The organism is Streptomyces sp. NPDC001744 (genome assembly GCF_042892575.1).
GTDB lineage: Bacteria > Actinomycetota > Actinomycetes > Streptomycetales > Streptomycetaceae > Streptomyces.
In genome coordinates, this window is sequence record NZ_JBIAUG010000003.1 from 1 (window position 1) to 224,950 (window position 224,950).

General features: G+C 74.7%; 192 protein-coding genes and 1 pseudogene (1 of these 193 cut by a window edge). 96 read left to right on the forward strand and 97 right to left on the reverse strand.

Annotated features, from left to right (window positions below):
• Positions 1-126: 126 nt before the first annotated feature.
• From ACFYZY_RS04485 to ACFYZY_RS04495, 3 genes are all read right to left on the reverse strand, one after another.
• On the reverse strand, positions 127-7,743 hold the full coding sequence (locus tag ACFYZY_RS04485) for an amino acid adenylation domain-containing protein (RefSeq protein WP_388689396.1): 7,617 nt from the start codon (positions 7,741-7,743) through the stop codon (positions 127-129).
• The gene (locus ACFYZY_RS04490) at positions 7,740-22,268 is read right to left on the reverse strand and encodes an amino acid adenylation domain-containing protein (RefSeq protein ID WP_388689398.1); all 14,529 of its coding nucleotides are present in this window, start codon (positions 22,266-22,268) and stop codon (positions 7,740-7,742) included. Before ACFYZY_RS04490 ends, ACFYZY_RS04485 begins: the two co-directional genes overlap by 4 nt.
• A 391-nt stretch (positions 22,269-22,659) precedes the next feature.
• Complete coding sequence (locus ACFYZY_RS04495; RefSeq protein ID WP_388689400.1) at positions 22,660-22,878, reverse strand: MbtH family protein; 219 nt, start codon at positions 22,876-22,878, stop codon at positions 22,660-22,662.
• Positions 22,879-23,829: 951 nt separating this feature from the next.
• On the opposite strand from ACFYZY_RS04495, the gene ACFYZY_RS04500 reads away from it, so the two are divergent.
• The 3 genes from ACFYZY_RS04500 to ACFYZY_RS04510 all read left to right on the forward strand — a co-directional run bounded on the left by ACFYZY_RS04500 (position 23,830) and on the right by ACFYZY_RS04510 (position 25,612).
• Entirely contained in the window at positions 23,830-24,087 is a 258-nt protein-coding gene (locus ACFYZY_RS04500) for a hypothetical protein (protein ID WP_388689402.1), read from the forward strand.
• A 242-nt stretch (positions 24,088-24,329) separates the two neighbouring features.
• Positions 24,330-24,686 carry an STAS domain-containing protein gene (locus ACFYZY_RS04505; RefSeq protein ID WP_388689404.1) on the forward strand — a complete coding sequence of 119 codons (357 nt, stop codon included), beginning with the start codon at positions 24,330-24,332 and terminating at the stop codon, positions 24,684-24,686.
• Complete coding sequence (locus ACFYZY_RS04510; protein WP_388689406.1) at positions 24,683-25,612, forward strand: anti-sigma factor RsbA family regulatory protein; 930 nt, start codon at positions 24,683-24,685, stop codon at positions 25,610-25,612. Before ACFYZY_RS04505 ends, ACFYZY_RS04510 begins: the two co-directional genes overlap by 4 nt.
• Positions 25,613-25,772: 160 nt before the next feature.
• Here the strand turns inward: ACFYZY_RS04510 and ACFYZY_RS04515 are convergent, their stop codons facing one another.
• Positions 25,773-26,969: a phosphatidylserine/phosphatidylglycerophosphate/cardiolipin synthase family protein gene (locus ACFYZY_RS04515; RefSeq protein ID WP_388689984.1), complete on the reverse strand. Its 1,197-nt coding sequence runs from the start codon at positions 26,967-26,969 to the stop codon at positions 25,773-25,775.
• Positions 26,970-27,305: 336 nt separating this feature from the next.
• On the opposite strand from ACFYZY_RS04515, the gene ACFYZY_RS04520 reads away from it, so the two are divergent.
• On the forward strand, positions 27,306-27,728 hold the full coding sequence (locus tag ACFYZY_RS04520) for an SsgA family sporulation/cell division regulator (RefSeq protein WP_388689408.1): 423 nt from the start codon (positions 27,306-27,308) through the stop codon (positions 27,726-27,728).
• Between the two features lie 185 nt (positions 27,729-27,913).
• On the opposite strand, the gene ACFYZY_RS04525 is transcribed toward ACFYZY_RS04520, so the two are convergent.
• The 3 genes from ACFYZY_RS04525 to ACFYZY_RS04535 all read right to left on the reverse strand — a co-directional run bounded on the left by ACFYZY_RS04525 (position 27,914) and on the right by ACFYZY_RS04535 (position 29,970).
• On the reverse strand, positions 27,914-28,060 hold the full coding sequence (locus tag ACFYZY_RS04525; RefSeq protein WP_388689410.1) for a hypothetical protein: 147 nt from the start codon (positions 28,058-28,060) through the stop codon (positions 27,914-27,916).
• A 54-nt stretch (positions 28,061-28,114) separates the two neighbouring features.
• The gene (locus tag ACFYZY_RS04530) at positions 28,115-28,465 is read right to left on the reverse strand and encodes a PRC-barrel domain containing protein (RefSeq protein WP_388689412.1); all 351 of its coding nucleotides are present in this window, start codon (positions 28,463-28,465) and stop codon (positions 28,115-28,117) included.
• A 128-nt stretch (positions 28,466-28,593) separates the two neighbouring features.
• Positions 28,594-29,970 (reverse strand): protein kinase, encoded by a 1,377-nt coding sequence (locus ACFYZY_RS04535; protein WP_388689414.1) that lies wholly within the window; start codon positions 29,968-29,970, stop codon positions 28,594-28,596.
• A gap of 327 nt (positions 29,971-30,297) precedes the next feature.
• Here ACFYZY_RS04535 and ACFYZY_RS04540 point away from each other — a divergent pair, with 327 nt between their 5' ends.
• Together ACFYZY_RS04540 and ACFYZY_RS04545 are read left to right on the forward strand one after the other, a co-directional pair.
• Positions 30,298-30,705 (forward strand): VOC family protein, encoded by a 408-nt coding sequence (locus tag ACFYZY_RS04540; RefSeq protein WP_388689416.1) that lies wholly within the window; start codon positions 30,298-30,300, stop codon positions 30,703-30,705.
• A gap of 54 nt (positions 30,706-30,759) precedes the next feature.
• Positions 30,760-31,008, forward strand: coding sequence for a hypothetical protein (locus ACFYZY_RS04545; protein WP_388689418.1), 249 nt, complete (start codon positions 30,760-30,762; stop codon positions 31,006-31,008).
• 44 nt (positions 31,009-31,052) lie between these two features.
• Here ACFYZY_RS04545 and ACFYZY_RS04550 read toward each other — a convergent pair whose 3' ends face one another.
• Entirely contained in the window at positions 31,053-32,438 is a 1,386-nt protein-coding gene (locus tag ACFYZY_RS04550; RefSeq protein WP_388689420.1) for a cytochrome P450, read from the reverse strand.
• Positions 32,439-32,798: 360 nt separating this feature from the next.
• On the opposite strand from ACFYZY_RS04550, the gene ACFYZY_RS04555 reads away from it, so the two are divergent.
• From ACFYZY_RS04555 to ACFYZY_RS04565, 3 genes are all read left to right on the forward strand, one after another.
• On the forward strand, positions 32,799-33,695 hold the full coding sequence (locus ACFYZY_RS04555) for an NAD-dependent protein deacetylase (RefSeq protein ID WP_388689422.1): 897 nt from the start codon (positions 32,799-32,801) through the stop codon (positions 33,693-33,695).
• Between the two features lie 147 nt (positions 33,696-33,842).
• Positions 33,843-34,370: an NUDIX hydrolase family protein gene (locus tag ACFYZY_RS04560; protein WP_388689985.1), complete on the forward strand. Its 528-nt coding sequence runs from the start codon at positions 33,843-33,845 to the stop codon at positions 34,368-34,370.
• A 128-nt stretch (positions 34,371-34,498) separates the two neighbouring features.
• Positions 34,499-34,765, forward strand: a complete 267-nt coding sequence (locus ACFYZY_RS04565) for a DUF4235 domain-containing protein (RefSeq protein ID WP_388689424.1) — start codon at positions 34,499-34,501, stop codon at positions 34,763-34,765.
• Between the two features lie 198 nt (positions 34,766-34,963).
• On the opposite strand, the gene ACFYZY_RS04570 is transcribed toward ACFYZY_RS04565, so the two are convergent.
• Both ACFYZY_RS04570 and ACFYZY_RS04575 read right to left on the reverse strand, forming a co-directional pair.
• Complete coding sequence (locus ACFYZY_RS04570; protein WP_388689426.1) at positions 34,964-36,061, reverse strand: glutamate--cysteine ligase; 1,098 nt, start codon at positions 36,059-36,061, stop codon at positions 34,964-34,966.
• Positions 36,062-36,292: 231 nt separating this feature from the next.
• A complete protein-coding gene (locus ACFYZY_RS04575) occupies positions 36,293-36,982 on the reverse strand; it encodes a DUF4230 domain-containing protein (RefSeq protein WP_388689428.1) in 690 nt (229 codons plus the stop codon).
• Between the two features lie 241 nt (positions 36,983-37,223).
• On the opposite strand from ACFYZY_RS04575, the gene ACFYZY_RS04580 reads away from it, so the two are divergent.
• On the forward strand, positions 37,224-37,892 hold the full coding sequence (locus ACFYZY_RS04580) for a VanZ family protein (RefSeq protein WP_388689986.1): 669 nt from the start codon (positions 37,224-37,226) through the stop codon (positions 37,890-37,892).
• Between the two features lie 100 nt (positions 37,893-37,992).
• On the opposite strand, the gene ACFYZY_RS04585 is transcribed toward ACFYZY_RS04580, so the two are convergent.
• Positions 37,993-38,643 (reverse strand): type III effector protein, encoded by a 651-nt coding sequence (locus ACFYZY_RS04585; protein ID WP_388689430.1) that lies wholly within the window; start codon positions 38,641-38,643, stop codon positions 37,993-37,995.
• Positions 38,644-38,800: 157 nt separating this feature from the next.
• Here ACFYZY_RS04585 and ACFYZY_RS04590 point away from each other — a divergent pair, with 157 nt between their 5' ends.
• From ACFYZY_RS04590 to ACFYZY_RS04600, 3 genes are all read left to right on the forward strand, one after another.
• A complete protein-coding gene (locus ACFYZY_RS04590) occupies positions 38,801-39,235 on the forward strand; it encodes an Hsp20/alpha crystallin family protein (protein WP_388689432.1) in 435 nt (144 codons plus the stop codon).
• A 95-nt stretch (positions 39,236-39,330) separates the two neighbouring features.
• A complete protein-coding gene (locus ACFYZY_RS04595) occupies positions 39,331-39,729 on the forward strand; it encodes a DUF2267 domain-containing protein (RefSeq protein ID WP_388689434.1) in 399 nt (132 codons plus the stop codon).
• A 76-nt stretch (positions 39,730-39,805) separates the two neighbouring features.
• Positions 39,806-40,318, forward strand: coding sequence for a DUF2267 domain-containing protein (locus tag ACFYZY_RS04600; protein ID WP_388689436.1), 513 nt, complete (start codon positions 39,806-39,808; stop codon positions 40,316-40,318).
• A gap of 69 nt (positions 40,319-40,387) precedes the next feature.
• Here the strand turns inward: ACFYZY_RS04600 and ACFYZY_RS04605 are convergent, their stop codons facing one another.
• Positions 40,388-41,233, reverse strand: a complete 846-nt coding sequence (locus ACFYZY_RS04605; protein ID WP_388689438.1) for a maleylpyruvate isomerase N-terminal domain-containing protein — start codon at positions 41,231-41,233, stop codon at positions 40,388-40,390.
• A 362-nt stretch (positions 41,234-41,595) separates the two neighbouring features.
• Between ACFYZY_RS04605 and ACFYZY_RS04610 the strand changes: the two genes are divergently transcribed.
• Complete coding sequence (locus ACFYZY_RS04610) at positions 41,596-43,941, forward strand: SpoIIE family protein phosphatase (protein WP_388689440.1); 2,346 nt, start codon at positions 41,596-41,598, stop codon at positions 43,939-43,941.
• Between the two features lie 35 nt (positions 43,942-43,976).
• Here ACFYZY_RS04610 and ACFYZY_RS04615 read toward each other — a convergent pair whose 3' ends face one another.
• Positions 43,977-45,107, reverse strand: a complete 1,131-nt coding sequence (locus ACFYZY_RS04615; RefSeq protein ID WP_388689442.1) for an aromatic acid exporter family protein — start codon at positions 45,105-45,107, stop codon at positions 43,977-43,979.
• A gap of 219 nt (positions 45,108-45,326) precedes the next feature.
• On the opposite strand from ACFYZY_RS04615, the gene ACFYZY_RS04620 reads away from it, so the two are divergent.
• On the forward strand, positions 45,327-46,238 hold the full coding sequence (locus ACFYZY_RS04620; RefSeq protein WP_388689444.1) for an aldose 1-epimerase family protein: 912 nt from the start codon (positions 45,327-45,329) through the stop codon (positions 46,236-46,238).
• 4 nt (positions 46,239-46,242) lie between these two features.
• On the opposite strand, the gene zwf is transcribed toward ACFYZY_RS04620, so the two are convergent.
• From zwf to ACFYZY_RS04640, 4 genes are all read right to left on the reverse strand, one after another.
• The gene (gene zwf / locus ACFYZY_RS04625; RefSeq protein WP_388689446.1) at positions 46,243-47,700 is read right to left on the reverse strand and encodes a glucose-6-phosphate dehydrogenase; all 1,458 of its coding nucleotides are present in this window, start codon (positions 47,698-47,700) and stop codon (positions 46,243-46,245) included.
• Positions 47,697-49,175 carry a sugar porter family MFS transporter gene (locus ACFYZY_RS04630; protein ID WP_388689448.1) on the reverse strand — a complete coding sequence of 493 codons (1,479 nt, stop codon included), beginning with the start codon at positions 49,173-49,175 and terminating at the stop codon, positions 47,697-47,699. Before ACFYZY_RS04630 ends, zwf begins: the two co-directional genes overlap by 4 nt.
• A gap of 156 nt (positions 49,176-49,331) precedes the next feature.
• Positions 49,332-49,664, reverse strand: coding sequence for a serine protease inhibitor (locus ACFYZY_RS04635; RefSeq protein ID WP_388689450.1), 333 nt, complete (start codon positions 49,662-49,664; stop codon positions 49,332-49,334).
• 121 nt (positions 49,665-49,785) lie between these two features.
• Positions 49,786-50,805, reverse strand: a complete 1,020-nt coding sequence (locus ACFYZY_RS04640) for a metallophosphoesterase family protein (protein WP_388689452.1) — start codon at positions 50,803-50,805, stop codon at positions 49,786-49,788.
• A gap of 403 nt (positions 50,806-51,208) precedes the next feature.
• Between ACFYZY_RS04640 and modA the strand changes: the two genes are divergently transcribed.
• Complete coding sequence (gene modA / locus ACFYZY_RS04645; RefSeq protein ID WP_388689454.1) at positions 51,209-52,045, forward strand: molybdate ABC transporter substrate-binding protein; 837 nt, start codon at positions 51,209-51,211, stop codon at positions 52,043-52,045.
• Positions 52,046-52,124: 79 nt separating this feature from the next.
• Positions 52,125-54,050: an ABC transporter permease gene (locus tag ACFYZY_RS04650; RefSeq protein WP_388689456.1), complete on the forward strand. Its 1,926-nt coding sequence runs from the start codon at positions 52,125-52,127 to the stop codon at positions 54,048-54,050.
• Positions 54,051-54,074: 24 nt separating this feature from the next.
• Here the strand turns inward: ACFYZY_RS04650 and ACFYZY_RS04655 are convergent, their stop codons facing one another.
• The 15 genes from ACFYZY_RS04655 to ACFYZY_RS04725 form a co-directional block, all read right to left on the reverse strand.
• Positions 54,075-54,977 carry an amidohydrolase family protein gene (locus ACFYZY_RS04655; RefSeq protein ID WP_388689458.1) on the reverse strand — a complete coding sequence of 301 codons (903 nt, stop codon included), beginning with the start codon at positions 54,975-54,977 and terminating at the stop codon, positions 54,075-54,077.
• Positions 54,974-55,285, reverse strand: a complete 312-nt coding sequence (locus ACFYZY_RS04660; protein ID WP_388689460.1) for an L-rhamnose mutarotase — start codon at positions 55,283-55,285, stop codon at positions 54,974-54,976. The genes ACFYZY_RS04655 and ACFYZY_RS04660 overlap by 4 nt, the downstream gene beginning before the upstream one ends.
• Positions 55,286-55,336: 51 nt before the next feature.
• A complete protein-coding gene (locus tag ACFYZY_RS04665; protein WP_388689462.1) occupies positions 55,337-56,548 on the reverse strand; it encodes an aldo/keto reductase in 1,212 nt (403 codons plus the stop codon).
• Positions 56,545-57,306 (reverse strand): SDR family NAD(P)-dependent oxidoreductase, encoded by a 762-nt coding sequence (locus ACFYZY_RS04670; RefSeq protein ID WP_388689464.1) that lies wholly within the window; start codon positions 57,304-57,306, stop codon positions 56,545-56,547. The genes ACFYZY_RS04665 and ACFYZY_RS04670 overlap by 4 nt, the downstream gene beginning before the upstream one ends.
• The gene (locus ACFYZY_RS04675; RefSeq protein WP_388689988.1) at positions 57,303-58,661 is read right to left on the reverse strand and encodes an enolase C-terminal domain-like protein; all 1,359 of its coding nucleotides are present in this window, start codon (positions 58,659-58,661) and stop codon (positions 57,303-57,305) included. Before ACFYZY_RS04675 ends, ACFYZY_RS04670 begins: the two co-directional genes overlap by 4 nt.
• Positions 58,662-59,043: 382 nt before the next feature.
• On the reverse strand, positions 59,044-59,715 hold the full coding sequence (locus tag ACFYZY_RS04680; RefSeq protein WP_388689466.1) for a FadR/GntR family transcriptional regulator: 672 nt from the start codon (positions 59,713-59,715) through the stop codon (positions 59,044-59,046).
• 48 nt (positions 59,716-59,763) lie between these two features.
• The gene (locus tag ACFYZY_RS04685) at positions 59,764-60,606 is read right to left on the reverse strand and encodes a sugar phosphate isomerase/epimerase family protein (RefSeq protein WP_388689468.1); all 843 of its coding nucleotides are present in this window, start codon (positions 60,604-60,606) and stop codon (positions 59,764-59,766) included.
• A gap of 191 nt (positions 60,607-60,797) precedes the next feature.
• On the reverse strand, positions 60,798-62,252 hold the full coding sequence (locus tag ACFYZY_RS04690; protein ID WP_388689470.1) for a polysaccharide lyase 6 family protein: 1,455 nt from the start codon (positions 62,250-62,252) through the stop codon (positions 60,798-60,800).
• Positions 62,253-62,293: 41 nt separating this feature from the next.
• On the reverse strand, positions 62,294-63,610 hold the full coding sequence (locus ACFYZY_RS04695; RefSeq protein WP_388689472.1) for an alpha-L-fucosidase: 1,317 nt from the start codon (positions 63,608-63,610) through the stop codon (positions 62,294-62,296).
• Positions 63,607-64,923: an enolase C-terminal domain-like protein gene (locus ACFYZY_RS04700; protein ID WP_388689474.1), complete on the reverse strand. Its 1,317-nt coding sequence runs from the start codon at positions 64,921-64,923 to the stop codon at positions 63,607-63,609. The genes ACFYZY_RS04695 and ACFYZY_RS04700 overlap by 4 nt, the downstream gene beginning before the upstream one ends.
• Positions 64,920-65,054, reverse strand: coding sequence for a hypothetical protein (locus ACFYZY_RS04705; RefSeq protein ID WP_388689476.1), 135 nt, complete (start codon positions 65,052-65,054; stop codon positions 64,920-64,922). The genes ACFYZY_RS04700 and ACFYZY_RS04705 overlap by 4 nt, the downstream gene beginning before the upstream one ends.
• 86 nt (positions 65,055-65,140) lie before the next feature.
• A complete protein-coding gene (locus ACFYZY_RS04710; RefSeq protein ID WP_388689478.1) occupies positions 65,141-66,007 on the reverse strand; it encodes a carbohydrate ABC transporter permease in 867 nt (288 codons plus the stop codon).
• Positions 66,004-67,017, reverse strand: coding sequence for a carbohydrate ABC transporter permease (locus tag ACFYZY_RS04715; protein WP_388689480.1), 1,014 nt, complete (start codon positions 67,015-67,017; stop codon positions 66,004-66,006). The genes ACFYZY_RS04710 and ACFYZY_RS04715 overlap by 4 nt, the downstream gene beginning before the upstream one ends.
• The gene (locus tag ACFYZY_RS04720) at positions 67,014-68,339 is read right to left on the reverse strand and encodes an extracellular solute-binding protein (protein ID WP_388689482.1); all 1,326 of its coding nucleotides are present in this window, start codon (positions 68,337-68,339) and stop codon (positions 67,014-67,016) included. Before ACFYZY_RS04720 ends, ACFYZY_RS04715 begins: the two co-directional genes overlap by 4 nt.
• A 430-nt stretch (positions 68,340-68,769) precedes the next feature.
• Positions 68,770-69,855, reverse strand: coding sequence for a hydroxyacid dehydrogenase (locus ACFYZY_RS04725; RefSeq protein WP_388689484.1), 1,086 nt, complete (start codon positions 69,853-69,855; stop codon positions 68,770-68,772).
• Between the two features lie 278 nt (positions 69,856-70,133).
• Here ACFYZY_RS04725 and ACFYZY_RS04730 point away from each other — a divergent pair, with 278 nt between their 5' ends.
• From ACFYZY_RS04730 to thpR, 7 genes are all read left to right on the forward strand, one after another.
• On the forward strand, positions 70,134-70,994 hold the full coding sequence (locus tag ACFYZY_RS04730) for a fumarylacetoacetate hydrolase family protein (protein WP_388689486.1): 861 nt from the start codon (positions 70,134-70,136) through the stop codon (positions 70,992-70,994).
• 187 nt (positions 70,995-71,181) lie between these two features.
• Complete coding sequence (locus ACFYZY_RS04735) at positions 71,182-71,889, forward strand: GDSL-type esterase/lipase family protein (protein WP_388689488.1); 708 nt, start codon at positions 71,182-71,184, stop codon at positions 71,887-71,889.
• A gap of 331 nt (positions 71,890-72,220) precedes the next feature.
• Positions 72,221-73,120 carry a peptidoglycan-binding protein gene (locus ACFYZY_RS04740; RefSeq protein ID WP_388689490.1) on the forward strand — a complete coding sequence of 300 codons (900 nt, stop codon included), beginning with the start codon at positions 72,221-72,223 and terminating at the stop codon, positions 73,118-73,120.
• Between the two features lie 65 nt (positions 73,121-73,185).
• Positions 73,186-74,625, forward strand: a complete 1,440-nt coding sequence (locus ACFYZY_RS04745) for a choice-of-anchor A family protein (RefSeq protein WP_388689492.1) — start codon at positions 73,186-73,188, stop codon at positions 74,623-74,625.
• 197 nt (positions 74,626-74,822) lie between these two features.
• Positions 74,823-76,016 carry a cytochrome P450 gene (locus ACFYZY_RS04750; RefSeq protein WP_388689494.1) on the forward strand — a complete coding sequence of 398 codons (1,194 nt, stop codon included), beginning with the start codon at positions 74,823-74,825 and terminating at the stop codon, positions 76,014-76,016.
• A gap of 14 nt (positions 76,017-76,030) precedes the next feature.
• Positions 76,031-76,228, forward strand: coding sequence for a ferredoxin (locus ACFYZY_RS04755; protein WP_388689496.1), 198 nt, complete (start codon positions 76,031-76,033; stop codon positions 76,226-76,228).
• Positions 76,229-76,450: 222 nt separating this feature from the next.
• Positions 76,451-77,080 carry an RNA 2',3'-cyclic phosphodiesterase gene (gene thpR, locus ACFYZY_RS04760; protein ID WP_388689498.1) on the forward strand — a complete coding sequence of 210 codons (630 nt, stop codon included), beginning with the start codon at positions 76,451-76,453 and terminating at the stop codon, positions 77,078-77,080.
• A 92-nt stretch (positions 77,081-77,172) separates the two neighbouring features.
• On the opposite strand, the gene ACFYZY_RS04765 is transcribed toward thpR, so the two are convergent.
• The 5 genes from ACFYZY_RS04765 to ACFYZY_RS04785 form a co-directional block, all read right to left on the reverse strand.
• On the reverse strand, positions 77,173-77,706 hold the full coding sequence (locus ACFYZY_RS04765) for a hypothetical protein (RefSeq protein WP_388689500.1): 534 nt from the start codon (positions 77,704-77,706) through the stop codon (positions 77,173-77,175).
• A 361-nt stretch (positions 77,707-78,067) separates the two neighbouring features.
• Complete coding sequence (locus tag ACFYZY_RS04770; RefSeq protein ID WP_388689502.1) at positions 78,068-79,285, reverse strand: ABC transporter permease; 1,218 nt, start codon at positions 79,283-79,285, stop codon at positions 78,068-78,070.
• Positions 79,282-80,055 (reverse strand): ABC transporter ATP-binding protein, encoded by a 774-nt coding sequence (locus ACFYZY_RS04775; RefSeq protein WP_388689504.1) that lies wholly within the window; start codon positions 80,053-80,055, stop codon positions 79,282-79,284. The genes ACFYZY_RS04770 and ACFYZY_RS04775 overlap by 4 nt, the downstream gene beginning before the upstream one ends.
• Positions 80,052-81,128 carry a peptidoglycan-binding protein gene (locus ACFYZY_RS04780; protein ID WP_388689506.1) on the reverse strand — a complete coding sequence of 359 codons (1,077 nt, stop codon included), beginning with the start codon at positions 81,126-81,128 and terminating at the stop codon, positions 80,052-80,054. Before ACFYZY_RS04780 ends, ACFYZY_RS04775 begins: the two co-directional genes overlap by 4 nt.
• On the reverse strand, positions 81,125-81,775 hold the full coding sequence (locus ACFYZY_RS04785; protein ID WP_388689508.1) for a hypothetical protein: 651 nt from the start codon (positions 81,773-81,775) through the stop codon (positions 81,125-81,127). The genes ACFYZY_RS04780 and ACFYZY_RS04785 overlap by 4 nt, the downstream gene beginning before the upstream one ends.
• A 134-nt stretch (positions 81,776-81,909) precedes the next feature.
• Here ACFYZY_RS04785 and ACFYZY_RS04790 point away from each other — a divergent pair, with 134 nt between their 5' ends.
• From ACFYZY_RS04790 to ACFYZY_RS04800, 3 genes are all read left to right on the forward strand, one after another.
• On the forward strand, positions 81,910-82,605 hold the full coding sequence (locus ACFYZY_RS04790; RefSeq protein ID WP_388689510.1) for a response regulator: 696 nt from the start codon (positions 81,910-81,912) through the stop codon (positions 82,603-82,605).
• Positions 82,606-82,666: 61 nt separating this feature from the next.
• Positions 82,667-84,136: an ATP-binding protein gene (locus tag ACFYZY_RS04795; protein ID WP_388689990.1), complete on the forward strand. Its 1,470-nt coding sequence runs from the start codon at positions 82,667-82,669 to the stop codon at positions 84,134-84,136.
• Entirely contained in the window at positions 84,133-84,630 is a 498-nt protein-coding gene (locus tag ACFYZY_RS04800) for a hypothetical protein (RefSeq protein WP_388689512.1), read from the forward strand. Before ACFYZY_RS04795 ends, ACFYZY_RS04800 begins: the two co-directional genes overlap by 4 nt.
• A gap of 57 nt (positions 84,631-84,687) precedes the next feature.
• On the opposite strand, the gene ACFYZY_RS04805 is transcribed toward ACFYZY_RS04800, so the two are convergent.
• Positions 84,688-85,038: a hypothetical protein gene (locus tag ACFYZY_RS04805; protein ID WP_388689514.1), complete on the reverse strand. Its 351-nt coding sequence runs from the start codon at positions 85,036-85,038 to the stop codon at positions 84,688-84,690.
• 179 nt (positions 85,039-85,217) lie between these two features.
• On the reverse strand, positions 85,218-86,351 hold the full coding sequence (locus ACFYZY_RS04810; protein WP_388689516.1) for an FAD-dependent monooxygenase: 1,134 nt from the start codon (positions 86,349-86,351) through the stop codon (positions 85,218-85,220).
• A 587-nt stretch (positions 86,352-86,938) separates the two neighbouring features.
• Between ACFYZY_RS04810 and ACFYZY_RS04815 the strand changes: the two genes are divergently transcribed.
• The 7 genes from ACFYZY_RS04815 (at position 86,939) to ACFYZY_RS04845 (ending at position 97,064) form a co-directional block, all read left to right on the forward strand.
• Positions 86,939-88,744 carry a thiamine pyrophosphate-dependent enzyme gene (locus ACFYZY_RS04815; protein ID WP_388689518.1) on the forward strand — a complete coding sequence of 602 codons (1,806 nt, stop codon included), beginning with the start codon at positions 86,939-86,941 and terminating at the stop codon, positions 88,742-88,744.
• 216 nt (positions 88,745-88,960) lie between these two features.
• Entirely contained in the window at positions 88,961-89,566 is a 606-nt protein-coding gene (locus tag ACFYZY_RS04820; RefSeq protein WP_388689520.1) for a hypothetical protein, read from the forward strand.
• A gap of 130 nt (positions 89,567-89,696) precedes the next feature.
• Entirely contained in the window at positions 89,697-90,035 is a 339-nt protein-coding gene (locus ACFYZY_RS04825) for a thioredoxin family protein (protein WP_388689522.1), read from the forward strand.
• 166 nt (positions 90,036-90,201) lie between these two features.
• Positions 90,202-90,513 carry a hypothetical protein gene (locus ACFYZY_RS04830; RefSeq protein WP_388689524.1) on the forward strand — a complete coding sequence of 104 codons (312 nt, stop codon included), beginning with the start codon at positions 90,202-90,204 and terminating at the stop codon, positions 90,511-90,513.
• The gene (locus ACFYZY_RS04835; protein WP_388689526.1) at positions 90,510-91,565 is read left to right on the forward strand and encodes a zeta toxin family protein; all 1,056 of its coding nucleotides are present in this window, start codon (positions 90,510-90,512) and stop codon (positions 91,563-91,565) included. The genes ACFYZY_RS04830 and ACFYZY_RS04835 overlap by 4 nt, the downstream gene beginning before the upstream one ends.
• A gap of 322 nt (positions 91,566-91,887) precedes the next feature.
• Positions 91,888-95,700, forward strand: coding sequence for a S8 family serine peptidase (locus ACFYZY_RS04840; protein WP_388689528.1), 3,813 nt, complete (start codon positions 91,888-91,890; stop codon positions 95,698-95,700).
• A 128-nt stretch (positions 95,701-95,828) separates the two neighbouring features.
• Entirely contained in the window at positions 95,829-97,064 is a 1,236-nt protein-coding gene (locus tag ACFYZY_RS04845; protein ID WP_388689530.1) for an MFS transporter, read from the forward strand.
• Between the two features lie 23 nt (positions 97,065-97,087).
• Here the strand turns inward: ACFYZY_RS04845 and ACFYZY_RS04850 are convergent, their stop codons facing one another.
• Complete coding sequence (locus tag ACFYZY_RS04850) at positions 97,088-97,765, reverse strand: HAD family hydrolase (RefSeq protein ID WP_388689532.1); 678 nt, start codon at positions 97,763-97,765, stop codon at positions 97,088-97,090.
• Between the two features lie 291 nt (positions 97,766-98,056).
• On the opposite strand from ACFYZY_RS04850, the gene ACFYZY_RS04855 reads away from it, so the two are divergent.
• Positions 98,057-99,331 (forward strand): aromatic acid exporter family protein, encoded by a 1,275-nt coding sequence (locus tag ACFYZY_RS04855; protein ID WP_388689534.1) that lies wholly within the window; start codon positions 98,057-98,059, stop codon positions 99,329-99,331.
• Here the strand turns inward: ACFYZY_RS04855 and ACFYZY_RS04860 are convergent.
• Positions 99,286-100,536: an alpha-hydroxy-acid oxidizing protein gene (locus tag ACFYZY_RS04860; protein WP_388689536.1), complete on the reverse strand. Its 1,251-nt coding sequence runs from the start codon at positions 100,534-100,536 to the stop codon at positions 99,286-99,288. The genes ACFYZY_RS04855 and ACFYZY_RS04860 overlap by 46 nt on opposite strands.
• A gap of 207 nt (positions 100,537-100,743) precedes the next feature.
• Between ACFYZY_RS04860 and ACFYZY_RS04865 the strand changes: the two genes are divergently transcribed.
• Positions 100,744-101,547, forward strand: coding sequence for a class I SAM-dependent methyltransferase (locus ACFYZY_RS04865; protein WP_388689538.1), 804 nt, complete (start codon positions 100,744-100,746; stop codon positions 101,545-101,547).
• A gap of 90 nt (positions 101,548-101,637) precedes the next feature.
• Here ACFYZY_RS04865 and ACFYZY_RS04870 read toward each other — a convergent pair whose 3' ends face one another.
• Positions 101,638-102,459, reverse strand: a complete 822-nt coding sequence (locus ACFYZY_RS04870; RefSeq protein WP_388689540.1) for an NPP1 family protein — start codon at positions 102,457-102,459, stop codon at positions 101,638-101,640.
• Between the two features lie 113 nt (positions 102,460-102,572).
• Positions 102,573-103,130: a TetR/AcrR family transcriptional regulator gene (locus ACFYZY_RS04875; protein WP_388689542.1), complete on the reverse strand. Its 558-nt coding sequence runs from the start codon at positions 103,128-103,130 to the stop codon at positions 102,573-102,575.
• Positions 103,131-103,204: 74 nt separating this feature from the next.
• Here ACFYZY_RS04875 and ACFYZY_RS04880 point away from each other — a divergent pair, with 74 nt between their 5' ends.
• Together ACFYZY_RS04880 and mgt are read left to right on the forward strand one after the other, a co-directional pair.
• The gene (locus ACFYZY_RS04880) at positions 103,205-104,389 is read left to right on the forward strand and encodes an FAD-dependent monooxygenase (protein ID WP_388689544.1); all 1,185 of its coding nucleotides are present in this window, start codon (positions 103,205-103,207) and stop codon (positions 104,387-104,389) included.
• 51 nt (positions 104,390-104,440) lie between these two features.
• On the forward strand, positions 104,441-105,634 hold the full coding sequence (gene mgt / locus ACFYZY_RS04885; RefSeq protein ID WP_388689546.1) for a macrolide-inactivating glycosyltransferase: 1,194 nt from the start codon (positions 104,441-104,443) through the stop codon (positions 105,632-105,634).
• Between the two features lie 74 nt (positions 105,635-105,708).
• Here the strand turns inward: mgt and secD are convergent, their stop codons facing one another.
• Together secD and ACFYZY_RS04895 are read right to left on the reverse strand one after the other, a co-directional pair.
• Positions 105,709-107,994, reverse strand: coding sequence for a protein translocase subunit SecD (gene secD / locus ACFYZY_RS04890; RefSeq protein ID WP_388689548.1), 2,286 nt, complete (start codon positions 107,992-107,994; stop codon positions 105,709-105,711).
• Between the two features lie 142 nt (positions 107,995-108,136).
• Positions 108,137-108,574 (reverse strand): hypothetical protein, encoded by a 438-nt coding sequence (locus tag ACFYZY_RS04895; RefSeq protein WP_388689550.1) that lies wholly within the window; start codon positions 108,572-108,574, stop codon positions 108,137-108,139.
• Between the two features lie 210 nt (positions 108,575-108,784).
• On the opposite strand from ACFYZY_RS04895, the gene ACFYZY_RS04900 reads away from it, so the two are divergent.
• A complete protein-coding gene (locus ACFYZY_RS04900) occupies positions 108,785-109,501 on the forward strand; it encodes a lysophospholipid acyltransferase family protein (RefSeq protein ID WP_388689552.1) in 717 nt (238 codons plus the stop codon).
• 54 nt (positions 109,502-109,555) lie between these two features.
• Here ACFYZY_RS04900 and ACFYZY_RS04905 read toward each other — a convergent pair whose 3' ends face one another.
• Positions 109,556-109,972 (reverse strand): hypothetical protein, encoded by a 417-nt coding sequence (locus tag ACFYZY_RS04905; RefSeq protein WP_388689554.1) that lies wholly within the window; start codon positions 109,970-109,972, stop codon positions 109,556-109,558.
• Positions 109,973-110,222: 250 nt separating this feature from the next.
• Positions 110,223-110,840, reverse strand: a complete 618-nt coding sequence (locus ACFYZY_RS04910; RefSeq protein ID WP_388689556.1) for a TetR/AcrR family transcriptional regulator — start codon at positions 110,838-110,840, stop codon at positions 110,223-110,225.
• A gap of 108 nt (positions 110,841-110,948) precedes the next feature.
• On the opposite strand from ACFYZY_RS04910, the gene ACFYZY_RS04915 reads away from it, so the two are divergent.
• The gene (locus ACFYZY_RS04915; protein WP_388689558.1) at positions 110,949-111,245 is read left to right on the forward strand and encodes a hypothetical protein; all 297 of its coding nucleotides are present in this window, start codon (positions 110,949-110,951) and stop codon (positions 111,243-111,245) included.
• A 262-nt stretch (positions 111,246-111,507) separates the two neighbouring features.
• On the opposite strand, the gene ACFYZY_RS04920 is transcribed toward ACFYZY_RS04915, so the two are convergent.
• The 5 genes from ACFYZY_RS04920 to ACFYZY_RS04940 form a co-directional block, all read right to left on the reverse strand.
• Positions 111,508-112,572 (reverse strand): enoyl-CoA hydratase/isomerase family protein, encoded by a 1,065-nt coding sequence (locus tag ACFYZY_RS04920; protein WP_388689560.1) that lies wholly within the window; start codon positions 112,570-112,572, stop codon positions 111,508-111,510.
• A gap of 122 nt (positions 112,573-112,694) precedes the next feature.
• A complete protein-coding gene (locus ACFYZY_RS04925; RefSeq protein WP_388689562.1) occupies positions 112,695-113,378 on the reverse strand; it encodes a GNAT family N-acetyltransferase in 684 nt (227 codons plus the stop codon).
• A 285-nt stretch (positions 113,379-113,663) separates the two neighbouring features.
• On the reverse strand, positions 113,664-114,368 hold the full coding sequence (locus ACFYZY_RS04930; protein ID WP_388689564.1) for a ribonuclease H: 705 nt from the start codon (positions 114,366-114,368) through the stop codon (positions 113,664-113,666).
• Positions 114,369-114,433: 65 nt separating this feature from the next.
• Complete coding sequence (locus ACFYZY_RS04935) at positions 114,434-115,351, reverse strand: AAA family ATPase (RefSeq protein ID WP_388689565.1); 918 nt, start codon at positions 115,349-115,351, stop codon at positions 114,434-114,436.
• 4 nt (positions 115,352-115,355) lie between these two features.
• Entirely contained in the window at positions 115,356-116,564 is a 1,209-nt protein-coding gene (locus ACFYZY_RS04940; protein WP_388689566.1) for an RNA ligase, read from the reverse strand.
• Between the two features lie 192 nt (positions 116,565-116,756).
• Between ACFYZY_RS04940 and ACFYZY_RS04945 the strand changes: the two genes are divergently transcribed.
• From ACFYZY_RS04945 to ACFYZY_RS04960, 4 genes are all read left to right on the forward strand, one after another.
• Positions 116,757-117,143, forward strand: coding sequence for a hypothetical protein (locus ACFYZY_RS04945; protein ID WP_388689567.1), 387 nt, complete (start codon positions 116,757-116,759; stop codon positions 117,141-117,143).
• Between the two features lie 108 nt (positions 117,144-117,251).
• Positions 117,252-117,827 (forward strand): dienelactone hydrolase family protein, encoded by a 576-nt coding sequence (locus ACFYZY_RS04950; RefSeq protein WP_388689569.1) that lies wholly within the window; start codon positions 117,252-117,254, stop codon positions 117,825-117,827.
• Between the two features lie 196 nt (positions 117,828-118,023).
• Entirely contained in the window at positions 118,024-119,202 is a 1,179-nt protein-coding gene (locus ACFYZY_RS04955; RefSeq protein WP_388689570.1) for a YncE family protein, read from the forward strand.
• A 243-nt stretch (positions 119,203-119,445) separates the two neighbouring features.
• Positions 119,446-120,819 (forward strand): NAD(P)/FAD-dependent oxidoreductase, encoded by a 1,374-nt coding sequence (locus tag ACFYZY_RS04960; protein ID WP_388689572.1) that lies wholly within the window; start codon positions 119,446-119,448, stop codon positions 120,817-120,819.
• A gap of 152 nt (positions 120,820-120,971) precedes the next feature.
• On the opposite strand, the gene ACFYZY_RS04965 is transcribed toward ACFYZY_RS04960, so the two are convergent.
• The gene (locus tag ACFYZY_RS04965) at positions 120,972-121,745 is read right to left on the reverse strand and encodes a hypothetical protein (RefSeq protein ID WP_388689574.1); all 774 of its coding nucleotides are present in this window, start codon (positions 121,743-121,745) and stop codon (positions 120,972-120,974) included.
• A gap of 165 nt (positions 121,746-121,910) precedes the next feature.
• On the opposite strand from ACFYZY_RS04965, the gene ACFYZY_RS04970 reads away from it, so the two are divergent.
• Positions 121,911-122,351 (forward strand): GNAT family N-acetyltransferase, encoded by a 441-nt coding sequence (locus ACFYZY_RS04970; RefSeq protein WP_388689576.1) that lies wholly within the window; start codon positions 121,911-121,913, stop codon positions 122,349-122,351.
• A 96-nt stretch (positions 122,352-122,447) separates the two neighbouring features.
• Here ACFYZY_RS04970 and ACFYZY_RS04975 read toward each other — a convergent pair whose 3' ends face one another.
• Positions 122,448-123,566 carry an asparaginase gene (locus ACFYZY_RS04975; protein ID WP_388689577.1) on the reverse strand — a complete coding sequence of 373 codons (1,119 nt, stop codon included), beginning with the start codon at positions 123,564-123,566 and terminating at the stop codon, positions 122,448-122,450.
• Between the two features lie 183 nt (positions 123,567-123,749).
• Between ACFYZY_RS04975 and ACFYZY_RS04980 the strand changes: the two genes are divergently transcribed.
• Positions 123,750-124,214 (forward strand): Lrp/AsnC family transcriptional regulator, encoded by a 465-nt coding sequence (locus ACFYZY_RS04980; protein ID WP_388689578.1) that lies wholly within the window; start codon positions 123,750-123,752, stop codon positions 124,212-124,214.
• A 198-nt stretch (positions 124,215-124,412) separates the two neighbouring features.
• On the forward strand, positions 124,413-125,216 hold the full coding sequence (locus ACFYZY_RS04985; protein ID WP_388689580.1) for an endonuclease I family protein: 804 nt from the start codon (positions 124,413-124,415) through the stop codon (positions 125,214-125,216).
• A 174-nt stretch (positions 125,217-125,390) separates the two neighbouring features.
• On the opposite strand, the gene ACFYZY_RS04990 is transcribed toward ACFYZY_RS04985, so the two are convergent.
• Positions 125,391-126,248 carry an RNA polymerase sigma factor SigF gene (locus tag ACFYZY_RS04990; RefSeq protein WP_388689991.1) on the reverse strand — a complete coding sequence of 286 codons (858 nt, stop codon included), beginning with the start codon at positions 126,246-126,248 and terminating at the stop codon, positions 125,391-125,393.
• Positions 126,249-126,439: 191 nt separating this feature from the next.
• Between ACFYZY_RS04990 and ACFYZY_RS04995 the strand changes: the two genes are divergently transcribed.
• On the forward strand, positions 126,440-126,871 hold the full coding sequence (locus ACFYZY_RS04995; RefSeq protein ID WP_388689582.1) for an ATP-binding protein: 432 nt from the start codon (positions 126,440-126,442) through the stop codon (positions 126,869-126,871).
• Between the two features lie 132 nt (positions 126,872-127,003).
• Here ACFYZY_RS04995 and ACFYZY_RS05000 read toward each other — a convergent pair whose 3' ends face one another.
• Entirely contained in the window at positions 127,004-127,228 is a 225-nt protein-coding gene (locus tag ACFYZY_RS05000) for a DUF6458 family protein (protein WP_388689583.1), read from the reverse strand.
• A 274-nt stretch (positions 127,229-127,502) separates the two neighbouring features.
• Between ACFYZY_RS05000 and ACFYZY_RS05005 the strand changes: the two genes are divergently transcribed.
• The 4 genes from ACFYZY_RS05005 to ACFYZY_RS05020 all read left to right on the forward strand — a co-directional run bounded on the left by ACFYZY_RS05005 (position 127,503) and on the right by ACFYZY_RS05020 (position 131,017).
• The gene (locus tag ACFYZY_RS05005) at positions 127,503-127,766 is read left to right on the forward strand and encodes a DUF6296 family protein (RefSeq protein WP_388689585.1); all 264 of its coding nucleotides are present in this window, start codon (positions 127,503-127,505) and stop codon (positions 127,764-127,766) included.
• Between the two features lie 78 nt (positions 127,767-127,844).
• Positions 127,845-129,119 carry a VWA domain-containing protein gene (locus ACFYZY_RS05010; RefSeq protein WP_388689587.1) on the forward strand — a complete coding sequence of 425 codons (1,275 nt, stop codon included), beginning with the start codon at positions 127,845-127,847 and terminating at the stop codon, positions 129,117-129,119.
• The gene (locus ACFYZY_RS05015) at positions 129,119-129,946 is read left to right on the forward strand and encodes a hypothetical protein (protein WP_388689589.1); all 828 of its coding nucleotides are present in this window, start codon (positions 129,119-129,121) and stop codon (positions 129,944-129,946) included. Before ACFYZY_RS05010 ends, ACFYZY_RS05015 begins: the two co-directional genes overlap by 1 nt.
• A gap of 189 nt (positions 129,947-130,135) precedes the next feature.
• A complete protein-coding gene (locus ACFYZY_RS05020) occupies positions 130,136-131,017 on the forward strand; it encodes a DUF2382 domain-containing protein (protein ID WP_388689591.1) in 882 nt (293 codons plus the stop codon).
• Between the two features lie 188 nt (positions 131,018-131,205).
• On the opposite strand, the gene ACFYZY_RS05025 is transcribed toward ACFYZY_RS05020, so the two are convergent.
• On the reverse strand, positions 131,206-131,523 hold the full coding sequence (locus ACFYZY_RS05025) for a hypothetical protein (protein WP_388689593.1): 318 nt from the start codon (positions 131,521-131,523) through the stop codon (positions 131,206-131,208).
• A 238-nt stretch (positions 131,524-131,761) separates the two neighbouring features.
• On the opposite strand from ACFYZY_RS05025, the gene ACFYZY_RS05030 reads away from it, so the two are divergent.
• On the forward strand, positions 131,762-132,202 hold the full coding sequence (locus ACFYZY_RS05030) for an OsmC family protein (protein ID WP_388689595.1): 441 nt from the start codon (positions 131,762-131,764) through the stop codon (positions 132,200-132,202).
• A gap of 25 nt (positions 132,203-132,227) precedes the next feature.
• Here ACFYZY_RS05030 and ACFYZY_RS05035 read toward each other — a convergent pair whose 3' ends face one another.
• Both ACFYZY_RS05035 and ACFYZY_RS05040 read right to left on the reverse strand, forming a co-directional pair.
• Entirely contained in the window at positions 132,228-132,929 is a 702-nt protein-coding gene (locus ACFYZY_RS05035) for an RraA family protein (RefSeq protein WP_388689597.1), read from the reverse strand.
• Positions 132,930-133,054: 125 nt separating this feature from the next.
• Positions 133,055-134,398 carry an MFS transporter gene (locus ACFYZY_RS05040; protein ID WP_388689598.1) on the reverse strand — a complete coding sequence of 448 codons (1,344 nt, stop codon included), beginning with the start codon at positions 134,396-134,398 and terminating at the stop codon, positions 133,055-133,057.
• 180 nt (positions 134,399-134,578) lie between these two features.
• Between ACFYZY_RS05040 and ACFYZY_RS05045 the strand changes: the two genes are divergently transcribed.
• Positions 134,579-134,947, forward strand: a complete 369-nt coding sequence (locus tag ACFYZY_RS05045) for a hypothetical protein (protein ID WP_388689600.1) — start codon at positions 134,579-134,581, stop codon at positions 134,945-134,947.
• Here ACFYZY_RS05045 and ACFYZY_RS05050 read toward each other — a convergent pair.
• Both ACFYZY_RS05050 and ACFYZY_RS05055 read right to left on the reverse strand, forming a co-directional pair.
• Positions 134,938-135,906: a carbohydrate kinase gene (locus ACFYZY_RS05050; protein WP_388689601.1), complete on the reverse strand. Its 969-nt coding sequence runs from the start codon at positions 135,904-135,906 to the stop codon at positions 134,938-134,940. The two genes, ACFYZY_RS05045 and ACFYZY_RS05050, sit on opposite strands and share 10 nt — an antisense overlap.
• A 336-nt stretch (positions 135,907-136,242) precedes the next feature.
• Positions 136,243-136,782, reverse strand: coding sequence for a GNAT family N-acetyltransferase (locus tag ACFYZY_RS05055; RefSeq protein WP_388689603.1), 540 nt, complete (start codon positions 136,780-136,782; stop codon positions 136,243-136,245).
• Positions 136,783-137,265: 483 nt separating this feature from the next.
• Between ACFYZY_RS05055 and ACFYZY_RS05060 the strand changes: the two genes are divergently transcribed.
• Positions 137,266-138,756, forward strand: coding sequence for a PP2C family protein-serine/threonine phosphatase (locus tag ACFYZY_RS05060; RefSeq protein ID WP_388689605.1), 1,491 nt, complete (start codon positions 137,266-137,268; stop codon positions 138,754-138,756).
• Between the two features lie 118 nt (positions 138,757-138,874).
• Here the strand turns inward: ACFYZY_RS05060 and ACFYZY_RS05065 are convergent, their stop codons facing one another.
• Positions 138,875-140,368 (reverse strand): hypothetical protein, encoded by a 1,494-nt coding sequence (locus ACFYZY_RS05065; RefSeq protein WP_388689607.1) that lies wholly within the window; start codon positions 140,366-140,368, stop codon positions 138,875-138,877.
• A gap of 231 nt (positions 140,369-140,599) precedes the next feature.
• Between ACFYZY_RS05065 and ACFYZY_RS05070 the strand changes: the two genes are divergently transcribed.
• The 3 genes from ACFYZY_RS05070 to ACFYZY_RS05080 all read left to right on the forward strand — a co-directional run bounded on the left by ACFYZY_RS05070 (position 140,600) and on the right by ACFYZY_RS05080 (position 146,357).
• On the forward strand, positions 140,600-141,727 hold the full coding sequence (locus ACFYZY_RS05070) for an aminoglycoside phosphotransferase family protein (protein ID WP_388689608.1): 1,128 nt from the start codon (positions 140,600-140,602) through the stop codon (positions 141,725-141,727).
• Positions 141,728-142,034: 307 nt separating this feature from the next.
• Positions 142,035-144,002 (forward strand): N-acetylmuramoyl-L-alanine amidase, encoded by a 1,968-nt coding sequence (locus ACFYZY_RS05075; protein WP_388689610.1) that lies wholly within the window; start codon positions 142,035-142,037, stop codon positions 144,000-144,002.
• 159 nt (positions 144,003-144,161) lie between these two features.
• Positions 144,162-146,357, forward strand: coding sequence for a germacradienol/geosmin synthase (locus tag ACFYZY_RS05080; RefSeq protein ID WP_388689611.1), 2,196 nt, complete (start codon positions 144,162-144,164; stop codon positions 146,355-146,357).
• Between the two features lie 87 nt (positions 146,358-146,444).
• Here ACFYZY_RS05080 and ACFYZY_RS05085 read toward each other — a convergent pair whose 3' ends face one another.
• Both ACFYZY_RS05085 and ACFYZY_RS05090 read right to left on the reverse strand, forming a co-directional pair.
• A complete protein-coding gene (locus tag ACFYZY_RS05085) occupies positions 146,445-146,810 on the reverse strand; it encodes an RNA-binding S4 domain-containing protein (RefSeq protein WP_388689612.1) in 366 nt (121 codons plus the stop codon).
• 17 nt (positions 146,811-146,827) lie between these two features.
• The gene (locus ACFYZY_RS05090) at positions 146,828-147,328 is read right to left on the reverse strand and encodes a hypothetical protein (protein WP_156695963.1); all 501 of its coding nucleotides are present in this window, start codon (positions 147,326-147,328) and stop codon (positions 146,828-146,830) included.
• A gap of 176 nt (positions 147,329-147,504) precedes the next feature.
• Between ACFYZY_RS05090 and ACFYZY_RS05095 the strand changes: the two genes are divergently transcribed.
• Both ACFYZY_RS05095 and ACFYZY_RS05100 read left to right on the forward strand, forming a co-directional pair.
• The gene (locus ACFYZY_RS05095) at positions 147,505-147,966 is read left to right on the forward strand and encodes an SRPBCC family protein (RefSeq protein WP_388689614.1); all 462 of its coding nucleotides are present in this window, start codon (positions 147,505-147,507) and stop codon (positions 147,964-147,966) included.
• A 151-nt stretch (positions 147,967-148,117) separates the two neighbouring features.
• Positions 148,118-148,933, forward strand: a complete 816-nt coding sequence (locus ACFYZY_RS05100) for a pentapeptide repeat-containing protein (protein ID WP_388689615.1) — start codon at positions 148,118-148,120, stop codon at positions 148,931-148,933.
• An 88-nt stretch (positions 148,934-149,021) separates the two neighbouring features.
• On the opposite strand, the gene ACFYZY_RS05105 is transcribed toward ACFYZY_RS05100, so the two are convergent.
• Positions 149,022-149,798 carry a GNAT family N-acetyltransferase gene (locus ACFYZY_RS05105; RefSeq protein WP_388689616.1) on the reverse strand — a complete coding sequence of 259 codons (777 nt, stop codon included), beginning with the start codon at positions 149,796-149,798 and terminating at the stop codon, positions 149,022-149,024.
• Between the two features lie 184 nt (positions 149,799-149,982).
• On the opposite strand from ACFYZY_RS05105, the gene paaK reads away from it, so the two are divergent.
• Positions 149,983-151,314 (forward strand): phenylacetate--CoA ligase PaaK, encoded by a 1,332-nt coding sequence (gene paaK / locus ACFYZY_RS05110; RefSeq protein WP_388689618.1) that lies wholly within the window; start codon positions 149,983-149,985, stop codon positions 151,312-151,314.
• A gap of 12 nt (positions 151,315-151,326) precedes the next feature.
• Here the strand turns inward: paaK and ACFYZY_RS05115 are convergent, their stop codons facing one another.
• A complete protein-coding gene (locus ACFYZY_RS05115) occupies positions 151,327-152,160 on the reverse strand; it encodes an alpha/beta fold hydrolase (RefSeq protein ID WP_388689619.1) in 834 nt (277 codons plus the stop codon).
• A 63-nt stretch (positions 152,161-152,223) separates the two neighbouring features.
• Between ACFYZY_RS05115 and ACFYZY_RS05120 the strand changes: the two genes are divergently transcribed.
• Positions 152,224-152,679 carry a MarR family winged helix-turn-helix transcriptional regulator gene (locus ACFYZY_RS05120; RefSeq protein WP_388689621.1) on the forward strand — a complete coding sequence of 152 codons (456 nt, stop codon included), beginning with the start codon at positions 152,224-152,226 and terminating at the stop codon, positions 152,677-152,679.
• 637 nt (positions 152,680-153,316) lie between these two features.
• Here ACFYZY_RS05120 and ACFYZY_RS05125 read toward each other — a convergent pair.
• On the reverse strand, positions 153,317-153,793 hold the full coding sequence (locus ACFYZY_RS05125) for an ArsI/CadI family heavy metal resistance metalloenzyme (RefSeq protein WP_388689623.1): 477 nt from the start codon (positions 153,791-153,793) through the stop codon (positions 153,317-153,319).
• A gap of 80 nt (positions 153,794-153,873) precedes the next feature.
• On the opposite strand from ACFYZY_RS05125, the gene ACFYZY_RS05130 reads away from it, so the two are divergent.
• From ACFYZY_RS05130 to ACFYZY_RS05145, 4 genes are read left to right on the forward strand one after another with little or no spacing between them, the layout of a single operon-like run.
• Positions 153,874-154,278 (forward strand): ArsR/SmtB family transcription factor, encoded by a 405-nt coding sequence (locus ACFYZY_RS05130; RefSeq protein WP_388689625.1) that lies wholly within the window; start codon positions 153,874-153,876, stop codon positions 154,276-154,278.
• Positions 154,275-155,387 carry an ACR3 family arsenite efflux transporter gene (gene arsB, locus ACFYZY_RS05135; protein WP_388689626.1) on the forward strand — a complete coding sequence of 371 codons (1,113 nt, stop codon included), beginning with the start codon at positions 154,275-154,277 and terminating at the stop codon, positions 155,385-155,387. The genes ACFYZY_RS05130 and arsB overlap by 4 nt, the downstream gene beginning before the upstream one ends.
• A complete protein-coding gene (locus ACFYZY_RS05140) occupies positions 155,380-155,796 on the forward strand; it encodes an arsenate reductase ArsC (protein ID WP_388689628.1) in 417 nt (138 codons plus the stop codon). The genes arsB and ACFYZY_RS05140 overlap by 8 nt, the downstream gene beginning before the upstream one ends.
• The gene (locus ACFYZY_RS05145; protein ID WP_388689629.1) at positions 155,793-156,299 is read left to right on the forward strand and encodes a GNAT family N-acetyltransferase; all 507 of its coding nucleotides are present in this window, start codon (positions 155,793-155,795) and stop codon (positions 156,297-156,299) included. Before ACFYZY_RS05140 ends, ACFYZY_RS05145 begins: the two co-directional genes overlap by 4 nt.
• A gap of 394 nt (positions 156,300-156,693) precedes the next feature.
• On the opposite strand, the gene ACFYZY_RS05150 is transcribed toward ACFYZY_RS05145, so the two are convergent.
• Positions 156,694-158,211, reverse strand: coding sequence for a fatty acyl-CoA synthetase (locus ACFYZY_RS05150; protein WP_388689631.1), 1,518 nt, complete (start codon positions 158,209-158,211; stop codon positions 156,694-156,696).
• Between the two features lie 144 nt (positions 158,212-158,355).
• Between ACFYZY_RS05150 and ACFYZY_RS05155 the strand changes: the two genes are divergently transcribed.
• Entirely contained in the window at positions 158,356-160,734 is a 2,379-nt protein-coding gene (locus tag ACFYZY_RS05155) for a penicillin acylase family protein (RefSeq protein WP_388689632.1), read from the forward strand.
• Positions 160,735-160,747: 13 nt separating this feature from the next.
• Here the strand turns inward: ACFYZY_RS05155 and ACFYZY_RS05160 are convergent, their stop codons facing one another.
• Positions 160,748-161,845, reverse strand: coding sequence for a calcium:proton antiporter (locus ACFYZY_RS05160; protein ID WP_388689634.1), 1,098 nt, complete (start codon positions 161,843-161,845; stop codon positions 160,748-160,750).
• A gap of 102 nt (positions 161,846-161,947) precedes the next feature.
• Between ACFYZY_RS05160 and ACFYZY_RS05165 the strand changes: the two genes are divergently transcribed.
• Complete coding sequence (locus ACFYZY_RS05165) at positions 161,948-163,774, forward strand: serine hydrolase (RefSeq protein WP_388689636.1); 1,827 nt, start codon at positions 161,948-161,950, stop codon at positions 163,772-163,774.
• Between the two features lie 22 nt (positions 163,775-163,796).
• Here the strand turns inward: ACFYZY_RS05165 and ACFYZY_RS05170 are convergent, their stop codons facing one another.
• The 5 genes from ACFYZY_RS05170 to ACFYZY_RS05190 all read right to left on the reverse strand — a co-directional run bounded on the left by ACFYZY_RS05170 (position 163,797) and on the right by ACFYZY_RS05190 (position 170,398).
• Entirely contained in the window at positions 163,797-164,699 is a 903-nt protein-coding gene (locus ACFYZY_RS05170; protein WP_388689637.1) for a LysR family transcriptional regulator, read from the reverse strand.
• A 58-nt stretch (positions 164,700-164,757) separates the two neighbouring features.
• Entirely contained in the window at positions 164,758-165,957 is a 1,200-nt protein-coding gene (locus tag ACFYZY_RS05175; protein WP_388689639.1) for a glycine C-acetyltransferase, read from the reverse strand.
• Between the two features lie 3 nt (positions 165,958-165,960).
• A complete protein-coding gene (tdh, locus tag ACFYZY_RS05180; RefSeq protein ID WP_388689641.1) occupies positions 165,961-166,995 on the reverse strand; it encodes an L-threonine 3-dehydrogenase in 1,035 nt (344 codons plus the stop codon).
• A gap of 263 nt (positions 166,996-167,258) precedes the next feature.
• Positions 167,259-169,502: a tetratricopeptide repeat protein gene (locus ACFYZY_RS05185; protein WP_388689643.1), complete on the reverse strand. Its 2,244-nt coding sequence runs from the start codon at positions 169,500-169,502 to the stop codon at positions 167,259-167,261.
• Complete coding sequence (locus ACFYZY_RS05190; RefSeq protein ID WP_388689644.1) at positions 169,484-170,398, reverse strand: oxygenase MpaB family protein; 915 nt, start codon at positions 170,396-170,398, stop codon at positions 169,484-169,486. The genes ACFYZY_RS05185 and ACFYZY_RS05190 overlap by 19 nt, the downstream gene beginning before the upstream one ends.
• Positions 170,399-170,713: 315 nt before the next feature.
• On the opposite strand from ACFYZY_RS05190, the gene ACFYZY_RS05195 reads away from it, so the two are divergent.
• Complete coding sequence (locus ACFYZY_RS05195) at positions 170,714-173,098, forward strand: phosphoketolase (protein WP_388689645.1); 2,385 nt, start codon at positions 170,714-170,716, stop codon at positions 173,096-173,098.
• A gap of 109 nt (positions 173,099-173,207) precedes the next feature.
• Here ACFYZY_RS05195 and ACFYZY_RS05200 read toward each other — a convergent pair whose 3' ends face one another.
• Complete coding sequence (locus ACFYZY_RS05200) at positions 173,208-173,408, reverse strand: hypothetical protein (protein ID WP_388689646.1); 201 nt, start codon at positions 173,406-173,408, stop codon at positions 173,208-173,210.
• A 153-nt stretch (positions 173,409-173,561) separates the two neighbouring features.
• On the opposite strand from ACFYZY_RS05200, the gene ACFYZY_RS05205 reads away from it, so the two are divergent.
• Entirely contained in the window at positions 173,562-175,643 is a 2,082-nt protein-coding gene (locus ACFYZY_RS05205; protein ID WP_388689648.1) for a SpoIIE family protein phosphatase, read from the forward strand.
• Positions 175,644-175,653: 10 nt separating this feature from the next.
• Here the strand turns inward: ACFYZY_RS05205 and ACFYZY_RS05210 are convergent, their stop codons facing one another.
• From ACFYZY_RS05210 to ACFYZY_RS05220, 3 genes are all read right to left on the reverse strand, one after another.
• Positions 175,654-177,051 carry an NADP-dependent succinic semialdehyde dehydrogenase gene (locus ACFYZY_RS05210; RefSeq protein WP_388689649.1) on the reverse strand — a complete coding sequence of 466 codons (1,398 nt, stop codon included), beginning with the start codon at positions 177,049-177,051 and terminating at the stop codon, positions 175,654-175,656.
• Between the two features lie 107 nt (positions 177,052-177,158).
• Positions 177,159-177,827: a ThuA domain-containing protein gene (locus tag ACFYZY_RS05215; protein ID WP_388689651.1), complete on the reverse strand. Its 669-nt coding sequence runs from the start codon at positions 177,825-177,827 to the stop codon at positions 177,159-177,161.
• Between the two features lie 254 nt (positions 177,828-178,081).
• The gene (locus tag ACFYZY_RS05220; protein ID WP_388689653.1) at positions 178,082-178,756 is read right to left on the reverse strand and encodes a TetR/AcrR family transcriptional regulator; all 675 of its coding nucleotides are present in this window, start codon (positions 178,754-178,756) and stop codon (positions 178,082-178,084) included.
• 102 nt (positions 178,757-178,858) lie between these two features.
• Between ACFYZY_RS05220 and ACFYZY_RS05225 the strand changes: the two genes are divergently transcribed.
• Genes ACFYZY_RS05225 through ACFYZY_RS05235 form a run of 3 tightly spaced genes read left to right on the forward strand, consistent with a single transcriptional unit; the run spans position 178,859 to position 183,136 of the window.
• On the forward strand, positions 178,859-181,411 hold the full coding sequence (locus ACFYZY_RS05225) for an FHA domain-containing protein (RefSeq protein WP_388689655.1): 2,553 nt from the start codon (positions 178,859-178,861) through the stop codon (positions 181,409-181,411).
• Between the two features lie 4 nt (positions 181,412-181,415).
• Positions 181,416-182,144, forward strand: a complete 729-nt coding sequence (locus ACFYZY_RS05230) for a hypothetical protein (RefSeq protein WP_388689656.1) — start codon at positions 181,416-181,418, stop codon at positions 182,142-182,144.
• Positions 182,144-183,136: a serine/threonine-protein kinase gene (locus tag ACFYZY_RS05235; protein ID WP_388689657.1), complete on the forward strand. Its 993-nt coding sequence runs from the start codon at positions 182,144-182,146 to the stop codon at positions 183,134-183,136. The genes ACFYZY_RS05230 and ACFYZY_RS05235 overlap by 1 nt, the downstream gene beginning before the upstream one ends.
• An 81-nt stretch (positions 183,137-183,217) precedes the next feature.
• Here the strand turns inward: ACFYZY_RS05235 and ACFYZY_RS05240 are convergent, their stop codons facing one another.
• Positions 183,218-184,558, reverse strand: coding sequence for a streptophobe family protein (locus ACFYZY_RS05240; protein WP_388689659.1), 1,341 nt, complete (start codon positions 184,556-184,558; stop codon positions 183,218-183,220).
• Between the two features lie 195 nt (positions 184,559-184,753).
• Between ACFYZY_RS05240 and ACFYZY_RS05245 the strand changes: the two genes are divergently transcribed.
• Both ACFYZY_RS05245 and ACFYZY_RS05250 read left to right on the forward strand, forming a co-directional pair.
• On the forward strand, positions 184,754-186,190 hold the full coding sequence (locus ACFYZY_RS05245) for a DUF6777 domain-containing protein (protein WP_388689661.1): 1,437 nt from the start codon (positions 184,754-184,756) through the stop codon (positions 186,188-186,190).
• Between the two features lie 103 nt (positions 186,191-186,293).
• Positions 186,294-186,797: an FBP domain-containing protein gene (locus ACFYZY_RS05250; RefSeq protein WP_388689662.1), complete on the forward strand. Its 504-nt coding sequence runs from the start codon at positions 186,294-186,296 to the stop codon at positions 186,795-186,797.
• A gap of 66 nt (positions 186,798-186,863) precedes the next feature.
• Here ACFYZY_RS05250 and ACFYZY_RS05255 read toward each other — a convergent pair whose 3' ends face one another.
• Positions 186,864-188,054, reverse strand: coding sequence for an acyl-CoA dehydrogenase family protein (locus ACFYZY_RS05255; RefSeq protein WP_388689663.1), 1,191 nt, complete (start codon positions 188,052-188,054; stop codon positions 186,864-186,866).
• 137 nt (positions 188,055-188,191) lie between these two features.
• Here ACFYZY_RS05255 and ACFYZY_RS05260 point away from each other — a divergent pair.
• The 6 genes and pseudogenes from ACFYZY_RS05260 to ACFYZY_RS05285 form a co-directional block, all read left to right on the forward strand.
• A pseudogene (locus ACFYZY_RS05260) lies at positions 188,192-189,355 on the forward strand (CaiB/BaiF CoA transferase family protein); the annotation flags it as partial.
• A gap of 139 nt (positions 189,356-189,494) precedes the next feature.
• Positions 189,495-190,217: a GntR family transcriptional regulator gene (locus ACFYZY_RS05265; protein ID WP_388689664.1), complete on the forward strand. Its 723-nt coding sequence runs from the start codon at positions 189,495-189,497 to the stop codon at positions 190,215-190,217.
• Positions 190,217-190,369 carry a hypothetical protein gene (locus ACFYZY_RS05270; RefSeq protein ID WP_388690002.1) on the forward strand — a complete coding sequence of 51 codons (153 nt, stop codon included), beginning with the start codon at positions 190,217-190,219 and terminating at the stop codon, positions 190,367-190,369. The genes ACFYZY_RS05265 and ACFYZY_RS05270 overlap by 1 nt, the downstream gene beginning before the upstream one ends.
• A 147-nt stretch (positions 190,370-190,516) precedes the next feature.
• A complete protein-coding gene (locus tag ACFYZY_RS05275; protein ID WP_388689666.1) occupies positions 190,517-191,110 on the forward strand; it encodes a TetR/AcrR family transcriptional regulator in 594 nt (197 codons plus the stop codon).
• 121 nt (positions 191,111-191,231) lie between these two features.
• On the forward strand, positions 191,232-193,298 hold the full coding sequence (locus ACFYZY_RS05280; protein WP_388689668.1) for a discoidin domain-containing protein: 2,067 nt from the start codon (positions 191,232-191,234) through the stop codon (positions 193,296-193,298).
• Positions 193,299-193,476: 178 nt separating this feature from the next.
• Positions 193,477-194,103 (forward strand): CBS domain-containing protein, encoded by a 627-nt coding sequence (locus ACFYZY_RS05285; protein ID WP_388689669.1) that lies wholly within the window; start codon positions 193,477-193,479, stop codon positions 194,101-194,103.
• 153 nt (positions 194,104-194,256) lie between these two features.
• Here the strand turns inward: ACFYZY_RS05285 and ACFYZY_RS05290 are convergent, their stop codons facing one another.
• Positions 194,257-194,556, reverse strand: coding sequence for a DUF1876 domain-containing protein (locus tag ACFYZY_RS05290; protein ID WP_388689671.1), 300 nt, complete (start codon positions 194,554-194,556; stop codon positions 194,257-194,259).
• A 327-nt stretch (positions 194,557-194,883) separates the two neighbouring features.
• Here ACFYZY_RS05290 and katG point away from each other — a divergent pair, with 327 nt between their 5' ends.
• Positions 194,884-197,073 carry a catalase/peroxidase HPI gene (gene katG / locus ACFYZY_RS05295; protein WP_388689672.1) on the forward strand — a complete coding sequence of 730 codons (2,190 nt, stop codon included), beginning with the start codon at positions 194,884-194,886 and terminating at the stop codon, positions 197,071-197,073.
• A 147-nt stretch (positions 197,074-197,220) separates the two neighbouring features.
• Positions 197,221-197,739, forward strand: a complete 519-nt coding sequence (locus tag ACFYZY_RS05300; RefSeq protein ID WP_388689674.1) for an ATP-binding protein — start codon at positions 197,221-197,223, stop codon at positions 197,737-197,739.
• Positions 197,740-197,816: 77 nt separating this feature from the next.
• On the opposite strand, the gene ACFYZY_RS05305 is transcribed toward ACFYZY_RS05300, so the two are convergent.
• On the reverse strand, positions 197,817-198,023 hold the full coding sequence (locus ACFYZY_RS05305; RefSeq protein ID WP_388689676.1) for a hypothetical protein: 207 nt from the start codon (positions 198,021-198,023) through the stop codon (positions 197,817-197,819).
• Positions 198,024-198,195: 172 nt separating this feature from the next.
• Positions 198,196-198,858 (reverse strand): ScbR family autoregulator-binding transcription factor, encoded by a 663-nt coding sequence (locus ACFYZY_RS05310; protein ID WP_388689677.1) that lies wholly within the window; start codon positions 198,856-198,858, stop codon positions 198,196-198,198.
• A gap of 511 nt (positions 198,859-199,369) precedes the next feature.
• On the opposite strand from ACFYZY_RS05310, the gene ACFYZY_RS05315 reads away from it, so the two are divergent.
• A complete protein-coding gene (locus ACFYZY_RS05315; protein ID WP_388689679.1) occupies positions 199,370-200,146 on the forward strand; it encodes an HAD family hydrolase in 777 nt (258 codons plus the stop codon).
• Positions 200,147-200,268: 122 nt separating this feature from the next.
• Here the strand turns inward: ACFYZY_RS05315 and dhaL are convergent, their stop codons facing one another.
• From dhaL to ACFYZY_RS05360, 9 genes are all read right to left on the reverse strand, one after another.
• Positions 200,269-200,925 (reverse strand): dihydroxyacetone kinase subunit DhaL, encoded by a 657-nt coding sequence (gene dhaL, locus ACFYZY_RS05320; protein ID WP_388689681.1) that lies wholly within the window; start codon positions 200,923-200,925, stop codon positions 200,269-200,271.
• Between the two features lie 73 nt (positions 200,926-200,998).
• Entirely contained in the window at positions 200,999-201,997 is a 999-nt protein-coding gene (locus ACFYZY_RS05325; RefSeq protein ID WP_388689683.1) for a dihydroxyacetone kinase subunit DhaK, read from the reverse strand.
• A 207-nt stretch (positions 201,998-202,204) separates the two neighbouring features.
• On the reverse strand, positions 202,205-202,774 hold the full coding sequence (locus ACFYZY_RS05330) for a hypothetical protein (RefSeq protein ID WP_388689684.1): 570 nt from the start codon (positions 202,772-202,774) through the stop codon (positions 202,205-202,207).
• Between the two features lie 208 nt (positions 202,775-202,982).
• On the reverse strand, positions 202,983-205,676 hold the full coding sequence (gene lanL, locus ACFYZY_RS05335) for a class IV lanthionine synthetase LanL (RefSeq protein WP_388689685.1): 2,694 nt from the start codon (positions 205,674-205,676) through the stop codon (positions 202,983-202,985).
• The gene (locus ACFYZY_RS05340) at positions 205,616-205,798 is read right to left on the reverse strand and encodes an SflA family class IV lanthipeptide (protein WP_388689687.1); all 183 of its coding nucleotides are present in this window, start codon (positions 205,796-205,798) and stop codon (positions 205,616-205,618) included. The genes lanL and ACFYZY_RS05340 overlap by 61 nt, the downstream gene beginning before the upstream one ends.
• Positions 205,799-205,976: 178 nt before the next feature.
• Entirely contained in the window at positions 205,977-207,158 is a 1,182-nt protein-coding gene (locus tag ACFYZY_RS05345; RefSeq protein WP_388689688.1) for a spore photoproduct lyase family protein, read from the reverse strand.
• 149 nt (positions 207,159-207,307) lie between these two features.
• Positions 207,308-207,790 (reverse strand): MSMEG_6728 family protein, encoded by a 483-nt coding sequence (locus tag ACFYZY_RS05350; protein WP_388689690.1) that lies wholly within the window; start codon positions 207,788-207,790, stop codon positions 207,308-207,310.
• 25 nt (positions 207,791-207,815) lie between these two features.
• Positions 207,816-208,265, reverse strand: a complete 450-nt coding sequence (locus tag ACFYZY_RS05355) for a hypothetical protein (RefSeq protein WP_388689692.1) — start codon at positions 208,263-208,265, stop codon at positions 207,816-207,818.
• A gap of 84 nt (positions 208,266-208,349) precedes the next feature.
• The gene (locus tag ACFYZY_RS05360) at positions 208,350-209,267 is read right to left on the reverse strand and encodes an SDR family oxidoreductase (protein ID WP_388689694.1); all 918 of its coding nucleotides are present in this window, start codon (positions 209,265-209,267) and stop codon (positions 208,350-208,352) included.
• Between the two features lie 241 nt (positions 209,268-209,508).
• Between ACFYZY_RS05360 and ACFYZY_RS05365 the strand changes: the two genes are divergently transcribed.
• From ACFYZY_RS05365 to ACFYZY_RS05405, 9 genes are all read left to right on the forward strand, one after another.
• Positions 209,509-210,354 carry an STAS domain-containing protein gene (locus tag ACFYZY_RS05365; RefSeq protein WP_388689695.1) on the forward strand — a complete coding sequence of 282 codons (846 nt, stop codon included), beginning with the start codon at positions 209,509-209,511 and terminating at the stop codon, positions 210,352-210,354.
• Positions 210,351-210,728 (forward strand): STAS domain-containing protein, encoded by a 378-nt coding sequence (locus ACFYZY_RS05370; protein WP_388689696.1) that lies wholly within the window; start codon positions 210,351-210,353, stop codon positions 210,726-210,728. Before ACFYZY_RS05365 ends, ACFYZY_RS05370 begins: the two co-directional genes overlap by 4 nt.
• The gene (locus ACFYZY_RS05375) at positions 210,725-211,147 is read left to right on the forward strand and encodes an ATP-binding protein (RefSeq protein ID WP_388689698.1); all 423 of its coding nucleotides are present in this window, start codon (positions 210,725-210,727) and stop codon (positions 211,145-211,147) included. The genes ACFYZY_RS05370 and ACFYZY_RS05375 overlap by 4 nt, the downstream gene beginning before the upstream one ends.
• Entirely contained in the window at positions 211,135-212,199 is a 1,065-nt protein-coding gene (locus tag ACFYZY_RS05380) for an ATP-binding SpoIIE family protein phosphatase (protein WP_388689700.1), read from the forward strand. Before ACFYZY_RS05375 ends, ACFYZY_RS05380 begins: the two co-directional genes overlap by 13 nt.
• Positions 212,196-214,022, forward strand: coding sequence for an ATP-binding protein (locus ACFYZY_RS05385; protein WP_388689702.1), 1,827 nt, complete (start codon positions 212,196-212,198; stop codon positions 214,020-214,022). Before ACFYZY_RS05380 ends, ACFYZY_RS05385 begins: the two co-directional genes overlap by 4 nt.
• Complete coding sequence (locus tag ACFYZY_RS05390; RefSeq protein ID WP_388689993.1) at positions 214,022-215,650, forward strand: SpoIIE family protein phosphatase; 1,629 nt, start codon at positions 214,022-214,024, stop codon at positions 215,648-215,650. The genes ACFYZY_RS05385 and ACFYZY_RS05390 overlap by 1 nt, the downstream gene beginning before the upstream one ends.
• A 123-nt stretch (positions 215,651-215,773) precedes the next feature.
• Entirely contained in the window at positions 215,774-217,435 is a 1,662-nt protein-coding gene (locus ACFYZY_RS05395; protein ID WP_388689704.1) for a SpoIIE family protein phosphatase, read from the forward strand.
• Positions 217,432-218,514, forward strand: a complete 1,083-nt coding sequence (locus ACFYZY_RS05400; protein WP_388689705.1) for a B12-binding domain-containing protein — start codon at positions 217,432-217,434, stop codon at positions 218,512-218,514. Before ACFYZY_RS05395 ends, ACFYZY_RS05400 begins: the two co-directional genes overlap by 4 nt.
• A complete protein-coding gene (locus ACFYZY_RS05405; protein ID WP_388689707.1) occupies positions 218,511-218,900 on the forward strand; it encodes an STAS domain-containing protein in 390 nt (129 codons plus the stop codon). Before ACFYZY_RS05400 ends, ACFYZY_RS05405 begins: the two co-directional genes overlap by 4 nt.
• A 33-nt stretch (positions 218,901-218,933) precedes the next feature.
• Here the strand turns inward: ACFYZY_RS05405 and ACFYZY_RS05410 are convergent, their stop codons facing one another.
• Both ACFYZY_RS05410 and ACFYZY_RS05415 read right to left on the reverse strand, forming a co-directional pair.
• Entirely contained in the window at positions 218,934-219,383 is a 450-nt protein-coding gene (locus ACFYZY_RS05410; RefSeq protein WP_388689708.1) for an ATP-binding protein, read from the reverse strand.
• Positions 219,384-219,478: 95 nt separating this feature from the next.
• Positions 219,479-219,826 carry an STAS domain-containing protein gene (locus ACFYZY_RS05415; RefSeq protein ID WP_388689710.1) on the reverse strand — a complete coding sequence of 116 codons (348 nt, stop codon included), beginning with the start codon at positions 219,824-219,826 and terminating at the stop codon, positions 219,479-219,481.
• 139 nt (positions 219,827-219,965) lie between these two features.
• Between ACFYZY_RS05415 and ACFYZY_RS05420 the strand changes: the two genes are divergently transcribed.
• Positions 219,966-220,232, forward strand: coding sequence for a hypothetical protein (locus tag ACFYZY_RS05420; RefSeq protein WP_388689711.1), 267 nt, complete (start codon positions 219,966-219,968; stop codon positions 220,230-220,232).
• A gap of 38 nt (positions 220,233-220,270) precedes the next feature.
• Here the strand turns inward: ACFYZY_RS05420 and ACFYZY_RS05425 are convergent, their stop codons facing one another.
• A complete protein-coding gene (locus ACFYZY_RS05425) occupies positions 220,271-221,464 on the reverse strand; it encodes a PP2C family protein-serine/threonine phosphatase (RefSeq protein ID WP_388689713.1) in 1,194 nt (397 codons plus the stop codon).
• An 8-nt stretch (positions 221,465-221,472) separates the two neighbouring features.
• Positions 221,473-223,080, reverse strand: a complete 1,608-nt coding sequence (locus tag ACFYZY_RS05430) for an ATP-binding protein (protein WP_388689715.1) — start codon at positions 223,078-223,080, stop codon at positions 221,473-221,475.
• A gap of 105 nt (positions 223,081-223,185) precedes the next feature.
• On the opposite strand from ACFYZY_RS05430, the gene ACFYZY_RS05435 reads away from it, so the two are divergent.
• The gene (locus ACFYZY_RS05435; RefSeq protein ID WP_388689717.1) at positions 223,186-223,956 is read left to right on the forward strand and encodes a response regulator; all 771 of its coding nucleotides are present in this window, start codon (positions 223,186-223,188) and stop codon (positions 223,954-223,956) included.
• A 62-nt stretch (positions 223,957-224,018) separates the two neighbouring features.
• Here ACFYZY_RS05435 and ACFYZY_RS05440 read toward each other — a convergent pair whose 3' ends face one another.
• On the reverse strand, positions 224,019-224,465 hold the full coding sequence (locus ACFYZY_RS05440; RefSeq protein WP_388689719.1) for an ATP-binding protein: 447 nt from the start codon (positions 224,463-224,465) through the stop codon (positions 224,019-224,021).
• Between the two features lie 266 nt (positions 224,466-224,731).
• On the opposite strand from ACFYZY_RS05440, the gene ACFYZY_RS05445 reads away from it, so the two are divergent.
• Positions 224,732-224,950, forward strand: the start of a protein-coding gene (locus tag ACFYZY_RS05445; RefSeq protein WP_388689720.1) for a hypothetical protein. Its footprint extends 339 nt past the window's final position; the window shows 219 of its 558 coding nt (coding positions 1-219); it begins with the start codon at positions 224,732-224,734; its stop codon lies off the right edge, out of view.

Genomic DNA, 224,950 nt, shown 5'->3' on the forward strand with positions numbered 1-224,950 from the left:
TCTGGGCGGGGCTCGGCCGGGGGGGGGGTTTCGTGGGGGGTTCCCCCCTGTGGCCGTTGTGTGGGGGGGGGGGGGCCCGGGGGGCCCCCGCGCCGGGGGGGGGGGGGGGCCCCCCGGCGGGTCCGGTCACGCCCCGGCCCGTACCCCGCCCGGGGCCGGGAGGAAGCCCGTCTCCCGGAAGTACGCCAGGTAGCGCACGAGGACCTCCTCGGTCAGGGCCGGGAGCCGTACGCCGAGCTCCGCCGCCGCCCCCGCGGTGCGGCGGGAGTCGAAGCGGCGTCCGTCCACCACCTCCCCGGCGTCCTGTCCTTCGCCGAGGAAGAGCTGGGCGGCGTTGTCCGGGCACGCCGCGACGAGGGACCTCCACTCCTCGGCGGGCACCTTGCGGAGTTCGTAACCGACCGCCTCGGCGACGGCGAACACCCGCTCCAGGTCCGGCGGGTACGGGTGGGTGAGGTGGAAGGTCTCGGTGCCGGTGCGCCCGGCCGACGCGAGCGCCACGACCGCCGCGCCGACGTAGTCCACGGGGACCCAGCCGGTCGTTCCGTGCGGCAGGTCGGGCACCGCCGCCGCCTGGAGGCACCCCTTGATGAGCTGCCACAGGAGGTCGCGGTCCTGGCAGGCGCCGGTGGCGGTGTCGCCGCTGATGCGGCCCGGCCGGTAGACGGTGACCGGGAGGCCGCGCTCGCGCGCCAGACCGATCAGGCCCTCGGCCACCCACTTGCTCCGCGCGTAGCCGTCGGGCAGGTCCCCGGCCGGACCCGTCGGCGTGGACTCCGTGACCGTCACCGGGCCCCGGGCCGGGGCATGGACACCGGTCGTGGACACGTAGTGCATGCCGGGCGAGTCCGATTCGGCCAGCATGCGCAGCAGTTCCCCGGTCCCGGCGACGTTCGCGGCGCGCAGGTCGCCGTAGCCCGCCGCGAAGTTGACCCGCGCCCCGTTGTGGAACACCGGTCCGAGCCGCCGCACCACCGCGGCCCGGACCTCCGGCGCGAGGCCGAGGCCCGGAGCGGCGAGGTCGCCGGGCACGGGGCGGATCAGGTCCCGGTAGCGGTCGCGCCACAGGCCGTACCGCCGCAGGTTCTCCCGCAGCCGGTCCGCCCCGTCCCGCTCGTCCCGGGCCCGCACCAGGCAGTCGACCGGTCCGCCGGTGGTCTCGATCAGGTCGCGCAGCAGGAACGCGCCGAGGAAGCCGGAGGCGCCCGTCAGGAACGGCCTGGGCGAGGGCCGGGCGCCGCCCCGCCGTCCCCCTCCGTCCGGCCGGTCCGCCGCGCGCGCCTCCGGGGCCCGTCCGGTGCCCGTGATGTCGTCCGCGAGCCGGACCTCGGCGGCCCAGTCCACCTCCTCGTCCCCGGCCGGTGCGCCGCCGTCCGGCTCCGCCCCTCCCAGCAGGCGGTCGACACCCTCGACGGTCGGGGCGGCGAACAGCGCGCGCAGCGACAGGCGCCGGCCGCACCGCTCCTCGATCCGCCGGGCCAGCGCCACGGCGAGCAGCGAGTGCCCGCCGTGGGCGAAGAAGTCGTCCGTGACGCCGATCTCCGGCACCCCGAGCGTCTCCGCGAACACCTCGCACAACGCCCGTTCCCGGTCCGTCCGGGGCCCGCGCCCGCCTGCGCGCGGACCTTCGGGCGCCGGGAGGGCGCGCCGGTCGGTCTTGCCGTTGGGCGTGAGCGGCAGGGCGTCGAGCCGTACGTGGGCGGAGGGCACCATGTGGTCCGGCAGGACGGCCGCGAGGCGGGCCCGCACCTCCGTCCCGTCCGGTCCCGTCGCTCCCTCGGCGGGCACGGTGTAGGCGACGAGGCGGCGGTCGCCCGGCCGGTCCTCCCGTACGGCGGCGCAGGCGGCGGCGACCCCGGGCAGCGCGGCGAGCGCCGCCTCGACCTCGCCGAGTTCGATCCGGAAGCCGCGCAGCTTGACCTGGTCGTCCACGCGCCCGGCGTATTCGAGCTGTCCCCGGGCGTTCCACCGCGCGAGGTCGCCGGTCCGGTACATGCGGCCCCCGTCCGGGTCGAACGGGTCGGCCACGAACCGGGTCGCGGTGAGCCCGGGGCGGTCGTGGTACCCGCGGGCCAGGCCCTCGCCGGACACGTACAACTCCCCCACCACGCCGGGCGGCACGGGGGCCAGGCGGTCGTCCAGGACCCGTACCCGGGTGCCGTCGACGGGGACGCCGATCGGGACCGTGCGGTCGGGGGCGAGCGGTCCGTCGGCGTGCTGGAAGCCGCTCATGGTGGCGCAGACGGTGGTCTCCGTGGGGCCGTAGGCGTTGACGAGGTGCCGTCCCCGCGCCCAGGCGCGCACGAGGGCGGGCGGGCACGCCTCGCCGGCCAGGACGATCGTGGTGCCGGCGGGGAGCGAGTCCGGCGGCATCACCGCGAGGGCGGCCGGCGGGAGGGTGAGGTGGGTGACGCCGTGCTCGCGGACCCGGGCGGCCAGGGCGGGTCCGGGGAGCAGGGCCTCACGGGCGTCGATCTCCAGGCAGGCCCCGGAGAGCAGGGCCATGCACAGCTCCCAGAAGGCGGCGTCGAAGCTCACCGACGCCAGGTGCAGGACGCGGCTTCCGGGGGCGAGGCGCAGCCGTTCCCGCTGGGTCGCGGCCATCGCGCCGACGCCCCGGTGGGTGACGACCACGCCCTTGGGGCGGCCGGTGGAACCCGAGGTGTAGATGACGTACGCCGGGTGCGCGGGGAGCGGGACCGGCAGGGGCGCGGTCGGGTCCGGGAGCGGTGTGTCGTCCTCCGCGTACAGGTGCGGGACCGTCGTCGGCGGGAGTTCCCGGTGCAGGTCGGGGGTGGTGAGCAGCAGCCGGGGGGACGCGTCGTCGAGCATGTGCGCGAGCCGGGCGGCCGGGTAGGCGGTGTCGAGGGGCAGGTAGGCCGCGCCGGCCTTGAGCACGCCGAGCAGCGCGACGACGAGGTCGGCGCTCCGGGGCAGGGCCACGGCCACCCGGTCCTCGGGTCCGACGCCCCGTGCGGCGAGCCGCCGGGCTAGGGCTTCGGCGCGCGCGTCGAGTTCGCGGTAGGTCAGGGTGGTGTGCGCGTCGCGGACCGCCGGGGCGTCCGGGGCCCGGCGTACCCACGGGGCGAAGAGTTCGGGGACGGTCGCCCCCGGCAGGTCGCGGACCGGCCCGGTCCCCCACCGGGCGAGGCGCGCGTGGTCGGCGCCGCCGAGCACGTCGTAGGCGTGCAGGGGCAGTTCCGGGTCGTCGGTGACGGCGGTGAGGAGGCGGACGAGCCGGTCGGCGAGGCCGCGCACCGTGTCCGCGTCGAAGAGTTCGGTGGCGTAGTCGACGGAGGCCCTCATGCCGCCGGGCGCGTCGTCGCCGCCGGGCGTCTCCACGAAGGTGAACGCCAGGTCGAACTTGCTGGCCCCCAGGTCCACCGGGACCGCGCGGGCGGTGAGGCCGGGGAGGTCGGCGGGGGCGGCGGGGGCGTGGTTCTGGAGCACCAGCATCGTCTGGAACAGCGGGTGGTGGTGCGAGCGCGCCGGGTTGAGCAGTTCCACGAGGCGTTCGAAGGGCACGTCCTGGTGCGCGTAGGCGGCCAGGTCGAACTCCTTGACGCGTCCAAGGAGTTCGCGGAAGGTCGGGTCGCCGCTCAGGTCGGTGCGCAGGACCAGCGTGTTCACGAAGAAGCCGATGAGGTCGGCGGTCGCCTCGTCGGTGCGTCCGGCGACGGCCGTGCCGAGCGGGACGTCCTCGCCGGCGCCGTGCCGGGAGAGGAGGAGCGCCAGGGCGGCCTGGAGCACCATGAAGGCGCTGCATCCGTGCGCGCGGGCGAGTTCGGCGATCCGGCGGGCCGTGGCGGGATCGACGGTGAAGTGGTGGGTGGCGCCCTCGTGCCGGGGCACGGGGGGACGCGGGCGGTCGCAGGGCAGGTCGACGCGTTCCGGCAGTCCGGCCAGGGCCTCCCGCCAGAAGGCGAGTTGCCCCGAGAGCAGGCCGTCGGGGTCCTCCGCGTCGCCGAGGATCTCCCGCTGCCACAGCGTGTAGTCGCCGTAGTCGACGGGCGGCGGGGTCCACGCCGGGGCCGCTCCCGCGAGGCGGGCGCGGTAGGCGGTGCCCAGGTCGCGGACGAGGGGGGCCAGGGACGAGCCGTCCGCGGCGATGTGGTGGATCACGAGGACCAGGACGTGGGAGTCGTCCGCGATGCGCAGCAGGGTGGCGCGCAGGGGAAGTTCGCGTTCGATGTCGATCGGTTCGGCCACGGCCGCGCCGATCCGGTCCGCGGCCTTGCCCTCGTCGACGGCTTCGTGGGCGAACGGCAGCCGCACGTCCTCCGGGGCGACCACGTGCTGGACCGGGGGGCGTCCGGACGCCGGGCCGTCCCCGTGCTCCGGGCCGTCCCCGTACTCCGAACCGTCCCCGTACGCGGGGAAGACCGTGCGCAGGGACGAGTGCCGGGCGACGACGTCGTGGAGGGCCCGGCGCAGGGCGTCCGCGTCGAGCCCGCCGTCCAGGCGTACGACGAAGGGGACGTTGTACGTGGCCGAGGGGCCTTCGAGGCGGTGGAGGAACCACAGCCGGCGCTGGGCGTACGACAGGGGGAGGGCCCCGGTCCGCCGCCGCGGGACCAGGGCGGGACGGGGCGGGCGCCCGGCGTCCTCGAGGGCCGCAGCGAGCGAGGCGACGGTGGGGTGCTCGAAGAGCGTGCGGATCTCGGTCTCGGTGTCCAGGGCCGTGCGCATCCGGCCCACGAGCAGGGTGGCGAGGAGCGAATGGCCGCCCAGGGCGAAGAAGTTGTCGTCGGCGGAGACCCGCGGCACGCCGAGCACGTCCGCGAACAGCCCCGCGAGGATCTCCTCGCGCGCACCGCGCGGCGCACGGCCCGCCGGGAGGGCCGGGAGGGCCGGGACCGGCAGCGCCGCCCGGTCCAGCTTGCCGTTGGGCGTCATCGGCAGTTCGTCCAGGAGCAGCACGGCCGAGGGCACCATGTAGGCGGGCAGGGACCGGCCCACGTGGGCGGTGAGGACGGCCGGGTCGGCCGTGCGGTCCGGGGCCGGGACGACGTAGGCCGTGAGGGCGCGGTCGCCCGGCAGGTCCTCGCGGACGACGACGCACGCGGCGCGCACCGAGGGATGGGCGCGCAGCGCGGCCTCGATCTCGCCGGGCTCGATGCGGTGGCCGCGCAATTTGACCTGCTGGTCGGCGCGGCCCGCGTAGACGACGTCCCCGTCCTGGGTGCGGCGCACGAGGTCGCCGGTGCGGTACATGCGGCCGCCCGCCGGGTCCGAGGGGTCGGCGACGAACCGGGTGGCCGTCAGGCCCGGACGTCCGAGGTAGCCGCGTGCGACGCCCGGACCCGCCAGGTACAGCTCGCCCTCGGCGCCGTCCGGCACGGGACGCAGCGAGGCGTCCAGGACGAGGGCGCGCACCCCGTCGAGCGGGTGGCCGACGGGCGGTGTGCCGCCGGGGGCGTCGTGGGCGCCGACCCGGTGCAGCAGGGCGAAGGTGGTCGCCTCGGTGGGGCCGTACGCGTTGAGGACCACCGTGCCGGGGTGGGCGGCGGCGAGCCGCTGGAGCACTCCGGGCGCGGCGGCCTCCCCTCCGGCCGCGGCCAGCCGGAGCAGGCCCAGGGCGTCCGGGTCGGTCTCGGCGAACACGTTGAAGAGGGCCGTGGTGAGGAAGGCGGCGGTCACCCCGTCCCGGGTGACGGCCTCCCGCAGCCGGGCGGGCTGGAGGACGCCCTCCGGCGCCGTCACGATCCGGCTGCCGCGCAGCAGGGGCACCCAGATCTCGAAGGTGGCCGCGTCGAAGACGTAGGCCGAGTGCATCAGGACCGCGTCGGTCGTGCCGTCCCAGGTCCGGTCGGCCGCGAGCGCCGCGATGTCGGCGTGGGTGACGCCGACGGCCTTCGGCAGGCCGGTGGAGCCCGACGTGAACATGGTGTACGCGAGGCGGGCGCCGCCGGTGACGGGGGGCAGCGGGCCGGGGGCGGCCGGGGCTCCGTCCCGTACGCGGCCGAGGGCGTCCACGGTCACCACCCGCGTCCCGGGACCGAGGGAACGCACCCACGGGTGTTCCCGGGTGCCGGTGTCGACGACCAGGAGGCGCGGGGCGGCGGCCCCGGTGACCCGGGAGAGCCGGTCCCCGGGCCAGCGCGGGTCCAGGGGTACGTAGGAGGCGCCGGCCCGCAGGACCCCGAGGGCGGCGGTGACCTGGGCGGGCGAGCGGCCCAGGAGGAGGCCGACGCCCTCCTCCGGGGCCGCGCCGAGCCCGGTCAGGGCGCCCGCCAGGGCGTCGGCGAGGGCGCACAGCTCTCCGTACGTCAGGCGCGCGTCCGCTCCGGTGACCGCCACCGCGTCCGGGCGGGCGGCGGCGTGCCGGGCGACGGCGTCCGGGAGGCTCGTGGCGGACGCGGCGGGCGGGAGCGCGGCGCCCGCCCCCCGGGCGAGCAGCTCCTCCCGTTCTCCGTCGAGGAGGACGGACACGGCGTCGACCCGCCGGTCGAGACCCTCGGCGAGGGTCGTCAGGAGGTTCCTCATCCGGGCGACCGTGCGGGCCACCTCGTCCCGGTCCAGGACGGCGGCGCGGAAGCCGAAGGTGACGCGCAGCGCGTCGCCGGGGGCGATGGTGAGGGTGAGCGGGTAGTGCGCGGCGTCCGTGCCCGAGAACCCGGTGACGGTCAGGCCGGGCAGGCCCTGCCGGGCGGTGCGCAGGGTCTCCTCGTCCAGCGGGTAGTTCTCGAACACGGCCAGCGTGTCGAAGAGGGTGTCGAGGCCGGTGACCCCGCGTATCTCGGTCAGTCCCACGTGCTGGCTGCCGAGGAGGCGGCCCTGCTCGTCCTGGAGCCGGGTCAGGAGGCCGGCGAGGGTCTCGCCCGGACGGGGGGCGAGCCGCACCGGCACGGTGTTGATGAACAGGCCGATCATCGACTCGACGCCGGGAAGTTCCGGCGGGCGGCCGGACACGGTCGTCCCGAACAGGACGTCGGAACGGCCGGTGAGCCGGGAGAGCAGCAGTCCCCAGGCGCCCTGGACCAGGGTGTTGAGGGTGAGCCGGTGGGCGCGGGCGGTCGCCCTCAGCCGCTCGCTGGTCGCCGTGTCGAGTTCGAGGACCAGGGTCTCGGGCAGTTCGCCGGAGCCCGCCGCCTCCGTCCCGCCGCGTCCGGCGAGCAGCGTCGGCGCCTCGACGCCCGCCAGCGCGGCGCGCCAGGCGTCGAGGGCGGCGTGCCGGTCCTGTCCGGCCAGCCAGGCCAGGTAGGTGCGGTACGGGGTGACGCGCGGCAGGGTGGCGTCGTCGCCCCGGTGGGCGTACAGCTCGAACAGTTCGCGCACGAGCAGCGGCATCGACCAGCCGTCGAGGAGGATGTGGTGGCTCGTCATCACCAGGCGGTGGTGGGAGGGGCCGGTGCGCAGCAGGGCGAACCGCATCAGCGGCGGGGTGGTGAGGTCGAAGCGGCGGGTGCGGTCCGCGGCGAGGAAGGCCCGGACGCGCTCCCCCGTCGTGCCGTCCCCCCGCGTGAGGTCGTGCTGCTCCAGGGGGACCGGCACGTCGGCGGCCACGGCCTGCACCGGCTCGTCCAGGTCCTCGTGGAGGAAGCCCACGCGGAGGTTGGCGTGCCGCCTCAGCAGCGTGCCGACGGCGGCGCGCAGCGCGGTCGCGTCGACGTGCCCCTCCAGTTCGAAGACGAACTGCGCGGTGTAGACGTCCACGGCGTCGGAGTCGTACAGCGCGTGGAAGAGCATGCCTGCCTGCAACGGCGTCAGCGGCAGTACGTCTTCCAACTGGAAACCGGTCACTTGCGTCCACCCCACTTGTTCTGCAGTCGGTCGAGCTGGGACTGGTCGAGGGAGACCAGGGGAAGGTCGGACGGCGTCCAGCCGCCCGTGTCGGGCCGTCCGGCGTGTTCGGCGATCGCCCGCAGGGCCCGGTCGAAGGCGTCGGCGAGCGCCGTCACGTCCGTCTCGGCGAGCAGGCCGGCGGGCCAGGTCCAGCGCGTCACCAGGCGCGGTCCTCCGGGCCCGTCCTCGGTGTGGGCGTTGATGTCCAGGACGTGGTGGACCGGCATGTCCGGGTCCTGGGCGGCCGGGCCGCCGCCGTCGAGCAGCACCTCCCAGTCACCGCCCCCGCCGTCCGGGCCGTCCGCCGGGTCCGCGACCGCGTACCGGCCCAGGTAGTTGAAGCCGATCCGGGGTTCGGCCGCGCCCTCCAGGCGGGCCCGCGTGTCGGAGGCGAGCCGGCGCAGCACGCCGTAGCCGATGCCGTGGTCGGGGACGGCGCGCAGTTGTTCCTTGACGCGCTTGACGGCCCGGTCCACGAGCCCCGCGTCGAAGCGGGCGGGGTCGCGCGGGTCGAGGGGGCCGGGGTCGAGCAGGACCGGGTAGAGGCTGGTGAACCAGCCGACCGTGCGGGACAGGTCGAGGTCCTCGGTGATCTGCTCGCGGCCGTGGCTCTCCAGGTCGATCAGTACGCCGGTGCCGTCCGGGTCCGGCGCGGCACCGGCCCGTCCGGCGTGTCCGGCCCACCAGGAGCGGACGGCGAGGGCGAGCGCCGCGAGGAGGACGTCGTCCACGCCCGCGTGGAAGGCGGCGGGGGCGGTGGTGAGCAGGGCCTCCGTGCGGGAGCCCGCCGGGCGGGTGGTCAGGGTCCGGGTCCGGCCCGCCGTGTCCCGGGCCGGGTCGAGGAGCCGGTGGCCCAGGGGCGGGCCGGACGCCCGCAGCGTCCGCTCCCACAGCGGGAGTTCCGCCGCCCGCGTGCCCTCCCGGGCCTGCGCGGCGAGGAGGCGCGCCCAGGCCCGGTAGGAGGTGGTGACGGGGGGCAGGACCGGGGTCCGGGGCGCGGGGGCGCCGGAGGCGGGGTCCCCGGCGGTGGGCGCGGCGCCGTCGTGGGCGGGGTCCCCGGCGGCCGGGCCGGTGTCGCCGGACACGGCGTGCCAGGCGGTGGCCAGGTCCTCGGCGAGGACGCGCCAGGACACCGCGTCGACCGCCAGGTGGTGCACGACGAGCAGCAGCCGTCCGCGCGCCCGCGGTCCGGCGTCGCACCACACCGCCTCGAACACCTCGCCGTGCGCGGGCCGCAGCCGGCGCCTGGCCTCCTCCCCCGCCGCGGCGAGCGCGGCGCGCATCCCGTCCTCGCCCAGCCCCCCGCCGTCGATCCGGGTGAGGCGGGGGCGGACCGGCACGGTCCCCCGCGGCAGGGTCTCCAGGGCCGCCTCGCCCCCGGCGGTGCGGGTGACCCGTACCCGCAGCATGTCGTGGTGGTCGACCAGGAGCTGGAGCGCGGCGGTCAGGCGTTCCCCGTCGGCGCCGGCGGGGGTCCGTACCACCGCGGACTGGTTGTAGCCGTCCGTGGGGCCGGGCCGGTCGAGGAACCAGGCCGCGATGGGCGTGAGCGGCATCGTGCCCACGCCGTCGTCGGCCGGGGCGCCCGTCCGCCCGTCCTGTTCGGTGGCGACCGCCGCGATGCCCGCGGGCGTGCGGTGCAGGAAGACGTCGCGGGGGGTGAGGGAGAGCCGGGCCTCGCGGGCGCGGCTGACCAGCTGGATGGAGAGGATGCTGTCGCCGCCCAGGGCGAAGAAGTCGTCGTCGGCGCGGACCCCGGGCACCCGGAGCACGGAGGCGAACACGTCGCACAGGACGCGTTCGCGCGGGGTGCGCGGCTCGCCCCCGTCCTTCCGTCCGGCCCCGGCGGCGGGGCGCTCGGGGGCGGGCAGCGCCCGCCGGTCGGTCTTGCCGTTGGGCAGCAGCGGCAGCGCGTCCAGGGGGACGAAGTCGGCGGGGATCATGTACGGCGGGAGGACGGGGGCCAGCCGTTCCCGCAGGGCGCGGGCGTCCGGGAGGGCGCCGCCGGGTTCGGGGACGGCGTAGGCGACGAGGCGCTGCTCGCCGGGCCGGTCCTCGCGGACGAGGACGAGGGCGGTGCCGACACCGTCGAGCGCGGTGAGGGCGGCCTCGATCTCGCCGGGCTCGATGCGCAGGCCGTGCAGCTTGACCTGGTCGTCGGCGCGGCCCACGTGGGTGAGGGTGCCGTCCGCGTCGCGGCGGACGAGGTCGCCCGTGCGGTACATCCGCGTCCCGCCGGGGCCGAACGGGTCGGCGACGAACCGGGCGCCGGTCAGGCCGGGGCGCCCCAGGTAGCCGCGGGCCAGGCCCTCGCCCGCGAGGTACAGCTCGCCCGTGACGCCCGGGGGGACCGGGCGCAGGCCCGCGTCGAGGACGTACGCGCGGGTGTTGTCGACGGGCCGGCCCAGGGGCACCGTGCCCTCCGCGCGGGACGCGGTCCCGGCGGCGGGGCGGTGGTGGTGGGCGGTGGCGTCGATGGTCGCCTCGGTGGGGCCGTACAGGTTGTGGACCCCGGCGGACCAGGCCCGTGCGGCGCGCCGGGCCAGGGACGCGGTCAGCGGCTCGCCGCCGCACAGGACGGCCCGCAGGGTGGCGGGCGGTTCCTCGTGTCCGGTCTCGTCGAGGACGAGGGCCAGGAGCGAGGGCACGAACTGGGCGACGGTCACCCCCGTCTCGCGCATCCGGGCCAGCAGTCCGGCCGGATCGTGGTTGAGCGCCGGCGGCACCGGGCAGGTGGAGCCGCCGTGCAGCAGGGGGAGCCAGGTCTCCCACACCGAGGCGTCGAAACTCGGCGAGGTGCGGGCGAGGATCCGGTCGTCGCCGGTGAGGGACAGGTGGTCCGCCATCCAGGCCATGTGGTTGGTGAGCGCGGCGTGGGTGACGACGACGCCCTTGGGGCGGCCGGTCGATCCGGAGGTGTGGATGACGTAGGCGGCGTCCAGCGGGTCCGGACCGGTCGCCGGACCCGCTTCCGGTACGGCCGCCGGGCCGTCGGCGCGGGCGGTCCCCGGCGCGTCCTCCGGTCCGTCGAGCACGAGGACCGGCACCGGCAGTTCCGGCAGCGCCGCCCGGTTCGCCGCCGAGGTCACCAGGAGGACGGGCCGGGCGTCGTCGACCATGTGGCCGATCCGCGCGGCGGGGTACTCCGGGTCGATCGGCAGCCACGCGGCGCCCGCCTTGGCGACGGCCAGCATCGCCACCACCTGGTGCGCGGTGCCGGGCAGCGCCAGCGCCACCAGGTCGCCGCGTCCGACCCCGCGTCCCCGCAGGAGCCGCGCCGTGTCGTCGGAGAGGGCGTCGAGTTCGGCGAACGTCAGGTCCCGGCCGGCGCCCCGTACGGCGACCGCCTCTGGGGTGCGGTCGCGCTGGGCGCGGAACGCCGCGGGCACGGTCCGCTCCCGCACCTCCCGGGCCGGGCCGTGACCGGTCCGCACCAGCGCGGTCCGCTCCTCCGGCGTCAGGACGTCCACCGCCCGGACGCGCCGGCGGGGGTCGGCGGCGAGCGTGCCGAGGAGCAGGGTCAGCCGGTCGGCCAGGGCGTGCGCGGTGGGGTGCGCGAAGAGGTCGGTGGCGAATTCGAGGGTGCCGTCGAGCCCCGCCGGCCCGCCGTCCCCGTCGTGGCGCTCGGTGAAGGTGAACGTCAGGTCGAACTTGCTGATGCCGGTGCGCACCGGCTGCTCCGTCACCGTCAGGCCCGGCAGTTCCATGTCCGCCGCGGCGTGGTTCTGGAGGACGAGCATGGTCTGGAACAGCGGGTGGCGGTTCTGGGCCCGTTCCGGGTCCAGCGCGTCCACGAGCCGTTCGAACGGCACGTCCTGGTGGGCGTAGGCCGCGAGGTCGAACTCCCGCACCCGGTCGAGAACCTGTTCGAACGTGGGGTTCCCGGTCAGGTCGGTGCGCAGGACCAGCGTGTTGACGAAGAAGCCGACGAGGTCGTCGAGGGCTTCGTCGGTGCGGCCCGCGACGGGGGTGCCCAGCGGGATGTCCTCCCCGGCGCCGTGTGCGTGGAGCAGGACGGAGAGGGCGGCCTGGAGCACCATGAAGAGGCTGCACCCCCGGGACCGGGCGAGGTCGGTGAGGGCCCGGTGCGTCGCGGCGTCCACCGGGAAGGCGAACGCGTCGCCTCGGTGGGTGGCGACGGCCGGACGCGGCCGGTCGAGCGGCAGGTCGAGGAGGTCGGGCAGGCCGGCGAGCGCGGTCCGCCAGAACGCGAGCTGCCGGGCGGCCGTGCCGGAGGGGTCCTCCTCGTCGCCGAGGAGTTCCCGCTGCCAGAGGGTGTAGTCGGCGTACTGGACGGGCAGTTCGGCCCAGGAGGGTTCCCCGCCCGCCGTACGGGCGCGGTAGGCCGTGCCGAGGTCGCGGGCGAGCGGCGCGAGGGACCAGCCGTCCCCGGCGATGTGGTGGACGAGGAGCACCAGGACGTGGGACTCGGCTCCGAGGCGGAGCATCCGGGCCCGTACCGGCCGTTCGGCGCTCACGTCGAAGGCGTGGGCGGTCTCGGCGCTCAGCACCGCGTCCAGCAGCTCCGGCGCGACGTCGCGGGGGGTGAGGTCGATGTCGGCGCCCGCCGCGTCGAGCACCAGCTGGCCCGGCACGCCCCCGGTGTCGGGGAAGACGGTGCGCAGGGTCTCGTGGCGCTCGACCACGTCCGTGAGGGCGCGGGTGAGGGCGTCCGTGTCCAGCGGGCCGTCCAGGCGCAGCACCAGGGGCACGTTGTACGTGGCGCCGGGGCCCTCGAACCGGTGGAGGAACCACAGGCGCTGCTGCGCGTACGACAGCGGCATGGGGTCGGGGCGGCGCGCGGTCCGTTCCAGGCGGGTCCGGGCCGTCCCCGCGCCGTCCAGGACGGCCGCGAGCGCGGCGGGCGTCGGGTGGTCGAAGACGGTCCTGACCTCGACCTCCACGTCGAGCACGGTGCGCAGCCGGGCGGCGAGGCGGGTGGCGAGCAGGGAGTGGCCGCCCAGGGCGAAGAAGTCGTCGTCGGCGCCCACGGTCCGCAGGCCGAGGAGGTCGGCGAAGAGTCCGCACACGACCTCCTCGCGGACGGTGCGCGGGGCCCGGCCCCGGACGGGCGCCCCGTGGACGGGTGCCGGCAGGGCGGCGCGGTCCACCTTCCCGTTGGGGTTCAGCGGGAGCGCGTCGAGGGGGACGATCGCGGCGGGCACCATGTAGCCGGGCAGGACGCGGCCGACCTCGCGGGCGAGCCCGGCGGGGTCGGGGTCCGCGCCGGCCGCCGGCACGACGTAGGCGACGAGCCTGCGGTCGCCCGGCGCGTCCTCGCGGACCAGCGCGAACGCGTCGGCCACCCCGGGGAGGCCGGCGAGGACGGCCTCGACCTCGCCGAGTTCGACGCGGTAGCCGCGCAGCTTGACCTGGCCGTCGGCGCGGGTGACGTAGGCGATGTGTCCGTCCGGGGTCCAGCGCACGAGGTCGCCGGTGCGGTACATGCGGCCGCCGTCGGCCGCGAAGGGGTCGGCGACGAACCGCGTGGCGGTCGGGCCGGGGCGTCCGGTGTAGCCGCGCGCCACTCCGCGTCCCGCGAGGTACAGCTCGCCCACGACCCCCGGCGGGACCGGGCGGAGCGCGTCGTCCAGGACGTGGAGCCGCATGCCGTCCAGGGGGCGGCCGATGGGCGGCGGCCCGGACGGGAGGTCGGCCGTGACGTCGTACCGGGTGGCGAAGGTGGTGGTCTCGGTGGGGCCGTAGACGTGCAGGACCCGGGTGTCCGGTGCGGTGGCGGCGACCCGCTGCATCGCGTCGGGGGAGGCGAGTTCGCCGCCCGCGCACACCACCCGCAGGCCCGCGAAGGCTCCCGGGTCGGTCTCGGCGACGACGTTGAACAGGGCGGTCGTCAGGAACACGGCCGTCACCCCGTGCTCGTGGACGGCGTGGTCGAGGGTGCGGGCCTCCAGGAGGCCCTCCGGCGCCACGACGACCCGGCCGCCGTTCAGGAGGGGGACCCAGATCTCGAACGTGGACGCGTCGAAGACGTACGCGGAGTGCATCAGGACGGCGTCGGCGGCGCCGTCCGCCCACGCCGAGTCCCGCGCGAGCCCGGCGACGTCCGCGTGGGCGACGGCGACGCCCTTGGGCAGTCCGGTGGAGCCGGAGGTGAACATGGTGTAGGCGAGGGCGTCGGGGCCGGGCACGGCCGCCGGGGTGCCCGGCCGGTCCGGCGCGCCCCGCAGGACCCGGCCGGTCCGGTCCACGACGACGACCGGCAGGCGGCCGGCGCGCGCGGTCACCCAGGGGGAGGCGGCGGTGTCCTCGTCCACGACCAGGACGCGCGGCCGTGCGACGGAGGCGACCTGGTCGAGCCGTTCGGCGGGCCAGCGCGCGTCCAGCGGTACGTAGGCGGCGGCCGCGCGGACCGTGCCGAGGGAGACCGCGACCACGGCGGGCGAGCGGCCCAGGAACACGCCGACGGAGTCCTCGGGGCCGGTGCCGAGGCCGGCGAGGACGCCGGCGAGTTCGGCGGAGATCCGGTCGAGTTCCGCGTAGGAGAGGGTGTTCGCGCCGTCGGTGACGGCCACCGCGCCGGGGGTGCGGCGCGCCTGACGGGCGAACAGCGCGGGCAGGGTCCCGTCCGCCGCGCCGGCGGGGAGGTCCCGGCCGGTGCCCCAACGGGCGAGGCGGACGTGCTCGTCCGGGGCGAGGGGATCGTGCCCGGACAGGCGCAGGTCCGGTGCGGCGGCCACCTGTCCGAGCAGCCGGACGAGCCGGGCCGCGAGCGCTTCGGCGGTGGCGCGGTCGAACAGGGCGGTGGCGTACTCGATGCCCGCCGACAGGCCGCCCTCCTCGTCCTCGCCGAACGCGAAGGTGAGGTCGAACTTGCTCAGTCCGTTGTGGACGAGGCGGTGTTCGACGGCGAGGCCGGGCAGGTCGGGGCGGACGGCCCGCTGGTTCTGCAGGACCAGCATGGTCTGGAAGAGCGGGTGGTGGTCGCGCGCCCGGACGGGGTTGACGCTCTCCACGAGCCGTTCGAACGGCACGTCCTGGTGGGCGTAGGCCGCGAGGTCGAACTCCCTGACGCGCTCCAGGAGTTCGCGGAAGGTCGGGTCGCCGGACAGGTCGGTGCGCAGCACCAGCGTGTTGACGAAGAAGCCGACCAGGTCCTCCAGGGCCTCGTCCGTGCGGCCGGCGACCGGCGAGCCGAGGGGGATGTCGTCACCCGCGCCGTGCTGCCGCAGCAGGGTGGCCACGGCGGCCTGGAGCACCATGAACAGGGTGCTGCCCGAGGCGCGGGCCAGGCCGAGGAGCGCGGCGTGCAGGTCGGGCGGCACGTCGAAGGGCACCACGGCGCCGCGGGGGTCCGCGGTGGCGGGGCGGGGGCGGTCGAGGGGCAGTTCGACCAGTCCGGGCAGGCCCGCGAGCGCGCCGTGCCAGTGGTCGAGCTGCCGCCGCAGCACGTCGCCGTCCTCGCGGAGGAGGTCGTGCTGCCAGAGGGTGTAGTCGGCGTACTGGAGCGGGGTGCCGCCCGCCGCGGGCGCGGGGGCCTCGCCGGCCAGCCGGGCCCGGTAGGCGTCGCCCAGGTCCCGGGTCAGCGGGCCCAGGGACCAGCCGTCGCCGGCGATGTGGTGGAGGACCAGGACCAGGACGTGGTGTCCGGGGGCGGCGCGCAGCAGCCGGGCCCGCAGCGGCGGGTCGGTGAGCACGTCGAACGGTTCGCGCACGGCGGCGAGGACGGCCGCCTCCAGGTCCGCCGGGGCCGTGCTCTCGACGGGCGGCCGGGGCGCGGCGGCGTCGGCGGGGAGGACGGTCTGGTGGGGCACGCCGTCCCGTTCGGGGAAGACGGTGCGCAGCGACTCGTGCCGTTCCACGACGTCGCGCAGGGCGTCGCGCAGGGCGTCCGCGTCCAGTTCGCCGCGCAGCTCCAGGACGAGGGGGACGTTGTAGGTGGAGCTGGGGCCCTCCATCCGGTTGAGGAACCAGAGCCGGCTCTGCGCGAAGGACAGCGGCAGCGGGTCGGGCCGCCGGGCGGGGACCACCGCGGGCCGCTGCGGTCCCGCCGGGTCCAGCACGCGCGCGAGGGCGGCGGGCGTCGGGTGCTCGAAGAGGGTGCGCACGGCGAGGTCGGCGCCGAGCACGGCACGGACGCGGCTGACGACCCGCATGGCGAGGAGCGAGTGCCCGCCGAGGTCGAAGAAGCTGTCGTGCGGCCCGACCTCCGGGCGTTCCAGGACGTCGGCGAGGATGCCCGCGACCAGTTCCTCCCGGGGGGTGCGCGGTCCCTCGTCGGTGCCGGTCCGCGCGGTGGCCCCGTCGGGAACGGGCAGGGCGGCCCGGTCGATCTTGCCGTTGGGCAGCAGCGGCAGCGCGTCGAGGACGACGACCGCCTCGGGCACCATGTGGTGCGGCAGCGTCCCGGCGAGGGCGTCCCGCAGGGCGGTGGGGCCCGGCGCCGGGGCGGCGGTGACGGCGTACGCGACGAGCCGGGGGTGTCCGGGGACGTCCTCGCGGACCACGGCGCAGGAGGACGTGACGCCGGGCAGGGCCCGCAGCGCGGCGGCCACCTCGCCGGGTTCGATGCGGAAGCCGCGCAGTTTGACCTGGTCGTCGGCGCGGGCCACGAAGTCGAGCAGCCCGTCGCGGTTCCACCGCACCAGGTCGCCGGTCCGGTACATGCGCGTCCCGGGGGCGTCGAACGGGTCGGCCACGAACCGGGCGGCGGTGAGCCCCGGGCGGTCCAGGTAGCCGCGGGCGAGGTTGGGGCCCGACAGGTACAGCTCTCCGGTGACGCCCGGCGGTACGGGGCGCAGCCGGCCGTCGAGGACGTAGGCGCGCATCGTGTCGACGGGCCGCCCGATGGGCACGGTCCCGCCGGGCCCGGCCGGGGCGGACTCCGGTGCGGTCATCCGGTGGGCGGTGGCGTCGATGGTCGTCTCGGTCGGTCCGTACAGGTTGTGCGGCTCGGCGTGCCACCGGGCGGCGACGGCGTCGGCGAGGGCGCGCGGGAGGGGTTCGCCGCCGCAGAGGACGGCCCGCGGGCGGGGCGGCGGCTCGTCGTCCGGGGCGTCGGCAAGAACACACGCGAGGTGCGAGGGGACGAACTGGGCCACGGTGACGTCGAACCGCCGCATCCAGGAGACCAGTTCGCGCGGGTCCCGGTTGGCCTCGGCGGGCGCCACGCAGACCTCGGCGCCGTGGACGAGCGGCAGCCACAGCTCCCACACGGAGGCGTCGAAGCTGGTGGAGGTGCGGGCGAGGACCCGGTCGTCCCGGGTCAGGTCCAGGTGGCGCGCCATCCAGTCCATGTGGTTGGCGAGGGCCCCGTGGGGGACGACCACGCCCTTGGGGCGGCCGGTCGACCCGGAGGTGTAGATGACGTAGGCGGCGTCCTCCGGGAGGGGCGGGGCCGGGAGGGGCGCGGCCGGGTCGGCGGGACGCGGGGCCGAACCACCGAGGGCGCCGAGGGAGAGGCGGGGGACGCCGTCCGCCGCCGTGACGTCCGGGGCGTCCGCGCCGGTGAGCAGCAGGACAGGCCGCGCGTCGTCCAGCGTCTGCCGGATGCGGGCGGGGGGGTAGCCGGGATCGACGGGCACGTAGGCGGCTCCGGCCCGCAGGACGGCCAGCATGGCCACCACGGTGTCCACGGACGCCGGGACCGCGAGCGCCACCAGGGTGTCGCGGCCGGCGCCGTGTTCGCGCAGCACGCGGGCGAGGGAGTCGGCGCGGGCGTGGAGTTCGGCGTACGTGAGGCGGGTGCGGGCGTCGCGCACGGCGGGGGCGTCCGGGGTGCGGGCGGCCCACTCCCCCACCGCCTCGGGCGCGGTGCGGGCCGGCAGCGGGGAGCGCTCGCCGCGCCCCCGCTCCAGGATCTCCGCGCGCTCGCCGGGTGCGAGCGGGTCGAGGTCCGCCACGGTCCGCCCGGGGTCGGTCACGGCGTGGGTGAGGACGCGGGCGAAGCGGTCGGCGAGCGCGCGGGCCGTGTCGCGGTCGAAGAGGTCCGTGGCGTACTCGAGGTGGCCGCCGAGCCGGACGGCGCCGGCGCCGTCCTCCGGGAGGTCCGGGTCCTCCGGGGTCTCGATCAGGGAGAACGTCAGGTCGAACTTGCTGATCCCGGTGTGCCGGGACCGGTCCCGCACGGTGACGCCGGGCAGGTCGAGCTCCGCCCGCCCCTGGTTCTGGAGGACCAGCATGGTCTGGAAGAGCGGGTGGTGGCCGCCGGACCGGTCCGGGTTGAGCTCCTCGACCAGCCGCTCGAACGGCAGGTCGGCGTGGTCGAAGGCCGCGAGGTCGAACTCCGCCACCCGGCGCAGCAGGTCCCGGAAGGTCGGGTCGCCCGTCAGGTCCGTGCGCAGGACGACGGTGTTGACGAAGAAGCCCACCAGGTCGTCCAGGGCCTCGTCGGTCCGGCCGGCCACCGCGGTGCCCAGCGGGATGTCGGTGCCCGCGCCGTGGGCGTGGAGGGTCACCGCGAGTGCCGCCTGGAGGACCATGAAGGGCGTGCAGCCGGTCTCGCGGGCGAGCCGGCCGAGCCGCGCGTACACGGCGGCGGGCAGTTCGAACGGCACCGCGTCGCCCCGGTGTCCGGGGACCGCCGGGCGGGGCCGGTCCAGGGGCAGTCGCAGCAGGTCGGGGGCGCCGCGCAGGGCGTCGCGCCAGAAGGCGAGCTGCCGCGCCGCCAGGCTCTCCGGGTCGTCGTCGTCACCGAGCAGTTCCCGCTGCCACAGGGTGTAGTCGGCGTACTGGACGCGCAGTGCGGGCCAGTCGGGCGTGCCGCCCGTGGTCCGGGCGCGGTAGGCGGCGCCGAGGTCCCGGCAGAACGGGGCCAGCGACCAGCCGTCCGCGCCGACGTGGTGGAGCACGACCGCCAGGACGTGCCGGTCCGGTCCGGTGGCGAACAGCCCGGCGCGGACGGGGAGGTCGGTGGAGAGGTCGAAGGGCGCCGAGGCCAGCCGCCGTACCGCGCGGTCGGCCCAGTCGTCCGCCCGCGCGTCCCCGGGGGGCGTCTCGACGGCGAGGGGGACCAGGGACGCGGCGGCGCGCGCGTCGGACACGACCTGGCGGGCCACGCCGTCGTGCGTGGCGAGCACGGTCCGCAGGCTCTCGTGCCGGGCGACCACGTCGCCCAGGGCGCCGCTCAGCGCCTCCGTGTCCAGCGGTCCTTCGAGGTCGAGGACGAGCGGCACGTTGTAGGTGTCCCCGGAACCCTCGGCGCGGTTGAGGAACCACAGCCGCCGCTGCGCGAAGGACAGCGGGAGCGGGTCGGGCCGGTGGCGGGGGGCGAGGGCGGGACGGGCCCTCCCGGCTCCGCCGAGGGCGGCGGCGAGGGAGGCGACGGTGGGGTGCTCGAAGAGCTGCCTCAGTTCGGTCTCCGCGCCCGTCGCGGCCCGTATCCGCGCGACGAGCCGGGTGGCGAGCAGCGAGTGGCCGCCGAGGGAGAAGAAGTCGTCGTCCACGCCCACGGACGGCACCCCGAGGACGTCGGCGAACAGGCCCGCCAGCACCTCCTCGTGCGGTGTGCGCGGGGCGGTCCCCCCGGCGGCGGGTGCCTGGGGCGCGGGCAGGGCGCGCCGGTCGACCTTGCCGTTGGCGTTCAGCGGCAGGGCGTCGAGGAGGACGAACGCGGAGGGCACCATGTACCCCGGCAGGACGCGGCCGAGGCCGTGGGCGAGGGCGGGGCCGTCCGGGCGCGTCCCGGGGGCCGGTACGACGTAGGCGACGAGCCGGCGGTCGCCCGGCGCGTCCTCGCGCACCAGGACGCGGGCGTCCCGGACGGCGGGGTCGGCGAGCAGGGCGTTCTCGATCTCGGCCGGCTCGATCCGGAAGCCGCGGAGCTTGATCTGTCCGTCGGCCCGCGCGACGTACTCGACGTCCCCGTGCGCCGTCCAGCGGGCCAGGTCGCCGGTGCGGTACATCCGGGCGCCGCCGGTGCCGTACGGGTCGGCGACGAAGCGGGTGGCGGTCGGCCCGGGGCGGCCCAGGTATCCGCGGGCGACGCCGGCGCCGCCCACGTACAGCTCGCCCACGACGCCGGGGGGCACGGGGCGGAGGGAGTCGTCGAGCACGTACAGGCGCGTCCCGTCGAGGGGCCGGCCGATGGGCGGGACGCCGGGGGCGTCGGCGCGGACGGTGTGGCGGGAGGCGAACGTGGTGGTCTCGGTGGGGCCGTACACGTGCAGGACCCTGGTGCGGGGTGCGGCGGCGGCCGTCCGCCGCATCAGGCCGGGGGCGGCGGCCTCGCCGCCGGCGGCGACCAGGCGCAGCCCCGCGAACGCGGCCGGGTCCGTCTCGGCGATGACGTTGCACAGCGCGGTGGTCAGGAACGCCGAGGTCACGCCGGACCGGGCCGTCACCTCCCTGAGCGTCCGCGCGTCCAGGAGGCCCGGAGGGGCGACGACGACCCGTCCGCCGTTGAGCAGCGGTGCCCAGATCTCGAACGTGGACGCGTCGAAGACGTACGCCGAGTGCATCAGGACCGCGTCGGAGGCGCCCCCGTGCCAGGCGGAATCGGCGGCCAGGGCGAGGACGTCGGCGTGGCTCACGCCGACGCCCTTGGGGAGCCCGGTGGAGCCCGAGGTGAACATGACGTACGCGAGCCGGTCGCCGCGCATCACGCGCGGCAGCGGGCCCGGCCGTCCGGGTCCGCCCCGGAGGACGGCGCCCCGTCCGTCGACCACGACCACCGGGAGCCTCGTGGCCGCCCCCTTCACCCAGTCCTGGCCCGCGGCCTGTTCGTCCACGACGAGGGCCCGCACCCGGGCGGTCCCGGTGACGCGGTCCAGCCGTTCGGCCGGCCAGGCGGCGTCCATCGGGACGTACGCGGCCCCCGCGCCCACCGCGCCGAGCGTGGCGGTCACGACGGCCGCCGAGCGGCTCACGAGGACGCCGACGCCGTCCTCGGCGCCGATTCCCCATCCGGTCAGGGCGCGGGCCAGGTCCGTGGCGGTCCGCGCCAGTTCGCGGTACGAGAGCGTGACGGCGCCGTCCACCACGGCGGGGGCGTCGGGGGCGCTGCGCGCGCGCGCCGCGAACGCCTCGGGCAGGCTCGTGGCGGTGGTCCCGGCCGGCAGGGCGGCGCCCCGTCCCCGGGCGAGCAGCGCGCCGGCGGTCTCCTCGTCGAGGAGCGGGAGGTCGCGCACCGGGGTGCCGGACTCCGCGCCGGCGAGCGCGGTGAGGAAGCCGACGACGGCCTGCTGGTGCAGCCGGACGTCGTCGGGGTGGTACAGGGCCGGGTTGGTGTCGAAGCCGATCAACGGGCCGGTCCCCTCGGCCCGTTCGGAGACGAACAGGGACACGTCGTCCACGGGGCCTATGGAGAGCAGCCGGGAGGAGGCGGGGCTGCCGGCGAAGTCCAGGTCGTAGTCGTAGCCCATGACGTTCACGACGAGGTCGGTCAGGCGGGACGCCCCGCCGGCCAGGTTCAGCTCGCGGGCCAGCTGCTCGCGCGAGAAGCGGCGGTGCCGCAGGGCGCCGCGCATCTCGGCCGCGACGCTCCGGACGAGGTCTCCGACCGTCGTGCCGGGGGCGAGGGCCAGCCGCAGGGGCAGGACGGTGGAGGTCATCCCGACGACGTGCCGCAGCGCGCCGTGGCGCCCGTGGGAGGCCAGGCCCACGCATATCTCCCGGCGCCCGGTGACCCGGCCCGCGTAGGCGGCGACCGCGGCGACGAGGACCGCGCTCCACGTGGTGCGGTTGTCGGCGGCGAGCCGGCGCAGGCCGTCGAACACGGGGACGGGCAGGGTCTCGCCCGTGTGGAGGGCGACGCCGCCGGAGTCCGCGGGCTCGTCCCGGCCGGGCCGGTCGGTCCGTCTTCTGAGCAGGGGCGCCCCGCCGGCGCCGTCGTCCCCGCGGCCGTCCGCGTCCGCCGGTCCGGCCCCGTGCGCGGCCCGGTCGGAGAACCTGCCGGTCCAGTAGGCGCGGTCCGCCTCGAACCGGCCGGAGGCGCGGTAGTCGGCCTCGTCGGCGACGAGGGCGCGCAGGGGGCCGGTGGGCGGTTCCGCCGTCGCGAGGTCCTCGCCGCGCGCCGCGCGGGTGTAGAGGTCGGCCACGGTCCGGGCGAAGAGGGCGCCGCCCAGGCCGTCCACGGCGATGTGGTGGTAGCGGACGTACCAGTGGTGGAGCCGCGGGCCGAGCCTCAGCAGGGCGAAGTGGTGGTGCGGGGCTTCCAGCCGGTCGACGGTGGCCATGTCGTCGGCCATGTACCGCTCCGCCGCCGCGACGGGGTCCTCGGCACCGGTGAGGTCGACACGGTGCAGGCGGTCGTTTTCGGCCACGGGGCGGACGACGCGCTGGCGGACGGAGCCGTCCTCGGTGACGAACGCGACGTTCAGGCTGTCGCAGAGGTGGACCGCTCGGTTGAGGGCGGCGGCGAATAACCCCTCGTCGAGCTCCCCCCGGATCTCCAGGCATTCCCCGATGTTGTATTTTGGGCTGTCCGGGTCGACCAGCTGGCCATACCACACGCCCTGCTGCGCCATAGTCAGTTCGAGGAATTCGGGAGTGGACTCGTCCGACGGGGAGAAGCGGTCTTCAGGCATGCCGATCGACACCTTCGAGGAGTTTTTCAGTGGGGTACGGCGGAACCCGTGGCGGGTATTACGGCACGACGGGGCCGGGGACGTCATTTCCCGTCCGGTGGGCGCGCGCGGGAAACACCGGCCGGTTTCCCGCCGGATGCCACGGGAATCTCGCGCGGGGCCTTCGCCTCGTACGGGCCGCACGGTCCGCGCGCGAGGAGGAAGGGCCGCGAGGCGTCTCACTCGCGGCTCGGTAGAGGCCTCGGAGGGCATCGCGAGCACTCGTCAGCCGAATATGACCGATTGGGCACTGTCCTTGAACGAAAGTGCTCATCGGGTGAACGAAATCGGCGTCCGGGTCACGGGGGGCCCCGCCTGACCTGCGCGGAACTCCCCGTGCCCCGTGGCCGTGTCAGCCGGTGCCGGCCTCCATCGCCGCCACCAGACTGGCGGGACGCATGTCGGTCCAGACGTTCTCGATCCGCTCCAGGCACTCCTGGCGCGATCCCTCGGCCCCCTCGCGCTCCCAGCCACCGGGGACGTCGAGGTGCGCGGGCCAGAGGGAGTACTGAGCTTCGTGGTTCACCAGCACGACGAAGCGTCCCGACTCGTCATCGAAGGGGTTGCTCACGTTCCCACCCGTTCTCGGTTCTTTGGTCTGTCGCTTTTCACACGTGGTTCACCCGGGCGTTCCGGGAGGCGGGACGGCTTTTTCCGCAACCGCTCGGATCATGCGTCGCCCCTCCCGGGGGAGCGCCATTCCGATCGCGGAAGCCGGCGATCGGTCCTGCCCCGACAGGGCGCGACGAGCGCCTCCCGGCCAAGACTTCCCCCCGAAACCGAACTCACGCCAATCACATTAAAGGATTCGGCTCGTTCACGTATGCGGACCGCTTCGTTACTCGTCGGTAATTCATCGGTCGGCAAGACCGGGAAGGGTCCCCGGCATATGCCGATCCCCGCATCGCCTTACACATCCGGCCACAACAAGTCCAGTTCGACCTCATTTACTGGCTTATCGCCCTCACCTTTTCGGCTACCCGCCCAGCGCGCCCACATTTTCTCCACTCCGCGCTCTCATGAGCGCGCCGCGCTCCCATGCGCCGGGTATGCGCCCCGCCCGGGAGGCAACCTCACGCCAGAAAAAGCGGTCCGGACCGGCCGGCCCGGACCGGCCGGTGGCCGACCGACGGCCTGCCGGTGGCCGACCGGCCGCGTCCCGGAGCCCCGCTCCCGCCGCTCCGGCCCGCCACGCGTGGCCGGAAGCCGCCCCCGTCCGACGCCTGTCCGGCGCCCCGTTCCGTCCCGGGGCGCCGGTACAGGCGTCGGACCTCCGATCCCGGGCAGGAGGGGGTCATGAAGATACTGATCGTCCTGGTGGTCATCGGCCTCGTCGTGGCCTGGTACTCGAGTTCGCGGAAGAGGCGGTGACCGGCCGTCCTGAGACGCGAGGAGCCGTCGGCCCCCGGCGCGGGCACCTCCCGGCACTCCCGCGGGACGGCCGTACCGATGTCAGACCCTGCTCGTAGCGTCGTTCACGAGGGTCCGGACCGGCCGGGCCACGGCTCCACGGGGGCAGAGCATGGGTGAGATCACGGTCCGCGCCGAGGACATGGACCGTCTGCTGAAGGACAGTTCGAGTTCGTACTCCGCCCCGTACCAGCGGGCCTTCGGCGAGATAGCCCTCTCGCACCGGGGCCGGGACGCCGCCGAGATCGTGCCGCTGCTCCGCGCGGCCGCCGACGCCGCGTTCCTGGGGTTCACTGGCACGGACCTCGCCGAGCAGGCCGAGGCCATCAGCGCGGGCCGCCCCTATGTCCTGCGCGTCACCGTCCGCTGATCCACGCGTGCCCCTCTCGCCGACGCCCTCGTCCCCGGCCGTCCTCGTGGACGCCTCGTTTTCCCCGGTGCGCCTCCCTCCGGCCCACGCGCGGAACGCGCGGACGGGGTCCTCCCGGCACGAAGCCCGCCGGCGGGGGGCACGCGCCACGTTACACTCCACTGCCGGAAGGAGCGTCCTTCCCCGGTGCTGGGCCGCGACGACCGCATCTCCCGGCTGCCGGACATCGAAGGAGTTCGAGCATGGATGCCCCGCATGCGGTGGGCGTGCCCGACCCGGCGGTGTCCGGGCACGTCGCTTTGGAGGTGAGCCCGTTGCCCGGTCGCCCTGGGATACGAGCCAGTGGTGAGATCAGCGAGGCCACCCGTCCCGCGTGGGAGGAAGCCTTGTCCGAACTGGCCCGTCGGCACGTGGACGTGTCGTACGTGGAACTGTCGGACGTGGCGTTCGTGGACGTGGCGGGGGTGACGGCGCTCGCGGTCACCGCCATGACCCTGCCCGACGGCCGGATGGTGGTGGAGCACCCGCCGCCGCAGCTGCCCCGGGTCCTGGAGATGTTCTGGCCCGGCCAGTGCCGGATCGAGGTGGCGTCGCGATGAGTATGGTGACCACCGACGAGATGTTCGAGCACCCGGCGTTGTTCTACGGCTCCGCGCGGGAGTACACCGAGCAGACCGTGGCGTTCGTGCGCCGGGGCCTGGACGCCGGCGAGCCGGTGGCGGTGGCCGTTCCCGGCCCCAACCTGGAACTGATCAGGGCGGGGCTGGGCCCGGACGCCGAGGGCCTGACGCTGCTGGACATGACCGAGGCCGGGCGCAATCCGGGCCGGATCATCCCCGGTGTGCTCAAGCGGTTCGCCGACGCCCACCCGGAGGGGCGGGTGCGGATCATCGGGGAGCCGATCTGGGCGGGCCGCAGCGCGGTGGAGTACCCGGCCTGCGCGCAGCACGAGGCGCTGATCAACCCGGCCTTCGAGGGCCGCGCGGTGACGATCCTGTGCCCGTACGACGAGTCCCGGCTGGACCGGGCGGTACTGGCCGAAGCGCGTGCCACCCACCCCACCGTCATCTCGGGCGGCCGTGAGGAGATCAGCGACGCCTACGACTGGGAGGCGGTCGTCTCCCGGCACAACGAGGTGCTGCCGCCGGCCTCCGGGGCCGAGGTCTTCCCCTACGGGGCCGAGGAACTTCCGGCGGCCCGCCGTTTCGCCGTCGACCGGGCCGTGCGGCTGGGCATCGCCGGGGAGCGGCTGCAGGACGCGGAACTGGCGGTCGCGGAGCTGACGACGAACAGCGTCGTGCACGGCGGCGGGCGCGGGACGCTGGCGGTGTGGAGCGAGGACGGCCGGGCCGTCTTCGAGGTCCGTGACGCCGGACGGCTGACCGATCCGCTGGCCGGCCGCAGGCCGCCGCTACGGGGACAGCTCGGCGGCCGGGGCCTGATGCTGGTCCACTACGTCTCCGACCTGGTGCGCGTGCACACCGGGGACGAGGGCACGACCGTGCGTTTCTACCTCGCTCCGTGAGGGGAGCCGGGCGGCGGCCAGGGACCGGGGACGGCCGCCCGGTCGCCCCGGAACGGCGGCCCGCCCGCCGGCCCGGTGGGCGGACGGTCCCGGTGGAGGGCACCCTCCACGGGGGTGGCGCCCCGCCCCGCCCGGCGCCGGCGGTCCACCCGGAGGACCGTCACAGATAGCGGCGGATCGGCTGGACGGCGAGTTCCCGGGCGCGTTGCAGCGCGGAACGCCTCTTCCAGCGCCCGGCCCGGACGAGCGAACTCGCCTCGATGTCGGCGTCGAAGTGGGAGTCCAGGGTGGCGGTGAACTCCTCGTCCAGGACCGCGAGCATGACCTCTTCGTCGTGGTCGAGGGAGCGCCGGTTGAAGTTGGTCGACCCGACGAGGGCGGCGATGCGGTCCACGGTGATGACCTTGGCGTGCATCATGGTCGGCCGGTACTGGTGGATCTTCACGCCGCAGGCGAGCAGGTCCTCGTAGAAGTGCTGCCCGGCGAGCTGGCAGACCCGCTTGTCGGTGTGCGGTCCGGGCAGCAGGATCTCCACCTCCACCCCGCGCCGCGCGGCGGCGCACAGCAGCTCGATGAAGTAGGCGTCCGGGGAGAAGTAGGCGGTGGCCAGCCGGAACCGCTCCTCGGCCGACTCGATCATGACCCGGATCAGGGTCTGCATGTCCTGCCAGCCGAAGCTGGCCGAACCGCGCACCACCTGCACCACCGCGTCGCCCTGGGGGCGGTGGTCCGCGAACCGGTCCCGGTCGTCGAAGAGCTCGTCGTGGCACTCGGCCCAGTTCTGCGCGAACGCCGCCGCGATGCCGTCCACGGCGGGTCCGAGCACCTTGACGTGCGTGTCCCGCCACTCGCGGGGGTTGCGGGCGTCGCCGCACCACTCCTCGGCGATGCCCACGCCACCGGTGAAGGCGACCTGCTCGTCCACGACCAGCACCTTCCGGTGGCAGCGGTGGTTCTGCTTGAGCGGCGAGAGGTACAGCGGCCGGCGGAACCAGGCCACCTGGACGCCCGACCGCTCCATCTCCGTCAGCAGTTCCTTGTCGATCAGCCGGCTGCCGAAGCCGTCGAGGAGCAGCCGCACCCGGAGGCCGTCCCGGGCCCGCTCCGCGAGCGTCCGGGCGAATTCACGGGCGATGTCGCCCTTCCAGTAGACGAAGGTCATCATGTCCACCGTGTGCTCGGCGGAGCGGATGCTCTCCAGCATGGCGGGGAAGATCTCGTCCCCGTTGCGCAGGGGGACCAGGGCGTTGCCCTCGGTGGCGGCGATGCCGATCAGGCGCTCCAGGCGCCGGCGTATGCGTGCCGCGCGTTCGGTCGTGGATCTGCCGCCCTCCTCGTGGTCGGCGGACCCCGATATGTCCTCTGTGCCGGTCACCTTTCTCTCCTTTCGACCCGTCCACGAGGGAACGTGCGGGTCCACGCGCACCCGGTCCGGTGGCGACCGCCCTCATGAGGTGCACCGGGGAATGTAACCCCGATGGGGCCGGGGACTCATTCCCGGGCCGGGCGCCGGAGTGAGTGCCGTCACACGTCACCGGAAGGAATGACCCGGCACGGAGGGCTGACGGTTTCCATGAATCCCCCGCATCTCCCTCTCCGCAACCGCACCCTTCCGAGGTGTGATTCCGGCTCAGGGGGTACCCGATCAGCAAAGCGCCGCCGTCCCGGGGCGGTGCCCGAAGCTGGAGCCCCCATGCACCGAGCCGGTTTCCCCGTCCCGCCGCCCCGCCGCGAGATCAAGTGGAACACCACCGCCCGCCTGATCACCGACGCCTGCCGCGTCCCCCTCGGCGCCACCGTCCACTACCGGTCCCGCTCGCCCTTCGTCGTCGAGCTGGCCCTCCACACCCCTTCGGGCGAGGTGGTCTGGAGGCTGGACCGCGACATGCTCCTCGCGGGCACCGAGGCGCCCACCGGCCTCGGCGAGGTGCACATCCGGCCCGCCCCCTACGAGCAGGTCGTGCTGCGTCTGGGGGACCCCTCCCACGCCGCTCTGATCAGCCTCGACCGCCATCACGTCCTGCGCTGGGTGACCACCTCGCACAGCATGGTGCCCGTCGGCACCGAGAGCTCCCACATCGACTGGCAGCCGTTCCTCGACGTCCTCGCCGGCTGACTCCGCCCGGGAGCGCGGGGCCCCCGGTCCCGAACCGGCGCGTCACCGGCCGCCCCACGGTTCCCGGCGCCCTCGCGGGCGCGCCGCCGGGGGGAGCGTGCGGCACGGCGGGTCCTCTCGCACGGGCGCCTTCGTGGGCCCGGCCGGAACCGGGCCCACGAAGGCGTCCGTCGGTGCGGGGCTTCTCAGCGGCGCCCTCTCAGCCGGGCGAGGAACCCCCGGGCCTGGGCCCGTTTCCGGGGGTCGGCGGCGGCTCGTCGTACCGACGCGATCGCCCGCTGCCCCTGAGGGCTGCGGCCGAAGCTCCTGATGCGGCTCAGCAGTGCGGACATGGGGCCTCCTCGTACTCGTTCCACTCGGTACTCGTCGTGTCCTGCGGGTGATGCCTACCGGAAGAACGCCAGGTAGTAGTCCGTGAGCGTCATGCGGTGGTGCCCGTCCGCGTCGTCCTGCCCGGGCACGAATTCCGGGGCGTTCCTGATCTGTTCCCGGGTACGGCCGACGAAGACCGTCTCCGTCGCCCGGTCCACGGCGGTGACGATGCCGGCCGGGATCACGACCTGCCGGCCGAGGATCCACGGACCGGTGTCCACGACCAGGTGCCCCCGGCCGACCTCGGCCGAGTGCTTGTCGACCTTTCCGATGCCGCCGTCCGTGGCCTCGACCGCGTATCCGGTCAGATCCGTACCGGCCGCGTGGGACGCGGTCTCGGAGAAGGACCAGATGTCGGGGTGCATGCCTGCCCACTTCCTCTCTGCCGGGACGGTCGTGACGCGCGTCCCGTGCTGTTTTCCCGCTTGTTGCCCGGCGCGGCCCGTTCACACGGCCGGCCGGGAAGTACGCGCGCCGCCGGCCGGTCCCGTCGTCAGCGCCCGCGGTGCTTCGCCGGCGGTCCGGCCCCGGCCGGGCGGCCGGACCCGTCGCGCCCGTGGCCCCGGGCGACCCCCTTCCGGGGCCCGGCGTCCTTTCCCCTGGCTCCGGGACGGGGCCGCGCGGACGCGCTGGTCGCCGGGCCCGGCCGTGCGGCGGTTTCCCCGGCGGCGGGCGAGGGTGCCGTACGGGAGGCGGGGGCCGTGGCCGGCGGCGAGGCCGGTTCCTGGCGGGCCGTCGGGGCCGTCGGAGATCCGGCGGTACGGTCCTGCCGGGCGGCCGGGGGCTCGGCGACGTTCTGGCGCGGTGCCCGGGGGACGTCTCCCCCGTCGGCGCCGGTCGGTCCGCCGATCGAGCCGGTCAGCGCGGCTCCGAGCACGGCCAGCGTCGCGCCGGCGGCGAGGGCGCGGCCGGGCCGGCGGGGAGCGGAGGAGGAAGGGGCCGGAGACCGGACGCCCGCGACCGGTGCCGTCGCGCGCGACGGCCCGCCGCTCCTCCGGGTCCTCTCCGGGAGGCCGGGACCGTGCGGGGGCGGTGAGGCCCGGTACCCGTCCCCCAGGGCGGTCAGGGTCCGGAAGCAGGTGTCGGCGTCGGGGCGCCCGGTCTCGTCCGCGTCCGTCATGGCCTCCACCAGTTCGGCGAGGTCCGCGGGGAAGCCCGGGGGGACGACTGGGGGCCGGTGCAGTCGTGCCAGCGCGGCCTCCAGGGGCGCGCCCGCGTACTCCAGCTCGCCCTTCAGGGACTCCAGGAGGACCAGCCCGAGGCTGTAGACGTCCGCGGCCGGTCCCGCGCCCCTGCCCAGCACCTGTTCCGGCGCCAGGTACGCCGCGGTCCCCACGAGGGGTCCGGTGTCCGCGCGGGTGGTGTCGAGGGACCGGGAGATGCCGAAGTCGGCCAGGTGCGGGGCGCCCGTCTCGTCCAGGAGGATGTTCGACGGTTTGACGTCGCGGTGCACGACCCCGGCCGCGTGCACATGGGCCAGCGCCGAGGCCAGGGCGGCTCCGGTGCGGACGGCCTCACCGGGCGTCAGGGGTGCCTCGGCGATGCGCCGCCGCAGGGTGGTTCCCCTGACGAGCTGCATCACCAGGTAGGGACGGCCCTCCTCCCTGCCGGTGTCGTACACGGTCACGAGGCCCGGGTGCCGCATCCTGGCCAGCAGACGGCCCTCACCGCCGAAACGCTCCTCCATCAGGGAGTCGCCGTCCGGCCGGAAGAGCTTGACCGCCACCGGCCGCCGCAGCCGCAGATCCAGACCCTCGTACACGTCGGCCGCGCCGCCGCGCCCCAGCAGGTCGTCGAGCCGGTACCGGCCGGCGACCGCGTGGGCCGTGAGCCGGAGATCCGGTCGGACCGACCACGAACGGACCTTCATCGGTGCTCCCTGTGTCCCGTTGTCGCCTTCCGCCGTCCGCCCGTCCACGTACGCCGGCTCTCCGTACCCCGGTCACGTGCGCGCGGGTTCCCCGCGCCGTCGCGCCGGTTCCGTACGGTCCCGTCGCGGGCTCCCGTGTCCGGGCACGGAACTACGGGTGCCCTCCCCGCGCCGAAACATCCGCGCGGTGACCGGAAGACCCGGCGGGAGGGCCGCCCGGACCGTGGCGGGGGGCGCGTCCCCGTCGGGCCGGTGCGCGCCGACTCCCTTTCCCCACAAGCTCGTTGGCGGGCGTCTGCGAACCCTCCGACGGGGCACACGTACCCCATGACCGTTCCCAAGACCGGTGTCCTCGTCCTCGACAGCACCGACCCCGAGCCCCTCGCCCGCTTCTACGCCGCCCTGCTCGACGCCACCGTCGAGCCGAGCGACGGCGACCCCGACCTGCTGCTGCTCTCCGGTTCCGCCGGTGTCGTCCTGGGCATCCGCCGCGACCCCGGCCAGGCGCCGCCGAGCTGGCCCCGGCCGGACGACTCCCAACAGGCCCACCTGCTCGTCCTCGTGGCCCCCGACGACCTCGACGAGGCCGAACGGGAAGCCGTGTCCCTGGGCGCGCGCCCCGTGTCCGCCGACCAGAACGGCACCCGGCTGGACCGGCGCACCGACACCCGCCGCTACACGGACCCGGCCGGTCACGCCTTCGTGCTCGCCCCCGCGCGGAACGTTTCGGCGTGACGCCCGGGGGCAGCCGCCCCCACGTGCCCGTCCGCACCGCAGAGGAGGACGATCATGAGCCGTCACGAGCGCCGGCGCACCCTGCCGGCGGACGCCCCGCCGCGGACCGCGCCCCGGGAGTCCGTCGGCGAGAGCGGTGACGTCGAGGCCCGCCGGGAGGCGGAAGCGTCGCGGGAGCGCCGTGGCGGGGGCGCGGACGACGAGGGCGGCACGACCGCCAAGCGCCGCGCCCCCGGCCTGGGCCGCGAGGAGCAGCGACGTCCGCACGGACGGAGGGGCGAGGCCGGGACCGGGGAGAGCTGACGGATCCGCGCGCGGCCGGTGGGGTGACGGCAGCGGCCGCGCCGTCACCCCACCGGCCGCGCCTCCCTGGGAACCAGCCGGCAGCGGGCCGGACCCGCCGCCTGGAGAGTGATCGCCGAGGTGACCGGCACCTCGGTGTCGACGGCCTCGAAGCCGTGGCGCTGGAGGAGCATCGCCAGGGCGATCACCGACTCCAGCATCGAGAAGTGCTGACCGATGCAGGCACGCGGACCGCCGCCGAAGGGGAACCAGGCGTACCGGGGCCGGGCGGCCTCCGCCTCGGGCGTGAAGCGGTCGGGGTCGAAGCGCTCCGGGTCCTCCCAGAGGTCCGGGTGCCGGTGGGTGACCCAGGGGCACACGATGACGTCCGCGCCCGCCGGAATGGCGACGCCCCCCACCTCGGTGGCGGCGACGGCGCGGCGGCCGATCACGGGAGCCGCCGGGAAGAGGCGCATGGCCTCCTTGAGGACCCGGGTGACGTAGGGCAGCGCGTCGAGGTCGGCGGCGCCGGGGGTACGGCCGGCGAGGACCCGGTCGACCTCCTCCCGGGCCCGTTCCTGCGCCTCCGGGTGGCGGCCGAGCAGATGGAGGGCGAAGCCCAGGGACGTGGCGGTGGTCTCGTGGCCGGCGAGCAGGAAGACGAGGACCTGTTCGCGCAGTTCGGTGGCGTCGAAGCCGCCGTCCTCGGCGCTGCCGGCCCCGACGAGGAGGGTGAGGAGGTCGTCGCCCGCGTCCGGGGCCCGGCCGGACTCCCGGCGCTCGGCGATGATCCGGTCGCAGACCTCGTACAGCGCCCGGTGGACGGCGGCGGCGCGGCGGTTTCCGGGGGTGGGCCAGGTGCGGGGCACGTTGACCGGGGAGTAGCCGCGGCGCAGCACGTAGGCGCCGAGTTCGGGGAAGCTGCTCTCGACGATCTCCACGGCCGCGTCGACGTCGGTGCCGAAGAGGATGCGGGCGACGGCGCGCAGCGCGAGCCGGGCCATCTCCTGGAGGACGTCGACGGTTTCGGCGCCGCCGTCCCGCCATTCCCCGGCGAGGACGCCGACCTCGGCGGCGACGGCCGCGGCGTAGCCGTCGACGCGGCGGCGGGTGAACAGGGGCTGCACGAGCCGGCGCTGGCGGAGGTAGTCCTCGTCCTGGCTGGTGAGGAGGCCGTTGCCGAAGGACTCCCGGAGCTCCTGGTAGAAGGTGTTGTCCTTGCGGAAGTTGGCAGAGTCGCCCGCCAGGATCCGCTGTGCCCCCTCGGCGGAGAAGACGCCGTAGACGGTGGTGCGCAGGCCGGGCGGCCCGGCGGTGATCCGTACGACGTCCCCGTGTTCGCGCCGGGCGCGCAGGAAGGTTCCCAGTGAGTCGTTCTTGAGGTCGAACAACGAACCGAGCAGGGGAAACCCCGCGAGTTCGGGTGCTTCGGCACCGGTGGTGATGGCCATGAAGGATCCCCCTCGATCGTCACCTGCGGGCCGATTGTCCCCCAGGAGGTGACTCACGGGTAGGGACGTTCCGCCGGCTTTCCGTGTCCGCTCCGCCGGCCGGTGCGGCGCGCCCGTGGTCCGTGGCGCCCGGAAGGCCTCTCCACGGGCCGGACCGCGCGCCCGGAGCGCGGCGGGCGCCCCGCGACGATCCCGCGACCGGCCACCGACCGCGCGGGCTCCGTCGCCCCCGTGGCCTTCCGGCGGGAGGCACCGTGCCACGTCCCCGCCCCGGAGGCGGACGGGGCCGTTCCCCGGGGCCGCCCGGGGCCGCCCGGCGGCCCCGGGCGGGGGCCGGGCGCGTTCCGTACCCTGGGCGGCATGCGCATGCGTCCCACCCTGACCTGGACCCCCACCGAGGACCTGCCACCGGCCACCACGGACCTGCGGCCGGTCGTCGACGCGCTGGACGCCGGCGGCGTGCTGGTGCTCAGCGGGGCGGGCCTCTCCACGGAGTCGGGCATCCCCGACTACCGGGGCGAGGGCGGGAGCCTGAGCCGGCACACCCCGATGACCTACCAGGACTTCACCGGCAGCGCCCGCGCCCGGCGCCGGTACTGGGCACGCAGCCACCTCGGCTGGCGCGCCTTCGGCCGAGCCCTGCCCAACGCGGGGCACCGGTCCGTGGCCGCCTTCGGGCGGCACGGCCTGCTCACGGGTGTGATCACCCAGAACGTCGACGGTCTGCACCAGGCCGCCGGCAGCGAGGACGTCGTGGAGCTGCACGGAAGCCTGGACCGGGTCGTCTGTCTCTCCTGCGGCGCCCTCGGCCCGCGCCGCGAGCTCGCCGAACGGCTGGAGGAGGCCAACCCGGGGTTCGAGCCGGTGGCCGCGGGCATCAACCCGGACGGCGACGCCGACCTCACCGACGAACAGGTCGGGGACTTCCGCGTGGTGCCCTGCGCGCTCTGCGGCGGCGTCCTCAAACCGGACGTGGTGTTCTTCGGGGAGGCCGTTCCGCCGCGGCGGGTCGAGCACTGCCGCGAGCTGGTCCGGGAGGCGGACTCGCTGCTGGTCCTGGGCTCCTCGCTGACCGTGATGTCCGGGCTGCGCTTCGTCCGCCAGGCGGCCCAGGCCGGAAAGCCCGTGCTGATCGTCAACCGGGACCCGACGCGGGGCGACCGGTACGCCCTCACGCGGGTCGCGCTTCCCCTGGGGGCGGCCCTCACCTCCGTGGCCGGTCTGCTGGCCGTCCCCGTGGGCGACGCCGGGCGGTGACCCGGCCGGTCCGGGACTCCCCCGCTCCCTCCACCGGCGCGCCGGGCGGTCCTCGTCCCGCCCGTCCGGCCTGTCCGGCCCACCCGGCAAACACATGTTCTCTGGGCCGAAGCACGCCCGGGAAAGTATGATCAAGCGATGTCTGACATGACCGAGACCACGCCCGGCTGGCTGTCCACGGACGAACTGGACAGCGCCAGGGCCCGGATGCCGATCCTGTACGTCGAGGCCGTGCCCGTCCGGGTGGACGACAGCGGCGAAGTCACCAGCGTCGGGCTGCTCCTGCGGATCGGCGCGGACGGCACGATCAGCCGCACCCTGGTGTCCGGGCGCGTCATGCACCACGAGCGGGTCCGGGACGCGCTGCTCCGCCACCTGGAGAAGGACCTCGGTCCGGTGGCCCTGCCCCGCGTCCCCGCCTCCCTGCAGCCCTTCACCGTCGCCGAGTACTTCCCCACGGCGGGCATCACCCCGTACCACGACCCGCGCCAGCACGCGGTGGCCCTCGCGTACATCGTGCCGGTGACCGGCGACTGCCGTCCCCGCCAGGACGCGCTCGACCTCGTCTGGTTCAGCCCGCAGGAGGCGGCCTCCCCGGCCGTGCAGAACGAGATGCCGGGCGGCCGGGGGATGCTGCTCAAGCAGGCCCTCGCGCACGTGGGCCACACCTACTGAAGCCTCCCCGCGCGGACGGGCGTCCCCCGGGCGGGTGGAGCGGACCCGGGGCTTCCGGGGCGGGCCGGACGCATGCGGTCCGGGCGGCGGGGTAGCCGGGGCGGTGTGCGGAGGGAAAGGAAGACATCATGAAACCGTCACGCCTCGTGTTCAAACCGATCTCGCTCGTCCTGAGCGCCGGGACCGGCGTGCTCGCGGGAGCCGCGTTCAAGAAGGCGTGGCAGGTCCTGGGGCACGACGACGACGCCCCCGACGCCACCGACGAGGACCGGGGGTGGCGCGAGGTCCTGCTCGCCGCGGCCCTGCACGGCGCGATCTTCGCCCTCGTGAAGGCCGCGGTCGACCGCGGCGGGGCGACGGCGGTACGCCGGGTGACGGGCGCCTGGCCCGCCTGACCCCGCCCCGTCCGCCGCTTCCGGCCACGAAGCGCCGCCCCGTCCGCGGGGCGGCGCTTCGCGTGGTGCGGGACCGGGAGCGTACGGCGAGGCCGGTACGGCAGAAGGAGGCAAGGCCGGTACGGCAGGAGGAGGTGCGGCGCCCGCCGGTCGTCGCGCGGGCGCCGCGCCTCCCGTCCGGTGCTCGGCTCCGGGGGCTCACTCGCCGCCGGTCGTGATCCGGGCGCAGGCCCGTACGACCTCGTGGAGGTCCATGCCCTCGTCGCGCAGGGCCCGCTGGCGGTCCGCCCCGCCGCCGTGGGCCAGATGGGCGGCGACCCCCTTCCGCGCCTCGGCGAGGTCGCCGATGTCGTCGAGGGCCTCCCCGACGTGGTCGAGCAGGGCCTCGAAGGCCGCCTCGGCGGAGGTCTCCCGCAGGGTCACCGGATGCAGGAGCGGCCCCTTGAGCCCCGACCGGGCGGCGCGCCAGGAAGCCAGCCGCAGGAGCCCGGCGGAGACGGGGGCCGGGGGCTCCCCGTCGCGCCAGGCGCGGGCGGCGGTCTCCACGAGACCGCGGGCGAGGGTGGCGATCAGCACCGTCGTGGCGGGTTCCAGACAGACGTCGGCGACCCTGATCTCGACGGTCGGATAGTTGGCGGAGAGGCGGGCGTCGAAGTAGATCATGCCGGGGTCCCGCAGGACACCGGTCTCCACCATGGCGTCGACCTGCTCGTGGTACCTGTCCGGGGTGCCGAACAGTTCGTACGGGCCGGCCGACGGCCAGCGGTTCCACACCCGGCTGCGGTAGCTGCTGTAACCGCTGTCCTCCCCCTGCCAGAACGGCGAGTTCCCGCTGAGCGCGTTCAGGAGGTAGAGCCAGGGGCGGATCCGGTCGAGGACGGCGACCCCCTCCTCGTCGGACTCCACGGCCACGTGGACGTGGCAGCCGCACGTCAGCTGCTCCTTGGTGGTGAGGGCGAACTGTTCCGCCATCCACCGGTACCTCGCGCCCAGGTGCCGGGACGGTTCGACGGGGACGGGTGAGGTCGCCAGGGCGGCGACGACCGCGTCGGACTCCCGGGCGTACCGCAGCGCCTCGCCGCGCCAGCGCACGATCTCCTTGTGCAGCTCCCCCATGTCCGTCAGCGGCCGGGTGGAGAACTCCAGCTGCTCCTGGTGCAGCTCCTTCTCGAAGACCTCTCCCGCTTCGTCGCCGCGCAGGGCGGCCGACGCCAGTACCGCCGACGACACGGCGAACGGCTCGCCCGTCCTGGCGTTGACGAGCATCAGCTCTTCCTCGACTCCTACCGTGCGCATCGACTCTCCCTGCTTCAGCGAATGCCCCGCCGCTCCGGCGTCCCCCGGGAGGAGGAGGCGGACGGGGCGGGACCAGAACTTTCACGCGTATGCCCGGTTCCGCGCTTGCGAAGCATCCGGATGTGGGTTAAAAGGCCTCCGGCTCGTCGCGGCCGGGGCGCCGTCGCCTTCCCGGTCCGCCGCCGAACGCGGCGACCGCGTCCGGTGGCGGACCGGAGGCCCGGCGGAGCCTCAGCCGTAGGTGACGGTGACCCGCTCGAACCCGAGGGCGCGCAGGAGGCCCTGCAGCATGGCGGTGGTGTTGCGTTCCGCGCGGGCGGCGAGGTCGCTCTCCCCGGCGGCCTGCCCGATGCACTGGGCGGCGAGGACGTGGACGGCGCGTTCGCTGCCGGGGTTGTCGGAGAAGAGGTCGCCCAGCCGGTCGAGGAGTCCCCGCTGTTTGGACACGGCGTAGGACCGCTCGGGGTCGAGGGACGGTTCGCCGAGCCGCGCGTGCGGCAGGCGGAGGGTGGCCGTGGTGCGTTCCTCGTCGACGGTGACGGCGTCCCGGCCGAGGCCCGCGAGGTCGACGTGGGCGCCGACGGTCCCGGCGGCCACGTACAGGGTGCGGGTGCCGCGGATCGCGTCGGGCAGGAACCGGGCGTCCTTCTCCAGGTCGACCACGACCTGATAGGTGCCGACGGCCCCCTCGTGGCGGTTCATGTCCTGGATCGACTTCAGGAGGACGGGGCCGGAACGGTCCTTGGTCTCCGTCCCGAAGAAGTCGCCCAGGACGGGCAGCCGGAAGAACCGGCCTCCCAGGACCAGCGCGAGGATCAGTGCGAGGACGAGGGCGAGGGCGAGGGCGAGGGGCCACCTGCCGGGGGGCCGTTCGCGCCGCCGCTTCTCCCGCGTGGGTCTGTTCTCCGTGTCATCCGCCATGCGCGTCTCGTGCCCGCGACACCTCCGGTCATTCGGAACTTCCTTCTGGACGGCGGATGTCGGGGCGCACGCGACAGACGGGGCCCCTGTAGCGCCGGCCGCTCCGGGGGCGGTCCGGCCCGTCCGCGCCGGCGCCCCGGTTCCGGGTTGTCCCGGCGCTTCCCGGGTAGCCGCACCTCCTCGGAGAAGTCCTGGTGCTTCTCGTCCGAAGAGACCCGACGATGGGGGGCGGCACATGAGGATGTGGAGACGCGGCCGGAACGGGGACGAGGCGGCGAAGACGGGCGGCGGCGCACCTTCCGTACCGCCTCCCCCGCCCCCTCCGCCGCTCCGGCCGTCCGAACCGTCACGGTGGGCGCGTTGGTCGCGGTCGCCCCGGCCGCCCCGGCCCGCTCCGGCGGAGGAGGGAGCCGCGCGGCCCGGACCGGGCCCGGTGGTGCGGGTGCTGGTGGCCCTGACCGCCCTCGTGGGCATGGTGGCCTTCGCGATCGTCCTGGCCCGGCTCACCCTGAACGCGTCCCCGGCCTCCGCCTCCCTCACCCACAGCAATCTGACGCCGGGCAGCTCCATCCGCGCGTATATGGGGCAGCCCGTCTTCCTGGAGACGGTGAAGCAGGTGGGCGGCAACGTGCTGCTCGGCGTGCCGTTCGGCGTCCTGCTGCCCCTGCTCTCCCCCAGGACCCGCGGCCTGGTGCGCGTGGCCCTGCTCACGGTCGTGACGATGCTGCTCGTGGAGCTGGTGCAGGGCGCCCTCATCACGGGGCGCGCCTTCGACATCGACGACGTCCTGCTGAACACGACCGGCGCCCTGCTCGGCTATCTGCTCGTCGGCCGGCGCCTGGGGCGCGCGGTGCACCCGCGCGTCCGGCGCCGGTGGTGGTCACGGCGCGCTCCCCGTCCGGCGCGGTGACCGCGAGGAACGGGCCTCCGGCGGACGGGCGCCCCGTCCGCTTCGTCCGCCGGTCACCGGTCACCGTCCGCCGGTCCGGCGGCACCGGCTCCCCGCCCCGTCAGGGCTGCGGGACACCGGAGCGGCGCTGGTCGCTCTCGTCGCGGAGGACCTCGGTGTGCCGGGTGAGCGTGTCGACGCGCTCGGCCAGGTCCGGGTGGCGGGGAGCGAGGTGGCGCCGGGTGCGGGCGAGGGGTTTCAGGAGGAGTGCGGGGTCGCTGTCCGCGAGGGCTTCGCCGAGGTCGTTCCGGAGGGCGGCGGGGAGGGTGTCGAGGGCGGTGATCTGTCCGGCGAGCTGGCGCAGGTCGAAGGCGTTGTCCCGCGCCCAGGCGGTGACCGTGCGGTCGGCCGCGCGGCGGTCGCGGGTGGCCTGGACGCGCTGTTCCCCGGTGGTGCCGGGGTTGCCGGGGCGCACCCGCAGGTAGCGGCGTTCGGCCGCCTGGCGGCTGGTGACGCCCAGGGGGTGGGCGAGGTCGGCCCAGCTGGCGCCCGCGTCGCGGGCGGCCTCGATGAGGCCGGGCTCCCATCCGGCGAGCTGTTCGCGCAGTTCGCGCAGGAGCAGAAGGGCCGTGAGCGCTTCCTCGGAGGACGCGTCGGGACGCGTGTCCGGGGGCGCGTCCGGAGCGGACCGGGCCTTCCGCACGGTCTCGTTCATCGCGGCGAGGGCCGTGAGGGCTGCGTGGAAGGTGACGGGGTGGCCGGCTCCTGTCATGCGATCACGCCCTCTCCATCTGTCGTCCAAACATTGACAAAACTGATGTCGTCCATCCGTTGCTTCTGGAGTTGTCGTCCATCCGTTGACATGTTACAACGGAGTCGGGTGAAGCGCATTGGCAGTCACTGCCCGATCCGACTGGAGGTGTTTCGCGATGTTGATGCGCACCGATCCGTTCCGCGAACTCGACCGGCTCACGCAGCAGATGCTGGGGACGAACGGCACGTGGTCCCGTCCTTCCGCGGTCCCGATGGACGCCTACCGCGAGGGTGACGCGTACGTGATCGTCATGGACCTCCCCGGTGTGTCGACGGACGCCATCGACATCGACGTCGAACGGAACATGCTGACGGTCAAGGCCGAGCGGCGCCCCGTCGCGAAGTCCGACGACGTCCAGATGGAGCTGTCCGAGCGGCCCCTGGGCGTCTTCTCCCGACAACTGATGCTGGCCGACACGCTCGACACCGAGAAGATCACGGCCGACTACGAGGCGGGCGTCCTCACACTGCGCATTCCGATCGCCGAGCGCGCGAAGCCGCGCAAGATCGCCATCGGCCGGAGCGACGACCGCAAGCAGATCGGCGGCTGATCCGCCCGAGGCGGGGAGCGGACGAGGGCGGGAGCCCGTCCCTTCCTCCTCCGCTCCCCGTCGTCCGCCTCCCCCACCCGAAGGAAGGGGCCGTGATGAGACTGCGATGGCACGCGTTCCTCGACCGCGTGCGGGAACGCGGTGACTACGGCACGCCCCAGGAAGCCGAACGCGCCGCCCGCGTCGTCCTGGCGCTGCTCGGCGCCCACCTGGTCGGTGACGTGCGGGCCGCGCTCGCCGCCCACCTCCCCGAGACCTTCGCCGTCGTCCTGCTCAACCCCCTCCGGGCCGCCGAACCGCTCTCGCCGGAGCGCTTCGTGCGCGCGGCGGCCGCCTGGATCGAAGGGGCCACCGAACGGACCGCGGCCTGGGACGTCGGCGCCGTCCTCAGCGTCGTCGCCGACGCCGCCGGAGAGGAACTCACCGACCGGATGCTCCTCCAGCTCCCTCCCGGCTACGACCTCCTGTTCGGCCGGCCCCACCCGTCCCGGTAGCGCCGGCCCGTCCCGTCGAAACCTGTTCGTCCCGCCCGGCCGGACCGGGCCCGAAGAGAACGGCGATCCCGTCACCATGACCCTCCAGACCGAGACGACGACCTCCGCCCCCGCACCGGCCCGTGGCGGAACGTCCTACGTCAGCCTGCTCGAACGCGTCCGCTACGAGGGTGCCTACCCCACTCGCGAACGCGCCGAGCAGTCCGTGCGCTCCGTGCTGGCCGCCCTGGGACGGCAGCTCGTGGGCGAGGAACGGGTCGATCTCGCCGCCCGTCTTCCCGTAGAGGCGGCCCTGGCCCTCACCGCCGAGGTGCCCGCCACCACCCCCCTCACCGGCTGGGAGTTCGTCAAGGACCTCGCCCGGCGCACCGGCGGCAGTCCCGCCACCACCCGCTGGGACGTCGGGGCCGTCCTCGCTCCCGTCGCCCAGCTGGCCGGGACCGACCTGGTCGACCGCATCGTCGAACAGCTTCCTCCCGGTTACGCGCTCCTCTTCGGCAGGGTCGAACTCCCGTCGCCCCACCGTCCGGGCCGCACCGCGCGCTCCCTCACCGGCCGGAGCGCCGCCGGGCGCCGGACGGACGCCTGAGCCCCCTCCGCGCACCCGTCCGGGAAGGCGTCCGGCCGCAGCACCGGGCGCCTTCCCGGACAGGACGGTTCAGGGGGTGGCGACGAGACCGCCGAGCCGGGGGGCCAGCCACGGCCTGCGACCGCCGGCCCGCATCCGGCCGAGGACGACGGCCTTCCAGACCGGGACGCGCCGGAAGGAGACCAGCAGGAACGTGGCCGGCTCCGCCGTGATCCGGCAGTCGTAGACCCGTGGCGGCGCGTCGCGGGTGACCGTCATGGTCCCGTCCTCGACGACGACCGCCAGCCGGAGGCCCCCCTTGATCACGAGGTCGAACGCGATGCCGACCCCCCGCGCCTTCTCCACGTCCAGGGCCGCCGTCATCATCGTGGGCATCGACTGACCGAGGACGAGGCGCGCCTCGTCCGGGCCGACGGACCACGGGAGACCGGCGCCTCGCGCGATGTCCAGGCCGTGGACGAGGGTCTCGCCCAGCATCAGACCGGTCACCGTCGCCAGGGTGAGCGGCAGTCCCCCGTACCAGGGCGCGTCGAGGGGGGTGTCGGGGGCGAGGCCCCGGGTGACGCGCAGGAACGCCTCGCCCCGCTCGGCGACGAAATCGGCCGGGCGGACGCCTTCCCCGGCGCCGAACAGGGTGACCGACCGGGCGTTCAGAGCGGTGATCCGCTCGGTGAACGTCCCTTCGGCGGGGGGCAGGACACCGTCCCACTCCACCGGCTCACCGGGAGAGGCGACGGAGGTGTACGCGAGATAGACGGCCGCCAGATGCGCGCCGACGTCACCGACCGACCACACCGGGACCCCGGAGGCCGCGTCCGGATCGGGCACGGCGCGGAGCAGCCGGACCAGTCGCGGGATCGCGGCGGCCAGCGCGGCACGGGTCTTCTCGTGCTCGGTGACGGGATCGAACGTCATGACGGTTCCCACGGCACTCCCCCTGATCACTGACGGACTCGCAGGTTACCCCCGAGTAGCACGGCTGCGACAGAGTCCTCCTCCGCCCCGGCGGCCGCGGGTCCCTCCGCGCGCCTCCCGGCCCGCGCCGTACGCGACCGGGGCCACCGGGCACGGACGGCCCTCCCCCGGAAAGGGGCCGGTGCGCGCCGGGCGCCCCCGGCCCCCCGGGGGGGCGTCCCGCCCGACGGGGGGGCGGGACGCGCCGGGGGATGATGGAGGGGTCCGGCCCCGCGTGGTGGGAGGCCGGACGCGACGTGGGGGAAACGCCCGGGTGAGTCCGTGCCGGGACACCGTGACGCGCGAGGGAGGCAGGGCACGAGGTGGACGACGAGATCCCGCCCTTCGCGCCGGAGCACCGCGGACTGCCCTTCGCCGGTGAGGCCGCCGGGGCCCTGCTCGACGCGGGAGGCAGGATCGTCGGCTGGACGCCCGCGGCGGAGAAGCTGCTCTCCCTGCCCGCCGACCGGGTCTGCGGACGTCACATCCGGGAACTGCTCGGGGACGCGGGCCCCCGGCCCGCGCCGTCACCCGGACGGCGGACGGAAGCCCGGTCCGGCGAGGCCGTGGTGCGCACGGGCGGGGGCGAGGAGGTGAGGGTCGACTTCCAGGTCCTGCCGCTCGCGGACGCCGGGGACGGCGCGGGACCGGGGCGGTACTTCGTCCTCGCGGCCCCCGCGGGAACGGCGGCCCGCTGGAGACAGGACCAGGCGTTCACCACCGAGCTGTTCCTCCAGGACCGGCTGGGCCTGGCCGTGTTCGACACGGAACTGCGACTGGTCAGGACCAACACGCACCTCCTTCCGTACACCGGGCTCGGGCCGGACCTGCTCGGCCACCGGCTGACGGACTTCCTGCGCGCCGAGGACGCGGCGGTGCTCGAACGGCATCTGCGCGAGGTGCTGCGGACGGGGCTGCCGCTGGTGCGGGCGGAGGAGACGGTCCGCACCCTCCGGGAGTCGGGGGGCGGAGCGGTGATGGCCGTCTCGGCGTTCCGGCTGCAGGCACCCGACGGGCAGGTGTTCGGCGTGACCGCGCTGTTCACGGACGTCACCGAACTGCGCCGCACCGGTGAGCGCCTGTCCGTGCTGCACCGCGTGACCGCGGCCGTGGGCGGTTCGCTGTCGGTCGCCGGCACCGCCGAGGACCTGGCGTCGGCGCTCGTGCCCGCGGTGGCCGACCTGGCCGTGGTGGAGATCGCGGAGGCGGTGTTCACCGGGGAGGAGCCCGGCCCCGCCCCGGACGGCGGCATGACCCTGCGCCGTACCGCCGTCGCGGGGCGCGCGGCCGCGGAGGCTCCGGCCGACCCCGGCGCCCCCCTCGACCCGCTCACCTCGATGGCCGTCGCACTGCGCGCCCGGGGCGGTGTGCTGGGGCGCGTGACCGTCCACCGCGACGCCGACGGGCCGCCCTACGAGGCGGCCGACCTGCACCTGCTGCACGAGATCGCCGGGCACGCCGCCCTGGCCCTGGACAACGCCCGCCGCTACACCCGCGAACACCGCGCTTCCGTGGGGCTCCAGCGCAGTCTGCTCCCGCCGTCGCAGGCCGAGACCGTCGCCGTGACCACCGCCGGCGTCTATCTGCCCGCCGACACGGCCACCGGTGTCGGCGGCGACTGGTTCGACGTGATCCCGCTCTCCTCCGCCCGGGTCGCCCTGGTCACCGGCGACGTCGTCGGGCACGGTCTCGCGGCCACGGCCATGATGGGGCGCCTGCGCACCGCGGTGCGCACCCTCGCCGACCTCGACCTGGAGCCGGACGAACTGCTGGTGCACCTGGACGACCTGGTCTCCCAGCTGGGCGTGGAGACCGACGGGGGCGACGCGTCCGACGACGCGCCGGAGTCCGCCCGCCCCCGGACCGACCCCATCGGCGCCACCTGTCTGTACGCCGTCTACGACCCGGTCTCCCGTCGGCTCGCCGCGGCCTCCGCCGGGCACCCCCCGCCGGCCGTGGCCGTCCCGGACGGGACCGTCGCCTTCGTCCCCGTGAGTCCGGGCCCGCCCCTGGGCGTGAGCGGGCTGCCCTTCGAGACGGCCGAGATCGACGTGGCGCCGGGGAGCATCCTCGCCCTCTACACCGACGGGCTGATCGAGACCCGCGAGCGCGACGTCGACGAGGGCATGGCCGAGCTGGCGCGCCGCCTGTCAGCGCCGGGGGTCTTCGACACGCCGCTGCGGGACCTCGGCCGCGATATCGTCGCCGACCGCCCCTCCCGCCACCTCACCGACGACGTCACCCTCCTGCTCGCCCGTACCCGCGCGCTGCCCTCCCGGGACCACGTGGTCTGGCCGGTGGCCTCCGACCCGGCCGCCGTGGGCGAGGTGCGCGAGGCGGCGACCCGGCAGCTGGACGCCTGGGGGCTGGCGGAGCTGGCCTTCACCACCGAACTCGTCCTGAGCGAGCTGGTCACCAACGCCATCCGCTACGCGGGCGGGCCGGTCGAGGTGCGCCTGATCCGCGCGGGGCGTCTGATCTGCGAGGTGTCCGACCCGAGCGCCACCCAGCCGCGGATGCGCCGCGCCCTGCTCACGGACGAGGGGGGCCGGGGCCTGTATCTGGTCGCCCAGCTCACCACGCGGTGGGGCTGCCGCTACACCCGGCACGGAAAGACGATCTGGGCGGAGCAGGAGATGCCGGAGGAGGGCGCGCTTCCCGCGCGGTAGCGGCGGTGCGGGACCGCGGGCGTCCGGTCCCGTGGTCACCGGCCGCGGCGATCGGGCCGGTCCGGCCGGTCGCGCCGGCCGGACCGGAAGTCGCGGAAGGTCCGGGGCTGCCGCGGCGGGTCCGGGACGGGCACCTCCCGGGTGCCCTCGCGGACGGCCCGTCCGGCGGTCCCGGCGTCGACGCCCGCGAAGACCAGGACGTCCTGGGCGACCAGCCGTACGCCCTCCCACACGGCGACCGTGGGCGCGGGTCCCTCGTCGGGGGCGTCGCGGACGACGTCCAGGGCCCAGCGGGTCGCGTGCCGGCGCACCGCGCGGCTTCCGGGGGCGGCCGCGAGGGCGCCCAGGACGCCCGACAGGGCCCGCAGCGTCGGGGCGAACTCCTGCCGGCCGCGCGTGTCCAGGGCGAGGGCGCGGCGGATGAGGCTGAAGCAGCTGTGACCGAGCATGTCGAGCTGCAGCGCGGTGGCCGTCTCGCGGGTCAGGGGATCCCTGCCGCGCCTCCGGTGGAGGGTGCGGCCGGTGACGTCGAGGCTGTCGGCGCGCGCCCGGTCCAGGTCGTCGAGGAGCGTGTACACCGCGCGCACCTCGTCCCAGGTGCGGAAGGTCCGCTCGTCGTCCGAGGCGTCCAGTTCGCGCGCCGTGAAGTCGAGGGCGTTCGCCAGGCCGGTCAGGGTGGCGGACTCGGCCCTCCTGAGCAGGGCGAGGGGGTGCACGGGGAAGAGGAGCTGGCTGAAGACGAGGGCGACGCCGCCGCCGAGGAGGGCGTCGAGGACGCGGTCCACGCCGGCCTGGCGCCCGGCGGCGACGCAGATGACGGCGCCCACGGCGGCCTGGGCCATGGTGATGCGCTCGCCGTCGAGGACGAGCGCGACGAGGAGCGCGCAGAACACCGCCAGGCCGAAGGCGGCGCTGCCGTGGCCGAGGAGGGCGTAGGCGAGGTCCCCGACGACGACGCCGGTGATGACGCCGACCAGGACCCGTACGGTGTTGGTGCCGCGTCCGCCCAGGGGGGTGTTGAGCGCCACGAGGGTGGCGATCGGGGCGAACAGGGGGACGTGGTGGTCGATGAGGTCGTCGGCGATCCACCAGGACAGGGCGGCGGCGACGGCCTGCTGGACCATCGGCCACAGGTTGTCCCCGACGCGTTTTCGGATCGTGGCCATCGTCCCCCTTTCCGTCCGTTCCCGTGGTCTCCCGTCCGGGGCGCCCCGCGCGGTTCCGCGGGCCTCCGGGGCCGGACGCTGCAAGCCTGACCGCGGACCCCGCCCGGTGTGCCCCGGTTGCGTCCGAGTGCCGTAACGCGTTCCTCCGTTCCGGCACGGAGCGCCCGCGGCACGGCCGTGGGACGTATCGTGCCCGGGCCCGGGGGCTATGAAGGCGCGGTGGCATACGAGACGAGTGGTGAGCAGTACGCGTTCGGGGCCGGGGACTACCGGGCCGTGGTGACGGAGCAGGGCGGCGGTCTGCGGGAGCTGACGTACCGGGGCGAACCGCTGGTGCTGTCCTACGGGACGGACGAGCCGGCGCCCGCCGCGTTCGGGCAGCTCCTCATTCCCTGGCCGAACCGGATCGACCGCGGCCGTTACGTCTTCGACGGCACGGCCCATCAGCTCGACCTCTCCGAGCCGGAGCGCGACTGCGCCCTCCACGGGCTGACCCGGTGGGTTTCGTGGTCCCCCGTCGGGCGCGCCGGCGACCGGGTGCTGCTGGGGTGCCGGCTGCTCGGTTCGACCGGGTACCCCTTCCGGCTCGACCTGGAGGCGGCGTACGTCCTCGACGCCGACACCGGACTGACCGTCCAGGTCACGGCGGTGAACGCGGGTTCGGTGCCGGCGCCCTACGCGCACGGCGCGCATCCGTACCTCACCGTCGGCGAGCCCCTGGACGACTGTGTCGTCCGGGTCCCGGGCGGGAAGTACCTCCCCGTCGACGAGCGGATGATCCCCCAGGGACCCCCGGTGGACGTCGAGGGCACCCCGTACGACCTGCGCGGGGGGCGCCGGCTGGGCGGGCTGGCCGTCGACCTGGCCTTCACCGCGCTGGAGCGCGACGAACGGGACCGGGCCTGGGTCCACCTGTCCGGCCGTACCCGTACGACCTCCCTCTGGCTGGACGCCGCCCAGCCGTGGCTGGAGGTCTACACCGCCGACGACGTGCCCGCCGCGCACCGGCGCCGCGGGCTCGCGGCGGAGCCGATGACCGGGCCGCCCAACGCCTTCGCGAGCGGCACGGACCTGGTGCGCCTGGAACCCGGCGCGGGCTTCACCGGCTCCTGGGGGATCGTGGCCGGCTGAGCCGTCAGGCTCCCGTCCGGTCCGCCGGTCCGCCGGCGACGTCCTCGAAGAGGCGCCGTCCCGGCTGGTGCCACCGCTCCGGGGCGGGAAGCCGGTCGGCCCGCTCCGGGCCCCAGCTCCCCGGGGCGTACGGCAGGGGCGGTTCGGCGGGGTCGAGGACGGGGGCGACGATCCGCCAGCACTCCAGGATCGCGGGGAAGAAGGCGAAGCACTCGGGGTCGCCGACGACGGCGCCCCGGAGGATGTTCTCGTACGGCAGTTCCTGTCGTCCGAGGACCTTGGCGAAGTCGACGCCGATGGGCACGGTCATCGGGCGCCTCACGCCCTCCTCGGGCTTGCGGAGCACCAGGTCGGCCCGGATGCCGGTGTCGCCGTCGACGCGGAAGCGGATGAGGTTGGGCGGGGTCGTCCCGGTGTCGCCGCCGAAGAGTTCCAGCGGGGGCGTGCGGAGCTGGACGATCACCTCGGTCGCGGTCACGGCCAGCGACTTCCCGCTGCGCAGGTAGAAGGGGACGCCGGACCAGCGCCAGTTGTCGATGAACAGGCGGGTGGCGAAGTACGTCTCGGTGGTGGAGCCCGGCGCGACGCCCTCGACGTCGAGGTAGCCGTCGTACTGGCCGCGTACGGTGGCGGCGGGGTCCATCGTGCGGGTGGCGTGCAGCACCCGCCACTTCTCCAGGCCCTGGGCACGGGCGTCGGAGGCGCTGGGCGGGTCCATCGCGAGGAAGGCGAGGACCTGGAGCATGTGGTTCTGGACGACGTCGCGCAGACAGCCCACGGAGTCGTAGAAGGAGCCGCGGTCGGCGACGTCGAAGTCCTCGGCGAGGGTGATCTGGACGTTGTCGACGTAGGAGCGGTGCCAGATCGGGGCCAGCAGGGTGTTGGCGAAACGGGCGACCATCAGGCTCTCCACCGCGGTGTTGCCCAGGAAGTGGTCCACCCGCAGCAGGTGGTGGTCGTCGAAGCAGGTGTTCAGGTCCTCCTGGAGCTTCCGCGCGGAGGCCAGGTCGTGGCCGAACGGCTTCTCGACCACCAGACGGGCGTTGCGGTTCAGGCCCGCTTCGGCCAGGGCGTGGGCGACGGTGGTGAACAGGGTCGGCGGGATGGCCAGGTAGTGGACCACGAAGCCGTGTCCGGCGACGGCCTCGCGCAGCCGGGCGAAGGTGTCCCGGTCGGTGAAGTCGCCGGTGACGATGGAGAGGCCCCGGGCGAACCGGTCGAAGACGGCTTGGTCGAAGTCGGGGACGGCGGCGGCGATCGACTCCCGGGCGTGCCGGCGCAGCGCGTCGTCGTCCCAGTCGCCGGCGGCCACGCCGATGACGGGGACGGTGAGCCTGCCGTCCTCGGCGAGGCGGTACAGCGCGGGGAACAGCATCTTCTTGGTGAGGTCTCCGGTGATCCCGAAGAGCACGAGGGCGTCGGCGCGTTCGAGGGCGGCGGGGCCGAGGAGGGTGTCGCTCATCGCGAGCTTCCTTTCTGCGAGGTCGTCTCCCGGGAGCCGTCCGACCGGTCCGGGGCGTGCTTGAAGCGGGCGTCGAGGGCCTTCTCGATCTGCTCGGCGTCCCGGCCCCTGGTCTCGGGCAGGTACCGGCCGACGAAGAGGAACGCGAACAGGCAGATCCCCGCGAAGATCCAGAAGGTCTCGCCCTGGCCGATGAGGTTGGCCAGGGGCAGGAAGGCCAGGCTGACGATGAAGTTGGACACCCAGTTGACGGCGGTGGACAGGCTCGATCCCTCGGCCCGGACGGACGGCGGGAAGATCTCCCCGATCAGCGTCCAGAAGACGGGGCCGAGGCCGCCCGCGAAGGCGGCGATGTAGATCACCATGAACATCAGGGTCAGCCCCGAGCTCATGTCCACGACGAACGCGAGGCCCAGCAGGAAGATCGAGACCGCCATCAGGCCGAGCGAGACGAGGACCATGGGACGCCGTCCCACCCGGTCCACCAGCTTGATCGCCACCAGCGTCATGATCAGGTTGATCAGGCCGATGAACACCGAGTAGAAGATGGCGTTCGACGCGTTGAGGCCGGTCTGCTGGATGATGGTCGGCGCGTAGTAGATGATCGTGTTGATGCCGGCGAACTGCTGTACGGCCGCCAGGGTGAGGCCGACGATCAGGGCGGGCCGCACGTCGGGGGCCAGCAGCCGCCGGATCCCCTGCCCGCCCGTCGCCTCCTTCCGCGACTGCTTCTCGCGCTCCGCGTCCATGCGCTGCCGGGCCCGCCGGATCAGTTCGTCCGCCGTCGGCCCGTCCGTCAGCGCGGCGATCCCCCGGCGCGCCACGTCCTCCTGGCCGTGGGCGATCAGCCACTGGGGCGACTCGGGCAGCAGCCACAGCGTGGCCGCGATCATGAGGAGGGCGGGGACCGCGCCGACGGCGAACATCGCCCGCCACGTCCCGCCGCCCGCGAAGGCGAGGTTGACGAGGTAGGCGACGAGGATGCCCACCGTGATCATGAGCTGGTTCATGGTGAGCATCCGGCCGCGGATCTTCGTCGGCGAGATCTCCGAGAGGTAGACCGGGACCGTCGCGGACGCGGCGCCGACGGAGAGGCCGAGGACGATCCGGCCCACCATGAGCACCGGGTATCCGTTCGCCAGGGACGCGATCGCGGTGCCGACGAGGAACACGAGGCCGATGAGGCGCAGGGCCTTGCGCCGGCCGAACCGGTCGGCGAGGCCGCCCGCCGAGCTGGCGCCGATCACCGCGCCGATGAGCAGGACGCTGACCACGCTGCCCTGTTCGAAGGAGTTGAGGTCGAAGTCCTCCTTGATGTACAGCAGCGCCCCGGAGACGACTCCCGTGTCGAAGCCGAACAGGAAGCCGCCCAGCGCGATCGCGACCGCCCAGAGGGTGATCTTCCTGGTTCCCTCCGGCCCGACCTCGGTCAGCGGACCGTGGGTCCCCGGTTCTCTGGAAAATCCCTGAACCATGCGATGCCCTTGTCTTCTCGATGGCCGATGCGGCCATAGTCACCGTCCGGCGGTGGTGACGACATCTGTGCGGGCGATCGGGTGAAGGGCGGGGCCGCCGTACGGGGGAGGCCGCCCCGGGGGCGCGGGGCCGGGAGGTACGGGGCCGGGCGGGGGCTAGCCGACCGTGGGGGCCTGGGTGACGATCCCGTACGGGTCGTGGAAGACGCGGACGCGGTTCTCGTCGTACTCCATGGTGACCAGGGCCCCTTCCGGGAGGTACACGACCCGCAGGCCGGGACGGTCCCGCAGGATCACCCTCCTGGCCCAGGCCCTCGGCAGGCCGACCGTCTCGGGCCACCGCGTCTTCGCCCCGGCGGGCTCCCGCGTACGGACGTCGGACAGGGCGGCGGCGGACCGGTCGTCGGCGGGGGCCGCGGTGGCGGCGGCCGGGGCGATCAGGGCCGTCACGGACGCGGCCACGAGGGCCGCCAGGATCGTCTTCTTCACGTCCGGCAGTAACGACCGACCCGTCCGGCGGTCACCGCCGGCGGGTCCCGGTCACCCGTACCGCCCACAGTCCCCGGGGCCGGACGGCGGCCCCGGGGACGCCGGGCGCGTCCGGAGGGGGTCAGATCCGGGTCGAGAGCGGGACCGTGATCTGCTTCAGCCAGCTGCCCGCGGCGAAGTCGCGTGCCTTGACGACGACCCGGTCGTGGAAGACCTCGACCTGGAGCCCCTGGTTGAACGTGCCGGGCACGGAGACCTCGCCGCCCTTGCCGTCGTCCGTGTAACCGGTCTGCACGGCACCCGTGTTGACGACGGAGAAGCCGTCCAGGTTGGCGGTGCCGGGGACGACCCTGCGGACGTACCAGTCCGACAGGCCGAGGTCCCAGTGGGTGTGCCCGCAGAAGAGGAAGACGTCGCGGTGACGGCCGAGGACGCCGAGCAGCCGGTCCGCCTGGAGGTAGTCCCGCGCGTACAGGCGGTTGTGGCTGCCGGAGACGGTGTTGGGGAGCGGGTGGTGCGTGACGACCATGACGGGCTTGCGCCGGCGCGCCCAGTACGCGAGGCGCTGTTCGAGCCAGGCGAACTGCGCGTCGCTGAGCCACACCTCGTCCCAGAGCTTCGGGTCGTGGTAGTGCATGTACTTCTCGGTGCCGAGGCTCAGCACCGGGATCCCGCCGAACGAGTGCTCCGCGTGCACCGTGTTGCGGCCGGCGAAGCGGTAGAAGCTCCGGAAGAGGGAGTCCTCCGTGGTGCCGTTGGGCCAGGTGTCCTGGGAGATGGTCGCCGGGTCGCGCCACTTGGGGACGTAGAACTCGTGGTTGCCGATGGCCCAGGCGACCGTCCGCGCGTGGGTGTGGCGGGCGAGTTCGGCGGAGACCTCCGCGTACTCGGCGTCGTATCCGCGCGGCGTGATGTCGCCGGCGACGGCGAGGCCCGAACTCCGGGGGTTGGTCCGGTTCATGTCCTCCAGCGCCACGCCGAGGTCCCGCAGGTCGCCCTGGATGTCGCTGATGACGTTGAACACGCTGACCGGGCGTTCCGGTCCGGCATGGGCGGGGGCCGCCGCGCCCGCCGGTGTCCGGGAGACGGCGGCCATGCCCACCGCGCCCGTCGCGGCGGTGAGCAGAAACCTGCGATCCACGGGGAGTTCCTCTCGGTTGCGGCGGTGCCGCCGGCGGGTCCCGGTACCGGGACCCGCCCGGGTGTCGCGCACGCGCGTCCGGGCACCGCTCTTCCAGCTGGTTCCGCCATGGGTACGCGATCCGGACGGCCCTTTGGCCGGTTTCAGATGTCCGAAACATGAACGACTGCCGACGCGGCGGAGGTTGCGGTGAAGAAGGTCGGTGCCGCGGTGTCCGCCGTCGTCCGCGCGGCCGGCCGGTCGGCGCGGCGTGCCCTCCGTCGCGGTCCGCGCGCCCGCGACCGCCGGGGCGGTCCGGTCCGGCGCGCTTCCCTCGTCTCTTCCTCCCGCCTCCCCGCGTCCGCGCTGGACGGAGACACGAATTTGTTGCACCTGAGAGCCGAACGGCCCTAGCGTGTCGCACATGCGACCCGATACCTCCGTTCACACGGCGCATCTGCCGGGCACGCGTTCCGGTGCGGCGCGGCGCCGGACCGCCCTCGCCGCCCTCGTCACGGCCCTGCTCGTCCCGCTCGCGGCCTGTTCGGGCGGCGCGCAGGACACCGGCGGATCCGCGGGGGCCGGTTCCGCGCCCCGGACGCGCCTGACCGTGCTGGCCGCCGCGTCGCTGACCGACGTGTTCCGGACGGCCGGCGCGGCGTACGAGAGGAGCCACCCGGGAACGAGGGTCACCTTCTCCTTCGCCGGCTCGCAGGAACTCGTCGCCCAGGTCGCCCAGGGGGCCCCGGCCGACGCCCTGGTCACCGCCGACACCGGGAGCATGGACAAGGTGCGGGCCGACACCGGGGCCCCGGTGGTCATCGCCAGGAACCGGCTGGTCATCGCCGTCGGGAAGGGCAACCCGTTCAAGGTCGACGCGCTGGAGGACCTCGCGGACACCCGGCTCAAGGTCGTCCTCGCCGCCCCCGGGGTGCCGGCCGGCACGTACGGCGCGAAGATCCTCGACGCCCGGGGGATCACGGTGAGGCCGGTCTCCCGGGAGCCGAACGTCCGGGCCGTGCTCGGCAAGGTCGGACTCGGCGAGGCCGACGCCGGGCTCGTCTACGCGACCGACGCCGAGAGCGCCGGGGGCAAGGTCGACGCCGTCCGGATCCCCGACGCGCAGAACGCCGTCGCCGCGTACCCGGCCGCTACCCTCAAGGCGTCGGAGAACGCCGGGGCCGCCGCGGCGTTCGTCGCGTGGCTGAGCTCGCCGGAGGCGCAGAAGATCCTCCGGGACGCGGGGTTCCTGAAGCCGTGACCGCTCCCGCCGCCCGGCGGCCGCCCGTACCGGAGGGAGACGGGCGGCCCGCGCCCTCCTCACCTCCCCGGGACGCCCGATGAGACGACCAGCCGCCCGTACGGCCGGAGCCCGCACGCCCGCCGTGCTGGCCGTGCCCGCCCTCCTGGCCGTGGCGTTCCTGACCCTCCCCCTGATCGGCGTCCTGGCGCGGACGGAGTGGGGCGAGCTGGCCGGGCACCTCGGCGCGCCGGGCACGGTCCGGGCGCTGCGGCTCTCCCTCGTCGTGTCGTTCTGGGCGCTCGGCCTCTCGCTGGTGTTCGGCGTCCCGCTCGCCTGGCTGCTCGCCCGGGTGCCCTTCCCCGGCAGGACGTTCGTCCGGTCGCTCGTCCTGCTGCCGATGGTGCTGCCGCCCACCGTCGGCGGGGTGGCACTGCTGCTCGCCTTCGGGCGGCGCGGGCTCCTGGGCCCGTGGCTCGAGGGCGCCTTCGGCGCCACGCTCCCCTTCCACACCTCCGGCGCCGTCCTCGCGGCCACGTTCGTCGCCATGCCGTTCCTGGTCGTCAGCCTCGAAGGGGCCCTGCGGGGGCTCCGGCCCCGGTACGAGGAGACGGCCGCCTCGCTCGGCGCGTCGCCGGTGCGGGTCTTCCTCACCGTCACGCTGCCCATGGTCGCCCCCGGTCTGGTCGCGGGCGCGGCGCTGACCTGGGCGCGGGCACTGGGCGAGTTCGGCGCCACCATCACCTTCGCGGGCAACCTGCCCGGCACCACCCAGACCCTGCCCCTCCAGGTCTATCTGCTGCTCCAGGACGATCCGGCGGCCGCCACCTCCGTCTCGCTCCTCCTGCTCGCCGTCGCCATGGGCGTCCTCGTCGCCCTGCGCGGCCGCTGGACGGGGACGCCCGCGGAGAAGCGCGTCCGGCGGGTCCCGGGGGTCCCGGACGAGGAGACCGCCCCGTCCGGGACCCCGGCACCGGAGGAGGAGGGCGGGCACTGGCCCCTGCACGCCGAGGTCACCGGCTTCACCCGGCTCACCCTGGACGCGGCGGCGGGCACCACCATCGCCGTGGTCGGGCCCAACGGCGCCGGGAAGACCACGCTCCTGCGCGCCCTCCTCGGCCTCACGCCGAGGGCGCACGCCGTGCTCCGTCTCGGCGCCACCGACGTCACCGCCCTGCCCCCGCACCGCAGGCGGGTCGCCTGGGTGCCGCAGGACGGCGCCCTCTTCCCCCACCTGAGCGCCCTCGCCAACACCGCGTACGGGCTGCGGGCCCAGGGCGTCGCGCGGACGGAGGCGCGCCGGGCGGCGCGGTCCTGGCTCGACCGGCTCGGGGTCGGCCACCTCGCCCACCGGCGTCCGGCCCAGCTCTCGGGCGGTCAGGCCCAGCGGGTCGCCCTCGCGCGCGCGCTGGCCGCGCGGCCCCGGCTCCTCCTGCTCGACGAGCCCCTGGCCGCCCTCGACCAGACGACCAGGGCCCGTGTCCGGCACACCCTCCGCACGCACCTCGCCGGGTTCGGCGGCGTCTGCCTGATCGTCACCCACGATCCGGTGGAGGCCGTCTCCCTCGCCGGCCGCGTCCTCGTCCTGGAGGAGGGGCGCGCGCTCCAGGACGCCTCCCCCGCCGAGGTCACCCGGCATCCCCGCTCGCCCTGGGTGGCCCGGATGCTCGGCCGCAACGCCTGGCCCGGCACCGCGACCGCCGAGGGCCTGGCGCCGGCGGGAGGGGGCGTCCTGGTCGCCGCCGAGACCCTGCCCGCGGGCACCGAGGCGCTCGCGGTCGTCCCGCCCGAGGCCGTGTCCGTCCACCGCGAGAGGCCCGGTGGCAGCCCCCGCAACGCCTGGTCCGGCACGGTGCGCGAGATCACGGCCGGCGGCAGCCGGCTGCGGGTCCTCGTCGGCTCGGAGCAGGTGCCCGACCTCGTCGCCGAGATCACCCCGCAGGCCGCCGCCGAACTCGGCCTGGCGGACGGGGTGTCCGTCTGGACGAGCGTGAAGGCGACGGAGGTCACGATCGTGCCGCTCTGAACCCTCCGGCGCCGTCCGGGCCCCTCACCCGCCGTCCCGGCCCCTCCCGGGCCGTTCCGCTCCTTCCGGGGCCGGCACCGCCAGGCGGTAGGCGGCGACGGCGGTGCCCCCGAACACCGCCTCCCGTTCGGCCGGGCCGAGTTCCCGTGTGAGGTCCCTCGCCGTCGCCAGGGTCTTCCCGTACGGGGCCGCGAGGGTGCAGACGGGCCAGTCGGAGCCGAACATCAGCCGGTCCGGGCCGAAGGCGTCGAGCAGGACACCGGCGTACGGACGGAGGTCCCGCACCGTCCAGGTCCGCCAGTCGGCCTCGGTGAGCAGTCCCGAGAGCTTGCAGAAGGTGTGGGGCAGGGCGGCGAAGGCCCGCAGGCGGGTCGCCCACGGTTCGAGCTCCCCGGTGGCGACGGGCGGTTTCGCCGCGTGGTCCAGGACGAGGGTGAGACCGGGGAGCGCCGCCGCCGCCGAGGTCGCGGCGGGGAGCTGGTGCGGGAGGATCACCAGGTCGTAGGCGAGACCGGCGTCGGCCACCGCCCGCAGGCCGCGCAGGACGTCGGGGCGCAGCAGCCAGTCGGGGTCCGGCTCCGACTGCACCTGGTGGCGGATGCCCACCAGGTGTTCGCCGCCCGGCCGTTCGCGCAGGGCGGCCAGGGCGTCCGCGACGCCGGGCGCCGTCAGGTCCGTCCAGCCCACCACCCCGGCGACGAGGTCACCGGCGCGGGCCACGGCCAGCATCTCGGGGGTCTCGTCGGCCACGGTCACCGTCTGGACGAGGACGGTCGCCGTCACCCCCGCCGCGGCGGTCTCGGCCCGCAGGTCGCTCTCCGAGAAGGTGCGGCGCAGCGGGGCGAGGGCGGGCCCGGTGATCCAGTCCTGGTCGCGTACGGCGAGGTCCCAGAGGTGGTGGTGGGCGTCGACGAGGGGCACGCTCACAGCTCCCACACCACGGGCAGGCCGGCGTCCGCACCCGCTTCGGAGTAGTCGTGCGCGACGTCGAGGAGTCCGGCCATGCGCGCCTGCCACTCGACGTTGACCGGCAGCCCCTCCAGTTCGGCCAGGAGCCGGGCGTAGTCCTCGCATTCGAGGAGGTGGAAGAGGTCCGTGCCGCTGCGCCAGATGGTCCAGGAGGTGCAGCCGGCCTCCCGGATCGCGCGGGTCAGTGCGGCGGGCACCTCGCGGTGCGCCCGCTCGTAGGCGGCGACGCGGTCCGCCCGGACCCGGGTGTGCAGGGCGATTCTCATCGGTCTTCCGCTCCAGGGGTGGGATGGGGGGCGCGGCGGAGGGGGCGGCCGTCACCGGACCCGTCCGTCCGGGCCGGGGACGGGGGCGTGTCCGGGCAGGTGGCCCTCGCGGCGCAGCTCGTCCCAGAGGGCGGCGGGGACGTCGAGGTCCAGCAGGTCGGCGGCGTCCGACGCCTCCGCCGCGCCGCGCAGCCCCAGCAGGACCCCCGCCACGGCCGGGTGCGCCAGCGGGAAGCGGACCGCCGCGGCCCTCAGGGGCACGCCGTGGCGCCGGCAGATCTCCTGGAGGCGTACGGCCCGCCGCAGGGTCTCGGGCGGCGCGGCGGCGTAGTCGTAGGGGGAGCCGGGGCGGGGGTCCGCGAGGAGTCCCGAGTTGAACACCCCGCCGGCGACGACCGACACCCCCCGGTCGAGGGCGGCCGGCAGCAGCTCGGACAGGCCGCTCTGGTCGAGCAGGGTGTAGCGGCCGGCGAGGAGGACGACGTCGATGTCGGTCTCGGTGACGAAGCGGGCCGGGACCGCCGTCTGGTTCATGCCCACCCCGACGGCCCGGACGACGCCCTCGGCGCGCAGGCGTTCCAGGGCCGGGTACGCCTCGCGCAGGGCCTGGTCCGCGTGGTCGTCGGGGTCGTGCAGGTACACGGTGTCGACGCGGTCGAGGCCGAGCCGTTCCAGGCTCTGTTCGAGGCTCCGCCGGACGCCGTCCGCGCTGAAGTCCCACTCCCTGCGGTACGCGGCGGGGACCGCGAAGCCGTGGGCGAGGTCGTCACCGGTCGCGCCGGGGGCGGGGACGAGGAGGCGGCCGGCCTTCGTCGAGAGGCTGTACGCGTCGCGGGGCCGGTCCCGGAGGAACGCGCCGAGCCGCCGTTCGGACAGGCCCAGGCCGTAGTGCGGCGCGGTGTCGAAGGACCGGACGCCCCGGTCCCAGGCGGTCGCGAGGGCCTGTTCGGCGTCCTCGTCGGTGACGGGGCCGTAGAGGTTGCCGATGCCCGCCGCGCCGAACCCGAGACGGGTGGTCCAGGCGCCGGTGCGGCCGAGGAAGGCGCGGTCGGGGTGGTCGAGGCCGGGGCGGCCGGAGTCCGGGCCGGGGCGGCCGGAAGCGTGGCCGGGACTGGAGCCGGGGCCGGGGCGGTCGGGAGTCGCCCGGCCGGCGCCGGTACGGCCCTCGCGGGAGCCGGTGCCGTCCGCTCCGGGACCGGCGTGCCTCGCCTCCCCGTCGGCCCCTCCTCCGCTTCCGCCGCTTCTCCCGCTTCCCCCGTTCACGAGCCGGCCGGGCGCGGTCGGAGGCCCGCCATGCCGCCGTCGACGGCGAGGGCGGTGCCGGTCACGGAGCCGGCGGCCGGGGAGGCCAGGTACACGACGGCGGCCGCGACCTCGTCGGCGCTCACGAGCCGTCCGGTGGGCTGGCGGGCGCCGAGGGCCGCGCGTTCGGCCTCCGGGTCGTCGGCCGCGTCGAGAAGGCGGGCGACCCACGGGGTGTCCACGGTGCCGGGGTTGACGCAGTTGACCCGGATGCCCTCCCGGACGTGGTCGGCGGCCATGGCGAGGGTGAGCGAGAGGACGGCTCCCTTGCTCGCCGAGTACAGCGCCCGCCGGGGCAGGCCGGCGGTGGCGGCGATGGAGCAGGTGTTGACGACGGAGGCGTGCGGCGAGCGGCGGAGGTGGGGCAGGGCGGCCCGGGTGGTGCGGACGACGCCGAGGAGGTTGACGTCGAGGACGGCGTGCCACTGGTCGTCGGGGTTGTCCTCGACCGTTCCGGTGGCGCCGACGCCCGCGTTGTTGACCAGGATGTCGATGCCGCCGAGCGCGGTGGCGGCCGCCCCGACCGCCGCGCGCACCGACGCGTCGTCGCCGACGTCCGCCGGGAAGGCGCGGAGCGGTGCGGGGACCGCGCCGGGGTTCAGGTCGAGGACGGCGACGGCGGTGCCCCGGGCGTCCAGGGCCCGCGCGACGGCGAGTCCGATGCCGGAGGCGCCGCCGGTGACGACGGCCCGCAGGCCGGCGAGGGACCGGGCGCTCATGCCGTCGCCTCCGCGGCGTCGCGAAGGGTCCCGGCGCCGTCCGGCGGGGGGACGGCGGCCACGGGACCCGCCAGGTCGGCGGCCCAGAAGGCGCCGCCGGGGTAGGTGAAGGTGGCCAGCGAGGCCGCGTGCATGTCGGCGGAGAAGCCGGGCGCGAGGGGCGCCGCGTAGTGGCCGTCGCGGACGACGGCCGGGTGGGCGAAGTGTTCGTGCAGGTGGTCGACGAACTCGATGACCCGGTCCTCGGTGGTTCCGCTGAGCGCGACGTAGTCGAACATCGCCAGGTGCTGGACCAGTTCGCACAGTCCCACCCCGCCGGCGTGCGGGCAGACGGGGACGCCGAACTTGGCGGCGAGCAGCAGGATGGCGAGGTTCTCGTTCACCCCTCCCACCCGGGCCGCGTCCAGCTGGACGATGTCCACCGCGCCGGCCTGGAGGAGCTGCTTGAAGACGACGCGGTTCTGGACGTGTTCGCCGGTGGCGACCTTGACGGGGGCGACGGCCTCGCGGACGCGGGCGTGGCCGAGGATGTCGTCCGGGCTGGTGGGCTCCTCGACCCAGTACGGGTCGAACTCGGCGAGCGCGCGGGTCCATTCGATCGCCTCGGCCACGTTCCACCGCTGGTTGGCGTCGACGGCCAGGCGGATGTCCGTGCCGACGGCGGCGCGGGCGGCGCGGCAGCGGCGGACGTCGTCCGCCAGGTCGGCGCCGACCTTCAGCTTGATCTGGGTGAAGCCGGCGGCGACCGCTTCCTCGGCGAGCCGGGTCAGCTTCTCGTCGGAGTAGCCGAGCCAGCCGGGCGACGTGGTGTAGGCGGGGTAGCCCCGGGCCCGCAGGACGTCCTCGCGCTCCTCCCGTCCCTCCTTGCCGCGTCGCAGCAGGTCGAGCGCCTCCCCGGGGGTGAGCGCGTCGGTGAGGTAGCGGAAGTCCACCTGTGAGACCAGCCACTCGGGGTCGGCGTCGGCGAGGAGTTTCCACAGCGGCAGGCCGCGTCGTTTGGCGGCCAGGTCCCAGACGGCGTTGACCACGGCGCCGACGGCCATGTGCATGACCCCCTTCTCGGGGCCGAGCCAGCGGAGCTGGCTGTCGCCGGTGAGGGCGCGGCTGATCAGGCCGGGGTCGGCGCAGAGTTCCTCGACGGGGCGGCCGACGACGTACGGGCGCAGGGCTTCGATCGCCGCGACCTGGACGTCGTTGCCGCGTCCGATGGTGAAGGTGAAGCCGTGTCCCGTGGGCCCTTCGGGCTCGTCGGTGCGCAGGACGAGGTAGGCCGCGGAGTAGTCGGGGTCCGGGTTCATCGCGTCGGACCCGTCGAGTTCGCGGGAGGTCGGGAAACGGATGTCGTAGGTGTCCATCGCGACGACCCGCGTGATGTCAGTGGTCAACGGGGTTCCTTTCACACCTGGGCTGTCTGCTCGGTGTCCGGCTCGTCTGCCCGGTCGACGCGGGGCAGCCCCAACCGCCAACACAGATCGGGTGATTGGCCTGTCGAGCGAGAACGATACGGCGCTCCGGAGAGACGGGGCAAGTAGACATCGGATGTTTCTTCCGAGGAGCGCGGTGGTCACACGGGCAACGACGGGCCCCGCCGGTCCGGTTCCGCGCGGGGTCGCGCGCCGGACGGCGCGTGCCGGACGGACGCCCGGCCCCGGGAGGTCCCCGGCGGGAACGGGCGTCCGGAACGAGACGTCCCACCCCGGGATCCGCCCCGCGCCGCGCGCCGGCGGCGGTGTCGCCTCAGAGCGCGCCGTCGAGCCAGCGGACCACGTTGGAGATGTGGATGGTCGCCCACGCCTCCGCCGTGCGCGCGTCGCGCGCGGCGAGCGCGTCCAGGATCGCCCGGTGCTCCGCCACCGTCCTGGCCACGGCCGTGTCCTCGGTGATGCCCCGCCACAGCCGGGCCCGCACGGTGGCCCCGGAGATGCTGTCGAGGAGCGAGCACAGCAGGGGGATCCCGGAAGCCGCCGCGATCCGGCGGTGGAACTCCAGGTCGCTGGCGACGAGTTGGTCCAGGCTCGGCGCGTCGCCGAGGCGGTCGAGGAGCGCGCCGAGGTCCCGGATCTCGTCCTCGCCGATCCGCTCCGCCGCCAGGGCGGTCGCCGCCGGTTCCAGGATGCCCCGCACCTTCAGCGCCTGGAGCGCCTGGTCGTCCTGGTGGAAGTCCAGGACGAACGACACGGCTTCGAGCAGCAGGGGCGGTTCGAGGCTGGAGACGTACGTGCCGTCGCCCTGCCGCACGTCGAGGATGTTCAGCAGGGAGAGCGCCTTCACCGCCTCCCGCAGGGAGTTGCGCGAGAGGCCCAGCTCGGCGGCGAGATCGGCCTCCTTCGGCAGGCGGTCGCCCGGACGCAGCGCGCCGGAGACGATCATCTCCTTGATCTTCCCGATCGCCTCGTCGGTCACGGCCACGGCGTCCTCCTCTGCGCGGCGAAATTCATCGGATGTGTCGGTCGTCCGTCAGCCTACTCCAGGTCCGGGCGGGTCCTGCTCCGGGCCGACGGCGGAGGCCGCGCGCCGCAGTGTCGCCGCCTCCCGCGCCAGGACGGCGGGGTCGTCGCCCGGTACGAACTCCAGCAGGGCGTCCCGCGCCCGGGGTCGTTCGGCGAGCAGCCGGAACGCCCGCGTCCACAGCTCCTCGCGGGCGGCCAGGGGCAGCCGGTGGTTGCCCGGCCACCAGGAGAAGACGTGGACGGTGGCGACCCGGCCGGCCAGGGCGGCGAGTCCGGCGAGCGCGTCCTCGTCGGGGGCGTCCTGGGGCGGCTGCCAGGAGGGGGTGAGGTTGACGGCGGCCGCCTCCTCCAGGAGACGGACCGTGGAGGGCGCCGAGTCGGTCAGCGTCCCGGCGTGGAACTCCAGGGAGACGTCCAGGCCGTGGTCCCGGGCGATCAGCGCGGTCTCCCGCAGGCACGCGGTGGTCCGGGCGCGGTCCTCCTCCGTGACGGACGCCGACCCGGCGGCCCCCGCCCAGATCCGGACGCGGGGTGCCCCGAGGGCCACCGCGGCGCGGGCGACCTCCGCGAAACCCGGCGCCTCGCCGGGGAGGCAGCGGAAGTACGAACCGTACGAGCAGACGGCCAGACCGTACCGCCCGGCGGCGTCCCGGGCCGCCCGGAGGGCCCCGGAATCGCCGGGCGGGGCGTGCACGTCGGCTCCCCACTCGATCGCCTCCAGGCCCGCCTCCGCCGCCCGCCGGGCGACCTCGGCGACGGGCAGGTGCCGGAAGGTGACGGAGCAGAGGCCGGGCCGGAAGGGGACGGCGGCCGGACCGGCCGGCGGGGCGGGGGGCGGGACTTCGGGCACGGGCGGGGGCACCTTCCGGTCGGAGAGCGGACGGAGAGCGGAAAGACGGGAGGGGGCGAAGGGGGAGGACGGGACGGGGCAAAGGAAAAGGAAAAGGACGGGACGGAGCGAAGGGGAAGGACGGGTGGGGAAGGGGCGGTGGGCGGGCCGGAAGGGACCGGCCCGCCCGCCGCCCCTCACCGGGGCGCGGCTCAGGGCGCGTGGGGGCCCACGTCCGCCGGGGTCAGGGGCCGGCGCCTCGGCGTGGCGGTGGCGTACTCGTCGGCGCCGACGTCCCGCCGGCTTCCGCGCGGGTCGCCGTCGATGTCGTGGGTGACGGGCGGGTTCTCGAGGGTGGCCGCCCCGATCGCGCGGCTCGTGCGGGACAGGCGGTACACCCCGTCGGACCCCCGCACGAGCCGGGGGTCGGCCCGGTGGAAGCCGCCGGCGGGGATGTTCCCGTCGTTCGCCGCTCCGAACAGGATGTTGCCCTGCCAGGTGAAGCGCGTCGTGTTCGCCATCTCCACGAGGTCGCCGGACCGGCCGACGAGGAGGTTGTCGGCGACGGTGACGTCCCGGGGCTCGTGCGGGCGCTGGGCCTCGCCCGAGAGGGTCCTCGCGTTGTCGAGGAACGTGTTGTGGGCGACGAGGACGCGGTCGGGCGCGTCGTTGCCCCGGCGGTCGGCGGCCGGTTCGCCGGGGAGGTGGTCGCGTGCCGAGCCGCTGCCGATCACCATGGCCCGGCCGGACAGTCCGGCGAGGTAGTTGTTGACGACGACGTGGTCGTTGCCGTAGATCCGGATGCCCTCCTCGCCGTCGACCAGGTAGTTGCCCTCGACGCGGGTGCCGTTGCCGTGGCGCAGGACGATGCCGCCGGCGCTGTTCCGGATGGTGTTGTACCGGATGACGTTGTCGGAACTCTTCACGGAGATGGCCTCGGGATCGCCGTCGGCCCGCTCGAACAGGTTGTACTCCACGATCGCGTGCGCGCTGGAGAGGGCGCGGGGGCTGACGCCGAGGCGGATCGGCTCGCCGCCGTTGGCGCCGGGGAAGGTGTGGTCGGAGAAGTGGTTCCGGTGCACGTGGACGCGCTGGGCCATGGCCTCGCCGCCCGCGCCCTCGATGCCGAGGTAGATGCCGAGCGTGGTCTTGCCGTGGAAGTGGTTGCGGTCGATCACGCTGTCGTCGCCGCGCACCATGACCCAGTGCAGGCCCTCGATGTCGGCGAGTTGGAAGTCGTTGCGGGTCAGCCGGACGTGCGTGCAGGTCGGCGGGATGTCCAGGGTGGTGCCCTGGCGGAAGGAGAAGCCGCTGACGGTGATGTGGGAGGAGTCCGTGAGGACGAAGCTGCGTTCGCCGCGCAGGACGACGCCGCCCCGGGACTCGGCGACGATCGTGACGGGGGCGGCCCCGGAGCCGTGCTTGCCCCGGACGGCGAGGGGTTCGGCCGCGGGGACGGTGTAGTCGCCGTCGGCGACGACGATGCGGGTGCCGGGCACGGCCGCGTCGATCGCCTTCCGGAGCGCGTCGAGGGAGGCGACGGAAACGGTGCGGCCGCGGCGGCGCGGGTGCCCGTGCCCGGCGGCACCCGCGTGCGCCGGGCCGATCGGGGACAGGGCGGCGGCCGCCCCGATCGCGGTGCCGGTGAGGAACGTGCGCCTGTGCATGGTGCCTCCGTGGGGTCGGGGTGGGGCGGACGGACGTGGGATTACGAAGGGTCGCCCGCCGGGTCCGTCAGGAAGAGTTCGATGACGGGTACGGGCGTGTCGGGGCGCTGGACCGGGAGCCGGAGGGTGAGGGTGCCCGCCGGCTGCCCGCCCATCTGCGTGTTGACCGCCGGGCGGTCCGGGTCGACGTGGACCCGGACGATCTCGGAGGCGTCGTTGAGGAGCTGGGCGTAGCGCACCCGGCCTTCGAGGCCGGGCAGGTGCAGATGGCGCAGCGGCCAGGCGAGGAGGTGGACGTAGAGGCGGTCGCCCCGCTGGGTGTAGCGGCAGTCGGCGGGCGGGGTGAACGGCGAGGGACCGCAGCCGCGCACGGACCGTTCGTGCAGGTCGAACCAGCGGCCCACCTCCGCGAGGACGGCGGTGTCGCGCGGGTCGAGGTCGCCGCGGCCGGTGGGGCCGACGTTGAGCAGGAGGTTCCCGCCCTTGGAGACGCCGTCGACGAGCATCCGGACGATGAGGTCGGGGCTCTTGCGGTCGAGGTTGTCGCGGTCGTAGCCCCAGCTTCCGTTGAGCGTCTGGCACGCCTCCCACAGCACGGGCCGGCCCTCCGAGGTCATCGGGGCGGAGGGCTGGTACTGCTCGGGGGTGACGAAGTCGCCGGGGAGGCCGGCCCGGTCGTTGACCAGGATGTGGGGCTGGAGTTCGCGGACCGTCTCCATGAGCCGGGGGGCGTCCCAGTCGTCGGGGCCCTTGCCGCCCCACCACTCGCGGCCCTCGTAGGAGAAGTCGAAGAAGAGATAATCAATCCGTCCGTAGTCGGTGAGGAGTTCGCGGACCTGGCCGTGCAGGTACCGCTGGTACGCGCGGATGTCGCGGTCGGCGTGGGCGGCCCTGAACTCCTCGTCGTCGCGCCGGGGGTGGGTGCCGTCGACGGGGAACGAGGGGTGGTGCCAGTCGATCAGGGAGTGGTAGAAGCCGATCTTGAGGCCCTCGGCGCGGCACGCCTCGACGAAGGGCCCGACCAGGTCGCGGCCGTAGGGGGTGCGGGTGACCTTGTGGTCGGTGAGGCGGCTGTCCCAGAGGCAGAAGCCGTCGTGGTGCTTGGTGGTGAGCACGACGTACCGCATGCCGGCGGCCTTCGCCGTCCTGGCCCACCGGACGGGGTCGTAGCGGTCGGGGTCGAAGTGGTCGAAGTACACCCGGTACTGCTCGTCCGTCATCCGCTCGCGGTTCATGACCCATTCGTGGCGGGCGGCGAGGGAGTACAGGCCCCAGTGCACGAACATGCCGAAGCGGTCGGTGGTGAACCAGGTCGTGTCCGGTGCCGCCGGCACGGGGCCGGCCGGGGTGGCGGTCATGGGGCATCGTTCCTCGGCGTAGGGGTCCGTGGGGCGACGGGCGGTCGGGCCGGTTCGTGGACGTCCTCGCGCAGCCGTACGCCGGGGGCCGTCCGGGCCAGGTAGGCGGCGTCGTCGCGGCGGGTCAGGCCGCAGGCGAGGTACCGCTCGTGCAGCCGGGCCAGCGCGTCGCGGTCCAGTTCCACGCCGAGGCCGGGGCCGCGCGGCACGGTGACGGCGCCGTCGACGAGGCGCCAGGGGACGGTGACGACGTCGTCCTCGGGCCGCTTCCAGGGCCAGTGGGTGTCCAGTACGTGGTCGATGGCGGGGGTCGCGGCGGCGAGGTGGACCATCGCGGCGAGGCTGATCCCCAGGTGGGAGTTGGAGTGCATGGACAGGCCGATGCCGAAGTGGCGGCAGCAGGCGGCCAGGTGCTGGGACGCCTTCAGGCCGCCCCAGTAGTGGTGGTCGCCGAGGAGGACGCCGACGGGCCGGGAGACGACGGCCTCGGTGAGCTGTTCCCAGGTGACCACGCACATGTTGGTGGCCAGCGGCATCGGGGCGGTCCGGGCCAGGGCCGCCATGGCGGGCGCCCCCTCGACCGGGTCCTCCAGGTACTCCAGTACGCCGGCCAGTTCGCGGGCGACCCGGGCCGCGGTGACCGGGGACCAGGAGGCGTTGGGGTCGAGCCGCAGCGGATGGTCCGGGAACGCCTCGCGCAGGGCCCTGATCGCGGCGACCTCCTCGTCCGGGGGGAGCACGCCGCCCTTGAGCTTGAAGGACCGGAAGCCGTACAGGTCCGCCATGCGCCGGGCCTGGGCCACGAGGCCGGCGGGGTCGAGGGCGGCTCCCCAGGCGTCCGGTTCCCGGCCGGGGTGGGCGGCCCACTTCGCGAACAGGTAGCCGCAGAAGTCGACCCGGTCGCGCACGGCTCCGCCGAGGAGGTCGGAGACGGGCCTGCCGAGGTGCTTGCCCTGGAGGTCGTGGCAGGCGACCTCGAACGGGGAGGTGACGCTCGCGACCGTCTTGGCGGCCCCTCCCCCGCCGATCAGTCCGTGCGCGTCGCCCGCGACGCGCCCGCCGACGGTTCCGGCGGCCCGGCGGGACAGTTCGTTGAGGTCGAAGGGGTCGAGGCCGGTCAGTTCGCCGGCGACGCCGCGCAGCAGGTCGAGGTGGGCGGCGTCGCCGTAGCTCTCGCCCAGGCCGTACGCGCCGGTGTCGGTCCTGACCTCCACCACCGCGCGCAGGGCGTACGGCTCGTGGACGCCGACGGCGTTGAGCAGGGGCGGGTCGGCGAAGGCGACGGGGGTGACGACGACGGAGGTGACCTTCACGGCGCCACCGCCACGGTGACGGCACGCGCGGCGCGGCGGGCCCCCGGGACGTGCCCGGCCGCGAGGAGGACGGCGGGGACGCGGGCGGCGGACGGTGCGGGCGGGCGGGGCGGCGGGCCGGACGGGGGCACGGGGTGGTCCTTTCGGGGTGCGGACGGCGGGCGCGGAGCGGGCCCCGGGGCGCGGGCGGCGGGCCGGCGGCCCGGGGCCCCGGGCGTCAGCCCTTGAGGGCTCCGCTGGACAGGCCGTGGACGAAGGAGCGCTGGAAGAGGAGGAAGACGACGACGGACGGCAGCAGGGCCAGCAGGGACGCGGCCAGGACGACGCCGGGGGTGACGAGGGGGTCGACGCGCAGGGTGCGCAGGGCCAGCGGCAGCGTGTAGGAGGAGGACTCCGTGGCCACGAGCAGGGGCAGCAGGTACTGGTCCCAGATCATCGTGAAGCCGAAGACGCCGATCACGCCGAGCGCGGGCCTGCACATCGGGAGGATGATCTGCGCGAAGATCCGCAGGTCGCCGGCGCCGTCGATCCGGGCGGCCTCCTCCAGCTCCCGGGGCACGTCCTTCATGAACTCGGTCATGACCAGGATGGAGAACGCCCAGGCCCCCAGGGGGACGATCATGCCGGCCAGGGAACCGATCAGGTCGACGTGGATCACGGGCAGGTCGGCGAGGATCACGGACAGCGGAATGGCCAGGATCTCCTCGGGCAGCATCAGCGTCGCCAGGATGGCGACGAAGACGAGGGTCATCCCCCGGAACCGCTTCCTGGCCAGGGCGTAACCGGCCAGGACGGAGACGGCGACCTGGAGGAGCAGCCCGAAGCCGACGACGAAGAACGAGTTGAGCAGGTACGTCAGGACCCCCTGGTCGAACGCGACCGCGAAGTTGTCCAGGGTGGGGTCGGAGGGGACCACACCGAGCTGGGTCGGGTCCTTGACGTGGTTGAAGGCGCTCACGAGCAGGGCCAGGAGCGGCCCCGCGAACACCACCAGGACCAGGAGGTGGATCACGGCCTTCGCCACCCGGCCGCCCGCGCTGCGGCTCTCGGTCAGGCCGAGGGCGGTCTCGGTCGGTGCGCTCATGCGTCGTCCCTCCGCCGGAACAGGTGGACGCAGAGGGTCAGGACCAGCGTCGCCAGGAACAGCAGGACCGCTCCGGCCGCGCCGACCCCGAGCTTGTTCTGCTCCAGGCCCAGCTTGTAGATCAGTGTCATGACGACTTCGGTCGAACCGTCGGGGCCGCCGTTGGTGAGCAGGAAGACCTCGGTGAAGACGCGCAGGCCCCGGATGGCGGCGAGGACGAACAGGATGGTCAGCACCGACCGCAGGCCGGGGATCGCGACGTGGCGGACGCGCTGGAACCGTGACGCGCCGTCGACCTTGGCCGCCTCGTACAGTCCCCGGTCCACGCCGGCCAGACCGGCGAGGAAGATCATCATGTCGTAGGGGGCGCCCCTCCAGACGCCGGTGAGCACGAGGGAGACCAGGGAGGTGTCGGGGTCGTTGATGAACCCCGAGGGCCCGAACCCCACCAGACCGAGGAGGGAGTTGAGCATGCCGTCCCCGGTGGGGTGGTACATGATCCGCCACAGTTCGGCGACGACCGCGATCGGCACGACGACCGGCAGGAAGGCCGCCGAGCGCACGAAGCCGAGCCTGCGGCCCTGGCCCTCCATCAGCAGGGCGAGGGCGAGGCCGAGCGCCATCGATCCGGCGGTCTGGCCGACCGCGAGGACGACGGTGTGCCAGGCGGCCTCGCGGAAGCCGTCGGAGGTGAGGACCGCGGTGTAGTTCGCGCCGCCGACCCACTGGTTGCCCAGGTAGGGCCGCACCTCCTGGAAGGACATGGTCAGCGCGCTGGCCATGGGGATGAACTTGAAGTACAGGAAGAGGACCAGGGCCGGGGCGAGGAAGAGCCACGGCGTCCACCAGCGGCCCGCCCTGCGGTTCCCGGCGCGGCGGCCTCCGGCGCGGCCGGGAGCGCCGGTCCCCGCTGGGAGGGGTACGGGGCCGGGGACGGGCCGGTCCTCCGTCCGGGGGGCGGGGGCGGTCGCCGTGCGGGTGGCCGGTTCCGCCCGATCGGCGCTCGTCATCCGGCGATTCCCTGCTCCCGGAGGATGCCGGCGAGCTTCTCGTCCAGCTCGCGCAGCTTCTCGCCGGCGTCGAGGGAGCAGTCGGCCATGAGCGCGTTGAGGGTCTCGGCCGTGGCCTGCCGCACCGGGGTCCAGTTCGGGATGGACGGGGCGTAGCGCCCGGAGGTCCGGTACGCCTCCGCGTACGTCTTCCAGCGCGGGTCGGGGCGCACCTCGGTGACGTCCACGGTCTTGTTCACGGGGAGCTGGACGCTGGAGCCGTCCTCGCCCCGCATGCCGAGCCTCTGTCCCTCCGCGGAGATGGTGTAGCCGGCGAAGGCGTCCTGTCCGGCGCGGTTCTCCGAACCGGCCATGAGGTAGAGGGTGCCGCCCTCGGCGAGCACGGTGGCGTCCTCGGGGCCCTTGGGCATGGGGACGACCTCGTACTTGTCCTTGCCGAGCGACTTGTCGAAACGGGACATCAGGTAGGGGCCGACGACGTACATGCCGGCCCTGCCCGACTCGAAGGTCTCGTTGGTCGGCGGGGTGTCCATGGTGACGGCGCCGGGCTGGACGGCCTTCCGCCCGCAGCCGAGGGCGCGGAACCAGCGCACGGCCTCCACCGACTTCGCGCCGGTCATCGCCGGCTTGTACGTGCCCTTGCCGGTCGCGGTGATGAAGTCGCCCCCGGCGGCCCAGAGGAAGTTGGAGAAGTACCAGGAGGCGTAGCCGCGCTTGGTCGAGAGCGGGGCGGCGAGGCCGTAGGTGTCCCGCTTGCCGTTGCCGTCGGGGTCGCCGGTGGTGAACGCGTCGGCCATGGCCGCGAACTCGTCCCAGTTCCTCGGGGGTTCGAGCTTGAGCTTCTCGCGCCAGTCCTTGCGGATCAGCAGGGCGCCGGCCTGGGCGGAGTACGGGATGCCGTACTGCTTGCCGTCGACGCCCTTGCCGGAGTCCCGGCCCTGCTGGACCAGGTCGCCGCTGTGCTCGATCCGGCTCAGGTCGATCTCCCGCAGGAGGCCCTGGCTGTGCATGGCTCCGAGCTGGGTGACGTCGTTCATGACGATGTCGGGCAGGTTCCGCTGGGCGGCGCGCTGCTGGAGCTTCGTCTCGAAGTCGTCGAAGATCGCCGTGACCTTCACCTTGAAGCCGGTGGCCTTCTCGAACCCCTCGACGAGCCTCAGCGTCGCCTTCTCGCCGGGGCCGCCCGGCGTGGTCCTGGTCCACAGTTCCAGTTCCGCCTTGGAGTCCTGTTTGGCGTCCGCCCCCGCGGGGCCGGTCGTACAGCTCGTGAGGGCCAACGCCGAGGCGAGAAGTCCCGCACCGATCCACCGCGTTCTCTGCATGACAACTCCTGTTCGCCGCCTCGGCAGCTGGCCTGTAAGCGCTTGCCGGGGACGCTAACGCGCGGCCCGATCGGGGGTCAATACTCCGATGACTCAAAAGAATTGGGCGGAATTTCCGGGGTTCGCCGCCTGGTCTTCACGCATAGGTCCGATGAATGATCGGCTCTCGGGGTTCCGGACGCCGGAGAACGAGCCAGGAGGCGGGCCCCGGTACGGGCTCGCGCGGTTCCCCGCGCGACGGCGCGCCGTTCCGGCGCGCGGGCAGGACGGCGTGCGGAAAGGAGGGCGTGCGGGCAGGACGGCGCGGCCGGCGGAGGGAGGATTCCGCCGGCCGCGCGGGACCGGTGCGCCGGCGGGCCGCGACGCCCCGGGCCGGGGCGTCCGCGACGGGGAGGGACCGGACCGCAGGGGACTCTCCGCCGGCCGCCCGCTACGCCTGGGTCGCGGCCCGGGAGGGCTCGACGGCGTGCCGCAGGGGCTCGCCGCGCACCAGGCGGCCCAGTTCGTCGCGGACCAGTCCGCCCAGGCGGGCGCGCTCCCGGCCCATGGCGCCGGCGAGGTGCGGGGTGAGCAGGACGTTCGGCAGGGTGAAGAGCGGCGAGTCGGGGGCGGGCGGCTCGGACCGGGTCACGTCGAGGACGGCGGTGAGGTCGGGCCGGGCCCGGAGGACGCCGATCACCCCCGGCTCGTCCAGCACGGCGCCGCGGGCCGTGTTGATCAGGGTGGCGCCCTCGGGAAGCAGCGCCACCAGCCGCCCGTCCACGACCCCTTCGGTCTCGGGCAGCAGGGGGGCGTGGACGCTGACGACGTCGCACGTCTCGAACAGTTCCTCGATGCCGGTCAGGCGGACCCCCGCCCCCCGGGCGGCGGCCGGTTCGACCACGGGGTCGCAGGCCAGCACCTCGACGTCGAAGCGGCGCAGGTGTTCCGCGACGAGCAGACCGATCCGGCCGAGTCCGAAGAGCCCCACCCGGGAGCCGTACCCCCCGGGCACCGGAGGGTTGCGGGGGTACCGGCGGCCGGTGGTCGTCTCCCGGCCGAGGCGGTGGGCCTGTTTGAGGCCGAGCAGGATGTGGGCCAGGCTGAACTCGGCGACCGGCACGGCGTTGGCGGCCGCGGCGGAGACGACGGGGATGCCGCGGGCCCAGAAGTCCGGCGTCGTCAGGTGCCGCACCGAACCGGCGGCCACGAACACCGCCTCCAGGCCCGGCGCGTGCGCGAGCAGGTCCGCGTCGAGGACCGGCGCCCCCCACCCGGTGAGCAGGACGTCGACCTCCTCCAGCACACCGGGATCACGGCGCAGGGCGTCCCGGGTGAGCGCGGGGGCCCGCCACCGCACCAGGCGCCCGATGCCCTCCAGGACGTCCGCCGGATAGACGTCGTCCCTGCGCTCCTCCTCCATGACCAGGAGGGCGACGGGTCTCCTCGTACCGCGCGCCTCCGGGACGGACACCCCCGCGGCGGGTTCCTCCGTGACGGCTTCCTCGGTGATGGGCGTCCCTGTCGAATCCGCCATCGGTTCGGGCCTCCTGGGGCGTGAGGGTGTCGGCGCCGGTCGGCGCGCCACACGATACATCGGATGACACTTCCCGGCGATGGAGAAGCACGCCTTCCTTGCGGACTCCGGGGCGCACGGTCGCCACCCCCTCCCGCATCCCGGCCAATCCGGCGGGTTGGCGGGGTACCCCTACCGGACCGGCCCTCCGGGGACGTGCCGGACCGCTGGACAGGACGGCGAATGATTGGTTGCATTCCCGGATCGATACATCCGATGTCTCTTCGGGAGTGATGAGCATGCGCGTGCTGAGGGTCGGCGAGGCCGGAGCGGAACGGCCCGTGGTCCTGGACGGGTCCGGCGGGTTCCTCGACGCCTCCGGCGTCGCCGGCGACATCGACCACCGCTCCCTCGCCGACGGCGTGCTCGACCGCCTCGCCGAGGCCGTGTCCGAAGGGGCCCTGCCCGCCCTGGAGGTGCCCGGCGGCCGCGTACGGATCGGGGCTCCGGTGGCACGGCCGGGGAAGGTCGTGTGCATCGGCCTGAACTACCGCGACCACGCGGAGGAGACGGGCGCCGCGCTCCCGGCCGAACCGGTGGTGTTCATGAAGGACCCCTGGACGGTCGGCGGCCCGTACGACGAGGTCCTGATCCCCCGGGGCAGCCGCAAGACCGACTACGAGGTCGAACTGGCCGTCGTGATCGGCAGGACGGCGCGCTACCTGGACAGCGAGGAGGAGGCGCTCGCGTGCGTCGCCGGGTACGCGGTCTCCCACGACGTCTCCGAGCGGGCGTTCCAGCTGGAACGCGGCGGTCAGTGGGACAAGGGAAAGAGCTGCGAGACGTTCAACCCGCTGGGACCGTGGCTCGTCACCCCGGACGAGGTCCCCGACCCGCAGGGACTCGCCCTCCGGCTGTCGGTGAACGGGACCGGGCGGCAGCACGGCTCCACCGCGGACATGGTGTTCCCGGTCGCCGGGCTCATCCGTTACCTGAGCCGGTTCATGGTGCTCCACCCGGGGGACGTCATCAACACCGGCACCCCCGCCGGCGTCGCCCTCGGCCGGCCCGAACCCCGCCCCTACCTGCGCGGCGGCGATGTCGTCGAGTGCGGGATCGACGGGCTCGGCACGATGCGCCACACGTTCCGGCAGGCTTGAGACGGAGGAGGGCGCGACGCGGGACCCGGGGTATGTTCCGGACGTCCCGCCGGTCCCACCCTCCGGACGGACGACGCCGCTCCCGGAGCACGCCCCGGGGCGCGCGCCCGGCACGACGACAACCGACCACGGGCCGGGCGGGGTCGGCCGACCCCGCCCGGCCCGGAGACGAACGGAGAACACACCCGTGCGGTTCACCCAGGACGACCGGCTGCTCTTCGCCGGCGACTCCGTCACCGACACCGGCCGCGACCGCGAGGACCCCGCCTCCCTCGGCGACGGCTACGTCCGGCTCGTCGCCGAGGCGCTCCGCGCCGGGGCCCCGGCGGACCGGACGCCCCCGACGGTCCTCAACAGGGGGGTGAGCGGCAACCGGCTCCGGGACCTGGAGGCGCGCTGGGAGACCGATGTCCTCGCTCCCGGCCCCTCCGTGGTCACCGTCCTCATCGGCATCAACGACACGTGGCGCCGCTACGACCGGGGACTGCCCAGCCCGGTACCGGAGTTCGAGGCCGCGCTGGGCCGCGTGCTCGCCCTCGCCGAGGAGCGGTGCGCCCCGCGCCTGTTCGTCATGACGCCGTTCCTGCTCCCGGCCGACCCCGGGCAGGAGACCTGGTTCGAGGACCTGGCGCCGCGCACCGAGGCCGTTCTGCGCGCCGCCGGGTCCCGTGGCGCGACGGTCGTCCGTACGGACCTGGCGCTGCTCCGCGCCGCCGCGGAGCACGGCCCGGCGGCCCTCGCCCCGGACGGGGTGCACCCGAGCCCGCTCGGTCACCGCCTCATCGCGGAGGCGTGGCTGGCGGCGGCCGGCGCCGCGCCGGACACGCGCACGGGCGCGGGCGCGGGCCCCGGGGCGGGCCCCGCCGCCCTCGCCGGCCCCGTCGCCCCCGCCTGAGCGAACGCCACCGGACCCGGTCCGCCCGGCTCCCCCTTCCTCCTCCCCCGCTTCCCTCCCCCCCTCGTTCCGCGGTCGGCCTCCGGGCCGGCCGCGGATTTCGTCGTGCCCCGCACCGGGAGCGCTCGCGGGGCGCGGGGCTCCCGAAGCAGCTTCAGCCCCTCCTTTCCATGTGAGGTGCGCCACATGTTAAAAGTCCTTTAAGGAGCAAAGTCGCAGTGTTTCCGTTTCCACCCGTTTCGCTCACAGTTGACGCTTGCTTTGAACAGCGATCAATATCTCCACGACTTCACCACACCTCCCCACGGCGTCGCCTCACCTGGAGCACTCGATGCGCAACAGGGCTGCCCTGACCACAGCAGTCACTTCCGCCACTCGTGGAACAGCAGGAACGGAACACCGGGGCGACCGCGTCTTCGGGAAGGTCGCCGGACCCGGCCTCGACGGCACCGGGGCGCGTGGCCAGGACATCGAGCTCTTCGACGTGACCGCCCGGCTGCCGAAGGTCCCCTCCCGGGCCTCCGCGCCCGCCCACCCGCCGCGGAAGTCGCGGCACGCCCGTACGGCGGCCGCGGCGTGGCGGTCCGTACCGCTTCCCCTGATGCTCGCGGGCGCCCTCTCCACGGGGCTGGGCGCCGGCCTGACGGTGTGGTTCTCCGCCGAACCCGACCCCGCGCCGCCGTCCGACCGGTCCTTCTCCCTTCCCGACCTCGTGACGCAGGCCCCGGTCCCGGCCCAGGACGCCAACGGGGCGCCCTCCTCCCCCGAGGCGGGCGCCACCCGGACGATCCGGCACGCCCCGCCCCCGGCCCCCGCCGCCACCACCACCGCCGCCCCGGCCCCCACCGCCACGACCACGGCACCGTCGTCGGCATCGTCGGCACCGGCACTGGCACCGGCACCGGCTCCGACCGCCGCCTCCTCCGCCCCCGCGACCGCCGCCCCGCCCTCCCACCGGAGCACGCCGTCCCCCACGCCGACGCCGCACGACCGCCACCGGACCCCGCCCGCCGAGCGGACCGACCCGGCCCTGGGCAGCACCGGCCCCGACGTCTCCGACCTCCAGCGGCGCCTCCGGCGGCTCCACCTCTACCTCGGCCCGGTCGACGGGGTGTTCACCGAGTCCGTGGAAAGCGCCCTGCGCCGCTACCAGACGTCCCGGTACATCCCGCAGGAGAACGGGGTCTACGGCCCCCTCACCCGCGCCGTCCTGACGGCCGAGACCTCCTGATCCGTCCGGCCCGTCCCACCCCGAACCACCTCACCCCCCGCAGGAATCCAGAAAGGTTCACGTACATGCGCAACACCGGAAGAGCACGCATACGGCTGAGCGGGGTCGTGGCGATCGGCGTCGTCCTCGGTCTCACCACCGCGGGCAACGCCCTGGCCGCGCCCCTCGCCCCCGCCGCGGGCGACACCCGGTCCTGCCCCGCCCCCGGCAAGGAGCCCCGCATCGGGCACGAGCCGCGTTTCCTCGACGCCAACGTGGCCCTCTTCGCCGGCGGCGACTACACCGCGGACGGCGCGACCGCCGAGGCCGAGGGCCTGCTCGTCATCGGCGGGAACGCCACCTTCGCCAAGGGGTCCGGCGGCGTCTTCAACGTGGGCCGCGTCGGCGCCGGTTCCGGCATCCTGCCCGCCTCGGGCTCGGTCATGCTCTCCGTCGGCGGGGACCTGACGATCGCCAAGGGCACGAGGGTCGACGTGGGCCACGGCCTCACCGCGGGCCCCCGCTACGGCGGCGCCGTCCAGGTCGGCGGCACGATCGACGTGAAGGGCGGCCTGGAGACGAACGGCGGCGCCCGCTCGTCCGGCCTGGGCGCGCGGAAGGCCCTGTCGCCGTACGACACGTTCGGCGACACCCTCCGGGGCGAGTCGGCGGCCCTCGGCGCGCTGAAGCCCACCGGCACGACCGTCCGTTCGGGCCAGAGCGTCACCTTCAAGGGCGGGAACGGCGCCTCCGGCCCGCAGGTGTTCGAGATCTCCGCCAAGGACCTCGACGGCACCTCGTCCTTCGACTTCGAGAACATCCCCGGGAACTCCTCCGTCGTGGTGAACGTGACGGGCGGGCAGCCGGTCGGCATCTCCCCCCTGTCCGTCGGGTTCAACGGCGACCGCGTGGACGTGTACGACTCCGCGCGCTTCGGCGAGGCCGCGTCCCGGATCCTCTACAACTTCGAGGCGTCCCCGTCGATCACCCTCGGCGGCGGCGGCAACTTCATGGGCTCCATCCTCGCGCCCAAGGCGTCCGCGGACCTGACGGCCAGCACCAACGGCCGCGTGTACGTGGGCGGCAACCTGCGGACCCACGGCACGGGCAACGAGAGCCACAACTACCCGTGGAACGGTTCCTCGAAGTTCTCCTGCAAGCCGACGCCGGACAGCCCGGGAACCGAGCCCGTCCCCACGCCCACGGCGACGACGCCCGGCACCGAGCCCTCCTCGCCGGCCCCGTCCGTCACGACGCCCGCGGGCGAGAGCCCCGCCCCCTCCGCCCCGGAGACGACGGCGCCCGGTTCCCCCGCGCCCTCGGCGCCTTCCACGGAGGACGCGTCGGCCCCCGCCGCGCCCGGCACGACGGCGCCCTCGCCGTCCGCCACCGGGGCCGGCGACGGTTCGCTCGCGACCACGGGCGCGCAGTTCACCCCGTACGCGATCGCCGCGGCGGTCCTGGGCGCCGTCGGTGCCGGGATCCTCGTGCTCACCCGTCGCCGCCGGGCCCTCGGCCGGCACTGACCCGGTGACCCGGTGACCCGGAGGGCCGGGCCCGCGGACGGTTTTCCCGTCCGCGGGCCCGGCCCTTCTCCGTGTTCCGGGCGATCGGGGCCGTTCCGGTGGATTGGCCGAACTGTGCGTAGACCGGATAGGTGCCTGAGGCATGTAGTGGAGACGGAACCGACGTCAGCGCCCCCGATGCCCCGAGCGAGGCCCCCGTGACGAAACCCGTGGCGTTCCCCCAGAGCCGTACCTGTCCCTATCGGCCGCCCACCGCCTACCCCCGGTCCGGGGACGGGGGCCCGCTGTCGCGGGTCACCCTCTGGGACGGGCGGGAGGTGTGGTTCGTCTCCGGCCACGCCGCCGCACGGGCGCTGCTCGCGGACCAGCGGCTGTCCACCGACTCCACCCGGAGCGACTTCCCGCTGCCGACCGAACGGGCCGCGGCCCTGCGCAGGAACCGGCGCGCGGCGCTGCTCGGCTGGGACGACCCCGAGCACAACGCCCAGCGCCGGATGCTGATCCCCAGCTTCACCCTCAAGCGCGCCGAACGCCTGCGGCCCCGCATCCAGGAGGTCGTGGACGGGCTGCTCGACGCGATGGAGGCCCAGGGGCCGCCGGCCGAACTGGTCGGCGCGTTCGCCCTGCCGGTGCCCTCGATCGTCATCTGCGACCTGCTCGGCGTGCCGTACGCGGACCACGACTTCTTCGAGGAGCAGTCGCGGCGGCTGCTGCGCGGGCCGACCGGCGCGGACACCGAGGAGGCGCTCGCCCTCCTGGAGGGCTACCTCGGCGACCTGATCGACCGGAAGCGCGAGGAGCCCGGCGAGGGCGTCCTCGACGACCTGGTGGCGCGCGGAACGTCCGGGGACGGCGGACCCGACCGGCAGGAGCTGGTGCAGCTGGCGACGATCCTGCTGATCGCGGGGCACGAGACCACGGCGAACATGATCTCCCTCGGCACGTACACGCTGCTGCGCCACCCCGAACGGCTGGCCGAACTGCGGGCCGACCCCGGGCTCGTGCCCGCCGCCGTGGAGGAGCTGCTGCGCTTCCTGTCCATCGCGGACGGGCTGCTCCGGGTCGCGCGCGAGGACATCGACGTCGCCGGGACGGTGATCCGGGCGGGCGAGGGCGTGGTGTTCTCCACGTCCGTCATCAACCGGGACACCGCCGTCTACGGCGATCCGGACGCCCTCGACTGGGACCGCTCGGCCCGCCACCACGTGGCGTTCGGCTTCGGCATCCACCAGTGCCTGGGACAGAACCTGGCCCGCGCCGAGCTGGAGATCGCGCTGGGGACGCTGCTGCGCCGGCTGCCGGGGCTGCGGCTCGCCGTCCCCGCCGAGGAGATCCCGTTCAAGCCGGGCGACACGATCCAGGGGATGCTCGAACTCCCCGTGACCTGGTGAGAGGAGCGGTGCACGTGCGTGTCTCGATCGACAGGGACGTCTGCATCGGCGCCGGACAGTGCGCCCTGACCTCCCCGGACGTCTTCACCCAGGACGACGACGGGTTCGGGACGGTCGTACCGGGCCGGGAGGACGGCCGCGGGACGCTGGTCCGCGAGGCCGCCCGCGCCTGCCCCGTACAGGCGATCGTCCTCGGCGGATCCGACGGGTGACGTTCCGGGCCGCCCCGGCCCCGCCCCGGCGGACGCGCCCGGGAGCGCCGCGTCCGCCGGGGGCGGCGGCCGGGGCGTCCCCGGTGCCGGTCGCGGCGGGACGACCGCGTACCCTCGCCTCCGGGCGGCGCGCCCACCCGGGCGTTTCCGGCCACGGGACCGGGCGGACGGTTCCGGCCGGCGGGGACGGCGGCCGGACGCACGCGGAGCGGGGAACGGAAGATGAGCGAGAGGTCCGGGCCGGGCGCCCGACCCGGCGGGGACGAGCGGGCCCGGCCCGCGACGGTGCGGGTGTTCGTCGCCCTCGCGCCGCCCGACGACGCGAAGGACGAACTGGCCGACGCGCTGCGTCCCGCCTACGCCGCGTATCCGGACCTGCGGTGGAACCGCGTCGAGGACTGGCACATCACCCTGGCGTTCCTCGGAGAGCTCCCGGTCGCGGCCGTCCCGCCCCTGCGGCCGCCGCTCGCGGACCTCGCGGCCTCGGTCCGGCCGGTCGAACTGGCGCTGCGCGAGGGCGGGCACTTCGACGGGCGGGTGCTGTGGAGCGGGATCGACGGCGACCTCGAAGGGCTGCACGCGCTGGCGTCCCGGGTGCGCGCCGTGATCGGGGAGTGCGGCATCCCCTTCGAGGGGCGGCCCTTGCGCCCGCACCTGACGCTGGCGCGCGCCCGCCGCTCCGACCCCGCCTCCGTGGTGGAGGCCGCCGCCGGGCTCGCCGGCTTCGCCGGGCGCCGCTGGCGGGCCGGGCGCCTGCACCTGGTCGGCAGCGACTTCGGGCGCGGCCCGGGGCCGATCCGCTACCGCGACATCGAGTCCTGGGCCTTCGGCGGGCCCTCCGACGAGGTCTGAGGGCCCGCCGGTACGGACCGGGTTCCCGGCCCGGCCGGCGGGCTCTTCGGGGAGGCCCGGAGCGCACTCGTGCGCCGTCGGGAACGGCGGGGTCAGCGGCCGTACACGCGGCGGCAGAGGTCGGCAGCGCCCATGGGGGCCCGGATCCGTTCGGCCTGCCGGCAGAGCCGGCGCAGTTCGGGCCGCCGTCCGTCGGCCGGCGGAGGGGTACGGGGGCGGAGCCGGGCGGGGGCCCTCTTCTCCGGGGGCCGGGGAACGGCTCTCGTCCCGGTCTTCCCCGTCCCCGGTCTCCCGGTCTTCGCCGCTCCCGGTCTTCCGGGCCGGTCCGCCGCCGGGCGCGGGCGGTCCAGGGCTCCCCCGCGCTCCGGCGGCCGGAGGGAGGCCGGTGCGCGGGTGGCCCCGGGCCGGGGACCGGCCCCGGGTTCCGCCGTGGCGAGTTCCTCGCGCGGAGCCGCCTGAACGGGGGCGGGCCGGGCGGGCAGCGGTGAGGGAGCGCGGTCGGCGGCCGGGGCGAGGGCTCCGGGCCGGGCCGGCGGGGAGGACGGGCCGGGGCCGGGCGGGACGGCCACGCAGCCGGCCGCGAGGAACGCGGCGAGCAGGAGGTACGGGGTGCGGCGGACGTGCATGGGGTCACGGTGCCCGAGTGCGTACGGGCGGCGGGGCCGTACGGCCCGTGTCCACCGTGACGGGTGAACCGGGCCGGACGGTGGACAGGGACGGACGGTGGACAGGGACGGACGGTGGACAGGGACGGACGGTGGACAGGGACGGACGGTGGACAGGGACGGACGGTGGACAGGGACGGGCGGTGGACGGGGACGAGCGGTGGACGGGGACGAGCGGTGGACGGGGACGAGCGGTGGACGGGGACGAGCGGTGGACGGGGACGAGCGGTGGACGGGGACGAGCGGGCCCGGGAGCACGGACGGCGGAGCCGCCCTCCTCCCCCGTGCTCCCCCGCTTCCTCCCTTCTCCCGGCCCGGCCGCTCACGTCGCGTTCAGGGCCGTCGTCGGGTGGAGGCGGGAGGCGCGGACCGCCGGGTAGAGGCCGGCGGCCGCGCCGATGAGGAGGGTGACGGCCGTTCCTCCCAGGAGGGTCCAGGGCGGGACCACCGCCGTCCACCCCTGGACGCGGGCGAAGCCGTACGTGGCCGCGGCGCCCAGGAGCGCCCCCGCCACCCCGCCGAGCGCGGAGAGCAGCAGCGACTCGGTGAGGAACTGGAGCCGGATCGCGTTCCGGGTCGCGCCCAGCGCGCGGCGCAGGCCGATCTCCCGGCGCCTCTCCAGGACCGAGACGACCATGGTGTTGGCGACGCCCACGCCGCCGACCAGGAGGGCGACCGCGCCCAGCCCGAGCATCAGGGCCGTCAGGCCCTTGTCGGTCGCGGCCTTGGCGGCGAGCGCGTCCGAGGGGCGGGAGACCTTGACGCCCGCCGCGTCACCGGGGCGGAGGGTACGGGCCAGGACCGCCCGTACGTCCTCCACCGACGCGTCCGTGGAACGCTCGAAGACGGTGGTGGGACGGCCGTCGAAGCCGAAGTGGCGTTCGGCGGCGGGGAATCCGACCAGGGCCGTCCGGTCCAGGGCGGGGACCAGTTCGAGGGGGCGGAGGAGACCGACGACGACCACGCGCGTGTCGTTCATCATGATCGTCTCGCCGGGGCGGGTGACGCCGAGGCGGTCCGCCGCCACCGCGCCGAGGACCGTGACGGGAAGGCGTTCGCGGGCGCCGTCCAGCCAGACGCCCCGGGCGACCTCGCCGCCGAGCGCGTCCAGCAGGTCGGTACGGGCCGCCTGGGCGGTGACGCCCGCGGTGCGCTCCTCGGGGACCACGTCGCTGCGGCGGATGCGGACGTCGAGGTCGGCCGTGGCCGTGGCGTGTCGCACCGGGCCGATGCGTTCGACCATCGCGACCGCGTTCCTGGGCAGCTCGACCGTCCTTCCCGTGGCGTCCTTGCCCGCCTCCGCCGTGAGGAGGTTGGTGCCGAGCCGGTCGAGCCGGGCCATCAGGTCGGCCCGGCTCGACTCGGACAGGCCGACGACCGCGACCATGGTCGCGATGCCGAGGGCGATGCCGAGCGCCGAGAGCACCACGCGGGTGCGCCGGGCGCGCAGGCCGACCGCGCCGAGCCGGAGGACGTCGCCGAACGAGAGCCGGGAGGGCCTGAGGCCGTCCGCGCGGGAGGGGCCGGGATCGTTCCTCATGGGCGGGACCCCTCCGTGCGGGGGCCGGTGCGCGTGTCCGAGACGATCTCCCCGTCCCTGAAGCGGACCCGGCGCGGCAGCGAGGCCGCGATCTCCTGGTCGTGGGTGATGACGCAGACGGTGGTGCCGGCCTCGTTCAGCTCGTGCAGCAGCTCCATGACGATCGCGCCGGACGCGGTGTCCAGCGCCCCGGTCGGTTCGTCCGCGAGGAGCAGCGTGGGGTTCCCCACCAGGACGCGGGCGATGGCCACGCGCTGCTTCTCGCCGCCGGACAGCTCGTTGGGCAGGTGCGCGCGACGGTGGTCGAGGCGCACCTTGGCGAGCGCCTCGCGCGCACGCGCGGTCCGCTCCCTCGGCGGTACGCCCGCGTAGAGCAGGCCGTCGGCGACGTTGTCCACGGCGTCGCGTCCGTCCGCCAGGTGGAAGTGCTGGAAGACGAAGCCGATGTGACGGGCGCGCAGGGCGGAGAGCCGCGCGTCGGAGAGCCGGGCCACGTCGTACCCGGCGATCCGCACGGTGCCCGCCGTAGGCCTGTCGAGGGTGCCCATGACGTGGAGCATCGTGGACTTGCCGGAGCCGGACGGGCCGACGACGGCGAGCAGTTCGCCCGCGTCGACGGTGAGGTCCACGCCGCGCAGCGCGTGGACGCCGCCGGGGTACGACCTGGTGGCGCCGCGCAGTTCGACCACGGGGACCGGGGGCGGGACCGGGACCCCGTCCGCCGGGTCCCGGGGCGCGGCCGCGGTCGTGCGCGGCCGGTCGGGGGTCATGACGCGGCCACCCCGACCTTCATGCCCTCGCGGAGGTCGGGGCCGCCGACCTCGATCCGTCCGTCCGCGGTCATGCCGGTCTCCACCCGGACCGTCCTGGACGTCGTGCCCTGGACGATCTGGAGGCCGTAGCCGCCGTTCTCGCCGCGCAGGGCGAGGACCGCCTCGACGGGGACCACGAGGACCCCCTTGCGCGCCTCGCTGACGAACTTCACGCTCACCGGCGCCTCGGTGTCCTCGCCGGAGGCGGCGCCCGTCCCGCCGTCCAGGACGACTTCGACCACGATGCCCTCCCGGGCCGCCGCGTCGTCCCCGGAGGAGTCCTCCTCGGGGCGCACGGTGCCGTCGACCCGGCCGGGCACGGTCCTCCCGCTCGGCAGCGTGACCTCGACCCTGGTGCCGCGCGAGGTGAGCGGCCCGTCGCCCTGGTCGAGTTCGGCCCGTACGACGGGTTTGACCGAGGCGATCGTCAGGACGGGTCCGCCCGGTGCGACCTGGTCGGCGAGGGCCGCGTCGGCGGAGACCACCTTGACCCGGCCGGGCTGGAAGACGACGTCGCCCTTGCCGACCCGGCCCGTGGTCTCGCGGTTGAGGGACTTCTGCCACCGCTTGACGGCGGCCTCGGTGTCCTCGTCGTAGCGCGTGTCGACGTACAGGCCGGCTCCGTACCCCAGTGCGCGCAGGTTGCGTTCCAGCTGGAGCACGTCGCTGCCCCGGTCGCCGGCCCTCATCTCGCGGAACATCGGGACGGGGCCGTAGAGGAGGGTGACCGGCTTGTCGTTCAGTTCGTACAGCGCCTCTCCCCTGGCCAGGATCTTCCCCGCGGGGGCGGCCACGGTGACGGTGCCCTCGACGGCGGACTTGACGGCGCGGCGCTGCGCGAAGTCGAGCCGGCCGTCGACGGTCTTGGACCGGACGAGGTCGGTGCGGACGACGGTCGCGGTCGCGGGCGGCAGGCCGTCGCCCTTCCCGGCCGGGTCCGCGGCGGGACCGCCGAGGAGCAGGACGCCTCCCGCGGCCGCGGCCGCGACGGTCGCCGCGCCGAGGACGAGGACGGTGGCGCGGCGCCTCACTGCATGCCGTCCAGACCGTCGAGCAGCTTCGTCCTGCAGGCTTCGCGGGCCTTCTTGTACACCGGCGAGTCCCGCCCGATGGAGGGGGAGGCCGGGTTCGGGTCGCCGCCCGGCTGGGCGTTGCCGTCGCTCATGGTGGGGTTGGCGAAGCGGGAGACGCCGTTGTCCCGCATGCACGTGGCGTGCGCGAGCATCGATTCGTAGTCCTTCTGCTGGTCGCGCCGCGGCTCGGCCGCCAGGGCGTTGCGGAACTCGGTGACGCAGACGCCGTCCTTCCCTCCCTTGTACGCCTCGTGCCGGCCGGTCCTGTCCACGAGCGCCCCGATCCTGTCCCAGTCGAGGTGGCCGCTGAGCTTCGGATCGGGGAAGTCCTTGTGGCCGCCCTTGGCGCGCATGCACCGGACGTACTCCAGCTGGGCGTCGTAGAAGGCGGTCCGGCCCCCGGACGGGGCGGCCGTGCCGCTCCCGGCGGTCGTCGCGGCGCCCCCGGCGGCGGGGGTCTCGGGGACCGAGACGACCTCGTCGCTCCCCCGGACGCCCCCGGCACCGCCGCTGTCGCAGGCCACCGGGAGGGCCAGGGCGGGAAGGACGGCCAGGGCGGTGAAGCGCAGCCGGGCGGACGGGCGGGAGGTGGTCGTGAAGATCATGGCCGCAACCTTCGCGGCGCCACGTGATGGCCCCCGCACGGCCACATGATGAGAACGTAACAATGCCTCCGGCCCGTGCGTTTCCCCTGCTCACCGGCGGCCGGCCGCTCGTCGCGGTGGTCATAATCGAGCGCATGCCCCACGTACTGCTGATCGAGGACGACGTCTCCGTGCGGGACGGGACGGAACTCGTGCTGCGCCGGCACGGGTACGACGTGGCCACGGCGGCCACCGGCGAGGAGGCCCTCGCCCTGCTCGCCGGGCCGGCCGGCGGGAGCGTCGAGCTGGCCGTCCTCGACCTGATGCTGCCCGGCATGGACGGCTTCGAGGTGTGCCGCCGCATCCGCGCCAGGAGCACCGTCCTGCCGGTCATCATGCTGACCGCGCGCGGCGACGACCACGACATCGTGAACGGCCTCGAAGCGGGGGCCGACGACTACGTGGTCAAGCCGGTCACCGCCCCCGTCCTGGAGGCCCGCATCCGGGCGGCGCTCCGGCGCGCCGAACCGTCCGGGCAGGTGCGGTCGGACGCCGCCGAGCGGGCCGGGCTCGTCGTCGACCGCCTCGGACTGACCGTCACCAAACACGGCGTACCGGTGGCACTGCCCCCCACCGAACTGCGGCTGCTCCTGGAGCTGTCGGCGTCGCCGGGCCGGGTCTTCAGCCGCGAACAGCTCCTCGAATCGGTCTGGGACCACCATTTCCTGGGGGACTCCCGGCTGGTGGACGCGGCGGTCGGGCGGCTGCGCGCGAAGCTGGAGGACGTACCGGCGAAGCCGAGGTTCGTCCAGACGGTACGGGGCTTCGGCTACCGCTTCGGACCACTGTGATCCGGACGGAGCGGGGCGGCCGGTCCCGGCGCGGTTCCGGACCGGGAAGACTCCCCGGCGGATCGCCGGCGGGCTGCGCATCCGGCTCGTGACCGCCTTCGTCCTCGTCGCGCTGGTCAGCGCGGTGACCTCGACCGCCCTCGCCTACCGGGACGCGCGCACCGCCATTCTCCGGCGCACCCAGAACGCCGCCGTGGACGACCTGCGGGAGCGGACCACGGCGGTCGCCGCCGACTTCGACCTCCCGCCCGACCGGAGGACGCTGTCCCGGTTCGCGGCGAAGATCTCGGACGGCCTCGGGGCCCGCATCGTGGTCGCCCGCCACCACGACCTCGTCGCGACCTCCGACGCGTACGCCGGCACGGAGGGCCGGATCACGCCCGAACTGCGCGCCGCCGTGCGGAACGGGGACGGGGCGCTGTTCCAGCGGGTGACGTGGCAGGGCGAGCCGTACCTGGTCGTCGGGATGCCCGTGCGCTACGCGGACGGGGACCGCCGGGAGTCCGGCCTGGAGGTCTTCGCGATATCCGACCTGCGGGCGGAGCGCGACGACACCGCCGCGCTGCTCGACTCCGTGCGGGCGGGCGCCCTGCCGGTGGTTCTCCTCGCCGCCGTCCTGGCGCTGCTCGCCGCGGGGACGGTCCTGCGCCCGGTGCGGAAGCTCGGCCGGGCGACGCGCGGACTCGCGGCCGGGGACCTCGGCAGCCGCGTCGTCGTCACCGGCCACGACGAACTGGCCGACCTCGCGAGGACGTTCAACGAGACCGCCGACGCGCTCCAGGTCTCCGACGCGGATCTGCGAGCCCAGGAGGCGAAGGCACGGCGTTTCGTGGCGGACGTGTCGCACGAGCTGCGCACGCCGCTCGCCGCGATGACGATGGTGGCGACCGTCCTGGAGGAGGACGCCGACCGGATGCCGCCGGACGCGGCGCGGGCGGCCCGTACCGTCGGCGCGGAGACGGCACGGCTCGCCCGGCTGGTCGAGGACCTGATGGAGATCTCCCGCTTCGACGCGGGGGCGGCGCGGCTGAACGCCGCCGAGACCGACCTCGCCGCCACCGTGCGGGCCTCGCTGGCGCTGCGCGGCTGGACGGACCGGGTGCGGACCCGGACGGACGGGGACGTACGGGCGGTGGTCGACCGGCGGCGCGTCGACGTGATCGTGGCGAACCTGGTGGGCAACGCGCTGCGGCACGGCGCCCCGCCGGTCACCGTGACCCTCGGGACCCGGACCGGGGCGGACGGCGCGTGGGTGGTCCTGGAGGTGGCCGACCACGGCCCGGGGCTCCCCCCGCAGGTCCGGGAACGGGTCTTCGACCGGTTCTACAAGACGGACGCGGCCCGTACGCGGGACACGGCCGACGGCAGCGGGCGGGGCAGCGGTCTCGGTACGGCGATCGCGCTGGAGAACGCGCGGCTGCACGGCGGCACGATCGACGTGGCCGCCGGGCCGGAGGGGGGCGCGGTGTTCACGCTGCGGCTGCCCCTGCGGCGCACGGAAGAAGAAGAGGAAGAGGAGGAGGACGGGTGAGGGTACGGCGGGGATGGGCGCTCGGCGCGCTGGGGCTCGCGCTCGCGGGATGCGGCGTCCAGCCGACCGGGCCTGTGGAGGCGGGCGGTCCCGCGGGCGGGCTGACGCGCGGGATGCGCCTGTACTTCGCGTCCGACGGCGGCCTGCGCGCGGTGCCCCTGCTCGACCGGGAGATCACGAGTCTCAACGCGGCGGTGAAGCTGCTCGCGCAGGGGCCGCCGCCCGCCGAGCGGCGCGACGGCCTCACCTCCCTGCTGCAGGAGCTGGGCGGCTACACGGTGACGGGCGCGGGGACCCGGGTCACGGTGCGGCTGGAGCACTCCTACCCGGCGGACGGACGCGGCCAGGCCACGGGCCAGCTGGTGTGCACCCTGGCGCGGGCCCAGTCCGTCCTGGAACCGGCGGTCCGCGCCGAGGACGTCCGGGTGACCCTGCGTCCGGCCGGGGAACCGGCGATGGGGCCCTACCGGTGCGCGGACTTCCTGGCCGGATGAGGAAGCGGCCCGGGTTCCGGGGCCGCTCTCCGGGGGGCCGCCCGGAGAGCGGCGGGATCACGAGGTGCCGTCAAGGACCTGCCGCAGTCGCCGCGCGAACTCGTCCGGCTTCCCCGGGTATCCGGACTTCCCGTCGCAGAACCCGGCGTGATGGCTCGGGAACACGGTCACCCGCTGCCCGAGCAGTTCGGCGGTCGCGACGGAGGTGCGTCCGGTCTGCACGTTCGCGGACTCCTCGCCCACGGCGATCACGACGCGGGTCGGCGCGGCGGCGAGCGCGGCGAAGCCGGTGGTGTCCATGGGCTGTCCGATCATGAACAACGGCGGGCGTCCGTCCGCGGTCGGCAACGGCCCGCGAACGTCATGGACGAGGTCCGCGCCGGCTGTCCGGAGTCTCTGGGTCTTCATGTCCGTGCGGACCGGCCCCGCCCCGGAAACCCATCGGCGCGGCGGACGCCGCTTCCGGCACGCGCCCCGGGCCGGGTCCGGAAAGTCCCGCCCGGGCCGTGACGCCCGGCCCGCCCGCAAGGCGCCGGACGCCGCGACCCCTGCCCTCCGGGCGGACGGCGCCGCTTTCCGGAGACCGCCTAGTACGGCTCCGCGAGGACGCGGGCGGCGCCGGGGATGCCGGTCTTCAGGAGTTCGTCCTCCTCGGGCGTCGTGGGCGCGCCCGTCTCCTGCCTGAGGACGGCGCGCGACAGGGCCTGCACCCACAGGGCGCGGGGGCGGCGCCGGGCCTCCCAGGACTCCAGGGCTTCCGGCACCGAGGCGGCCGCGTCCAGGGCCCCGGCGAGGACGAGCGCGTCCTCGACGGCCATCGCCGCGCCCTGCGCGAGGTGCGGGGTGGAGGCGTGGGCCGCGTCGCCGGCCAGCACCACCCGGCCCGCGTGCCACGGTCCCCCGACCGTCACCTGGGAGATCCGGGAGTACACCACGGCCGAGGGGTCGGTGACGGCGGCGAGTGCCTCGGCGACGGGTCCGGAGAAGCCGGCCAGCCGCTCCGCCAGTTCCTCGTGGGCGCGCTCCGGGTCCGGCCGGAAGTCCTCGGACTCGGCGAACACGGCGCCCAGGTACATCAGACCGTCCGTCATGGGGGTGAGCAGGGCCTTCGCGTCCCGGCCCGCCGTGGCCATCACCACGCCCCGCACGTCGGGGTGGCGGGGCACGGTGACCCGCCAGTTGGCGAAGCCGGTGTACTCGGGGGCGTACCGGTCGCCGTGGAGGCGGGTGCGCAGCGGGGAGCCGATGCCGTCGAAGCCGACGACCAGGTCCCAGCGGCCGGAGGAGCCGTCGGAGAGCGTCGCGGTGACGCCCGTGCCGTCGTCGTCGAGTCCGATGAGGGTCGTGGCGAAGCGGATCTTCGCGCCCGCGGCGACGGCGGCGTCGCCGAGGATCCCGGCGAGGGCCGGCCGGGGTATGCCGTTGCCCGCGGGCGCCCCGTCCATGCGCGGCTGCGGTATGCGCGCCAGCGGCTTCCCCGAGGGGTCGGCGATCGTCAGGACCTCCCACGCGAACCCCGCCGCGAGGCACTCGTCGAGCACGCCGATCTCCCGCATGACGTGCAGGGCGTTGGTGGGCTGGATGATGCCCACGCCGAGGGCGTCGAACCGGTCGCGCAGTTCGGCCACCTCCACGGTGTGGCCGCGCCGGGCGAGGGCGGTGGCGAGCGTGAGGCCGCCGATGCCTCCGCCGTGGATCAGGACGCGCAGGGGCGATGCCATCTCGGGTGTCTCCAGGGGGTCGTGGGAGGGGAGGGACGGAAGGAGGGGTGCGGGGGGCCGCCGGGCCCCGGATGCCGGATGCCTGTCCCGGGGCGATCGGCGCGGACCCGCCCGGCACGCCTCCGGGCGGTGCCGGGCGGGTCCGCCGTGACGCGCGGACGAGCGAGTCGCGTTCCTCGGAGGAACGGTCCGGTGCCCGCCCGGGTCCCGGGCCGCTTCCACGCGTGCATGATAAGCGCGCGGGACGACGGGACTTGGGCCGTCCGGGCGGGGCCGCGCCGGGTCCCGGCACCGCCGGCGGAAGGGACGGGCGCGCTCCCGGCCGACCCGGCCCGCGAATCTGCCGGGCCGCGCGTCTGCCGGGCCCACGAGGTCGCTGGACACACGAGACCGTCGGAGGTCCGCGCGGCCCGGGACCGGCACGGCGACCCCGGTGCGCGCCCCACGCCTCCCCGCTCCCCGCACCCGGTGACCGGCCCGAACGGGCGCGGCGGGAGTGCGGCCGCCACCGCGGTCGGATTGGCTGGCCGTGGAAGCGGAGAGGCGCCCGCCGCCGCGGGCGCCCGACGACGAGGGAAGGGCACGCCGTGGCACGGACGGACGCGGGGAAGACCACCTCCGACCTGATCGTCGAGCGTCTGCTGGCATGGGGCGTCGACACCTGCTTCGGCATCTGCGGCGACCAGGTCAACGGGTTCTTCGAAGCGCTGCGCACCCACCCGGAGATGAGGTTCGTGCACGTGCGGCACGAGGAGAACGCGGCGCTGGCGTGCGTGGGGTACGCGAAGTTCACCGGGCGGCCCGCCCTGTGCGTGGCGACCGCGGGACCGGGCGCGATCCACCTGCTGAACGGCCTGTACGACGCCCGCGTCGACGGGGCCCCGGTCATCGCCGTCACCGGCCTCGCGTACCACGACACCGTGGGCGCGCACTTCCTCCAGGACGTCCCCTCCGACCGGCTCCTGGAGCAGGCGTGCATGTTCTCGGAGCGGGTGATGGGCCCGGCCCACGCGATCACCGCCACCGACCTGGCGGTGCGCAGCGCGCTGATGAACCGCACCCCGTCCCACCTGGCGATCCCCATCGACGTGCAGTCCTGGACCGCGGACCAGGACACCGTCTCGGACAAGAACGTTCCCGGGCACACCTCGACGGCGGGGCAGCCGTTCGAGGTGATGCCGCCGCCGGAACGGATCACGGCCGCCGCGGAGGTCCTGAACTCCTGCCGCCGGGTGGCGATCTGCGCGGGCGCGGGCGCCCGGGGCTCGGGAGACGTGCTGGAGCGGGTCGCGGACGTCTTGGGAGCGCCGATCGTCAAGGCCGGCCTGGGCAAGGACTGCGTCCCGGACGACAGCCCCTACACCACCGGCGGCATGGGCCTGATCGGCACCCGCGCCTCGCACGAGGCGTTCGAGGACTGCGACGGGTTCCTGATCGTGGGCTCCTCCACCCCGTACTACGACTTCTGGCCCCGGCCCGGTCAGGCGCGCGGGGTGCAGATCGACCTGAACGCCGACCGCATCGGCATGCGCTACCCGGTCGAGGTCGGTCTCGTGGGCCGTGCCGGGGAGGTGCTCCGGGCCCTGCTGCCGCACCTGGAGCGCAAGGACGACCGCGCGTTCCTGGAGCGGGCCCGGAACAGCTACCGGGCGTGGTGGGACCTGATCGGCGAGCAGGCCGCCTCCTCGGGCACCCCGATGCGGCCGCAGGTGGTCACCTGGGAGCTGTCCAAGGCCCTCCCCGACCGCGCGGTGGTCACCGGCGACGCGGGCACCGTCACCGCGTGGGGAGGGCGGCTGCGGCTGCGCGAGGGCATGAACTACTCCTTCTCCGGCACCCTGTGCACCATGGGCGCCGCCCTGCCCTACGCCATCGGAGCGCAGCTCGCGCACCCCGACCGCCCGGTGATCGCCTTCACCGGCGACGGTTCGCTGTCCATGGGCATGGGCGAGCTGGCCACCCTCGCCCAGTACGACCTGCCGGTCAAGGTCGTCGTGCTCCACAACAACTCCCTGGCCCTGGAGGTGTGGGAGCAGACCGCCCTGCTGGGCAACCCCCAGTACGGGTGCGCGCTGCATCCCGTCGACTTCCGGGCCGTGGCGGAGGCGTGCGGTCTGCGCGCCTTCCGCGTCGACGACCCGGCGCGGGTCGGGCAGGTCTTCGCCGAGGCCATGGCCCACGAGGGCCCGTGTCTGGTCGAGGTGATCACCGACCCGTACGAGGCACCGTTCGGCGAAACCCTCAAACCCGTCCACGCGGAGCACATCGCGCGGGCTTTCGGCAAGGGCGAGAAGGCGGCCGCCGCCATGGCGCGCAACCTGCTCCAGGAGCACCGGGTCGCCCTGTCCCCGGCCCTCCAGCAGCACCGGGACGAGCTCGGGCGTTATCTGTGACGGACCGGCGCGCGAGCGGCCGGCGCGGCCCCGGCTGCGGGCTGCCTCGGCCCGGGTGCGGCGCGGGCGGTCGGCGGGGCGGCTCCCGCGCGCCCGGTGTCCCGCACGTTTGTTCCTGAGGTCCGGTGGAAGAGTTGAATCCGACGACCGGTCGGCCGCGTCGCGGCCGGGGCGGCCGGTCCTCCTCGACGCCATGACTCGAACAGGAGCCCCCCGTTGCGCTTCTACGCCCAGACACCCGCACGCCGGAACCGCCAGGCGCTCGCGGACCTGATCGCCGTGGCCCTGATCGCCGCCGCGGTGTGGGCGGCCCTCGCCGTCCGCGAGACGGTCGTGCGGCTGGCCGAACCCGGACGCAAGGTGGAAAGCTCCGGCGACAGCCTCGCCCGGGAGCTCGGGAAGGCGGGCGAAGCGGTGTCGGACGTGCCGCTCGTCGGCGGCGTCCTGAAGAAGCCGCTCCAGTCCGCGGCCGACGCCGGCTCGGGCTTCGCCGACGCGGGGGTGTCGCTCCAGGAGGCCGTCGGCCAGGTCGCCGACGTGGTCACGGCGGTCCTCGTCGTCGTTCCGGTCCTCTTCGTCCTGCTGCTGTGGCTCCCGCCGCGCCTGCTCTGGGTCAGGCGCAGCGGCGCCCTGCGCCGCCTCGCCGCGGTTCCCGGCGGCGACGACCTGCTCGCGCTGCGCGCCCTCACCGGTCCTCCGGGCGTACTCGCCGGGCTGCCGGTCCCGGCCGGCGGGTGGGCCGACGCGTGGCGCCGGGGGGACCGGCAGGCCATCACCGACCTCGGCGCGGCCGCGCTCGCCCACGCCGGACTCCGCCCCTGAGGACCGCCGGGCCGCGTCCGCACGCGGGGCGGAGGCCCCGCCCCGGGTCCGGCGGTCCTCAGGGGCGGCGGCGTCCTCCACGCGGGGGATGATGGGGACGGAAAGACGGCACACGAGGTCAGGAGCTTCCATGGCGAAGCGGGTTCACCAGCCCCGCGAGGACGCGGAGTTCGATTTCGTCCTCGGGATGAGCGAGGTCCCGGTCCTCGCGTACTTCGTCGGGACGTGGCCCAGGGCGATCGAGCCCTGCCGGGCGATGGACCTCGTCATGGGCGGCATCGCCGACGAGTACGCGGGCCGTCTGACGACCGTTCGCACCGACATGACGCGCTGTCCGGCCGCGACCGGGCGGTACGGGATCGCGTCGGCCCCGTCCTACGTCCTCCTGGAGGAGGGGACGGCGGTGGCGCACGGCACGGGGCCCGCCACCGGCGCCGAGATCCGGGAACTCCTGGACGGCCGCCTCTGAGACCGGGCTCCTCCCCCGGGGCGTGCGACGCCTTCCAAAACCCGCTGCCCGGCCGCGACGGACCCGGCCCCGCGCGGGCGGCACGGCGCCGGGAGGACCGGAAAGAACCGTTCCGGCGTACGCCTCGTCCACCCTGGTGATCAAGACCTTCGAGAAGGGGGCCACCATGTCCACGCCCGACCACGGGATCTCCGTCACCCACGCCCTGGAGCCGCACTCCTGGTCCAACGAGGAGACGGCCGCGTACGAGGCCGCGATCGAGGCGGTGAACGGCGCGGTCGGCGCCTACAGCGCCCGTATCGCCGCCGAGGAGGCCAAGCCGCACCCGGATCGGGCGGTCGTCGAGGAGGCACGCGCGGCCCAGGCCCGGCTCGCCCGCGAGCGCGAGGCGCTGCGCTCCGGCGACCGGGAGCAGATCGCCGACGCCCGGCGGCGCTACGCGCGGCTGGCCCGGCAGGTCCGGGGAGGCACCGCGTGATCGACCCGGCCGAAGTCGAGCGCCACCGGTTACCGGAGGCCGAGAACCGGCGGATCTTCCGCGAGCGGATCGTCCCCGACCTCCTGGCGGGACGCGAGCCGCAGCGGACGCCCACCGTGGTCTTCCTGGTCGGCCAGCCCGGCGCCGGCAAGAGCCGGGTGACCGAGACGGTCGCGGCCGTCCTCGACCGGCACGGCGGGTTCGCGGACATCGACAGCGACCTCTACAAGCCCTACCACCCCGCCTACGACGAGCTGATGGCCCGGGACGACACCCTCATGGCCGCCTACACCCGGGCCGACGGCCGGGCGTGGATGGCGCAGGCCGAGGAGTACGTCCGCGCCCACGGACTCCACGCGATCATCCAGGAGACCTCGCAGAACGCGCAGGCCGTGGAGGACAAGATGCGGGCCTACCGGCAGTCCGGCGCCCGGGTCGAGGGCCTGTTCATGGGCGTGCCTAAGGCCCTGAGCGACCAGGGGATCGTCAACCGGTACGTCGAGCAGCTCGCCGACCGGGGACAGGGACGCCTCACCGTCCAGGCCAACGCCGACGAGTCCTTCGCGGGCATCCTCGACCTGGCCGACCGCGTCGACCGCGGCGCCCTGGTCGACCTGGCGAGCGTCTACCGCCGCGGCGAGGGCGAACCCCGCTACACCAACGGCCTCGACGGCTCCGGACGGTGGACCGCGCCCCCGGCCCTGCGCGACGGCATCGAGGCCGAGCGCTCCCGCCCCCTCGCGGCGGCCGAGAGCAAGGGCTTCGTCGACACCCAGCTCCGGCTGCGCGAGGCCACCGGCGGCCTCGGGCCGGAGTGGCCGCAGCGGCTGGCCCGGATCGAGCGGAGCGCGGTACCGATCCTGCGCCCCGCCGACGTCCAGCGCCTCGCGTCCCCGGCGCGCCCCTCCGCCGCGGCCGCCCGGTCCCGCAGCACCACCGCCCGGGGTCCGGACGTGCCGAAGCGCGGCCCCGCCCAGGACCCCGCCTTCCGGCAACAGCCGCAGCCGCACCGGCCCGACGGACCCGGCACCGGACGCGGACGGACCCGATAGCCCCGCCACCGGCGGTCCCGGCCCGGACGGCGGGGACCGCCGCCTTCCGCGCCGTCCCCGGGGCCGGCGGAACGGCCGGTACCGGTGGGGCCGGTCCTGGGCTTTCGGCGGGGGCTCCCGCCCGCCGACCGATGCCGGGCCCGTCGGCCCGGGGGGCGGGCGGGGCCGTTTGTCGGGCACCTGGGGCGAGGCGGGACAAGTCGCCTGTCGTAGAAGCGACATGTCATAAGCGCGACACCGAAAAGGCTGGTGCGGCGATCATGGGGTCCCGAGTCTGGAGCCGCACCGCGTGTCCGTTTCCTTGCCCCCTGGAAAGGTTCCGATGCACATACGGCTTCGCCCTGCCGCCGTTCTGGCGGCAGGGGTACTCATCACCACCCTGGCCCCCGTTCCATTCAGCGCGAGCGCCGCCCCGGCGCCCGCTTCCCCCGGCACGGATTTCATCGGCCGCCCCCAGGTCTCCTCCGTCACGCTCGTGACCGGTGACCGGGTACGCCTGGAGACCTTCCCCGACGGCCGGAAGAACGTCTCCGTCGAGCCGGCCCCGGGCACTCCGGAAGCCGACTTCACCCAGCTGGAGATCGACAAGCAGCTGTACGTGCTGCCCCGCGCCGCGCTCCCGTACGTCTCCTCCGGCAAGCTGGACCGGCAGCTGTTCAACATCACCTCCCTGATCGAGCAGGGGTACGACGACGCCCACAGCTCCGCCATCCCGCTGATCGCCCGCTACACCGGCGGCACGGACCCCGCGGCCAAGGCGGCACCCACCGGTTCGCGCAAGGGCCTGGTCCTCAAGAGCCTGCGCGGCTCGGCGCTGAAGGCGGACAAGAAGCAGGCCGGGCGCTTCTGGAAGGCCATCGACGACGACGCGCTCGCCGGGAACGGCGCGCGGAACGCCCCCAAGGCCTCTTCCCTCAAGAACGCCGCCTTCGAGGGCGGCGTCGAGAAGCTGTGGCTGGACGCGAAGGTCCACGCCTCCCTCGACCGCAGCACCGCGCAGATCGGCGCGCCCGAGGCGTGGCGGGCCGGGTACGACGGGAAGGGCGCGACCGTCGCCGTCCTGGACACCGGCGTCGACGCCACCCACCCCGACCTGGCCGGGAAGCTCGGTGAAGTGCGCAACTTCACCGCCGACCCCACCGCGAACGACGGCCACGGCCACGGCACCCACGTCGCCTCCACCGTCGCGGGCAGCGGCGCCGCCTCGGGCGGCTCGCACAAGGGCGTGGCACCGGGGGCACGGCTGCTGATCGGCAAGGTGCTCCAGGACAACGGCTCCGGCTCGTACTCCGCCATCCTGGGCGGCATGGAATGGGCCGCCCGCTCGGGCGCCGACGTCGTCAGCATGAGCCTGGGCGGCCAGCCCACCGACGGCACGGACCCCCTCAGCCTCACCCTCAACGACCTGAGCGAGGAGACCGGCACCCTCTTCGTCGTCGCGGCGGGCAACGCGGGCGGCGACTACACCGTGGGCGCCCCGGGCGCCGCGGAGAAGGCCCTGACCGTGGGCGCCGTCGACCGCGACGACACGCTGGCCTCCTTCTCCAGCCGCGGCCCGCGCGCCGGGGACAACGGTGCCAAGCCCGACCTCACCGCTCCCGGCGTCGGCATCGTCGCCGCCCGCGCCGCCGGCACCTCTATGGGCCGTCCGGTGGACGCGTCCTACACCGCCGCGTCGGGCACGTCCATGGCGACCCCGCACGTGGCGGGCGCGGCGGCGATCCTGGCCGGGCAGCACCCCGACTGGAACGGCCGGCAGCTCAAGGACGCGTTGATGAGCACGACGCGCACCGCCCCCGACCGGACGGTCTACGAACAGGGCACCGGCCGGGTGGACGTGGCCCGCTCGGTGCGCCAGCGGGTGCGCGCCACCGGCACCACCGGCTTCGGCTCCCTGGAGCCGGACGCGGGCCCGCGGAAGGTGGGCGTCACCTACACCAACGACGGCGACGCGCCCGTCGCGCTCACCCTGGGCGCCACCTTCGACAAGCTCTACGGCTCCCCGGCCCCGGCCGGCGTCCTGGAGTTCCCCGCGCAGGTCACCGTGCCCGCCCACGGCACCGCCGACGTGACCGTGACCCTCGACGCGTCCGCGCTCGCGGAAGGCACCTACGGCGGCCTCCTCACCGCCGCCTCGGCCGACGGGCAGGCCGTCGCGCACACCGTCCTCTCCGCGGCGAGGACCCCGGTCACGCACAAGGTCACGCTGCGCGGCATCGACCGCGACGGAAAGCCGGCCGCGATCTCGCCGCTGATCATGCAGGGTTCGGCGGGCGGCTCCGACGTCTACGAGGAGGTGGCGGCCGGGCAGAGCCTGACGGTGAACATGCCGGAAGGGACGTACTCCCTGCAGGGCCTCATCTCGCAGTACACGGAGGAGAACGCCACCTACAGCATGGTGGTCGACCCCCGCGTGCAGGTGAGCGGAGACATGGACCTGGTGCTCGACGCGCGCAAGGCGGTCCCGGTGGAGATCCGGACCCCCAAGCCGGCCGTGCAGCGGGGCCCGCTGCACTTCCTCACCCACTGGAAGAACGGCGACCACGAGGTCGTCAACTCCTTCCTGAGGGAATTCGGCGGCGGGCAGTCCCTCTACGTCACGCCCACCGAGGAGGCCCCCGAGGGGACGGCCTTCGAGTTCACCTCCCGCTGGCAGCTGGCCGCACCCATGCTCAGCACACGGGCGGTCTCCGGCTCCGCCGCGACCGATGTTCCCGTCCGCCTGCTCCACAACTCCCCCGCCGTGCAGGGCGTGCGGCGCCTGCGGGTGGTCGATGCCGGTCCGGGGCGCCCCGAGGACTACGCGGCGCTGCGCGCACGGGGGACGGACGTCCGCGGTGCCGCGGTGCTCGTGACACTGGAGGGGCCGTTCTACGACGAGGCGGTGGCCGAGGCCGCCCGTGCGGGAGCGGCGGCCGCCGTCATCAGCAGCGCCACCGGTGACATGTACCAGCCCACGCCCTGGCAGCCGGTGAGCACGCGGCTGCCGGCGATCGCGCTGTTCGCCCCCCACGCCGCCGCACAGCGGCTGCGCGCGCAGGGCACCGTCCTGGAGCTGAAGGGCACCCCCGACAGCCCCTACCTCTACGAGGTCCTGCAGGTCTCCGAACAGCGCGTCCCCGAGCGCGTGGTCCACCGGGTGGGTCCGGAGAACACGGCCACCGTGGTCTCGCGCTACCCGGACACGGGCGGAGCGAGCTACGCCGCGGAGAACCGTCTCGCCTACCGCCCGTGGCAGAGCATCGGCGTCCCCGTGCTGTCCCGGTACGTCCGCACCGGGCAGGCACGGACGGAGTACCTGAGCGGTCCCGCCGACACCCGGTGGCTGCACTGGGTCAACCCCCGCAACACCTGGGCGTTCCAGGCCGTGGGGACCGGCATGCTCGGCAGCCTGCGCACCTACAGGGCCGGTGAGCACACCACGGAGAGCTGGTACGCCCCCGTGGTGCGCCCGGCGATCCCCCGGGGCGTCGAAGGGCTCGCCCACCGCAAGGGCGACCAGCTGAACATCGGCATACCGGAGTTCGCCGACAGCGCGTCCGACCACCACGGCTTCGCCCTGCCCCGCGAGAACGAGGCCACCCCCTACCCCGACGAGACCCGCGCCGTGCTGCGCCGCGACGGCCAGGTCCTCGCCGAGGGCTCCCGGGCCTGGGGCCTCTTCCCCGCCGGCGGGGACGACGGCCGCTACCAACTGGACCTGGACGTGAAGCGCACCGGCCCCGAGGGCACCCTCTCGCGGGCCACCAGCACCCGCTGGTCCTTCACCGCTCCCCGTCCGGCCGAGGGCAAGGAGGCCCCGCTCCCCCTCCTCCAGCTCGACTACGACGTGGCGACCGACCTCCGGGGCGCCGCCCCCGGCCCCGGGTCCTTCGCCTTCGGAGTGAGCGCCCGCCACCAGGACGGCCTGACGGGCCGTTCCGTGAAGGGCGTGGAGGTGTCCGTCTCGTACGACGACGGCGGGCACTGGCAGGCGGCGAGGACGTCCCGCCGGGGTGACGGCGCCTACCGCGTCCAGGTCGTCCACCCCCCGACCGCCCGCACCAGCGGGTACGTCACGCTGCGGGTCCGCGCCTGGGACGACGCGGGCAACGAGGTGACGCAGGAGATCCAGCGGGCGTACGCGCTGAGGTAGTACGCCGGATCCGGAAGCCGCGGCCGTTCCCCGGTCGCGGCTTCCGTGCGTCCCGCGGCCGACGTCACGCAGATCGCACGGCATACCCGCGTTTGCCGTTATAGCGCGCATGCAATTATTGTGAGGGCATGCAAAAGGATCGTTCAAGCAATTCCGGAAGCGGGCGGGCCACGTCGCTCGCGCTCCTCGCCCTCGCGGTCGGGGCCTTCGGCATCGGCACGACCGAGTTCGTGATCATGGGTCTGCTGCCGGGGATCGCCGCCGACTACGGCGTCTCCATCCCCACCGCGGGCCTCCTCGTCACCGGTTACGCGCTCGGTGTCGTCGTCGGCGCGCCACTGCTGACCGCGCTCGGCAACAAGGTGAGCCGCAAGCGGATGCTCATGCTGCTGATGGGCCTCTTCGTGGCCGGCAACGCGCTCTCCGCCCTCGCCCCGAGCTTCGGGGTGATGCTGACCGGCCGCGTGATCGCCTCCCTCGCCCACGGCTCGTTCTTCGGCATCGGGTCCGTCGTCGCCGCGGGCCTCGTCGCCCCGGACAAGAAGGCCGGCGCCATCGCCACCGTGTTCACGGGCCTGACGGTCGCCAACGTCGTCGGCGTCCCGCTCGGCACCTTCGTCGGACAGACGATCGGCTGGCGCGCCACCTTCGCGCTCGTCGCCGCGCTCGGCGTGGCCGGCCTGCTCGGCATCCTCAAGCTCGTACCCGCCCTGCCCCGCCCCGAGGGCGTCCGGCTGCGCGGGGAGCTGACGGCGTTCCGCAACCCGCAGGTGCTGCTCGCGATGGCGATGACCGTCCTCGGCTTCGGCGGGGTCTTCGCCGCGATCACCTACATCGCGCCGATGATGACCGGGGTCGCCGGCTACTCCGACGGCGCGGTCACCTGGCTGCTCGTCCTCTTCGGCGTCGGCATGTTCCTCGGCAACCTGCTCGGCGGCCGGTACGCGGACCGCGCGCCCATGCCCCTCCTCCACACCACCCTCGGGGGGCTCGCGGTCGTCCTCGCGCTGTTCACCGTGACCGCCCACCACAAGGTCCTCGCCGCGATCACCGTCCTCCTCGTCGGGGCGCTCGGCTTCGCCACGGTGCCGCCGCTGCAGAAGCGCGTCCTCGACCAGGCGCACGGCGCGCCCACCCTGGCCTCCGCCGTCAACATCGGCGCCTTCAACCTCGGCAACGCGCTCGCCGCCTGGCTCGGCGGCCTCGTCATCGCCGCCGGCTTCGGCTACACCGCCCCGAACTGGGTCGGCGCCGTCCTCGCCACCGGCGCCCTCGGCCTCGCCCTCTGGTCCGCCGCGCTGGAGCGCCGGGCGCCCGCGGCCGGCGCGGCGGCGGCCGAGGAGCATGTACTCGTGGGCCGCTGACGCCCTTCCCGCCGCGCCCTGTCTCAGCCGGCCGCCACGGAGGCGAAGGGGCTGGTGCCGAGCCGGGCGAGGAGGTCGGCCGGGCCCTCGTAGACGGCGGCGGCGCCCGCCCCGGTGAGGTCGGCCTCCGGGATGCCGCCGCACAGCACTCCGGCGACCACCACTCCGGCGCGGCGCGCGGCCTTCATGTCCCAGACGCTGTCCCCGACGAACACCGCCCGCCCGGCCGGCACGTCCACCAGGGAGAGGGCGTGCTCGACGGGATCGGGGGCGGGCTTGCCCTCGTCCACGTCGTCGGAGGTGGCCGTGTCCGTGATGGCGTCGTCCGCGTCGATCGCCCGGCGCAGCGCCGCCAGCTCGCGGCTCTTGGCCGAGGTCACCAGGACCACCTTCCAGCCGTCGCCCGCGAGCTTCCGCAGCAGGTCGGCGGCGCCGTCGAAGGCCTGGAGCCGTTCGAAGTACGTCCCGTAGAGGACGTCGTGCGCGGTGCTGAGGTCCTCGTCGCCCGACCGGTCGCGCTCCTGCCCGAGCAGATGGTCGAGGAGCCGCCCGCCCGGCAGGCCGATGGCCCGGTGCACGGCGTGCGTGGTCACCCGGTGACCGCTCTGGCGGAGCGCTTCCCACCAGGCGACGGCGTGCAGGTGGTTGGTGTCGGCAAGGGTGCCGTCGACGTCGAAGAGCGCTGCGCGGTCGCGGTCCATGGTCGGTTCTCCTCACGGGGCACGGAGCGGCGCGGAGTACGGGGTACGGGCGCGCGGGGTACAGGTCGGAGGCGTCCGGCGGACGCCACGGGCACCCGGCGGCTACCCGGAACGGTCCCGTTCAGTCGTCCGGTCCGGTCCCAGGATTCTCGGGCCCCGTCGGCGCGTCGGCGCGCCTTCCCGGGCCGGCACCACGGAGCATCGCGGTGCGAAGCCGTCGGGGCGGGTAGGCGGCGCAAGATCGCGTCCGGTCCGGGACGCGTCCCCCGCACACCGGAGGAGGAGTACGTCATGCCCCACCGCTCCGTTCCGCTCGCCGCGCTGCGCGCCTCGCGCCCGTGGCAGTGGTGGGAGCGCCAGCGGCGGGACCCCTTCGTGGTCCAGACCCTGCGTTCCACCGTGGCGGCGACGATCTCGTACGTCGTCGCCCTCCACCTCAGTTCCGAACCGGCCCCGCTGACCGCTCCGCTGACGGCGCTGCTCGTGGTGCAGGTGACGCTGTACTCGACGCTCGTGATGAGTCTGCGGCGGGTGAACGCCGTCGTGGTCGGCGTCCTCATCGCCATCGCGTTCAGCGTGCTCGTCGGCCTGACGTGGTGGAGCCTCGCGCTGATCATCCTGGCGGCGCTGGTGGTGGGACGGATCGTCCGGGCGGAGGAGTTCCTCGTCGAGGTGGCGATCAGCGCGATGCTGGTCCTCGGGGTCACCCAGGTCGCCGACACCGCCTGGGACCGCGTCCTGGAGACCCTGATCGGCGCGGTCGTCGGCATGCTGTTCAACGTGGTGCTGGTGCCGCCGGTCTGGGTGGACACCGCCGGGGAGTCGATCGTGGACCTGGCCCGGCGGATGCGGCAGCTCCTCCTCGGCATCGGCGAGGAGCTGACGGACCCGGACGTGCCCGCCGAGCCCGACCCGCTCGCCGACCCGGACGCGCCGTCGTCCGTGGACCTGGCGGCGGCCCGGCTCTACGAGGCGCGGCGTCTGGACAACGACGTCGCCGACGTGGACGCGGCCCTGCGGCAGGCGGAGGACAGCCTGCGCCTGAACCCGCGCGTGAAGGAGGGGGTGCTGCACCGGATCGTGCTGCGGACGGGGCTTGACACCCTGGAGATCTCCGCCGTGGTGCTGCGCGTGCTCACCCGTACCCTGACGGACCTGGCCCGCGAGCGGAACGGAGCGGTGCTCTTCCGCCGGGAGACGGCCCTCTCCCTCCAGGAGACGGTGCGGTACCTCGGGGACACCCTCGTCAGCTTCGCGGTCCTCGTCACCTCGCACTCCAGTTCCGGCGCGGAGACGGCGGAGCACCGGCTCGCCGAGGAGCTCGACGCGGCCCGTGCCGCCCGTGACCACGCCGCCGGGCTCCTGAAGGCGGACGCGGTCGGCGATCCGGAGCGCTGGCAGCTGTACGGGGCGCTGCTGACCGAGATCGACCGCGTCCTGAACGAACTCGATCCGGACCATCGCGGTCGCCGGCTCATGGAGGAACTGGACCGGCACACGCGCGAGCGCCAGGAGCGCCGTCAGAAGGTCGTCTCCCTCGCGGCACGCGCGCGCCGCCCGTCCTGACCGCCCCGGCCGTCCGTACCGGCCTCCGGGGGAACGGGACGGACGGGGCGCAGGGCCCCGTCCGCGCGCAGGTCGGCGAGGGTGGGATAACCGTCGACGGCCATGATCAGGTCGGCCTCGGCGAGGAGCGAGCGCAGGACGTGGACGACGCCGTCCGTACCGCCGAGGGCGAGTCCGTACGCGTACGGGCGGCCGACGCCGACCGCCGTGGCGCCGAGGGCGAGGGCCTTGACGACGTCGGCCCCGGTGCGGACGCCGGAGTCGAAGAGGACCGGCAGGCCGTCGGCGGCGGCGACCACCCCGGGCAGGGCGTCGAGGGCGGGCAGCCCGCCGTCGGCCTGGCGTCCGCCGTGGTTGGAGCAGTAGACGCCGTCGATCCCGCCGTCCCTGGCCCGGCGGACGTCCTCGGGGTGGCAGAGTCCCTTGAGGAGGAGCGGCAGGTCGGTGAGGGAGCGCAGCCACGCGAGGTCGTCCCAGACGAGCGGTTTGCCGAAGACGCCCGCCCACTCCATGACGGCGGCGCGCGGGTCCTCCTCGGGGGGCTTGGCGAGGCGGGCGCGGAAGACCGGGTCGGAGGTGTAGTTGGCCAGGCAGTGTCCGCGGAGCTGGGGGAAGTTCCCGGTGGCGAGGTCGCGCGGGCGCCAGCCGGTGACCCAGGTGTCGAGCGTGACGACGATGCCCCGGAAGCCGGCCGCCTCGGCGCGGTGCACCAGGCTCTCCGCGAGGGCCCGGTCGGTGGGCGTGTAGAGCTGGAAGAGACCGGGGGTGCCGCCCAGTTCGGCGGCGACCTCCTCCAGGGGGTCGACGGTGAGCGTGGAGGCGATCATCGGTACGCCGGTACGGGCGGCGGCGCGGGCGGTCGCCAGGTCGCCGTGCCCGTCCTGGGCGCAGAGTCCTATGACGCCGACGGGCGCCATGAACAGCGGCGAGGGCAGCTTCGTGCCGAAGAGGTCGACCGAGAGGTCGCGCCGGTCGGCGCCGGCCATCATGCGCGGGACGAGGCCCCACGCCCGGAAGGCATCGGTGTTGGCCCGTTGGGTGTGCTCGTCGCCCGCGCCGCCCGCCACGTAGGACCACAGCGAGGGCGGCAGCGCGGCCCGCGCCCTCTCCTCCAGCTCGGCGGAGGACACGGGGAACCGGGGGACGACGCCGAAGAGCCCCTCGAAGTAGATCTCGTTCTGGTAGTCGCCGAAGTGCGGGGGCATGTCCGTCCCTTCCCGTCCCCGGGGCGCTCGGACCGCCCCGGTGGTGCCCCCACTGTGCCCGTCGGGAGCGCGCGTGACCACGGGGCGGTCGGGCTCCGGCCCCTCCCCCGGCCCCTCCCCGGCCGCGGAAGCGGTTCCGCGCCACGCGGCCCGCGGTCCGGCGGGCCGGTGCGCGGGGGCGGTTCGCGGAAACGTGATGATGGAGGGATGACACGGACTTTCGAAGAACTCGTCGCGGAGGCCGCCGGGGCGCCGGTGGACGGCTGGGACTTCTCCTGGCTCGACGGGCGGGCGACCGAGCAGCGCCCTTCCTGGGGCTACCACCGGCTCCTCGCCGACCGGCTCGCGAGGGCCTCGGCGGCGCTCGACGTCCAGACCGGCGGCGGTGAGGTCCTGGCCGGTGTGCCGGTGCTTCCGCCGACGACGGCCGCCACCGAGTCGTGGCCCCCGAACGTCGCCAGGGCCACCGAACTCCTCCACCCGCGCGGGGTGGTGCTCGTCGCCGACCCCGACGAACCGCCGCTGCCCTTCGGCGACGCCGCCTTCGACCTGGTGACCAGCCGGCACCCGGCCACCGTGTGGTGGTCGGAGATCGCCCGTGTCCTGCGGCCGGGCGGCACCTACTTCGCCCAGCACGTCGGACCCGCCAGCGTCTGGGAGGTGGTGGAGTACTTCCTCGGGCCGCAGCCGGAGGCGGCCCGGGAACGCCACCCCGACGACGAGGCCGCGGCGGCCCGGGCGGCCGGTCTCGACGTCGTGGACCTGCGCGCCGAACGGCTGCGGATGGAGTTCCACGACATCGGCGCGGTCGTCTGGTTCCTGCGCAAGGTCGTCTGGATCGTCCCGGGGTTCACGGTCGGGGCCCACCTGGACCGGCTGCGGGAGCTCGACGCGCTGATCCGCGCGGAGGGGCCGTTCGTCGCCCATTCCGCGCGGACCCTGATCGAGGCCCGGAAGCCCGCCGGGGCCGCGGGGTCCCCGGACGGCCCGGTGCCGCGCGCCGGCCGGTGACGGGGGCCCGGCCGCCGGGCCGGCGCGCGGCGTCCCGGGCGGGCCTCGGGTGGGGCGGTCGCCGCTCGCCCGGCGGGAACCGGGGCCGGTTCAGCCGTTGGGGTCGAAGGCGATCCCGGCCGGCAGGGCCTTGGCGAGGTGGGCGGCGAAACTGCCGTCCTTGAGGCCGAAGTGCGCGCTGCCGAAGTCGGCCGAGACGAGCTTCTCGCGGATTCCGGCGGGGTAGCCGTTCCAGCCGACCAGGGCCGGGAACTGCCAGGTGCCCCGGTGGTTCTCGGGCGGTTCGTCGTTGGTGTTGGCGGGGCGGAAGCAGTGGGTGCCGATGCCGTCCTTGTGGTAGACGACCTTGGGGTGGTCGCCGTCCCAGCGGATCCGGTCGCGGCCGTAGGTGCGGAAGTCGCCGTGGGCGGAGGTGGAGACGTACTCCGCCCGGCCGTTGCTCACCCACACCACGACGTGCTCCCAGTCGTGCCGGTGGCCGCCGAGGCCGCTGCCGGCCACCGCCTGGTCCTTCTCGAAGTAGAGGCCGTAGAGGATCGCGCACCAGCCGTTGTTGCACTTCGCGCGCGCGTAGGCGTTGGTGGAGGCGAGGTCGGAGGCGTCGCGGCACTGACCGTTGAGGGCGCCCGACGGGTTGAGACCGCCGTTGAGCGTGCCGTCCGGTCCGATGGCGGGGGTGGGGTAGCAGCCGTCCGTGTCGTAGTCGAAGGCCGGCTGGAACGACCGTTCGAGGGCGTCGGCGGCGGAGGGCAGCGCGGGAGGCGGTGCGGCGAGCGCGCTGCCCGGCAGGGCGACGAGCAGCGTGAGGGCGCCGGCGAGGGCGAGGGCGCTCCGGGCGGCGTACGCGGATGTCTTCACTGCGTCCCCTTGGGTCGGGCGGGCGTCGTCGTGCGGTACGCGCCATCGTGGCATGCCCATGTCACCATGGGGAGACGTGTGCGCCTCCGGACGGCGAACGCCGTACGGACGGAGGGCGCCCCGGCGCCGAAGACGTCCCCGCCCGGAGCCGCGCGCCCCGGAACCCCTCAGTCCAGGGCGGCCGCCACCAGGCGGCGGACCTCGTCGGCGGTCACGGTCCCGCCGTTGACCAGGCGGTCGAAGACCAGGCCGTCGACGCAGACGAGCAGGGTGACGGTCCGTTCGCGGGCGTCCGGGAGGCCGCGCGCGGCCAGGAAGTCCCGGACCGACCGCAGGGCCGGGTTCTCGCGGGGCACGAGGATCTCCCGCAGTTCGGGATGGCGCACGCCTTCGAGGGCGCACGCGTAGCGCGCGAGGGAGCGGCGGCGGCCCTCGCCCGTGAGCCGTCCGCCCGCGAAGGCGGTGAGTCCGGCGACGAGTTGCTCGGCGTCGCGCGGGGTGCCGTACCGCTCCCCCGCCTCCCGGATCTCCGCCTGGTCGCGCTCGACCAGGCGCCGCACGAGCGCGGTCAGCAGGGAGTGGCGGGTGCGGTGGTACGCGGAGGTGGTGCCGTCCGGCAGTCCGGCGGCCCGGTCCACCGCGCGGTGGGTGAGCCCCCGCACCCCGTGTTCGGCGAGGACGTCGATGGCGGTGTCGGCGAGGAGGGTGCGTCGGGTGGCGGCCATCCCCCTTTTCTACACCCGCAGAAGAAGGGCGTACGATCTTCTACACCTGTAGAGGATCTGGAGAGGGGGCCCGGGTGAACGGGAACGCCGTGGTGGTCGGCGGAGGGATCGGGGGGCTCGCCGCCGCGATCGGACTGCGGCTCGCCGGGTGGGAAGTGACCGTCCTCGAACGCGCCGCCGCCCTCGGCGACGCCGGCGCGGGCATCTCCCTGCACGCCAACGGCATCCGCGCCCTGGACGCCCTCGGGGTCGGCGCGGCGGTGCGCGGGGCCGCCCGGCCCCAGTACACCGGGGGCACCCGCACGCCGGACGGCAAATGGCTGGCCCGGATGGACGGAGCCGCCCTGGAGCGGGCGCTCGGCACGCCGATCGTCGGCATCCCGCGCGCCGCGCTGCACCGCCTGCTGCGCGCCGCGCTGCCCGCCGGGTGCCTGGTCACCGGGGCGGAGGCGACCTCCCTCGTCCGCACGGGTCCCGGCCGGGCGGGCGTGGCCACCGGGGACGGCACCCGGGAGGCGGACCTGGTCGTGGCGGCCGACGGCGTGAACAGCGCGCTCCGCGCACACCTCTTCCCCGGCCACCCGGGCCCCGCCTACAGCGGAGCCACCGTGCTGCGCGCCGTCACGGACGGGGAGCTCCCCCTGGACTCCGACTTCGAGCTGACGTGGGGCAGGGGCGCCGAGTTCGGGCACATCGTCTTCGCCGACGGGCGGGCGGAGTGGCACGCCGTCCTCAACTCCCCGCCGGGGGTGCGCCATCCGGACCCCCTGGCCGTACTGCGCCACCGCTTCCGGGACTGGCACGCGCCGGTCCCGGCGCTGCTCGCCGCGACCCGTCCGGACGCCGTGCTGCACCACGACATCCACGAACTCGTCACCCCCCTGCCGTCGTTCGCCTCCGGACGCGTCGTCCTCCTCGGCGACGCGGCCCACGCCATGACCCCGAACCTGGGGCAGGGCGCCTGCCAGGCCCTGGAGGACGCGGTGACCCTGGCCGCCGCGCTCGCCGCCGGACCCACCGTGGACGCCGCGCTGCTCCGGTACGACGCCGAACGGCGTCCGCGCAGCCAGGCCGTCGCCCGCGCGGCCCGCCGGGCCGGCCGGATGGGACAGGGGCTCTCCCACCCCCTCGCGGTCCCCCTGCGCAACGCGGCCCTCCGGGCGGCCCCGTCCCGCGCCGCCCTGCGCGCCGTCCTGCGGCACGCCGACTGGAGGCCCCCGGGCCCGGTCCGGCCGGGCGGCGGGGAGAGGGTGCGGTGACGGCCCCACAGGGGCTAGACGAGACGTTTCGTCTCGCTTAAGGTGATCCCCATGACCACCACCTCCCCCGCGCACATCGCCATGTTCTCCATCGCCGCCCACGGCCACGTGAACCCGAGCCTGGAGGTCGTCCGCGAACTCGTCGCCCGGGGCCACCGCGTCAGTTACGCCGTCCCCGCGTCCTTCGCCGAGAAGGTCGCGGCGACCGGCGCCACGCCCGTCGTGCACACCTCGGTCCTGCCGACCGACGAGGACCCGGACGCCTGGGGCACGGAGCCGATCGACCACCTCGAACCGTTCCTGGCCGACGCCGTGCAGACGCTCCCGCAGCTCGCGAAGGCGTTCGAAGGGGACCGGCCCGACCTCGTGCTCCACGACGTCGCGTCGTACCCGGCGCCCGTCCTCGCCCACGTCTGGGGCGTCCCCGCCGTCTCCCTCTGGTCCCACCTGGTGCCGTGGGAGGGCTACGAGGAGGAGGTCGCCGAACCGATGTACGCCGGACTGATGGCGTCGCCCCGCGGCAGGGCGTACTACGCGAGGTTCGGGGCATGGCTCGCCGAGCACGGCATCGACACCCACCCCGACCGCTTCGTCGCCCGCCCGCGCCGCGCGATCGTCCTCGTCCCGCGCGCCCTCCAGCCGCACGCCGACCGGGTCGACGAGAACGTGTACACGTTCGTCGGCGCCTGCCAGGGCGAGCGCGCCGACCAGGGCGAGTGGCACCGGCCGGCCGGTGCGGAGAGGGTGCTCCTGGTCTCCCTTGGCTCCGCCCTCACCAAGCAGCCCGGCTTCTACCGGGCGTGCGTCGAGGCGTTCGGCGGCCTTCCGGGCTGGCACGTCGTCCTGCAGATCGGGAAGTTCGTCGACCCGGAGGAGCTGGGCGTCCTGCCCGGCAACGTCGAGGCGCACTCCTGGGTGCCCCAGCTGGCGATCCTGCGGCAGGCCGACGCCTTCGTCACCCACGCGGGCGCGGGCGGCAGCCAGGAGGGCCTGGCCACCGCCACCCCCATGGTGGCCGTGCCCCTGGCCACCGATCAGTTCGGGAACGCCGACGTGCTCGCCTCCCTGGGCGTGGCGCGGCACCTGCCGATGGAGGAGGTGACTCCCCGACGGCTGCGGGAGGCCGTGCTCTCGCTCGTGGACGATCCCGGCGTGGCCCGCCGCGCCCGTGAGATCCAGGATTCCATGGCCCGCGAGGGCGGCGCGCGCCGCGCCGCCGACCTGGTCGAGGCCGAACTGGGCTGAACCCCGCCCGCCGACGGGCCCCGCCCCTTCCCGCGCGGAAAGCGCGGAAAGGGGCGGGGCGGCGGGCCGCGGGATCAGACGACGGCACCCACGCGCCGGCGCGGCGCGGCGACGGGCGCGGGAGCCGGATGGCGGGTCTCCAGGGCGACGGCGAGCGGGATCGCGGTGAAGACGGTGGACGCCATGCCCAGGACGACGCCCGCGAGCAGCGCGATCGAGAAGTCCGTGAGCGAGTCCCCGCCCAGGACGGCGAGCGCCACCAGGACGAAGAGCGCGCCCATGCCCGTGTTGACGGTGCGCGGGAGGGTCTGGGCCACCGCCCGGTCGGCCAGGTCGGACAGCGGTACGCCGCCGCCGCGCCGCCGCAGTTCCCGCAGCCGGTCCAGGACCACGACCGAGTCGTTGACGGAGTAGCCGACGACGGTCAGCAGCGCCGCCAGGAAGACGCTGTCCACCGGCTTGCCCAGCCAGGCGAACAGGCCGACCACGAGCAGGACGTCCTGGGTCATGGCCGCGACGGTGGCCGTGGCGTACGTCCAGCGGAACCGCACCGTCAGGTAGAGGAGCTGCGCCGCCACCGCCAGGCCGAGCGCGATCAGGGCGTGGGTGCGCAGTTCGTCGCCCAGGCTCGGGCCGATCAGGTCGTCCCGTTCCACCGTCACCGGGCCCGCGATCCCGGAGAGCGCCTTCTCGATCTCCTCCTGCTCGCCGTCCCCGGTCTCCTTCACCCGCACCGACACGTCGCCGTCGCCGGCCGTCTGCACGACGGCGTCGGGAAAGCCGGCGGCCGTGACGGCCGCGCGGGCGGCGTCGGCGTCCACCGGGCGCTCCGCCGCGTACTGGACGACCCGGCCGCCGGTGAACTCGACGCCGAACTCCATGCCCCGGACGCCGATTCCGGCGAGGGCGACGAGCAGGAGCGCGGCGCAGCCGGTCAGCCAGCGGCGGCGGTGGGCCGTCAGGCGCGGGACGCGGCGGTTCAGCCGGGTCCGCAGCCGGCCGAGCGCGGCCATGCCGGTCACCGCGGGGCGCCTGCGCACCGCGGGCAGCCGGAGCGTCAGGTCGGCGAGGAGCCGGGTGATCACCATGGCGGTGAGGATCGAGGTCACCACGCCGACGGCGAGCGTCACGCCGAAGCCCTTGACCGGGCCCGTGGCGAAGACGAACAGCAGGCCGGCCGCGAGCAGGGTGGTGATGTGGGAGTCCGCGACCGCGCTCCACACCTTGCCGAACGCCGTCGTCACCGGCCGTCGCAGGTCCCGCCCGGCGGTCCGGCCCAGGGCGGCGTACTCCTCCCTGGCCCGTTCGAAGACCAGGACGTTCGCGTCGACGGCGATGCCGATGGCCAGGACGAAACCGGCGAGGCCGGGCAGGGTGAGGGTGGCGCCCAGGGCGACCACGGCGGCGTACGAGATCAGTCCGTACAGCAGCAGGGCGACGGTGGCGAGGAGGCCGAGGAGCCGGTATACGACGATCACGAAGAGTCCGGTGCAGGCGAGGCCGATCACCGCCGCGAGGGCGCTGGCCCGGATCGCCTCCGCGCCGAGCGTCGGGCCCACGGTGCTCTGCTCGACCGTCGTCACGGGGACGGGCAGCGCGCCGCCCTGGACGAGGGCGGCGAGGTCGCGCGCCTCCTGGCCGGAGAAGCCGCCGGTGATCTGCGCGGAACCGCCGCCGATGCCCGCCCCGCAGGGGACGCCCGCCTCCATGCCGGGGGCGGAGACGATCTTGTCGTCCAGGACGATCGCGACCCTGCGGGCCGGATCGCCCTGGGCGGCGCAGGCGGCGTCGCCGGTGATCCGCGCCCAGTCGCCCGCGGCCCCGTCCCGGAAGGAGAGGTCGACGGTCCAGCCCCGGCCGCTCGTGCTGTCCAGGACGGCTTCCGCGCCCTTGACGCCGTCGCCGGTGAGGGCGGGCGCCGCCAGGGAGAGGAAGCGGCCGGGCCCGTCGGGGTCGGCGAGGACGCGCGTCCCGTCGGCGGCGGCCGGCCCGGCCGGTCCCGGGGCCTCGCCGGTGACGGCGTGGAAGGTGAGCTGTGCCGTACGGCCGATGGTCGCGGCGGCCTGGCGCGGGTCGCGCAGGCCCGGCAGTTCGACGACGATGCGCCGTTCGCCGGAACGGGCGAGCGACGGCTCCGCGACGCCGAGGCCGTCGACGCGCCTGCGGAGCACCTCCAGGGCGCGGTCGGTGGCGGCGGCGTCGGCGCGGACGGTGGGGCCGTCCTCGGTCTGGAGGACGATGCGGGTGCCGCCCCGCAGGTCGAGCCCGAGGCGGGGCGGGGTGGTCAGGGTGATCCAGAGGGAGAGCGCGACGACGGCGAGCGCGAGGAGCGCGCGCCAGAGCGCGGCACGAGAGGACATGGGTACTCCACAGGCAGCGCACGGGCCGGCGCGCGCCCCGGAAGGGCGCGCGGACCGTTCCCGTGCCGGACGTACGGTCGGATGCGCGTCGGCGACCGGTCCGTGGACATGCCGGTGCCCCGGACGGCGACGCGGAGGAACGTCAGCTGTGCCGGGTGGAGGGAGGACCGCGGGGGTCCCTCGGGACGTGGGGGCCGCCGGGCGGCGCCCGCTCGCGGCGGGGATCACCGGCGAGGAGCCCCCGTACGGGCGGGGAGGAGCCGACGGGCGCGGCCGTGGGGGCGGCGGGAGGCGCCGGGAAGCGCACGGAGTGCTCGACGGCGGCCGGGAACCCGGCGACGGCGACGGGCGAGAGGTGCGGTTCCGGCGGTGCGAGGCGGTGGGCAGGTCCGGGGGCCGGGGCCGTACGGTCCGGCGGGCCCGCGACCGGGACGGCCCGGGCGGTCGTGGGGGCCGGGACGGCTCCGGCGGAGACGGGCGCCGGGGCGGCCGCGGCGGAGACGGGGGCGAGGAAGAGGGACCAGAGCGCGCAGAGCAGCACGGGCAGGAGGGCCGCGAGCCGCCGCGTGGAACGCCCCACCGCCCGCACCTCCCCGCGCCGCCCGTCGTGCCGGGCGTTCGTGCCGGGCCTCGGGGTCAGCCTAGACCGGCCGGAGACGGGCCGGACCACCGGCTCCCGCCCCGGACGGGGGTGAGTACGGAAGTTGAGTACGTCCGCCCATGCCGGGGCCCCGGCGGCCCGCGACGATGACGGCGTCAACGCATCCTCCTCGGCTCCAGGGGGCCCTCCGTGCTCAGCCGCATCGCCGCCCGCGTCGTTCCGTTCTTCGGGCGGCTGACCGTCACCGCCGACCCCGGGGCGCGTCTCGCGCCCGGCAGCATCCTGGTCGTGAACCACACCTCGCTCGCGGACCCGGCGCTCGTACTCGCCGCGCTCCGGCGGCGGCTGGCGGTCGAGCCGGTCCTGATGGCCGCCTCGGGGCTCTGGAGGGTCCCGGTCCTCGGACGGGCCCTGGCCTGGGAGGGGCACGTCCCGGTGCACCGGGGGTCGGCGCGTGCCGCGACCGCCCTCGACCACGCGGCGGTCGCGCTCGCGTCGGGGCGGCACGTGATGCTGTACGCGGAGGGGCGCATCCCGCCGCGCCGGGACGCCGCCGAGAACCCGCCGGAGGTCTTCCGGACCGGGCTCGCCCGCCTCGCCCTGGCCACCGGGGCGCAGGTCGTACCGATCGGGCAGGCGGGTGCCCGGCGGATCACCTCCGGCGGGCGGGTGAAGCAGCTCGCCGGGGTGCTCACGGCGCCCGTCCGCAGGCCCGGCCTCCACGTCCACATCGGGGCGCCGCTGACCCTGCCCGGGGACGTGGCGGAGGCGACGGCGCTCGCGCACGGGGCCGTCACCGAGGCGTGGCGGACGGCGGCCGGAGCCCTGGGCGAACCGGCCGCCCTCGGCGGCGGCGTGGAGCCCGCGACGGCGCCGGCTTCGTACCGCCGCGCCGCCCGGAAGTGATCCGAACGAACCGGCCAGGTCCTGTCCGGGCGATCGTGACGCTCCCCGGCGGGGTCAGGCGGTGGCGATGCGGGCGAGGGTGCTGTGGAGCCGGCGGATCGCCTCTTCGGCTTCCGCGTATTGCTGGAGGGTCGGAGAGACGGCGCCGAAGGTGGGACCGTGCCCGGCGGGTACGGCACGCCAGTGCAGGATCGGGGTGAGGGCGGTGGCAGCCGCACCGAGGAACCAGGCCATGCTTCCGTGTACGTGGGCGAGGGCAATGGCCACAGCGGCAAGCGCTTCCCGCAGGTGTCCCAGCCGGGTGACCTCGGGCAGCTCCTGCTGAGACCGAGGGCTGTCCACGACGGCGCGCAGATCTGCGGCGGCCCGCGCCGCGACGGTACGGTCGTTGGCCGACAGGACCCATTTGTGCTCGCGGATCTGCCGTTCGGCTTCCTCCACCAGTTCTTCGATGTCCTGTCGCATGCCCATGCCCGCGATCCTATGTCCCCGCTCATCGGCTGCAGAGCGCGGGCAGCCTGCCCGCGCTCCGGCCCCACGGCGCCGAGCGGTCCGACGTGATCGGCCGGACAGGCCCCGGGGGGTGTCGCGGGCACGGTCGAAGCGAAGGAACCAGGGGAGGGCATCGGGTTCCCGGCCTTTCCTCTGGTGGCCGAAGGTCTGTGGGACGGGGGTGCACGACGGGTCGGTCACGCCCGTTCGCCGGACGTGCGCCGCCCCCTCAGGAGCACAAGGCGTGCTCGGCGGTGCTGACGAGGATCGCGCTGACGCGGTCGAGGGGCAGTGCGCGGCCGGTGTAGAGCAGGTCGAAGCTGTCGAAGCCGGTCAGCAGCCACAGCACGTCGGCGGCCTGGGCGGCGGTGAGGCCGCCGCGGAGCACGCCCTGCTCGGCGAGTCGGCCGGCAAGGCCGTTCATGCCTTCGGCGCGTCCGCGTTCGAGGCGCCGTACCGCGCCGGCGACCGCTTCGGCTTCGAGCTGTGCCATCGAGAACAGTGCGCGCAGCACGTCCCGGTGCGCCGCGTACATCAGCACGTTGCCGTGGACGCCGCGGCGCAGGCCCTCCCGGGCATCAGGGTGGAGCACCCCGCGCACCATCTCGGTGAATCCGCCGCGCTCGAGCAGGTCCATGCCGAGCGCGTCGAACAGGCCCGCGCGTGAACCGAAGACCGCGTAGACGGTGGAACGGGACACCTCAGCGAGCTTGGCGACCTTGTCCACGCCGACCGGCTCGGACGGCGCCTCGCGCAGGCGTTGGTGGGCGGCGTCGAGAATGCGGCGCCTCGTCTCCTCCGCGGCCCGGGCGCGCAGCCGCTGTTCGTACTTCCGAGTCGGGGGCATGGTTCCGCACTCTAGCATTCGCTTGACAGCATGTCTCACGAAAGACAGGCTGTCCGATGAAAACGCATCGACCGATGCGCCACGGGGAACGGGGGCAGCATGCGCGTGATGATCCGATACACCGTCAGGCCGGAACGGGTGGAGCAGAGCGTGGAATTGCTGCGCGCCGTCTACGCGGACCTCGAACGCCTCCGCCCGTCCGGTCTGCGCTACGACACCTTCCGCCTCGACGACAGCGGCGGTTTTCTGGCCCTGATCGAGTCCGAGGGCGACCCGGTGGAGGCCCCGCACCACCGGCTGCCTTCCTTCCAGCGCTATCGCGCCGCCCTGAGCGAGATCTGTACGGAGCAGCCCGGCGTGACCCATCTGGACGAAGTGGGCTCCTACCGATCCGAGTGGCGGTAGTCCGCGCGGTGCCCGGGCCACAGCTCGATCCGGGCCCGGGCGAACGAGTCCGCTCGGGCCCGTACGCGATCGTCTCCGGCCACGGTCCGGGCCGTGGCCACGGGGTACGACAACGGGTGCTCCATGCGGGCGAGCGCTGGCCGCTCGACCTGGACGCCGACCGCCATCGATCACCGAACACACCGGAACTGTTCGTCCAGTACCGCGGTGGCGGGCCGGGATCGCGCCGGCCCCCGGAATCCGCCCGCGGTGTCGTCCTCCCTCAGGGGGCCGCCGGGAGGCCGGCGGCGAGGCCCAGGTCGCCGTCGGCGGGTGCGGCGAAGTGGCGGGCCACGTCCGCGTCGGTGACCTCGGCGAGGGTGGCGGGGCGCCAGCGCGGGGCGCGGTCCTTGTCGATCACCTGGGCACGGATGCCCTCCACCAGGTCGGGGGTGGCCAGGGCGGCGCGGGAGACGCGGTACTCCAGGTCCAGGACCTCCTCCAGGGTGGCGAGGGCGCGGGAGCGACGGAGGGCGGCGAGCGTCGTCTTGAGAGCGGTCGGGGACTTCGCGAGGAGGGTGGTGGCCGCCTCCTCGGCCGCGGGTACGCCGGTGCCGAAGAGCCGCTCGACGATCTCCTCGACGGCGGGGGCGGTATAGCAGGCGTCGATCCACTCCCGCTGTTCCGGGAGGACGCCCGGCGGGGGCGTGGCCGCGTGCCGGGCGAGGGCCTCGTCGGCGGGCAGCCGTGTCAGCTCCCCGGCCAGGGCGGGGAGCGCGGCGGCGGGGACGTACCGGTCGGCGAGGCCGGTGAGGATCGCGTCGGCGGCGCCGACCCGGTCGCCGGTGAGGGCGAGGTGGGTGCCGAGTTCGCCGGGGGCGCGCCCGAGGAGGTACGTGCCGCCGACGTCGGGGACGAAGCCGATGCCGGTCTCGGGCATGGCGACCCGCGAGCGTTCGGTGACGACGCGGTGGGAGCCGTGGGCGGAGAGCCCGACGCCGCCGCCCATGACGATGCCGTCCATGAGGGCGACGTAGGGCTTGGGGTAGCGGGCGATCCGGGCGTTGAGCCGGTACTCGTCCCGCCAGAAGGCCGCCGACGCGGCGCCTCCGGCGCGGGCGTCGTCGTGGATGGCCCGGATGTCGCCCCCGGCGCACAGGCCCCGCTCCCCCGCCCCTTCGAGGACGACGGTGGTGACGGCCGGGTCGTGTTCCCACTCCGTGAGGGCGGCGTCCACGGCGAGGACCATGGCGTGGGTGAGCGCGTTGATGGCGCGGGGCCGGTTCAGGGTGACGAACCCGGCGCGGCCCTCTGTCCGGAGGAGTACGTCGGGGGTTCCGGTCGGCACGGTCACTCGGTCCCTTCGGGTGGTGCGGCTCGCTGTTCCGGCCACCGTACCGGGCCCGCCGGGAGGGCCCCGGAGCGCCCGTGACCGCCGCCCCGGGAGAGCGGGGCGGCGGTCACGGGTCCTCAGGCCGGGAGCAGGTCGTGCGGGGCGCGGACCCGGCGCGGGGCGGTCATGCGGAGTTCGAGGACGTCGCGGACGGCGGGCCACTCCTCGTCGAGGACCGAGTAGAAGGCCGTGTCGCGGACGGCTCCGTCGAGGCCCCGGGAGTGGGCGCGGCGGACGCCCTCGCAGGTCGCCCCGAGACGTTCGATCGCGATTCTGGAGCGGGTGTTGCGGGCGTCGGCGCGCAGGGTGACGCGCCGGACGCCCCAGACGTCGAAGGCGTGCCGGAACATGAGGTACTTGGCCTCGGTGTTGACGCCGGTGCCCCGGGCGGCGCCCGCGATCCACGTGTTGCCGATCTCGGCCGCGTCGGGGACGGCGGTCAGGGGGTCGCCGTGGGGCATGCCCGGGACGGGGGGCCAGACGAGCGGGCCCCGCCAGTAGTCGAGTTCGAGGAACCGGGTCGAACCGACGACCCGTTCGTCGGCCGTACTGACCAGGGCGAAGGGCAGGCAACGGCCTGCCGCCTGATCGGTCAGGGCACGGGCGATGTAGTCGAGGGCCGATTCGAGGCCGTCGGGCACGGGGGTGAAGGCGTAGGCCGATCGGTCCGCCCCGCCGGCCCGGGCGAGGGCTTCGGCGTGCCGCATCGCCAGCGGCTCCAGGCGCACGGAGCGCCCGGTCAGGAGAACAGGTACTGGCACGGAACCTCGGGTCTTTCACGGGCAGGGAGGCTTCCGCCACGGAGAGTCCGCGGCGGAGCTGGAGGGAGGTTCTCGCCGGTGCCGACCAGGTCGTGAGAACGACGAATGAGCAGGTGAGAGCGGTTCGTCACCGGTGCGAGGAGGACAGTATGCAGCCACAACCGCTCGGAGAACAGAACCCCTGGCGAACCCGGGCGCACGCGGGGGTGAAGCCTCTCGTCCGCCCCGGTTCCGCCGGTCTCACGCAACGGACGGGGCCGCCCGCCAGTCGGACGGCCCGGCCGCTCACACGCAGGTGGGATGGCCCCAGCCGTCGGGGTTCCTGCTGATGGTCTCGCCCTTGTCGTAGGCCCTGCCGCAGCGGCAGCGGCCCGCGAATCTCGCCTTGAGAGTGCCGCCGGACGGGCGTGTCCGGCGGGCGGCGGAGCCGTTCGCCGACACTGCCCCGGGCCCGGACGGCGCGGAGGAGCGCGAGCGGGGCGCGGAGGCACGGGCGGGCGCCTGCGGCGGGGGGAGCGGGGCGCCGGAGGCGGAGCCCGCGGCCTCCTGGGTACGGGCGGTGTGGCCGGCCGCGCGGTCGGCGGCGTCGTTGAGGGGGTCGCCGTCCACCTGGTGCGCGGGGGTGTACACGAAGTCGACGTCGCGGCCGGTGAGGAGCGCGTCGATGCGGACCACCAGGTCCTTGTTGGCGACGGGGCTGCCGGAGGCGGTCTTCCAGCCCTTGCGGCGCCAGCCGGGGAGCCAGGTCGTGACGGCCTTCATGGCGTACTGCGAGTCCATGCGGATCTCGACGGGCACGCCGGGGTCGAGGGCCTCCAGGAGCCTCTCCAGGGCCGTGAGTTCGGCCACGTTGTTGGTCGCCCGGCCGAGCGGGCCCGCCTCCCAGCGGTCGACCGACCCGTCGGCCCGGCCGATGACCCATGCCCAGGCCGCGGGGCCGGGGTTTCCCTTCGACGCGCCGTCGCACGCCGCGATGATCTTCTCCACCATCCCACGATCCTGACACGGCGCCGGGGGCGGCCGGCGCCGCCCCCGGCGGGGCCGGGGCGCGCCGCTCAGAAGGCGCCGTAGTTGACCTGCCAGGTGGGCAGGCCGATGCGGCGCCAGAGGGCCACGACGCGGTCGCGGTCGTCGAGGGAGACGCGGACGGCGTAGCGGTGGCGCACGTGGGCGTCGAAGAGCTCCGCCTTGACGAGGTCGTCGCCCCGGCCGTCGCCGGAGGCCCGCATCCACAGCTCGTCGTAGGGCACGTCGTGGTGGGCGAGCCAGTCCTCGGTGAGGGCGCGGTGGTCCTCGCTGCGTCCGGACAGCAGGACGATCCGGTCGTCCTCGGCGTCCCGGAACGCCTTCAGGGCGTCGCGCACGGAGATGTTGAGCACGTCGCGGTCGCACCGGGCGAAGTCGTACGGGCCCCGGTCGACGCGCAGGGCGAGGGTGCCGTCGATGTCGCACATGACGGCGGTGGGGAGCGCCGGGTCGGGGACGTAGGGCTCGACGGCCGGGCGGTCGTTGAACCAGTCGGCGGTGAGGCGCCAGCCGCCCCGGACGGCCTTGGCGTGCTTGTCGGCGAGGACGCGGATGATCTCCTCGCCGACGGGCCGCTCGCGGGCGGCGTCGCGGCGGACGCACTCCTCGACGGGCACGCCGGTGTGGTCGTGGACGGCGAAGGTGACGTCCAGGCCCGCGACGGCGGCCTTGAGCCGCTTGGGGATGTGGGGGGTGAGGTGGGTGTTGTCGACGACGACGTCGAAGCCGCCCTCGACGGCCGCGCGGACGGCGGCGTCCTGGACGGCGAGGACGGTCTGCTCCCGCGTGTGCGAGCGGCCCCGCTCCGGGTCGGGCAGGTCGAGCATGGCCCGCAGGTCGTCGAGGTTGACGCGGCGCACGCGTCCCTCGGCGCCGGCCTGGAGGGCGCGGGCGGCCGTCGTCTTCCCCGAGGCGGGAAGACCGGTCATGACGTGGACGACGGGCACGGTCTCAGTTCTCCTCGTCGTGGGCGAAGGGGTCGGTGGCCTCGGGGCGGACCTGCCGCCAGACGAGGAGGTCGGTGGGGCGTCCGTCGAGACGCTGGAAGAGGGCGGCGCGCAGGCCCCGGTCGGGCAGGGCGGCGGCCGCGCGGGCGAAGGCGGCCCGGTCGCCGGCGAGGTGGGCCAGGCGGGCGTACGCCTCGTCCACGGTCCGCTCCCGGTCGGCGGCGGCCGTCTCCAGGCGGTCGATCACCCCGCGCACCCAGTGGTCGAACTCGTCGGGGACCTGCTCCAGGAGGGCGTCGAGGGGCTTGCCGCCGGACGCCTCGACGTCGGTGACGGAGCAGCCGAGGCCCGTCGCGAGCCGCGCGGCGGGCAGGCCGGCGAAGCGCTGGATGCCGTGGCCGCGCCAAATGTCCCGCTCGGTGACCCCGGTGAGCACCTTGTGGAGGCGGACGTACTCGCCGAGCTTGGCCTTGGCGCGCAGGCCCGAGGCGAAGCGCAGGACGAAGCCCTCGGCGTCGGTGCCGGTGGCCGGGCGGCCGTCCGGCAGGGTGTTGGACTCGGTGAGGGCGACGAGTTCGGCGACGCTCGCGACGGACCAGGTGCGGACGACGCTGCCGAGCGGCGCCCAGGAGACGGCGGCCTCGGCGAGCGGCACCTCGGTGCCGTCCGGGCCGAGGGCGGCGAGCAGGACGAGGTCGCGGCGTCCGCCGTAGTTCACGACGACGCGGTTGCCCGGGTAGATCATCTCCGCGAGGTACGTGACACCGGGTGTCAGGCCCGAGGTGTCGGCGGCGTCGAGGCGGCGCTGGGCCCAGACGGCCTGGGAGCTGGTGAAGGAGCCCTTGGAGGCGGCGTGCCAGCGGCCGGCGTGGTGGAAGACCACGGCGAGGCTGCCGTCGACCTTGTCGTACACCTCGAAGGGTTCGTCGGGCAGCGGGGGCGCGTAGGGGCTGCCGGTGGCGTGCTCGGCGAGGTTGAAGAACTTGGGGAGCGGCAGCGCGACGACCCGCCCGGTGGTGTCGTCGGCGACGAGGCCGCGGCAGCGGAGGGTGGCCCGGTTCCAGTGCTGGGCGTACTGGCACGCGCGCGTGTAGGTGTAGATCGACAGCGGCAGTCCGGGATGCGGTTTCCGCGTCACGTGTCCGTCCGCGAGGGCGGCGGCGAGTTCGTCGGACGGCATCAGGTCGTGCAGAGTCAGGGTGTCCTGGCTCATGGGGTCCCCTCCCGTGGTGTTTCGGTGATCCATTCTTGGTGAGGAGAGGCGCGAAGGACACTGATTATCGGACCGGAAGCCGTCGGCGGAGGTCGCGGCGGACTCCCCATCCCGGGCGTGTCGGCCGTGCCCCGTAGACTCGCCGTCGCCCTGCCGGTGACGGAACCGGCGCAGACGAAAGAAGCGAACCCCATGAACCACGCGGACGGCACGGCACCGATCTACGCCGAGCTCATACGGGAGCGGGGGGATGTTCCCGGTGACGTCCGCCAGGTCGCGGAGGAGGTCCTGCGGGACCTGAGCCGGGTCATTCCGGCTCCCCCGCAGGGCGGTCCCGCCCCGCACGGAGCCGTCTCCCACGCGCGTGCGGGCGCGCCCCACGCCGGTCCCGGCGGCCCGGCGGGGCCGAACGCCCCGATGGGCCCGCGGGGCCAGGCCGGGCCGGGCGGCCAGGCCGGGCCGGGCGGTCAGGCCGGGCCGGGCGGTCCGGGAGGCGCCGGGGGCCCGATGGGCGTCACCGGCCCCATGGGGGTCGTGGGCCAGGCGGGCGCCGTCGTCCCGCACCGGCCGCTGCGGTAGCCGGGCCCGCCGGGCCGGGGCGCTGTCAGTGCCATGCGCCATGGTGCCTCCGGGAACGGCCCGCGCCGCGAGGGGGCGGGTGACGTACGGCGACGAGGGGACGGCGACATGGCCGAGGTACTGCTCTTCCACCACGCGCTCGGGCTGACGGAGGGCGTGGAGGCGTTCGCCGACGGGCTGCGGCGGGCGGGGCACACGGTGCACGTGCCCGATCTGTACGAAGGGCGCACCTTCGAGGATCTGGCGGAGGGGGTCGCCCACGCCTCGCGGACCGGCTTCACGGAGCGCGCCGGCCGGATCGCCGACGAGCTGCCGGAAAGCCTCGTCCACGCCGGGTTCTCGCTCGGCGTGATGCCCGCGCAGAGACTGGCGCAGACCCGTCCCGGAGCCCTCGGCGCCCTTCTGCTCGGCGGCTGCCTGCCGGCGGACGCCTTCGCGGAGGAGTGGCCGGAGGGTGTGCCCGTCCAGGTGCACGGGATGGACGCGGACCCGTACTTCGCCGGCGAGGGCGACCTGGCGGCGGCGCGCGCACTGGTGGCGGGCGCGGCGGACCGGGAGCTGTTCCTGTACCCGGGGAGCGCCCACCTGTTCGCGGAGCGCGGCACGCCGTCCTTCGTGCCCGGGGCGACGGCGCTCTGTGCCGAGCGGGCACTGCGCTTCCTGGACGGCCTCGCGGCGGTGTGAACCGGCCCGGCCCACGACCGCCGGGGAGGGGGCGGATCCACGACCACCGGGGAAGGGCCGGACCGGGTTTCCGGCCGGCCCCCGTGTCGTCCGAACGGTGGACCCGGCGGGGGTGGACACGGGCGGAGGATCGGAACAGGGCGCGGGCCCGCCCCCGCGGAGCCGCCCGCGCGGCCGCCGCACCGAGGAGTCCGTCATGACGAAGCCCCGCCGTCCGTCCCGCGCCGCCCGCGCCCTCGTACCCGGCGCGGTGGCGGCCGTCCTGCTGGCGGGGTGCGCCCCGGGGGCCGGGGGCACGGCCGCCGGGACGGGCACGAGGACGGGGACGCCCGCCGGCCCGTCCGCTCCGGGCCCGGCGGGCACCGCTCCCTCCGGCACCCCGGCACCCTCCCCCGGCGGGGCCGCGTCCGGAACCCTGCTCGTCGCCGACTTCGGCTCCGACACGGTCACCTTCGTCGACCCCGCGCGGGGGGCCACCGGGTCCGTGAAGGCGGGCGTCGCGCCGTACGGTCTGGCGGTCGGCGCCGACGGGCGCGCCTGGGTGGCGACCGCCGAGGGGGTGGCGGTGGTGGACACCGCGTCCCGGAAACGGCTCGCGCTGGTCCCGTACCGGACGGAGACCGGGCCCGTGACCACGGGCGAGTACCGGGGCGGCGGCATGGGCATCGCGCTCGCCCCGGACGGGCGGCGGGTGTACGCGGGGGTCAACGTGCCCGGCGGGAACGGCGTCCTGGAGGTGATCGACACGGCGTCGCTGCGGGTCGTCGGCGCGGTGCCGGTCGGACGGCGCCCGTTCGACGTGGACGTGTCGGGGGACGGCGCCGAGGTGTACGTGACGAACCACGACTCCTTCGACGTCACGGTCGTGACGGCGGGGACGCTGGAACCCCGGCGGGTGGAGGTCGCCCCGTACGGCACGGAGGGCGGGCTCGGCTCCTGGCTCAAACCGCACTACGCGGCGGTACGGCCCTCGGACGGGAGGCTGCTGCTGCCGTTCGAGGGCGAGCGGCTCGCCGTGGTCGATCCCCGTACGGGCCGGACGGCGATCGAGCCGATGACCGCGAACACGCACCAGCACGGGGTCGCCGTGACCGCCGACGGGACGCTGCTCGCCGTGGGCACGGGGCCGATCGACCCGGCGGTGGACGACGGGCCCTCCCTGACGGTGCGCGCGCCGGACGGGTCCGAGCGGGTGTACCCGCTGGAGGGGCCGCACGAGAACGTGGCCGTGTCCCGGGACGGGCGCACCGCCTACGTGACCGGCGGGTTCACCCGGGACGGGTACGGGGACGTCCTGACCGTCGTCGACCTCGCCACGGGCGCCGCCCGCCGCCTCCCGGCGGGTTCGCGGCCCCTGGGGATCGCGGTCCTCTGACGCCCGCCCGCCCCGCGACGGGCCGCCGGAGGCGGCCCCGGCGGCGGAAAGGCCGGTGAGAACGGCCGCGAGCGGGTAGCCGGTGGCGGAGGGCGCCGGACCGGAACGGACCGCTCCGAAGAGCGATTCAGCCGTAATGGCGATAAAAAGAGTGAACAAGGAATATTCAGCGAAAACGTATTACATGATCACACTCAGCCACACTCCATGGCTCCCTGCACGCTCATACGGAAGGCGGACAGCGTGACGCGACCGAGGATTCTCGTGGTGGGCGCCGGCTTCGCCGGAGTCGCCTGTGTACGGAGGCTCGAACGGCGGCTGGCGGAGCGGGAGGCGGTCATCACGCTCCTTTCGCCGTTCTCGTACCAGCTCTACCTCCCCCTGCTCCCCCAGGTGGCGGCGGGGGTCCTGACCCCGCAGTCGGTCGCCCTGTCGCTGCGGCGCAGCGAGCGGCACCGGACCCGGATCGTCCCCGGGGGCGTGGTCGGGATCGACACGGCGGCGAAGGTCTGCGTGGTGCGCACGATCTCCGGCGAGTACGTGAACGAGCCGTACGACCACCTCGTGCTCGCCCCCGGCAGCGTGACCCGGACCTTCGACATCCCCGGGCTCACCGAGTACGCGCGGGGCATGAAGACGCTCGCGGAGGCCGCGTACATCCGCGACCACGTCATCGCCCAGCTGGACCTGGCGGACGCGAGCAACGACGAGGCGGAGCGGGCCGCGCGGCTGCAGTTCGTGGTCGTCGGCGGCGGTTACGCCGGGACGGAGACCGCGGCCTGCCTCCAGCTGCTCACCCAGAACGCGGTCGAGCGGTACCCCCGGCTCGACCCGTCGCTCATCAAGTGGCACCTGGTGGACATCGCGCCGAAGCTCATGCCCGAACTGGGCGACAAGCTGGGCAAGGCCGCGATGGACATCCTGACCCGGCGCGGCATCGAGGTCTCGCTCGGCGTGTCGGTGGCCTCGGTGGACGAGAAGACCGTGACGCTCACGGACGGGCGGGTGCTGCCGAGCCGGACGCTGATCTGGACGGCCGGGGTGGCCGCGAGCCCCCTGATCGGCACGCTCGGCACCGAGACCGTCAAGGGCCGGGCCGCCGTCACGCCCGAGATGGCCGTACCGGGGCTCGACGGGGTGTGGGCGCTCGGGGACGCGGCGGCGGTGCCCGACCTCGCCAAGGGCGAGGAGGGCGCGATCTGCCCGCCGACGGCCCAGCACGCGATGCGGCAGGGCAGGGCGGTCGCCGACAACCTGGTCTCGACCCTGCGCGGCGAGCCGACCCACCCGTACCGGCACAAGGACCTGGGCCTGGTGGTGGACCTGGGCGGGATGGACGGGGTCTCGAAGCCGCTCGGTGTGGAGCTGCACGGGATGCCGGCGCAGGCCGTGGCCCGCGCCTACCACTGGGGCGCGCTGCGGACCAACGTGGCCAAGACCCGGGTGCTGACGAACTGGCTGCTCAACGCCGTGGCCGGGGACGACTACGTGCGCACCGGATTCCTGGCCTCCAAGGCGGGGACGCTGCGGGACTTCGAGTACACCGACGCGTACCTGACGCCGGAGCAGGTCCGCACCCACACGGCCTCGTTCCGGGGCGCGGTCTCCGGCGGCTGAGCGGGAAGGACGGGCGGCGGGACTCCCGGCGATGGGCCGGGGGTCCCGCCGTCGCCGCGGGCGGGCGCCTCGCGGCGGGACCGGCGGCGTGCGGGATCCGGCGCCTTCGCGGCCGGGCCCCGTGGGAGCCCCCCGTGGGCGTGGAAGCCCCGTCAGCGGGCCAGTTCGGTGGCCGGGCCCATGACGACGACGGGCTGCCGGGCCGGGTCGAGGGCGCGGAGCAGTTCGCGCATGGCCGCGCGGTCCAGGGACACGCACGCCTGGGTGGGGCCTCCGTGGTCGACGTGGACCCAGATGCCGCCGCCCTTCTCGGCGCCGAGGGGGCGTTCCTTGTCGAGCGGGGTGCGGCCGGGCACCCGGTTGTAGTCGATGGCGATCACGTGGTCGAAGGAGCCTTCGAGGGGCTCGCCCGCGAATCCGGTGCCGCTGACCGCGAACTGCTCGTCCTGGTCGTACGGGAGGCGGGTGCCGGGGTCGGGCAGCCGGCCGCCCGCGTCGCCGAGCCGGAAGACCCCGATCGGGGTGCGCAGGTCGCCCGCGTCGTGGTCGGCGGTCCAGCCCCGGAGCGCGTTGTGGGCGGGCCAGGGTCCGGCCTGCGCCTTCCACCGGCCGGTCCGGTCCCGTACGTGGAGCGTCGCGGTGGAGGTGTTGGAGTCGGGGGTGGCGCCAGTGACCAGGAGGACCTGGGAGGTACCGGCGGGGACGGAGGCGCGGGTGACGGGTCCGACCCCCGGGAGCCGGGATTCGGGAGCCGGGACGGAGCCGCCCCCGCCCGGCGGTCCCGGGCGGGGGCGGGCGCCGTCGGCGGTCGCGGTGGTCGGGGCGGGCGCGGACGGGACGGCGGGACCCGCGCAGCCGGTGAGCAACAGGGCCGCGCACAGCGTGCCGGCGCTCAGCAGCGCGGGGGCGCCCTTGCGGACGGACATGGGACGGCTTCCTCCTGGCCGGGAACAGTGCGGTGATCCGTACCCGTTCGGAGGCCGGGGCCGCCGCCGGGGCCCCGCCCCCACCCGTACGGACGCGCCCTCCCGGGTACCGCGCGGGCCGCGAAAGCGGTTGACCGGCGGGCCCCTTCACGGTTGTCTGCCGGGATGAACGATCTTCGTATCGAACGGGCGCGGAGCGGGGCGGGCCTCGCGGACTGGCGCGCCGTCCACAACACGGTCGTCCCCACGGCGCTCCTCTCCCACGACGAGGTGCGGGAGCGCGCGGGCCGGAACCGGCTGGACGTCGCGTACCTCGGGGAGGCGGCGGTGGGCTGTTCGACGGTGCGTCCGCCGGACGGGGAGACCCCGGCGGCGACCGTCATCGCCAGGACGCTGCCCGGGTTCCGCGGCCGGGGCGTCGGGACCGCGCTGTACGAGCGGGGGCTCGCGCACGCGCGGACGCTGGGCGGCGAGGGAGTGGAGACGGTGGTCCTGGCCTCCAACGAGGAGGGGCTGCGGTTCGCCCTGGCGCGGGGCTTCGTGGAGGTCGAGCGCTACGTCCTGCCGGGCGACACGGTCCCGTTCGTGACCCTGCGACGGGCCTGACGGGCTTTCCGGCCGCCCCGAGGGGGGGTGGTTCCGGCTCGCGGGCGGGCCGGGGGGGGGGCGCCGCCCGCGAGCCGGGGTCTTCCGGGGCGCCGGTCAGGCGCGGGCGACGGCCGGGGCCGGGCGGGAGCCGTCGGCGGCGGGGTCCGGTTCCGCGTGACCCGGGTCGTCGAGGAGACGGCGCAGCAGGACGGTGGCGCGGGCCGGACCGCCCTCGCGGTCCTCGCCGCCCTCGTCCGCGAGCAGGGCGGCGAGGACCGCGATCCGGGCCTGGCCGGCCCGGAGGGTGCCGGTGAGGAGCGCCCCGGCGGCAACCAGGTCGACCGCGCCGCCGCCGGTGTAGATCTCGGCGAGCGGTCCGGCGGGGACGCGGGTGGTCACGGCCACGAGGACGCCCCCGGCGACCGCGTCCGCGACGGCGGCGGCGATCTCGGGGGTGGCGTTGCCCGCGCCGGTGGCGACGAGGACGACGCCCCGGGCGCCTGCGGCGACGGCCGCTTCGAGGAGGAGCGGGTCGCCGTCGGAGTGGTGCGTCACGATGTCGACGCGGGGCAGCGGGACGGCTCCGGGGGCGCCGGGCGACGCCGTGCGCGCGGCGGCGGGCAGGGGCAGCGGGGCGGAGCGCTCGGGCCGCCGCTCGATGTCGACGCGGGAGAACCCGACGCGGCCCAGGCGCTCGGCGGACGGGTCGGAGAAGGCGTCGGCGGCGAGGGTGCGGTACTTCACGGTGCCGCGCGCCGCGTGGACGCGTCCGTCGAAGACGACGAGGACGCCGAGGCCGCGGACGGTGGAGGCGACCTGGAGCGCGTCGTACAGGTTGCCGGGACCGTCGCCGTCGCCGGTGCCGAAGGGGCGCTGGGCCCCGGTGAGGACGACCGGGCGGGCGTCGGTGTGGTGCAGGTCCAGGAGGAAGGCCGTCTCCTCCAGGGTGTCGGTGCCGTGGGTGACCACGATGCCGTCGACGCCGGGGTCGGCGAACGTCTCGTGGACGGTGCGCAGGAGGGCGAGCTGGTGCGCGGTCGTCATGCGCGAGCTGTTGACGTTGAAGAGGTCGACGACCTCGACGGCGATGCCCTCGGGGAGGGGGGCGGTGGCCAGGACGTCGTCGCCCGAGGCGTCGGCCGCGTAGCCGGTGCCCTGCCAGCGGCTGGCGATCGTGCCGCCGGTGCTGATGACGACGATCCTGCGCGCGTCCCCGTCGTGCGTCCGCTTCATGAGTGCCGTCCCCGACTCCGTGTCCGAGGGTCTCCGACCCGTGCTGGAGGACCCCTTCCGGCGCCGGCGGTTCTCCGTCCGGCCGGGGAGGCCCCTGTGAGGACGCAAGGATAGGACAAAAGGTGCGCAAGACGATTGCGAAGAAAGCCGCTGAAATGTTTCGTCGTGGTAGAAGATTGCGCCATGGACCGAATTGACCTCCACATCTTGCGCGAGCTCCAGGACGACGGCCGCCTGAGCAACCAGGAGCTGGCCCAGCGGGTCGGGCTCAGCCCCTCCCCCTGCCTGCGGCGGGTGCGCCAGCTGGAGCGGGACGGGGTGATCCGGGGCTACCGGGCGGTCATCGACCCGGAGGCGGTCGGGCGGGGGTTCGAGGTGCTCGTCTCGGTGGAGGTGCGGCGGGACCGGGAGACGGTGGAGGCGTTCGAGGAGGCGCTCCAGGACGTGCCGGACGTGATCGAGGCGTACCGGCTGTTCGGCAGTCCGGGCTGCCTGCTGCGGATCGCGGTGGCGGACCTCGCGGCGTACGAGCGGCTGTGGATCGAGCGGCTGACGACGCTGGCCGGGGTCACCGAGGTCAACTCGCAGATCATCATGAAGCGGATCAAGGAGCCGAAGGGGATGCCGGTGGACGTCCGGGGCGGATGACGCGCCCCGGACGGCCGCGGCGGGCGTCCGGTGCCCCCGTATGCGAGAACGTCACGGAAACGCCTCCTCCCGGTTACACGAAGAGCCCCTCCTCCGTGCCACGCTCCCGGCTGACAAGAAGTCAACACGCGTAGAACACGGCGCACTCGCGTCCGGCCCGTGTTCCACCGCGTGACGTCCCCGGGAAAGGGCACCCCCATGTCCGCTGCACAGCCCCGTCGTCGGAAGGCATGGGCGGCATCCATAGCCGCCGCCCTCGTCACCCTCACCCTCCCCGCCGTCACCGCGACCCCCGCGAGCGCCACGACCACCGCCTACGACAGCACGTACTACAAGAACGCGATCGGCAAGACCGGTCCGGCCCTCAAGTCCTCGCTGCACACGATCATCAGCAGCCAGACCAAGATCTCGTACGACGCGGTCTGGAACGCGCTGAAGACCCTCGACCAGGACCCGAACAACTCCGCCAACGTGCTCCTGCTCTACAGCGGGGTCTCGCGCGCCAAGTCCCTCAGCGGCGGTTCCGTGGGCAACTGGAACCGCGAGCACACCTGGGCCCAGTCCCACGGGAACTTCGGCACCACGGCCGGCCCCGGCACCGATCTGCACCATCTGCGCGCGGCGGACGTCCAGGTCAACAGCGCGCGCGGCAACAAGGACTTCGACACGGGCGGCAGCCCCGTCGGCGGCGCGCCCGGCAGCTACACGGACAGCGACTCCTTCGAGCCGCGCGACGCCGACAAGGGCGACGTGGCCCGCATGATCCTCTACATGGCGGTCCGCTACGAGGGCGACGACGGCCGGCCGGACCTGGAGCCCAACGAGTCGACCTCCAACGGCAGCGTCCCCTTCCACGGCCGCCTCTCCGTCCTGAAGCGGTGGAACGAGCAGGACCCGCCGAGCGCCTTCGAGGAGCGCCGCAACGACATCGTCTTCACCACCTACCAGGGCAACCGGAACCCCTTCATCGACCACCCGGAGTGGGTCGAGGCGATCTGGTAGTCCGGCCCGGGGGCGGAGGGACCGGCCGGGGAGCCTCCCGGTCCGTCCCGTCGGCCTCCGGAGGGGTTCCGGGCCCCGTTCCCGCCCGGGGAGGGGACCCGCGTCGGCGGACAGGGCTCGCGCCCCCGGTTTCCCGGGGGCGCGAGCCCTGTCCGCCGCGCGTGCGGCCGTCCTTCACTTCCCGGTGCCGGACTCCGCGAGCATCCCCTCGCGCAGCCGGTTCAGGCTGCGGGCCAGGAGACGCGAGACGTGCATCTGGGAGACGCCGAGCCGCTCGCCGATCTGCGCCTGCGTCAGCTCCTCGACGAAGCGCAGGTGGAGCAGCAGCCGGTCGCGCTCGCCGAGGGCCACCACGAGCGGAGCGAGGGTGTGGAAGTCCTCGAACAGCGCGAGGGCCGGGTCCTCCTCGCCGATGAAGTCGGCCAGGGCCGTCTCGTCCTCCTCGTCGCCGCCGATCGCGGCGTCCAGCGAGGTGGAGTTGTACCCGTTGGAGGCGAGCTGGGCCTCGATCACCTCCTCCTCGGAGAGCCCCATCAGCACCGCCAGCTCCGCGACCCGGGGCGCCCGGCCGAGCCGCGAACTCAGCTCGTCGGTCGCCTTCGCCAGCTCCACCCGCGCCTCCTGCAGCCGGCGGGGGACGTGCACCGCCCAGGTGGTGTCACGGAAGAACCGCTTGATCTCCCCCACGATGTACGGCACCGCGAAGGTGGGGAACTCCACCTCGCGCGAGAGGTCGAAGCGGTCGATCGCCTTGATGAGGCCGATCATGCCGACCTGGACGATGTCCTCCATCTCGTCGGCACGCGCGCGGAAACGGCCCGCCGCGTACCGCACGAGCGACATGTTCATCTCGATGAGGGTGTTCCGGACGTACTGGTACTCCTCGGTGCCCTCCTCCCGCTCCGCCAGTTCGCGGAGGAACACCTTCGTCAGAGCGCGCGCGTCCTGCGGGGCGACCTCGTGGGGGGCCTCGACAACGGGCAGGTCCTCATGCGCATCGTTCGTCACGCGCGTCGTCTTCGCCTCGGCCATCTCGGTCCGCACGGGACAACCTCCTTTTTCACCGTGTCCGTTGAGCGGTCCCGGCCCGCGTACCCCCGCTTCCCCGTTCCATTCCCGTGAGTCCGGCGACTTCACCCCCGGGAGTGGCGCGCATCACTTCTGTGCGATCGGGCAGGCGAATCACATCACCTGTTGATGAATCAGGAAGAAAGGGGCCCGTGATGAACACCCGGAGCGACGCCCGGCACCCGGAGCCGGCGGCCGCGGTGCCCCGCCCCGGCACCGGAACCCACGACCCGTCACCGGTCAGGACGCCCGCCCAGGCGCGGGAGCTGGTCTGCCACACGCTCGCGGCCCTCGGGCCGCTGCCGCCGGACCAGGTCGAGGACCTGCTCCTCGTCACCTCGGAACTGGTCACGAACGCGCACCGGCACGGCGGCGGGATCACCGGCTTCGGGATCGCCGTCGGGGACGACCGCGTCACCGTCTCCGTGGCCGACTCCAGCAGGCGGGCCCCCCGGTACGAACTCCACGAGGAGCTGCGCACCGGGGGCTTCGGATGGCCGATCGTGCTGCGCCTGTGCCGCGAGGTCACGGTGGACCCCCGGCCGGACGGCAAGGTCATCCACGCGGCGGTGACGGTGGACCGGTGAGCGGCGGCGGAAGGACGGGCCGGGGCGGCGAAAAACCGGGAAGACCGGGAAGACCGAGAGGGGCGACCACGTTCTGTACGTGGTCGCCCCTCTCGCGTCGCGCTTCCCGGGGGTGAGGGCGGGCCCGTCCACTCAGAGCAGGTCCCGTCGGTCGTCCTCGGCCACCGTGGGGGCGACCGGGGGAACGACCATCCGGCGGCGGCGCAGCACGCTGACGTAGGCCGCCGTGCCGATGATGCCGACGGCCATGAGGATCAGACCGACCAGGTCGAGGTTGACCCCGTCCATCTGCCAGTCCGACGCGAACGTGAGAATGGCCCCCACCGCGATCAGAATGATGAAAGCTCCGAGACCCATGGTTCCTCCCTAGTGGGTGTGATGGGCATCGGCTACCCCGGACCCGCGTCCTCATCCCCGATGTCCCCCCGCGCTTGCGCCCGGTGACGGGAGGTCAGGGGTTCCTCCGGCGGCCGGGAGGCGTCCGCACCCGCGCCACCGGAGGGCGTACGGCCGGGGCCCGGTCCCGGCGGCCGCCGCCCGCCTCCTTCCGCGTACCGCGCGCCCCTTCCGTACGGTGACCCCGGGCGTACGGCGGACAACGACATCCCCAGAACGGCGTAAAATAGGGCAAATGAGCATATCCAGATACGAGCTGGTGTTCACGGACGCCACGGGGGCCACCCGGGACGTCGTGGTCGTGGAGCGCACGATGTACAAGGGCTCCGGAGGCCACCCCATCTACACCGACGCGACCGGCATCATCCGCGCGGAGATCAGCGACCGGGGCGAGATACGGGTCATGCCTTCGGGAGGACACCAGGATCCCGCCCACGCCGTGCGGGTCCGCCCGCTCCCCGAAGCCGAGGACGCCGAGGGCTCCGGCGCCCCCTCCTGACGCCGGGCCCCGGACCGCCCGGACCTCCGCCGCCCCTCCGGTTTTGGTTTGTCGGACGATCATCAATACGATCCGGCGATGATCACGAGAAAACGGCTGGCGACCGGGGCCTGCGCGCTGCTCGCGGCCCTGGGCGCCGCGCTCCTGCCGACGGGCGCGGTCGCGGACACGCCCACGGCGAAGGAATCCCCCAAGGTCGAGCTGGTGCTCGACGTCAGCGGCTCCATGCGGGCCCAGGACATCGACGGCAAGTCCCGCATGGCCGCCGCCAAACAGGCTTTCAACGAGGTGCTGGACGCGGTGCCCCAGGAGGTGCGGCTCGGCATCCGCACCCTCGGGGCCGACTACCCGGGGCAGGACCGCAAACAGGGGTGCAAGGACACCCGTCAGCTCTATCCGGTCGGACCGCTCGACCGGACCGAGGCCAAGGCGGCGGTGGCCACCCTGGCCCCCACCGGCTGGACTCCCATCGGTCCGGCACTGCTCGGCGCGGCCGAGGACCTGAAGGGCGGGGACGCCACCCGCCGGATCGTGCTCATCACGGACGGCGAGGACACCTGCGCCCCGCTCGATCCCTGCCAGGTGGCCCGGGAGATCGCGGCGAAGGGCATCCACCTCGTCATCGACACCCTGGGCCTGGTGCCGGACGCCAGGACCCGGCAGCAGCTCACCTGCATCGCGGAGGCGACCGGTGGCACCTACACCTCGGTCCACCGCACCGAGGAGCTCTCCCGCCGGGTCCGCCAGCTGGTCGACCGCGCGGCCGACCCGGTCGTCACGCCCGTCGCCGCCCGGGGCGCCGCGCGGTGCGCCGACGCACCGGAGCTGAAGCCCGGCCTGTACACGGACCGCGAGGCGTTCGGCGAGCACCGCTGGTACCGGGTGGACCTGCTGCCCGGCCAGGAACTGCGCGCCTCCGTCAGCGTGTCGGCCGACCGCGCCGTCAACGACGACTACGGAGTGCTGCTGCGCGCCGTCACCCGCCACGGCCGGGAGATCACCCGCGGTTCCGAGGCGGGCGACGGCCGTACGGACGTGCTGTCGACCGGACTGCGCTACCCGAAGCCGGAGACGGACGACACCGGGGCCGACGGCAAGCCGGTCGCGGAGACGGTCTGCCTCCAGGTCAGCAACTCCTTCTCCGCTCCCCCGTCGGTCAGGACGACGCCCGGCATGCCGATCGAGCTGGCCGTGGACGTCGTCGACGGTCCTTCCCCGGCCTCGGACGCGGCCTCGTTCGGGCTCGGCCGGGGCTGGTGGCTGCTCGGCGCGCTGGTCCTCGCCGGCTTCCTGGCCGGTCTGCTCTGGGGCTGGCTTTCCCGCTGGCGCTTCGCCGTCTGGAGGACCCACTGATGCGCACCGCACGCACGCTCGTCACGGCCGCGCTCGCGGCCGCGGCACTGCTCGGACCCGCGGCTCCGGCCGTTCTCGCCGACTCCCCCTCGGCCACGGCGGACGCCCGGTCCGCCGACGGCCCCACGGAGGCGGGCACCACCTTCCGCACCGCCGCGAAGTTCCTCCCGGGGCAGCGGGCGACCGCGTCGGCCGCCACGGGTGACTACCTGTACTGGGTGTTCCCGGCGGACACCGGACAGCGGCCGACGGTGAACGCCACGGTCACCCTGCCCGACGCCGCCCTGCGGCACGGGCCCTCCACCTGGCGGATCGACGTGTACGACGGGCTGCGGCGCCGTCAGCCGTGCATGTACGGCACGCAGTCCCGTACGGCGGCGAAGGGGGCCGCGGCGGTGGAACTCGCCTGCGTGCTGCGCCCGGTCCGCGCCTCGGCCGACACCTGGTCGAACGACCCGCTGCCCGGCAGCTACTTCGTGCGCCTGACCGTCGTGAACCTGCCGGACGAGGACCTGGGACAGCCGTTCGGCGCCCGGGTCGGCGTGGAGATCCGGGACAAGGGCGGCGCCTACGCCACCGACGGGGCGCTCGCCGCGCCGCTCGTGCCGGGGGCCACGACCGCCGACCGGGCGGAGGCCGACGCCGACGCGGACCGGCCCTCCGCCGTCGAGGCGGCGGCCCCGGAGGGCGGCTGGGCCTCCGGATGGTGGTCCGACCGCTGGCTGTGGACCCTGGCGGGCGGTGTCCTCGCCGCGCTGGCGGGCATCGGCGGCTACGTCCTGACGCGCGGCTCGGGCCGCCCCTCCCGGGTCCCGCCCACCGCCTGACCTGCTCTCTTCACGGTCCCCGACGGGACCCCGAAGGCCCCCACCGCCGCGCGGTGGGGGCCTTCGCACGTGCGCCGCACACCCGGAGGGCCGACCTTTCCATGCAATTAGATTGATTTATTCCGTTTCCAACGGGTTCCAGTGGTAAGAGGCCGGGTGACCGAGACGAGAGAGAGCAGGAGGGTCGACATGATCGCCCGAGAGCAGATCCACGCCGTGCTGGACCACCCCGTCTACGACGCCGAGGGCAAGAAGGTCGGCGAGGCGAAGCACATCTTCGTCGACGACGCGACCGGCCTGCCGGAATGGGTCACGGTGAAGACCGGCATGTTCGGCACCAGCGAATCCTTCGTCCCGATCAAGGACGCTTCCCTGGTCGACGACCACCTGGAGGTCCCGTACCCCAAGTCCACCATCAAGGACGCGCCCAACGTGGACGTGGACGCGGGTGGCCACCTCTCCGAGAACGAGGAGCACCGTCTCTTCGAGCACTACGGCATCGCCTGGGACGACGCCTGGCAGCAGGCCAACCGGCCCGGCGAGGGCGGATGGGCGCACTCCGGCACCGGTACCGGGACCGCGGCGGGGACCGGGACCACGGGCAATGCCGAGGGATACGTCGAGGGCGGCACCGCCGGACGCGCCGCGGGCAGGCGCGACGACGACGACGCGATGACCCGTTCCGAGGAGCGGATGCACGTCGGCGTCGAGCGCACCGAGGCCGGCCGGGTCAGGCTCCGCAAGTACGTGGTGACGGAAGAGGTCCAGCAGACCGTGCCCGTGCGCCACGAGGAGGTGCGGATCGAGCGCGAGCCGATCACGGACGCCAACCGCGACGAGGCCCTGTCCGGTCCGGAGCTCACCGAGGACGAGCACGAGGTCGTCCTCCACGAGGAGCGTCCCGTCGTGGAGACCCGGACCGTTCCGGTGGAGCGGGTGAGCCTGAAGGCGGACGAGGTCACGGAGGAGCAGACCGTGTCGGGCGAGGTCCGCAAGGAGGAGATCGAGGTCGAGGGCGTCGAGGGCGTCGACGACCCCGACGACCCGGGAACCCGCGGGCGGAAGCACTGACCGCGCGGTGACGTCCGGGCGCCTCCCCGCCCGCCGGGGCGGCGCCCGTCGGCACGGGAGCCCGCGCTCCCCGGCGTGACGGCGGCACCGTGCCACGCCGACGGCGGCCCGCCCCTTCGGGGGCGGGCCGCCGTTTCCGCGCGCCGTCTCCGGGCAGGCCGCTGCCGGCGTCTCCCGGAAGGCCGTGGTCAGCCGGTCCGCCGGGCCCCCGGCCGGGCCCGGAGGACGGCGTTCTTCCGGAGGCGGCCGGCCCGCCTCCGGAGCCCCGCGTCCCTGCCGAAGGCGACGCCCCCGCGGAGTCCCGCCCCGGTCCTGAGCTGGGCGCGGGAGATCCGGGCGCGCTGGCCGCCGCCCGCGATCAGGGCGTTGACGGAGGCCATCGGGTCCGCGCCGACCGAGCGGGCGAGCAGGGCACCGACCACCACCGGGCCGAGGGCCACCGCGAGGGCCGCGCCGGTGGCGGTGACGTGCTGGAGGGGGCGGGCGCGCCGGGCTTCGGAGGTCATGGTGACAGTCCAGCAGCGCGCGGACGGCGGCGTATCGGCCGGCGTACTCAGCCGCCCGTGCCGCACTACTCAGACGGGTCCGCGCGGAATCCCGGGGTCCCGCGCGGACTCCCCGCCGCACGTCCCGGGGCGGGGAGCCCGCGCCCGGCCCCGGGACGGGCGCGGGCGGCGGGCCCGGCGGTCCCTCCCGGCGTACCGTGGGCGGGCGACCGTACGAGCACGAAGGAGCCCCGCCGCCATGGCCGACTACCGGATCGAGACCGTCCGCACGGGATACCGGAACTGGACCGCGCGCAACGAGCGGGGAGCGGAGGTGCGGATGGCCGCCGCGGACGACGCCGGCGCACAGCCCTCCTTCACCCCCGTCGAACTGCTGCTCGCGGCGATGGGCGGGTGCGGGGGCCTGGTGATCGACCGGACCGCGCGGGCGGTGGACCACGACGACCTGCGGATCGTGGTGGAGTCGGTCTCCGGTCCCGAGGACGACGGCCGGGTGGGCCGGATCAGGGTCAGCTACGAGTTCGACCTGCCGGACGACGCCGGCCCGAAGGCGGCGGAGGTGTTCGCGCGCGGGGTGCGCCTGACGCACGAGAAGTTCTGCACGGTGAGCCGGACCGTGGAGCACGGCGCCCGGGTCGAGGCGGTCCTGCCGGACGGCACGGTCGGTTTCGAGGGCTGACGCCCGGACCCGTCGGGCCGGGCGGTCACTCCTCGATCGCGCCGCCGATCCGGCGCAGGTGCCGCCGGAAGGTGTACGAGGGGTCCTCGGCCCGGCCCGCCAGGTAGGCGTCGAAGCGGGTCTGGTCGCGCAGGGTCTCCCCCGCCCTGACGCGCCGGGCCTGTTCCCGTTCGGTGCGGAAGAGGGACCGCGCGGCCTCCAGGACCGCTCCGGCCCGGTCGGCGGCCACGAACAGCACCCCGTCGTCGTCGCCGAAGACCACGTCCTCCGGGGTCACCTCGTGCTGCCCGAACCGCGCGGAGCGCAGCGCGTCCGGCTCCCGGGGGTCGAGGCGTACGGGGCCGGGGGCGTGGCGCCCGTACGAGAAGACGGGCAGTCCGATCTCCACCAGGTCCGGGGTGTCGCGGTGCAGTCCCCAGACGACGATCCCGGCGACGCCCGCCGCCGCGGCCTCCAGGACGACGAGGTCCCCGACGCACGCCTCGTCGCGGCGGCCGGCGTTGTCGACGACGAGGACGTCCCCCGGCTCCGCGCGCGCGAACGCCTCCAGGAACACGTCCACGCTTCCGTGGTGCCGGGCGGGCAGCGCCCGTCCGGCGATCCGCTGTCCGTCGACGACCGGCAGCATCCCGGCGGGGGCGGCGCGCAGCGGTTCGCCGAGCCGTACGCAGGCGTCGGCGACCAGGGGCGTGGAGAGTTCGGCGAAGCCGGCGAGGTCCTTCAGCATCGGGCGTTCCGTTCCGTGACGGGTACGACGGGCCGTCCGCGATGCTAGCGGCCGGCGCCCCGGTCCGGGCGGTGTCGCGGGCGGCCCGGGGAGGACGGGGGCGCGGCCGGGGAGCGGAAGGCCCGTCAGGGGGTGTTCGCGGGCGCCGGTTCCTCGCGTGCGGCCCGGCGCGGAAGCAGCAGCGGGGTCGCGAGCAGCAGGACCCCCGCCAGGGCGATGGCCGTCCGGGGGCCGGCGAGCCCGGCGAGCACCCCCCACAGGGCGGTCAGGGCCGCGACGCTCGCCTTGCTCGTGACCGACCAGGCGGTCAGGGTGCGGACGACCCGGTCGGGCGCCGTCAGGTCGAGGCGGTGGGCGGCGAACACCGGGGTGAACACGCCGGTGCAGGCGATCAGCGCGAACTCGACGCCCATGACGAGCAGGAGTCCCGTGACGCCGGGGTGGACGAAGGCGAGGCCGACGGACCAGAACGCGCGCAGCGTGCCGGCGGCGAGCAGGACCCGGTGGCGGCCGAACCGCGCGACGAGCCGCCCGGCCAGGCGGGACCCGAGGAGACCTCCGAGACAGGGGACGGCGAAGGCGAGGCCGTACTGCCAGGGCGGGAACCCCAGCGGCCCCAGCATGAGGACGGCGAGCGGCGGGGCGGTGGCCATGATCAGGCCGCTGACGAGGACGGTGTGGAAGAAGAGAGGGCGCAGCACGGGGTCGGCGAGGATGTACCGCCATCCTTCGAGCAGGTCGCCGATGCCCGGCCGGGGCGGCTGCCCGGCGCCGGGCTCCGGCCCGGTCCGCCGCGCGGGTCCGGACGGCGGTCCGGCCCGCTGCCGTCCGATGCCGGGCGACGCGCCGCCGGCCCGCCCCCGTCCGTCCGTACGGCTCCGTTCCGGCCACGGCTCCTTCGCCCGGATCGCGCGGATGCCCAGCACCGAGAGGACGTAGCTCACCGCGTCGGCCACCACCGTCGCCATCGGGCCGAGCAGGGCGATCAGGCCGCCGCCGAGGGGCGGGCCCAGGACGGTGGCGGTCCAGTTCGTGGACTCCAGGCGTCCGTGGGCGACGATCAGGTCCTCCCGCCGTACGAGCCGCTTCAGGAAGGCTCCGGAGGCCGCGCCGAAGGTGATGTCGGCCGCGGCGACGACGGCGGAGACGACCAGGAGGTGGGGGAAGCCGAGCCGGCCGAGCCCGTACGCGGCGGCGACGCTCAGGAGGGCCGCGCACCGGACGAGGTCCGCCGCGACCATCACGGGCCGTTTGCGGTGGAACTCCACCCACGGGCCGAGCGGCAGCGCGACCGCCGCGCCCACGGCGGCCCCCAGCGCCGCCAGTGCCGCCACCTCGGCGGCGCTCCGGTGCAGCACCGTGATCGCGATCAGCGGGAAGGCGTCGAACGCGAGCCGGGTGCCCAGGGCGCTGGCCGTGTACGCCGTCCACAGCCACCCGAAGTCCCGCCCGAGGGACGCCCTCGCCATGCCCGTGCCCCTCTCCGCGGTCCGTCGTGCGGACGCGCGGCGGCGACCGCCATCGAAGCGGCTCCGGCGCACCCGGTCAAACCGCCGCCGGGACTCGCCGAGCGGGGCTCCGTCGCGGCGCGCTCGTTAGACTCGTGGGGCTCGTGCGGAGCGGCGGGTCCACGCGGAAAGGGGACGGGGATGGGGTGGGACGCCGGTGCCCTGGCGGGGGCGGCCCTCCTCGTGCTGCCCAGTCTGGGGCTCATCGCGGCCGGGGTGGCGTGGAAGGGCCGGGCCGCGCGTCCGTTCGCCGCCTCGCGGGCGCGTCGCTTCGCCCAGCGGGAGTACGCCCGGGACCTGCAGCGGGCGGCGGACCGGGTGATCGCGACGGCCCGCCGGTCCGCCGGCGAGGGCGAACCGGCGATCGTCACCGTGGAGGCCGTGGTGCGGACGGCCGAGGAGCACTACGGGCACTCCGGGGTGGAGCGCCGGCACGCGGCGGCCGCGCTGCGGCGCCGGTACGAGCACGGGCGGTGCGCCACCGACTGCGTGACCGACGCCTACGGCTGAACGCCCGCCCCGGGAAGGGGAAGCGCGGGCGGGGAGGACACGGCGGCGCCGGACGCCCGGGCCGCGTCCAGTTCGGCCCGGTCGGGCGGCTGGGCGCCGGCCCGGGAGACGGTCACGGCCGCCGCCGCCCCGGCCCGCGCGAGCAGTCCCTCCAGCTCCCCGGCGGAGAGGGCGCCGAGGGCCGCCCGGTCCCGTCCGGCCAGGGTGTCCAGGACGGCGGACATGAACGAGTCGCCCGCGCCGACGGTGTCGACGACGGCGACCGGGGGCGCCCCGGCGGCGACCGTGCGGTGCCGGGTGAGGGCGAGGGAACCGGCCGCGCCGCGGGTCACCAGGACGACGGCCGGGCCGAGGGTCAGCCAGCGGGCCGCGACGGCGGCCGGGTCCTCCTCCGGGTACAGCCAGGCCAGGTCCTCGTCGCTCGCCTTGACCAGGTCGGCGAGGGCGACGCAGCGCTCGACGCGGGCGACGGCCCCGTCGCGCTCCCCCATCAGGGCGGGCCGCACGTTGGGGTCGTAGCTGATCGTGGCCCGGTCGCGGAACCGCTCGGCCTCGGCGAGGACGGTGTCCGCGCCCGGGGCCACGACGGCGGCGACCGAACCGATGTGCACATGGGCGGGCGTCCCGCCGGGCGGTGTCCCGGTCTCCAGCGTCCAGGCGATGTCGAAGGCGTACGCGGGCCGGCCGTGCGCGTCAAGGCCGACGACCGCCGTCGGGGTGCGCGCGGGCGCGCCGCCGATCTCCACCCGTACGCCCGCGTCCTTCAGGCGGTCGCCGATCAGGCGCCCGGCGGGGTCGTCGGCGAGCTGGGTGAGCAGGGTGACGTCCCGGCCGAGCCGGGCGAGTCCGTACGCGACGTTGGCGGGGCTGCCGCCCGGATGGACGCGGTCGGCGGCGCCGGAACCCGCCGGGGCCCGGACGATGTCGGCGACGCACTCGCCGATCACCAGGAAGGACATGGACAGGGCTCCTTGACGTAGGGGTCCCGGGGCGGGCGTCCCGGGCACGGGTGTCCGGCGGCCGGGGCGTCCCGCGCGGCCGTCCGGTCCCCGCCGGGGAGGAGCCGGACGGGCGCGCGCCGGTTCCGCGTCGGAGGCCCATCATGACCGGTTCCCGGCCGCCGTCGCCGCCCGGGCGCGCGGGTACGTACGGAAGGGCCCCGGCACGGCGGACGGACGACGGCCCGGAGGAGGGGGCCGGCGGTCGGGGCTTGCGGCATCCGGGAGGAAGCCGGAGGGGCACCGCTCCGGCGTCCGGGGCCCCGGTGCCTCCGCTCCGGGGCCGACGCGTGCGGCTCAGGGCGTGCCCGGCCCGGGCGCCGACCGCCGCCGGTACAGCACCTGGTGGGCGTCCCACTCCACGAAGGACTCCGCGTGCCGCAGCCCGACGGCCTCCAGGAGGCGACGGGAGCGGTGGTTCGCCTCCTGGGTGACCGCGACCACGCTCGGCACGCGCTCCAGGGCCCGCGCGACGGCCGCGCCGACCGCCTCGCGCGCGTAGCCGCGCCCCCAGTGCTCGGGCAGGAACTGGTACGAGACCTCCGTCTCCCCGCCCCGGCCGCCGTCCGCCACCGTGACCAGGCCCAGCAGGACGCCGTCCTCGGGACGGACCACGGCGTGGAAGCCGGGCGCCCCGACGATCCGCCGCTGCCGGATGCGGATGACGGGTCCGGTGACGGGGCCTCCGAGGTGGCGCCGTACGTCCGGATCGGTCCACAGCCGCGTCACGGCCGGAAGGTCACCGCCGCGGACGGGCCGCAGCAGCAGCCGATCGGTGCGGAACGGTCGCCGTGCCGCCGGGACCGGGTCCTGGGCCGAGCTCGGAGAAGGAGGCATCGAACCATCCTCCCAGCCCCGGTCCGGGCGGCCGGGCCGGGTCCCGGGGGCCGGGGCGGACACGGTCACGGTCACGGTCGCGGTCGCGGTCGCGGTCGCGGTCGCGGTCGCGGAACCGGAACGGAGTGGCCCCGGGGTCGGAACGAGGGTGGCCCCGGGGCGGGGACGGACGCGGTCGCGGGGCCCGCCGTCCCCTCCGGAACCCCTCTCGCACACGCGTCCGCAGGTGGGTCGAGCCTTGTCCCACCCGTCCGGCGCCGACCGCCGCCCCCGCGCCCACCGGGCCTTTTCCGTCCGGAAGAGCCATTCCCCGCCAGGCCCCGCCACGCTCCGGCCGATAATCGCCGCGCCTTTGGCATATGCCAGGAGCACCACCGGATCGAGTGTTGCCAAATCCCTTACGAGCCGTCCGGGCCTGTGCCACAGTCGTACGCGGGCCGCCTCTTCCCCTCCGGCCGCGCCGCGCCTGTATCGGAGTACGACATGCCGTCCCCTCTGTTCGCGGACCGCCCCGCCCAGCCGCCGGCGCCGGGCGTGGTGGACGCGCTGATCTCGCAGACCCACCGCCTGCGCGGCGAGGTCGACGCCGTCCGCCGGGACGCCGTGGCGGACGAGGACGACCCCCGACAGCGGTGGCAGCGCGCCCTGTGCGACCTCGCGATGCACCAACTGGACGACTTGGGAGCCCAGCTGGGGCAGTTACGGGCGGGCGTCCCGGTGGAGGGCCCCCCCGGGAGGGAACCCGGGGAAGGAGCCGGGACCGACACCGGGACCGTCCCCGGCACGGCCTTCACGACCGCTCCCGGTTCCGCGTACGGCCGGACGGCCCCGGCGCCCACCGGTTCCCTGCTCTCCCGGGTCGGCAGCGCCGAGTGGAACCTGCTCACCGACGAGGTCAGCTGGTCCGAGGAGCTGTACCGGATCTTCGGCCGCACCCGGGAGAACGGTCCGTTGTCCCTGGACGAGATGCCCACGATGGTCCTCCCCGAGGACCAGGCCGCCCTCCAGACGCTGGTGACGGACTGTCTGATCGACGGGAGGCCGATCGACGGGGAGTTCCGGATCGTGCGCACGGACGGACGGGTGCGCACCGTGCACATGACCGGTGAGCCCGTCCTCGACGCCGGTGGCTGCACCGCCTCCATGTGGGCCGTCCTGCGCGACGTCAGCGAACTGCGGCGCAGCGAAAGGGCGCTCGGAGAGAGCCGGGACGGCCTGGAGCGCAGCCGCCACGCCGAACGCGCCGAGCGCCGGATCGCCGTCGAACTCCAGGAGGCGGTCCTCCCGCCGTGGCGCGGCTCGCTCCGCTTCGCCCACGACGGCCCGGCCCCGCTCGACGTGGCCGCGCACCACCTTCCGGCCGCCCGCGCCGGACTGCTCGGCGGCGACTGGTACGACGCGCTGGCCCTGCCGGACGGGAACGCCCTGCTGACCGTCGGAGACCTGACCGGTCACGGGGTCGCCGCGACCTCCTCGATGGCGATGCTCCTCGGCGCGCTGCGCGGCATGGCCGTCGCCGGCATCCGCCCCGCCGCCCTGATGGGCCACCTCAACCGGCTCCTCGACGCCTCCGCGCGGCCCGCGCTCGGCAGCGCGCTGTGCTGCCGGTACGACCCCGTCGCCCGGACCCTGACCTGGGCGCAGGCCGGCCACCCCGCCCCGCTGCTCTTCCGCGACGGGACGGGGCACGTCCTCCGGCGGCCCGAGGGCGTCCTCCTCGGGGCGACGGGCGGCGTCGTGTACGACGAGGCCGAGACCCTGCTGCTCCCGGGCGACCTCCTCGTCCTGCACACCGGCGGACTGGCCCGCGACGACGCGGACGACGGTACGGGCACACGACGGCTCCTCGCCCTCGGCCCCCGGCTCACCGGGGCGCGGGACGCGCAGGAGGGCGTGCGCGTGGTGGTCGAGGAGTTCGGCGAGGAGTCGCGCGAGGACGACGCCCGCGTGATGGTGGTCCGGGTCGGCGGCTGAAGCCGTGCGGGCCGGGCGCGCACGCGCCGGTCCTGACCTCCCGCGGTCCTTCTTCCGTCCTTCCCGTCCGCCGCTCCCCCTGCCCCGTCCTCCGCCGCCCCTTCCGGGGCGGGGGCGGTCAGGCCCGCCCCGTCCTCGGGCGGTTGGAGGGCGACCGGGACAGAGCCGTCTCGATCTCCTCGCGCAGGGCGTCGGTCCTGGCGTAGTCGGCGTACTGGCCGGTGAGCCGGTACATCTCCCGCAGCCGGTCCCAGGTCCGGTGGGAGGAGGTCTCCCCCATGGACGTGAGGGCGAGCCGGGCGTACCGGTCGGCCTGCTCCGGGTCGTCGGCGATGAAGCAGGCCGAGGCCAGGGAGATGTGGTCGAAGAGCTTCGACCGCTCGTGCCCCTTGCTCCGCAGTTCGAGCGCCAGCTTGGCGTGGCGCTGGGCGGGGATCGCGGCGGCCGGATCGTGCTCGGCCAGGGTGCGGTAGGCGAGGGCCTCCATGCCGTGCAGGTCGGCCTCGTCGAAGTTCTGCATCCAGTCCGGCGTCGCCTCGTCGCGCCGGTCCGACACGAACAGGTCCTCCGCCTCGCCGAGGGTGCGGCGCATGGCCTGCCCCCGGCCCATCGACGCCTGCGCCCACGCCTCGATGGTGTGGAACATGGCCCGGGTCCTGGGCAGCAGCCCTTCGCCCGAACCCGTCCTGGCGAGCTTCATCAGGTCGAGGGCCTCGTCGGGCCGGCCCAGGTGCACCATCTGGCGCGCGGCCCGGGACAGCGCCTCTCCGGCCCGGGGCCGGTCACCGCTCTCGCGGGCCGCGTGGGCCGCGATGACGAAGTACTTCTGCGCCGTGGGTTCGAGACCGACGTCGTGGGACATCCAGCCCGCGAGGACGGCGAGGTTGGCGGCGACGCCCCACAGGCGCCGCTGGAGGTGGTCGGCGTGACGGTAGGCGAGCATGCCGCCCACCTCGTTGAGCTGGCCCACCACGGCCTTGCGCTGGAGGCCGCCGCCCCGGGAGGCGTCCCAGGCGCGGAAGACCTGCACCGAGTGCTCCAGGGCGTCGATCTCCTCCGCCCCGACGGGAGCTGCCTCGTAGCGGTCGAACCCGGCGGGATCGGCGTGGAGGGGATCGGTGGCACGCGGAGCCGCACCCGGTCGGGCGGGGTCGGTCTGCAGCCAGTCGTGCATGGCGTTGCTGAGTACGGAGCCGGCGGCAAGCGCGGCACCCGCGCCCACCAGGCCGCGTCGGTTGAGCATGAGGTCCATTCCCGTGAATTCGGTGAGGACCGCCGCCGTACGGTCGGGTGGCCAGGGCAACTGGTCAGGGTTCTCCGCCTTCCTGACGTCCTGCCGTCTCCCGGCGCTCCCGTGTCGTACGAACCCGAGGTCCTCGATGGTCACGACACGGCCGAGTCGCTCGGTGAACAGTGCTGCCAGCACCCGGGGGACGGGATCGCGCGGGGTCTCGCCCCGGTCGATCCACCGCCGTACCCGCGAGGTGTCGGTCGCCAGCTGGGGGTGGCCCATGGCCGCCGCCTGCCGGTTGACGAGTCTCGCGAGTTCGCCCTTGGACCAGCCGGCCAGGCCGAACAGGTCCGCCAGGCGGGTGTTGGTTTCTCCGGTCACGTCTGAGCCCCCAGGTTCTCGGCTGAATCGACAGTAACCCCCTGTCATGGGGGTGGCGACTATTCGCCAGGGTTCGCCAGGGTGCGCCCGATGTTCCGCCACCCGCGCCCGGGTGTCGGGTAGGAACGCGCCACCCCGTCCCGTCGACCGGACCTCATTCCCCAGGGTGCGGACCGGGGGCGGGCGGGGCGACGCACGCAACTCGTCGGCACACGAAGGGATCTGTCACCCATGTACACAGCATCGTCCTCCGTGTCCGCTCCGCCCCGGCCGCAGTCCCGTGTCGTTCCGGCGGGTGCCGGGCCGTACCTGGTCCCCGCCCCCCAGGCCGTCCGGCCGAGGCGCTGGACCGGTGGCACCGGCACCCAGCCGGTCAGCGGGAGGATCGACCTGTCCGGCCCCCAGGGGGCACGGCTGAAGACGGCCATCGCCTCGGTCCACCGCATCTGCCCCGACTTCAAGCCGGTGCAGGTGCTGCGGCGCAGCGGCCGTTCCGTGCTGATCGTCGGGACGACCGGACGGACCACGGCGGTCGCCAAGTGTTTACTGGACCCCTCCCCGGCCTGGGTCGAGCGGTTCCGGCACGAAATAGCTTCCTACCGCACCTTCGTCCGGCACCGTCCGCCGGTGCGCGTGCCCCGGCTGATCGCCGCGGACCCGGAGCACTGCACGCTGGTGATCGAGCGGATGCCCGGACGCGCGGCGGCCCTTTCGCGTCACCCCGCCGAGGCCCCGCCCCGCGCCGACGTGCGGGCCGTGCTCGACGCGGTCACCCGGCTCAACGCCTGGCGGCCGCCGGCCGGCACCTTCGACGCCCCGCTGGACTACGGCACCCGGATCGCCCGCTACCACGAACTCGGCCTCTTCACCGACCGGGACCGGGACGACCTGCAGGCGCTGCTGCACGGCCTGGCGCAGACGGGCGGCCGCCAGGAGGTGGGGCAGTTCTGCCACGGCGACGCCCTGCTCTCCAACATCCTGCTCTCCCCGACCGGGCCGGTCCTCGTCGACTGGGAGCACGCGGGCTGGTACCTGCCCGGGTACGACCTGGCGACCCTGTGGGCGGTGCTCGGTGACGCGCCCCTGGTCCGGCGCCGGATCAGTCAGCACGCCCAGCGGGCGGGCACGGCCTCCCGGGACGCCTTCCTGGTGAACCTGATGATCGTGCTGACGCGGGAGATCCGTACCTACGAGACGGCGGTGCAGCGCACCATCAAGGAGGCCCCACCGGCCGGAACCGTGCCGGTGCCCTCGGGGAGGCTCGCGCCCGGCGAGGAACAGCGGCTGCTGCTCAGGCGGTTGCACGACGACTGCGCCATGGCACGGCGGGCCGTGCGCGCGGCGGTCGGGACGCGCTGAAGGGCGGGTCCGGCCGGCCCCCTCGGGGGCGGTGCGCCGTGTCCCGGTGCCGACACACCGGGACACGGCGCGCCGGTTCCTCCGCCCGTCACCACCCCTCCGTCCCCTCTCCAATGGTCCACTCCAGTGACGGGCCCCAGGCCCGGGGCCCGTCTCCGCGAAACTCCGCCGACCGGCCTCCACCCTCACCCTGACGTGCGAACTTCCTCGCGGGCGAGCGTGATTGACGGATCGTCCGGGAGCCGATACCCCTGTACGGGTCCGGCCCCGCACGTCTCCGCGTCACCCCACGCCCCTGGAGGCCGCCTTGCTCCGTCCCGCGTTCCGCAGACGTACGTCACCGATCCGCGCCCCGAGGGCGGCGGGTGCCCTGGCGTCCGCCGCCCTGCTGCTTCCCCTGCTGTCCGCCGCGCCGCCCGCCGGGGCCGACGCCCCCCGGGCCGGCACCCTCCAGGAGCAGTTCGCGCGGGCGGCGGCGCGCCACGGCGTCCCCGAGAGCGTGCTGCTCGCGGTCTCGTACCTCCAGTCGCGGTGGGACGGCCACGCCGGCGCGCCGAGCGTGACCGGCGGGTACGGGCCGATGCACCTGACGGACGCGGCGACGGCCCTGACGCGGGCCGCCCCGCACCACTCGGACGGCACGGAGGACGCGCGCGGGGACTCCTCGCGCCCGGCGCGCACGGAGACGCCGGTGCCCTCCCCCTCCCGGCTGCCCGCGCGGCTGCGGACCCTGGAGCGGGCGTCCGCGCTGTCCGGCATCCCGGCCGAGGAGCTGCGCACCGGGACGGCCGCCAACATCGAGGGCGGCGCGGCCCTGCTCGCCGCGGCGCAGCGGGAGGCCGGGCTGCCCGCGAGCGCGGACCCGGCCGACTGGTACGGGGCGGTGGCGCGGTACTCCGGCGCGGACGACTCGGCGACGGCGACGACGTACGCCGACGACGTGTTCGACGTGATCAGGACCGGGGAGGAGCGGACGACGGACAGCGGGCAGGTGGTGGCGCTCCGGCCCGACCCGTCCGTCGCGCCCGCCACGGAGCAGGTGGGGGCCCTGGGCCTGCGCCCGCCCGCCGACGGGCCGGTGGAGTGCCCCCGGACGGTGGCCTGCGAGTGGGTCCCCGCGCCGTACGAGGAGTTCGGCGACGGCGACTACGGCAACCACGACAAGGCGGACCGGCCCGTCTCCCAGTCGGTCGACTACATCGTGATCCACGACACCGAGGCCGAGTGGGACGTCACCCTGGGGCTGGTGCAGGACCCGACGTACGTGTCGTGGCAGTACTCGCTGCGCTCCTCGGACGGGCACGTCGCGCAGCACCTGCCGCTCAAGGACGTCGGCTGGCACGCGGGCAACTGGTTCGTGAACGCCAAGTCGGTGGGCCTGGAGCACGAGGGGTTCCTGACCGCGCCGGACTCCTGGTACACGGAGGCCATGTACCGGTCGTCGGCGCGGCTCGTGCGGTACCTCGCCGCCCGGTACGGCATCCCGCTGGACCGGCAGCACGTCCTGGGCCACGACAACGTGCCGGGCACGGTGACCTCCTCGATCCGGGGCATGCACACGGACCCGGGCCCGTACTGGGACTGGGCGCACTACTTCCGGCTGCTCGGCCGTCCGGTCGTCCCGAGCGCGGGTCCGCGCGCGGGTGTGGTGACGGTCCGGCCCGACTACGACGCCCACCGGCCGGTCTACACGGACTGTGCGAAGGCGGGGGAGGCGTGCGCGCCGCACGGCAGCGGGGCGGTGCGGCTGCACACCGCGCCGGACGCCGGGGCGCCCCTGGTGAAGGACGTCGGGCTGCGGCCGGGCGGCGGGGACTCCACGACCGGCGTCAACGACACGGGGGCGCGCGCCTCGACGGGGCAGAGCTTCGCGGTGGCGGAGCGCCGGGGCGACTGGACGGCGGTCTGGTACCTCGGGCAGAAGGCGTGGTTCCACAATCCGCCCGGCCGGCCGACGGCGGTGAACGCGCGGGGGCTCGTCCTCACCCCCCGGCCCGGCCTCACGGAGGTGCCGGTGTACGGGCGGGCCTATCCGGAGGCCGCGGCCTATCCGGCGGGCGTGCCGGTGCAGGCGGTTTCGCCACTGCCGTACAAGCTGCTCGCCGGTCAGCGGTACGTGGTGGGCGACCGCGTTCCGGGGGAGTACTTCTTCGCTCCGACGTTCGATACCTCCGGCCACCGGGTCGTCCGGGGCCAGGAGGAGTACTACGAGATCCAGTTCGGCCACCGGGTCGCCTTCGTGAAGGCGGCTGACGTGCGGGTTTCCCGGATCTAGCGGGAAGGCGGCCGGAAGTCGCGGGGTGGGGGCGGACAGCGGGTCCGCCCCCACCCCGTCCGCGTTCATACGACTATTCAGGAGATCGCGCGCGCCGTACGCGCGAGGCGCCAGGCTGGGCCGGTCGGACCCCTCGCGCACCGGAAGGCACCCCCGCACATGCCACAGCCCTTCGTCATGCCGGATTTCTACGTTCCGTATCCGGCACGCCTCAACCCCCATGTCGAGGCCGCCCGTACGCACACGTGCGACTGGGCCAGGGAGAGGGGGATGCTGGAGGGCTCGGGGATCTGGGAGGAACGCGACCTCCGGGCCCACGACTACGCGCTGCTCTGCGCCTACACCCACCCCGACTGCGACGAGGACGCGCTCAACCTCGTCACCGACTGGTACACCTGGGTCTTCTTCTTCGACGACCACTTCCTGGAGACCTTCAAGCGCACCCGGGACCGGGCGGGCGGCAAGGCGTACCTGGACCGGCTGCCGATGTTCATGCCGGCGGACCCGGCCGCCCTGCCCGAGCCGACCAATCCGGTCGAGGCCGGGCTCGCGGACCTGTGGCTGCGGACCGTGCCCTCGATGTCCGGCGGCTGGCGGACGCGGTTCGCGGAGGCGACGGAGCACCTGCTGTACGAGTCGCTGTGGGAACTCGACAACATCAACGAGGGACGCGTCGCCAACCCCGTCGAGTACATCGAGATGCGCCGCAAGGTGGGCGGGGCGCCCTGGTCGGCGGGGCTCGTCGAGTACGCGGCGGGGGCGGAGGTCCCGGACCGGGTGGCGCGCTCCCGGCCGCTGTGCGTGCTGCGGGACACCTTCTCGGACGCCGTGCACCTGCGCAACGACCTCTTCTCGTACCAGCGCGAGGTGGAGGAGGAGGGGGAGAACAGCAACGGCGTCCTGGTCCTGGAGCGGTTCCTCGGCTGTACGACGCAGGAGGCGGCGAACGCCGTCAACGACCTGCTGACCTCGCGGCTCCAGCAGTTCGAGAACACGGCCCTCACCGAAGTGCCGCCGCTCGCCGTCGAGAAGGGCCTCTCGCCGGAGGAGTGCGCGGCCGTCGCCGCGTACACGAAGGGCCTCCAGGACTGGCAGTCCGGCGGCCACGAGTGGCACATGCGCTCCAGCCGGTACATGAACGACGGCATGGTCGGCGGGGCTTCGCACCTGGACGGGATCATCGGCACCTCCGCCCTGGACGTGCGGAACCTCTTCGGGCGGCCGGCGGCCTCCCGGCTGCGGTCCCTCACCCATGTGCCGCCCCCGTACGTGGGGCCCTCGCTGCTGCCGGAGTTCGACCTGCCGTACCCGTTGACCCTCAGCCCGCACCACCGGGAGGCGAAGCGGCGCTCGGAGGACTGGGCCGAGCGGATGGGGCTCCTGGACGACATCTGGGACCGCCCGCTGATGGACGGCTTCGACCTGGCGCTCTGCGCGGCGGGGCTCGACCCCGACGCCACCCCGGAGGAGCTGGAGCTCAGCTCCGAGTGGCTCACCTGGGGGACGTACGGGGACGACTACTACCCGATGGTCTTCGGCCGACCGCGCGACCTGGCCGGCGCGAAGGAGCAGACCGAGCGGTTCAAGGCGTGCCTGCCGCTGGAGGACCCGGCCCTGGGGGCGGCGCTCGCCGTCAACCCGATGGAGCGCTCGCTGGCCGACCTCTGGGCGCGGACGGCCGGCCCGATGACGCCGGAGGCGCGCGGACAGCTGCGGTACGCGCTCGACGTCATGCTGGACAGCTGGCTGTGGGAGCTGCACAACCAGGCGCAGCACCGGGTGCCCGACCCGGTCGACTACATCGAGATGCGGCGCTCCACCTTCGGTTCGGAGCTGACCACCCTGCTCTGCCGGCTGCGGCACACCGACGCGCTGCCGCCCGCGCTCTACCGGACGGGCACGGTGCGCGCCCTGGAACGGTCGGTGATGGACTACGCGACGCTCCTCAACGACCTCTTCTCCTACCAGAAGGAGATCGAGGTCGAGGGGGAGGTGCACAACGGCGTCCTGGTGCTCCAGAAGTTCTTCGACTGCGACTACCCGACGGCGGTCGCCATGGTGGACGACCTGATGCGGGGCCGGCTGCGCCAGTACGAGCACGTCAAGAAGCACGAGGTGCCGCTGCTCTACGAGGACTTCGGACTCGGCGAGGAGGGCAGGGCGGCCTTCGAGGCGTATCTGCGGGAGCTGGAGGACTGGCTCGCGGGCATCCTCAACTGGCACCGGCGAGTGCGGCGTTACCGGGCCGAGGACGTGCGTTCGGGCGCCGGGACGACGCTGCTGCGGAACGGCCCGAAGGGGCTGGGCACCTCGGCCGCGCGGGTGGCGGAGCTGCTCGGTCCCGTGCCCCGCTGACGGACGGGGAGGGCCCCGGGATCTCTCCCGGGGCCCTCCCCGTGAAGACTCCCGGTTCCCGCCCGGCGGGGCGGGGCCGGTGGCGTCTCAGGGCCTGCGGCCGCGCAGTTCGTCGAGTTCGCGGCGCTCGCGCTTGGTGGGGCGGCCCGCGCCCCGGTCGCGGACGGCGGCGATCGCGACGTGCTCGCGCGGCGGCGGGGGCGGGCTGTTGTCGACGTACGCCTCGGCCGCGACCGGCGGGCCGATCCGCTTGGTGTGCAGCACCTTGACCTCGACGATCCGCTCCCGGCCGCCGTGGAAGAGCCGGACCTCGTCACCGGGCTTCACCGGCTGGGCGGGCTTGACCCGTTCGCCGTTGACCTTGACGTGCCCGGCCCGGCAGGCCGCCGCGGCCTGGGAGCGGGTCTTGGTCAGGCGGACCGCCCAGATCCAGCTGTCGACGCGCGCGCTCATCGGCCCCGCTCCCCCGGTCAGCCCTGCTGGAAGAGTTCGGCGGGCAGCGGCTTGAGCAGCGCGTACAGGTCGTCGGTGATCGGCCGGTCCCAACTGGCGATCGTCACCAGGACGTTGTCGCTGCGGTCGAACTGGACGCAGGAGATGCGGCTCTCGGAGAGCTTGAGGCGGCGCACGATGAGGAGGTTGTCGCCCTGCATGACCGGGACGTCCTCGGTCTCCACCACCTCGACCGGCTCGTCGTTCTCCAGGGCGGCGAGGAGCTGCGCCACCTCGAAGGGGATCTGGCCCTCCGCGAGCTCGCGCGCCGGGGAGCCCTCCGGCAGGTTGCCGATGATCATCGCGGGGCCGCGGCCGCCGAACAGGTCGTACCGGAGGAACACTCCCTGGCAGGAGCCGTCGGGCGCGGGCAGCAGACCGGCGCCGAGATTGCCGGGCCAGTCCCCCGGGTCCATGGCCAGGACGTCGAAGTCCGGGCCCGCGGGTGTGGCGGCGCTGCGGCGGCGGAGGAAGGACATACGGCCATGGTACGTGCCCGCGGGCGTGGCGCTACGCGCCGGGCGGGGCCGGCCGGCGGCCGTCCGGGACACCGGCCGGCGGCTGCGATCGGGGGCCGGTCCGGGGCGGTGGAAAACGGTTCCGGGGGTACGGACGGAGGGACCCGTGCCGTCGCACACCGAAGGAGAAGACACCCATGGCGTCCTCATTGCTCGAAGCGGTCGACATCAAGGCACCCGTGGCGGTGAGCTGGTCCCTCTGGGCGAACGTCGAACGCTGGCCCTCCTTCCTCAGCCACGTCGAGCGGGTCGACCGCGTCGACGCGACGACGTTCGCCTGGAAGGTGGCCCTGCCGGGCGCCGACAAGGACTTCGTGGCCGAGCTGACCGAGGTGGTCCCGGAGGAGCGCATCGCCTGGCGGACCACCGAGGGGGTCCACCACGCGGGCGTGGTCACCTTCCACCGGCTCAGCGACACGGAGAGCCGGGTGACGCTCCAGATCGAGTACGAGCCGAAGGGCTTCGTCGAGCACCTGGGCGCCCTGACGAACCTGGACTCGACACTGGCCAACTACGACCTGGGCGAGTTCCAGAGGATGGCCGAGCACGAGGCGGCGGCCGCGCGGACGGAGGCGCCCGGTTCGTCCGCCCACGGGTAGGGCCCGCCGGCCGGGCACGTGATCCCGGCGAAGAATTCCGCCGGGGGCACGGAACCGGGCGCGATACGGTGGCGGCCCGCGTACGGAACGCCCGGACCGTCCGGGAGCCCGTCCGCGAACCGCCTCCGAACCGCGAAGGAACCGTTCCACCGTGCCCGACATCCAGGAATCCGCGCTGCGCGGCGACTGCGCGAACTGCTTCGGACTGTGCTGCGTGGCACTGCCCTTCGCCAGATCGGCGGACTTCGCCGTGGACAAGTCCTCCGGCGAGCCCTGCCGGAACCTGCGGGAGGACTTCCGCTGCGGCATCCACGCCCGGCTGCGGCCGAGCGGTTTCCAGGGCTGTACGGTGTACGACTGCTTCGGCGCGGGTCAGCGGGTGTCCCTGGTGACCTTCGGTGGCGTGTCCTGGCGGGAGGCCCCGGAGACGGCCCGCCAGATGTACGGGGTGTTCCCGGTGGTGCGCGGGCTCCACGAGCTGCTGCGCTATCTCACCGAGGCCCTGGCGCTGCGCGCCGCCCGGCCCGTCCACGCGGAGGCGCGGGCGGCGCTCGCCCGGGTGGAGGCGCTCGCGCAGGGGACGCCGGACGCGCTGGAGGAGCTGGACGTGAACGCCGTACGGGCCGAGGTGAATCCGCTGCTGCTCAGGACGAGCGAGCTGGTCCGCGCCACGGCCGGCGGCCGGCCGAAGAGCCGGCGCGGGGCGGACCTGATCGGCAAGCGGCTGCGCGGGGCGAAGCTGCGGGGCGCGGACCTGCGCGGGGCGCTGCTCATCGCCGCCGACCTGACGGGGGCGGACCTGTCGCTCGCCGATCTGATCGGCGCCGACCTGCGGGACGCCGACCTGTCGGGCGCGGACCTCACGGGCGCCCTCTTCCTCACCCAGCCCCAGCTGAACGCGGCCCGGGGCGACGCCGCCACCCGCCTCCCGGAGGGCTTCGAGCGCCCCGCCCACTGGAGCGCCTGAGGAGCGGGACGGGCCGCCCGGCGCGGGAGCCCGGGGGCGGGCCGGTCGCCCGGCGCGGGAGCCCAGGGGCGGGCCGGTCGCCCGGCGCTCAGATCTCGTACGTGTACGGCGTCGTGGTGGTCAGCGGCAGGAAACCGAGGCGCCGCAGGATCGGGCGGCTGGTGTCCGCCGCGTCGACCTGGACGTAGCGGTGACCGTGGGCGGCGGCGACGCGGGCGCGGTGGGAGACGAGGGCGCGGTAGAGGCCCCGCCCGCGCCACTCCTCGACGATGCCGCCGCCCCAGAGGCCGGCGAAGTCGGTGCCGGGGAAGAGTTCGAGGCGGGCCGCGCCGACCGGTTCGCCGTCCGCGAGGGCGACGACGGCGGGGACGGTACCGGGATCGGCCGCGAGCCGGTCCAGGAGCCGGCGGCCGAGGTCGGCGCTGTCGGCGCCGAAGGCGCGCTCGTGGACCTCGACCACCTGGCGCACCCCCGTCTCCTCGGTGACGGCGCGGAGTTCCACGCCCTCGGGCAGGGGGACCTCCCGGGGCAGGGCGGCGGCCTCGGCGACCATCAGGGTCTCGGCGGCCCCGGCGGTGAAGCCCGCCGCGCGGAGCCGGCCGCCGAGGTCGGCGGGGGTGTCGTGCGCGTACAGCTTCCACTCGAAGGACAGACCGGCGGCCCGGTAGTGGTCGATCTGCGCGGTGACGGCGGCGTCGGCGGCGGAGGCGTCGAGGCCGGACCAGAGGACGCCGTTCCACGCGTGGGCGGGGCCGGTCTGGCGGACGACGTCCCCGACGCGCTCGACGCGGCAGCCGGGCCCGTCGGGACGGGCCTCGCGGCGCATCCGGAGGTCGTACAGGTCGCGGAGTCGCCGGGGTTCCATGGCGGCCACTCCAACACTCCCGGGGGCGCGCGGCAACCGATTTGAAACGGGGCCGGGCGGCGGGCGGGTCCCGGTCCCTCCGGCGCGACCCCTTGCCAAGCCCCCCGCCCCTCCGGTTTTACTGACCCGGAGCGGAGCTACCGAATGATCGGTAGGCCGGACGAGGAGTGCGGAGGAGCGGCGCATGGCGGAGGAACTGCTGGACGGCGGCGAACGGCTCGGGCGCGAGGAGCTGGCGGTCCTCCAGCTGGAGCGGCTGCGCGCGACCCTGCGCCACGCGTACGGGAACGTGGAGTTCTACCGCCGCTCCTTCGAGGCGGCCGGGGTCACCCCGGACGACTGCCGTACGCTCGCGGACCTCGCCCGCTTCCCCTTCACCGCCAAGTCGGACCTGCGCGACCACTACCCCTTCGGCATGTTCGCCGTGGAGGAGTCGAGGATCCGGCGCATCCACGCCTCCAGCGGCACCACCGGCCTCCCCACCGTCGTCGGTTACACCGACGGCGACCTGGACGTCTGGGCGGACGTGGTGGCCCGCTCCCTGCGCGCCGCCGGGGTGCGCCCCGGGTACAAGGTGCACGTGGCCTACGGGTACGGCCTGTTCACCGGCGGGCTCGGCGCCCACTACGGCGCGGAACGCCTCGGCTGCACGGTGATCCCCGCCTCGGGCGGCATGACCTCCCGGCAGGTGCGGCTCATCCAGGACCTCCGGCCCGAGGTAATCATGGTGACCCCCTCGTACATGCTGACGCTCCTCGACGAGTTCGAGCGGCAGGGCGTGGACCCCCGGTCGACCTCCCTGAAGGTGGGCGTCTTCGGGGCGGAGCCGTGGACGGAGGAGATGCGCGGGGAGATCGAGGAGCGGTTCGCGATCGACGCGGTCGACATCTACGGCCTGTCGGAGGTCATGGGTCCGGGCGTGGCCCAGGAGTGCGTGGAGACCAAGGACGGCCTGCACATCTGGGAGGACCATTTCTACCCGGAGGTCGTGGACCCCTTCACGGGCGGGGTGCTGCCGGACGGGGAGGAGGGGGAACTGGTCTTCACCTCGCTCACCAAGGAGGCCATGCCGGTGGTCCGCTACCGGACCCGGGACCTGACCCGGCTGCTGCCGGGGACCGCGCGGGCGTTCCGGCGGATGGAGAAGGTCACCGGGCGGAGCGACGACATGATCGTCCTGCGCGGGGTGAACCTCTTCCCCACCCAGATCGAGGAGATCGTGCTCCGCGTCCCGGCCGTGGCCCCGCACTTCCAGCTCCGACTGACCCGGGAGGGCAGGCTCGACGCCCTGACCGTACGGGTCGAGGCCCGGGCGGACGCGACGGGCGGGGAGCGGGCGGAGGCGGCCCGGACCGTCGCGGCGGCGGTCAAGGAGGGGATCGGGGTCTCGGTGGAGGTCGAGGTGGTCGATCCCGGGACGCTGGAGCGGTCGGTGGGCAAGATCAGGAGGACCGTGGACCTGCGGGAGCCGGGCCGGGGGCTTCCCCGGGGGCCGGGGGAGCCCGCGCGGCCGTGACGGCCCGCGCCGTCAGCCCAGGAAGGCGATCAGCCGTTCGTCGAGCGCCTCCGGTTCGGTGAGCGGCAGGGAGTGGTGGGTGGCCCCGGGGAGCAGGGCCACCTCGGCCCGCGGGAGCGCGCGGCGGACCCGGTCGGCGACCGCGGCGGCGTCGTGGGCGCGGCTGCGTTCCGCCAGCACGACCAGGACCGGCATGCCCAGGTCGGCGGCCCGGGGCCGGCCTCCGGCGACGAGTTTGCGGCCGGGGACGGTGGCGGCCAGCGCGTAGAGGCGCTGCCAGGCCCCGTCCGGACGGGTGCCCGCCGTCTCCCAGGCCAGGAAGGCGCGGGCGCGGGCCTCGTTCGGACGGACCAGGTGGGGCAGCGCGCGCAGCAGGTAGCCGGGGCGGAAGCCGGCGAAGACCTGGGTGGGGTCGACGAGGGCGAGGCGGTCGACCCGCTCCGGGGCGCGCAGCGCGTACCGGGTGGCGAGCCAGGCGCCGTACGAGTGGCCGCACAGGTGGGTGCGGGAGAGGGCGAGTCCGTCCAGGAGCGCGTCGAGCCAGGCCGTCAGGTCGTCGGCGCCCTTCAGGGGCCGGCCCCGGCGCTCGGTGCGCCCGGCGTCGCCCAGGAGGTCGACCGCGTGTATCCGGTACCGCTCGCCCAGGGCGCGCGCGTTGGCGAACCAGACCAGTCCGGTGGCGGAGCCGCCGGGCAGCAGCACCAGCGGAGGAGCGTCCGCCGGGCCGTGGCTGTGGACCCGGGTGGGCCCGTACGGGGTGGCGACGTCCCGTTCCTCGGTGGTCCCGGGCCAGCGGGCGCGGAGGTCGCCGTAGGCGAGGTCGAAGGCGGACGGGGACATGGGCATTCCTCTCGCCGGGCGATAATCTCGTTCAGCGAGATATTAGGCGAGGGATACGGAGGAGCGCGGATGGACGACGGAAATCCGGCGATGCGGCTGGTGCACCTGCTGCGGGCGGTCACCGTGGAGTTCGACCTGCTGGGCGCCGAGTTCGCCGCGCGCGAGGGGCTGCACCCCACCGACGTGCGGGCGCTGATCCATCTGCTGGACGCGGCGCGGGACGGCGTCCGGGCCACGCCCGGGTGGCTCGGCGAGCGGCTGCGGCTGAACTCCGCCGGGACCACCGCCCTGGTGGACCGGCTGGAACGGCTCGGACTCGTGCGGCGCGACCGGGACACGACGGACCGGCGGCGCGTCCTCCTCCGGGTGGAGGAGAAGGCCGTGGAGCTGGGGTGGGCCTTCTTCGGGCCGGTCATCGGAGAGGTGGTGACGGCCGCGGCGGACTTCGAACCGGAGGAGCTGGAGACCGTGCGCCGCTTCCTGGCCTCGGTGCTCGACTCCACCGGCCGGGCGCGTTCCGCCTGACGGGCCGGGTCCCGGAATCCTGGGTCCGGGCGGGACGGCGCGGACCGCCCGGACGGCGGTGCGGCGGGCTCGCGCGTCCCTCCCCGGCGGGCTCGCGCGCCCCTCCCCGGCGGCCCCGCGCGGGCCGCCGGGGGTGATCAGGAGGTGTGCGGGCCGTCGTCCGGAGTCGCGGGCCGGTGGAAACGCCGGTGCAGTTCGCGCACCTCGTCCACCGTGCCAGCCTGCCAAAACCGGCCGGATCTTTCCAAACCCCGCCCCGGCCCCTCCGCCGGTCCCCCGCCCGGGGGGACACCGGGTACGAGTGATCGGCGTAGCGGAAATCCCGCAGACGATCGAGCGTGCGCCGCAGGCGCGGCGCACGGCCTTGCCGACGGCGGTGGTGCGCCGACTGGAGGCGCAGGCGGTCGACGACGCCGTCGTCCTGTGGAACACCCGCTGCCTCGACGCCGCCGTCGCACAGCTGCGCGCCGGGGACCACGACATCAAGGACGAGGACGCCGCCCGCCTCCCCGCTCAAGGACCGGCACATCGACTTCCCGGGCCGCTACCTGTTCAAGCCCCGGCCAGGGGCCGCGCCCCCTGCGCGACCCGGAAGCCGCGCGGGAAGACGAGCCGGAAGAAGGGTGAGCGGCGGCGCTCAGCTGCCGCAGGCGCAGCCCGAAGCCACCGGGACGGCCTCGGTGCTCGGCTCCTGGCCGGAGCAGCAGGCGTCCCCGCCGGCGGGTGCGGGGCTCTTGCCGAGCCGGTCGGCGTCGGCCTTGACGACGTAGACCTCCCACGGTTCCTTGCCGGGGCCGTGCACCCAGACCTTGTCCTGGAGGGCGTAGCAGCAGGAGGTGTCGTTCTCCTCGAACGTGGCGAGTCCCGCCTCCTTGAGGCGGTCGGTGGCGGCGGTGACCTCGTCGGTGGTCTCCACCTCGACGCCGAGGTGGTCCAGCCGGGTTTCCCGGCCCGGCTCGCCCTCGATGAGGACGAGCTTGAGCGGCGGGGCCGCGATCACGAAATTGGCGTAGCCGGGGCGACGCTTGGCGGGTTCGACGCCGAAGAGCTTGGAGTAGAAGGTCACTGACGCTTCGAGGTCGGCGACGTTGAGCGCGAGCTGGACGCGGGACATGACGGTCTCCCCGGATCGGTTGTATCGATGCCTGTCGATACAACCTTGCGTCATGAATCGAAAAACGTCAACATAGAAGCATGTCGAAACAAGAGCTCGCGCCGCTCGGGCAGGACGGCGTCGAAGGCTGCTGCCCCGCCCTGCTGACCGCCCCGCTGGACGAGGACCAGGCCGAGACGCTGGCGAAGGTGTTCAAGGCCCTGGGTGACCCGGTCCGGCTGCGTCTGCTGTCGATGATCGCCTCCCGTGCGGGCGGGGAGGTCTGCGTCTGCGACCTCACCCCGGCCTTCGAAGTGTCCCAGCCGACGATCTCCCACCACCTCAAACTGCTGAAGCAGGCCGGTCTCATCGACTCCGAGCGGCGCGGGACGTGGGTGTACTACCGGCTGCTGCCGCAGATGACCGACCGTCTCGCGGCGATTCTCACCCGGCCCGCCGGACAGATCACGGCCGGGACCGCGCCGGCGGCCGGAGCAGCGTCATGAGGGCGCAAGCCGCGGCCGCGGGGCCGGTCGCCGGGCGGCTGTCGTTCCTGGACCGCTTCCTCGCCGTGTGGATTCTGATCGCGATGGCGGCCGGTCTCGGCCTGGGCCGCCTCGTACCCGGCCTCGGGAACGCCCTCGCGAAGGTCACCGTCACCGGCGTCTCGCTGCCGATCGCGCTCGGCCTGCTCGTGATGATGTACCCGGTACTCGCCAAGGTCCGCTACGACCGCCTGGGGACCGTCACCCGCGACCAGCGCCTGCTGATCCCGTCCCTGGTGCTGAACTGGCTTCTCGGCCCGGCCCTGATGTTCGCCCTGGCGTGGATCTTCCTGCCGGACCTGCCCGAGTACCGCACGGGCCTGATCGTCGTCGGCCTCGCCCGCTGCATCGCGATGGTCATCATCTGGAACGACCTCGCCCGCGGCGACCGCGAGGCCGCCGCCGTCCTGGTCGCGTTGAACTCCGTCTTCCAGGTCCTCGCGTTCGCCGGGCTCGGCTGGTTCTACCTCTCCGTGCTCCCCGGCCGGCTCGGCCTGGAGCAGACCGCGCTCACCGTGTCCGTCTGGGAGATCGCCCGCAGCGTTCTGATCTTCCTCGGCGTCCCGCTGCTGGCCGGGTTCCTCACCCGCCGCCTGGGCGAGAAGGCCAAGGGCCGCACCTGGTACGAGACGAAGCTGATTCCCCGCATCGGCCCGTTCGCCCTGTACGGACTGCTGTTCACGATCGTGGTGCTGTTCGCCCTTCAGGGCGACGCCATCACCTCCCAGCCGCTCGACGTCGCCCGGATCGCGCTGCCGCTGCTGGTGTACTTCGCCCTCATGTGGGCCGGTTCCATGGCCGTCGGACGCGCGGTCGGACTGGACTACCCGAAGGCCACCACGCTGGCGTTCACGGCCGCGGGCAACAACTTCGAGCTGGCCATCGCCGTCGCCATCGCCACCTTCGGCGCCACCTCGGGCCAGGCCCTGGCCGGAGTCGTCGGCCCCCTCATCGAGGTCCCCGTCCTCATCGGCCTCGTCTACGTCGCCCTCGCCGCCCGACGCTTCTTCCCCCAGACCGTCCCGGCGGCCGGGCCGGTCGTCTCTCCGGAAGGTTCCGCCCGTGTCTGAGACCAAGCCGTCCGTGCTGTTCGTGTGCGTCCACAACGCAGGCCGCTCCCAGATGGCCGCCGCCTTCCTCACCCACCTCGGCGCGGACCGGGTCCAGGTCCGATCCGCCGGGTCCGCCCCCGCGAGCACGGTGAACCCGGCCGTGGTCGAGGCGATGCGGGAGTCGGGCATCGACATCTCGGCCGAGGCCCCGAAAATCCTCACCACCGAGGCGGTGCAGGCATCCGACGTCGTGATCACCATGGGCTGCGGCGACGCCTGCCCCTACTTCCCCGGCAAGCGGTACCTGGACTGGCAGCTCGACGATCCGGCCGGACAGGGCGTCACGGCCGTCCGGCCGATCCGCGACGAGATCGAGCGACGCATCCGCGGCCTGCTCGCCGAACTCGGCATCGAGCCCGCGGCGTGACGGCCACCGAGACCGGCGTGCGCATCGCACCACTGCGGCCGGAGCACGCCGAGCAGGTCCTGGCGATCTACCGGCTGGGCATCAACGAGGGCAACGCCACCTTCGAGACCACCGCCCCGACCTGGCAGGCGTTCGATGCCGCCAAGCTGCCCGACCACCGCCTGGTCGCCCTCGACGGCGACCGGGTGCTGGGCTGGGCCGCCGTGGTGCCGGTCTCCGACCGGTGCGCGTACGCCGGCGTCGTCGAGCACTCCGTCTACGTCCACCCCGACGCCCGCGGCCGAGGGACCGGCCTCGCGCTGCTGGAGGCGCTGCTCGCCTCCACCGACGCCGCCGGCATCTGGACGGTGCAGTCCGGCATCTTCCCGGAGAACACCGCCAGCCTCGCCCTGCACCAGCGCGCCGGATTCCGCGTCATCGGTACCCGCGAACGCATCGGCCGCCACCACGGCGCATGGCGCGACGTCGTCCTCGTCGAGCGCCGCAGCCCGAGCGTGAACTGAGCGTGACGGCCGGCACCGACGACCACTCTCAAGAATGACCGTTTCCGCGAGTGGCGCACCGTGATCGCTGTCACGCACGGCGACTTCGTTCACCTGCCCGATGCCGGGCCCGGACACCGTGCGCCGATACCGGCACGCGTTGTCGAGAAGGCAGGACATGAACACGTCGGCCCCACCGGCCGGACCGGGAGAACCGAAGCGGCACCTCGGCGCGTTCGACTCCGTGGTGATCGGCCTCGGGTCGGTGATCGGCGCGGCGACCGGCAGGGGAAGCCCAGCAAGATCAATCCCACCGGGATTTCCCGTACCTCGACCACTCGCACCCGGACACGGAAGACCCGTACGGGGGGGGATTCGCCGGCGGCCGGGACCCGGTCGCCGGCGCCGCTCGTGATCAGTGCGCGCCGGGCCGCGCGAAACGGTCCCTCAGTTCGCGCTTGAGGATCTTGCCGCTCGCGTTGCGGGGCAGTTCGGGGAGGAAGTGGACGCGTTTGGGGGCCTTGAAGGAGGGGAGCTTCTCGCGCGCGTGGGCGAGGAGTTCGGCCTCGGTGACGTCGCCGCGCGGGACGACCACGGCCGTGACCGCCTCGATCCAGCGTTCGTCGGGGAGGCCGATCACGGCCGCCTCGGCGACTCCGGGGTGGGTGTAGAGGGCGTCCTCGACCTGGCGGGAGGCGACCAGGACGCCGCCGGAGTTGATGACGTCCTTCACCCGGTCGACGATCGTGTAGTAGCCCTCGGCGTCGCGGACCGCGAGGTCGCCCGAGTGGAACCAGCCGTTCCTGAAGGCCGCCCCGGTCTCCTCGGGCTTGTTCCAGTAGCCCTCGCACAGCTGCGCCGAGCGGTAGACGATCTCGCCGGGGGTGCCGTCGGGGACGTCGTCGCCGTTCTCGTCCACGATCCGTGCCTCGACGTGCCGGACCGGGCGGCCGCAGGAGTCCATCCGGCCCTCGTGCTCGTCGGGGCCGAGGACGGTGGCGAGCGGGCCGATCTCGGACTGGCCGAAGCAGTTGTAGAACCGCAGCCCCGGCAGCCGGGCGCGCAGCCCCTCCAGGACGGGCACGGGCATGATCGAGGCCCCGTAGTACGCCTTGCGGAGCGCGGAGAGGTCGCGGGCGGCGAACTCCGGATGGTTGGCGAGGCCGATCCAGACCGTCGGCGGGGCGAACAGGCTGTCGGCGCGGCCCGTCTCGATCAGGTCGAACAGGACGGCGGGGTCGGGGCCGTCCACGAGGACGTTCTCGGCGCCGACGGCGAGGTAGGGCAGCAGGAAGACGTGCGTCTGCGCCGAGTGGTAGAGCGGCAGGGCGTGCACGGGCCGGTCGTCCTCGTGCAGGTCGAGGGCCTCGACGGCGCTCGCGTACGCGTGGGCCAGGGCGAGGTGGGTCATCATCGCGCCCTTGGGCAGGGCGGTGGTGCCCGAGGTGTAGAGCAGCTGGACGAGGTCGCGGGGGTCCCGGTCGGTGTCGTACGGCTCCGGTTCGGCGAGCGCGTCGAGCAGCGAACCGGGCGCGTCCCGCAGCGCCCTGACGGGGAAGCCGTCCGGGATCCGGTCCGCGAGGGCGGGGTCGGCGAGGACGAGCGAGCTGTCCGACTGCTCCAGGACGTACGCGAGGTCGTCGCCGGTCAGGTGGTGGTTGACCGGCACGTGGACCAGGCCGGCCCGGGCGCACGCCAGGAACGCGACGAGGTAGGCGTCCGAGTTGTGGCCGTAGGTGGCGACCCGGGCGTGTTCCGGCAGCCCGATGCCGTGGTGGGGTTCCCGCAGGAAGGCGGCGGCGGTGGAGACGGCCGCGTCCAGCTCCGCGTACGTCCAGCTCCGGTCGGCGTACCGGAGGGCGGTCCGGTCGGGGACGCGCCGGGCGCTCGCGCGCAGGAGGCCGTCGACGGTGCGGCCGGGAAGTCGTTCCATGGCGTGATCCTCGGTGCGCGCCGGACGGGAGGTCAAGTACCGCGCGGCGGGCGGCGGTCGGCCGCGCGCGGGGTGTTGACAAGGGGGTGGCCGGCTGCGTGCATGGTCCGGTCCGCAGTGCTCCGCCCTCTGCCGGGAGGCACCTTGCTCCTCCGTACCCGCCTGAAGCGCCTGGCGCTCGCCGGCGCGGCCCTGGCCGTCGTCACCGCCTCGCTGCCCGCCGCCGCCGTCGCCGGTCCCGGGGACCGGGACCGGCACCCGTCCGACCGGGGGTTCTCGGCCGTCGTCCGGTACACCGAGTACGGCATTCCGCACATCGTGGCGAAGGACTACGCGGACCTCGGCTTCGGCACGGGCTGGGCCCAGGCCGCCGACCAGGTCTGCACGCTCGCGGACGGCTTCCTGACGGTGAACGGCGAGCGTTCCCGGTACTTCGGCCCGGACGCCGCCCCGGACGGTTCGCTCTCCTCCGCGACCACGAACCTCTCCAGCGACCTGTACTTCCGCGGGGTGAAGGACGCCGGGACCGTCGAGCGGCTGCTCCGGACCCCCGAGCCGGCCGGTCCGAGCCGTGACGCCGAGGAGCTCATGCGCGGCTGGGCGGCCGGTTACAACGCCTGGCTGCGGAAGAACCGGATCACGGACCCGGCCTGCGCGCGGGCCGACTGGGTCCGGCCGGTGACCCCGCTCGACGTGGCCCGGCGCGGGTTCGCCGTCTCCGTGCTCGCCGGTCAGGGCCGGGCCGTCGACGGCATCACCGACGTCCGGCCGCCCGCGGGCGCCTCCCGTGACGTCCCCGACCCCGGCCGGGCCGCCGAGGCGGCCCGGGAGCTGTTCGACACCGGGAACGCCACCATGGGCTCCAACGCCGTGGCCTTCTCGGGAGCCACGACGGCGAACGGGCGCGGACTGCTCCTGGGGAACCCGCACTACCCCTGGCAGGGCGGCCGCCGCTTCTGGCAGTCGCAGCAGACCATCCCGGGCGAGCTGAACGTCTCGGGCGCCTCGCTCGTCGGCATCCCGGCCGTCAGCATAGGCTTCAACGACCGGGTCGCCTGGAGTCACACCGTCGCCACCGGCGTGCCGTTCAACCTGCACCAACTGGAGCTCGTGCCCGGCGACCCGACGTCCTACCTGGTGGACGGCGTGCCGGAACGGATGGTCCCGCGCCCGGTGACCGTGGCGGTCAAGGACGGCGCGCCCGCCACCCGTACCCAGTGGTGGACCCGGTACGGCCCCGTCGTCGGCGGTCTCGGCGCCCAGCTCCCGCTCCCCTGGACCACGGCCTCGGCGTACGCGCTCAACGACCCCAACGCGGCCAACCTGCGCGGCACCGACACCGCGCTGGGCTTCGGGAGGGCCCGCTCCACCCGGGACGTCGCCGACACCCTGCGGCGCACCCAGGGGCTGCCCTGGGTGAACACGGTCGCGGCGGACGCGCAGGGGCACTCCTTCTTCAGCCAGTCCCAGGTGCTCCCCCGGATCACCGACGAGCTGGCGCGGCGCTGCTCCACCCCGCTCGGCCTGGCCACCTACCCGGCCTCGGGCGTCGCGGTCCTGGACGGGTCCCGGTCGGACTGCGCGCTCGGCTCCGACCCCGACGCGGTGCAGCCCGGTGTCTTCGGTCCGTCACGGATGCCGGTGCTCCGGGACGCGCCGTACGCGGAGAACTCCAACGACAGCGCCTGGCTGACCAACGCCGACCGGCCGCTGACCGGTTACGAGCGGATCTTCGGGACGGTCGCGACGCAGCGCTCGCTGCGCACCCGGGGCGGGATCGAGGACGTGGCGGCGATGGCGGACCGGGGGCGGCTCACGGTGGCCGACCTCCGGCGGCAGCAGTTCGCCAACCGGGTCCCGGCCGGTGACCTGACGGCGGCCGACGTGGCGCGGGCCTGTCCGGCGGCGCTGCCGGGCGATCCCGGGGCGTGCCGGGCGCTCGCGGCCTGGGACCGGACGATGGACACGGACAGCCGGGGCGCGCTGCTCTTCGACCGGTTCTGGCGGAAGTTCCTCCGGGCGGTGCCGGCGGCGCAGCAGTGGCTGGTGCCGTTCTCGGCGGCCGACCCGGTCCGTACCCCCCGTGCCCTGAACACGGCCGCGCCGGGCTTCGCGAAGGCGCTCGCGGACGCGGTGGCGGAGCTGCGGGCGGCCGGCATCCCGCTGGACGCGCCGCTCGGGGCCCACCAGTCCGTGACGCGGAACGGGGAGCGGATACCGGTCGGCGGCGGGACCGAGTCGCTGGGCGTCTGGAACAAGATCGAGCCCGTGTGGGACGCGGCCGGCGGCGGCTACACGGAGGTCGCGCACGGGACCAGCCACGTGCAGGCGGTGGGCTGGGACGGAAGCCGCTGCCCGGTGGCCCACACCCTGCTGTCGTACTCCCAGTCGTCGAACCCGGCGTCGCCGCACTCCGGCGACCAGACGCGGCTGTACGCCGGTGAGCGCTGGGTGACCTCCCGGTTCTGCGAGAAGGACATCCTGCGCTCACCGGCGCTGCGGGTCGTGGTCGTCGGGGACTGAGCCGCGACGGCCCTCAGGGGCTGAACGACATGAAGACGAAGGCGGCGAAGATCGCGAGGTGGACGCCGCCCTGGAGGAGGGTGGCCCGTCCGGGCACCACGGTCAGGGCGCTCACCACGCCGGTGAGGGCGAGGAGGACCAGATGGAGGGGGCCCAGACCGAGCACCAGGGGTCCGGACAGCCAGATCGAGGCGAGCGCGATCGACGGGATCGTCAGGCCGATGCTGGCGATCGCGGAGCCGTAGGCGAGGTTGAGGCTGGTCTGCATCCTGTCCCGGCGGGCCGCGCGGACGGCGGCGAGGGTCTCGGGGAGCAGGACCATCAGGGCGATGACGACGCCGACGACCGCGTTGGGCAGGCCGGCCGACTCCACGCCGTCCTCGATGGTGGGCGAGATGAGCTTGGCGTTGCCGACGACGGCGACGAGGGCGAGGAGGAGCAGGGCGACGCTGGTCCAGGTCTCGCGGTTGCCCGGCGGGTCGGCGTGCTCGTCCGCCGACTCCTGGCCGGGGCGCGGCACGGGGAGGAAGTAGTCGCGGTGCCGGACCGTCTGGACGCCGACGAAGACCCCGTAGAGGAGGAGGGAGGCGACGGCGGCGAAGGCGAGCTGGACGCCGGAGAACTCGGGTCCGGAGTGGCTCGTGGTGAAGGTGGGGAGGACCAGTGTCAGCGTGGCGAGGGTACAGACGGTGGCGAGCGCGCCGCCGGAGCCCTCGGCGTTGAAGACCGCCACCCGGTTGCGGAGCGCGCCGACGAGGAGGGAGAGCCCGACGATGCCGTTGCAGGTGATCATGACGGCGGCGAAGACGGTGTCGCGGGCGTAGGCCGACGTCTTCTCCCCGCCCCCCGCCATCAGGGTGACGATGAGGCCGACTTCGATGACGGTGACGGCCACGGCGAGGACGAGCGAGCCGAAGGGTTCCCCGACGCGGTGGGCGATCACCTCGGCGTGGTGGACCGCCGAGAGGACCGCGGCGACGAGGCAGAGCGCGATGAGCCCCACGACGAGGCCCGGGAGTTCCCGCCCCCAGGCCGCGCCCAGGACAAGGGCCGCCACCACCGGCCCCCAGGTGGTCCATTGACGTGTCGTTGCCGCCGTACCCGAACTCACGTATCAGCATCCTGCCGCAAAGGGGGTTTTCACCCGTTCTGTCACGAAGAGATCTTCCTTTTCGATGGTACCTAAACCGATGTTCGAGAGGCGTGGACGGACATGAGTGAAGATGCGGGAGGAGAGGGCCTTCCGAGCCGGCGCGCGTTCGGCGGCGGACTCCTGGCCCTCGGAGGAGCGGTGATGGTCGGTTCGGTGCCGGGAGCGGCCGCCGCCTCCGAAGGGGAGGCGGGGCGCGGGGCCGGTCCCGCGGCGGAAACGGGGGCCGGGGCGCGGCGGACCACGCTGAGGCGCGGTTCGGCCGAGCGGGCCGGGCTGCTCGCGCCGCACCTGGACCGGCTGGTCGCGGAGGCCGAGGCGTTCCTCGCCCCCTCTCCCGCGCACCCCTGGTACGCGGGGGCCGTGCTGCTCGCCGGGCGCGGCGGGACCGTGGCCCTGCACCGGGCGATCGGCTCGGCCGTGCGGTACGCGGCGTACGACGAGAAGACCGGCACCGGCGTCGAGCTGCCGCCGGAGCTGCGGCGGCCGATGGCCGAGGACACCGTCTTCGATCTGGCCTCGGTCTCCAAGCTGTTCACCTCGATCCTGGCGGTGCAGCAGATCGAGCGCGGGGCGCTGGACCTGGAGGCGGGGATCACGGCGTACCTCCCGGATTTCGGCGGGGGCGGGAAGCGGGACGTGACGGTGCGCCAACTGCTCACCCACACCTCCGGGTTCCGGTCCTGGCTGCCGCTGTACCGGGAGCCGACGCGGGAGGGGAAGCTGCGGCTGCTCCGGGCGGAGGTGCCCGTGAGCACGCCGGGGTCGGCTTACCTCTACTCCGACCTCAACATGATCTTCCTCCAGCTGGTCCTGGAGGAGATCACCGGTCGCGGTCTGGACACCCTGCTCCACGACGAGATCACCGCTCCGCTCGGGATGCGCCGCACCCGTTTCAACCCACCGCCCTCCTGGCGGCCGGACATCGCCGCCACCGAGGACGCCCGGCCGCCCTGGTCCGGCCTGGACCGGGGCATGGTGTGGGGCGAGGTCCACGACGAGAACGCCTACGCCCTCGGCGGGGTCGCCGGGCACGCCGGGGTCTTCTCGCGCGCCCGGGACCTCGCGGTCCTCGCCCGCACCCTCCTCAACGGCGGGGCGTACGGCCGGGCCCGCATCCTCTCCCCCGCGTCCGTGGAGCTGATGTTCACCGACTTCAACACCGCCTTCCCCGGCAACGCGCACGGGCTCGGCTTCGAGCTCCACCAGCACTGGTACATGGGTGCGATGGCCACGCCCCGCACGGCCGGGCACACCGGTTTCACCGGCACGAGCCTCGTGCTCGACCCGACGACCGACTCGTTCCTGATCGTCCTCGGCAACTCCGTGCACCCGGTGCGCTCCTGGCGCTCCGGGTCCGCGCCGCGCGTCGCCGCCGCGAACCGGCTGGCCAGGGCCGTTCCCGTACGTCCCGTCCGGGGCCGTACCGCCTGGTTCTCCGGCATGGCGAGCGGCACCACCGCCACCCTCACGCTGCCTCCGGTCCCCGGCGCGGCGCGTCTGGAGTGCGCCCTGTGGTGGGACACCGAACCGGGGGCGGACGCCGTCCGCCTGGAGGCGTCCCGGGACGGCGGGGCGGCCTGGGAACCGGTGCCGTTCGTCACCGCACGCCCGGACGGGGAGCCGTCGGCGCACCCGGACGGGGCGGCGAGCGGCTGGTCGGGGCGCGTCTGGCACCGGCTGACGGCCGGGGTCCCGGCGCCGGACCGGGGCGGCGTCCCGGTCCGGCTGCGCTGGCGGTACACGACGGACGCGCGGTACGTCGGGCGCGGGGCGTACGTGGACGGGGTGCGGGTCCTCGACGCCGCCGGCCGGCCGCTCTTCGACGGGGCCCGCCCGGCGGACGCCTCGCGCGTCGAAGCGGTGGGATGGGCCGTGTCCGAGGACTGACGGTCCGTCCCCGGGCGGGACCTCAGTCGTCCGCCGCCGTGCGCAGCTCCGTCAGGAGGGGGCTGATCAGGGGGTGCTCCTCGGCCCCGCGCCGCACGGCGGCGAAGACCCGGCGGGTGGGGGCGGCCCCGTCCACGGGCCGCACCTCGACACCCGTGAGGTCCATCCCGCGCAGCGCCGAGCGCGGGACGAGGGCGACCCCGGCGGCGGCGGAGGCGAGGGCGACGACGGCGCGGAAGTCGTCGGAGACGTGCGCGAAACGGGGGGCGAACCCGGCGTACTCGCAGGCCAGGACGGTGACGTCGTGGCAGGGGTTGCCGGTGGACTGCCCGATCCAGTCGTCCTTGGCGAGGGCGGCGAGGGCGACCCGTCCGCCGGCCGCCAGGGGGTGGCCGGGCGGCAGGACCGCGTCGAAGGGCTCGGCGTAGAGCGGGACGCGGGTGAGCCGGTCGTCGTCCTCGGCCGGGGCGCCCCGGTACTCGACGGCGACGGCCACGTCCACCTGCCGGTCCAGGACCATGAGCAGGCTCTCGTCGCCCTCGGCGTCCCGCACGCGGACCCGGATGCCGGGGGCGGTGCGGGCGAGCGCGGTGAGGGCGGGGGCCACCACGAGGCCGATGCCGGTGGCGAAGGCGGCGACCGTGACCGTGCCGGCGTCGCCGGAGCCGTAGGCGGCGAGTTCGGCCTCGGCGCGCTCCAGCTGGGCCAGGACGGCGTTGGCGTGGCCGAGCAGGATCTCGCCGGCCGGGGTGAGGCGCGCGCCCCGGGCGCTCCGCTCCACCAGGCGGTGCCCGGTCTCCTGCTCCAGGGCGGCGAGCTGCTGGGAGACGGCGGAGGGGGTGAGGTAGAGCGCGGCGGCCGCCGCCGTGACCGTGCGGTGGTCGGCCACCGCACGGAGGATGTGCAACCGCCGCGCTTCGATCATGCCCCCAGTGTCCCAGGCGGCGGGGGCGGCGGGCGCCGTTCGCGCCGCCGTTCCGGTGTCAGCCGGCCAGGGCGGCGCGGGCCGAGACGAAGGCGTCCACGGCCCGGTTCACGTCCTCCGTGGAGTGCGCGGCGGAGAGCTGGACGCGGATGCGGGCCTGCCCCTGCGGCACCACCGGGTACGAGAAGCCGATCACGTACACGCCCCGCTCCAGGAGCAGTTCGGCCATGCGTCCGGCCTCGGCCGCGTCGCCGATCATGACGGGGGCGATGGCGTGGTCGCCGGGCAGGACGTCGAAGCCCTCCCCGGTCATGCGGGAGCGGAAGAGCGCCGTGTTGGCGTTCAGCCGGTCGCGCAGGTCGCCGGCGGACTCCAGGAGGTCGAGGACCTTGAGGGAGGCGGCGGCGATGACCGGGGCGAGGGTGTTGGAGAAGAGGTACGGGCGGGAGCGCTGGCGCAGCAGGGCGACGATCTCGGCGCGGGCGGCGACGTAGCCGCCGGAGGCGCCGCCGAGGGCCTTGCCCAGGGTGCCGGTGATGATGTCGACGCGGTCCATGACGCCGTGCAGCTCGGGGGTGCCGCGCCCGCCGGGACCGACGAAGCCGACGGCGTGCGAGTCGTCCACCATGACCATGGCGTCGTGGCGCTCGGCCAGGTCGCAGATCTCGTCCAGCGGGGCGACGTAGCCGTCCATCGAGAAGACGCCGTCGGTGACGATCAGCTTGCGCCGGGCACCGCCCTCGGTGGCCTCCTTGAGCCGCTGCTCCAGGTCGGCCATGTCGCGGTTGGCGTAGCGGAAGCGGCGGGCCTTGGAGAGGCGGATGCCGTCGATGATCGAGGCGTGGTTGAGGGCGTCGGAGATGACGGCGTCCTCGGGGCCGAGGATCGTCTCGAAGACGCCGCCGTTGGCGTCGAAGCAGGAGGAGTAGAGGATCGTGTCCTCCTGGCCGAGGAAGGAGGACAGGCGCGCCTCCAGCTCCTTGTGCACCTCCTGGGTGCCGCAGATGAAGCGGACGGAGGCCATGCCGTAGCCCCAGCGGTCCAGCGCCTCGTGGGCGGCGGCGACCACCTCGGGGTGGTCGGCCAGGCCCAGGTAGTTGTTGGCGCAGAAGTTGAGCACCTCGCCGGGGCGGCCGCCGGAGGTGACGGCGACGGTGGCCGACTGGGGGGTGCCGATGACGCGCTCGGGCTTGTGGAGTCCGGCCTGCTCGATCTCTTCGAGGGTGGCTCGGATGTCGTCGCGAACGGAATCGAACATGGGTCAGGCTCCCGCAGTCCAGTCGAGGATGATCTTGCCGCTCTTGCCGGAGGCCGCGTCGTCGAAGGCGGCCTCGAAGTCGGTGTACGCGTAGCGGCCGGTGATGACGGGGGCGAGGTCGAGACCGCCCTCCAGGAGCACCGACATCGCGTACCAGGTCTCGAACATCTCACGGCCGTAGATGCCCTTGACCGTGATCATGGAGGTGACGATCTTCGCCCAGTCGACGGCGAAGTCCTCGCTGGGCAGGCCCAGCATGGCGATCCTGCCGCCGTGGGTCATGTTGGCGACCATGTCGCGCATCGCGTGCGGGTTGCCGGACATCTCCAGGCCGACGTCGAAGCCCTCCTTGAGCCCGAGGGTGCGCTGGCCGTCCGCGATCGTGCTCCCGGCCACGTTCAGGGCGAGGGTGACGCCCGTCTTGCGGGCGAGTTCGAGGCGTTCCTCGCTGACGTCGGTGATCATGACGTTGCGGGCGCCGGCGTGCTTGGCGACGGCGGCGGCCATGATGCCGATCGGGCCCGCGCCGGTGACCAGGACGTCCTCTCCGACGAGCGGGAAGGAGAGCGCGGTGTGCACGGCGTTGCCGAAGGGATCGAAGATCGCGGCGACGTCGAGGTCGACGGGGACGCGGTGGACCCACACGTTGGAGGCGGGCAGCACGACGTACTCCGCGAAGGCGCCGTCCCGGCCCACGCCGAGGCCGACGGTGGCGCGGCAGAGGTGGCGCCGGCCGGCCAGACAGTTGCGGCACTTGCCGCAGACGAGGTGCCCTTCGCCGCTGACCAGGTCGCCGACGGCGATGTCGGCGACGTCACGGCCGACGTGGACGACCTCGCCGACGAACTCGTGGCCGATCGTCAGCGGCGTCCCGATCGTCCTCTGCGCCCAGCCGTCCCAGGAACGGATGTGCAGGTCGGTGCCGCAGATCCCGGTCCGGCTGACCTTGATGAGGACGTCTCCGGGGCCGGCCTCCGGCTCGGGCACGTCCGTGAGCCAGAGTCCCGGCTCCGCCTTCAGCTTGACCAGCGCCTTCAATGCAACGGCTCCCGACGTGCGTGTCCTGTGATGCATGGGGTGAGGCAGGGCTGTGCACCCAAGATCCCCGGAGGAGAATCTTCCGTACGCACGGCTCCCGGTCCATCGAGGATTTCTTAAGCGCGCTCGCAGATCAGCTTCACACCCCGGGCGGGGGCGGCCCGGCGTCAACACGCGGAGGGAACTTTCACCTCTCCGGGGAGGCTGCCGCGCCGGGGGCGGGGCGGTCCGCGGCCGGCCCGGCAAGCCGCGCGGGTCCCGCGTCAGGCGGGCGGCGGCGCGGCCGCCCTGAGGAGGAGGGCGGCGGCCTCGGCGCGGCGGCCGAGGCGTTCCAGGCAGTGGGCCTCGTCGTCGAGGGCGGCGAGGGTGTCGGGGTGTGCCGGGCCGAGGAGGCGGAGGCGGGCGGAGGCGACGGCGCGGTGGGCCTCCAGGGCCTCCGCCCAGCGGCCGAGCCGGCCGAGGGCGACACCGGTCTCCCGGCGGCTGAGGAGGGTGTCCGGATGGTCGGCGCCCAGGACCCGCGTCCGGACGGCGTGGACGTCCCCGGACTCCGCGAGCGCCTCCTCCCAGCGCCCGAGGCGGCCGAGGTTGACGGCGAGGGCGTGGCGGGCGCGCAGGGTCTCCGGCCCGTCGGCGCCCTGGGCGCGGGTGCGGGAGGCGACGACGGAGCGGCAGACGTCCAGGGCGTCCGCCGCCCGGCCGAGCCGGCCGAGGAGGACCCCGGTCTCGTAGTGGGCGGCGAGGGTGTCCGGATGGTCGGCGCCGAGGGCGGCGGCGCGCGCCCCGGCGACCGCGCGGTACTGGGCCAGGGCCTCCTGCCGGCGCCCCAGGCGCGCGAGGACGTGGGCGACCTCGTGGCGGGTCATCAGGGTGTCGGGATGGTCCTCGCCGAGCAGCCGGGCGCGGGCCTCCGCGACCTCCCGCGCCGTGCGGTACGACTCCTCGAGGCGGCCGAGGCGCCCGAGCGTGAACGCCAGGTTGTGGCGGCAGCGCAGGGTGTCGGGGTGGTCGGGGCCCTCGGCCCGCTCCCTGGCGGCGAGCACCGCGACGTACAGTGCGTACGCCTCGGAGTGCCGTCCCAGGCGGTCGAGGGCGTACGCCCGCTCCTGCCGTGCGGCGAGGGTGTCGGGGTGGTCCTCCCCGAGGACGCGCGACCGGACCCGGGCGACCCGCTCGAAGACGCGCAGGGCGTCGGCGGGGCGGTCGAGACGGACGAGGGCGAAACCGACCTCGTAGTGGCTGGCGAGGGTGTCGGGGTGGTCCTCCCCGAGGACGCGCGACCGGTCCTCGGCGACGGACCGGTGCACCGCCTCCGCCTCGTCCCAGCGGCCGAGTCGGCCGAGGCCCATTCCCGCCCGGTGGCGGCCGGCGAGGACCGCGACCAGCTCGGCCGGGGGCGCGGGGGCGGGACCGGCCGGCGCGGGGGCGGTGGTCCACTCGGTGGTGAGGACGGCCGCGGCGGGGTCGTGGGCGGCCGGGCGCGGCCCGGCGGCTCCGGCCGGGCGGTGCCCGCCGGTCATCCCGCGGCTCCACGCCGGGGCGGGCGCGGGGGCGGACGGGACGGGCGCCGCCGGTCCGGGGTCCACCGGCACGGGCAGCGTGAGGGGGAGGGACGGCTGCGCGGGCACTCCGGGCAGCGGCGGGAACGGGGGCGGTCCCGCGCGGCCCGAGACGATCCGGCGGCGCAGGTCGCCCGCGTCGGCCGGCCGCTCCGCGGGCACCTTGGCGAGCAGGTCGACGACGAGGCGGTCGAAGTAGTCGGGCAGTTCGGCCCGGTGGGCGCGCGGCGGGCGCGGCACCGTGTCCCGGTGCCCGATGAGGATCGCCCAGGAGTCCCCCAGGTCGAAGGGCGGGGAGCCGGTGGCGAGCTCGTACAGCACGCAGCCCAACGAGTAGAGGTCGCTGCGGTGGTCGACCTCGCCGCCGCCGATCTGCTCCGGGGACATGTAGTGGGGCGTCCCCATCGCGATGCCGGTCCCGGTGAGCTTGGACGTGAAGCCCATGTCCGCGCCGAGGCGCGCTATCCCGAAGTCGCAGATCTTCACCGTGCCGTCCCGCAGCCGCATGATGTTCGCGGGCTTCAGGTCGCGGTGCACGATCCCCTGGCCGTGCGTGTACGCGAGGGCGTCGGCAACCTGGTCGGCGATCTCGACGAGGTCCTGGACGGGCAGCGGGTGCTGCGCGTTGGCGGCGAGGAGCTGGCTGAGGTTGCGCCCCTCCAGGAGTTCCATGACGAGGAAGAGGACGCCCTCGTACTCGCCGAAGTCGTGCACGACGGTGATGCCCCGGTGCTGGAGCGCGGCGGCCACCCGGGCCTCGCGCCGGAAGCGCTCGCGCACGACGTCGAGCACCTGCGGGTCCCGCTGCGGGCCGAGCGGTTTGAGGCACTTCACGGCGACGCGGCGCCCGAGCGCCTCGTCGGTGGCGCGCCACACCTCGCCCATGCCCCCGCGGCCGATGACCTCGTGCAGGCGGTACCGCCCCTGGATCAGTCCGGAGTCCCCCATCGCGTGCCGTCGCCCCCGTCGATTCCGTGCGTCCTACCCGGTGTGTCCAGTATGGCCGCCGGGTCCGACAGAGGGTACGGGGCGGGGCGCGCGTACGGATCGGGCCGCGCCTGCGGGCCGAGCCGTTCCACGGCCCGCAGGACGTGCCGGGGCGGCAGCCTCCAGCGCAGGCGGGAGGGGACGTTGCGCAGCAGGTTGGCCGTGGCGACGAGCCGGCGGGTGACGGTCTCCGGCGGCGGGGCGGGCCGTCCGTAGAGCGCGTGGGCGTACGGGGGGAGGGCGTCGTACGCGAGCGCCGTGACGCGCCGCCAGATCACCTCGCGCGCGGGGACCAGGAGGGGCCGGACCGGCGGACGGCGCAGGAAGTCCTCGACGGTCCTGGCGTCCGGCCCGGCGGTGAGCAGGGGGCGTACCGACGCGAAGTAGGCGGCGAGTCCGGCGGTGGTGGCCGGGACGGCGTCCGGGTCGAGGCCGACGAGCCGGGCCGAGGTGCGGTGCTCGTCCACGTAGCGGTCGGCCAGCGCGTCGGTGAGCGGGATTCCGGAGCGGCGGGCGACCGAGAGGTACGAGTCGGTCTCGGCGCAGTGGACCCAGAGCAGCAGTTCGGGGTCGTCCACGCCGAGCAGCCGGTGGATGCGGCGGACGCGGGCGCCGGCCGCCTCGGCGGCTTCGGTGGTCCCGTAGCTGAGGGTCCCGACGAAGTTGGCGGTCCGCGTGAGCCGTCCCCAGGGGTCCTCCCGGAACCCGCTGTTGATCATGACGCCGCGGACGGCGACGGGGTGGAGGGCCTGGAGCCAGAGGGCCCGGACGCCGGCGATCCACATCACCGGGTCGCTGTGCAGTTGCCACGTCACGGAGCCGGGTCCGAAGAGCCCGGGGTCGGCGTCCTGCGTCATGGCGTTCAGGCTACGCCGGAACGGTCGTGTGAGCGCCGGGCGTGACGTGCCCGGAATCCCCGCCCGGGCGCCCGGGCCGCCGGGACGTCCGGAACCCCTGGCCCATCCGGCCCCTCTTGCGGGCACGCCGCCCTGTGTCACGCCGTCTTCCGGCGGACCGGGCACCACCATGGGACGCGCGCCTCCGGAGGAACCGCCGGGGGCGCGCCCGGGCCGTGACGGGAGCGTGTCCGGCGCGGCGCGCGGGGCAGACGCCCCGGAGACACCAGGGCCGGTCGGCGGGGCGACCGCGTCCGTTCACACGACGGAGGAGACATGCGCAAGGACAGGCGCCCGGACGGCTCGTCCCCGACCGACGAGGAACTCGACGCGCTCGACGCGCACTGGAGGGCGGCCAACTACCTGTCCGTCGGGCAGATCTACCTGATGGACAACCCGCTGCTGCGCACACCGCTGGAACCGGAGCACATCAAGCCGCGGCTGCTCGGGCACTGGGGCACGTCCCCCGGTCTCAACCTCGTGTACACCCACCTCAACCGGCTGATCAGGAACCGCGGCGTGGACGCCCTGTGCGTCTGGGGGCCCGGTCACGGCGGGCCGGCCGTGGTCGCCAACTCCTGGCTGGAGGGGAGCTACAGCGAGGTCTACCCGGACGTGTCCCGGGACGGGGAGGGCATGGCCCGGCTGTTCCGGCAGTTCTCCTTCCCCGGCGGGGTCCCGAGCCACGTGGCGCCCGAGACGCCGGGGTCGATCCACGAGGGCGGCGAACTGGGCTACGCCCTGTCGCACGCGTACGGCGCCGCCCTGGACAACCCGGACCTCCTGGTGGCGTGCGTCGTCGGGGACGGCGAGGCGGAGACGGGCCCGCTCGCCACGTCCTGGCACTCCAACAAGTTCCTCGACCCCGTGCACGACGGCGCCGTCCTGCCGGTGCTCCACCTCAACGGGTACAAGATCGCGAACCCCACCGTGCTCGCGCGGCTCCCCGAGGCGGAACTGGACGAACTCCTGCGGGGCTACGGCCACGATCCCCTGTACGTCTCCGGGGACGACCCGCGCCGGGTCCACCGCGCCATGGCGGTCGCGATGGACACCGCGCTCGACCGCATCCGGGCCGTCCAGCGCGAGGCCCGTGCCGGCGGGCCGGCCGAACGGCCGAAGTGGCCCGTGATCGTCCTCCGCACGCCGAAGGGCTGGACCGGTCCCGCGGAGGTGGACGGGCTGCCCGTGGAAGGGACCTGGCGCTCCCACCAGGTGCCCCTGTCCGGTGTGCGGGACAACCCGGAGCACCGCGAGCAACTGGAGGCGTGGCTGCGCTCCTACCGCCCCGAGGAGCTCTTCGACGAGGACGGCGCGCCGTCCGCGCGGGTGCTCGCCTGCGTGCCGGACGGCGAACGCAGGCTCGGCGCCACCCCGCACGCCAACGGTGGCCTGCTGCTGCGGGACCTGCCCGTACCGCCGCTCGAACCCTTCGCCGTGCCGGTGGACGAACCGGGCGCCACCCGGCACGAGCCGACCCGCGTCCTCGGGGACCTCCTCGAAGCGGTCATGGCCGCCACGGCCGGCCGCCGCGACTTCCGGCTCGTCGGCCCCGACGAGACCGCCTCCAACCGTCTCGAAGCGGTGTACGGGGCCAGCGGCAAGGCGTGGCAGGAACCGGTCCTGGACACCGACGAACACCTCGACCGGCACGGTCGCGTCATGGAGATCCTCTCCGAGCACACCTGCCAGGGCTGGCTGGAGGGGTACCTGCTCACCGGCCGCCACGGGCTGTTCTCCTGCTACGAGGCGTTCGTCCACATCGTGGACTCCATGGTCAACCAGCACATCAAGTGGGTGCGGACCTCGCGCCGGCTGCCGTGGCGGGCTCCCATCGCCTCCCTCAACTACCTGCTGACGTCGCACGTGTGGCGCCAGGACCACAACGGCTTCTCGCACCAGGACCCGGGCTTCGTGGACCACGTGCTCAACAAGAGCCCCGAGGTCGTCCGCGTCTACCTCCCGCCGGACGCCAACACCCTGCTCTCGGTCGCGGACCACGTGCTGCGCAGCCGCGACTACGTCAACGTGATCGTCGCCGGGAAGCAGCCCTGCTTCGACTGGCTCTCCCTGGAGGAGGCACGCGCCCACTGCGCCCGGGGCGCCGGGGTGTGGGCGTGGGCGGGCACCGAGGACGGCACGCGCGAGCCCGACGTGGTCCTCGCCTGCGCCGGTGACGTCCCCACCCAGGAGGTGCTGGCGGCGGCCTCGCTGCTGCGGGAGCACCTGCCCGAGCTGGCGGTCCGGGTGGTGAACGTGGTGGACGTGACGCGGCTGATGTCCCACGGGGAGCATCCGCACGGCATGACGGACGGGGAGTACGACGCCCTGTTCACGACGGACAGGCCGGTGATCTTCGGCTACCACGGCTATCCCTGGCTGGTGCACCGGCTGGCCTACCGCCGCGCCGGGCACCCGCACCTGCACGTGCGGGGCTACAAGGAGAGGGGGACCACCACGACCCCCTTCGACATGGTCGTGCGCAACGACCTCGACCGCTACCGCCTGGTGATGGACGTGATCGACCGCGTGCCCGGCCTCGGCGTGCGCGCCGTGACGGTGCGCCAGGCCATGGCGGACGCCCGTACCCGTCACCACGCCTGGATCCGGGAGCACGGCACCGACATGCCCGAGGTGGCCGACTGGGAGTGGAGCGGCTGAGGCCCGCCGGGACGGCGCCGGCCCCGGACCGGTCGCCCGGTCCGGGGCCGGCGCGCGAGGGCGGGACCCGGGGAGACGTCCCCGGAGCGGGTTCCGGGCCGTGTCCGGCCTAGGGCAGGAGCTCGTCCATCGAGGCGCGGCCCTTCTCCGCCATGCGGCGCTCCGCCCAGGCGAGGTTCTGCGGGTTCACGTCACGGCCGGAGGCGAGGACCAGGTCCTCCGCCGTGAACTCCCCTTCCGACCCGGCGTGCAGCAGCCGGTCGGGCGTCGGGGAGTCCCCCGGGGACGTCTTGTCGGGCTCAGCGTTCATGCCGCCTCCTACGTGTTCGTCCGGCACTGGCCATTCTGGTGTCCGGTCGGCGCGCGCGCATCCGGGGCCCCGGGCGCGGCCCTCGCGGCGAACTCGCGCCACGCCGGGTCGTCACCGTGGCGCCCGCGGTGCGCGGGTTCGACAATGGGGAGGATGACCGACGACGATCCGCGTACGCGCAGTGGCGAGATCGGGCCCGCCCAGTGGCTCGCCATGAACCGGACCGGCAGCTTCGACTGGGATCTCGACACGGGCCGCATCGATGTCGACGAGTCGGGGCTGCTGGTCTTCGGCGTGGTCCCGGACGCCTTCGACGGGCGCCCGGCGTCGCTCGTCGCGCGGCTCGCCCCCGGGGAGCTGGCCAGGCTCCGGGGCGTCGTGCGCGAGGCCGTCAGGAGCGGCGCCCTCTCGTACACCGCGCACTTCCCCGTCCCCCAGGACGACGGGCCGCCCCACTGGACGCACGTACAGGCCCGGATCCTGCGCTCGCCGCGGGGATGGGCCCGGCGGATCGTCGGCGTCGTGCGGGACACGACCGCCGAGATCGCGCACTTCACCTTCGTCCGGGACCTGGAGAAGCGGCGCGAGGTGCAGACGAGCATCGTCGAGCGGACGACGAACGCGCTGTCGCGGGCGGTGACCGTGGACGACGTGACGGCCGCCCTGACGGGTCCGGGAGGGCTCGCGCGGCTCGGCGCGGACGGGCTCGCGCTCGGCCTCGTGGAGAACGGCTCGCTGAACGTCATCGCGCTCAGCGGGGACTCCCTCGACGTGCTCGACGACTTCCGCGGCCGGCGGCTCGACCGGAAGCTTCCGCTGGCCGAGGCGGTGCTGAGCGGCCGGCCCCGGTTCGTCCCCTCCTTCGCCGCGCTCGGCCGGGACTTCCCCGAACTCGCCCCCTACCTGCCCCGGCTGGACTTCCGGGCCGCCTGCTACTTGCCGCTGGTGGCGCAGGCGCGTTCGCTCGGCGGGATGGCCCTGTTCTACCGGGGCCGCACCTCGTTCAACCCCGACGAGCGCAACCTGGCCCTCGGGCTCGCGGCGATCGTCGCCCAGTCGCTCCAGCGGGCGATGCTCTTCGACGAGGAGCGGGAGCTGGCGACCGGGCTCCAGGAGACGATGCTGCCGCGCCGCATCCCGGAGATCACCGGCGGCCGGATCGCCGTCCGGTACCACGCGGCGTGGAGCGGGCGGCAGGTCGGCGGCGACTGGTACGACGTGATCCCGCTGCCGCGCAGCCGGGTCGGGATCGTCGTGGGCGACGTCCAGGGCCACGACACGCACGCGGCCGCCATCATGGGCCAGCTGCGGATCGCGCTGCGGGCGTACGCGGGCGAGGGGCACGCCCCGCCGACGGTCCTCGCCCGCGCCTCCCGGTTCCTCGCCGAGCTGGACACCGACCGCTTCGCGACCTGTACGTACGCGCAGGTGGACCTGGCGAGCGGCACGGTGCGCGCCGTACGGGCCGGGCACCTCGACCCGTTGATCCGGCACACCGACGGCCGGGTGGGGCGGCCCAAGCTGCGGGGCGGCCTCCCGCTGGGCCTGGCGACGGCGTTCGGGGACGAGGAGTTCCCGGAGACGCGGCTCGACCTGGTGCCCGGGGAGACCCTGGTGCTCTGCACGGACGGTCTGGTCGAGCAGCCCGGCGCGGACATCTCGGCCGGTCTCGCCTCGCTCGCCGAGGCGATCGCGGGCGGCCCGCCGGAGGCCGAGGCGCTGGCCGACCACCTCTCCGACCGCCTGTGGGAGCGGTGGGGCGCGGGCGACGACGTGGCCCTCCTGGTGCTGCGGCGCAGCCCGGACCCGGGCACGCCCCGGGCGCCGCGCATCCACCAGTACGTCCACCAGGCCGATCCGCAGGGCCTCTCGGACGCGCGGGCGGCCGTGGGGCGGGCGGTCCGGGACTGGGGCATGGCGGGCCTCGCCGACGACGCGGAGCTGCTGACGGGGGAACTCCTGGTCAACGTGCTGCTGCACACCGAGGGGGGCGCGGTGCTGACCCTGGAGGTGCTGCCCGAACCGGTGCGTCGGGTGCGCCTGTCGGTGCAGGACCGGTCGAGCGCCTGGCCCCGGCGGCGTACCCCGGGCGAGGCCGCCACCTCGGGCCGCGGGCTGCTCCTGCTCGACGCGCTGGCCTCCCGGTGGGGGGTCGAGCCGCGCGGTGAGGGCAAGGCGGTGTGGTGTGAGATCGGCCCGGCGGAGGCTGCGGGCGGCGCCCCCGGCGGTGGCTGAGGGGCCGGGTTCAGGCGCGCTGCCACACCGTGGTCGCGTTGCAGAACTCGCGGATGCCGTGGCCCGCGAGTTCGCGGCCGTAGCCGGAGCGCTTGATCCCGCCGAAGGGGAGCGCCGGGTGCGAGGCCGTCATCCCGTTGACGAAGACGCCGCCGGCCTCCAGGTCACGGACGAAGAACGCGATGTCCTCCTGGGAGCGGGTCCAGACGTTGGAGCTGAGGCCGAACGGGGAGTCGTTGGCGACGGCCACGGCCTCCTCGGCGTCGCCGACCCGGTAGACGGTGGCGACCGGCCCGAAGGTCTCCTCGCGGTGGACGCGCATCTCCGGGGTGATGCCGGTGAGGACGGTGGGCCGGTAGTACCAGCCGTCGCGGAGCGCCTCGTCGTCGGGGCGGTGGCCCCCGCAGAGGACGGTGGCGCCCCGTTCCACGGCGTCGTCCACCAGTTCCTCCAGGTCGGCGCGGCCCCGCTCGGTGGCGAGGGGGCCGACGTCGGTGGACTCGTCGAGGGGGTCGCCGACGGTGAGGGCGTTCATGGCGGCGGTGAAGCGCTCGGAGAAGTCGTCGTAGACGTCCCGGTGGACGATGAACCGCTTGGCCGCGATGCACGACTGCCCGTTGTTCTGCACCCGGGCGGTGACGGCGGTCTTCACGGCCGCGACGACGTCGGCGGAGGGCATCACGATGTACGGGTCGCTGCCGCCGAGCTCCAGGACGGTCTTCTTGATCTCGTCGCCCGCCACGGAGGCGACGGCCCGGCCGGCCGGTTCGCTGCCGGTGAGGGTGGCGGCCACGATCCTCGGGTCCCGCAGGATGCCCTCGATCTCCCCGGAGCCGACGAGGAGGGTCTGGAAGCAGCCCTCGGGGAATCCGGCGCGGCGGAAGAGGTCGCCCAGGTAGAGCGCGGTCTGCGGCACGTTGGAGGCGTGCTTGAGGAGACCCGTGTTGCCCGCCATGAGGGCGGGCGCGGCGAAGCGGATCACCTGCCAGAGCGGGAAGTTCCACGGCATGACGGCGAGGACCGGGCCGAGGGGCCGGTAGTGGACGCGGGCCGTGTCCGCTCCGGAGTCCTGGACGTCGCTCTCCGCCGGGTGCTCGTCGGCGAGCAGTTCCTCGGCGTGGCGGGCGTACCAGCGCATGGCCTTGACGCACTTGGCGGCCTCCGCGCGGGCGGCGACGACGGGCTTGCCCATCTCGACCGTCATCGTGCGGGCGATGTCCTCGGTGTCCTCCTCCAGGAGGCCCGCGGCGGCGCGCAGGAGGCGGGCGCGTTCGGCGAAGGGGGTGGTGCGGTACCGGCGGAACGCCTCGTGCGCCGCGGCGACGCGCCGCTCGATCTCCTCGGGCCCGTGGGCCTCGTAGGTGCGCAGCGTCTCTCCGGTCGCGGGGTTCACGGTGGCGATGCCCATGGCCTGTCTCCTCCTGCGTCGGCCCCCGCTCTGACAGAAACCTTCCGCGAAGGGCGGCGCGGCGCAACAGGGGCGGGGCGGTGGGGTGACCGGGGGGCCACCGGGAATCAGGAGGTCAGCCAGGCCAGCGCGCCGGAGAGGTGGGCCCGGAAGAGCGGGTCGCGGTACGCCTCCGGGGCGTGCCCGAGGGCGGTGAAGAAGACGCGCCCGCGGCCCACCTCGCGGCACCAGGCGAGCGGGTGGTCGTCGCCGTGGGTGCCGCCCCGGTAGGAGGACTCGTCGGCCCGGGCCAGGACCCGTACGCCGGTTCCGCCCGTGCCGCGCGGGTCGGAGGTGAAGTTGTACCACTCGTCCGTCCACTCCCAGCGGACCGGGAGCGGGGCGGTCGCCGGGTGGTCCCGCGCGTCCACGAGGACGGTGCCCGGCTGGATCTCGGGGTGGCCGTCGAAGCGGGTGCCGAGCAGTTCCCCGTAGAAGGGCCAGTCCGGCTCGGCGTTGGCGGCCGCGTGCACGGCGAGGAGGGCGCCGCCGCCCCGCAGGTACGCCTCGAAGGCGGTGCGGCCCTCGGGGGTCAGGACGTTCCCGGTCGTGGAGAGCAGGACGACGGCGGCGTACCCGGCCAGCCGCTCGGGGGTGAAGGCCCCCGGGTCCTCGCCGGTCTCGGCCGTGTGCCCCAGCTCCCCCGCAAGCTCCGCTAGCGCGGCGGCGCCGTCGGGGATCGAGTCGTGCCGGTAGCCGGCGGTGCGGGTGTAGATCAGGACGTCGGCGGTGGGCACGCGGGGCTCCAGGGACGGGGGTCGGGCGGAGACGAGAACGGGGGAAGGGGGAGGGGGGAGGGAGGGAGGGGCGAGGAGGAAGAGGAAGGGAGGAAAAGAGGGGGAAAGCGCTTTCTCCCGCCCCTGTCCGACCGTAGTCATCGCGAACGGCGAACCGCAACCCCGTCGTCCCGGCGGCGGCCGGCCGACCGGACCGCGCGGGAGACGGCCGGTGCCGGGCGCGCCCGGCACGGGGCCGGAGCGCCGTGTCCGGGTCAGGCCGCCGTGTCCGGGTCGGACGCCGTGTCCGGGTCGGGCCCCTCCGGACCGTCCCCGGCGGGCCGGAACTCCCTGGTCGTCGCCTCCAGGAGCGGGGCGAGGAACTGGCGTTCCAGACTGCCCGGCGGCAGTGCGTCCGGTTCCACGTAGCTCTGGGCGAGACCGCCCTCGCGCAGGGCGACGAGGAGACGCGCGAACCGGTCGGGTTCCACGGTCAGTTCGCGCCCGGCCCGGCGCAGGACGAGGGTGAGGCCGCGGGCGATCTCCGCCCGGAGCCGCTCGTCGTGGCGCGCGAGCACCCGGGCGGTCCCCGGGTCGCGGATGGCGTGCAGGGTGAACTCGGTGGTGACCAGGTACCAGTCCCGCTCGTCCGGTTCGACGCGGGAGGCCAGTTCCGCGAGCCGGGTCAGGGTGTATTCGTCGGCGGGCAGCGCGTCGATCGCCTCGGCGAGCCGCCGCACGGTCCGGTCGCTGTGCTCGTCGAAGAGGGCGAGGAAGAGTTCTTCCTTGCTCGCGAAGTTCGAGTAGTACGCGCCCCGCGTGTAGCCGGCGCGCTCGCAGATCCCCTCGATCGTCGTCGCGTGGAAACCGTGCTCGGCGAACGCCTCCAGGGCGGCCTCCAGGAGCGCCGCGCGGGTGCGGGACCGCCGCCCGGTGACACCTCTCGGCACAGGGGGTCCCTCCTCGTCACGAGCCGCGTCGCGCGGCGGGCGTCCACCATACCGGCGCCTCCCGGCCGGGCGGGGACCGGTTCCGGCGGATAAAATCCAGACATGGGAGAGCGGCCCGCCGTGCCTGCGGCGCCCGATCTGGTCCTCGAGATCGACGGGGACGCGACGCCCATGGACCCGGGCCGCGTCTACCGCGTCGGGCGGGACCCCACCTGCGACGTCGTCCTTCCGGACGCCCGCGCGTCCTGGCACCACGCGGTGTTCCGGGCCGTCTCGGGCCGGTGGACCCTGACCGACGAGGGCAGCACGAACGGCACCTTCGCGGACGGCCTGAGGGTGGTCCGGCCGCGGGAGGTCGGCCCCGGAACGGTCGTACGGTTCGGGCACCCGGAGGACGGTCCCCGCGCGGTCCTCTCGGCCGGCGCCCCGGACCGGCCGCCGGAACGGAAGCCCCCGCCCCCTCCCGTGCGGGAACCCGGACCGGAGCGGGGACGGGATTCCGGACCGGAACCCCTACGGGAGCGGGACCCCGCGCCCGAGCCCGTACGGGAGCGAGACCCCGAGCCCGCGCCGGACCCCGGGTCCGTACGACGGCGGGAGCCCGCGCCGCGCCGGGAGCCCGTCCCGCTCCGGCCCCCCTCCGTCGCGCACCCCGCCGCCACCGGCACCTTCCGGCGGCCGACGTCCGTCCGGCCGCTGCCCGTCCACGGCGTCCGCATCGGCCGTGCCCCCGACAACGACATCGTCGTCCCCGACCTCGTCGTCTCGCGGCGGCACGCCGAACTCCGCGCCCACCCCGACGGCACCTACCGGATCCACGACCTGGGCAGCCACAACGGGACCTTCCTCAACGGCCGGCCCGTCACCGAGGCCCGGGTGACGGCGGAGGACATCGTCGGCATCGGACGGTGCGCGTTCTGCCTGATCGGCGGGCAGCTGGTCGAGTTCACCGACACCGGCGAGGTCTCCCTCGACGTGCGGTCGCTCGGCGTCACCGTCGACCACGGGCGCAGGACCCTCCTCGACGACGTCTCGTTCCCGGTGGGCGAGAAGTCCCTGCTCGCGGTCGTCGGACCGTCCGGCGCCGGGAAGTCCACCCTCCTGAACGCCCTCACCGGCCAGCGTCCCGCCGACCGGGGCACGGTGCTCTACGACGGTCGCGACCTGTACCGGGACTACGCCGAGCTGCGCCGGCGCATCGGGCTCGTCCCCCAGGACGACATCCTGCACCTCCAGCTGACCGTCCGCCGCGCCCTCGGGTACGCGGCCGAGCTGCGGTTCCCCGAGGACACCGACCGCACGGAACGGCGCGCCCGGGTGGACGAGGTGATCCGGGAGCTGGGCCTGGCGGAGCGCGCGGACCAGCCGGTCCACAGCCTCTCCGGCGGTCAGCGCAAGCGGGTCAGCGTCGCCCTCGAACTGCTCACCAAGCCGTCCCTCCTCTTCCTGGACGAGCCCACCTCCGGTCTCGACCCGGGCATGGACCGGTCCGTGATGCACATGCTGCGCGGACTCGCCGACGACGGGCGCACGGTCGTCGTGGTCACCCACAGCGTGCTCAGCCTGGACGTCTGCGACCGGCTGCTCGTCCTCGCGCCCGGTGGCAGGGTCGCCTATTACGGGCCGCCCTCCGAGGCCCTCGGCTTCTTCGGTTTCGACCAGTGGCCGGAGGCGTTCGAGACCTTCGAGAACGACCGGGACCGCGACTGGGCCGGCCAGTACCGCTCCTCCCGCCTCCGGGACCGTTACCTCACCGGTGCCACGGCGGCCCCGGACCTCCCCCCGGGCGGAACCGGCGGGAGCGCCCCGCCCCGCACGGCGCCCGCCCCGCCGCCGAAGGCGCAGAGCCGGGGCTCCCAGCTGCGGACCCTGGTGCGCCGCTACGCGACGGCGCTCTCCGCCGACCGCACCTTCCTCGTCATCATGATCGCGCTGCCGTTCGTGATGGGGGCGATGGCCCGGGCCCTGTCCGAGGGCGCCCTCGACTCCGAGTCGTCGCTGAACGTCCTGCTCATCCTCTGCGTGGGCGGGGTCCTCACGGGCGCGGCGAACGCCGTGCGCGAGCTGGTGAAGGAGCGCGCGATCTACCGGCGCGAGAGAGCCGTCGGGCTGTCCCGTTCGGCCTACCTCGCCTCCAAGGTGGTGGTCCTCGGCCTGATCACGATCGTGCAGGCGGTGGTCCTGACCCTGGTGGCCCTGATCGGGGTGCCGCTGAACGTGCCCGGCGGCAAGGGCGTCCTGATGCCTCCGCTGGTGGAGATCGTCCTCGCCGTCGCGCTGCTCTCCTTCACCGCGATGATGCTCGGCCTGTTCGTCTCGGCCCTGGTCCGCAAGGAGGAGGTGACGATGCCGCTGCTGGTCCTCCTCGCCATCGTCCAGGTGGTGTTCTGCGGGGCGCTCCTCACCGTGCGGGGCACGCCCGTCCTGGAGCAGCTCGCCTGGCTCGTCCCCTCACGGTGGGCGTTCGCGGCGATGGGCGCGACGATCGACATCGGGAAGGCGGCGCCGGGCGACAGGACCACCGACCCGCTGATGCGGCACACGGCGGAGGCATGGCTGTTCGACATGGGCATGATGGTGGTGCTCTGTCTGGTCCTCGCCCTGGTCGTGGCCCGGCTGCTGCGCCGCCACGAGCCGGTCGTCATGCGGAGGTAGACCCGTGAGCGCCCCCGTGTCCGCGTACGTGCCGGACTTCCGGCCCACCCACGTCGTGCCGCGCGACGGCCTCCCCGCCTGGGAGGCGCCCGACCCCGCGCTGCCCACGGCGCCCCTGGACGCCTTCCTCCCCGTGTGCCTGGAGGAGCGGGCCGGGGACTGGGGGCGCATCCGGTGCTCCAACGGCTGGACGGCGTGGGTGGACGCGCGGCTGCTCGTCGGCGTCCCCGACGACCCCCCGGCGGCGGGCCGCCCCCTCACCAGGACCGCCGACCCCCGCCCGCTGATCGCCCGCGCCGAGGACGCGCTCGGCCGCTACCGGCGGGCCGCGGAGGAGCTGGGCGCGGGCCGTCTCGACGGCGAGGGCTTCCGGCTGCGCACCCGGGGCCTGCGGGTGGGCATGGTCGTCGACGGCGAGTCGGTGTGGCTGTACGACGCCGAGCACGAGCGCTGGGTGTACTGCGACGGCGTGGAACTCCGTACGTACGCGGCCGGGGCGGCGCCCTCGGCCACCGTCCGGTCGCCCACGCTCACCCCCGCCGGCACGTCCTCGGCCCCGGCCTCTCCCCCGCCCGCCGTCCCCGTGGAACCGTCCCGTACCCGAGCCGTGGAACCGACGCCCACCCAGGTCGTGGAACCGCCCCCGGACCGGGCCGCGGAGCCGCCTCCGACGGAGGCCCTGGACCACCCCCCGACCCGGGTCGTGGAGCGGCCGCCGACGGGTGAGGGCTGATGGGCGGCGGGACGCACGCCGGCCCGGACCTCCCGGCGGGCCGGCCCTCGGGGCTCGTCGGCAAGGTGGTCGCGGGCTACCGCGTGGAGGGCGAGATCGGGCGCGGCGGCATGGCGGTGGTGTACCGGGCGCGGGACCTGCGGCTCGACCGTACGGTGGCGCTGAAGCTGCTGGCCCCCGAACTGGCCCGCAACGACACCTTCCGCAAACGCTTCGCGCACGAGTCGCGGGTCGCCGCCTCCATCGACCACCCGCACATCGTGCCGGTCTTCGAGGCGGGCGAGACCGAGGGCGTGCTCTACATCGCCATGCGGTACGTGGCGGGACGGGACCTGGCGGCCCTGCTCCACCGGGAGGGGCCGCTGTCCCCGGCGCAGGCGGGCCGGATCGCCGTGCAGGTGGCCTCCGCCCTGGACGCGGCGCACGCGCACGACCTCGTGCACCGGGACGTGAAGCCCGGCAACATCCTGGTGGCCGAGGGCACCGACCGCGACCGTCCGGAGCACGTGTACCTCACGGACTTCGGGCTGACGAAGAAGTCGCTGTCGCTCACGGGGTTCACGACGGTGGGCGAGTTCGTGGGCACGCTGGACTACGTGGCGCCCGAGCAGATCTCGGGGAAGCCGGTCGACGGCCGGTGCGACGTGTACGGCCTGGCGTGCGTGGTGTTCGAGACCCTGACGGGCGCGCCGCCGTTCCGCCGCGACACCGACTGGGCGGTGCTGTGGGCGCAGCAGTACGACCCGCCGCCGCCGCTCTCCGAGGCGCGGCCGGGGCTTTCGCGGGGGGTGGACGCGGTCTTCGCGAAGGCGCTGGCGAAGACGCCCGAGGAGCGTTACGGGACGTGCCTGGAGTTCGTCACCCGGCTCCGTGCCGCCCTGGCGTCCGGCGCTCCGGACGTCCCGGACCCGGCGGGGGGCGACGCGCCGCGACCTCCCGGTCCGCCTCCCGCCCCGCCCGCGTGGGCGCGCCCGGTGTTCCGGGAGCTGTAGGGCCCGGAGCCCCTCGGCCGACCGCCCGGACGGCCGGACGCGGCCGTCCGGCGATCACCGGTGCGACGGGGGCCGGGCGGCTCAGGCCGGCGGGCGGGGCGGAGGGGCGGAGGGTCCGGTCTCGCCCCTGCGGGGGACCCGGGTGGCGAGGAGGCCGCCGAGGAAGCCGAGGACCAGGCCCCACAGGAGCGCGAGGCCGACCGTCCTCCAGACGTCCGGGCGCAGCAGCACCTCGCCGCCGAGCGAGTCGAGTTCACCGATGCCGAGGACCGAGAGGCCGAAACGGGCTTCGACCCGGGTGAGCGGGACGACGGCCGACACGGCGAGCGCGAGGGCGACGCCGAAGCGGAGGGCGTGCTGCCGGAGCCGTGTCCGGGCCGGGGAGCGGACCGCCGCCGTGAAGGCCGCGGCGAGCAGGAGGAGGGCCGCGACGGGGAGGAGCCACCAGGCCCGTCCGTCCCGCGCGGCGAGCGAGGAGAGGTCGACGGTCGAGAGGTCCTGGCCCCCGCCCCCGCCGCGCAGGACGGCGTCGAGGGCCCGGGGCACGGGCAGGCCGAAGGGGCCTTCCGCCCTGCCCTCCCAGGCGCCGCCGATGCCCACGCCGAGGGCGGGCCAGGCGATGTCGGGCAGGCCGAGGAGGAGGACCGCGAAGGTGTCGGCGGGCCGGTCCCCGGTCGCCGCGGTGACGAGCCCGGCGACCAGGCCCACGAGCACGTACGCGAGGAGCAGCAGGAACACCGCGTGGGCGGCGGGCCGTACGGACTCCTGGTGGCGGACGAGCCGGGGCGGCAGGGGGGCGCCGCGGGAGACGAGGAGGGCGGCGAGGAGGACGCCGAGGATCCCCAGGAGGCCGTGGAAGAGCGTGGGGCCGAGGTCGGTGCGGAAGCCGACCGTCGGGTTCACGGCGTCGAGCAGGTCGCCGAAGAGGTCCGCGAGCGGGTCCCCGGTCCCGCCTCCCAGAGTGATCCCGAAGTCGTGGCGGGCGAGGGCGGAGAGGGCCGCGAGGCCGGCCGTCCAGAGGACGGCGGTGGTCGCGGCGCGCAGCAGGAGCGTACGGGCGCCGGTCGCCGCGTGGTGCCGCAGGGGACGCAGGAAGCCGTGGCCGACGACCAGTGCGCCCACCAGGGTGACGGTGAGGGGCATGGCGGTCAGTTCGCCCCGGACGCCCGCGAGGGAGCCGGCGTCGCCGGACAGTTCGACCTCGCCGCCCGCCGCCATGACGACGACGGCGGCGAGGACCTCGGCGAAGCCGCCGGGCAGGTCGGCGGCGCCGGCGGCCCAGAGGCCGAGTCCGGCGGTGACGCCCATCGCGAGGTACCCGGCGACCACGGTCGCCAGGGCCTGGAGGACGGCGCGGGCGGAGAGGCCGGCCGGGCTCGCGGCGGGCCGTGCGGAGGCGGAGGTGGGGGGCCTGCTGCTCACGCCGACCACGCTAGTGCCGGGGGCGGCCGACCGCTTGCGCACGGGGGCCGGGGTTCGGGGGCCGCCGCGCGCGGGCGGGGGCCCCGGAGAGGAGGAGAAGGCGGGGCCCGCCGCGCGCGGGGGTGGCGCCCCGGGACCGGCCGCGCGCGGGGCGCGGTGTTTCCGCTTGCGGCCGGGCACCGGTCGGCGCACACAATGGGCCGGGAACGGAAGAAAGGGAAAAACGTGACTTCCCACCCGCCGCCCGGTCCTCCGTCCGGCCCTCCGTCGGTGCCTCCCTCGGGTCCCCCCTCGGGCCCTCTCGCGGGTTCGGGCAGCCACCCGGGCGCCGCGGGCCCCCCTCCCCCGTCCGGGCCGCCTGCCGGCGGCTCCGGTGGCTCGGGCGGCTCGGGCAGTTCCGGCGGTTCGGGCGGTGGTCGGGACGGCGGCGGTTCCTCCCGCTGTCCGGGAGGCGACGGCGGCGGCCCCTGGTGGCGTTCCGTCCCGAAGGTCGCTCCGGTCGCCGCCCTGCTCGTGGCGGCCGTCGCCCTGGCCGTCGTCCTCACCCAGCGTTCCGGCGACGACGGCGGAGGCGGCGCGACGAAGGCCGGCGGGGAGGTCTTCCTCCAGAGCGCCTCCTCGACCGGCCCCGACCCGTTCACCCGGTCGACGGCCCGTCCCGGCGGCTCCGTCCCGCCGGCCTCGCTGCCGCCCCGCACCGGCTCGGCGACCGCCGGCACCCCCGAGGTGCCGGGCTCGGCTCCCGGCCTCTACGGCGGGACGCGGTCGGTGGCGAGCTGCGACGTGGAGCGGCAGGTGCGCCACCTCTCCGGCGAACCGGCGAAGAACGCGGCCTTCGCCTCGGTCCTGCGGATCCCCGCGAACGAGGTGCCCGGTTATCTGCGCTCCCTCACCCCGCTCCGGCTCCGGGCAGACACCCGGGTGACGAACCACGGCTTCAGGGACGGCTCCGCCACCGCGTACCAGGCGGTCCTGCAGGCCGGTACGGCGGTCCTGGTCGACGGCCGGGGAGTGCCCCGGGTGCGCTGCGCCTGCGGCAACCCGCTGACCGAGCCGGTGGCGCAGAAGAACCCGCGGACGACGGGCACTCCCTGGCCGGGGTACGACGCCGGCCAGGTGATCGTGATCGTGCCCTCGCGGGCGGTCGTGAACACCTTCGTGGTGTACGACGCCGAGGACGGCGGCTGGTTCGCGCGGGAACGCGGCGACACCGGCGCGCGGGACGAGGCGACCGCGCCTCCGTCCCCGGTGCCGTGCGCGGGCGACCCGTCCTCCTGCCCTTCCGGCTCCCCCTCCGGCCCGCCCGACACACCGTCCGGTTCGTCCCCGCCCCCGGGCTCCTCGCCCCCGCCCGGTTCCCCGGTCCCGCCGGCCTCCTCACCGCCACCGTCCGAACCGCCCCCGTCCGAACCGCCCCCGTCCGGGCCCTCGGCTCCGCCCGAATCGTCGGCCCCGCGTTCGGGCTCCGCGCCGGACGCCCCGGCCGGTACGCCGCCGGACGCCCCGGCCGGTGCTTCGGCGGGGCCGGACGCGAACCGGCCGGCGGGAGGCCCGGCGCGGGCCCCGGCCGCCGGTCCGGCGGTTCCCCGCCCGGCGCCGGGAGCCGCCTCCGTCCCGTTCCCGGCCGTCTGACCGGCGGGCGCGCGGGGCGGGCGCGTCCGCCGCGCACGAGCGGCGACCCCGTCCCCGGCTTATTGGGATGCCCGTCCCCGGGGACGCGTGTACGGTCCACCGAGTGGAACCGCTGACCGACAAAGAGATCCGCTCGTCCTTCGTGAACTGCACCAAGGGCGAGGCCGCACGCCTCAAGCTGCCGCTCGACTTCGCCGAGCTTCCCTGGGAGGACCTGGACTTCCTGGGCTGGGTCGACCCGGGCGCGCCCCTGCGCGCCCATCTGGTCGTCCCGCGCGAGGACGGGCCGGTCGGCGTGACCCTGCGGGTCCCGGCCGTGGGCCGGACCAGCGCCGTGAAGTCGAGCCTGTGCCAGATCTGCCTGACCGCGCACGCCTCTTCGGGCGTGTCCCTCCTGGTGGCACCGCTGGCGGGACCCCGGGGCCGCGAGGGGAACACGGTCGGGATCTACCTCTGCGCCGACCTCGCCTGCTCCCTCTACGTCCGGGGCAAGCGCCAGCCGAAGCTGCGCGCCGGGCGCCGGGAGGAGTCCCTCGGCCCCGACGAGCGGATCGCCCGCACGACGGCCAACCTCGACGCCTTCGTCCAGCGGGTCACGGCCGGCTGAGGTCCCGTGCGTCCCGTCGTCCCGGACGCGGACCCGGGACGGCGGGACGCGCGGTGCGCGGGGCGGTCAGCGGAACGCCTGCTCGCCGGTGAGCGCCTTGCCGATCACCAGGGAGTGGACCTCGCTCGTGCCCTCGTAGGTGAGCACCGACTCCAGGTTGTTGGCGTGGCGCAGGACCGGGTACTCCAGGGTGATGCCGTTGGCGCCCAGGATCGTGCGGCACTCGCGGGCGATCGCGATCGCCTCGCGCACGTTGTTCAGCTTGCCCACGCTGACCTGCTCGGGGGTGAGCGCGCCCGCGTCCTTGAGGCGGCCCAGGTGGAGGGCGAGGAGCATGCCCTTGCCCAGCTCGACGGACATGTCCGCGAGCTTCTGCTGCGTCAGCTGGTACGAGGCGAGGGAGCGGGCGAAGACGGTGCGGTCCCGGGCGTAGGAGATCGCCGTCTCCAGGCAGTCGCGGGCGGCGCCGAGCGCGCCGAAGACGATGCCGAAGCGGGCCTCGTTGAGGCAGCCGAGCGGGCCCGAGAGCCCACGGGCCTCCGGGAGCACCGCGTCGGCCGGGAGGCGTACGTCCTCCAGGACCAGTTCGCTGGTGACGCTCGCCCGCAGCGACAGCTTCCTCCCGATCCCGGGCGTGCCGAAGCCGGGGGTGCCGGCCGGGACGAGGAAGCCGCGGACGCCGTCCTCGGTGCGGGCCCAGACGACGGCCACGTCGGCGACGGAGCCGTTGGTGATCCACATCTTGGTGCCGTTGAGCACCCAGTCGGAGCCGTCCCGCTTGGCGTTGGTCCGCATGGCGCCGGGGTCCGAACCGGCGTCCGGCTCGGTGAGGCCGAAGCAGCCGATGTACTCGCCCGCCGCCATCTTCGGCAGCCACCGCTGCTTCTGCTCCTCGGAGCCGTACTTCCAGATCGCGTACATGGCGAGGGAGCCCTGTACGGAGACGAGGGAGCGCAGCCCGGAGTCGACGGCCTCCAGCTCCAGGCAGGCGAGGCCGTACGCGACGGAGTTGGTGCCCGCGCAGCCGTACCCCTTCAGATGCATGCCGAGGACGCCGGTGCCGCCGAGGGTGCGGGCGAGTTCGCGGGCGGGGATCTCGCCCTTCTCGAACCAGTCGGCGACGTGCGGTCGCAGCTCGCGGTCGGCGACGGCGCGGACGGTGCGCCGGATCTCGCGCTCCTCGTCGGTCAGGAGTCCGTCGACGGCGAGCAGGTCGAAGGGGTGCACGGGAGCGGAGCTGGACTGCGACGGCTTCACGGACGGCCTCCTGGCGGCTGTGGCGACTCGGCGTGCCGAAGCGTAGCGCCCGACCGGATATTGGATCCAGTGTTGAAAATCCCCTGCTCCCGGCCGTACGGTCCGAGCGGATCCGATCGCCGGCGAGGGGAAACGGCATGCGCGCAGACCAGCCGCACACACCGGCACCGGAGGGCGGCGCTCTCTCCGGGATCGTCGTCGCGGACTTCGGCCGGGTGCTCGCCGGGCCGTACATGACGATGCTCCTCGCCGACCTGGGCGCGGACGTGATCAAGATCGAGCGGCCGGGGTCCGGTGACGACACGCGCGCGTGGGGGCCGCCGTTCGCGGACGGGCAGGCCACGTACTTCCTCGGGGTGAACCGGAACAAGCGCTCCGTGTCGCTCGATCTGGCGGATCCCGGGGACCTGGCGGCGGCGCGCGCGATCGTGGACCGGGCGGACGTCCTGGTGGAGAACTTCCGCCCCGGCGCGATGGAGAGGCTGGGGCTCGGGTACGAGGACGTGCGGACGACGAACCCGGGGCTCGTCTACTGCTCGGTGACCGGTTTCGGCACCGCGGAGGGCGCCCGGCTCCCGGGGTACGACCTGCTCGTCCAGGCCGTGGGCGGCCTGATGAGCGTGACGGGCGAGCCGGACGGGCCGGGGACGAAGACGGGGGTGGCCCTGGTCGACGTCGTCACCGGCCTGCACGCGGGGATGGGCGTGCTCGCCGCGCTCCGGCACCGGGAGCGCACCGGCGAGGGCCAGCGCGTCGAGGTGTCGCTGCTCGGCTCCCTGCTCTCCGCGCTCACCAACCAGGCCGCGGCCCACCTGGGAGCGGGGGTCGTGCCGCGCGCGATGGGCAACCGGCACCCGAGCATCACCCCGTACGAGGTGTTCGAGGCGCGGGACCGGCCGCTGGTCCTGGCCGTGGGCAACGACCGGCAGTTCCGGGCCCTGTGCGAACGGCTCGGCCTGCCGGGACTCGCCGACGACGCCCGCTTCGCCACCAACCCGGCCCGGGTCGCCCACCGGGAGGAGCTGGCGGCGGTGCTCGCCGGGCCGCTCGGCGGCCGTACCGCCGACGACTGGTTCGAGGAGCTGACGGCGGCCGGTGTGCCCTGCGGGCCGATCAACGACCTGGCGGGCGCCTTCGCCCTGGCCGACCGGCTGGGGCTCGCCCCGCGCGTACCCGAGTCCGCGGCCGGCCCCGGCCAGGTCGCCCACCCGATCCGGCTCGGCGCCACCCCGCCCTCCTACCGGTCCGCTCCCCCGCGTCTCGGCGAGCACACGGACGCCGTGCTCGGCGCGGAGGGACGGACCGCGCGCGCCCCGGCCCGGGAAGGGTCCGGAGGATCCGTAGGAAGATGGTCGTCCCCGGAGGAGCGGTCGCCCGGGGAACGATCCGCCGGAGGAGCGGTCCGCCGGCGGCGGCACGAGGAACGGAAGGGCACGGGCGATGAGCAGCGCGGTGCGGAAGCGGCGGCCGGGGACCGCCCAGCAGTTCGTCCTGGAGGAACTGCGGCGCGCCATCACCACCGGGGAGCTGAAGCCGGGCGACCAGATCCGCCAGGACGCCCTCGCGGCCCGCTTCGAGGTGAGCCGGGTGCCCCTGCGCGAGGCCCTCAAGGCCCTGGAGGCCGAGGGCCTGGTGGTGCATCACATACACAGGGGCTACTTCGTCGCGGAGCTCTCGCTCGACGACCTGGAGGAGATCTACCGGATCCGGGACCTCCTGGAGACGGAGGCGGTCCGGCTGGCCGCGGGCCGGATGCCGGAGGGCACGGTCGGCGTGCTCGAAGACGTCCAGCGCGAGGTGGAGCGGGCCGCCGCCGACGGGGACGTGCCCGCGATGGCGGCGGCGAACCGCCTCTTCCACTTCACCCTGATCGAGGCGTCCGGGATGCCGCGCCTCGTGCGCCTCGTCACGACCCTGTGGGACGCCACCGACGCGTACCGCTCGCTGTACTACGCGGACGCGCCGCACCGGAACCTGGCCGTGCGGGAGCACCGGGCCGTGATCTCCGCGCTCCGGAACGGCGACGGGGAGACCGCCGTCCGCCTGCTGGACGAGCACCGGGCGCACGCGGTGGCGGCCCTGCGCGAGGTGCTGGAGCGGGACGCGGACCGAACCCTCCCCCTGGAGGACCGGATGCGGCCGGGAGGAGCCGGGTCCTGGTGATGGCGGCGGGCCCCGGCCGGATGGTCGCCGAGGTCGCCGTCCCCCTCCCCCGCGCCCCGGGCACGGACGTGGCCGCCCTGCGCGGCGATCCCGGCTTCGACGCCCTGCGGCCGGAGCTCGCGGCGGCGACGCGGAGTCCGGCGGCGGCCTGAGGGAGCGGCGGAGAGGACGGGGCCCGGCCGGTCCCGGGAGCGGCGGAAGGGACGGCCCTGCGGCCCCGGACCGGTGGAAGGGACGGCCCGGGCCGATCACGGTGCCCGGGGCTGCGGCTACCCTGGCGCCGGACGCGAGGAGGAACCATGGCGCGGATGCCGTCGGCCGAACGGCGCAGGCAGTTGGTCGACGCGGCGATCAGGGCGATGGCCAGGGACGGGGTGGCCCGGACCACCACCCGGTCGATCTGCGCCGAGGCGGGGGTGTCGCTGAGCGTCTTCCACTACTGCTTCGACTCCAAGCAGGCGCTCCTCGAAGCCGCGATCGGGACGATCACCGGCAACCACGTGACCCGCGTACTGGCGACGGTCGAGCCGGGGAGCACCCTCCGCGAGACCGTGCGGGGCGCCCTGCGGACGTACTGGGACCACGTCACCGCCCACCCCGGCGAGCACATGCTGACGTACGACCTCACCCAGTACGCGCTGCGCGAGCCGGGGTTCGAGCACCTGGCGCGGGCGCAGTACGAGCAGTACGTGGCGTCGGCGGCCGGTCTGATCGAGCGGGTGGGCGCCGCGCGGGGGCTCGCGCCCCGGGTGCCGGTGGAGGTGCCGGCGCGTTACCTGGCGGCGGCGATCGACGGCCTCACCCTTCAGTTCCTCGTCCTCGGCGACCGGCACGCGGCGGAGCAGCAGCTCGACCTGATGGCCGATCAACTCGTGTCCCTGATGGGCGGTTGAGGCGCGGGGGGCTTTCCCTCCCCTCCAGTAGGTCATTTGTCCCGGACTCTTGACTCACTCCCCCGGCACCGCGATCCTCGGCACTCCCGGTACACCCCACCGACCGGAGGCATCGCTGCTCATGACTCGTTCCCCCTCACGCGGGAGCGGCGGCCGGCCCGCCCTCCTGGCCCTGTTCCTCGCCCTGGCCGCCGTCCTCCTCGGCTCCGCCCCGGTCCCCGCCGCCGACGGCGGCTCCCCGTGGTGGGAACCGGTGTCCCGTCCCGCCGCCGACTCGCGGATCAACGTCACGGGCGCGCCGTTCACCGGGACGGACGCGCGCGGAAAGGTGCGCGGGTTCGTCGACGCGCACAACCACCTGATGTCCGACGAGGGCTTCGGCGGCCGGCTCATCTGCGGCCGGACGTTCGCCGAGGGCGGCGCCCCCGACGCGCTCAAGGACTGTCCCGAGCACTACCCCGACGGCTCCGGCGCCCTGTTCGAGAACATCACGGGCGGCGCCGACGGCCACCACGACCCGGTCGGCTGGCCCACCTTCAAGGACTGGCCCGCGCACGACTCGCTCACCCACCAGCAGAACTACTACGCCTGGGTCGAGCGCGCCTGGCGCGGCGGGCAGCGCGTACTCGTCAACGACCTGGTGACGAACGGCCTGATCTGCTCGATCCTGCCCCGCGACCGGGGCTGCGACGAGATGGACTCGATCCGGCTCCAGGCCCGCAGGACGTACGAGCTCCAGGACTACGTCGACCGGATGTACGGCGGTCCCGGCAAGGGCTGGTTCCGGATCGTCACCGACGCGGCGCAGGCCCGCTCGGTGGTCGGGCGGGGCAAGCTCGCGGTGGTCCTGGGCGTGGAGACCTCGGAGCCGTTCGGCTGCAAGCAGATCCTCGACGTCGCCCAGTGCGGCAGGGCGGACATCGACCGCGGTCTCGACGAGCTGTACGCGCTCGGGGTGCGCAGCATGTTCCTGTGCCACAAGTTCGACAACGCGCTGTGCGGCGTCCGCTTCGACGAGGGGGCCATCGGTACGGCGGTCAACATCGGCCAGTTCCTGTCGACCGGCACCTTCTGGGCCACCGAGAAGTGCGCGGGCCCCCAGCACGACAACCCGATCGGCCTGGCGGCGGCCCCGGTGATGGCGGCGAAGCTGCCGCCGGGGGTGAGCGTCCCCTCGTACGCCTCCGACGCCAGGTGCAACACCCGCGGCCTGACGCGGCTCGGCGAGTACGCCCTGCGGGGCATGATCGACCGGGGCATGATGCTGGAGCTGGACCACATGAGCGTCAGGGCCGCGGGCCGGGCGCTCGACATCCTGGAGTCCGCGGAGTACCCGGGCGTCCTCTCCAGCCACAGCTGGATGGACCTCGACTGGACCGAGCGGCTCTACCGCCTGGGCGGTTTCGTCGCCCAGTACATGCACGGCGCGGAGGGCTTCGTCGGCGAGGCGGGGCAGAAGGCGGCGCTCCGCGCGAAGTACGGGGTCGGTCTCGGCTACGGCACCGACATGAACGGTGTCGGCGGCTGGCCGGGCCCGGTCGGGACCGGCGCGCCGAACGCCGTGACGTACCCCTTCCGCAGCTTCGACGGCGGATCGGTGATCGACCGGCAGGTCACCGGGCAGCGCACCTGGGACCTCAACACCGACGGCGCCGCGCACCACGGCATGGTGCCCGACTGGATCGAGCAGATCCGGCTCACCGGTGGCGGCCGGGACGTCGTGAACGAGCTGGCGGGAGGCGCCGAGTCGTACCTGACCACGTGGAAGGCGACGGAGGACCACGAGCCGGGGACGAACCTGGCGGCGGGCGCGCCCGCGTCGGCCAGTTCCTCGGAGTGGAACCCGTTCACGAGCTACGCGCCGGGCCGGGCCTTCGACGGCGACACGGGCACCCGCTGGGCCAGCGACTGGTCGGACGACCAGTGGCTGCGGGTGGACCTCGGGTCGGTCCGCCCGGTGGGGAGGGTTGTCCTCGACTGGGAGGACGCGTACGCCCGCCAGTACCGGATCGAGCTGTCCGACGACGGCGCGGTCTGGCGGACGGTGTGGGCCACGGCCGCCGGGGACGGCGGGTACGACACGGCGGAGTTCCCGCCGCAGTCGGCCCGTTACGTGCGCGTCCACGGGGAACGGCGGGCGACGAAGTGGGGCTACTCGCTCCACGAGGTCACGGTCCACAGGGCCTGAGGGCCCGTACGGGCGGGGAGACGGCCGGGCCAGGGGACGGGTCCGGCCGGCCCCGCGGGCGCGAGGAGGGAGCGGGACCGCCCCTCCCTCCTCGCGACCCCGCCCGCACTCCTTCGTTCCGCGACGGCCCCCGGTGCGGGATCATGGGATCCGGAACCCAGAAGAGACGGGACGGACCATGAGGCACCGCAGCGTCGCGGACCTGATGACGCCCACCGCGATCGCGGTGCAGCGCGGAACGTCGTTCAAGGAGATCGCGCGGCTCCTCGACGAGTACGGCATCACCGCGGTCCCGGTGGTCGACGACGAGAACCGGCCGGTGGGCGTCGTCTCCGAGGCGGACCTGCTGCGGCGGCACACGGTGAAGAACGGCCCGAGCACCGCCGAGGCCATGATGACCAGCCCGGTCGTCACGGCCCGGCCCTCGTGGACGGCGGTCGAGGCGGCCCGGCTGATGGAACGGCGCCGGGTGAAGCGGCTGCCGGTCGTGGACGCGGAGGGCCGGCTGATCGGGGTGCTCAGCCGGAGCGATCTGCTCCAGCTGTTCCTGCGCCGGGACCGTTCCCTCCAGGAGGAGATCCGCGAGGACGTGATCGTCCGCATCCTGCGCCTCTCTCCGGCCGCCGTGCACATCGACGTCGACGAGGGCCGGGTGACGCTGAGCGGCACGCTGGAGCGCGCGGAACTCGCGCCGATCCTGGTCCGCCTCTGCGAGACGGTGGACGGCGTCGTGGAGGTCGTGGACCGGATGGTGTGCGAGGACGCCGGGGGCGAGGACCGGGGAGCCTCCCGGAACACGTCCTGACGAACCCGCGCGCGCCGGGCGGGGCGGCCCGGCGATTCGCACCGGTCACGGCCGCGACGGGCTGCCCGGCGGCCCACGGCCGGCGGTGGAGGTCCTGCCCGCCCGCCCCGGGCTGTCCGCCCGCCGGGGACCGCCCGTCCGGGCCCGGGTCCGTCAGGAGACCGCCTCCGGCCAGCCGTATCCCGGGCCGGTGCGCCGGGGCAGGGTCCCGGCGCCCGCCGCCTCCATCTCGCGGCCGGCCTCCCTCATCAGCTTGCCGGCGAGGTCCTTCATCGCCCGGCTCGCGGCCATCTCGTCGCCGATCGCCGGGACGTCCGCGTCCGCCGGGTTGCGGCGGGCGGAGCCGTGGCCCGTGACCGTCGAGGTCCCGGTGTCCAGCCGGGCCTCGGCCCTGGTCCGGTCGCCCTCCTCGACCAGCTCCAGTCCGACCGTCCACTCCAGGGTGCGGGTCATCGGTCTGCCTCCTCGCGCCGTCGGCCGCGCGGAACCGGGGCGCGGCCCCTCCCTTCCAGGATCCACCGCGGGGAGCCTCGGCGCACGGGAACGCCGTACGGGTCCCGGCCCGGAACGCGTCCGGGCTCCGAATGCCTGGTGTGCGCCGGTGCCCTGCGTGTTCTCGCGGCCGTCCGGTCCGCGGTGCGCGAGCATACGAAAGCCGATACGAACCCGGTCACCCCGCGGGACCGGCCCGGTGGTTCCGGCCGCCGGGCGCCACGGCGCGGGACGGGTGCGGGTCGCAGTGTTCGACGCAAGGTCATCGGGACAGGAAGAAGGACGCACGTGTCCGGCAGTGAAAGCGAGAACCCGGCCATCCCCTCCCCGACCCCGGAGCCGACCCGGCCCCGGACGAACCGGGACTGGTGGCCGAACCAGCTCGACCTCCAGGTCCTCCACCAGCACTCGCCCCGGTCCAGTCCGATGGGGGAGGACTTCGACTACGCGGCGGAGTTCGCGACCCTGGACCCCGACGAGCTGAAGCGGGACCTCTTCGAGGTGATGACGGCCTCGCAGGACTGGTGGCCCGCCGACTACGGCCACTACGGGCCGCTCTTCATCCGGATGAGCTGGCACGCCGCCGGGACGTACCGCATCGCCGACGGCCGGGGCGGCGGCGGCTCCGGCGCCCAGCGCTTCGCCCCCCTCAACAGCTGGCCGGACAACGCGAGCCTCGACAAGGCGCGCCGGCTGCTCTGGCCGGTCAAGCGGAAGTACGGCCGGAAGATCTCCTGGGCCGACCTGCTGGTGTTCGCCGGCAACTGCGCCATGGAGTCCATGGGGTTCAGGACGTTCGGGTTCGGATTCGGGCGCGAGGACATCTGGGAGCCGGAGGAGATCTTCTGGGGCCCCGAGGACACCTGGCTCGGGGACGAGCGCTACAGCGGCGACCGGGAGCTCTCCGGTCCCCTGGGCTCCGTGCAGATGGGCCTGATCTACGTCAACCCCGAGGGCCCCAACGGGAATCCGGATCCGCTGGCCGCCGCCAGGGACATCCGGGAGACGTTCGGGCGCATGGCGATGAACGACGAGGAGACGGCGGCGCTCATCGTCGGCGGCCACACCTTCGGCAAGTGCCACGGCGCGGTCGACCCCTCGTACATCGGGCCGGAGCCGGAGGCCGCCCCCGTCGAGCAGCAGGGCCTCGGCTGGCGGAACACCCACGGCAGCGGCGTCGGCGGCGACGCGCTCACCAGCGGCCTGGAGGGCGCGTGGACCACCGCGCCGACGCGGTGGGACAACGGGTTCCTGGACAACCTGTACGGGTACGACTGGGAGCTGACGACGAGCCCGGCCGGCGCGAAGCAGTGGACGCCCACGGACCCGTCGGCGAAGGACACGGTGCCCGACGCCCACGACCCGTCGAAGCGGCACGCGCCGATGATGCTGACCACGGACCTCGCGCTGAAGCTGGACCCGGTCTACGGACCGATCACGAAGCGCTTCCACGAGCACCCGGACGAGCTCGCTGAGGCGTTCGCCAAAGCCTGGTACAAGCTGCTGCACCGTGACATGGGCCCCCTCTCGCGCTATCTCGGCCCGTGGGTCCCCGCTCCGCAGCTGTGGCAGGACCCCGTCCCCCCGGTCGGCCACGAGCCGGTCTCGGACGAGGACGTCACCGCCCTCAAGGAGAGGATCCTCGACTCGGGCCTGTCCCTTTCGCAGCTGGTCGTCACCGCGTGGGCGGCGGCGTCGAGCTTCCGGGGCACCGACAAGCGCGGCGGGGCCAACGGGGCGCGTCTGCGGCTCGCGCCGCAGCGGGACTGGGAGGTCAACGACCTGCCCGAGGTGGCCGGGACGCTGCGGGTCCTCGAAGGGATCAAGGCCGACTTCGACGGCGCGCGGGACGGGGGCGGGAAGGTCTCCCTCGCCGACCTGATCGTCCTGGGCGGGTGCGCGGCCGTCGAGCGGGCCGCGAGGAACGCCGGCCACGCGGTCACGGTCCCGTTCGCGCCGGGGCGCACCGACGCCTCGCAGGAGCAGACCGACGTGGAGTCGTTCTCCGTGCTCGAACCCCAGGCGGACGGTTTCCGCAACTACCTCCGGGCCGGGGAGAAGCTGTCGCCGGAGACCCTCCTCCTCGACCGCGCCAACATGCTGACGCTGACCGCCCCCGAGATGACGGTGCTGGTCGGCGGCATGCGGGTCCTGGACACCGGCTTCGCGGGGTCCCCCCACGGCCGTTTCACGGACCGGCCGGAGGCGTTGACCACCGACTTCTTCGTCAACCTGCTCGACATGGGCACGGAGTGGAGGACGTCGGAGACGGACGAGAACGTCTTCGAGGGGCGCGACCGCGCCACCGGCGGGGTCAGGTGGACCGCCACCCCCGTCGACCTCGTCTTCGGGTCCCACTCCCAGCTCCGCGCCATCTCGGAGGTCTACGCCGCCGAGGACGCGGGCGAGAAGTTCGTGCGCGACTTCGTGGCGGCGTGGGACAAGGTGATGAACCTCGACCGGTTCGACCTCGCCTGAGCCCGGCGCCCCGTCCCGGCCGGAGAGCGGCCGGCCGGGACGGCGGGGCCGCGGCGCCGGTGCGGCGCCCTCCTGTCTGGCGGGGCGATTGCCGGGTAACCGGGTCCCGTACGGACGACGCGGGCGGCCTTCGAAGGAGTGACGAGAGTGACGGTCAAAGCGATGGGGTGGGCGCATTCGTTCCCCGTTTCCGGGGGCGTGCAGGCGGGCCGGAAGTGGACGAGACGGCACCTCGCCGCCCTGCCGTGGACCGCGCGGGAGCCCGACACGGTGGACGCCGTCGTCCTGGCCGTCTCCGAGCTGCTCACCAACGCCCACGTCCACGCGCACAGCGACGCGCAGCTCGTGCTCACCTGGGACGGCGACTGCCTCCACATCAGCGTCCACGACGAGGACCCGTCGCTGCCCCGTCCCCGTGATCCGGGGCAGGACGCGCTCTCCGGCCGGGGCGTGAACATCGTCCGGGCCCTCGCCGACGAGTGGAGCATGCGCTGCCAGCGGCACGGCAAGACCGTGACGGCGTGCTTCCGGCCCGCCGAATCCTCCCTCGCCGACCCGTCCGACGAGGACGACCCGGCCCGCGAGGGAGGCCCGGCCCGTAAGGGCGACCCGGCCGGTACACCGTCCGACGAGTCGCCCGGCGGGGCCTCCCCCACCGGGCGGTAGCGACCGGCCCGGCCTCCGCGCCTCCGCCCGGGGCTCTCGGGGCCGTCCCCGAGGGGACGGCCCCGAGAGCCCCGCCGTCAGGGTTTGTTGGCGAGGGCCCCGAGGTACTGATTCACCTGTTCGAGGCGCGCGTCCACGCCGCCCACCTTCTCGGACACCGCCCTCAGTTCGTCACGGACCGCCAGCAGGGCCAGGGCCACCGCCTTGGCCGAGGGGTCGGACACGTCCTCCAGGGCCGCCCGGGCCGCGTCTGCCGCCGGAACGGGTCGGGATGCCTGTGCCATGGCTGCGCCTCCTGACCGGCCGCCCATCGGCCGTCGCCGTACGTGTGCCCCGAATTCCTCCGTACGGACGGCGAACCGTACGCCCGGGGCCGGAAACCGGCCACCGCACCCGGGACTCCCCTTCCGGCGGGGGCGGGTCCGCCCGCCGCCGGGCCGGCGCTCCCGCCGGGGCCTACGGTGCCGAGGCCGCCCTCCGTACGGCCCGACCCGCCCGTACCCGGCCCAGGACGCCCGCCGGATCGGTGTCGCGCTGGAGGAAGGGGAGGGTGATGTGCCACCAGTCGGCGAGACGGCCGGCGACCAGATGGCGGCCCTCCAGCGCCTCGGTGAGGGTGCAGAGCCCGAAGAAGGCGCGGACCAGGGCGGGCGCGATGACGGCGGGGCGGGCCTGGTGGGCGAGGTGGCCGGCGGCACGGGCCTGGGCGAGGAGGCGGGTGGTGGCGGTGGTCCACAGGGCGAAGGGATCGGGCAGGGGCGCGTCGATGGTGTCGCGTTCCGCCCAGAGGCGCGCCCCGGCGCGGGCGACGGTGTCCTCCGTGAGGGCGTGCGCGATCTCGAAGCTGAGGGACACCAGCCGGTCGAGGGGCGGTACGGAGCGGTCCGTGTACCGCGCGGTCAGATGGGGCCAGGTGGCGAACGCGTCCTCGACCACGGCGAGCGCGAGCCCCTCCTTGCTGGCGTAGTGGAAGTACACGGCGCCGCTGGTCCGGCCGGACCTGAGGCTTATGTCGTTGACGCTGGTACCGGCGTACCCCTGTTCGGCGAAGAGGCAGGCGGCCGCCTCCAGTAGTGCCCTGCGGGTCGCCCTGGCCCGTTGCTGCAACGTGCTGCCCACTTTCGTTCGGCGTTCTCGTGACGACCGAGAAGGTAGTGCGCCCGCGTACGCCGGTGATAATCCCTCGTCCCGCACGAGGTCATGGATGTTCCGTTCGAGCGCTCACCCGCGCGAGTGAGTCGCCCCGCCTTTCCGGCACGCCCACCGGCCGTTCGGGTGAACGCGGCGACCCTCTGTCACCTCGCACGGGTTGCCGTGCACATATGCGTCAACCGGGCGACATGCAAGCGGTTTTGGCGGAGAACCGGCGGAATCCACCGAGAGGTGCGGGGATGCGGCCATTACCGCCTCTTACCCGCCTTGTCGATCACTCGAAGTAGCGATTGCGCCACGGAGTGTCACAAAAATAACGTAGCGACGATGATGTTTCCCGTTTGAGGCGATATGGACGTGACGTCCGTGCCTCGCGAGACGGTGCCGGATCTCATCGCGCCGCTCCGTCGGCCGGGAGACCCCCGATCCATCCGACCGGCCGCGTCACGAGCGCGACCGCCCCCTTCCCGGAGGCCCCATGACCACCCAGGCGCATCCGCTCCTCAACTGGTCCCCCGAAGCCGTCGTCCTCGACTGCGACGGCACCCTGGTGGACAGCGAACGCCACTGGCAGGACGCCCGGAACCGTGCCTTCCGCGAGTTCGGGCTGACACCCCCGCCCGGGTTCGCCGACCGTGCCAAGGGCGTGCACTACGTCGACTGCGGACGACTGATGGCCGAGGAGACGCAGAAGCCGGAACTCGCCGACGAGCTGGCCCGGTCCCTGCTGGAGCACTTCCTCGCCCTGGTCGCCGACGATCCCGTGACCATGCCCGGAGCGGCCGAGTTCGTCCGGCTCCTCTCGGGCCGGCTGCCGCTCGCGGTGGCCAGCAACTGCCCGATCGAGGTCGTGGAGGCCAGCCTCGGCCGCGCCGGCCTGCTGCGTCACTTCGCCCATGTCGTCGTCCCCACGGAGACCCCGGGCCCGTCCCCCGCGGGGACCGCGCCGGAGGGCCCGGACGCGCCGGACGCCGCCGTTCCGGGGGTCGTGCGCCCCAAGCCGTGGCCCGACGTCTACGCGACGGCCGCCCGGCTCTGCGGCACCGAGCCGGAACGGGCACTGGCGGTGGAGGACTCGCTGACCGGGATCGAGTCGGCCCGCCGGGCGGGGCTGCGGGTGCTCGGGGTGGGACCGCGACCGGGCGAGGAGGACGCCTCCCGCGCCGACCTGTGGGTGACCACGCTGCACTCGCCGGTGCTCCTGGCCTGGGTGCGGGGACAGGTCCCGCGGCAGGCGGACGTCCGGGAGGGGTGAGCCGGGCGCCGGGCGCCCCTTCGGCGGCGGAGACGGATCGGCGGGCCGGCCGCCTCCGCCCCCGGCTTCGTCTCCGTCCCGGGCTTCGTCCCCGCCCCCGGCTTCGTCCCCGCCCCCGGAGCCTACGAAGCGTTCACGTACGGGGTGAGGTCCTCGACGACCCCGGCGGCCGAGGCGAAGAGGAGGGCGACCCCGACGGCCCCGGGGTCGGGAACGCCGGCCGCGCGTTCTCCGACGTAGCTGGAGCGGCCCATGCGGGCACGGAGCCTGGCGGTGTCGCGGACGCCCCGCCAGGCGGCCCCGGCGGCGGCGTCCAGGGCGGCGACGGGAGGAGTCTCCCCGGGGAGCGCGTCCAGCGCCTCGACGGCGGGGGCGAGGGCGTCGACCAGGGTCTTGTCGCCGGGTGCGGCCTCGCCGACTCGGCGGATGGCGGCCAGCCCCTCCGCGGCCCCCCGGGCGAGGGCGGGGGTGGTGGGGCCCCCGGCGGCGACGGCGGCGGCGAGCGACTGGAGCAGCAGGCCGAAGAGGGGGCCGCTGGTGCCGCCGACCTCGTCGAGGAAGGCGGTGGCCGCCGCCTCCAGGGCCTCGGCGTCGCCGGGGGCGGCGAGGGCGTCGAGCCGGGCGAGGGCGGCGGCGGTGCCCGCGGACAGGTTGGTGCCGAAGTCGCCGTCTCCGACCTGCTGGTCGAGGGCGGTGAGCTGGGCCTCGGTGGTACGGGCGGTGTCCGCGAAGCGGCGTATCCAGCCGTCGGCGGAGAGTGCCTCGTCGGTGGTGGTCAAGGGTCTGCTCCCGTTCTGCCGGCCGGACGAGCCGGATGGGGGTGGGGGTGCGGGGCGCCGGGCGGGGCCGGCCTCACCAGCGCAGGGCGGCGGTGTGCACGGGCGCGTCGTAGAAGGCCAGGTCGGCCGGTTCGGCGAGGAGGACGGTGAGGGAGAAACCGCGCATGTCGAGGGCCGTGACGTAGTCGCCGACCAGATTGCGGGCGAGGACCACCCCCCGGGCGTCGAGCACCCGGGCCAGCTCGCCGTGGGCGGCGTACAGCTCCAGGGGGGTGACCGCGCCGAGTCCGTTGACCAGGGTGATGGCGGTGGTACCCGGCTCCGGGGCGAGGGCGTCGAGGAGTTCGCCGGCCATCCGCTCGACCAGGGACGCGAGCGGGTCGTGGTGGGTGGTCGACCTGGCCCGCTCGCCGTGGATGCCGACGCCGTACTCCAGTTCGCCGGCGGCGAGCCGGAAGGCGGGTTCGCCCAGGGTGGGGGCGGTGTGGGCGGCGGAGGCGACGGCGAGGGTGCGGCAGCGGGCGGCGAGGCGGGTGCCGAGCGCCTGGAGTTCACCGAGGCCGAGGCCGTTGTCGGCGGCGCCGCCGAGGATCTTCTCGATGAGGACGGTGCCGCCGGTCCCCCGGCGTCCGGCGGCGATCTCCTCGGAGTCGGAGGCGAGGTCGTCGTCGACGAGGACGCGCGCGCAGGGCACTCCCCGGTGGGCCAGGCGCTCGGCGGCGATGCCGAAGTTGATGCGGTCGCCGGTGTAGTTCTTGACGATGTGGAGGACGCCCTCGTCGCGGGCGGCGGCGAGCGAGCCCTCGTAGACCTGGCGGTTGTGCGGGGAGGCGAAGACGCGGCCGGGACAGGCGGCGTCGAGCATGCCCCGGCCGACGTACCCGGCGTGCATCGGTTCGTGTCCGGCGCCGCCGCCGGAGAGCAGGCCGACCCGGCGGTCCGGGGACGCGGCGCGGGCGAGGAGGAACCCGTGGTCGGGGTCGAGGGTGAGCAGGTCCGCGTGGGCGCGCGCGAAGCCCGCGAGCGCGTCGGACACCAGGGTGTCGGCGCTGTTCTCGAAGTACGAGGCCATCGGAGTCCTCCGTCGTCGAGGGCCGCGACCGGGTCGGGGGGTCGTTCTGTGCGCCACAGAAGCCTGTGGCGCACAGAACGACACCCTCTCCGGCCGTCTCCCGCCCGGGTCCCTACATGCTGGGCTCCGGCTCCGTCCGGGGCAAGTCATACGACGAACCGATCGTCTTTTCGGGTGCCGCCTTCCGGAAGGGACCGGAGCGGGGTCTCACGACATGAAGGGGTTCACGGAACGGGCCCGCTCCCACATGCCCGACGCCTGCTCGGCGGGACGCTGCTGCTCGCCGTGCAGGGCGTTGAGCAGGACCAGGCACCCGGTGAGCGCCGGTACCGCCCACTGCGCGCAGGCCAGTTGCCGGCGGGCTTTGTCCAGGTCGACGGGGTGCTTCCGCGCCTTCTCGGCGTCCTCCGGATCGGTGGAGGACGCCAGTTCGACCTTCTTGCCCAGGACGCGGGCGTAGGCGGTGGCGACCAGGGCCGCGGCGGTGACGGCGGTCTTGGCCACGGTGGAACCGGCCACCCCCTGCTGCGTGGCGACGCGGTGGGCGTTCACCGCGAGCAGTCCGCCGCTGCCGAACAGGTGCACGCCGATGGCGGCGGCGTTGACGGGCGTCCACTTCGCCCACCCCGAGGAGGCGATCCGGTCCGTGGCCGTCTGCGTTCCGCCCTGGTCCTCGGCGGCGCCGTTGAGGCCGACCGCCCCCATCAGCGAACCTCCGAACCAGGCGGCCAGACCCACGTCGTGCAGACCGCGGATGAGCGTGTGACGTTCGGACATGACGGTGCTCCTTCTGAACGGGGTGGCGGGGCGGGGCCGCTGCGGGTGTCGAACCCTCCCCCACCCTTCCCGGGTTCCGGCGCCCCCGCCATCAGCGCGGGTCCGAACGAGGGCTTCCGCGCCCCCGGACGCGCCGGACGCCCCGGAGCGCCGTCCGGGGTCCCGCTCGCGCCATCCGGTCACCCGGTCGCCCGGCGTCCGGCGGGCCTCACGCCCAGGGGGAGCCGGCCCCGGCCGTACCGTCCGGACGCCCCGCCGACGGTCGGGCGAGGAGGCCGAGCCGGGGGCCGCCCCGGTCGTGCAGCCGCCTGAAGAAGGCCAGCACGCCCGCGGAGCCGCCGGCCCAGGTGGCGCTCGGCCGGGCGAGGCCGGTGTCCGGGAACACGGGCCGGGACCGGGTGCCGCCGCTGCGGCTCAGGACGAGCAGGGCGACGGTCTCGGCCGCGTCCCGGAACTCCTCGGCCCCGGACGCCTCCGCGACGTCCAGCATCAGGTCGCCCACCCCGGCCAGCCCGCAGCACTGCGTGACCAGCGGCATCCTCGGCGCCAGCGCGGCGCAGGCGCGCGCGGCCCGCCGGGCGAGGTCGAGGTGGCCGGGCTCGTCGAGGAGCACGGCGGCCCGCACGAGTACGGTCCCGATGCCGGCCAGACCCCGGCACCACGAGCCGTAGCGGCGCGTCGCCCCCGGCGCGGCGGCCGCCGCGATGATGTCCGGTGTCACGGCGGCCAGGCGCGCGGCGGCCTTCGCGGAGCGGCCGACCGCGTCCGGGTCCCCGGTCGCGCCGCCGTACTCGAGCAGGAAGTGGACGACGCCCGCCTCGCCGTGCGCGATGCCCTCGCGGAGCGCGGCGTCGCCGGCCGTGTCCGGGCCGGCCGGGGTCAGCCGGGCGGTGCCCGACGCCAGCATCCGGGCGCAGTCGGCGGCGACGGCGAGGTGCCGGTCCGCCGCGTCCCGGCGGCCGGACCGCAGGGCGTTCCCGGCGAGCAGCAGCCGGCCGAGGCCGATCCCGGCGGCGCCCGCGATCAGGTCCGCCTCCGGCGGTCCGCCGTCGGGCGCGCGGCCCGGCAGGGCGGAGGGAGCGGACCGCGCGCCCGTTCCCTCCCCCGTGCGGGCCTCCGTCTCCGTGTCCGCTCCCGCCGCCGCGAGGAAGAGTTCGACGCCGGTGCGTCCCGTGTAGAAGCCGGGCGGCAGGTCCCTGGACTGCTCGGCCGTCCATCGCGCCAAGGCGGTGACGGCCGGCCGCACGCCGGGCCGGTGCGCGTGGTGGAGGAGTTCGAGGCCGAGCCCCGCACTGCCGCCGTAGACGTCGACCGAGGTGGGGACGTTCCGCCGCGCGGCCCGCACCGGGTCCACGATCGCGCGCGCCTCCCCGGCGCAGAACGCGGCCGTGTGCTCGACGACCTCGGCCAGCAGGTCGTCGTCGATCCGGGGGCGCGGGGACCGGCGGGCGGCGCGGCGCGGGATTCCGGGCGTGCCGGTGCGCAGGCGGTCGGCGGCGGCGGTCCGTACGGCCGGGTCGAAGCTCAGGAGACCGGCGACCGTCGACCGGAACTCCCGGTGGGCGCGTCCGGGCAGGGCCCACTCCAGGCAGTCCAGGGTCCGGTCCCGGTTGACCCCGTGGTCGGTGTCGACGATCACGGGGTCGAGGCCGGTGGCGGCGAAGAAGAGGGTCGCGCCGAGGGCGTAGTGGTCGTCGGCGGGGGTGGCCGGTCCGGTCGCGCGCAGGACCGGTTCGCCGTATCCGGGGGTCGCTCCTCCCGGCCCGGTGCCGTCCCGTTCGCCGATCCCGAAGTCGATCACGTGGCAGTGGCCGGGGCCGGACCCGTCGAGCACGACGTTGTCGGGCTTGAGGTCGCGGACGACCACGTTCCGGTCGTGGACCGCGTCCAGGACGCGCAGGAGCCGGGCGGCGAGGACGGACAGGGAGCGCGCCGCGCCCCGGGGGCCGTCGTCGCCGTAGGGTCCGTTCCGCAGGACCTCCCGGCGCAGGTTCCGGTCGCCGCAGTCGGTCGTCACCAGGTACTCGTCCACGTGGTGGGCGAAGTAGTCCAGCGCGCGGGGCACGCCCGTGACGCCGTCGAGCGCGGTGAGGACCGCGTGCTCGTTGCGCAGCCGGTGGCGGGCGTCCGCGCCGGAGTCGTCCTCGCCCACGAAGGCCCTCGCCTGTTTGACCACCACCGGCCGTCCGAGCGTGCGGTCGACCGCACGGTAGACGTTGCCCCGGGGGGTGCGCGCGATGCCGGCCGTGATCGTGTAGCGCCCGCCGCCGAAGCCGGGCGCGGACGGTCCGCCGCCGTGTCCGGAGCCGGTCGTGAAGGGGTCCTCGGCCCAGGACGGGCACCGGTAGCGGCCGACGGCCAGGCCGTCGAAGACCCGGCCGTCCGGCCCGGTCATGACGGATTCGAGCCGCCCGCTCCGGCCGGTCCGGTAGTCGCCCGTGAAGGGGCCGTAGCGGTAGTAGACCGGGGCTTCCGGATCGACCCGCCGGTCGCTGACGACCTGCGGGCCCTCCCGGCCGCGCAGAACGGTGACGAGTTCCCGGGCGATCTCGGTCACGGTTCCGGCCGGGGGGTAGACGGTGATCGCCTTGCCGACGCTTCCGGCGCTCGTCACCCCGGAGTTGAGGCGGCGCAGGGTCTCCGGGTCGCGGGCGACCTTCGCGTGGCAGACGTGCCGGGCCAGCACCGGCAGGACGAGCGCGGTCACGGCGTCGAGATCGCCGGGGCGCGCCGAGACGTGCAGTTTCCAGCCGTGCTCCATCGCCGGCATGCGCGGATCGTTCAGGTACGACCACGTGTCGTCCGACCGGCCGCCGCGGCCGGCGATGGAAACGGCCACCGCTACGCGTTCAGGTCGCAGGCGAAGCGGGTGGTGGCGGTCACCCAGGGGTCGGCGAGGCACGCCGTGTGCTCGCGGTCGGCGCGGTCGTCGTCCTCGAACGCGATCGCCTCGTCGTCGATCTCCAGCGGTCCCGCGTCGCGGAATCCGTCGGTTTCCATAAGATCCGGCACGGCTACGGGCATGTGACGCCTCCATGGTTGGTCGTGCGCTGAGGAACGGACAGGGGTCGGCACGGGGCCGGTGAGCCCGCCGGACCAAGGACTCGCTGGACCAAGGTAGGGAGGGGCGAATTCCCTGACAAGGGGTCAGGTGACGCTCGTCGGGCGGGTGTTGGCGGGGAGAGCGGGGCGGGGCGGGGGTTCAGAAGGCGTACCGCACCCGCAGCCACGGGGTACGGGCGTCGATCAGCCGCCGCAGCGACTCGACGGCGGACGCCTTGGTCCCCGTGCGGTACCGCACGTTCCGGCCGCCGGTCCCGGAGCGCTTCGGCTGCTGGAGGTCCGGGCGCCACAGGAGTTCCTCGGCGCGGGGGTGCCAGCCGAGGTTGACCTCGTGCAGGTCCTGGTTGTGGGTGAGCATGACGACCTCCGCCGCCGCCTGGTCCTTCACCCGCCGGGGCAGCACGTCGTCCATGGCGCGGAGCAGGTCGTCCCAGCCCTCCTCCCAGCCCGGGCGGATCACCACCGGGGAGAGGTTGAAGTGCACCTCGTAGCCGGCGTCCAGGAAGTCGGCCGCCGCCGCGAGGCGCTCCGGGACCGGGCTCGTCCGGATGTCGAGGCGCTTGGAGTCCTCCGGCGGCATCACCGAGAAGCGGATGCGCGTACGGCCCCGCGGGTCGAGCCGCAGCAGGTCCGGGTTGACGAACTTGGTGGCGAAGGACGCCTTGGCGGTCGGCCAGCGGCGGAAGGCCCGGACCAGGTCGGCGGTGTTGTCGCTGATCAGGTCGTCGACCGCGCAGTCGCCGTTCTCCCCGACGTCGTAGACCCAGGCGTGGTCGTCGCACTGGTTGGGCACCCGTTTGGGGCCGGCGGCCGCGATGTGCCGCCCCAGGCCGTCGAGGACGCGGTCCACGTTGGTGAAGACGGTGATGGGGTTGGCGAACCCCTTGCGGCGCGGGACGTAACAGTACGCGCAGGCCATCGCGCAGCCGTTGGAGAGGCCGGGGGCGATCCAGTCGGCGGACCTGCCGTTGGGCCGGACGCCGAAGGACTTGCGCTCGCCCAGGACCAGGGTCTCCCGCTTGGTCCTCACCCAGCGCTCGACGTTGCCCGCGTTGCCGTGCAGGTGCGGGATGCGCCAGTGGGAGTCCGTGGCGACGAGGCGGGCGCGGGGGAAGCGCGCGATGATCTGCCGTCCCCGCCACGACGCGGCGGCGGCGGGCTCGGCGTGGATCTCCGCCACGTCGAGCAGCGCCCGCGCGCGTTCCCCGTCGCGGAACGGGCGGCTGCCGTCCTCGTCCCCCGTCCCGGCCGCGGCCACGAGTTCGTCCATGCCGAACAGGCCCTCGGCGCCGTCCTCCGGTCCTCCGGAACGCTGTCGCATGTCCACTCCGCCGTACGGGGCCGTCGCCCGCGGCCGGCGCGGGCCGCCGGGCCGGTGCCGCGGCGTCCTCCAGTGTACGGAGCGAAGCACGCGAAGCACGTGAACCGCTCGAACCATGCGGACCGGGAGGAAGCGGGCGCCGGGCGGGGTCAGGCCGGGTCGGGGCCGCCGTCCCGGTCGGAGGCCGGCCAGACGTAGGGGAGGTCGTCGGGCACTCCCGGGAAACGGTCGCGGTAGAGGTCCGGGGCCTTGCGCAGCAGCGCGGAGCGGTGGCCGCGGTGGAACGCGGGGTCACCGAGCCAGGGGGGCAGCTCGCCGGCCGCCGCGAGCGCGTCCTGTTCCCGCACCCCGGCCCCCGGGAACCGGGCGAGGTAGTCGCGGATCAGCGTGGCGGCGCAGGTGTCGGCGCGGCCCCCGGCCGTCCAGGCGCCGCAGACGTCGAGGCCGTACCGCACCAGGGCCTCCTCGTAACCGGCCCACATCCGCACCGCGGGGTGCCGGCGCCAGCCGTATCCGGGCACCGTGAGCCCCCGGAGGACCTGGAGCGCCTCCACGCGCTGCTTGCCGAGCCGGCGCGGGTCCAGTACGGCCGCCGACTCGGCGAATCCGGCGTACGGGAGGAAGGTCTGCACGGGGTGGCCCCGCCGTTCCGCGCGCCTATCCCGTCTCCTCGGGGGTGGCGGTGTGGTCGCGGTGGCCGTGCGTGCGGCGCTCCTCCTTCATCTCGGCCTCGTAGAGGTGGTCGCGGCCCTCGGCGAGGGTGTCGACGGCCTCCCGTTCGAGCCGCTTGAAGGGCTCGTAGTACGTCCGGTCGTACGCCTCGACCACCTGGTACGTCCAGTGGCCCGGGATGACGTTGCGGCCGAGGATCTCCCGCCGGACGAGGCCGGCCCACTCCCCGTGGCCGGCCTTTTCGAGGAGTTCCACCGTCCTGTCGAGCTCCAGGTCGGCGGTGCCGGTGAGCTGGTGGAAGGAGTACAGGTGTCCACGGGCCCGTTCGGTGGTCTCCAGCGCCTTGGAGAGCGAGCCGAGGGCCTCCACGGTGAGGTCGTCGACTCCCTCGGGGCGCGTGCGGCGCCCGTCCCGGTGATCGTCGTCGCGGTTCATGCCCGGTCCAGTGCCCCGCGCGCGGCGGGGGCACACCCGCCCGTGGTCCACCCGGAGCAACGCGCCGGGCGGCGCGGTCGCGGGTCAGCGGCGGTCGGAGCTCCCGGCGTCCCCGCGCCCTCCTCCGTCCGTCCGGCCCTCCCGGGCGGCGAGGCCGCCGGGGCCGAGCAGCCCCGTGGCGGACAGGGCGCCCCTCTCCGCGAGGCGCGGCAGGGTCCGCGCCGAGGAGCGCGCGACGAGCAGGGGCAGCAGGGGGCGGACGGGCTGGACGAGGCGCAGCCACGGGGGCGCGTAGACGGTGGCGGAGCGGCGGCGGACCGCTTCGGCCAGCCACGAGGCGACCTTCTCGACGGGGTACACCGTGCGGGCGGGGCGGGGCATGTGGGCGCGCAGCTCCCGCAGGACGTCGTGGGCGTCCACGTCCCGCACCATGTCGGTGTCCGTCCAGTGCAGGTACGCGATGCCGACGCCGACTCCCCGGTGGGCGCACTCGGCGCGCAGCGACTGGGCGAACGACTCGGCCCCCGCCTTCGACGCGCAGTAGGCGCTCATCATGGGGGCCGATCCGAAGGCCGCGGTCGAGGCGACCTGGAGGAAGTAGCCCCGCGAGGCCAGCAGTCCGGGCAGGAACGTCCTGGCCGTGATCGCGCTGCCCACGAGGTTGACCTCGATCACCCGGCGCCACGTCCCCGGATCGGACGTGGCGAAAGGGCCGCCCTCGGCGACGCCCGCGTTGGCGATCACCACGGAGGGCTCTCCCAGGTCGCGCGCCACCCGGCGGGCCGTCCGTTCCATGAGGTCGTCGTCGGTCACGTCGGCCTCGTAGCAGCGGCTCTCCACGGGCAGCTCCCGCGAGACCCGCTCCAGGGTCTCGGCCTCCCGTCCGATCAGGGCGATCCGCATGCCCCGGCCGGCCAGTTCCCGGGCGAGTCCGGCCCCCAGGCCGCGTGCCGCGCCCGTCACGACCGCCGTCCGTCCCCGCAGGGGGTTGTGGTGCGCCATGGCTCTCCAGGGGGTCGGGCCGGGCACCGCGGCTTCCGGCCGCGGCGGTGTCCCCATGCCATCACCGGGCCGGGCCCGCCGCCGCCCCGGCTGCGCCGATTGCCGCACCGGTCACCGCTCCGGTGCCGTCCGCGCGGCCCTCGTTCCGGGAGGCGGCGGCGGGAGGGCCATGATCGGCGCCCGGGCCCGTGCCGTATCGTCGGGGCCGACCGCGCACGGCGAAGCAAGGGGAAAGAAAGCAATGGCCAACGAAGGTTCGCATCGGCTGCTGGAGCTGCTGACCACGCGACGGTCCGAGCTGGTGGAGCAGTGGGAGCAGGCCGTCGGAGCCTCGTTGCGCGGCCGTCTGAGCTCCGCCGAGCTCGGCCGTGAACTGGGCGAGCTCTACGACGCGATCACCGACGCCGTCTCGAAGGGCGGGCCGGCGGGGCGCGGCGACGACTTCGCCGTCGTGCGCAGCCTCCTCGTCGAGCTGTCGCGCACCCGGGCCCGGCAGGGATTCACCCCGACCGAGACCGCCGTGAGCATCTTCGCGCTCAAGGGCGTCCTCGAACCCGTCCTCGACGGGACCGTCGAGGACGTGCGCGCCTACCTCCAGTTCGCCCGGCTGCTCGACGACCTGGGCCTGTTCACGGTGGAGGAGTACGCCAGGACCCGCGAGGAGATCATCTCCGCGCAGTCCCAGCAGCTCCTCGAACTGTCCACCCCGGTGGTGAAGCTGTGGGACGGCGTGGTGGGCGTGCCGCTCGTCGGGACGCTCGACTCCGCGCGGACCCAGGTCGTCATGGAGAAGCTGCTGCAGGCCCTGGTGGACTCCAACTCCGCGCACGCGATCATCGACATCACCGGTGTCCCGGCCGTCGACACCCAGGTCGCCCAGCACCTCCTCAAGACCGTCGTCGCGGCGCGGATGATGGGTGCCGAGTGCACCATCTCGGGCATCCGGCCCCAGATCGCGCAGACCATCGTTGCCCTGGGCATCGAGTTCGGCGACATCCCGACGAAGGCGACCCTGGCCGACGCCCTGCGTCACGCCCTGGCGGAGATCGACAGGGCCGCCGCGGCCCGTCCGGCGGGCCTGCTGTGAGCGATCGCGTACCGGTCCTGAAGATCGGGGACATCCTCCTGGTCTCGATCCAGGTCGACCTGGAGGACCAGATGGTCCTGGACCTCCAGGACGACCTCTCCCAGCAGATCGTCGCCACCGGCGCCCGCGGGGTGGTCATCGACATCTCGGCCCTGGAGATCGTCGACTCGTTCGTCGGACGCATGCTGGCCACCACGGCGGCGATCTCCCGCGTCCTCGGCGCGGAGACGGTCGTCGTCGGCATGCGCCCGGCCGTCGCCATGACACTGGTGGAGCTCGGCCTGTCGCTGGGCGGCGTCCGCACGGCGCTCAACCTCGAACTCGGCCTGGGCTACCTGCGCCGGTCGCGGGACCTGCCCCCGGCACGCCCGTGAGGGACTACCCGGCCGACGAGGCGACCCGCGAGGAAGTGCCGATCCGGACCAGCGGCGACGTCGTCAAGGCGCGCCAGACGGTGCGCGTCCTCGCCCAGCGGGCGGGCCTCTCCCTGGTCAACCAGACCAAGCTGGTCACGGCGGCGAGCGAGCTGGGCCGCAACACCCTCATCTACGGAGGGGGCGGCACCGCGCACGCGGTCGTCGTCCGCGACGTGGCGCGCGTCGGCGTCTGGGTGAGGTTCTCGGACACCGGACCCGGCATCCCCGACCTGGAGCAGGCCCTGACGGACGGGTGGACGTCGGGCAGCGGAATGGGGCTGGGCCTCAGCGGGGCCCGGCGCCTGGTGGACGAGTTCGAGCTGTGGTCGGAGCCCGGCACCGGAACCACGGTGACGGTGCTGAAGTGGGCCAGGTGAACCCCCCGTCCGGTTACGAGACCGAGGCCGAGGAGGTCGTGTGGCTGCGTCTCGACGTCGCCGTCGCCGCGGCCGCCCGCCGGGAGGCGGCGGTACTGGCCCGGCGCGTCGGCATGGCCCGGGACCGCGTGGCGGAGATCGAGCTCGCCGTGACCGAGGCCGCCACCAACCTCCAGAAGCACGCGCGGGACGGCGCCCTGGCCCTCCGGGTGGTGGCCCTCCGGGACCGGGCGGCCCTCGAACTCTTCTCCGTGGACAGCGGGCCGGGCATGACGGACGTGGGCGGCGCGCTCGCGGACGGCACGTCCAGCAGCGGCACCCTGGGCCTGGGCATGGGGGCCATCGCGCGGTCCGCCGACACCTTCGACGTCCACTCGCTGCCCGGCCGCGGCACGGTGCTGCTCGCGCGGTTCTGGGCGGGGGACGACCGGGGCGCGCCGCCCGGGACCGACGAGGTGGAGGTCACCGGCCTGACCCGCCCGATCAGCGGCGAGACGGTCTGCGGCGACACGTGGGCCGCGCGCGTCGAGCACGGACCCGACGGGGCGCGGGTGGTCACGGTGATGATGTGCGACGGTCTGGGGCACGGTCCGCTGGCGGCGCTCGCCGGCGAGCGCGCCCGGGCCGCCTTCCGGGCCCAGTCGCACAGGAGCCCCCAGGACATCGTCCGGGCGCTGCACACCGAGCTGAAGGGCACCCGGGGCGCGGCGGCGGCGGTCACGCGCGCCGATTTCTCCCGGGGAAGCGCCGAGCACTGCGGAGTCGGCAACGTCAGTGCCTTCGTCGTCAGCGGCGAGAAGCGCGCCACCCTCCTCTCCCTGCCGGGGATCGTCGGCCACCAGATGCCCGCCCCCCGGACCTTCCGGGTCCCCCTCGACCCCGGCGCGGTCCTGGTCCTCCACTCCGACGGCCTGAGCGACCGCTGGTCGCCGGCCGACTTCCCCGGTCTGTTCACCCGGCAGCCGGCCGTCGTCGCGGCCCAGGTCCTCGGGCAGGCGGGAGTGCGCCGCGACGACGCCGGGATCGTCGTCGCCCGGGCGGCCCGCCGGTGAGCCGGTCGCGCGTCCACGGCTTCTGCGCCCTCCCGCTGGCCGTCGAGCGGGACGGGTTTGAACTCCGCAGACGGGGACAGGTGGTGTGCCGGGCCCTGGGCCTCGAAGGCCATGATCTGGTTCGGGTGGTGACGGTACTGAGCGAGGTGGGACGTGATCTCCTGGGGACCCCGGGACTGCGTGTGGACCTCCAGCTGGAGGAACGGACCGGCGAGCCCGGCCTCTTCCTCGCCCGTTTCTCCTGGACCGGACCCCGCGAGCCCGGCCGCGGGGCGCTCGGCGCCGCGGCGCGCCTCCTGGACCGGTGCGACCACGTCCCGGCCCCCGGCGGACACACGTTGACGGTGGGCCAGCGGCTGCCCGTCTCCCCGGAGCTCCACGAAGAGCTGGTGGAACGGGTGCACGCGGCGCTCCGCGACTCCGGCGACCTCAGCATGGGCGAGGAGCTGCGGACCCAGAACCGGCAGCTCCTCCGGGCGCTCGAGGAGTCGAGGGCCCAGCAGGAGGAACTGCAGCGGCTGAACGCCGAACTGGCGGAGACCAACCAGGGGGTGGTCGCCCTCTACAGCGAGCTGTCCGCGGAGCTGGAGGAGACCAACACGGGCGTGGTCGCCCTCTACGCCGAGCTGGAGGACAAGACCCGGCAGCTGCGTCTGGCGAGCGAGGCCAAGACCCGTTTCTGGGCCAACGTGAGCCACGAGCTGCGGGCCCCGGTCAACTCGGTCATCGCGCTGGCCCGCCTGCTGCTCGCCCCCGAGGCCGATCCCCTGACCGAGGAGCAGCGCCGGCAGATGTCCCTCATCGCCGGCTCGGGCAGCACGCTCCTCGCCCTGGTCGAGGAGCTGCTGGACGTCGCCAAGGCCGAGTCGGGGCGGCTGGAGCCGCACCTGGTCCACACCGACCTCCGGACCCTGCTGCACCAGCTCCGCGGGACGCTGCACGGCATGGCCCACGAGGGGGTGCGCCTGGACATCCCCGACGTGCGGGACGCGCCGGAACTGGTCACGGACGAGGTCATGCTCACGCGCGTCCTGCGCAACGTCCTCTCCAACGGCCTGAAGTTCACCACGGCCGGCGAGGTCCGGCTCACGGTCGGGACCGAGGACCGGGCCGGACGCACCTGGTTCGTCTTCACCACCACCGACACGGGCGTCGGAATCCCCCTGGACCAGCAGGACCGCGTCTTCGAGGAGTTCTACCAGGTCCTGGGCGCCCACCAGCGGGGCCGGCCGGGGACCGGCCTGGGCCTCCCCTACGCCCGCAGACTGGCCGGCCTGCTCGGCGGCACCCTCACCCTGACCAGCGAGCCGGGCGCCGGGACCCGGGTCCGGGTCGAGATCCCGGCCTGCCTCGACCTCGCCCCGGCGGAGGTCCCGGCGCGGGTCCCCCACCCCCTGCCGGAGTCGCTGGTCGTCGTGGACGACGACCGGACGTTCATCGAGCTGATCCGGCCGGTCCTGCGGCGGGTCGCGCGGAACGTGACCGAGGTGTCGGTCAGCTCGCGGGCCGTCGACGTCATCCGCGCGGAGCGGCCCGAAGCGGTGCTGATCGACCTGGCGATGCCGGCGCCCGACGGGTACGTCCTCCTCCAGGTCCTGGCCCGGGACCCCGGGACCGCGCACATCCCGGTCGTGGTGCTGACCTCGACCGACCCCGGCGACGTGGACCACTCCCGGCTCACCCACGCGCGGGCCGTGCTGGGCAAGACGCACCTGACGCCGGAGCGCATCGGCCGGGCCCTGGCCCTCCACCCGACCGGCCCCGACCTCCCCCCTCCGGCGAAGACCGGTGAGCAGCAGACGCCCGGAGAATCCACACCGTGATCGCAGGACCGCCCCCGTCCGACACCTCGCCCGCGCGCGTGCTGGTCGTGGACGACAACCCGACCAACCGCTACGTGCTGAAGACCACCCTGTCCCGCGCGGGCCACACCGTCGTGGAGGCGGAGGACGGCACCCGGGCGCTCGCCCTGCTCCGGGAGGCCGACGCCCTGCCGGAGGTGGCGATCGTCGACGTGCGCCTGCCCGACATGACCGGTTTCGACGTCTGCGAGCACATCAAGGCCGACCCCGCGACGGCGGCCCTCCCCGTCGTCCACGTGTCCGCGTCCGCCATCACGGCCAAGGACCGGACCCAGGGCCTCAACCGCGGGGCCGACGCCTACCTCACGGAGCCCATCGCCCCGGACGAGCTCCTCGCCACCGTCACCGCCACCCTGCGCTACGCGCGGGCGCGCCGCCGGGCCGAACGGCTGGCGGACCGCCTGCTGCACCTGAACGAGGCGACCCTGCTCCTCTACAGCGCGGTCAGCGCCACGGGGGTCGCCCGGGCCGCCGCCAGGGGCGCGACCGCCGTCCTGGGGACGCCCGCGGTGGCGGCGATCATCTCGCCGCACGGTGAACCGGCCTCGGCGGCGGGCACGGGCGGGCGGTCCTCCACCGACACCGCCGACGTGCCGCTCGACGCCCGCGACCTGCCCGCGCACCACGAGACGGGGGACCGCACCGGGGTACGGCTGCTCACGGTCCCCGCCCGCCGCTGGCCGGGCTTCCCGCACCACCTCGTCCCCCACGACACGCTCGCCGTGGCCGTGGCGCGCGCCAAGCCGGGCCGGCAGCCGGTGTGCCTCGCGGTCCCCGCCGAGGCGGTCGCGACGCCCGACGAGGAGCAGCTCCTGACCCAGCTGGCCCAGGCGTGCGCCCTGGCCCTGGAAGCCCTGCGGAGCTACACCGAGGAGCACGACCTGGCGCTGACCCTCCAGCGGAGCTTCCTGCCCGAGACCCTCCCCGACTCGCACCTCGCCGACCTCGCGGTGCGCTATCTGCCCGCCAGCGACCACGCGGAGATCGGCGGCGACTTCTACGAGGCCCTTCCCACCCGGGGAGGACTCCTCCTCGCCGTCGGCGACGTCGCCGGCCACTCCCTCGACGCCGCCATGCTCATGGGCCAGGTCCGCCACGCCCTGCGCGCCTACGCCATCGAGGGGCATCCCCCGCACGGCATCCTCGCCCGTCTCGACCACCTGCTGGCGGCCGTCGGCGCGCGGCTGACCCTCACCCTGTGCATCGTCTTCATCGACGAGGCCACCGGCGTCCTGCACATCGCCAACGCCGGTCACCTGCCTCCGCTGCTCCGCACCCCCGACGGGAACGTCCGCTCCCTCGACGAGCACGGTCCGCTCCTCGGCGTGGGGCTCCCCCATCCGGTGAGCACCGAGGTCGCGGCGCCTCCCGGGTCCGTCCTCCTGATGACCACCGACGGCCTGGTCGAGCGGCGCCGGGAACACCTGGGGATCTCGCTGGCCCGCCTCGAATCCGTTCTCGGGAGCCTTCCGCCGGACGTGGAGAGGATCTGCGACGCCCTTCTGGAGGCGTTCCCTCCCCATGGGGAGGACGACATCGCGCTGATGGCGGTGCGTGTGACCGGCGGCGATCGATCCGCCACGATGTGAGGCTTGTATGTACATTTCGGGAGCGGCTTGCGGTCGCGCGAACGAGTGCGAGACAGTTGCCCCAGGGCAACTGTCGTCCATAGCAGGAAGGTGGTGAGGCGCGCACTGTGCGCGCCTCCGTTTGTGTCTGCTTCCCGCGGTTCCTCCGCCCGTCCTCCCGATGCCGGCCTCCAGGTCGGCGCGACGTGGATCGAGGCTCCCTACCCCGTGCTGGTCGTCGACCGGTACGGCGGTCTCGTACGGATCAACGAGGCCGCCCGGTTCCTGCTGCCCGACGCCGCGGGCGGTGACCGGCTGCACGAGCGGGTGCCGTCCTGGCTGGCGGACGCCCACCGGCGCATCGCCGACGGGCGCCCCGGCCCGGGGAGCGGCCCGCCGTCCGGGCGCATCCGCGACCGCCTCCTGGAGGCGCACCCCACTCCGGGCGACGACGGCGACGTGGTGTGGTGGCTGGTCGACGAGACCGACCGGCGTCTGGCCGAGGCGGCCCTGACCGACGTGCGGACGCGTTCGGAGATCCTCGCGGAGGTCTCCAGTTCCCTGCTGTCCACCCTGAACGTGCAGCGCTGCATGGAGGTGGCCGCGTCGATGGCCGCGGAACATCTCGCCGAAGCCGCCGTCCTCGTCGCGCCGTCCCAGGGACGGCGCCATCCGCTGACCTTCGCCCGTCCGGGCGGTCCCGTCACGCAGACCGTCCGGCAGATCGACGTCTCCGGCGTGCCGGGCCTCGCGGAGGCGCTGCAGGGCTTCCCGCCCGTGCCGGCCCGCTGGATCGACCCCGCCGACATCCCCGACTGGATGGTCCCGGACGGCTTCACCGCGCCGGTCGGTTCCGTCATCGTCACCCCCCTGCCCGGCCACGGGGTGCCGGCCGGGGCGCTCGTCCTGCTGCGTTCCGGCACCGAGCGGGCCTTCACCGAGGGCGAGGAGGTCTTCGCGCGCCTGTTCGCGGCCCGCGCCGGCGCCGCGCTGTCCGCCGCCCGCCTCTACACCGAGCAGACCGCCATCACCACCACGCTGATGCGCGAACTGCTGCCGCCGGTCCTCCCCCACGTCCACGGGATCGAGTACGCCGGCGGCTACCGGGCCTCGAAGGACCACGAGCGGGTCGGCGGGGACTTCTACGACGTCCACCCCGGCGCCGACCCCTCGCGGGAGACCCTCGTGGTCCTGGGCGACGTGGCGGGCAAGGGCCTGGACGCGGCGGTCCTGACCGGCAAGATCCGCAACACGCTGCACGCCCTGCTGCCCCTGGCCGAGGACCACCAGCGGGTCCTGGAACTGCTCAACGGCGCCCTGCTCTCCTCGCACCACACCCGTTTCGCCACCCTCGTCCTCGCCTCCGTGCGCCGCCGGGACGGCCGGACGGAACTGCGGCTGACCAGCGCCGGCCACCTGCCGCCGCTCGTCGTCCGCGCCGACGGCACGGTGGAGGAGATCGCCACCCGCGGCACCCTGGTCGGCGCGCTGCCGGCCGTCACGGCGCGTACGGTACGAACGGAGCTCGCGCCCGGGGAGACCTGCCTGCTCTACACCGACGGCATCGTGGAGGCGCGCGGCGGTCCGTTGGGAGGCGAGTTCCTGGGTATGGAACGTCTGAAGAGGGCCCTGGCCGAGTGCGCGGGGATGCAGGCGGAGGCGGTGGTGGAGCGGATGCAGATGCTGGCCGCCCAGTGGCTGGACGACGGCCGCCACGACGACATGGCCGTCGTGGCCATCACGGCCCCCAGGAGCGTCCCGCCGTCCCCCCTCGGCGGACGGGGCAACAGCGGGAGGAACACATGAGTCACCCCCTCACCACCGCCGCGGTGGCGGAGCGGCTGTGGGAGGCGGTGGTCGAGGGCGACGAGGCCGCCGCGGCGGCGGCCGTCCACGGGGCGCTCGACTCGGGCGTACCGGAGGAGACGCTGCTCCTCGGGGTGCTGGCGCCCATCCAGGCGAAGGTCGGCGTGGAATGGGCCGCCGACCGCATCACCGTGGCCCAGGAGCACGCCGCCACCGCCATCAACGAGCGGATCGTCGCTTCCCTGGCGCACCGCCGCGAGAGCGGCGCCGCGCCCTCCCGGGGCCGGGTCACGGTCGCCTGCGTGGACGGCGAGTGGCACGCCTTCCCGGCCCGGCTCGTCGCGGAGGTCCTCTCCCTGCACGGCTGGCGGGTCGACTACCTGGGAGCCCAGACGCCCACTCCGCACCTGGTCGCCCATCTGCACCAGAGCAACCCCGAGGCGGTCCTGCTGTCCGGGTCCATTCCCACCCACCTGCCGGCCGCCCACGCCGCCATCACGGCCTGCCGGGCCGTGGGCGTCCCCGTCCTGGCGGGCGGGCGGGCCTTCGGGCTCGACGGCCGGTACGCGCGCACGCTGCGCGCCGACCGGTGGGCGCCCGACGCGCGCGGCGCGCTCGCGGTCCTGGACGAGGGGATGGCACGGCCGGGCGTGTCGGCCGGCCGCCAGGCCGTGGACGACCTGCCGCACCTGGCCGACCAGGAGTACACGATGGTCGTCCGGTCCCGGCACCGGCTCGTCAAACAGACCCTGGCCGACATGGAGAACCGGTTCCCCGCCCTGCGGTCCTACAGCGACCTCCAGCGCGAGCGCACCGCGGAGGACCTCGCGCACATCGTCAACTTCCTGTCCACCGCCCTCTACGTCGACGATCCCGACCTGTTCACCACGTTCCTCACCTGGACCGCCGACGTCCTCCGGGCCCGCCACGTGCCCACCGGGTCCGTCACGGCCGGTCTGGACATCCTGGCCGGACAGCTTCGCGACTTCCCCCGCGCGACGCACGCGATCGAGCAGGGCCTCGCGGCCCTGGACCGGCGGACCACCACCCCTTCCCCCGGCCCCGACACACGCACATGAACCATTTCCCTTCCCTCGAGTTCACCCTCGGCATCGTCCGGAAGTCCACCTCGCTGTACGTGAGCGTGGGCGGGGAGTTCGACTACGACACCTGCGACGAACTGGTCGACGCGGTCACCGAGCACCTGTCGGCCGGCGGAGCGCCGCTCCGGGACGTACGCCTCGGCTTCGGCGGCCTGACGCACATCGACTCCTCGGGCCTGGCCGCCCTGCTGCTGATCCACCGCCGGGTCAGTGCCCGCGGCGCCGCCCTGCACCTGGACGACCGCCCGGACTTCTTCGAGCGCATGCTCCGCATCACCAACGTCCTGGACCATCTCACCGGCCCGGTGGGCGGGGAGGGCGCGCGCGAGGACGAGGAGGCGGCGCCGCCGGAGCGGGTGTGACGCGCGGGCCGTTCTCCGGTGGGAGTGCGGCGTTCAGCCGGCGGGCCGGCGGAGGTGGAGCCGGGCGACGACCTCCTTGCCCGTCCCCAGGGCGTTGTGGTGCAGCCGTTCGCACAGCCTGGCGACCAGGCGGAGACCGTGACCGCCGGGACGGGTGGCGTCGGGCGGTCGGAGGAGCGGCGGATGGGGAGAACCGTCACGGACGGTGATGTCCAGGAGGAACTCTCCGGGCGTCAGCTCCAGCAGGAGCACGCCCGGACCGGGGGCGTGCCGGTAGGCGTTGGTGACCAGTTCGGTCACGACGAGCTGGGCGTCCTGGCTCGCCCGGTGGCCGGGGAGGTGCCCCGCGAGGGCCAGCAGCGCGCGCGTGGCGTGCCGGAAGTCCGCGATCGGCGCGTCCGTCGTCTCCCAGACGGCGATGAACTGCATGGGTGCCGCCTGTCTCCGGGTGCCGGAAGCCAATTCCCCGAACGGGATGGCCATGGTGTTCTCCTGTGCCGCTCTCTGGGCCGTGCCGTGCGGTGCGACGGCCGCTCGCCCGTTCCGCGTACCGCCGTGTCCCCGGTGGGAGCACGGCCTCAACTGGCGGGGGAAGGACCCGTGCTGACGATCCGGAAGTGGTCGAGGGTCCCGCTGATGTCCAGGAGCAGCCGCACCCCCGACCGCAGGGGGCCGATCAGCACCAGTTCACGGCCGTCCGCCGCGTGGCGGCGCCGGGCGTCGAGCAGCGCGTTGAGGAGCATGCTGTCGGCGAACGTGACCTGAGAGAGATCCACCGCCGTCATGGGGAGCGCCGCCTCGTCGGCCGCCGCCCAGGCGGCCTCGACCGCCTCCGTGTCGTCGTGATCCATCTCGCCGGTTACCGTGATCACGAAGACCTGTCCGTGCTGGGTGAAGTGCACTTTTCTCTCAGGAACCGCATACATGGCGTCATCTTCACACCGCTGGACGTCCCCACGCCAGCCGCCCCGGGGAGCACGTGTCATGACGGACCGTGAGGTGTCGCCGGCCGGCCGGCGGCGCCCCGGACCGTTTGTCCCGGCGGGCGCGGGCAAGGCGGAGTCCATGAGAGGCACAGACTCCGTCATCAGAACCGTGGCCCACGTCCTCGCGGGTGTCCTGGTCGTCTGGATCGCCCTGGACCTGCTCGACGCCAACCGGGCGAACACCGTCGTCGGCTGGTTCCACACCGCCGCCGACTGGCTCGCCGCCTGGTCGGTCGGGCTCTTCACCGTCTCCTCGCACGTCCTTCAGGTGCTGCTCGACTACGGCGTCCCCGCGGTCGTCTACGTGGTGGTCGCCCATCTGATCGCCCGCAGGACCGCCGCCTAGAAGCGGGCCGGGGCCCGGGGGCCCGCCTCCGTATGCCCTCAGCCGTGCGCCGGCAGGCTCCCCCAGTCGAGACGCAGGACGGCGAGGTCGTCGGAGTGCCGTCCCGCGTTCAGCTCGTGGGTCTCCTTGATGAGGAGGTCGACGTGGACGGCCGGGTCGGTCGCCGGAAGGCGCGCGATCAGGTCGAGCAGCCCCTCCACGCCCAGCCGCTCGTTCGCGGTGCCGCTGTGCCCTTCGGTGAGGCCGTCGGTGTAGAGCGTCAGGGCACCGGCGGCGGGCAGCGGGACGACCGTGGAGGGCCAGCGGTGCGGTCCGGGCACGATCCCCAGGGCGATGCCGTGCTCGGCGGCCAGCTCCCGGGTGCCCTCGTCCGTGGTGAGGAGGGGCTCGTGGTGGCCGGCGAGGTGGACGACGGCGGTGCCGGCGTTCTGGTCGAGGGTGAGCAGGGTGCAGGTCGCGAACATGTGCTGGTTGCCGCGCTCGGCGATCAGGATGCGCTCCATCAGGTGCAGCAGGTCGTCGCCGCGGTGTCCGCCGAGGACGAGGGAACGCCAGGCGATCCGCAGGCAGACGCCGAGGGCGGCGGCGTCGGGGCCGTGGCCGCTGACGTCGCCGACGACCGCGTGCAGCAGCCCGCCGTCCCCCTCCACGACGTCGAGGAAGTCGCCGCCGAGCAGGGCCATGGCGGCGCCCGGCAGGTAGCGCGAGGTCACCCGCACCGTGGAGGTGTCCAGGATCGGCTGGGGCAGCAGACCGCGCTCCAGGCGGGCGTTCTCCTCCGCCCGCAGCCGGGCGGCCTGGGCCTCGGCGCTCGCGCGTTCGGTCCGGCTGCGGTAGACGGCGTACCGGACCGTCCGGTGCAGGAGGTCCGCCTCGACCTTTCCCTTGACGAGGTAGTCCTGGGCTCCGGCGGCCATGGCGTCGGGGCCGGCCTGGGACTCGGAGAGTCCGGTCAGGACGATGACGGCGGTGTGCGGGGCCATGCCCCGGACCGCGGTGACCGCGTCGGTGCCCGACACGTCGGGGAGGTGGAGGTCGAGGAGGATGCAGTCGATCGGGGTGCCGGCCAGCTCCGCGCGGGCCCCGGCCAGGGTGGTCCGGGTGGTCAGTTCGAACCGCAGCCCCGTGTCGTGGAGCAGTTCCTCGACGAGCAGGGCGTCGCCCAGGTCGTCCTCGATCAGGAGGATGCGGTACGTCGGTTCGTAGGCCGGTCCGACGGGGTTCGTGGTCATGCCGTCGGTCACTCCGCCCGTTCCGCGCCGGAACCGGCGGCCTGCGGGGCGACGGCGGGGACGGAGTTCTCCGGCGGCTCGGGCGCCAGGGTGAAGGTGATGCGCGCGCCGTCGCGGTAGTCCGGGTCGACGGCGATGGCGCCGCCGTGGAACTCGACGATCTTCTTGCACATCGCGAGGCCGATGCCGCTGCCGGAGTACACGTCCTTGGTGTGCAGCCGCTGGAAGATCACGAAGACCTTGTCGGCGTACTCCGGGGCGATGCCGATGCCGTTGTCGGTGACGGTGAACCGCCACATCTCGCCCTCCCGGTCCGCCGTCACGTGGATGCGCGGCGCCTCGTCCGGGCGGCGGAACTTCACCGCGTTGCCGATCAGGTTCTGCCAGAGCATGCCCATCTGGGTGGGGTCGGCGACCAGGGACGGCAGCGGGTCGTGGGTGATCGTCGCCCCGGCCTCCTCGATGCCGACGCTCAGCGCGGACACCGTCCGCTCGAACACCTCCTCCAGGTCCACCTCCTGGTGGGCGTTGTGCAGCCGTCCGACCCGGGAGAAGTCGAGCAGGTCGTTGATGAGGGTCTGCATGCGGTTCGCCCCGTCGACGGCGAAGTCGATGTACTGGTCGGCCCGGCTGTCGAGCTGCCCCCCGTAACGCCGCTGGAGGAGCTGGGTGAAGCTGGAGACCTTGCGCAGCGGCTCCTGGAGGTCGTGGGAGGCCACGTACGCGAACTGCTCCAGCTCGGCGTTGGAGCGCTGGAGGTCCGCGGCCTGCGCGTCCAGGCGCAGGCGCGCGTCCTCGGTGAAGGCCAGTTCCCGCACCAGGCGCCGGCGCATGGAGTCGACCTCCTCGCCCAGGCGCCGCAGATCGGCGGGGCCGGACGGGGTGATGGGGTGCTCGAAGTCACCGCCGGTGATGACGCGGGCGTCCGCGCCGAGCCGATCCAGCGGTTCGTTGATGCCCCGGCGCAGTCCTTCGAAGATCAGGACGGTCAGGAGGACGATGAACACCCCGATGGCGCTGAAGACCCAGTTCCGGACCTCCATCATGGCCATGAGGTCGTTCTTCGTACCGGTGCGCTCCGCGCTCAGCCGTTCCTGCTGTCCGTTCAGGGCGGCCCGTACCGCGTCGAAGGTCTTCCTGCCCTCCTCCGCCCGCGCCACGGCCAGCGGCGAGGAGGCACCGGGCGGCGCGGCGGCGATCGGCCGGGCGATCCTCTCCTGCCACGTGGCCACGGCCTTCCGCACGGCCGTCAGGTCGGCCAGGGCGGACCGCTCCCCGCGGATCAGTCCGGAGAGCTGGGCGTCCCGCGCCTTCTGCTCGACGACCCCCTCCCGGTAGGGGGTGAGGAAGTCCGGGGAGCCGGTCAGCCCGTATCCGCGGATGCCGGTCTCCTGGTTGAGCACGGCCGACTCCAGGCGGATCGCCGTGGTCAGCGCGGGAGAGCGCACCTCCACCAGTTCCTCGCTGAGCGTCTCGGTCCGCACCAGGATCCACGCCCCCGTCGCTCCCAGCAGCGCCAGGACGGCCAGGGAGATGGCCGTCCCCACACGGAGCCACCGCCGGGTCGTCCACGCGGAAAGCCCCCGTGTGCGCGGTTGCCTCTCGTCGCCGGTCATTCTGTGGACTCCTCGCTGTGCCGGCCGCCAGGATGCGGCGCGATCACTTTAATGGGCGACAACGGTTGTTGTCGCCAAGCCGCCCGGGGACCTACAGTGCCAGGTGTGCCAGGCAAGAACTTCGTGCTGCGGACCACTCCGCAGGAGACGGCCGCCGTCGCGGACGCGGCGGTCGGCGATCTCGCGCAGCGCCTCGTCCAAAGGCTTCTGGAAGGTCCTTCGCATCCGGCACGGGAGGACCGCGCACAGGCCCTGGCCCTGCTCCACGTCCTCGACCACATCCAGAAGGCCGCCGAACGGCTCCAGCGCGAAGCGGTCGAGGCCGGTGCCCGCGCGGGCGCCGGCTACCCCCAGCTCGGCGCCGCCTGCGGCATGACCCGACAGGGCGCCCGCCGTCGCTGGCCGGGGCTCTTCGACCACTCACACGACAAACCCACGGAGCAACCGATCATGACCACCCCCGCCCGCCCGTTCGACGTCCTGCTCGTCGAGGACGACGTCGCCGACGCCATGCTCATCGAGGAGGCCCTCTCCGAGCGCGGGGCCCGCAACCTGGTCCAGGTCACCGACGGGGTCGCCGCGCTGGAGCACCTGCGCGCCCCGGACACCCCGCGGCCCGACCTCATCGTCCTCGACCTGAACATGCCCCGGATGAACGGCAGGGAACTGCTGAAGGTCCTCAAGACCGACGAGGAGCTGCAGACCATCCCCGTGGTGGTCCTCACCACGTCGACGGCCCCCGACGACGTGACCGGCGCCTACAGCAGCCACGCCAACGCCTATGTGACCAAGCCGGTCAACCTCGACGAGTTCGAGCGGGCCGTCCAGAGCATCGACGCCTTCTATCTGGACACCGCCGCCCGGCCGCGCCCCTGACGTCCGCGCCCCGTTCTCCGCTCCCCGGGGGAGCTCCCCCGGGGAGCGGAGAACGGGCGGGGTCAGGACAGGTCGATGCGGGCCGTGACGCGCTTGCCGGCCGCCTCCCGCCGGATCCGGAGGTCCCGGGTGACGGCCTTGACGATCTCCAGGCCGTGCTGGCCGATCCGTCCGGGATCGGCGGCACGGGCCGCCGGAACCGTGGGATCGCCGTCCCACACGGCGACGTCCACGGTCCCGGGGGTGAGGCTCAGCCGGAGCAGGACCGGGCCCGGGGCGTACCTGCGGGCGTTCGTGACCAGTTCGCTCACGACCAGCCGCGTCACGTCCGCCACCCGCTCGGACACGATCACGCCGCATTCGGCGCGGACCCCGTCGAGGAAGGCAGTGGCCAGATCTCGCGCCTCGGCGATGGACTCGCCGTCCCCGTCCAGCGGGTACTCGGCCCGCGCCAGACTGTCCTCGGACGCCGCACAGGCATCACCCTCAGCATCGGACCCCACTGTCATCGTCCTCTACCCCCGCGTTCCCGCGCACCTACCCGCCATGGAGTCACCTACACCCTATGTGTTGCGCGCCACAGCGGAGCCGGTGCGCACGACGGGGCATGGCGGAAAAGAGCGGACCGGCGGTTCCCGGCGCCCGGCCCCCGGCGCACCTCTACGGCCAACTCCCTCGCTCCTCGGCGCCTTTGCCCGCCGTAGCGCCCGTTTGGGGCGCGGGGCGCGGGGCAGCCGGACCGCTACGGACAAGACACAGCGAGAGGTGCGAGTCGATGTCGACAGGAATCCTCCTGATCCTCGTGATCGCCGCCGTCGCCCTGGCCGCGCTCGTCGCCGTCGCCGCGGCGAACCACCGGCGGCGGACGCGTCTGCGCGAACGGTTCGGCCCCGAGTACGAGCGGGCGGTCGAGGAGACCGGGAGCAGGCGGGCCGCGGAACGGGACCTCGACGCCCGGGAGCGACGCTTCCGGGAGCTGGACGTCAAACCGCTG

What these genes read in the sequence shown, in the direction of transcription:
- ACFYZY_RS04985 (WP_388689580.1), top strand. Translation starts at nt 124,413, where the DNA reads ATGTCCGCTGCACAGCCCCGTCGTCGGAAGGCATGGGCGGCATCCATA.
- ACFYZY_RS04565 (WP_388689424.1), top strand. Translation starts at nt 34,499, where the DNA reads ATGAAACCGTCACGCCTCGTGTTCAAACCGATCTCGCTCGTCCTGAGC.
- ACFYZY_RS05045 (WP_388689600.1), top strand. Translation starts at nt 134,579, where the DNA reads ATGGGGTGGGACGCCGGTGCCCTGGCGGGGGCGGCCCTCCTCGTGCTG.
- ACFYZY_RS04825 (WP_388689522.1), top strand. Translation starts at nt 89,697, where the DNA reads ATGGCGAAGCGGGTTCACCAGCCCCGCGAGGACGCGGAGTTCGATTTC.
- ACFYZY_RS05245 (WP_388689661.1), top strand. Translation starts at nt 184,754, where the DNA reads ATGGGCCGGGAACGGAAGAAAGGGAAAAACGTGACTTCCCACCCGCCG.
- ACFYZY_RS04560 (WP_388689985.1), top strand. Translation starts at nt 33,843, where the DNA reads ATGACCGAGACCACGCCCGGCTGGCTGTCCACGGACGAACTGGACAGC.
- secD (WP_388689548.1), bottom strand. Translation starts at nt 107,994, where the DNA reads ATGTCCTCTCGTGCCGCGCTCTGGCGCGCGCTCCTCGCGCTCGCCGTC.
- ACFYZY_RS04630 (WP_388689448.1), bottom strand. Translation starts at nt 49,175, where the DNA reads ATGGTTCAGGGATTTTCCAGAGAACCGGGGACCCACGGTCCGCTGACC.
- ACFYZY_RS04690 (WP_388689470.1), bottom strand. Translation starts at nt 62,252, where the DNA reads ATGCACAGGCGCACGTTCCTCACCGGCACCGCGATCGGGGCGGCCGCC.
- ACFYZY_RS05010 (WP_388689587.1), top strand. Translation starts at nt 127,845, where the DNA reads ATGATCACGAGAAAACGGCTGGCGACCGGGGCCTGCGCGCTGCTCGCG.
- ACFYZY_RS04855 (WP_388689534.1), top strand. Translation starts at nt 98,057, where the DNA reads ATGCCCCACCGCTCCGTTCCGCTCGCCGCGCTGCGCGCCTCGCGCCCG.
- mgt (WP_388689546.1), top strand. Translation starts at nt 104,441, where the DNA reads ATGACCACCACCTCCCCCGCGCACATCGCCATGTTCTCCATCGCCGCC.
- ACFYZY_RS04595 (WP_388689434.1), top strand. Translation starts at nt 39,331, where the DNA reads ATGAGACTGCGATGGCACGCGTTCCTCGACCGCGTGCGGGAACGCGGT.
- ACFYZY_RS05325 (WP_388689683.1), bottom strand. Translation starts at nt 201,997, where the DNA reads ATGGCCTCGTACTTCGAGAACAGCGCCGACACCCTGGTGTCCGACGCG.
- ACFYZY_RS05420 (WP_388689711.1), top strand. Translation starts at nt 219,966, where the DNA reads ATGAGAGGCACAGACTCCGTCATCAGAACCGTGGCCCACGTCCTCGCG.
- paaK (WP_388689618.1), top strand. Translation starts at nt 149,983, where the DNA reads ATGGCGGAGGAACTGCTGGACGGCGGCGAACGGCTCGGGCGCGAGGAG.
- ACFYZY_RS05400 (WP_388689705.1), top strand. Translation starts at nt 217,432, where the DNA reads ATGAGTCACCCCCTCACCACCGCCGCGGTGGCGGAGCGGCTGTGGGAG.
- ACFYZY_RS05015 (WP_388689589.1), top strand. Translation starts at nt 129,119, where the DNA reads ATGCGCACCGCACGCACGCTCGTCACGGCCGCGCTCGCGGCCGCGGCA.
- ACFYZY_RS05430 (WP_388689715.1), bottom strand. Translation starts at nt 223,080, where the DNA reads ATGACCGGCGACGAGAGGCAACCGCGCACACGGGGGCTTTCCGCGTGG.
- ACFYZY_RS05415 (WP_388689710.1), bottom strand. Translation starts at nt 219,826, where the DNA reads ATGTATGCGGTTCCTGAGAGAAAAGTGCACTTCACCCAGCACGGACAG.
- ACFYZY_RS04830 (WP_388689524.1), top strand. Translation starts at nt 90,202, where the DNA reads ATGTCCACGCCCGACCACGGGATCTCCGTCACCCACGCCCTGGAGCCG.
- ACFYZY_RS04720 (WP_388689482.1), bottom strand. Translation starts at nt 68,339, where the DNA reads ATGCAGAGAACGCGGTGGATCGGTGCGGGACTTCTCGCCTCGGCGTTG.
- ACFYZY_RS05235 (WP_388689657.1), top strand. Translation starts at nt 182,144, where the DNA reads ATGGGCGGCGGGACGCACGCCGGCCCGGACCTCCCGGCGGGCCGGCCC.
- ACFYZY_RS05425 (WP_388689713.1), bottom strand. Translation starts at nt 221,464, where the DNA reads ATGACCACGAACCCCGTCGGACCGGCCTACGAACCGACGTACCGCATC.
- ACFYZY_RS05365 (WP_388689695.1), top strand. Translation starts at nt 209,509, where the DNA reads ATGGCCAACGAAGGTTCGCATCGGCTGCTGGAGCTGCTGACCACGCGA.
- ACFYZY_RS04570 (WP_388689426.1), bottom strand. Translation starts at nt 36,061, where the DNA reads ATGCGCACGGTAGGAGTCGAGGAAGAGCTGATGCTCGTCAACGCCAGG.
- ACFYZY_RS04930 (WP_388689564.1), bottom strand. Translation starts at nt 114,368, where the DNA reads ATGGTGGAGAAGATCATCGCGGCGTGCGACGGCGCGTCGAAGGGAAAC.
- ACFYZY_RS04510 (WP_388689406.1), top strand. Translation starts at nt 24,683, where the DNA reads ATGAGTATGGTGACCACCGACGAGATGTTCGAGCACCCGGCGTTGTTC.
- ACFYZY_RS05130 (WP_388689625.1), top strand. Translation starts at nt 153,874, where the DNA reads ATGTCGAAACAAGAGCTCGCGCCGCTCGGGCAGGACGGCGTCGAAGGC.
- ACFYZY_RS04805 (WP_388689514.1), bottom strand. Translation starts at nt 85,038, where the DNA reads ATGAAGACCCAGAGACTCCGGACAGCCGGCGCGGACCTCGTCCATGAC.
- ACFYZY_RS04670 (WP_388689464.1), bottom strand. Translation starts at nt 57,306, where the DNA reads ATGAGCGCCCGGTCCCTCGCCGGCCTGCGGGCCGTCGTCACCGGCGGC.
- ACFYZY_RS04765 (WP_388689500.1), bottom strand. Translation starts at nt 77,706, where the DNA reads ATGCACGTCCGCCGCACCCCGTACCTCCTGCTCGCCGCGTTCCTCGCG.
- ACFYZY_RS05105 (WP_388689616.1), bottom strand. Translation starts at nt 149,798, where the DNA reads ATGGAACCCCGGCGACTCCGCGACCTGTACGACCTCCGGATGCGCCGC.
- ACFYZY_RS05185 (WP_388689643.1), bottom strand. Translation starts at nt 169,502, where the DNA reads ATGGGGGACTCCGGACTGATCCAGGGGCGGTACCGCCTGCACGAGGTC.
- ACFYZY_RS05115 (WP_388689619.1), bottom strand. Translation starts at nt 152,160, where the DNA reads ATGCCCATGTCCCCGTCCGCCTTCGACCTCGCCTACGGCGACCTCCGC.
- ACFYZY_RS04865 (WP_388689538.1), top strand. Translation starts at nt 100,744, where the DNA reads ATGACACGGACTTTCGAAGAACTCGTCGCGGAGGCCGCCGGGGCGCCG.
- ACFYZY_RS04940 (WP_388689566.1), bottom strand. Translation starts at nt 116,564, where the DNA reads ATGAGCCAGGACACCCTGACTCTGCACGACCTGATGCCGTCCGACGAA.
- ACFYZY_RS05090 (WP_156695963.1), bottom strand. Translation starts at nt 147,328, where the DNA reads ATGTCCTTCCTCCGCCGCCGCAGCGCCGCCACACCCGCGGGCCCGGAC.
- ACFYZY_RS04585 (WP_388689430.1), bottom strand. Translation starts at nt 38,643, where the DNA reads ATGACAGGAGCCGGCCACCCCGTCACCTTCCACGCAGCCCTCACGGCC.
- ACFYZY_RS05175 (WP_388689639.1), bottom strand. Translation starts at nt 165,957, where the DNA reads ATGTTCGATTCCGTTCGCGACGACATCCGAGCCACCCTCGAAGAGATC.
- ACFYZY_RS04970 (WP_388689576.1), top strand. Translation starts at nt 121,911, where the DNA reads ATGAACGATCTTCGTATCGAACGGGCGCGGAGCGGGGCGGGCCTCGCG.
- ACFYZY_RS04875 (WP_388689542.1), bottom strand. Translation starts at nt 103,130, where the DNA reads ATGGCCGCCACCCGACGCACCCTCCTCGCCGACACCGCCATCGACGTC.
- ACFYZY_RS05035 (WP_388689597.1), bottom strand. Translation starts at nt 132,929, where the DNA reads ATGCTGAAGGACCTCGCCGGCTTCGCCGAACTCTCCACGCCCCTGGTC.
- modA (WP_388689454.1), top strand. Translation starts at nt 51,209, where the DNA reads ATGCGACCCGATACCTCCGTTCACACGGCGCATCTGCCGGGCACGCGT.
- ACFYZY_RS05085 (WP_388689612.1), bottom strand. Translation starts at nt 146,810, where the DNA reads ATGAGCGCGCGCGTCGACAGCTGGATCTGGGCGGTCCGCCTGACCAAG.
- ACFYZY_RS05210 (WP_388689649.1), bottom strand. Translation starts at nt 177,051, where the DNA reads ATGGGCATCGCCACCGTGAACCCCGCGACCGGAGAGACGCTGCGCACC.
- ACFYZY_RS05285 (WP_388689669.1), top strand. Translation starts at nt 193,477, where the DNA reads ATGAGGCACCGCAGCGTCGCGGACCTGATGACGCCCACCGCGATCGCG.
- ACFYZY_RS04590 (WP_388689432.1), top strand. Translation starts at nt 38,801, where the DNA reads ATGTTGATGCGCACCGATCCGTTCCGCGAACTCGACCGGCTCACGCAG.
- ACFYZY_RS05095 (WP_388689614.1), top strand. Translation starts at nt 147,505, where the DNA reads ATGGCGTCCTCATTGCTCGAAGCGGTCGACATCAAGGCACCCGTGGCG.
- ACFYZY_RS05225 (WP_388689655.1), top strand. Translation starts at nt 178,859, where the DNA reads ATGGGAGAGCGGCCCGCCGTGCCTGCGGCGCCCGATCTGGTCCTCGAG.
- ACFYZY_RS04945 (WP_388689567.1), top strand. Translation starts at nt 116,757, where the DNA reads ATGAACCACGCGGACGGCACGGCACCGATCTACGCCGAGCTCATACGG.
- ACFYZY_RS05150 (WP_388689631.1), bottom strand. Translation starts at nt 158,211, where the DNA reads ATGGAACGACTTCCCGGCCGCACCGTCGACGGCCTCCTGCGCGCGAGC.
- ACFYZY_RS04915 (WP_388689558.1), top strand. Translation starts at nt 110,949, where the DNA reads ATGATCCGATACACCGTCAGGCCGGAACGGGTGGAGCAGAGCGTGGAA.
- ACFYZY_RS05340 (WP_388689687.1), bottom strand. Translation starts at nt 205,798, where the DNA reads ATGCCCGTAGCCGTGCCGGATCTTATGGAAACCGACGGATTCCGCGAC.
- ACFYZY_RS05440 (WP_388689719.1), bottom strand. Translation starts at nt 224,465, where the DNA reads ATGACAGTGGGGTCCGATGCTGAGGGTGATGCCTGTGCGGCGTCCGAG.
- ACFYZY_RS04675 (WP_388689988.1), bottom strand. Translation starts at nt 58,661, where the DNA reads ATGGACACCTACGACATCCGTTTCCCGACCTCCCGCGAACTCGACGGG.
- ACFYZY_RS04790 (WP_388689510.1), top strand. Translation starts at nt 81,910, where the DNA reads ATGCCCCACGTACTGCTGATCGAGGACGACGTCTCCGTGCGGGACGGG.
- ACFYZY_RS04710 (WP_388689478.1), bottom strand. Translation starts at nt 66,007, where the DNA reads ATGAGCGCACCGACCGAGACCGCCCTCGGCCTGACCGAGAGCCGCAGC.
- ACFYZY_RS05060 (WP_388689605.1), top strand. Translation starts at nt 137,266, where the DNA reads ATGCCGTCCCCTCTGTTCGCGGACCGCCCCGCCCAGCCGCCGGCGCCG.
- ACFYZY_RS05205 (WP_388689648.1), top strand. Translation starts at nt 173,562, where the DNA reads ATGACCGACGACGATCCGCGTACGCGCAGTGGCGAGATCGGGCCCGCC.
- ACFYZY_RS05265 (WP_388689664.1), top strand. Translation starts at nt 189,495, where the DNA reads ATGAGCAGCGCGGTGCGGAAGCGGCGGCCGGGGACCGCCCAGCAGTTC.
- ACFYZY_RS04530 (WP_388689412.1), bottom strand. Translation starts at nt 28,465, where the DNA reads ATGCACCCCGACATCTGGTCCTTCTCCGAGACCGCGTCCCACGCGGCC.
- ACFYZY_RS04980 (WP_388689578.1), top strand. Translation starts at nt 123,750, where the DNA reads ATGGACCGAATTGACCTCCACATCTTGCGCGAGCTCCAGGACGACGGC.
- ACFYZY_RS05405 (WP_388689707.1), top strand. Translation starts at nt 218,511, where the DNA reads ATGAACCATTTCCCTTCCCTCGAGTTCACCCTCGGCATCGTCCGGAAG.
- ACFYZY_RS05080 (WP_388689611.1), top strand. Translation starts at nt 144,162, where the DNA reads ATGCCACAGCCCTTCGTCATGCCGGATTTCTACGTTCCGTATCCGGCA.
- ACFYZY_RS05005 (WP_388689585.1), top strand. Translation starts at nt 127,503, where the DNA reads ATGAGCATATCCAGATACGAGCTGGTGTTCACGGACGCCACGGGGGCC.
- ACFYZY_RS04505 (WP_388689404.1), top strand. Translation starts at nt 24,330, where the DNA reads ATGGATGCCCCGCATGCGGTGGGCGTGCCCGACCCGGCGGTGTCCGGG.
- ACFYZY_RS05360 (WP_388689694.1), bottom strand. Translation starts at nt 209,267, where the DNA reads ATGGCGCACCACAACCCCCTGCGGGGACGGACGGCGGTCGTGACGGGC.
- ACFYZY_RS04850 (WP_388689532.1), bottom strand. Translation starts at nt 97,765, where the DNA reads ATGGACCGCGACCGCGCAGCGCTCTTCGACGTCGACGGCACCCTTGCC.
- ACFYZY_RS05355 (WP_388689692.1), bottom strand. Translation starts at nt 208,265, where the DNA reads ATGAACCGCGACGACGATCACCGGGACGGGCGCCGCACGCGCCCCGAG.
- ACFYZY_RS04715 (WP_388689480.1), bottom strand. Translation starts at nt 67,017, where the DNA reads ATGACGAGCGCCGATCGGGCGGAACCGGCCACCCGCACGGCGACCGCC.
- ACFYZY_RS04535 (WP_388689414.1), bottom strand. Translation starts at nt 29,970, where the DNA reads ATGAAGGTCCGTTCGTGGTCGGTCCGACCGGATCTCCGGCTCACGGCC.
- ACFYZY_RS05315 (WP_388689679.1), top strand. Translation starts at nt 199,370, where the DNA reads ATGACCACCCAGGCGCATCCGCTCCTCAACTGGTCCCCCGAAGCCGTC.
- ACFYZY_RS04695 (WP_388689472.1), bottom strand. Translation starts at nt 63,610, where the DNA reads ATGACCGCCACCCCGGCCGGCCCCGTGCCGGCGGCACCGGACACGACC.
- ACFYZY_RS04615 (WP_388689442.1), bottom strand. Translation starts at nt 45,107, where the DNA reads ATGGCCACGATCCGAAAACGCGTCGGGGACAACCTGTGGCCGATGGTC.
- ACFYZY_RS05190 (WP_388689644.1), bottom strand. Translation starts at nt 170,398, where the DNA reads ATGACGCAGGACGCCGACCCCGGGCTCTTCGGACCCGGCTCCGTGACG.
- ACFYZY_RS05165 (WP_388689636.1), top strand. Translation starts at nt 161,948, where the DNA reads ATGAGTGAAGATGCGGGAGGAGAGGGCCTTCCGAGCCGGCGCGCGTTC.
- ACFYZY_RS04785 (WP_388689508.1), bottom strand. Translation starts at nt 81,775, where the DNA reads ATGATCTTCACGACCACCTCCCGCCCGTCCGCCCGGCTGCGCTTCACC.
- ACFYZY_RS04840 (WP_388689528.1), top strand. Translation starts at nt 91,888, where the DNA reads ATGCACATACGGCTTCGCCCTGCCGCCGTTCTGGCGGCAGGGGTACTC.
- ACFYZY_RS05025 (WP_388689593.1), bottom strand. Translation starts at nt 131,523, where the DNA reads ATGACCTCCGAAGCCCGGCGCGCCCGCCCCCTCCAGCACGTCACCGCC.
- ACFYZY_RS04770 (WP_388689502.1), bottom strand. Translation starts at nt 79,285, where the DNA reads ATGAGGAACGATCCCGGCCCCTCCCGCGCGGACGGCCTCAGGCCCTCC.
- ACFYZY_RS04955 (WP_388689570.1), top strand. Translation starts at nt 118,024, where the DNA reads ATGACGAAGCCCCGCCGTCCGTCCCGCGCCGCCCGCGCCCTCGTACCC.
- ACFYZY_RS04550 (WP_388689420.1), bottom strand. Translation starts at nt 32,438, where the DNA reads ATGGCCATCACCACCGGTGCCGAAGCACCCGAACTCGCGGGGTTTCCC.
- ACFYZY_RS05330 (WP_388689684.1), bottom strand. Translation starts at nt 202,774, where the DNA reads ATGTCCGAACGTCACACGCTCATCCGCGGTCTGCACGACGTGGGTCTG.
- ACFYZY_RS04525 (WP_388689410.1), bottom strand. Translation starts at nt 28,060, where the DNA reads ATGTCCGCACTGCTGAGCCGCATCAGGAGCTTCGGCCGCAGCCCTCAG.
- ACFYZY_RS05345 (WP_388689688.1), bottom strand. Translation starts at nt 207,158, where the DNA reads ATGCGACAGCGTTCCGGAGGACCGGAGGACGGCGCCGAGGGCCTGTTC.
- ACFYZY_RS04950 (WP_388689569.1), top strand. Translation starts at nt 117,252, where the DNA reads ATGGCCGAGGTACTGCTCTTCCACCACGCGCTCGGGCTGACGGAGGGC.
- ACFYZY_RS04725 (WP_388689484.1), bottom strand. Translation starts at nt 69,855, where the DNA reads ATGGCGGATTCGACAGGGACGCCCATCACCGAGGAAGCCGTCACGGAG.
- ACFYZY_RS05070 (WP_388689608.1), top strand. Translation starts at nt 140,600, where the DNA reads ATGTACACAGCATCGTCCTCCGTGTCCGCTCCGCCCCGGCCGCAGTCC.
- ACFYZY_RS05050 (WP_388689601.1), bottom strand. Translation starts at nt 135,906, where the DNA reads ATGTCCTTCCTGGTGATCGGCGAGTGCGTCGCCGACATCGTCCGGGCC.
- ACFYZY_RS04600 (WP_388689436.1), top strand. Translation starts at nt 39,806, where the DNA reads ATGACCCTCCAGACCGAGACGACGACCTCCGCCCCCGCACCGGCCCGT.
- ACFYZY_RS05200 (WP_388689646.1), bottom strand. Translation starts at nt 173,408, where the DNA reads ATGAACGCTGAGCCCGACAAGACGTCCCCGGGGGACTCCCCGACGCCC.
- ACFYZY_RS04745 (WP_388689492.1), top strand. Translation starts at nt 73,186, where the DNA reads ATGCGCAACACCGGAAGAGCACGCATACGGCTGAGCGGGGTCGTGGCG.
- ACFYZY_RS04490 (WP_388689398.1), bottom strand. Translation starts at nt 22,268, where the DNA reads ATGCCTGAAGACCGCTTCTCCCCGTCGGACGAGTCCACTCCCGAATTC.
- ACFYZY_RS04540 (WP_388689416.1), top strand. Translation starts at nt 30,298, where the DNA reads ATGACCGTTCCCAAGACCGGTGTCCTCGTCCTCGACAGCACCGACCCC.
- ACFYZY_RS04520 (WP_388689408.1), top strand. Translation starts at nt 27,306, where the DNA reads ATGCACCGAGCCGGTTTCCCCGTCCCGCCGCCCCGCCGCGAGATCAAG.
- ACFYZY_RS04845 (WP_388689530.1), top strand. Translation starts at nt 95,829, where the DNA reads ATGCAAAAGGATCGTTCAAGCAATTCCGGAAGCGGGCGGGCCACGTCG.
- ACFYZY_RS04810 (WP_388689516.1), bottom strand. Translation starts at nt 86,351, where the DNA reads ATGGCATCGCCCCTGCGCGTCCTGATCCACGGCGGAGGCATCGGCGGC.
- ACFYZY_RS04555 (WP_388689422.1), top strand. Translation starts at nt 32,799, where the DNA reads ATGCGCATGCGTCCCACCCTGACCTGGACCCCCACCGAGGACCTGCCA.
- ACFYZY_RS04775 (WP_388689504.1), bottom strand. Translation starts at nt 80,055, where the DNA reads ATGACCCCCGACCGGCCGCGCACGACCGCGGCCGCGCCCCGGGACCCG.
- ACFYZY_RS04870 (WP_388689540.1), bottom strand. Translation starts at nt 102,459, where the DNA reads ATGCCACGATGGCGCGTACCGCACGACGACGCCCGCCCGACCCAAGGG.
- ACFYZY_RS05055 (WP_388689603.1), bottom strand. Translation starts at nt 136,782, where the DNA reads ATGCCTCCTTCTCCGAGCTCGGCCCAGGACCCGGTCCCGGCGGCACGG.
- ACFYZY_RS04660 (WP_388689460.1), bottom strand. Translation starts at nt 55,285, where the DNA reads ATGAGAATCGCCCTGCACACCCGGGTCCGGGCGGACCGCGTCGCCGCC.
- ACFYZY_RS04975 (WP_388689577.1), bottom strand. Translation starts at nt 123,566, where the DNA reads ATGAAGCGGACGCACGACGGGGACGCGCGCAGGATCGTCGTCATCAGC.
- ACFYZY_RS04905 (WP_388689554.1), bottom strand. Translation starts at nt 109,972, where the DNA reads ATGGGCATGCGACAGGACATCGAAGAACTGGTGGAGGAAGCCGAACGG.
- ACFYZY_RS04575 (WP_388689428.1), bottom strand. Translation starts at nt 36,982, where the DNA reads ATGGCGGATGACACGGAGAACAGACCCACGCGGGAGAAGCGGCGGCGC.
- ACFYZY_RS04545 (WP_388689418.1), top strand. Translation starts at nt 30,760, where the DNA reads ATGAGCCGTCACGAGCGCCGGCGCACCCTGCCGGCGGACGCCCCGCCG.
- ACFYZY_RS05120 (WP_388689621.1), top strand. Translation starts at nt 152,224, where the DNA reads ATGGACGACGGAAATCCGGCGATGCGGCTGGTGCACCTGCTGCGGGCG.
- ACFYZY_RS04740 (WP_388689490.1), top strand. Translation starts at nt 72,221, where the DNA reads ATGCGCAACAGGGCTGCCCTGACCACAGCAGTCACTTCCGCCACTCGT.
- ACFYZY_RS05290 (WP_388689671.1), bottom strand. Translation starts at nt 194,556, where the DNA reads ATGACCCGCACCCTGGAGTGGACGGTCGGACTGGAGCTGGTCGAGGAG.
- ACFYZY_RS04730 (WP_388689486.1), top strand. Translation starts at nt 70,134, where the DNA reads ATGCGCGTGCTGAGGGTCGGCGAGGCCGGAGCGGAACGGCCCGTGGTC.
- ACFYZY_RS05305 (WP_388689676.1), bottom strand. Translation starts at nt 198,023, where the DNA reads ATGGCACAGGCATCCCGACCCGTTCCGGCGGCAGACGCGGCCCGGGCG.
- ACFYZY_RS05170 (WP_388689637.1), bottom strand. Translation starts at nt 164,699, where the DNA reads ATGATCGAAGCGCGGCGGTTGCACATCCTCCGTGCGGTGGCCGACCAC.
- ACFYZY_RS04910 (WP_388689556.1), bottom strand. Translation starts at nt 110,840, where the DNA reads ATGCCCCCGACTCGGAAGTACGAACAGCGGCTGCGCGCCCGGGCCGCG.
- ACFYZY_RS04605 (WP_388689438.1), bottom strand. Translation starts at nt 41,233, where the DNA reads ATGACGTTCGATCCCGTCACCGAGCACGAGAAGACCCGTGCCGCGCTG.
- ACFYZY_RS04580 (WP_388689986.1), top strand. Translation starts at nt 37,224, where the DNA reads ATGTGGAGACGCGGCCGGAACGGGGACGAGGCGGCGAAGACGGGCGGC.
- ACFYZY_RS04860 (WP_388689536.1), bottom strand. Translation starts at nt 100,536, where the DNA reads ATGCCCCCGCACTTCGGCGACTACCAGAACGAGATCTACTTCGAGGGG.
- ACFYZY_RS05410 (WP_388689708.1), bottom strand. Translation starts at nt 219,383, where the DNA reads ATGGCCATCCCGTTCGGGGAATTGGCTTCCGGCACCCGGAGACAGGCG.
- ACFYZY_RS05040 (WP_388689598.1), bottom strand. Translation starts at nt 134,398, where the DNA reads ATGGCGAGGGCGTCCCTCGGGCGGGACTTCGGGTGGCTGTGGACGGCG.
- ACFYZY_RS04965 (WP_388689574.1), bottom strand. Translation starts at nt 121,745, where the DNA reads ATGTCCGTCCGCAAGGGCGCCCCCGCGCTGCTGAGCGCCGGCACGCTG.
- ACFYZY_RS05030 (WP_388689595.1), top strand. Translation starts at nt 131,762, where the DNA reads ATGGCCGACTACCGGATCGAGACCGTCCGCACGGGATACCGGAACTGG.
- ACFYZY_RS04650 (WP_388689456.1), top strand. Translation starts at nt 52,125, where the DNA reads ATGAGACGACCAGCCGCCCGTACGGCCGGAGCCCGCACGCCCGCCGTG.
- thpR (WP_388689498.1), top strand. Translation starts at nt 76,451, where the DNA reads ATGAGCGAGAGGTCCGGGCCGGGCGCCCGACCCGGCGGGGACGAGCGG.
- ACFYZY_RS05195 (WP_388689645.1), top strand. Translation starts at nt 170,714, where the DNA reads ATGCGCAAGGACAGGCGCCCGGACGGCTCGTCCCCGACCGACGAGGAA.
- ACFYZY_RS05000 (WP_388689583.1), bottom strand. Translation starts at nt 127,228, where the DNA reads ATGGGTCTCGGAGCTTTCATCATTCTGATCGCGGTGGGGGCCATTCTC.
- ACFYZY_RS04500 (WP_388689402.1), top strand. Translation starts at nt 23,830, where the DNA reads ATGGGTGAGATCACGGTCCGCGCCGAGGACATGGACCGTCTGCTGAAG.
- zwf (WP_388689446.1), bottom strand. Translation starts at nt 47,700, where the DNA reads ATGAGCGACACCCTCCTCGGCCCCGCCGCCCTCGAACGCGCCGACGCC.
- ACFYZY_RS05020 (WP_388689591.1), top strand. Translation starts at nt 130,136, where the DNA reads ATGATCGCCCGAGAGCAGATCCACGCCGTGCTGGACCACCCCGTCTAC.
- ACFYZY_RS05270 (WP_388690002.1), top strand. Translation starts at nt 190,217, where the DNA reads ATGGCGGCGGGCCCCGGCCGGATGGTCGCCGAGGTCGCCGTCCCCCTC.
- ACFYZY_RS04995 (WP_388689582.1), top strand. Translation starts at nt 126,440, where the DNA reads ATGAACACCCGGAGCGACGCCCGGCACCCGGAGCCGGCGGCCGCGGTG.
- ACFYZY_RS05275 (WP_388689666.1), top strand. Translation starts at nt 190,517, where the DNA reads ATGGCGCGGATGCCGTCGGCCGAACGGCGCAGGCAGTTGGTCGACGCG.
- ACFYZY_RS04990 (WP_388689991.1), bottom strand. Translation starts at nt 126,248, where the DNA reads ATGGCCGAGGCGAAGACGACGCGCGTGACGAACGATGCGCATGAGGAC.
- ACFYZY_RS05125 (WP_388689623.1), bottom strand. Translation starts at nt 153,793, where the DNA reads ATGTCCCGCGTCCAGCTCGCGCTCAACGTCGCCGACCTCGAAGCGTCA.
- ACFYZY_RS05280 (WP_388689668.1), top strand. Translation starts at nt 191,232, where the DNA reads ATGACTCGTTCCCCCTCACGCGGGAGCGGCGGCCGGCCCGCCCTCCTG.
- arsB (WP_388689626.1), top strand. Translation starts at nt 154,275, where the DNA reads ATGAGGGCGCAAGCCGCGGCCGCGGGGCCGGTCGCCGGGCGGCTGTCG.